We start from the raw sequence: 228,904 nt of genomic DNA on the forward strand, positions 1-228,904 counted from the left end.
CTTCACTTGCTCGGCACTTGGACAGTTCGTCTGCCTTATACAGAAACCAGGACCTGATCCTAGTCATTCCGCCCGATCTGCGGCGGGAGAGCAGTTTTAACCCTGCTTACAGAGGAGCCTTATGAAAGCTAAACCCAAGCGTGAATCGCTGCAAGCCGCAAAATCCCTTCAGGCAGCGCAACCGCTTATACCGATCAGTTACTGGACGAGTGCCGCCATCGGCATCACGGCCTATGTATTTGAAGAATCCGAAGTGACCATACGTCAGTCCGGCTTGGTGCCCGAATGGGTGAGTTATCCGGCAGAAAGCGCGGGCAATGGAATTGCTGTACCGGCACATCATGTTTTTCCCAGTTATCTGAAGCTACTGAGGCTGGAAAGCGGACGTTTACGCCTCATAATCGATGTCCGTGCCGTGCTGAGAGAAGATATGAACTTCCAGTGCTTTCTTGGAGGCCTGATAGCAGATACCAACCTTACTTTAGTCAAGAAAGAGTCTGCATGAGTCGGGTACGACCATAAACCCATACTCATCCGCGCTAATTCAGGCAATTGAGAGAAAAAAAGGTCAGGCATTTTGCCTGACCTTTTTGATATGACGACCCGACAGATTTGAACCTGCGATCCCTGATTTATAGCCGGCAGGCGTCCCCTGCCTTTCAATTATCTATATTGACTCAACAACCACTAGCTAAAGCTAAAGCTGTAATTGTTGAGTTGTTCATTCTTTCAACGTCATCCTGATTCTCGCCTGCGCGTCCGCCTTATTAAGGGCCGAAATCTGCCGCCCGAACGCATCGCGCGTTTTTCTGTCTGCCTGGGCGCTCTTGATGCTGCGCTCGCAGCGCCATCGCTTGCCCGTCTTCGTAACGACCAATCGCATTTCGCTGCGGTCATGGGGAATGTGGCAGTGGTAGCAATAAATGGATGTAGGCATGGTTAAATATGAAGGTTATTGAAGTGTCGCGCTGAGGCTGACCCGCCGCTAGCTCAAAAAAATCAGGGATTAGGCAAATTGCCTAACCCCTTGTTATGGCTTTTAAGGTTCAAACTCAAGTACGCCTTGGTTCGCACCCAACTTGGCTCTTATATAATGATATTATATATCAATAACTTATATAATAGCAAGTATGCTATGGATTTTCGGATGATACATATATAAGCCATTGATATTTAAATATTCCCATTCCCAGTTCTGTTGCCCTTTTCCTGATCCTCCTCGTTTTATTCCTCGATTGCCACCGGCCATGCTTCGGCGAAACCAAAATTTCGTTCTTCCTGTCCAGGATCATATATTCGTTTTGGGAAAATGATCGGATATGCTGCGGGAACGTTCATCGCCTCGCTATCCGCCGGCGAGTCATTACGATACCCAATAAACCAATGCCAAAGAGCGCGAAGGTAGCAGGCTCGGGCACAGCCGTAGCGGGCAACTCCGGTAAGGGTGGAAAGAAAGATGCCTGGTTGATTAGTCCAGCGTCTCCAATCGTTACATATCCCAAGGCAACGAGGCTTGAAGAGGAAATACTTTTTAACCAGTTTATGGTCCAAGCTGAACCTTGCATGCTGAATTCATAGGTTTTCCCGTTGACGACAAAGTCTTCCACGAGGGAAAAACCATTGAATACCCCATCCTTAAACTGTATGGATGGACTGCCTGTTACATTCATATCGCCAAATTCAAATCCCAGCGGTTTGCTTCCCAATACAATGTTGAAAATATCGTAGTTCGAGGCACCGGTGATCGATGCAAGCGCAATATTAACGATACCAGTGCCGCTTGCTGGTATGAGGTTTTTATCGAACAATACGTGACCACCCACACTGCCTGCCGCACAACCGCTGCATGTGCTGGTTTGTTGGAAACCCAGGCTATTACCTAAACCGGTTACAGTTGAAACCCCGCCGGAGAAATCAGCTATCGTATAGATGGGTATCGCCCGAGCAGGCGATATGGCTATCAAAAGAATCCCGAAAACAGCAGTGACACTAACCAATTTGTTCATTTTATTCTTCCGTGGGTTATCAAATCAGCAGACAAGTGTTCATCATACAGAGCTCCTGCCGGATAACTATTGGACTAAAGTACAGATATGGGTATTCGGTCCCGAATTTTGGCTTTTTAGCCCCAACATCACTTTGAAACGACAGATAGAATTAGAAGGAGAATTGCGTTGGCCACGATCGCGGCTGCCTATGCAAAAACCAATTTCGGCGCTCTGCTCGATAAGGCGCAACGAGGAAGCCGTCATATCAAGCGAGCAGGTCTTTGCGGCTCTCGATAGAGAGCTTGTGGATTAATGCCCCACTTTGAGTTAACCGTAAAACCCGTTGAAGATTTAAGAGAGATTGGCCGCTATACGAAGCGAAACAGGCCTACGGTATTGCTCAGGCATTGTTATCGGGAAGAACTCGAGCTTGCTCAGAGAAAACTGAGCGTGTCGCCGCGCGTCGGACTTAAGCGGGACGAATAAGCGCCGGAAGTGCGCTTCTTTACCGTCGCTTCCCATATTGCTTTCTACCTTCCTCGGAAAGATGGGATTACTGTTCTACGGGTATTGCGCCCGAACATGGATTTGGCCAATGGAATAACTATTAGCCTTCAAAATCCTCAAAATCTGCCCTTATCCAGTTCCTTTTTCGCTGCGATTCTTCAAGTCCGACAGCCTGCCAGACGATCGTGCTGCCAGAAGGGCAATTCAGTAGCTCGAAGGCCGACTTGAAAGCATCAAACCCGCCGAAGCGGGTCTGATGCTACTATTTAACAAAGTGCAGGGTTATATCTTGAGTTTCATCAATCCATGCACGGCGAACCAGTGCCGGGAGCTCAACGACAGCGGCGATATCAATTAAACGTCGCGGTTCATGTTTCTGCGTCGTACCATGGCACCCATTAGCCCAAGCCCTGCAAGCAGCATGGCATAGGTTTCCGGTTCAGGAACCGGGCTAACCGTCGGCGTTTGGGTAATGGTAAAGGTGTAAGAGTTGCCAGTGCCCGGGTCGAACGGTTTCAGGTTGAAACCCGCGTTCGCTGTCTCTCCTGCCGCCAGGGTTCCGGTAAAGTTAAGGTCGCGTGGTCCACTCGCATTGAAGGGAGAAGGCTGATTCATGGAAGGCGAGTCGAGCGTGAAACCATCCAGGGTTGATGAGTTGAAGTTGGTGAAAACGACGCCGTTGCCTGGGACATTCGTGGGTTCCGCAATACTGAGGTGAAAGTCGCTAAAAGCAGTTGACGTATTGTTGGCGATCGACTCGATAATGTTATAAGAACCGCCATTGCCAACAGAGTGAGCAACGGTGAAAGTCAACGTAATCGGGTTGACGCTGTCAAATACTTTGGAAAGATCGAGGCCTCTGTCATCGGTGGAACTGGCAAGGACGGAAAAGGAGCCCAAGCCGGATCCGCTCGCAGTGATGTCAGTTATGACAGCAGAGGCGGAGGCGGTGGAAATCGATCCACCAAAGATTAGGGCGGCGATAACTGATTTTGTTCGTATGTTCATTTGCTTCTCCATAAAGAATTAAGACGATCACCATTCTGGGCGAACCCAGGGCACGTTCCTGATTCCCTCGGATCAGTTGCAATAATTCTGCTCTATAATAGAAAAATTGAAATAGCCCTTCTGGTTCAAGCATATAGCTCTATAGAGCTACGCCGAGCCTTCTGCCATCGAGTTCTTAATGGAATAAAACTATACGCAACTCTGCCAAGGACTGTTGGGCGCGGTAGCGGGGATAAAGAGTGAATAACATTGGGCTTCTGGATATTGCCGTGAAGGTTTGCTACGCGTGGGATGGCAAGGATGAAAAAAAACAGACTGACGAACTGGATATAATTATTGACCTGGATTATTGACACAGCTGTTGACGGAAGAAGAACGGTGCGGGGCAGACGCAATCAAAAAGATCTGCGCGAAGCGGCGCTGGGTAAGAGAGAGGCTATCGGGGCAGATGAACAGCTTTGGAAAGATGGGATGCTGAAGCTATGGTAAGGATCGAAGCGCGCAAAAGGATCTCGACCTGAGCTCGAATCAAGGACCTGTGAAGTTAACAATCCTTAAACTATAGTCAAAATGCTAATCCAGCGATTTCTTCGTTTACCCATAAGTTTACCCAGGGAAATACAAAAAAAATGGATTAGAGCAGTGTAGCTCTAACCCATTGATTTTATGGCGCGCCCGGCAGGATTCGAACCCACGACCCCTTGGTTCGTAGCCAGATATTCCATTCTTCTATTTATCGATATAAATCAATTGGTTATCTAACAAGAACTGTACTATAGCTTAATGAATAGTTCTCTCCTAAGTCATTGATTTGTATCAATCCACAGAAAGTCTATAGTACAGAAAAATCCCAACGATATTGCTTGAAACTTATACTCAAATGGCTGCCTCCTACTTCGCCATAAAACGGTCCTTCCCTCCTACTCTTACTCCCAAATTAATGGGCCCAAACTCCAGAAGAAAGGATACCTAACCGTTTCACGTATATGTCACAGTCCATTTGATTTATTCGCTACCGAAGAGCCCGCCACCAGCAGTATCAAAGTTTGTTATGACCAGTTCACCGCTGGCTTTACGTTCATGAGCCCCGCGCACCGCATATTGAATAGTCAGTTCCAGCATTGGCAGCCCCGCAAATACTTTCCGGATCTCCGGATGATCGTTGATGCTTACCATTGCTTTTCCCTTCATCGACCTTAGCCGATCGGCCATGTATTCGTACTGTTCAAATTCAAACGGCACGCCGTAACCCTCGGTCTGCCAATAGGGCGGGTCCAGGTAAAAAAAAGAGTGCGGCCGATCATAGCGATCGATGCATTTACCCCATGGCAAATTTTCTATCGTAGTGCTGGCCAAGCGCATATGCGCCGCCGACAAACTTTCCTCGATCCGGCAGAGGTTGATAGCTGGCGCTGTGGTCGCAGTTCCGAAGTTCTGTCCGTGGACCATTCCGCCGAAGGCATGCTGCTGCAGATAATAAAAGCGGGCTGCTCGCTGAATGTCGGTGAGCGATTCGACTCGAGTCATTTTCAGCCATTCAAAGAGCTGCCGGCTGGTTAGAGACCATTGGAACTGCCGGACGAATTCCACCAAGTGATGTTGCACCACGCGGTAGAGCGAAACCAGGTCGCCATTAATGTCATTGATGATTTCGACTGGCGCCGGCGTTGGCCGGAGGAAATAGAGCGCCGCCCCGCCACAAAATACTTCCACGTAGCATTCATGCGGGGGAAAGAGGGGAATAAGGCGATCAGCTAAGCGACGCTTGCCGCCAAGCCACGGGATAATTGGTGCTGACATATGAGCCTCTCTCGAAATGGCGAGAATGTTGTGCTAAGCTCCCTCGCGCTGCGTACGTAGCAGGAGGGCCTTGGCTTTGGCTCACAGGTATGTTCTGTGGGTTAAGGTGGCCAGGTGATGTTGACGCATCATTTGGCCGCCCTTCTTATTTCTAAAGTACCTTTGATGCTGGGTGCGAAGAAGCTCTACAATATGCCTTGCTGTTGCCTTCCTTTTGTCTAAAAGCGTCATACCACAAACAATCTGCACCAGGCCGAGAAACACAAGTGATGAAGAGCAAAAGGTCTAATTATGAAAAAACTGAATCTTCACGATATATACACATTTAGCAAGGCACTTTATCCTATGTCCACGCTAAAAGTTGACATGCCTATTCAGCCTCAGCTTTTTAACCTGTGGAGCGCGCGCGAAGCGCTGGTGGCGATGCTGAAGGAGGGATCTCCTTTACTAGGCACAGCACGCCGAGCAGCGACGAAGTTACTTGAGCACATCAATAAAGTGATGCCACAGAATTTAGAAAAATTATTTGACGAAGAAGAAAAACAAGACATCGGTTATAACGCTGAATTAATTAAAAGATCACTCAACGATCTTGAATCTGTGCTTGGAAATGATATGCCTGGGATCGCTGCTTATCTCGTTTCCCAAAAGGGTATTTATAATACTGATGACCTAATCAATAATGCAGAGAACTACTTTCCAGCTGAAGTCAGAGATGTTCTGCCCCATCAAGCCTGCATCGATCTTCGGGAGGCCGGACGATGCCTTGCTTACGAGTTAGCCACTGCATGCGTATTCCACCTCTGGCGTGCAGTTGAAGGAGTTATGCTCAGCTACTTCCATCAACTGACTAAGAAGCCTTGGGAAGCGAATAATAAAAATTGGGCAGCTTATATCAGAGCTTTGAAAGATGCAGGTGCAGATGAGAAAATTACAGTATTTTTAGATCACATTCGAACGGAATATCGAAATCCGCAAACACATCCAGAGACCAATGTTGATATCCTTGAAGCACAGCAATTGTTTGGAGCGGCCATGAGCTTAATCAACCAGATGCTGAAAGCGATAAAGAGCTTGCAAGCAGAAACCCTTTCCACTTTATTGCCTCCCCCCCGCTCAAACTTGATGATTCCGGTACATAATTAGCAGATGAGCACGTCACGGATTATCCATGCCATTATTGAGAGGCCCTTGTTTCCATCCTTCCCACTTCCTGAACTCCTAACGCCCACTCTCTGCACTCGTCCCGCTTGACGCGGGTGCGATTAGCTTTAAGCGCGTAGTCGTAAAGATCGTTTTCAGTTCGGCCTGGAAGTCGTACCCAACTAAATCGTCCGGATCCGTTATCGACTGCGGCACTATCAGCGGCGGCGGGCAGTTCGACAGCTCGACACGTTTCGGCTGGGATTCGCAGGCCGTCAGGATCGCGGCGCATAGCAGCATCAGTATCATAGATCTTCTGAGTTTCTTTTGCGGCATGGGTAGCTACCTCATCGTTAAGTTTTACATTTTGTTCAATCAGCGCCAGGTTGTCGGCGGCCGCGGCATCGAGCAGCAGTTGCTTATCGGCCAGTTCCTTGTTTTCTTTCCCCAGCCAGTCAGCTCGCTCGACCTTGCGGCCGTCTTCATGGATGGCGTGGACGCCGTACCAAACGCCGCCGACAACGGCAGCGGCCATTCCGATCAACGCCAGTACTTTCAGTATTAATCCCCATGGAATCATAGCTGTACTTACCCCCTACCTACCTGAAAATAATCGATTGTAGGGCTTCTCAATCGCCCGATTTTTGTGCAATTTTGCCGCCTTGCTCGAACGCATGCGATACCCGTTCAGCCCCATTTTTGTCGGCTCGTCCGTAGCCGCCAGATGAGAATCCGAGTTGGCTAACGATACGTTTCATTGCCCGACGTTCGCTCAATACCATAGGATATTCATCTTTTGCGAGGTACCCTTTTATCTCGTATCCGATTTCCGCTTGCGCTATGGTCGCAACCCAAACGAAAGGGCTGGTCATAGAGTTCTCGTCTACCCGGCGACGAATCAACCAGGACGGCTGCAGAATCGCCTCGACTGTGAGCAAGCCGTCAACGATTACGAAATTGTCGGGTAGGCTCATGGCGCCTTGGGTAACGGATCGCCGTCAGGCGTGAGGCACAAATCGCGAAGGTATTTACCCAGATTCACCAGCCCGTAGCAGTTGTTTTTCCGATCCCGACACGAACGGCCTTTCACTGTCTCACGCCACCCCACGAAGGATTCGCATGCTGCCTTGTAATCTTCCTCGGTCTTAGCCTGGTTCCAGATGGGCGCACGCTCCCGACAAAAGGCACCAGCCCCTTTGTTTCGTGCAGCGTGATACATTGAGCCAGCCTCGTTGATCGTTGTGGGCACGTTGATGCACTTCTGGACGGGCTTTGCATAGTCCTTGTCGAGTTGGTCATGAAGCTGAATCAGCGCCCTCACAGGATCGGTTTTGTCCCCCTTCTTTACAGCCGTACCATCTTCCTTCCATGTGCTGCCGAAACCATACGTGTACCGGTCTCCTGGAACGGGGATCATGGCCTCGTCCACGTAGTGCTCTTTGATAGCGTTGCCCATCAGCATGAGCCCCGAGATGCCGATCGCTGCGATTGATAGGCGGGCTTTTGTCGGGAGCTTACTCATCTATCACCCCCAGTCCCTGGTCGATTACCCTCACGCGAGGAATGATCGCCGTGATGGCGCCTGCAACGCCATTCATTGCGGTGACTATCGCGGCCAGTAATTCCGGCGTAGCCCCCACCAGCCCAGGCGGCACATAGCCAATCACCTGCGCCAGCGCAACCAGACCGGCGGCAAGGTAGGCCAGCTTTACGCTCCATGCCTTATCGAGTATCTGGTCGGCGTTTGGTATCAGCGTCATTATTTTTGCTCCAATCTCTCTGCCAGTTTCATTTGTTGTGTTCCGAGATGCAGTCGAGCTTGCTTTTGATCGTCTCTTTTATGTCGCCGGTATCAATGCCGACGCATGGCGAGACTGCCAGAGCTTCCGGCACTTTGGGCCTAACCGTAACCTTTGGCTCCCCTGCGGCCTCTTTAAAATGCTCGGTGCGGGGCGCATGGATCTCAATCACGGGTGAAACAGGAATGGGGGTCTCTGTTTTTTGGCCAATAGGAGGAACCCCACACGCCACCATTAAGGCCATCACAATGATCAATAATATATGCCGCATTACCGTCTCCTTCCGTGTGGCCACTGCTCGATTACCCTGTCGAGCTTTTCGTTAAACTCCTTCATCGTTTCCCGTTGCTCGAGCCGTACTGACTTAATCTCAGCGGTTAAGCGATCATTTGTGCGCTCCTGATATACCTCTCCACGCTTCAATGCGGCAATGTCGTTCTGCACGGAGCTATAGGTAGCTATGCCAGACCCCAGGAGGCCAGCTATGCCGATGAGCCCGCCAATAGATAAACTGAAATTTGACGGGCCTTTCCGGCGGGGTTTTTCTTCGTCGCACGTCACCTTCATTCACCCTAGAAAAGCTGGCCAGCGATAAAACCGATCAGCAGCAGCCCCACGCCGAAGCCGCAAGCAAGCCAGCCCGAGTACCGCTGCTTTGCCCAGGTGACCAGCCATGGATCGATGGCAGCCTCGAACTTATCGTTCTCGGTGAGCGCCGCGTCCCTGACTTGCTTTGCCTTGTCCTTTGCTTCTTGTAGTACATCCATTTTTGAGCCCCTTAAATGAAAAAGACCGCTTCCGCGGTCCCGATTGCAAAAAATGACAGATCCAGCCACCCCACCCTCGTACACTCCCACTCGTGCTGCATCAGTTCACGCACAAACGCGCCGGCCATTACGATCACAACGGCCTCTATCGGCATGAGGCATTGCCCGATTATGTAAGTCGCGATCAAACCAACTGCGAAGTGCGCTGGCTGATCGAGCCAGTCTTTGTCTTGCCAAGTCATATTCGGCAGTTAGCCATCAACTGGCTGTAATTTATGCAGCTCAGCGTGCCGGCAGTGACGCGGGCTGCGATGTCGTCCGCGAGCGCGATGTAGTCGTTGTAATACCAATCCAAGCCGTTCGCCGGCGGCGTGCCGCCAGCGGCTGGAGATGCAGCGCTGCCGGACATGCTGTGGCCGCTAATAATTTGTGTGCCGCTATATAGCTCTGCTGCATCAAGCAGCTTCTTGGCCTGAGCAAGAGTCTTTCCGCCGAGATCGGTACTGCCAAGACGCGCCGGATTGTCGATGCCGCTGTGAGTGCGCGTAATACGGTTTTTATTGCCGCGAGCGATCGTGATGCCGTATTCCCGGGCGATCGCGGTCACGCGGTCGTTATAGGCATTCTCCGGCCACACCAGCACATTCGCGGTCCGGCTAAACCCGTTAGTAAGCATCCAATCCCGGCAACCGCCGATCTTGGTGCGCACCACCGAGTCAGAGTCGCTGGCGATGTTGCCGGCTGTGCCGTGCAGAGTGTGGTTAACAACATCCCATCCCCAATCATAAATCGTGCGCAACTGTGCTAGCGTAAGCCCCCCGCCACCTACGGCGCTGGGGATCACGGAGAGACTGCCGGTCAACTCTCGTGCTCGGAAAATGTTGAAAATATCCCACTGCGAGGCATAAGCATCATCCCAGTTCAGCAAGACATTGGCCTGCCCTTGGCCACCATGGAAGATGCCTCCCAGATACAAGGAGACAGGCAGCCCCGTGGTCGGGCTGGCCTGTTCGAAGTTCCCGAAATTTAAACGAATTCCGGTCATTGCAGCGGCAAAAGACGTGCTGCCGGTCGCAGCTGGCGCTACTCCGTTGGACCAAGTGCTTCCGTCTTCCGCGACATTGACTGACAATCGATTCCACCCACTGCGCAGGTATTGCGCCGTGGTGAAAGGGGTCTCCATATACGTGACAAAACCATCCTTGGAGTACATCACATTGACGGAAGCCGTTGCCGGAGGGTCCGAGCTGATGTAGACCCATATATCAACCGTGCCGGTCAGCACGGTCGCCGGAATGGTGCGCTGAATCCTCGCAAAACTGGTCCCTACGTCGATTTTCAGCGAGTTGGAATGCCCCAGTTGCGTCAACACGTTGCTCGCGGAATTGGCCAGCGTTACCGTGCCGCTGAACAAGGTCCAGTTCGTCGTGGCAGCGCTCATGTTATCCAGCACCGTCGCCAATTTTTTCCAGTAATTGCGCTTGAACAGCGGCGGCGTTGCCGTCTCTACGGCTTGCACGGCGCGGGAAAGGTTCCCAAAGTTCGTGTCGAGCTCGGTGTTGGTCAACCGGGAGCCTTTTGGCCCGCGCAGGGTAAGTGGTATAGGGGTTGCCGCCATGGGGGACTCCGGGATTACGGGTGTACGAAAACAGGCAGGGATGTGATCAGGTCGGCAAGTGCCGGCAGCGGTTCGGTGCCGGCGAGTACGGCATCCAGGGTGGTGTTTGCAGACGTCTGCACTTGCGCTGCCCAGATGACAAATGCTTCCGATACTGCGCGATAAGGGTTATCGATGCCGGCGAAACTTTTAGCCTCGCTGATTGAATTGAAATGTTCTGGCGCGGCCTGGGCAACTGCGCTCATATGCTGCCGCACCGCAAGGCGATAGCTCGCCACTTGGGATTCCAGTTTTTCCGCTTCGGTCGGGACCGGCTTGTCTTTTAGGATCCAACCATCCACCCCATCGAAAAAGATGGATTGGTTACTCCCGGCCGCGGGCGGGGGTGTATCGACGTGATGGATCGGCGTGATGAAAGTACCCGGCTCGAGCGGGCTTTCCTGCGCGTCATAGGCCATCGTTGGCGCAAGCGTTACCGGATCATAAAGATAAACTGTTTTTTTCATCGCTGCCTCTTATTGGTATTTAACGCACAGCAGCACGCGCGTGCCGGCTGCAAGGTTTGCTGCCCCGCCAGTCGATGTGGTCGGCTTGGTCATATTGGTAGATCCGACAGGGCCGGTCGGAGAGTTTCCCCCGGTACCCGCTGAGTCTGCTTGCGTGTTGTGGGAATGAGACTTCACCTCGCCGGTTGTCGTTGAGCCAACATTCGAGCTGGCTTGCACCATGGCGTAGTCGGCAGCAAGCCATGGCATCCCGAATGTCGTTGTGCCATCGCCCGCCCCCCAGGTTGTGCCGATGGCTGCAAAGAGCGCGGAGTAGGTTGTACGGTTGAGGTTGGTCGGGGTTGTCGGGACAGTGAGGTAGTTTGTGGGGGCGGTCGAACCAAAGTGGACCAATCCGGACCCTACAGGCGCGGGAAGAGGTGGCGCCACCGCAACTACAGAATTACCGCTTGCTTTAACGATAAATACTCTTACTGTCGTGCCGTCGAAAGTGTATAGAGCGGCATCCCCGGCGCTTATTAGCGCGTTGAGTCCGCCGCTATTGAGCTTATGATTTGTCGCGTGATAGTTGAGCGTGGGCGTACCGTCGAAGATTACCCACACGTCCTTACCGGCGGTCATTGTCGCGGCCGAGATCGGGTTATTGCCTGTCACGTGAGCGAGATTGCCTGTCGCAGCCGACAAGTCTATGGTCGACGCCGATGCAATGTTTCCACCTATCGCATGCTTAAGTGACTTGACGTCAAAATCCTGCGTGAGCGACCCGCCGGATGTGCCCGGCGCTGAGAGCGATAGCGTCCACGAGTCTATGGTGCCGGAACCTTGCACTGCATTCATCACGATGGAAAGCGCGCCGGTATAAAAATCGTACGCGGTGACATCGCCCTGCATCCATGTCGTAGGGCTCGCAGTCGAGGCGGCGCGCACTGTCATGCCGGGTAAGTAGCTTTTGCTCGCCTCGACGGTAAAAGTCTTTGCCCCGACCCCGATGGTTTGCACCGTAATGCTGGTCGCGTTGGTCGCGTTGTTGCTCATCGCCACGGCCACCGCATCGCATTGCAGGGCGAATTTGTTCATCGCGGCAATCCAAGCGTCCGATTTCTCGATAAAAACAGACTTGGAATCGCTGCGCTGTGGCGGCGGGGGAAGCGCGTCTATCGCCATAATGTCAGCCCCAACATAATCATCTTCGGCATAATCTTCCTCAAAATAGCTGTTCGTCATCAGGTCAGCCCCTCGATCTCGACTTCGAGCACTGATTCTGTCGGGTAAGCAATCTGCACCGTGAAATCCTTGTAGAACCCGTAAACCGCCGTGGATTTATATTCGTCCGTGCCGATATAAAGGGTCGGCGTCGCGCGCAGGGCAGCGAGCAGGGATTGCAAAGTGTCCACGCGGCCAGCGTCAACGATGACGGGAAACGATGCGCGCTTGCGAAACGCCCGCTCGACGATGGAGTAGTTGCCCCACTCGTCTTGCTGTTTCACCGAGAAATCTTGTATGCCCACGGTGGCGCCGTATTCGGTCCCGCCCACATTGGTGGATGGCCCGATTAGCAGCGCGCCGCACTTTACTTCCTCGCCTGGCGCGGACAGCGTCACAGTAATAGTCGATGAAGCGTATAGCGGCAAATCGAGTACCATTAAGTCTTGCAGGCGTACAATCGGCTCGAAAAAGTACGAATACAAGTTGTCGATGCCTGAGTCCGAAACCAGACTGAATGTCCGGTCGTAAACCTCGCCTTCGATGGCGTCGGTCATCACTACCCGCGCCGAAGTCGCGGAAACATTCAGCAACGCAAGGGCGGAACAGCGGCCAGCCGCGCGAATCGACACCGAGATGCTGTCTTGCTGGACGGTTTGCGAGGTAACGGACCGGTCGAACATCAGCCACGGATTTGTCACGCTTACATAAGCCCATTTCGCCGGCGAAGTAGCTGGCGTATTGCCCAGGTTGCCATCCACCAGGGACTCATAGACCTGGTGCAGATCGGGTCCGACTACCTGCGCCCTTGCCCCTAGAGCAAAACTGTAACCGGCGTCGTAGGGCGGATAGAGCGTCTCCGATACGTTCGTCGACAGCAGCGCAGCGTCGTTGATGATAATCGGCTGAACTATCTTCATGCGGTGCGCTGCTCCGGCATAGTCCGCGTTTCCGGCATGCCGCCGCCTTCCCACCTGTCGAGGATCTTCGCGGTGCTGGATGTGTTGCGCGCAATGGCGAGATGCGCAGCCTTCAGTTCGCCGCGCAGTTGCCGTATTTCGGCGGCCATCGCGGAAATGCCTTCGTTCGGCTCGCTTAAGCGCCGCATCAGCTCGCGGTTATCCGCTGCCGGGATGATGCGCTCGCCCGCGTGTGCGTTTATCGTCATGTCACCAGGCAATGAGTTGGTGCCGACAGCGAAACTGGGGAATACCTGCGCGGGCGCCTGGAATACCGGCCCGGCGGGTTGTGCGGCAGTTACCCCGGCATTGGCCGCTAGGCGGATGTATTTTGTGTAATCAAAAAGCGTCGCGAATGAATCGGTAGTGAGCAGTTGAATGGAATCGGCAATGCGCTTTGCCTCAATCGCGGCTTCGATTGCCGCCTGCCCTATCGCGTCGGTCACCGTGGCAAATGCAGGCGCAAGGCGGATCAGTGCCGCGAACATCTCCTGCCCAGCGTCCGTACTCAAATCCTGCGCTTCGACCAGTGCGCGGAATTGCTCACGGGTCGCAGGGATCGTGGTAATGCCTAGCCGCGCCAGCTCAGCATTCATGAGCCGCCCGGTAGACGCAACCCGTTCCGCGTCGGTGTAGAAGTTGTCGAAGACCGGCTGAAGCGTTGCGCTCGCACCCTGCAACCCACCGAGTAGCTGTACAAGGCTGTCCCGCAAACCGAGAGACGCCAGCCCAGTCTTGCCGAACGATTGGCCGGTCAGGTCAATCGCAGCCTCCATAAGCGCGAACTCGGCTTGCGCGCGCGCCGCTGTATCGATCAACGACTCGCCTTTAAGCTGAAGCGCGGTTAGCTCTGGGATCAGCTTCTGGCCAATGCTGTTGGCAAGATCAACCGTCAGCTGCGCCTGCTGTTCCTCAGTCTCTATTGCGCGGCGAACGGCGAACGACCAGCCTGTCAGTGACCTATCGGCGTCACCGGTATATTTGATGAGATTTTTAAATGTTTCGGTAATGCCGGTTATCGTATCGTCAAGCGTGGCGACCTGTTCATCCGATATGGCAAAATCTGTCGTGCCGCGTTTTTTGCCACCGAAGAGACCGACCTTGCGCGTCCAGTCCGCCTGAAAATTGCCAGCGAAGCCGTCTTCGGTAAAATTGCCGTTCAGCAGTTGCGGACCGTACTTCTTGGGGCCTTTACCGAATAACCCCGCCAATACCCCGATGATCGGGAATATCGTGGTGAGGAAGCTATCGCCCTTGATTCCGAAAATCTTCTTGCCTGCTCCGAAAGAACTTGCCAATGAGCCCACTGCTAAGTGAAGGGCTGCTACAGCCGCAATCGGACCGGCAGCAGCCATCATGCCGCTCATGGCGCCCATGCCGGCAGCCGCGCCGCCAGCTCCCCCTATTCCGCTAAAAGCTGTACTGGCAGCGCCGCCAGCCGCACCAGCCCCGCCCCCGCCCATCCCGAAGATACTACCAAGCCCGGAGAGCATCCCGCCGATGCCGCCGACACCACCTGTTCCGGCTGATGCGGCACCAGATGCCATCGATCCGCTTATGGACGCACCAATATTGATGATCCACTTGCGCACCGTGAGCTGATAAAGCATGTCGATGATCGAGGCCTTTATAGCCTGCCCAATGGCCTTGAATGAGCTGACACCGTGGCCGAGCAGTTGGGTAAAAGCCATCTTGCCGGTCTGCTCGACCGATCCCCACATGCGCGCCCACTCTTCCCCCGTGGATTTGGCCAGGGCTTGCAGTTTTGCCGCGGCGATTGCACGCTCACCGATGGCGTTGGCTTCCTCGATCAGCGCGGCCTTGTCATCGGCATTGCTTACCTGGTCGGTAATGGCGAGGATCTGTTTCTTCAGCTCCAGCTCGGCCTTGCGTTGGGCGATGGCCGTTTCACGCTCGACCCCGCTCTTGCTCATCAGTTCGATCTCGAACTGCGCGGCAGCGTTCGCGTCATCGGTGGCGCGGGCGTAATCGGTAATGCTATTTGTCGCAGACCAGAAGTCATCTTCACGCTCTTGCAGCGTGGCGAATCCTTCCTTTGCGTCTTCCTGGAATTGCGTCAGGGTCGCCCAGGCCTGCGCTTGCGCCATTAACTCTACGCGCAAGGCTTGCGATGGGGTGATGGCGGCTTGCTTGGCAGCCGCGAGCATCTTGGTCTGGATAGTGCTGGCGCCAACGCCTAGCGTTTCTATCTTCAGCGTTTCAATGTATTTTCTGGAAGCGTCGTTTAGCGCATCGACCTTCTTCGCGGCTTCGTTCGTCCCTTCGGTACCGGTCTGATAACTGAGTTGCTTTTTAACCTCGACCGCCGACTCAGCAATTTCCTTGTTGCCGCTCGTGATTTTCGCCACGTAGTTCTGGTGCTCAGCCAGGCGCTTGCCCATCTCGTTCTCGAGATTCTTCTCAAGCTGGCTGATCGCCGTGAAGTCGCCCTTAACAAAAGCCATCATCTGGCTGGCGCGCGTGCCGAGCAGGTCGCCCAGGTTGCCGAACATCATCTGTGCGGCAGAGGCTTTCCCGAGCAGCCATTCGATCATGGAGCCCACGCGTCGACCGGCATCGCTGAAGAAATCCATGCCCTCGCCCGCGTCTCCGGTCGATTCTGTGACTCGCAGCAGGGAAGGCAATAAGCCGGTCGTGAAGCTCATGAATGCATCATCAACGCGAGTACGCATCGCGCCGATCTGGTTTGAAAACAGGTCAGCCTGGGCGGCGGCTGCGGCTGAAACACCTGTGAAGCGGTCAACGTTATCCGCCATGTCGTTCAATACCGGCAGCAACTCCGCGCCGGATTTGCCGAACAGGTCTGTGACCAGCGCAGACTTGGCTGCGCCGTCCTGGAAGCCTTGCAGGTTCTTGGCGATTTCGATCATCACCTGAGACGGGTCGCGCAGATTGCCGGCCGCATCGCGCGATTCCACGCCCAGCGCTTTTAATGCCCTTGCCGTATGGTTTGTCTCGCCGTCGAACGTCGCCATGCCTTTGGCGAGCTTGGAAATTGACGAGTCTATCTGCCCGAGATCATGGCCGAACTCATCCGCCACCTGCTGAATCTTCGACAGGTTTTCGATAGATGAGCCGGTTTTCTGGGCCATGTCATCCAGTTTGCCCAACACATCAATGGAGTTGGATAGCCCATCAATAACGGTGCGTACACTTAGGTATGCAGCCGTGGCCTTCAAGGCCTCTTTGACCATACCTCCAAAGAATTCATCGACGGAGCCGGCCGCGGTGTCGAAACCGGCCTGGATATTCTTGGCAAACTTGAGCGACTCCTGAGAATTCTTGTCGAGCCCTTTCGTGTACTCGGCATATTCCAGCGCAAGTTTTACAACCAGGGAGCCCAATGCAGCCATATCACTTCTCTTTTTTGTTTAGTGCCGGGAGTGCGGCCAATTCCATGATTCGGACATCCGCGAACAGCGCCTTTCGGTCCTGCCGCGAGATCTCGTTCAGCCGCATGGCCGATTCAACCGCTGTGTAATTCAGGCCGATGTATCCACCCATGCCGCCGATATTCCACTGCGTTTCCAGGGCGAAAAAAAAGAGAACTGAATTCCAGTTCTCCTCATATACCCAGCAAACTTCTTCTTCCGGGTTTGCCTTGCGCTGCGCTTCCTCGATCACTTCCGGAGGCGCGCCCATGGCCACCATTCCGGCGATTACATCATCGTCGATCCTTGCTGCTACAGGTCCGCGGTCACTCGCCCAATGGCGAGCAACCGCTTCTAGTTTTTTTCGCGTGCCTTGAAGAGTGATTCCCAGAATGCCGCGCCCAGGGCGAGCAGTGCAGGCGGGATATTGAGAAGCGCTCGACGACGCTCTTCGCTGAACTCCACCGGCTGATTGTCCTCATCGATGAGCTGAGACCAGCCGAGAAGCACCTTTTCCAGTACTTCCCTCTGCGGCAGTTTTTTTAACTCCTCAATCTCGTCCATTCCTGCCCGGTGGAACTCGGCCATGAACTCAGAGCGGTCAAAGCCGCCGGTGTTGTTCGGGGTTTCAACCTTTACGCGAGCGGTAAAAGTGGGTTTCTGCGTGATTTTGAATGCCATGATTGCCTTATTTAACTGTGATAACTATTTCGTCATTGCCGGTATTCGGCTGAAAATCCAGCCCGAGATTGATCATGGCAACACCGTCGGAATCCGCGTATTGCGGGGATATGAGTTGAACCTTGGGCGCGTCGATCTGGATGATTGCGCCTGCCACAGACCCGTGCACAACCGAGAAGGCGTTTAGCGTGCCCAGCCTCACGGCCTCATGCCATGCGTAACTGGCAACCGGCACCATCTCTATCGAGGTCTGGCCGCTCGGCTTGCGATTCGTCATGATCACGGACTCGCTGCCGATCAGATTGCGGTAGACAATCTGGTTGCCCATGTCGATCGACAGGCTTTGCATGGCAGCCGATATGCCGTGCAAGGTCATGCTCGGTGTGTTTACCTTGTTTACCGCGAGGGGCGCATTGAAACCGCTATAGACCGCCCCGGTGGGTACCGGGGTATCGGTGGCAGGCGTGTAAAGCCCAGTAAACTTGAATTTCATAACCGGGATGGCGCGCGCGTTCAATTCGATGGTGACATTGCCCCGGCAACCCGTCATTTTGTGCAGCACACCGTCAAGGTAGTAATACAGCGTTACTGTCTTTGGATTGTTGGTGATCGGCGCATACTTCACATCGGTCGATGCCGTCAGGGTCTCGGAAAAGCTGCACGCCTGAAGCACTGGCCCCCACGCTGGGGCGGTACCGGCTGCGCCAGATGATGCCAACTCGATCTCGAGCTCGCACTCGGAATGTTGCGACACGGCAACCTGCCCGCCGGTGCCAAAGTACGGGCGGATGTTCGTGCGCTCGGCAAACTCGGCCACCACCGGCTGCGGCGTGATTGCGCGCGCCAGCATGGCGTTGAGCGGTGCGGTCGGAACAGCGTCGTTGCCGGGCGTGGTTTCCAGCTTCGCCAGCAGCAGCACATTGCGCATCAGTTTAGACATTGCTTATTTCCTCTTCAGAAGTGATTGGAGTGCGTTTACCGGTAGCCGGGTCGAATAGGTACGATCCGCCCTGCCCTGCGTATTCGTCGGTCCTGATCGCGTCGAGCGCGGTTATTTCAGGCGCAGCGGCGGATACAGGCTCTTTCGAGTCTGATTTCTTTTTTGCCATGGGGGGATTCCTTAATGCGGGGTGCGAATGCGGAAATTCATGAAATACGCATAGACGCTCGGATCGTCAGCATAATCCGCATCGCCGTGTTCCTCGTCTGCCATATAGCCGGGTATCGCTTGCAGGGCGGCTTCGATCTGCGGCCTGAGAGTCGCGATTTCCGTGCGCTCCCGGGCGAGAATCACCACAGCAACTACATGCTGATCGTAGCCTGCGCCCAGAACCCAACCGGTTTCTGGCGTGCTATCCACATCAAACACGAGCGCTGGCCATGTCGGATCGGCCGGCAGTTCAACCGCCCAGGTGTTCGCCAGCACGGCAGAGAGTGCGGCGGTAACAGTCGCGTGAATGGTCATTTGTTGAACTTGAGAACTTCTTTCTTGGCTTTCTCGGCCATAGCGGTGACTGCTGCGGGCGCTTTGTTTTCAAGGGCAATTTCGAGGAAGCGCGTTGCCTGAATATCCCGCGTTCCGAAGTGCAGGAATTTCCAGTAAAAAGGGTCATTCTCGCGCTTGGTCACCACCCGGCCCGACTTGCCGAGTTCGAGGTACTTGATAACCTTCTTGCCGTTACCCAGATCGCGGCCATGCCGCACGCCCAGGTTGTACTGCTCGGTTCCGTCCGGCTTGTTGCGTTCGCGCTTGATAACAATGTTGTTTATCAGCGCGCCCGTTTTTCTCAAACCATGATTCTGGGCAACGACACGGGCTTCCTTGCGCAGCACTGATCCACCAGCGGCAGTAATGCGTCTCGCAGCCTGCCCTTGGATGTCGGTTTTCAGCTCGGCGAAAGCGGCCGTCAGCTCGCTGACTCCCTCGAGCTTAGCGGCCAAGGTTTACGCCTGTCGAACAGGTCAAAATGATGAATCGGTGCGACTCGTCATAATCGTTGACATGCGCGATGTCGTAGCTTTTGCCGTTGTAGACCACGCGCATTTTTGCCGTAACGCCTGGCAGGTAGCGAATGGTGAACTCGGTGCGCGCCTCGGCCGTCTTGCCGCCTTGTGCGGTGATCGTGCGCTCATTGCCGGAGAGGTTTTTTATCGCCGCCCAGGAGGTGGCGAACAGAGACCACGTATCCACCATGCCGCCCTCGGCGTCGCGGGTCTGTGTGAGTGATTCGATAGTGACCATGTGCTTGAGTTTTCCTGCGCCAGGTGCCGGCATTACAGACTCCAGATCCGGTACCGGTCCAGCAGCCCGCTGATAAACGGCATCGGCTCACGCTTATCGCCCGATGCCTCGCGGTTCTCGAACCAATGGCCGATGTTCAGCAGCATCCACTGCTTGATTGACTGGGGCACGACCGCGGCATTTGCCCAACCCGCCACGTAGCGCACCTTAACCGCGTTTATTTCGGCATAGGTGCTTGGCCAAGCGTATCCGTAGGCCGGAGTCAACCAGGCGGAACGACTGTCGCTGGCGTTGTCGAGCGTGTATGACGATGACGAGAGGGTTTGTTCGACGCCATCAGCATCCAGATATTTGATGCTGGTGATGCTGCTTACCGGCGGATGCGGCAATTCGATGGCAAACGGGAACATATCGAGCGTTTTTTCCAGCGTTTGGCTGACCAGGGCACGGCCCAGTTCGTGTTCTACCACCTCACGCGCTTCCACTATCAGTGCCGTGATCAGTGCATCCTGATCCGATGCCGAAAAGCGCAAATGAGCCTTTGCCTCGACGAGCGAAATCGGCTCGACTGATGGAGCAGTGATCAATCGTAAAGACATGGATTACCTCAGTTGACGAGGACGTGACGTGTTGCGCATTGCCGGCCGGTGACCATGCGGCACTCTCAGCCGTGGGCCACTGCCGGCTGGTCCATCAACCGGCGGGATGCCGCTGTGCTGCTCTATCGCGCCCGTGCTGGCCGCATTCGGCTGAGTGCTGGATGCACCCATCAGGATGTGGGTTTGAACGATGGTGCTGGCCGCTGCGATGTTGTCTTGCACGCTTGGCGGACAAACCAATATATGCGCTTGCGAGACCGCGCCGCTTGCGCCGGCGTTTGTCTGAGTCGATGGCGAGGCCGCGAGATCATGGACAACTCCTACCGTAACAGCGCCAACGCTCGCGGCATTAGCCTGCGTGGATCCGGCAGCACCCAGGACATGCGCCTGCGATACAGCAGCAGACGCGCCTGTGTTCGTTTGCGTGCCGCCCACGCCAACCAAGGCGTGCACCTGGGAGATTGCCCCAGGCGTGCCGATATTTGCCTGAGTAGCGGCAGCAGCGGCAAGGTCATGGGTTTCCCCTACCGCAATGGCGCCCGTGCTTGCCACGTTGGTTTGTACCGATCCGGCAGCGCTGAGCGCATGGGTTTGCGATACTGCGCCTGCTGTGCCGGTGTTGGCCTGCGAGCTGCTCGCTCCCGCCAGCAAATGCGACTGAGAGATTGCGCCAGCGGTTGCCGTATTCGGCTGTGCAGACGTCTGCACGGCTACGATGTGCGTTTGTGTTATTGCACCGGTTGCGCTCGTGCTAGCGACGTTCGCTTGAGTTGTGCTTGCAGCGGTGAGATCGTGAGTTGCGCCGCCAGATGAGACCGCCCATAGCCTTGTAATCGATCCTGGCCGCCTTACAGCCGGGTGGGGTAGCGGTGATTTTGTGCCGGTAACCGTCCAGCGTGTTCCAGATTTATTCAGCCAGCCGTCTCGCTCGGCTGGGAGGTAATGGATACGCGCGTCCGGCCTTATAAGCTCAGGAGATGCGCCCCGCTGTAGTGCGGCGAACTCGGCGTCTGTAAGTATTACATTCCAGACCGCAAACTCAGCCAGCGATCCATCCCATGCGCGAGCATTGTCTGACGGTCTGTTACCAACGCACCAAGGGGTGGCAGACGTGCCGTAGCCGCCCCCAAAGGTAGTAAAAGACAGACCTGAGTCCTTAGTGAGCTTGGTGCCACTCTGGTAGACGGCAGGCCCACCGGATATATCAACAGAGGTGTCTACAGAGATGCCGATAGGCGCCCAAGTAGATAACGGGGGTCTCGTCCAAGACCAGTAAGTTAGAGGAGCGCCAGTGCCAAAACCATATGTATTGGCTATTTGCCCATGATTGTTGAAGAGGTCAAATACACCAGTCCCCCTCCCAAACACGCGACCAAACCCCCCCCCTCCATCTCCATTTCTGTTAGTCCACACATGGATACTGACCTTAGTCGGTATCCCTTCCGCAGGCCCAATGATACGGTCGCCCGCCCCAACCCCTAGCGTTGACCCAAATCCGATAGCCATTTGCTACGCCGATGAGCCAGTTATGCTGGCCATGTAAACGTTGCCGGATGTCAGCGCCACGCCCATATCATTTTTCACCACCAATTTTAGGGAGCGGGCTACAGGTAGACCAGACAACCGGAAAAACTTACGGTGCGTATTTGTGTCATTGCAGGGTAAGACGCCGATAAAGTGCAAGTCTGCTTCCTCGGTTGCCGTTAGGCCGGTTTCAGGCCCGCTGCCAAAATTGGTATTGTCCAGCGACAGCTTCGCGAACAAAATGAGTTGCTTGTTGCTCGCGGGGAGCCCGTTCGGGTCACATTCCAATTCCACGGTAACGTCAAGCGGGATAGCTGCGCCGAGGTCAATAGCCGCTGATGTGATATAAGTCGAGCTCGCCAGCGTTCCTAGATCCAGGACCGGGATGCGACTCCCTTGTGTTTGCGTGAATGTTGGCATTTATTCAACTCTTATCATTTCTTCTGTTGCGTGCGGCAGTTCAAGAACTTCCATCGTTGACGCCGGTTGCCATGACAAAGCTTTGAGCGCCGCGCCCTCTTCCGGTGTAAAGACATCTTGCGCCGTCAGGATATTGATCATCTTGATTGTTTCCGGATCGCCGATGTCGCCTCCTGGCTGCGCTCCCATCGCTTGTACAAAATCTGCGATGACAATATCAGATGGCGCCAGCGCATTTAGTTTGGTACGGATGATCCGCGCCAGGTCAGTACCAAGCACGGATGAAAGCGTCAAGTTTGTAACCAGGCGCATCTTGTGCATCCACTCGGTTTTAGCATTGAGCAAGTCAACGACCTGGCCCGGTTGGTTCACCCTCAACCCGGCGTAACCCTTCCCCTTCGGGTCGGTGTCAAGTTCGTTGTCGAGCCTGTCTTTCTGCTCTGCCGTCAGGGTAATCATGATTAAGCCGGTTGCCCGCTAGTGTAGGTCAGGCTTGGGAAGTTGACGGTATTGCCGAGGGTAATCACCTGGTCGCTGGTCTCATCCGTTACCAGCAAAACCTTGCTGACGCTATCGGTAAAAGCAATATGCAGATCCGGCGTTGCACCCGAGTTGGCGAAAGCCGCTCCGCTTTTGGCCGACACGCTCAAGACACGAGCCGCGCCATCGGCGCCGGTCAGCGCATAGTCGCCAGAAGCCATGGTAACTTCACAGATCGAGTTTCCGGTTACTGTTGCGTAACTGTCGCCCAGCGTGTAAGCCTTGAGCAGCAGCATGCGGATTGCGCCGGATCTAATTGCATTGAGGCCGTCGTCCAAGACGGTTGAGTGGACGTATTTAGACATTGTTTGTTTTCTCGCAGTAAGCGACAGCTTCTGGATGGGTGTCTACCTGGTCGCCAAGGCTGGCGATTACCTCAGCATCTGCTTGCAGCAACGTGCCAGAGCAATGCAGCTTTCCGGCAACCGTTACATCGATCAGCACGCGGGCCTTGGTCGGGAGCGGTGTTTTTTCAGGCTTCGGTTGCTCGGGATCAGGCGTGTTGGGATCTGGCGTAGCGGGATCTGGCGTAGCGGGATCTGGCGTGATGGGACCTGGCGTAGCGGGATCTGGCGTGATGGGACCTGAGATCGGCGCGTGATTGATCTCCCCTACCGGCGATTGTTTTTTCGACATGGTCGTATCCTTCTAAAGACAGCAGCCCCTGCCGGGGCTGTGTCACGGGGTTTTATCTGGTTATTTTAGGTTGCCGAATGCTGGTACAGCTTCACCGCATTGGTATCCACCAGGTTCCCGCCCATGCGCGCCCAGGCCATGAAACCGACTTGGCCTTTCTTCGTGTACACGCTGTCGGTGAAACGGAACAGGCTTAAAATCAGCGCGTCGCGGATCATGTACTTGCTGAAATCTCCGAATCCGATTGATTTGGCATTGGCCGCCGGAACAGCTACGTCATTGTTCAGTTGCATCCCATAGCCGAGCAATTCGTCGGCAAGTCCGCCAGCAATGCCCTTATCGTAAGACGGCGTCCAGACAGGGCGACCAACGGTATCCTTGATCTTACGAACCGTTTTCCGCATGGTCTGTGACATCATGAATTTCAGCGTGCCGTCGTGATACGCATAGTCCAAACTATCCACCAGATCCACCAAATCGTCGTAGGTGACCGTCAATGTTTGTCCGGTGGTACCGGTCTTGCCGACACTGGCTGCCGTGATGATTCCATTCGGCTGGCCGGTCCCGCTACCGGTGGTAAAACCGGTATTTGCGACCCGGCCGATACGATCGCGGATCCGGTTGTTGATCAGCCCGACGATGTCTATCGACGTGTCCTGAAGCAGTTCGAGGGGAATGGTAATGACTTTGGAACCCGCCTTGAAAACGTTCAAGGCGACAGTGCCAAAAGTTACATCTGCATCTGTCGCCGTAACGTTTTCCGCAATCCATTCACCTGTTTCGCTTGTGCCGTCGCTGGTGGGATACGACAGCGGATTCCCTGTGCCGGTTGTGATCTGGCTCGCGACTTCACGGACTCCCTTGTAGCCCTTCAGCTTGTCGACCAATTCCTTCGCAATTTCTGACTGCACCGTATAACCGCCCTCAGAAGCAGTCGTGGTGCTCATCGTATTCAGGATAGAGGTATGCTCTTCGTGCGATAACGCTTTTTCCCCATGCCGCAGCATTTTGACATAGGCGTTTTTAGCGAAGGTTGCAGCCTTATCCTTTGGATCAGTCTTGGGTGCATCCTTAAAGTTCTTCTCGACATCTTCATCCAGCAGGCGCTGCATGGTTTCCAGCTGCGCTTCGATAGAATCAATCTGATCGGCTATATCGTCGAACTTGGCCTTGTCTTCTTTCGTCCATACCTTGTCGCCAGCCTCGGCTAAAAGGTGCTTCGCTTGCTTGGCGAGTGTTTGTTTTTGCTCGCGCAGTGCTTTAATGCTCATCGTTATTTCCTTTTTTGAGGGTAAAAAAAAGCCCACTGCAAAGTGGGCTTGGCTCGTCTGCGCAAGCGCGTCAGTCGATCGTTAGCAGGCGCAAGCGTCTTTCGGCGTTTTCGCGTTGTTGCATCCATAGGGCGCTATCGGCGGGCGCCACCTTTTCCGTTGGCTTGGGTGCATTCTGATATGCGGAGAGGTTCCATTTGTTCTCGACCTTCGCGCCGTTGAAAACCGTATCAACGAAGCCGTGATCTGCGGCTTCTTTCGCCGTGAACCATGTTTCGGCATCCATCCATTCCACTATCTCATCCGTGGTTTTACCCGTTTTCTTCACGTAGTCATTGATGATCGATTGGTCCAGTTTCTCCAACAGATCGGCAAGCGTGAGAAAGTCATGTTTGTTGCCATAACCCAGTGTCCAAGCGTTATGAATCATGAAGAATCCACCCTCCACGATGTTGACGGTTTTTGCTGCGATCGCAACATATGTCGCCGCGCTCGCCGCCCAGCCGTCGATATAGGCCGTGACGTCGCCATGCTGAGCTATGGCGGTCGCCATCGCCCGACCATCAAACACATCGCCGCCAGGTGAGTTGATCCTGAGATTAACCGGCTTGCCCTTTAACGCAGCCAGCTCCTTGTTGAAATCAAGAGCGCCAACGCCAAAATAGGGATCAATGACGTCATAAAGATAGATCGTGGCGGACTCCGCGGCATTTTCTACCTTGAGCGGGGATTGTTCCCGCTTGGCGTTATCACGCAGTAGTTGCAGCAGGCGCTTGTGCATTGTCTTTTCCTTTTGGTTCGTAAATAACGTCTCCGCCGTTCTCCGGTCCCACCGGTGGAAGGTTCTTGATGCGCCGGACTTCGTCCAACTTCAGCCAGCCCGGGCCCTGCGAGCCGCCGCGTGCCTGGCGAAGATACTCGCCCTCTGATTTGGAGTCACCGCGCAGCAATCCATCGAGGTTGAACTCGACAAAGAACTGCTCGGTTGCAAAAAACTTCCGGTTTATTTCCTGCTCAATCCGGTTCAGGTAGGTCTGCAGAGTAAACTTCACAAAACCGAGAGTCATTTGCTCTATGCCCGTGCCCCAGCTGGTCGTGGTGTCGTTGGCGCCAATCATGAATGGCGGCACGCCGAACGCCCGGGCAATGTCGATAACCTGGTACTTACGGCTGTTGAGCAATTCCGCATCCACTGCGGACATGCTCAACTCTTTGATGTCTAACCCTTGTGTCAGCACCATCGGCTTGCCCACATTCTCCGGCCCCGTATACCGCTCTGCATAAGCGGTGCGCAGCCGTTCGATGGTGTCTTCCTCGAGCTTGCCATCAGCTCTGATCAAATGCTTTGGGCTCCCGCCGTTCGCAAAAAACTTTCCACTGAAATCATCGGCCGCCAGGGCAATGCCTATCGACTGCAATGCGCCATGTTTGATCACCGACAGGCTGCGGCCTGAGTCGCCGTCATAACCGAAACCAGGGATATGCAGGATCTCGTTATCCTGGTAGGTGCGAGGGTTGCCAGTGCGCGGCTGATAACGGTAGAGAATGCCGCCAATGCCGTCCGTTATCGGAGTCATGCGATCGGGATGAACCGGGACTATTCCAGTAATTTCGCCAAACCGATCACGCTGGATGAGTGCAAATGCATCACCTCTCAGCGCGTTGCAGCGAATCCACCACTCGAACATGCTGGCAGCCGTCCATGCGCCACAAGGCTGCTCGTTCAGCAGGTACCACAACGGAGAATCTATTTTCTTGCGACCATCTACCGTGCGTTCATATACTGACAATGGCAGGCTGGCGATAGTCCCGCCGATGAGCTGAATGCAGGCCGCGACGGCGGAGACTCGCATGGCTGTGTCATCAGTAACCGCATAGCCGGAGGATGCAGGAACGTTGCCAAACAACTCGATGACAGCCGGATTACTACTGGTGACGTATTGCGTAGTATTTTTTACCCGCTGCGCTTCACGCTCCGCTTTCCATTTCGTCAGGACCACGCTACCAGGCTGACCTACGCGCTCGGTGTTGTACCAGTTTTGGGTCATAGGGCAACGAATCCTTGGTCGATGATATTGCTCTTTTGGCCAGCCATCGCGCGGCACATCGCATTGATCAGCGCCACTGCGGCATCGATCTTGTTTTCAGCGCGCAGCTTGCGCGGAAAAATGTTTTCGTTACGGTCGGGCTTCACTTCCACGTTGCTCATCATCCACACAAACGCGGGATTACCGTCGTGATGGAATCGGCCTGCATCGATGAGCGCGGCAATAAGTTTCATCGCATCCGTCAGGTGCATTACCCGCTGGGGAATATCCACTACAGTGAAGCCTTGTTCCTGGAGCGACGGTGCAATCTCACGGCCATAGACCGGGTCCATGGCAATCTCGGTGATCGGGAAGTTGTCGGAATCCGACACGATCTCTTCCTCAATTTGGCGCAAAGAAATCATGTTTCCATCGGTCGCGATCAGATGCCCCTGGTGTACCCACCCGCTGTAGTGCGTGTTTTCGGGCTTGTCCACCTGGGCCTGCGGTATGTAGTTGCGAGAGAAGGCGTAGTAATGGTCAACGTTCTTTATCGCGCGCTTGAACAGTTTCACCTTTGAGGCGATATCGTTTTTGCTCGCCAGATCCAGCCCGACTACACAGCTTTCGTGCCTGAAATCTTCTTCCTTCAGATCGACATCGCCGGCGCGCTGCAGGTTATATAAGTTGATCCAGGGCGAAGCCGCGGCAACCCAGATATTCAGATGCTTGGTCTTGAAAACGTTCTGTTTTCTCGGGTCGGTTATCGCATCCCGCTGCTGCGCTTTCAGGAATTCCGCGTCGACTGATATGCCAAAGTTTGGATTAGCCTTTATCAGGGCGTCTTCCGAAGTCCAATCGTCGCCTTCGTCGACCGTGAATATGATCCCAAAGCGGCGCTCATTTTCGATAACGCCCTCGAGGATCTTCTGCAGCTCGACCTGGTGCATGAAGCACGGTCCGGAGATATCCGAACCGCTGGTGGTGATCACCAGCATCAGCGGTTGCGAGCGGGCACCCATGCCGGTCTGCATGGTGTCATACAGTTCCGGCGTCTTGTGTTCGTGGAACTCATCTACGATCGCGCAGGATGGCGATGCGCCATCACCAGGCTTGCCAATCACCGGCTCGAACTTGCTGTTCGTCGCGATCACCGCCAGGTTGGAGGCATGCACGGACACGCCATACCTCGCCCGGTATTCGTCCGTGCGCAGCGCCATCAACTGTGCTGGCTTGAAAACCTCAAAAGCCTGGTCTTGCGACGTCGCCCCGCTGTATACCTCGGCTCCAAACTCGCCATCCACGGCCAGCATGTAATTGCCGATTACTGCCGCGAGTGTTGATTTCGCGTTCTTGCGTGGCACAAACAGGTCCGCCGTGCGGAACCGCCGGCGCAACGTTGTACGATCGACCCAACCAAAGACCGACGCCAGGACAAAGACTTCCCATGGCTTGAGCTTCAAGCGTTCACCACGCGAAGCCCAGTCGCCTTTGATATGTGGCATCAACTCCGCAAAGCGACAGATGCGCTCGGCCGAGCGGAACATCTTGCCGTTTACGTCAACCAGGTAGGCGTTAAAAACATACGGCCAAGCGGTTGTCTTGCTTCGCACCAGGTCATTCAGGTGACGCTGGCACGCCAGGCGGTGCCATTTGCAGGACGAAATCTTCCCGTCGACAACGTCTTGCGCGTATTGCGTCGCTATCGCGGCGAAGCTCAATTAGATTTGTTCCCAGGAACTGCCGGCCGCCTCCGGAAACAACTGCTGCTGCCGGTTCTCGCTTTGGCTCACCCGCGAACGCGCGCTCGGCGACATGCCGAATTCCGCGCCGAAATTCTTCATCATGTAAAGCGCTCGGTTACGGATGGTTACCCAGATCGACATCTGCTGATAGCCGGATGGGGTAACTGTCACGTAACCTTTCTCGCCGGCAGGATCCTCAGCATTGAGCGCAGCGATTTTGTTTTCGCAAAAAACGTATTCCGACCAGGCGGTGCAATATCCCGCCAGCGCGGCCCGGTCAATCTGCGAGATCAGGCCCAGCGATTCCAGCTCGACCGAGATCCGCTTATACTCTTTCCGCGCCTCAGCCTGGAGGTGAGTCGGGCATCGCGGGATTACGACTTCCGGGTGGATGCCGTCATAGAGCTCGGCCAGGGATTTTTTGCTGGGGTTACCGTGCAGCAAATGCACATTCGCCGGCAATGGTTTCGGTCCGCGTTGTCCCATTTGTGATCCTGAAATACAAAAGGGCGCCTGGTTTCCCTGGCGCCCTCATCAATTATTATTGTGCAGACGTCTGCACTCTCACTGCCAGGGGGGTACCCCCCCCTCCGAAACTCCCGCACGTAAAAATCCGATTAAGCAGACGGTCTGGAGCGGTTAGGCTGTAGACTTTTGACCCGCCCCCCGGTCACCGGCCGAAGCCGCCGTCCTGCGTTGCGGTTTTGTGATCATGGTGCGGCTTGCATAGCGCCTGCCAGTTACGGCGGTTCCAGAACAGCTTCGGATCACCTTTGTGCGGGACCTTATGATCGACAACGGTCGACGCTGTGATTCTATCGACTTCGATACAATGCTCACAAAGTGGATTCTCGCGTAGGAAACCTTCTCTCGCTCTTTGCCACTTCGAACCGTATCCGCGAGAGGCAGCAGAACCGCGGCGCTCATCCGCTTGCTTACGCTCAACATGTTTATGTGAAGCGCATCGACTGCCACCCTGTACCAGCACGCCACAGCCAGGGTAGCTGCATGGTTTCGGTGCAGATACAGGCATATGACAGGCAATAAAAAAGCCCACTGATTAGGCGGGCCTTGGATATCGTTGAGGAAGGTTATTTAAATGATTCGAGTCTGTGAACTACCATGTTTACTTCTTTGATAAATCTTGGAAGCGACGCCAGGAACACGTCTGCCTCTTCACAGAATTTCTTGTTTAAATCGTCTCGCTCCGCATCAGTTAGATCCAGATTATTCAAGTCTGGGCGCCTAGGTGCGGGAGGTAGCTTCTTTATCTGGCTCATCGAGATTGAGCCGAGTAACCTTTTGCCACCAGACACGCTTGCATGATCTCGCCTTGGCGCATACCGGTAGCCAAGTCGTTGGCTATGGTGTTGGACATGTTGTACTCATTGGTGATAGTTCCACCTGGAGCGCTGCCTGTAGCCTTCAGCGATTCAAACTTGCATTCAGCGAAGTCTTTGCGCTCTTGCTCTGGAGTGTTGCCGGCTTTGCCATATACGGTAGGCCCAACGCAACCCGCTAACAGGATCGCTATCGCTACCAAAGAGAATCGGTTCATGCCGGAATGATGGTTTGTTTTTCTTGTACGGACTACTCACACAATATCAGCTTTATATAGCATTCTGGCGGGCTAATCAAGCGTTATTTAATGGATGGGTAACTATCCGGACATCAATAAGTCCATTGACAACGCAGTTATGCTCTTTCTCTATTTTCCCTTTCGCTTCAATATCGCTGTTCGCCATAATAACAGCGCTTTCAAAACCATCTACACCTACGCCATAACTGTACTTGCTCCACCAACACACATAATATTGATTCACGCGGTTTCCCTTTGTCTTACGTCTATCAAGGTATCAATCAAATTACCGAGCAATTTGTATGCTTCCGTCCGATCATCCCTGTACGTTCGCCTTGACTTGCCATAGCAATGCACCCGTTGTATCTCGCTGGGGATCGCGTCTATGTATTCCATCCTGATCACCAGCTTATAGACCTCCGGAAGAAGATTGACGGCCCGATCAGTGAGCAGGCAATCCGCGTCATAACCCGTATCGTAGGTCAGAGTGTTGCCGCCGGATAGCCGCACGTAACTCACCTGGCTTTTATACCCGAGCGCAACGCCCGTGTTCATCTTCCACTTTGCCCACTCGATCAGCCTGTTTATCACTATCGCCTCGATCATCTCACCTCCTCTCATCAAACCAACGGCAACGGTGCCCGACGGTTGGCACGCCCGCTTGCAGGTTATTGCGCTCATCCATGCACATGGACCGGCCCAGCACCTGAGCATGCTTGGTGCACAGCTTGCAGCCCAGGCGGTCAAGTTGCAGGGATTCAAGCGTCTTGGCCGGATCGCGGTAATACTTTGCAGGCAATGCATAGCTTCTATCCATAGCGCACCTTCTCTTTCTTGGGCTGCTTCTTAGGCTCTTCCGGCACTTCAATGATCATCTGTGCTGCCGTTACCGTGATATCGGATGGTTCGCCGCCCTTAATGCCGATTCGTTGGCCGCCCTCCTCTGCAAAGGTCAGGCGTATTTCGGGACCGAAGGCCGCTCTGAATTCATCCGCAATCCTTACGCATTGGGGGAAAGCCGCTCTTACGTCTGCCGCCGTGACTGGTTTGGTTTCGCTCATAGTTCCTAACCTATATTGAGGTTGGGAACAGGTAGGGAAGGCTGAACCCCGCATGTCTGCTGATTCTTCCTAACCTTCCTAACCTTCCCAACTATTATTGATACAGGTACACACGCGTACACGCGCGTGCGCGTGTGTGTGTGCGCATGTGTGCACATGAGAAAAAGGTAAGGAAGGTAGGGAAGGTTAGGAAGATGCCCCGCCCATAAGGGTTTCAGGGTTCCTAACATGTTCCTAACCTTCCTAACCTTTGTGCTGAACTCAGAAGGAAATCGATGCATTGCCCCCTCCATTTGCGTTTCCGGACGTCGAGCTTGCCCCATTTTTTTCAGGGGGCTTGTACCAGTAGCGGATAACGTGAGTGCGTTTTTCGATGCGAGTGCAGCCGAGCTGGCGCAAAGCGTGGCCAATTCGGGTTTGCACATCGCGGGTGAGTTTTGATGCATCCAACTTAAGGCACTCGATAGCCGCATCGGCCAATGAGAAATCCTTGTATTGCTCTCCGACCCAGTTATGGAGCATGTCCACATAAGTGTCGGCGGCAGTACGTTTAAGCTGCTCGGGGTCGAATATCTCCCGTTGTTCTTCGGTGGTCGGCCAGTAACGTTCGCCCTTCTGCCAGGCTATATATGCTTCGGCAATAAGCTGATCCCGCACCTGCGCCAGCCCTTCGGTATCTACTTCCGACTTGCACTCGATCGGCCAAAATCGGCGCCCACCGGTCGGGTCCTTATTCCATTCCCACTCGTTGCAGGTGCCAGTGAAAACCCCTTGCCGTGGGCAGCGGATTTCTCGCCGGCCGTATGTTGGGCGGAACTCGTCTACCTGCCGGGAGAGGAAAGATTTCTGACGCGACGATTCAGATCGTGCCAAAGAGCCCAGCTCTGAAATCTCATATACCCACTTGCCGCGAAGTGCAGACATTGAATCCTTACTCTGCAAGTCGAGATCCGTATCACCATAGTGATCGCCACCCAAAATTCGCAATGCGGAAGACTTCTTCAGGCCCTGGTTACCTTCCAACACCAGGCAATAGTCAAACTTAACGCCCGGCTCCATGGGTCTGGCAATCATCCCGATCATGAAACGACGTCCGACCAGCATCGTGTATTGCGTTTTCGGCACGCCCATGTAATCGCTAAGCCAACTGTCCAGCCTTTCTATGCCGTCGTGCTTTTGGCTCTTTATGTAGTCCTGAACAGGATTGAAGCCGTTAAATTTCGCGATTGCTTCCGCAGCAGATGCAGTAAGCGCGGAAGATGGGGCAAAGCTGTATTTGCGAGTGATCCACATCGCGGTTTGCACATCGTCCTGCTCATCCCATTCACCGATTTTGCCGCCGTCATAGGGCGGCGGCTTGAGCTTTACTACCTGATACGCAAACTCGTTATAGGCGAGCACACCCTGCCAATTATCATCATTGCGCAATATGTCAAAAACGTTGGCCAGGCACGCGACCAGCTCGCCCTTCTTTTCAAGCAGCAAGTCTTCCCAACCCCTGCCGGCAGGCGGCTGTTGCGTAGATTTGCTTTTTGGCGTTTCGGCAGAAGGCTTACGCAGGTTACGAATGAAGGCTTTCAGCGCATCGGCATCCATGCCCTCAGCCACTGCGTCGGCAATGTCCCATCCGCTTGTCTTTTCGCCCGGCTGGGGGATATCGACCAGGCGAAACTTTGTCTTTGCATCGGCCGCGACCAGAAGCGCGCCGATCTCCAGCATGGCTTTCATGCCGGGCTGTTCGTTCTCTTCAAGAAGCGGCTTGCTGAGCGGATCAATACCCAGGGCTTTTTCTTCCTTGCTCAGCTTTTCGTGCTGCGCGTCGCAGTCGGCCCAAGCGAAAACATTGCGGCCATAAAGCGGCAACCAGTCGGCCTTGCTTACGGCCTTGCCGCCACCAGGCCAGCTCACGATCACCAGCTCGGGCAGCAACTCGATAGCTACATCAGCGCACTTCTCGCCTTCGACCAGCAAAACGGGTTTATCCGGATGCGCGGCCAAGCGATCGAGGCCATACAAAGGGCGCGGCTCGGGAAACGACAGCCAGCGCCACTCACGATTACCGGTTTCCGCATGCTCGCAAAAGCAGACTGGCAGCGTTTCCTTGCCGCCATCCGATGTCTCAAACCGGTAAACAAACCCGTTGATCGCCTTGTTTGCGTCGTAATACGTCCATACTTTTTGGGGTTTGCCCCGGGCATAGTGCGCAACGGGCGGCAGTCCAGCATCGGCTGGCGCTGGCAGAATAGGTTTCCACGGGGTCTTTACGACTTTCAGATCAGGCTTTTGCCGCAGCTTGGGCTTGTCTTCGGGTATATCGATACCGCAAATCGCGGCAACCTCACGCGCGGCCACATCCTGGTCAAGACCGTGAAGGTAGGCATACAAGCTGATCAGATCGCCGCCCTTGGCGCCGGCAGCGAAATCGCCCCATAGCCCGGTAATGATATTGATCAAAAACGATCCCGGCTTGCGATCCACTCGAAGCGGGTTTAAAACCTTGTACTCATGCCCTTCGTATTTGCCACCTGGCAGCCATTGCGGCACCAGCACGTTGGCGCGCGACAGTGCGGCGGCGGCAATCTGCTTGAAATCGATGGTGGCCATTACTTCCTGCCGGCGTCCAGCAAGGCCTTGGCCCGCTCAAACCACGCTTTCACTACCGCTTTTTTATCCGTACGTTTGCGGATTGCATGAGCCAGCGCATAAAGCTGGCGCACCTTGGGTTTGAGGATGGGCCGGAATGTCATGCGCGAGGCGTACGGCGACGCTCTTGCACCAGGGACTGCAACCGGCTCATCACTTCGGCGCCTGCGACGCAATATTCCCGGAATTCACGCTCGATGCGCTTGAACTCCGGCGGGTCGATCACGCCATCGGCAAGCGCTTTCTGCACTGACACGGCCCACTCGCCCTTTTCTTTTTCCAGGGACAAGAACAGATCCAGCAGCGCGGCATCGGAAACGCCCTCGAACGAGGACACGTGGACCCCGAGCATATTTCGCCGGGCACAAAAGGCTTGCGCGGCCTCGTCCGAATTGGCCAGATCGGCCATCTCCGCGAGCTCCTCCGCATGGAGGTGATGCGTCTCACAGTTAGGATTAACCTTGTTCTGTAAAACGTGTTTTGACATGCGCATGCGTGCAGCCATGGCGGGGATGCCGCCAGGGTAGCCGTGCGCAATCCGATATGCTGCATCACTAATGCTCATGTCGTTTTCTCCCTGGTAACGACGTTTTTATTTGCTCTGAGGTAGCGCATCATGCTATTTCTGGCCCGTTAACAGCTTTTCCAGCAGCCGCACAAGCTCCGGATGCTTTGTCAATAGGCTGGCCAGACTATTGAGGATCTGTGCGGGATTAGGACTGTTTAAGTCTGCCTCCGCTTGCAACAATTCGTTTTGTACCCTTTGCTGGTCAGCTGCAATCAAACTCCGGACATAAGCGCTATGCGACACATCCAGCTCATCCGACCTCGCCTCGACCCACTTGAGCAGGTCCCAGGTGAGCAGGATATTTTTCGGAATATCCTTATGTTCCTTGCGGTTGACAGGCGTAGTCATGCGGTTGTTTGGCTGGGGGTGCGGAGGTACTGCCAATCGAAGTCCGGCCGGAGTTCCTCGCAGGTTACGGCGCCTTTCGTGGCGCGCTCGATGGCCGGACAGCGCTCTAATGGAACTTGGCGCTTTCCGCTTCGCCACTGGCTGATGAGAGGCGGCGGGACGCTTAAATCAAACGCTAGTTTTATAGCGCTGCAACCGTCTTGTGATAGATATTTATCGAGATTCATGGCTGCAAATATTAGCGATTCGGTAATACCTTGTCAATAGCGTTTCGCGAATTCATTTTATTAGCGATCTGGTATTTAATATGTGCGTGAAAACTATTGAAGAAATTAGGTACGAGAACTTCCTGATCCTTGTAGAGGAGGCCGGAAATGTCGCCCGTTTCGCGGAAAGGATGAAAAAATCCTACGGTCAATTCAGCCAGCTAAAGAACAAATCTCCTGAATCAAAAACGGGAAAACCAAAGGAGATTGGAAGTAAGCAGGCAAGAGAGATGGAACTTGTTTTCGGTAGAGAAGTAGGATGGATGGATCACGAATCGCTAGATCAAGAAGCGCAAGCCTTCAAGAATCTGCCTCCGGAAGTGAGGGCATGGATTCTAAAGAATGCGGAACTTACCGCATCCGTTATTCCCGCTAACAAAGCAGAATCACAACCAGAGCGCCGCCTGGCAACTGAGGCCCGAAGAAAAATCGATTTAGGTTTTGACCCGGAACGCAGGCATCTGTACGGCGCACCGAATTTCACGCAAAAGAAACAGATGTCTACGGATCGAAGGAGGAAGAAAACGTGAAGCCGCCTTTTACACTAATGCAGCGACCGATATCGCATGACACAGCTGAGGCCGCTCTGACGATAGCTGGGGATGCGCAGCAAGGCGACTCCATAGGTATGGCAGCAGTGGTGATGTACCTGAAGCCTGAACCTCATTTCATCGCCTTTGTAACCGACGAGGCAGAGCGAAACCCTGTCTTCACCACCGGCATGCTCGCGTCCCTAAGCTACCAGCTCATGCGCAAGGCAAACGAGTAGGTTTTGTACGCCATGTCCGACTCACCCCAGCACAAACTCACCACCTGCTTAAATGCTATTGAGGCGATAGCACGAGACCTTCGTGCTGTTGAGAAGCGCGCCGAGCTTAAGATCAAAGCGCAAGAGTTATTCGTTTTGGTAGAAGCTGCCCGGCAGGCAGGAATCGCCCTGCATCAGCAAGGCTGCGAACCGCCTGGCGTTCGGTTTGCCAGGTACAAGGGCATGCGCTGAGTCTGCAATCCCACGCCCACAATACTAAGTAGTGCAGACGTCTGCACCAATTCTGTATTATCCGCTGAGGCATGGTTAATAAACTTTGCCTATCCCAGAGTGTCGAATAGTTTTACACTCGCCTTACTATCCTCACTTAGAATTAATTAATTTCCCTTATCCTTCAATCGCTCTTGTGGGTTGGTACGGTTGTTGCTTTATAAAGATTCTAATATATCAACCGTTGAGGCCATATGAGCGCAGCGATAACCGCAAATGATGTACCGGCCAAAGGCGCATCAACAGTAATTGAAGCTGAACATACAAACAGGACTTATCGTACCCCGGACGCCCCGAACAAACCTGAAGGTGATGGTATGGAAGCCAGATTAGCCAAACTGGAATCAGACGTATGTAATATTAATACAAGCCTGGAGGATATCAAGAAGGATATTCGAGGTTTTCGCAACACGTGGAACACGATTACCGTGTTCGTTGTTATGCTTACGATCGGGTTATTTGTGTGGCTGGACAACAAGATCCACCCATTAACAAATGATGTTTTTCAGCTGAGAACTGAAGTAGTTAAGATTGGCGGCGACGTGTCCGAGTCGCGCGCAGATGTGTCCCGGTTGCACGCGGAAGTTTCCAAGACCAATTTAGCGATTGAGAAAATCTCAAATAATTTGTCCGAACTAAACAATTCGCTGAAGACTGCCGGCATTAATCCATAGATCCATTACTGGGCGTTTTCCAAACCCGCTTCGGCGGGTTTTTTATCGTCCTTATCCTTCCTTCATAGCCTCCTGCGCCGCTTTGGCGAGAAACCCCGACCTGGTCATATGGTGAGCGCTGGCATACTCATCAATGTTGCGTACCAGGCCTTCAGGTAGAGAAATATTCAGCCTGACAGCCTTGGAATACTTTTCCACATCCACATCCACGATAGCCCATACGGCATCAGCGAGATCCGGATCGGCTTTATGCTCAGCTAACGTGCCTGCTTTAGGTATTTCAATACCTTTCTCCACCATCAGCTCGTAATGGGCATCAATGGCCTCTTTCGCCATGTCCAAAGCCTCGTCCAAGGTATCCCCAGCAGAGAAACAACCCGGAAGATCAGGGACGATCACCCCGTACTTCACACCATCATCAGTATGTAGTGCCAATATAAATTTCATTTATTACCTCCATTATTTATTACCTCCATTTCCACCCTGCTTGCCGATAAATGCTGCGAAGAGTTCCGATTGGTATGTCTGAATCGGGGTGCTTCACTGTTACCAACCCCGCTTTTTCAAAATGCGTGAACTGATGGTGCGATCCTTTGACGCGATCCAAATTCCAGCCCTCGCTTTGCAATCTCTTGATTATGTCTTTGCTCTTCATGTGTGTAATTATACACACTTTATAAGAGTAGTCAACTATTTAGCTTGCAACTGCTGACGCCAACATTAGCGGCTGTGATCATTGTAACAAGAATATTAGCGATTCGGTATTGACAGTCTATTACCGTATCGCTAATATTCACTCCATCCCTGGCCAAGATAAGAATTTCCTTACGGCCGATTTTGTACGCCTTCCTCGTCCGGCCAGGGGTGAGAGCCAGAGGTCCCGAATAAACGCATCAGGAGAGAGACAGCATGTCTGGAACATCACCCGTGGCGCACACCACGGAAAACGAAATCAAGTTTTTGAACGAACTCGGCATGTTCACCGGCATTGACGCAACGAAAGAAACCCTGCTTGAGGGGTATTTAGTCGGGGCAATGCGCCGCAGCGACTGGGGAGCGATGGATCGCACCAAAGTGCTTCATCACGCAAGGACCTTGCACGCCAATGCGGGCCATCCATGAAAACCGTGGACCAGCTCATGGCCGAGGCGTTCAGCCCGCCACGAGGCGCACGGAGCCAAGCATACAAAGCCGGAGTCCGGGCAGCGCTCGAATGGTGGATCAACAAGAAAAGGATAGTTGTTCCTTACCTGATTGGCACTGCCGAGTTTGATGCTTTCTTCGCCGGCCGCACCGAGGGATACGCTATCTGGCAGCGGGAAACGGGGTTATGAAACTCGCCCCCAACCAGCGCGTAGTCATCACCCGGCCAGCCGCTATCCCGGCGATGCAAGGCCGCAGCGGCGTAGTCGAGGCCGTACTCGCCCCCGCTGCCCTGGTGGACGTTAGCCGAGGCGAGGCCGCAATTATCCGCATGGATACCCCGGCCAACCTGCCCGGGCTGCATTTCCACTTCCTGATTTTCTACGCCGCCGAGTGCAGCCCGCTCGACCACGCCTCGCTTTAACCCTCAATGGAGACCGCTATGCAAACCCTCATCAATTCGCCGGATATTGCCCACCAGGCGCTGCTGCCCCTGGACAAGATCGAGCGCTCTATCACCAATCCTCGCAAGCGTTTCGATGGCGACATCATTGTCGATATGGCAAACAGCATTGCGAAAGTTGGCGTGCTGCAACCGATCCTCGTCCGGCCCCATCCAGTCCGCGAGGATAAATACGAGATAGTCGCCGGCGAATGCCGCTACCGTGGCGCGCTAATGGCCGGGCTGGAAACCATCCCCGCCATCATCCGCGACCTCACGGATCTGGAAGCGCTCGAGCTCCAGGTACTCGAAAACCTGCACCGCAACGACCTGCATCCGCTGGAAGAAGCCGAAGGTTTCCAGCAGCTGCTGGAAGCGAATGGTTACACGGTCGAAATGCTGGCTGGCAAGCTCGGCAAAAGCAAGGCCGCAGTCTATGCCAGCCTAAAACTGTGCGCGCTGTGCCCGACTGGCCGTGAGGCATTTTATGACGGCAAGCTGACTGCCAGCACTGCGCTGCTCGTTGCGAGGATCCCCGGCGCGGCACTGCAAGCAAAAGCGCTGGCGGAAATCATTAAGCCTGTCTATAACGGCGCGCTGCCGTCATACCGTGAAGCCGTCGGCATCATTCGTTGGAGGTACACGCTGAATCTCGACACGGCGGCTTTTGATCGCACAGATTGCCAGTCGTGCGAAAAACGCAGTGGCAACTGCCGCGAGATTTATCCCGATATCGACAGTGCAGACGTCTGCACAGACCCGGACTGCTTTGGCGAAAAACGCCAGGCGCACATCGACCAGCTGCTGCAGGACCCGAACACCATCACTGGTGAGGCAGCAAAGAAAATCATGCCTCACGGCGGCTGGATAGATAGCGAGACTTACGGCGAACCGGAAGACGACGCTGAATTCGGCGACGGCGAGCAATCGTGGGCTGAGGTCCTTGGCAATGAGCTACCCACCCGCACTCTCGTCATCGAAGGTCGTGATCCGTTCGTCGTGGTCGATCTTGCCGCCGCGAGGCAGCTGGCGCAGAGCAAAGGGCTGAATCAAGTTGTATCGGAACAAGATGAGGATGAGCGGGCCGAAAACGCCAAAACAGCCGCTCTTAACGCGGCTAAGGAAGCAGAACTCGAGCGCAGGTCCGCACTGTTGGTCTTGTTGCATCAAAGGCTCACAACAGGCAGCGCAGCGATAGAAAGCGTCCTTCCCATCGCCATTTCGTTTCTGTTGGCCGAACTGACGGCGCGCATGGCGCCGAGGACGCTGGCGTGTCTGTTTACGGCACGCGGAGAAACCATCGATGAGGATACCGATAACGCCTGGTTGAATTATGTCAACAACCTCGACAGGAATGAACGGTTTCATTTGTTGATTGAAATCGCCCTGCTCAAATCAGGTGAATTCAATCTTACGTATCTCCCTTGGGAGTGGAAGCCAGAAGCGCCCACCAAGCTTGACGAGGCTTACACCATCCTGCGCGCCGCCGGCATCGATCCGGACGCCTCCGAAACCGACGAAACACCTACCGACCCCGCGTCGGCTGCGCATGCGGCGGAAGAGATCGCGCGCGAGGAAAACCCGGCGGACGAAACGCAGCCCGGCGCGCGAACCGCTGCGCAGGCGAACGAACCAGCGGCCGAAGCGCAACCCGAGGCAACCCCAATCGAGGCGGCGGAAAAGCCTGCCGCGAAAAAGCGCGGGCGGCCTAGAAAACAGGCCGTTGAAACCCCCGTCGCCGAGGTGACGCAATGAATATAATCGGACTGACCGGCCCCACCGGATCCGGCAAGGATACTGTGGCCAGAGTCTTATGCGAAACCCAAGGGTTTGTACCAGCCGCCTTTGCAGACGTTATCCGCGCCGCCGTATCTTCCGTGTTTGGCCTCGATAGCAGCTACTTCTTCGATCGCGCAAAAAAAGAAGCCATCGTGATCCGGATCGGCAAATCGCCCCGGGAACTGATGCAAAGCGCCGGCGACTGGCTGCGCGACCTCGATCCCGACATGCTCCTGATCCTGCTCCAGCCACGAATCACCAGGCTACTCAAGGCGTCCAAAGACCTGCACATAAACGGCATCGTCATCAGCGATGTGCGCAGAGACAACGAAGCTCGCTACGTGCGTGACATGGGCGAGATCTGGCATATCCACCGCACGACGATGGCTCATACCGGCTTGGCCAGCAACACCAGGCTGCACAGCACAGAGGCCGGCGTCGAGTGGAAAACCGGCGATCGCCTCATCCACAACGCCGGCAGCATCGACGACCTGTACGACAACGTCAACGCAGTTTTCACCCTCGAGGAGACATCATGCCAAACCACAAGCTAATCGATACAAACAATCCCATTACCCTCGGGGCGACCGTGATCATCGTACTGGCCCTGTTTTTTTCGTTGCTGAGCTGGATCCGGAACCACGAAATGGACCCGGAGAACCTTATTCGCTGCCCACGCCCCGGGCCCGGTCAGCAGTTGATAGGGCGCGGCCACATGGAGACAGACGGCCAGCCAGGCGAGCTGATGTGCACCTACTCGACGGCGCCGATTGGTGAGCATGTCACGCTCGCCAGCTCAAAACTTTAGCGGGGAGGAGAGTGCAATCATGAGCGAGTCAACGCAAATAGTTCGACAGTTGCAAAGGGGCGAGTTTCCCCCGGCATACTCGACCGACGAACTAATGCTCGGCGTGTGCCATATTGTGCGCACCGAAGCGCCAAGAGCAAAACCAGAATTGCCGCCCAGCAAAGTCGAATGTAAAAGAGCCGACAACACGTTTGATCCCGAAACGGCAGCTCGGATGCTGTCCGAGCATAAGAGTAATCGCATGATCGCCTGGAGCATGGGATTAAATGTAGCGAAATTGACTGTTTTTATCAGCAACGACAAGCGGCTACGGGATTTATCAGTTGCCAGAAAGGGCTGCGCAGTTTCAGTGGCCGATCGAAACTTCGACACCATAAAACGCATGCTGATTGCCGGGGAAGCGGGAGAGGATATCGGCATCGCTGTGGGCTTGGAAGGATCAACCGTTAGGTACTATGTAAATACGGTCGACGAATTGCGCAAGATCCATCGTGAGCGAGGCAGGATAGGCGGCAAGGCACACGCAAGCAAAAAAAGGTTCCTGGAAAAACGCGCTGCGATATACCGGGCTTTACAGAGTCAGTCAATTACCAGTGTGTCCGAGAGGTTCGGCTTCAGGCCCACAATATTGAGAAAACATTTGGCCGGCGACGAGAAGGAGGCGAAATCATGAAAGAGCTCCCGATCCTGTTCAAACCCGAAATGATTCGAGCGACATTGCGGGAAATTGACCCGAAAGAGCAAACTCGCCGGGTCATTAATAAGCTCCGCAAATTCGGCAAGATCACCGAGTTCGGCAGATCTGACACCCTAGGGTATGACTGGCACTTCCGCGACAAGGGGATGCGTTGGAATGACATCAATCTCGCCAGACTGCTGGAGCTGTGCCCATACGGACAACCCGGCGATAGGTTATGGGTTCGGGAAACGTTTTGGTGTATCAACGATAGCGATAACCCGAGCGGGTACCAAACAATTGATTGCGGATCAACGCTGGCACTAGGCGAGGAATATGCCAGCATTGATTATTGCATAGACGGTGAGTTTACCAACCCACCTACCCCGACGGGCAGCGAGACCGTTGCAAGGCCATCTGGTCGGGCCGCGCCCGGTAACTGGTGGCTTTCCCCTCCTGGCAATTGGGATGGAGAGAGAGACTATCATGGAGAGGGTGAGTGGGTATTTCTTCCGTGGGTCCTTTACACAAAACATTCATCAATCCACATGCCGCGCTGGGCTTCCCGCATCCTGCTCGAAATAACCGGAGTCCGCGTTGAGCGCTTGCAGGATATAAGTGAAGAGGATGCGATTGCCGAGGGTTGTGAGGCGATTCAGGGGTGTGAATGGCGCACGTTCGTGGAAGCGGATGCTGGGGTGCCATATCACGCGCATACCGCCATTGACGCTTATCGCGGGCTATGGGAATCCATCAACGGAGAAGGGAGTTGGGACGCCAACCCGTGGGTATGGGTGATCGAATTCCGGAAAATCCAGGAGCAAACCTAGTGTTCCTCACGTCTGAAGAGATCATCGAGCTCACCGGCCGCAAGACACACCCATCTCAGCGGACAGTACTCAATCATTTGGGCATCGACCATAAAACCCGGCCGGACGGAAGCCTGGTTGTACTGCGCTCCCATGTGGAAAAATCTCTTGGCGGCGAATCGAGCAGTGCTAAACTTCCTGAACCAAACTGGGCAGCCATCTGACCCGTCATGCCAAAACCACGTAACCCGGAAAACAAGGGACTGCCCGCACGCTGGCAACTCAGGCACGGCGCGTACTATTATCAGGTTCCGCCAGGACTGGAGTCAGCGTGGGATGGTAAAAAAACATTCCGCCTGGGCAAGACCCTGCCGGAAGCCTATCGCGCATGGGCTGATCGGATCGGCCGTCAAGATAAAGCCAGCACTATTGGCCAACTGCTCGATCGCTACACGCTCCAGGTAATCCCTGGCAAGGAACCACCCACCCGGGCAAGTAACCTGCTGGCGATGACCGCACTCCGCAAAGTTTTCGGCGAGCTGCCGATCGGCGCATTAACCCCTCAGCACATCTACAAGTACGTAGATAGACGCAGCGAGAAAAAAACTAATGCTGCCGGCAAGATCGTAGGTGGTCGCACCGTGGCACATCGGGAGATAGAGGTTTTAAGCCATGCCTATACTAAGGCGGTCGAGTGGGGCTACGTTGGCCGCCATCCCTTTATAGGCCAAGTGCGGCTCCAGGGCGAAAAACCTCGGATCAGATATGTTGAAGACTGGGAAATCGTTGAGTGCCTGACGATCGAATCCAAGCGGGTGAAGGGCAGCGTCCATGCAATCCACGCCTACATGCGCCTCAAACTGATGACCGGCATGGCCAGGAGCGACTTGCTACGCCTTACCGCGGCCAATCTGAAAGACGACGGTATCCATATCCAGCGGCACAAGACAGCCGGATCTACGGGCAAGCGCACGATTTATGAATGGACGCCCGAGTTGCGGGCCGCGATAGAGATGGCAAAGCAAGCCAGGCCGGTACTGTCGCCGTTTCTTTTTTGCAATCGTAAGGGTGAAGGTTATTTCGACGAGGAAACTGGCAGGTGCGATGGGTGGGATAGTATGTGGGGCAGGTTTATTGACAGAGTTTTGAGTGAAACCAAGGTGACAGAGCGATTCACCGAGCATGATCTGCGCGCCAAGTGTGCCTCCGATGCCGACACCCTGGAGCATGCAAGAGCGCTCCTATCTCATGCTGATGCACGCACCACCGAGGCGATTTACCGCCGCAAACCAGAGCGGGTTAAGCCATTACGTTGACATAGAAACGAGAATTGAATAGGACAACTCGAATCTATAGGACAAACAAGAAAAACCGCTTAGTGAGAGAACACATAAGCGGTTGATTTTACTACTTTAACTGGCGCGCCCGGCAGGATTCGAACCCACGACCCCTTGGTTCGTAGCCAAGTACTCTATCCAACTGAGCTACGGGCGCTGAAGCTGGTCATTTGCGCGGAAGGTTGGCGATTTGCGTTGCCATATTTCCGCGTGAATTAATTTATTATACCAGAGGGGCATACCACCAGGTCAAAGCAATTTTCTTGCTAACTCCGAGCACGACGCACGCCGATCGGTCCCGGGCGAGTCCTTGAAACGCTCCAGCCCATGCCAAATACAACAACAATCAAGCGGAGCCGATAACAAATACACCAGTAATCTCCTTTAACGGTATGTTTTGCCTGATCACGCTCGTGCTAAAGTAGCGGAACGGGGACGCTGCCTGCCCCCGAGGTTTTTGAACTGCCACGAATAAAAGGAATATCTTTATGCAATTCATCATCTCTGGAACTCACGGAACCGACGACCCGACAATGGCAACCCTGCCTTTCATGGCCGCGAAAGCCGCACAGGAGCAAGGGCATGATGTCATTTTATTTCTATGGAATGAGGCCGTGACGCTTGCGCGCCCCGGGATCGGCGACCATATAACGGGTGTAAATTTGCCGCCATTAAAAGATATTTTAATTGCTATACAAATGGCAGGCATCCCCATCTGGGTGTGCGGCGCTTGCGCCGTTGCGCGAAAGATCGGCGCGCCCGATCTTGTATCAGGCGCGCAAATCAAAACCATGGGAGACTATATCCAGGCCGTAGCCGAGCGTGATAAGTGCGTCGCTTTCTGATGTTCTTTCTGATGTTGTACGCCAGCCGGCAATGCAACTCATCCTGGCAAAACTAAGATTCAGGAATGAGTACCGCCGCACCGATTAGCTTTCCTTCACGCAGCCTCGTTAATGCTGTATTCGCCTGGCTAAGCGGCAATGATTCCGTAGTTACCCTGATTGGTACTTTTGGCGCCAGCGCCAGGAATTCTTCGGCATCTCGACGGGTAAGATTGGCGACCGAGACCAGACGTTTTTCACGCCATAGAATATCGTAGGGAAAACTGGGGATGTCGCTCATATGGATACCCCCACATACGACAATTCCCCCCGGACGAACCGCTCGCAATGCGGCAGGCACCAACGCCCCTGCCGGTGCAAAAATGATAGCCGCATCGAGTTCCTCGGGTGGGGCCATGTCCGAATCACCTGTCCATGCGGCACCCATCCTCCCGGCGAAATCCTGGGCCACGGTATCCCCGGGACGCGTGAATGCAAATAATTTCCGTCGCTGATGAACCAGAATCTGGGCCACGATATGAGCAGCGGCGCCAAATCCATAAATTGCGACCCGTTCCGCATCTTCAGTCATCTTGAGCGCGCGGTAGCCGATCAACCCGGCACATAACAGAGGCGCCGCCTCGACGTCGCTATATGTAGCCGGTATGCGAAAACAATAACGCGCATCGGCGACAGTGTACTCGGCGTACCCGCCATCGATCTGATAACCCGTGAACTTGGCGGTAGTACATAAATTTTCCTGCCCGCTGCGGCAGTACCGGCAATGGCCGCAGGTCCATCCAAGCCAGGGAATGCCGATCCGCTCACCAATGGAAAAATTACGGACATTTGCTCCGTAGGCCACCACTCGACCGATAATTTCATGACCAGGAATAATAGGTAATTTTGGATCGGGCAATTCGCCGTCAACCACATGCAAATCGGTACGGCAAACAGCGCAGGCTGCAATCTTGACAAGAAGCTCATCAGGGCCTGGTTGTGGACGAAGCAAGCAGCGCATTTGAACCGCTTGACCTGGCCCTTCCAGAACCATTGCATGCATGGAATCGTTTAGCGCAGACATGTCAATATCAACGATCAACTATCAATTGATGAACCCCCGTCGAACCGTCCCATTACCGATCCAACCAAGCCTCTTCGGTCGGCGGTACAAGCACGCGACCGGTAAAGCCTGCGCTGGAATAGCCTCTCAGCACCGTCTCTGAAATTTCATGCAGTGCTTGCGGCTCACACAAGGCTACGCACGCGCCCCCAAAACCCGCGCCCGTCAGGCGAGCCCCGTATACATGAGGATGCGCCTGCAATAGCCCTACCAATTGATCCAGTTCGGGTACGGAGACCTCATAATCGTCGCGAAGGCTGGCATGCGACGCATTCATCAGGATACCGAACTCCATTGCATCATGACAACTGGCAGCCAGCAACACGCGGGCATTTTCACTGACGACGTGGCGCACCCGGCGGCGCAATGGCTCAGGCAGAATGTCCGCAATCGATATATCGCTGACATCGCGCAGCGCGGCCACGCCAAGCCGCTTTGCGGCCTCTTCGCATTCCGTGCGGCGCCGGTTGTAGCCGCTCCCGGCAAGGGTACGGGCAATGCCCGAATCGAGTACCAGCACCGCCGACGCTGGCGGCAACGGAACCAGTCGTCGCTCCAGCGTACGCGTATCGAGAAACAGTGCGCATTGCGTTCCGGCAAGGCTTGACGCCATCTGGTCCATGATGCCGCAACGCACGCCCGCATATTCGATTTCCGCCCGCTGCGCGAGTTGCGCCAGGCGCACGTCGTCCAGCGACTGGCCCGTAAGGGCACGTAAGGCACGTAGCGTGGCAACCTCCAGTGCCGCGCTTGACGACAGGCCCACTCCCATGGGCACATTTGACTCGATGTGGATATCCAGTGCTGGCGCAGCGATGCCGGCAGCACGCGCTTCCATGAGACAGCCATACACATAGGTCGCGAAGTGTTCCGCCGGCAATGCGTCGAGCTTGAAGCGAACCTTGCTGCCGAGTATTTCCGAATGCATTACGTACTCGTCCTGATTATTCCGCCGCATGCTGACGCTGGTCTGCTGTTCGATGGCGATCGGCAACACATAGCCGTCGTTATAATCGGTGTGTTCACCTAGCAGGTTGACGCGGCCTGGCGCTTGCGCCGCTACCTCGGGCGGGCGCCCAAACGCTGCCTCGAAGCCGCCCTTCATACTTCCAGGAGTGTTTCGAGCCATGCCATGAAACGCATGAGCATCCCGCCGCCCGGGAAAAGCGTTCATTCGAGAGTCACCTCGATTTGCTGAAGCTCGCGCGCCTTCTCTTCCGGCAACGCGTCCATCGCAAAAAAACCCGCTGCAATTTCAGTTCCCGCCAAGTATTTTATCCGGTCCCAGGTGCGATAAGGCGGATAGAACTCTGCGTGCAAATGCGATTCAGGATGCGCTTCGCCATCAGTCGGCGCCTGGTACCAGGCCATCAGGTATGGAAAAGGCCTTTGCCACAATCCATCGTACTTCAGCAGCACGGTCTTCAGCGCCCGCGCCAGATCAGCACGCTGCTCGCCCGTGAGCTGAATGAAGTTCTCGACCGGCTCGATCGGGGCGACCCACACCTCATAGGGGTATCGTGCGCATACCGGAACGAACGCCACCGCATGGTCGCCTTCATAAAGCATGCGCACCCTCGCGCTTCGCTCCGCGGTGATGAGATTTTGCAGTATCCCGCTACCTTTGTCTGCATGGTACCGTTGTGCCTCCTGCTGCATCCCCGCCGGCACTGGCGGCACGACCGGGTAGGCGTAAATCTGGCCATGCGGGTGGTGCAAGGTCACGCCAACTTCCGCACCCCGATTCTCAAACGGCAGCACATAGGCAATATCGCCCCGCTGGGCCAGCCTGGCTGTGCGCTCTCCCCACACTTGCATCAGCAATTCGATGTGCGCAAGCGGCAGCACGCCCAATGACGCGCCCGCATTCTGCGTGAACACCACCACTTCGCAATGCCCAACCGCCCGCGCGGTCGGCACGATCAACGAGGGCGGCTCTGCGCTGGGGCCGCCGAGGGAGGGAAAGCGATTATCGAACACTGCCACATCCCAGTCTCCTGCCGGCACCTCGGTCGGGTGCGCAGGATCGATGGTCACGCCCAACGGATTGTATTCAGGGGGAGGCAGAAAGGTGCGTCCTTGCCGATACGCAGCGTAAGTCACCCACTCACCGCGCAGCGGATGCCACCGCAGATGCGGGCTCGCGTTCAGCGGTTCCACAAATGGGCTCGGCGCGGCAGTCTGCGAATCAAACGGCCGACGTCCATAAAGCGTCATTTTACGACCGTCCGGCTTGGTAAGATCAAGCGAATACATCAGACGCCTCCGGGTATGTGGGTACGCGAAATGCATGTCACCTTCGCGATTTCCTCAAGGGGAATCTTGGGCGTGCGGTCTGCGCAGAGCAATCCATTCGCTTCCTGAAAGGTATCGGCAAACTGGGTGTAGCAAAAACCGCTGAAGAGCGCGGTATGAATCACCGCATCCATCAGCTCGGCATACATTCGCGCAAATTCGTTTTCGTCTTTGGCCGCAGTGTAGCCCCAGGTGTGCTTCACGTCCGGCTGCGTGCACTTGGCAAAAGCGATGCCCCCGAATTCGGTCAGCATGATCGGCTGGCCTCGATGCGGATAGCCGTCGAGCGTAAGAATCCGCCCACCCGGCCGCCGCCGGTCGAACAGCTGATCGGGCTGAATACCGGCACCATAACGCTGGCTCAGGTGTTCGATGTTGGCATCGTAATCGTGAATGCCGATAATGTCGGTCGCGCTGCTTTCCCATCCGTCATTACCGATTACCGGACGGGTGGCGTCCAGTGTTTTCGTGAGGTGATACAGCGCTTGGACCGCGTGCCGCTGCTTCCCGACGGAAGCAAGTTCGGGCACGCCCCAAGATTCATTGAAAGGCACCCAGACAATCACGCAGGGATGGCTGTAGTCACGCTCGATGACCTCTCCCCATTCGCGAACTGTCCGCTTGATGGCGCTGCGCGTGAAACGATAAGCAGACGGCATTTCCTCCCAAACCATGAGTCCCAGCGTATCTGCCCAGTAAAGATAGCGCGGGTCCTCAACCTTCTGGTGCTTGCGAACACCATTGAAGCCCATGGCTTTCGCTAGCTCCACATCCCGGCGTAACGCCTCGTCGCCGGGCGCCGTGAGCAAGGTGTCGGGCCAATAGCCCTGGTCAAGCACGAGCCGCAGCATGTAGGGGCGCCCGTTGAGCATGAAGCGGTCACGCAAAATATGCACAGAGCGCATGGCGGTGTACGAAGCAAATTGGTCCACCACCTCTTCGCCATGCATGAGCCGCACCGTGGCATCGATCAACGTAGGCCGCTCCGGGCTCCACAGCAGTTCGTTGCGAAAATCGTCGATACCCGGATCGGACAGTACAATAAGTCGGTCAACCTGCCCGTCCACCACCTGGTAGCGGTCATGTGCGAGCGACTGCTCGCCATGGCGCAGGCAGACATCGACGGTGAGATCGTCGGTTGATTCGCCTATGACACGCGCTTCAAAACCAATGGCATAGTGCGGCACCTCGGGAGTCCAGCGGATTTTTTCAATGTAATTGTCCGCTACCCGCTCGAACCAGACGGTCTGCCAGATTCCGGTCGTGCGCGGGTACCAGATGGAGTGGGGTTCGAGTTGCCAGTCCTGCTTGCCGCGCGGCTTGGCAAGTTCATGCGGGTCGTCTTCCACATGTACGGTGACCGTCTGGTTGCCGGAGGGATGAAGCATGTCGGTGATATCGGCCCAGAATGGAGTATGGCCGCCCTCGTGGGTGATAGCCAGACAACCGTTAATCCATACCCGGGCGTTGTAGTCCACCGCGCCAAAGCGCAGGATAACTCGCCCGGTAGAGCGTGGGCAGTCGAAGTCCCGCTCATACCAGCAAAATGAGTGAAAGCCGCGATCACCGATACCGCTTGCTTCCGATTCGGGCGGGAAAGGTACCGTGATCTCCAGAGGCCAGGACTTGATTTGAGACGGCAGCGCAAATTCGCCCGCGTCATCAAAACAAAAACGCCACTTGCCGTTGAGAGAAGTCCAGTTCGAGCGCTGCATCTGCGGGCGGGGATAGGCGAATTCCAAGGCATTCCTCCTGCTGCTGGCATCGCGAGTACAGTTATTTCTTGAAAACCGACGGCGGCCCAAATTGCACCGTCTATGTTTAATGTTGCTTCGAAGGCGCTATGGGTGTCTGGTCACACGACCGCAAATGATATCGGTTTCACAAGTTATCAAATAGCGGAGGTTTCTTTCTAATTTTACCGTCGCAGGAAGAGAATTGAAAATTCGTGCTGCCCAGCTTTCCAATATTTATTATTGGTGCAAATCCCGGATTGCCCCACATCATTTAGACCCTACATGTAGCAGAGCGACGATAACAACAGGGCGTCAAATTTCAGATTAGCAGCAAAAAAGATGGTTAACAAGAATAAAGCCGGTACTACTGCGGCGATTGAGTTTTATGTACAGGAGAGGCGACGATCCAACTCATGGGCAATCACCCGAAAAAATGTAGGCGGGTAGTCGTTGCTGTCAGAAGAAGTGTTAATACTGAGCGGGGCATACGCGGGTTGTATGCTTGGATTATGCGCTTGGGTTGGCGCTGGCCTGCCGTACAACGCACTGCTCATCCGCTGACATCTTACCGATATTTACTGCACCGCATAAGCTTCGGTTTGGGATTCATGGGCAGTAAGCCGCTGCGCCTCTTCCGGGCGCTTCGCCTCGATTACGCCCACCGCTTTCTTGTCCATCAACAGCACATAGTCTGCGGGGCCGATATCCGTCTGGTATTCGCGCACCGCCTGACCGGCGCCGGCGTTCAGGTCGATTCTCCTGGCTGACTGAACCATCCAACCCGCCTGCGAGAGCAGCGCATCAATGTTGTCGCGGGCTTTTTGTTCGAGACTCTGGTTTTCAGTCATCGCTACTGCATATCACGCCATCTGAAAGCACGTTAGATAATAAAACCAGAGGGCGGAGGGTAGCAGATGAGCGCTCGCGGCAAACGAAGCAAATTGGATTGGGCGTTTTCCACCTAAGTCGGTGTATGTCTCAAGTGAGCGAAGTGAAAGTTTTGGCTACCGGCAGCCTCAACGGTAGTGGTGATTACGCTCAGTCTAGCGCCCTCGCCCGCTAGTATCAGCAACCGGAGAAGCTCTGGCAAACCGTAAAAATTGAGCGCATGCCTATAACTGGCGGAGAGAGAGGGATTCGAACCCTCGATAAGCTTTTTGAGCCTATACTCCCTTAGCAGGGGAGCGCCTTCGACCACTCGGCCATCTCTCCACAAAGCAAAAACGTAAAGCCATACTAGAATAGCGGTTTACAACTCCACGGTCAAACGCTGGGTCGTGTATTAGATGGTATGAATTGCATAACCGGCTGCCTCAGCGGTCATGGCGCCTGATCCAGTTCAAATACCTTATGCAGCACGCGTACGGCGAGTTCCATGTATTTCTCATCCACCACCACCGAGATTTTTATTTCAGAGGTGGAAATCATCTGGATATTGATTCCTTCTTCCGCCAGGGCTCGAAACATTCTGCTTGCGATACCCACATGCGAGCGCATTCCGACACCCACAGCCGATACCTTGGCTATTCTTTCGCCGCCGATGACGCCACGCGCGCCGATATGGGCCTGAACCTGGTTCTTCAGGATATCCATGGTCCTGGCGAATTCATTACGGTTTATCGTAAATGAAAAATCCGTCATGCCATCGTGGCCGACGTTCTGGATAATCATATCCACATCGATATTGGCATCCGCGACCGGGCCGAGAATCTGATAAGCGATACCGGGGCGATCCGGCACACCCAGCACGGTAATCTTGGCTTCATCCCGATTAAATGCGATACCGGAAATAATCGCATGCTCCATGTTCTTTTCTTCCTCGAGGGTAATCAGTGTGCCCTCCCCTTCTTCCTCGAAGCTGGACAACACCCGTAAATTAACTTTGTATTTGCCTGCAAATTCGACAGCACGAATTTGCAATACCTTCGAACCCAGACTCGCCATCTCGAGCATTTCTTCGAAAGTAATGGTCTTGAGCCTGCGAGCTTCGGGCACGATGCGTGGGTCGGTGGTATAAACGCCATCCACATCGGTATAAATCTGGCATTCAGCGGCCTCAAGTGCTGCCGCTAATGCAACCGCCGTCGTATCGGACCCGCCGCGACCCAACGTCGTGATACTGCCGGCTTCATCCACTCCCTGAAACCCGGCCACCGCCACCACATACCCTGCATCGAGATCCCTGCGTATTTTATCCTCATCAATTTTCAATATCCGCGCTTTAGTGTGGGCGTTGTCGGTAAGTATTCTCACCTGGGTCCCGGTATAGCTCTTCGCTTTGATACCCAGATCCATCAGCGCCATCGATAACAGCGCGACAGAAACCTGCTCTCCGGTCGAAACCATGACATCCAGTTCACGCGGATCTGGATGCGACTGGAACTCCCTGGCTAAAGCAATAAGGCGATTGGTTTCCCCGCTCATTGCGGAAACCACCACCACAACCTGGTGACCACGGGATTGAAACTTCGCTATACGTCGCGCGACGTTCTTGATGCGCTCAGTGCTGCCGACCGATGTACCGCCGTATTTTTGAATAATAAGTGTCACGATTACCCGGCTTCCATGTTGGGAATAACGAACCCTGCCGCAAGCAAAACCGGATTATATGCCGGATCAATTTACAGTCGGTGATGGCAAGAGTTTGCCTCAGAGAATATAGTTTTTTATTTGGTGGATTTTACCTCATTACCGGAAAGAAAACTTGTAACTATTCCGAATAGACGAAGTAGGCCCCAATTTCATCCGTTTAGTCGCGGGGCTCATAATGTCATTGCCGTTTACGAGGACACTTCTTTCATCTACGCTATGCAAGTAAGTTCGGGATTTGCACCGCTACCTTATGGTGAGCCTGGCAGGGAATTCCCTAATGAAGACAAGGGATTCAACCATTCGCTCCATCGCATTCCATTCCTTTCGCACCCCTCATCCTTGCAAAGCGCCATATGCTTGCACCGGAGTTATCCAGCGCTCGCCAAACATGCCAAATGATAAGTACGAAAGCCGGATAAAGCCTGGCAGAGGAAAAAACTGACACACTTAATACTTGCATAGAATAAAAAAACGAATTAAATTTATGTATGTGCAATAATTCTATAACATAACCCCAACAATAACTTTTACCATAACCTGTGAGAGCCGACTCATGAAACTCTTCGAAGAAATATCCAATCCTCGTGAAATCCGCCGCAAATTGGGTCTTAACCAGCATGACTTCTGGAGCAAAGTCGGTGTCACTCAAAGTGGGGGCTCCCGTTACGAAAGTGGACGGAATATGCCGCGGCCAGTAAGGGAGCTCGTGCGGCTCGTACATATGGAGCATATCGATCTCACCAAAATCAAAAAGGATGACCTGGCCGTGGCTGCGTTGCTGAAGAGCCAGAATCCCGATTTGTACAAGAGCCTGAAAAAAGCGGCCAAAGCAAAGTAACGGTCAAGATACCCGTTAAGGTATAGCCATTACAGTCGGATTTGGGTTAATGCCATTGAATATCAATGTGAGAATCGGGAAGGCGAGAGTCGGAATTCACGGATTCAGCTTGACGGCGAGTCCGAGGGCGCGGATTTTTGCCGAAAATGACTCGATCCACGCCTGACTGATATTTGTAAGCCTCGGTGCTTCCGGCTGCAGGGACGGTCGTGCAAGCCCATATAGCAATACCCCTTTGAGCAGCCCTCCTCCTTGCAGGAATTTCTCGATAAATGTCAGATAGGCGTCCGATTCCAACTGGGTCGGCGGCAAGCCATCGATTTGAAACAGGCAGGTTTGCAGCCAGGTAGGGCATAAAAATGCAGCCCGCTCCAGATTTTCACGCACCCGCTTCAGGCTCATACTTGCATTGTTGATGGATCGCCTTCCCTCCCGGGTAGCGCTATCCAGCTTAAACCAGACCTCGCCGTTGAGCGCCGCCATGCGGCGCAAGCCTGCCTGTACGCCAGGCCGCTCGATCAGGCTGCCATTGGTGATCAACACCAGCTTAAGCTCTTGGGGGAGATCGTAATCGGCTTTTACGCGTCCAATCAGTTCCACCACCTGTTCAAATTCCCGGGCACTGGTGGGCTCGCCGTTGCCTGAGAATGCAATGTCGTTGATGCGCCGTGCTTCCGGGGGTACTTGCACCTGCATGAAGTCGCCATGCAGAATTTCATGCAGGAACGTGCGCAATTCCGCCTCGAGCCTGCCCAGATCAATTATCGGAGCCGTTCCGCGTTTGAGCTCAGGAACCTGGCAATAAATGCAGCGCCAGTTGCATGCATTGTTGGGATTGAGGTTGATGCCTATCGAAACGCCTCCGGCGCGGCGCGACACTACGGGATAGACGTAAGTCATCCCCGCGACATCGCGGCTGTGGTCCTCGACATGCAATAGTTTAGAAGTTCGCTGCAATGTTACAATTCCGATAATGTTAATTACACGCAGGCTGGAATTCGACGCTGGCCACCGCATACCTTCCCATAATAGCAAATGCCGTCACTTGCACGGGCATCGCTACGCGATTGAAATTACCTTGTCCGGAGACATTATCACTGAGGCAGGCGTCGCCGAACAAGGGATGGTAATGGATTATTCCGAGGTAAAACGCATCGCCAATACCGCGCTGGTGGACAAGTGGGATCACGCATTCCTGGTATATTCCGAAGACGTAAAGTTATTGCAATTTCTTCAATCTCTGGAAGACCATAAAACAGTCGTGCTGGATACGCCACCCACGGCGGAAAATCTCGTGCTCACTGCATTCCGGATATTGGATGCGGCCTATCAGGATACCTATGGCAACCACCTGAGGCTGGAGCATGTGCGCTTGTTTGAAACGCCCAATTGCTGGGCAGACGCCACGCGAGCCCAAGTATTGAAGAAGCGCTGAATAAGTCCCGCGGCCTCGACATTTGCTTTATGCCATCTTTTTGTTACCATGCAAAATGAAAAATTCTGCAAACAAGTCTTTTTACTGTGAGCCTTCTTCCATGCTAAATCAGCCCGTTCCCGATTTTGAGCTTCCTTCTACCGGCAATAATATATTTCGTTTGTCCGAGGCTTCCGGAAAAAACCTCGTAATTTATTTTTATCCGAAAGACAACACGCCGGGATGCACCACGGAGGGTCAGCAGTTCCGTGACGCTTACGGCGAATTTCAAAAACTCGGCTGCGATATTGTAGGTATCTCGCGAGACAGTATCAAGTCGCACGAAAATTTCAAGATGAAGATGGAATTCCCTTTCGAATTGCTGAGCGACAGTGACGAAACCACATGCAAGGTGTTCGACGTCATCAAGATGAAAAATATGTATGGCAAACAGGTTCGAGGCATAGAGCGGAGCACTTTCGTCATTGATTCAGAAGGGATCCTGCGGGCGGAATGGCGGAAAGTCAAAATTGATGGCCATGTCGAGGAAGTACTGGAGTTTGTGAAGAACCTGGGCAGAGAAAGTCATGAGTCCTAGAAAACCGGCTTCATCTGCAGGTTCTCCCGTTACCAAAATCACCCGTTTGAGAACCAACCCCAAGCTGTTCGTGCTCGACAGCAACGTGCTGATGCACGATCCCACCAGCCTGTTTCGTTTCCAGGAACACGATATTTATATCCCCATGGTTATCCTTGAGGAGCTCGACAATAACAAAAAAGGAATGTCTGAGGTAGCGCGCAATGCGCGGCAGACCAGCCGTTTCCTGGATGAGATCGTTTGCAGCGCGATAACCGATATTGATGAAGGTATTTCGTTACAGTCGCATGGCAGCAAGAACGCCACCGGGCGGCTGTTCCTTCAGACGCAGGCGATCAATAGCGTTTTGCCCATGCGACTGGCGAGCGGCAGCGCCGATAACCAGATTATCGGCGTCGTAAAATTTTTGCACGAAACCTATCCGGATCGTAGTGTTGCGCTGGTCTCCAAAGACATCAACATGCGTATCAAGGCGCGGGCGCTGGGGTTGGCGGCAGAAGACTACTTCAACGATAAGGTCCTGGAAGACACCGATCTCCTTTTTTCCGGGATACAGGAATTACCCGCGGATTTCTGGGACAAACACGGCAAGGAAATGGAATCATGGCAGCATTCGGGCCATACGTTTTATCGCGTCAAAGGCCCGCTCTGCACCAGCTTTATCGTCAATCAGTTTGTTTATCTGGAGCATGACAAACCGTTCTATGCCAAAGTCACCGAGCACAGCGGCAAAACCGCCGTTCTGCAAACGCTCAAGGACTACAATCATCAAAAAAATAACGTATGGGGAATCACCGCGCGCAATCGTGAGCAAAATTTTGCACTCAATTTACTGATGAACCCGGAAGTCGACTTTGTTACGCTGCTAGGGCAGGCGGGTACGGGCAAGACTTTGCTCACACTTGCTGCTGGCCTGATGCAAACGCTCGAGCACAAGGTTTATTCCGAAATCATCATGACGCGCGTCACTGTGCCGGTGGGCGAGGACATCGGCTTTCTGCCAGGAACCGAAGAAGAAAAGATGACGCCGTGGATGGGCGCGCTGGAAGATAACCTGGACGTCCTCAACAAAACGGACAGCAGCACGGGAGAATGGGGCCGCGCAGCCACGCTTGATCTGATCCGCTCACGCATCAAGATCAAGTCGCTCAACTTCATGCGTGGGCGAACTTTCATCAACAAGTTTTTGATAATCGATGAGGCGCAGAATCTTACGCCCAAGCAGATGAAAACGCTCATTACCCGCGCTGGACCGGCGACCAAAGTGGTATGCCTGGGCAATATTGCCCAGATAGATACGCCTTATTTGTCCGAAGGAAGCTCAGGATTGACTTATGTGGTGGATCGATTCAAGGGATGGAACCACAGCGGGCACGTAACGCTACAACGCGGCGAACGTTCCAGGCTGGCCGACTATGCGACGGAGGTCTTGTAGTTTATAGCTTGTATAGCTTGATTAAGGCTCGGGGTAAGCCAGCCTGCGCCCTATGCCCCTAAGATTACCGGTGCAGTCTCTGGATGAAATCCAGGTACGCACGTAGGCGTTATTCAGCGGTTCTCAATAATGTCCGGATTTGGCGCAGCTCTCAAATCTGGTGTATTCGCCAAGGAAAGTAAGATCCACTTTGCCAATCGGACCGTTCCGTTGCTTGCCTATAATGATTTCAGCGATTCCCTTGTCTTGTGTGTCAGGGTTGTAGACTTCATCCCGATAGATAAAAAGAATCAGATCCGCATCCTGTTCGATGGCTCCCGATTCGCGTAGGTCGGACATGATGGGGCGCTTGTTAGGACGCTGCTCCAGGCTGCGGTTCAATTGCGATAACGCGACAACAGGCACTTGCAGTTCTTTTGCCAATGCCTTCAGCGAACGGGAAATTTCGGAAATTTCGGTGGCCCGATTCTCGCCTTGACCGGCTGAGGACATCAGCTGCAAATAATCGACCACGATCAATCCCAGTTCGCCATGCTGGCGATGAAGCCGCCGCGCCCGCGCTCTCACTTCAAGCGCATTCAGTGCCGCGCTTTCGTCAATAAAAAGCGGCGCCTCGCTCAGCTTGCCCAGGGCATGGGTCAGCTTGGACCAATCCTCATCCTGCAAGCGGCCGGTGCGAACCTTGTGCTGATCCAGGCGCCCTACCGAGCCCAGCATGCGCATGGCCAGCTGCGCCCCCCCCATTTCCATACTGAATACGGCTACGGGTTTTTCCAGTACCAGCGAAACATGCTCGGCAATGTTGAGCGAAAAGGCCGTTTTGCCCATGGAAGGCCTACCCGCGACAATAACCAGGTCACCCGGTTGAAAGCCGGAAGTCTTCTGATCGAGGTCATGGAATCCGGTAGCGATACCGGTCACATCGCTGGGATTATCCTGATTGTAGAGTGTCTCGATACGCTCCACGACCTGCTTGAGGAGTGGCTGGATATCGATGAAACCCTGCTTTCCCCGTGCCCCTGCCTCGGCAATTTCAAACACCTTCGCTTCAGCTTCATCCAGCAAGGTCGCCGCAGAGCGACCTGCAGGACTATACGCGGAGTCGGAGATCTCCGAGCCGACCTGAGCCAATCTGCGCATCACTGCCCGTTCGCGCACGATTTCCGCGTAACGCCGAATATTGGCTGCAGAGGGCGTATTTTGAACGATCACACCTACATAGGCCAATCCGCCTACGTTTTGCAGCTCAGCTGATATTTCAAGCGACTCGGCGACGGTCACCACGTCCGCAGGTTTGCTGTGCTCCACCAATTTGCAAATGTGACGATAAATGAGCCGATGGTCCTGCCGGTAAAAATCATCCTCGGTGATGACGTCAGCCACCTTATCCCAGGCATAATTATCAAGCATCAACCCGCCCAGCACAGACTGCTCCGCTTCAACCGAATGCGGCGGCATTTTGTATGATTCAAGCAACTGATCGTTGGTGGCTGCGGTAAGGAATTGAGCCATGGGATCCGGGTGGCGTTACGGGGAAGAGGAAGATTTTACCATCCGTACGATATGGAATACGGAAAAAGGAGAAAATTGCAGTGTAGCAGCCCTTGGGATACCTCTAAAGGAATCCGCTGTCGAGCCCCTGGTTGTCAACGCTGAGTTGGCAACCAGGACTTGAAATCAAGGGACTATTGACGGGTATTCAGAAGTACCCTGCAGGAATACCCCTGGCGCGGATGGAAGTGCTTTCAGGAAGCAGTCTCGCCCAAAACGGAGACAATAATATTTGCCAGCACCTCACTATGCAATGCAATAGTGACAGGATGATCTCCCACCTGCTTTAATGAACCTTGCGGCATGCGTATCATTGCCCGTTCAATCTCGAAGCCCTGGGCTTTTAACGCCGACTCGATATCAGCATTGGTTACTGAACCGAACAGTTTGCCGTCAACGCCGGCCTTCTGGCTAATCTGCACCATTAGTCCGTCCAGTTTTTCTGCACGTGCCTGAGCAGCAGCCAGGACGTCCGCATGGGTTTTTTCCAGCTCCGCGCGCTTCACCTCGAACTCGGCAATGGCCGCCTGCGTCGCCCGCTTTGCTTTGCCTTGCGGGATAAGGAAATTTCGCGCATACCCGTTTTTTACCTTGACAACGTCACCCAACTGGCCGAGATTGAGAATTTTTTCCATCAGTATGATCTGCATATCGTCGCTCCTCAGTGCAAATCGGTGTAGGGAAGCAACGCGAGAAAGCGCGCGCGCTCAATAGCAATACTTAGCTGGCGCTGATAACGCGACTTGGTACCGGTAATGCGGGCCGGAATGATCCTGCCGTTTTCATTGATGAAATCTTTCAATAACTCGACATCCTTGTAATCCACGGTTTTAATACCTTCTGCAGTAAAACGGCAGAATTTCCTGCGCTTGAACAATGGGCGGTTGGCTTTTTTGTCCTTGTCTTTGTCTTTGCCATCTTTACGTCTTGAGATAAAGCGAGCCATGATTTTTCCTGTCTTGAAATGAGGGCCTGAATAATTTAAATAAGGTCAATTTTGTTCACATGCAGCACCAGTTGCAAGCTCATCCGGCTTTTTTTTGCCAGAAAACCCGCGAGTTTCACTAGCGTACCGGGCGCTATGCCCGCAATCGCTTCAGCCATCTGTGCTAGCGCCACTGCCGAAATTTCGCACTCCACCTGGCGTGGCCTATCGGCTTCGATCTGTCGGGAGACGTGGCTAATCTTGAATTCCGTCACCGCCACCCCTGCTGGTGTGTAACGCAAACTGCCGATCTCGATAATTTTTCCGCAAATTACAGTCTGGTTGCAGTTCAATTATTGCCGAGCCTACGTCGCGAGTGTGGTTTCTTTAAGCTCCTCTGCTGCTGGCGCGGCTGACCTTGGTTTTTCTTCGCGCATCATCGGCGAAGCAGTCGTTACCGGGCCGCCCATTTTAGTGGTGAGATGCCGCAATATAGCATCGTTGAATTTAAATGAATGATCCAGTTCGTCCAGTGTTTCCTGATCACATTCAATGTTCATCAGCACGTAATGCGCCTTGTGAACCTTCTGGATCAGGTAGGTGAGCTGGCGGCGCCCCCAATCTTCCAGGCGGTGAACCTGGCCATTTCTGGCAGTAACGATTCCGCGGTAACGCTCGATCATTGCGGGAACCTGCTCGCTCTGGTCAGGATGGACAATAAAAACGATCTCGTAATGTCGCATGCAGTCTCCTCATGGGTAGAGCCTCCCGCGATGCGAACACGGTGAGGCAAGGGTTGAAAAGCCGGGTACTATACTGAACCGGGAAAGAAATATCAATTGGCAAAGGCATTTAAACAGGCATCAATGAAACTCGGATAGTCTCACGCGGGCGCGGCAGTGGCTTTTGTAGCGGGCTGCCCGGCGGCTTCCTGCGCAGCGCGCTGCCGGCGATTCTCGAAGAGGCATATGCCGGCGCTGACAGAAACGTTCAGGCTTTCTACGCTGCCCAGCATGGGGATGGCAACAAGGCGATCACAGACCTCGCGGGTCAGCCGGCGCATACCTTTTCCTTCCGCGCCAAGAACCCAGGCAACGGGTCCATCCAGCTTCACGGAGTTGAGATCGATATCCGAATCGGCCGTTGCTCCGATTATCGATATACCGCGCTGTTTCAGTTCCCGCAACGTCCGGGCCAGATTAGTCACGGAAACATACGGCACGGCATCGGCTGCACCACTCGCTACTTTGTGCACCGTGGCGGTGAGCCCGACGGCACGGTCTTTCGGCGCGATCACGGCATGAACGCCAAAGGCATCCGCCACCCGTAGGCAGGCGCCCAGATTATGCGGGTCCTGTATGCCGTCCAGCACCAGAAGCAACGCAGGTTCAGTCAGCGTATCCAGCACATCGTCTATATCCACATAACTGCGAGAGGCGTCTATATTCGCCGCCACGCCCTGATGGCGCGCACCACCGGCCATCGCCCCAAGCCTGGTGTTATCGCATGAGATCAACCGGACCTCCTGGGTTTCGGCAAGCTTTGCCAAGTCACGCGCGCGCTGGTCCCGGCGCTCGGCATCGAGAAAAATTTCCTTGATGCTGGCAGGATTTTGCCGCAGCCGGCTGGTAATAGCGTGGAAGCCGAATATAAGGCGTATATGGGACATCTATAAATAGGTCAATTGAGTAAGTGGACGGGTCAGGAATGTAGCGACTCCGGCTGATCGGAGCCCAATCCATCCTGCGCTCCGGGTTAACGCCGAGTTAACTCTGATCTCCCGTATCGCGCGAACTGGCTCCAGCCAGAACAAAGTCGATCTTGCTGGACTCCAGATCGACCCGCACCAGCTTGACGCTAAGCCGGTCGCCGAGGCGGTAACGCTTGCCGCTGCGCTCACCCAGCAACATGTGCTTGCCGGCGTCGAAATGAAAATAGTCGCTGGGCAATTCGGAAATATGAACAAGCCCTTCCACATAAATACCATCCAGCGCCACGAAAAGGCCAAAACCGGTTACGCTGCTGATCACGCCTTCAAAGCGCTCCCCTATTCTGTCCTGCATGTAATAGCATTTAAGCCACAACTCCACATCGCGGCTGGCATCGTCCGCACGACGCTCTGTCTGTGAGCAATGCACACCCAGTTCATGCCAATCGCCGGGAGAATACGTCCCGCCATTCAATACTGCCTTGATCGCACGGTGCACCAGTAGATCGGGATAACGCCGGATAGGCGAAGTGAAATGCGTATATGACTCATATGCAAGCCCGAAATGGCCAACGTTGTCGGGGCTGTAAACCGCCTGGCGCAAGGAGCGCAACATCACCGTCTGCAAGAGCTGCGCATCCGGCCTATCCTTGATCTTGCTCAATGTCTTGGCGTAATTCTTAGCGCTCGGCTCGTCCCCACCGCTTAGCTGTACGCCGAATTCCTTGAGGAAATCCCGCAGGGCAAGCAGTTTTTCCGGGGTAGGGCCTTCGTGGATACGATAGAGCGTGGGTTGTTTATGTTTCTGCAAGAAATCCGAGGCACACACGTTCGCCGCCAGCATACATTCTTCGATCAACCGATGGGCATCGTTGCGCTTCACGGGAAGAATGCACTCGATTTTTCCCTGATCGTTGAAAATCATCTGGGTTTCAATCGTTTCAAAATCGATTGCGCCCCGTTTGCCTCGCGCCTTGAACAACACCTTGAATAGTTTGTAGAGCAACTGAATGTGCGGAAGAAGGCTCTTGTATTGCTGGGCATCCTCACCCTTGGGATCTTCCAGCATCGCTGCCACTTTGGTGTAGGTCAACCGTGCCTGGGAAAACATGACCGCGGGATAAAAACGATACTCCTGAAAATCGCCCGCTGCATCAATGCTCATCTCGCATACCATGCACAAACGCTCCACCTGCGGGTTAAGCGAACATAGACCGTTTGAAAGCACTTCCGGCAACATCGGAATAACGCGGCGCGGGAAATAAACCGAGTTGCCTCGATTCAAAGCCTCGCGATCGAGCGCATCCGTGGGGCAAACGTAGTGGCTGACATCCGCAATGGCTACATATAGCTTGTAACTTTTCCCGTCGCGCTCGCAATACACCGCGTCGTCAAAATCGCGTGCGTTTTCCCCATCTATCGTCACCAGCGGTAAATGACGAATATCCTCCCTATCGGCCAGATCCGCTTCCAGCACGCTATCGGGGAATCTGACTGAACGCTCTTCCACTTCCGGTGGAAACTGATGGGGCAAATCGTGTTTCCGGAGAGCAATTTCGATCTCCATGCCGGGGGCGGTATACTCACCCAGAATCTCGACGATGCGGCCGATGGGCTGCGCGTTCTTGCTGGGCTGCTGGATGATTTCGACCATCACCACCTGGCCCGCCCTGGCGTTCATGGATTCTTCCGGCGGGATCAGAATATCCTGGCTGATACGCCTGTTCTCCGCCTCCACGAACAAAATGCCGTGATCGGCGTGCAAGCGGCCAACCAGTTGAGTGACGGCACGCTCCAGCACCTCCACAATAGTGCCTTCCCTGCGTCCACGCCTATCCACCCCAATTTCGCGCACCATCACACGATCGCCATGCAGCGCCTTGTGCATTTCCTTGGCGCTCAAAAACAGATCCGGACTACGATCGTCGGGTACCAGGAAGCCGAAACCATCCGCATGCCCCTGGATCCTCCCCTTGATAAGATCGAGCTTGTCCACCACGCAGATATCGTCCTTCCGGTTACGCATAATCTGACCCTCGCGTAACATCGCGGAAACACGGCGACTGAAAATTTCGTTTTCTTCATCCGTAATTTCCAGCAGGCTCTGCAATGCTTTCTCATTCACGGGAACGCCATGCTCTTCCAGAATCTGGAGCATGAATTCGCGGCTCGGCAGCGGATGACCATATTGAAGCTTCTCGCGCTCGAGATGAGGATCAAGATCGCGGAGTTTGCGTTTCTTCTTAATTGACAAAGCAATGGTTTCCTATAAAATTGCGACCTCTGCCCCGCACCCTGTATCGTAAGTCCTACTCCGGACAGGAGGCGAGCATTGCCCAGATGGCGGAATTGGTAGACGCACTAGGTTCAGGTCCTAGCGGTGGCAACACTGTGGAGGTTCGAGTCCTCTTCTGGGCACCAGGTTATATTCTTCAAGACCCCGCTCTCCGGCGTATTCATTGGCTATCAGCCATGTTACGCCTATCACTTGATTCAACTATTGCGGTACTCAATCCACTCCATTTGCTGCCTGCTCCGTCATTTTTCCGGCAGGAATTTCATTACTGCGTATATCAAAAAACAGGGCAAAGGGCGGTACGTCGAAATAGACAAAGAAGACATTCGAAAGCACGCTACTTCTGACTCAAAAACAGAAGCGCTAAATAAACGGCTGATGCCGAGGTCTTGATTATAGCAGCGAGTATCGCCACTTCTCGAACAAGCGCTGAACTTGCCGGAACTGTGTCGTCTGACGAAATCATTGCAAGCAGTGAATCGCCACTCGCAAACACCAGCAGTGTGACAGAAATGCATCAGTCTTGAAATAGCTCTCTTGTATGTATCCTGTATCGGCCCTGTATTTCTTATGATAAGCGGGTTGATCAGGCTTCTATCAGCCGAACTGTGCCGGATCAAGTAATTTCTAGCTGTAAAATCTTACAGCTATCCATGAACGCCAATCCATTGTCTCATAGCGTACTTACCTGCCATTCAATAGATGGCCGAATCATGGTTCTTTAACAGAAGAAAATCTATGCCATCCAGGGCTTTAACCGGACTTCAATCTCTAAAGCCGGCGAATGGAGCATGTCGGAATATTCATAGCCGGACTTAGCGCGAAATTGCAATTGGTGATGACCAACCCGATTTTGCCGGCGCGCGCCGCAAAGCACTATTCCCCGAGTTCCTTGCCCTGAATATTCCGTCCACTATTTCCCATCGTCAAAGGACAGCCGCAATGCCACTAAAAACCAGATCCTGCGTCTTTCTTATGACGATTGCAAAACAGGCCTAATTTTTGCCGTAGGAAACCCTGCGAGAGAAAACGGAAAAGGGCAATCTTATTCCTTTCAATTCACGTTGGAATAAAGTGAAGCAGATTTTCGTCGTTAACTATGTAGCGACTCACTCGAAATCAGTGTCTATCGCACATGGCAAAAATTTTTCCATCCTTTATGAGCGATATGCATATGCATGGCTTGTTTCCCCCACACTCATCGATAAGCGACGCCCCCGAAGCGGGCCGATTTGCGCAGGAAGCACACTCCGGCCATTGCTTTCCAACCCTTGGCAAAAGCTTCTTCATCATGAAATCGGCAGCCGGAAAGATGAGCAAACGGGGCTCAACCGGGCTGACTAGGCTTCTCCAGTCAGTTGACCAGCGAAGAAATCTCATAAGTAATGGATTGCGAGTGATGTTACTTTTGGGCTTTTCCAAATGAACGAAATCGTGGCCGCTTTCAACGAATATTTTGAAATTATTCACGCCGATTCTCCGGAATTGCTACGTGATGTATTTCGCCTGCGCTATCAGGTTTTATGTATCGAACAGCGCCTACCCGGATTTGACGTGTCCTGTTATCCGGAAGGGTACGAACGCGACAGCTATGATGACCATTCATCTCATATTCTTCTACAGCACCGTTCCTCTGGTGATTATGTAGGAACAGCACGTCTGATATTGCCCGATCCGGTGAATGCGGAAAAACCATTTCCCATCGAGCAGCATACCCGATTTGATCCGGCACTTATTGATGTCGATGCGTTACCGCGACGTAATACAGCCGAAATATCGCGCCTGCTTATCGTGCGACGGCTTCGCCAACGCAGAGGTGACAGCGAAAAAAAACCTCAAAGAGAGCTTGTTGAAGGGAATAAGCGGCGCTTTCCTCATCCCATCCTGGCGCTTGTTGTTGGCATCATACAAATGTCCGCTCAACACAATATCACACACTGTCTTTCGGTAATGGATCCTTCATTGAACAGATTGTTAGCTCCCTATGGACTGCAGTTTGATGCCATCGGACCATTAGCGGACTATCACGGCCCACGTCGACCCTACATCATTGACTTGATCAAAATGCTGGAAACCATTTATGTAAACAATAGCGAGGTATGGGAATTGATTACGAATCACGGCAGCGTCCGGCTAGGGCCTCTAAAGCATACCTGCGAAATATCATCGCTGGAGATATCAATAGCGAGACTTTAGAGTAGAGATGTAGAGATCACTCACTTAGAAGTCAATCACTTCTATCACAACCAGGTGCGTTCTCAATTGCGCCCACTCTTTCATTCTGCCAGCTATCTCAACGGCGGGGTTTCAGCCCGGCTGAGGTGCACGATGGCATGAATGACAGATTAATAATTTAAACCGTGACAATTAAAAAAAATACCGGTCGCCTTATCCTGCTTTTATATCTGCTGCTCAGCATGCTGTGCACTATAAGCATTGCTCGGGCAACGGATCACTATGAGATCGTGACTCACCCCGGAGTTAGCGAGAAAACGATTACCAGGAGCACCCTACGCGCCATCTTTGGAATGCGCCTCCATGAGTGGCCGGACGGCACGGCCATACGGATATTCGTAATGCCAGACGACACGCCTCTACACGCCACTTTTGCTAAAGAGGCACTGAATGTCTTTCCCTACCAGCTTCGCGCCGCCTGGGATCGATTGGTGTTTTCGGGAACCGGTCAAGCCCCCAATACAGTAAGTTCTCCTCAGGAAATGCTTGCCAAGGTCGCCAGCACGCCTGGAGCAATTGGTTATTTAACTAAGTCCAGGATGGACGGTAGTGTCAATGTACTCCATATCAAATAGCCACTCTCACAACCGTTTCCTGATGGCTATCAGGCTCGCTGTCGTGCCGTGCATGCTGTGGGGCTATGCTGTGCAAGCTGAAAAGTTGCCGCAAAATCTGCAAATACATGGCTTTGCAAGCCAGAGCTGGTTGAAGAGCTCCGGCAACAACAACGTTTTCGGAAAAAGCGCTTCTGATGACGGCAGCTTTGACTTCAGGGAGTTGGGATTAAACGCTTCGATGAGGCCACTACCCAAGCTGCAGTTTTCGGCACAGATGCTGTCGCGCTGGGCGGGCAAAGGCAGCCCCGGCAATATCCGGCTGGATTACGGTTTTCTCGATTACACGATGTTCTCCGGCGAGAGCAATCAACTGGGAATACGCCTGGGCAGGATGAAAAACCCAATCGGCTTCTATAACGATACCCGCGACGTACCCTTCACGCGGCCAAGCATACTGCTGCCACAATCCATTTATTTCGACCGCACGCGGAAGCTGGCATTAGCCGCAGATGGCGCACATCTATATGGCGAACAACGCTCTGATATCGGAAACATTTCATTTCAGCTAGGGGTGGCACGCCCATTGGTCAGAGGTGCGGAAGCAGAGGTAGCCTTGTTGGGTTCGGATAGATCCGGCAGATTCGTGTCGGAAATGTCTTATATCGGCCGTGTCGTTTATGAGCTCGACGAAGGTAGATTTCGCTTAGCATTCAGTGGATCGCAACTCAATATAGGATATAGCCCGACAGTAAGTGATCCAATTCAAGCCGGTTCTATCCGCTTTACGCCGCTCGTTTTCTCGGCTCAATATAATGCCGAGCGTTGGAGCCTCACTTCCGAATATGCTCTACGCCATTTCGAATACAAGAACTTCGGTGTAGCGCCACTCGCATTGGATTTCTACGGGGAAAGCTATTACTTCCAAGGTGCGTATCGTTTTACTCCTGAATGGGAGGCCGTGGTTCGATACGACGTGCTTTATACCGACAGAAACGATCGTAGTGGAAGCAAATGGGCTGCGGCTTCCGGACGTCCTGCACATAACCGCTTCGCCAAGGATATAACAGTTGGCCTGCGCTGGAATGTCACGCCCGAGTTCATGCTGCGCGCCGAATATCATCGGGTCAACGGTACGGGCTGGCTCTCCACCCTTGACAATCCTGTGCCTGGCGATCTGTCCCAGAACTGGAATCTCTTCTCAATCCTCGGTTCCTATAGGTTCTAGCGATAGCTTGATGGAGCATAATTTCCACATGAACAAGGCTCAGCCCGACGGCACGGCACGCTCCGCGCCGCCTGGATTTCTGAGCCTGAAATGGAAAGTTCTGCTGCTGAGCAGCTTGATATTAGTCTTTATCGTAGTTTCGTTCACTGGAATCACTTATTTGAGCCTGATGAGCGATTTTGAGTCTCAAAGGCGCGCGCAGCACAAGCGTTATGCCAGTGAAGTTGAAGGTTTGATAGATCAGATCTCGAAAGATCTGCATCAGCTTGCTGAATTGCTTCCTTTCCTGGAAGGAATGGGACCAGACCTGCTGGCGGCCAATGGAAAAAATATCTCCGAAACATTCGATCCATATTGGGCATCATTGCAGCTTAATAAGGGTATCGAACTGATACGTTTTTATGATAACTCCAATCAGTTATTGGCAAGCTGGGGTATTCCGGAATCCGACACTCATGAAGGCGTAATGCTGAACTGGATTCGTGAAGTGAATGTGCGAGAACAGCCTATCAGTTCTCTGAACTGCCAGAAAGAATGCACTCAGTTCATGGCGGTCCCTCTGCTGGTAGAGGGCAAGAGTGTTGGCGTTGTCATCATCGGCGCGCCTCTGATCGACGCCGTCTTGGGATTCAAGGATATTTCCGGCGCTGATATCAGCTTGCTTACCAGTGAGCACGACAGTGACAGGAAGAGCACCGAGATGATAATTCCCCACTGGAATGTCCGAATCGCCGCACATAGCAAAGAAATGAATACGGCAATTCTCATTAAAGTCGCAGAGCAGTATCCCGACTTTAGCCACCTGGAAAATGGTATTCAGATTTCCTGGGATAACCAATATCTGCAGGTCAAATCGCTTTCCGTGAGCAAAATAGATGAGCACGATAAGGCACAGTTTATAGTCATCACCGATATCACCTCCACCATGCGTACCATCCAAAGTTCGACACGGCAGAGCATAATCATCGGGGCGGTGGGGCTTATGCTTTCCGAGCTGTTATTATTTTTCATTCTTAGCAGGCCATTGTCGCGGCTCAAGCATATCGCCTTCACATTGCCGCTTCTTGCGCGGAGCAGCTTCAAGAATTTCCGGGCGGAGCTTCATACCGATGGGCAGAAACTATGGTTGAAAGATGAAATTGGCATGCTTGACGAAACAGCCGTGGCCCTATCCTATCAACTGGAGAAACTTGAAGACCAAGTCGCCGATCGGACTCAGATTTTGGCGAGAAAAATGAATGAATTAAGCAAAGAGCGTGATTTCATCACAAATCTGCTCGACATCGCGCAAGTCATCGTAATGACGCAAAACGCCAGTGGTGAAATTCTCACACTCAATGCTTACGGCGAAACGCTTATCCAATATACAGAAAAGGAACTGCAGGGAACACCGTTCGTCAATCTTCTCACGCCTGATGGAGATATGCGCGATCTTCCCGCCTACCTTGAGGAGGTACGCTCTGAACACAGAGACCAATTGCGTCATGAAGCCAACGTCCTATGCAGGGATAAATCGACGAGGCATATCCTCTGGTTGCATTCTCGCCTGACGCGACATAGCGAGAATGACCCCGCAATGCTCTCGGTAGGGCTTGATATGACCGAACATAAACGCACAGAAAGCCGACTGGCATGGCTGGCCGATCATGATCCCCTCACCAACTTGTATAACCGGCGCCGCTTTCAGGAAGAACTGGAGCAAATGCTGAATCTGGCTGCCCGTTATGGACATTCGGGTGCGCTGCTATTTTTTGACCTGGATCAGTTCAAGTATATAAACGATACCAGCGGACACCAGGCGGGCGATGCTTTGCTGAAAATGATCGCACACATGCTGCATGGCAGCGTACGCAGCGTAGACATACTCGGGCGCCTGGGCGGTGACGAGTTTGCAGTGATCTTGCCTCAAACTACTGCGGAGGGGGCGATAGAAGTCGCAAAAAACACCCTCACTTGCCTGAACCACGGGAAAATTACCATAAACGGCCGAAGCCATAAGGCTTCAGCCAGCGTTGGTATTGCAGTTTTCCCCGAGCATGGAAACAACGTGCACGACCTTTTGGCGGCGGCCGATCTCGCCATGTATCAAGCCAAAGAAGCGGGACGGGGGGGTTGGCATCTGTTTTCAAACGAGGAAAAGACCCGGGAGCGCATGCACACTCTGGTATATTGGAAAGAAAAGATCGAGTATGCGCTTTTGAATGAACGGTTCTTGTTCTATTTCCAGCCCATCATGCATATCGCGGACAAAACCGTTGACCATTACGAAGTGCTCCTACGCATGCTCGACGATAACGGAACCGTGCTTGCTCCTCAATATTTTATACCGGCAGCAGAGCAAACCGGCCTTATCCATGCCATCGATCATATGGTGTTACGGAAATCCATTGCTCAAGCGGCGGAAATTCAACACAACGGGTTCCGTGTCCGTTTTTCGATAAACCTTTCAGCACATGCATTTCATGATCCCGAATTGCTATCGATCCTGAAGGAAGCTTTTACTCAATATGATGCGGATCCTTCAAACTTCATGTTTGAAATAACCGAGACGGCAGCGCTGGAAGATTTGTCCGCGGCGCGAGAGCTCATGGAAACGATTAGAAAGCTTGGTTGCAGCTTTACGCTGGATGATTTCGGCGTCGGCTTCTCTTCGTTCTATTACATACGACAGCTTCCCATTGATGTTGTGAAAATCGATGGTTCGTTTATACGAAATCTGGCGGATAGCCCGGATGACCAGATACTGGTAAAAGCGCTATGCGACGTGGCACGGGGATTTGGGAAGAAAACAACGGCCGAGTTCGTGGAGAACGCTGCGACTTTCTCTCTTCTGGAGAAAATGCAAATAGATTATGCGCAAGGCTTTTTTATAGGAGCGCCGATCCCGGCGCATGATTCGCCGTTCAAAGATTTCTTGTAGGCGAGCCTACAGTGGTCCTGTTCGGCTCACTTTGAGAGAACACAAGGCTGGGAGCAATGGCAAAGGATCAAGCAGTGGCCGGTTCCGTGCACATGCCAGAGCATTACGAGCGCTGTGGATCTGATAGATAGGATTATCGCTTACTGGAGCGTGGGGCGCGATAAAGATGCGGCTGACGCCCGCATAACCCATCTCAGGCTTCTTCAGGGTCGGGGTTTTCCGTGAATTCCGGTTTTAGCTCGGCATTGGCTAAACTGGCTCCTTCAAGGCCAGTTTTACCGGGAATTTTTGGCGTTTCACACGCTACATCCGCATTTTGCGCACGATGGCGCAAGGCGTGATCCATCAATACCAGGGCCAGCATTGCCTCAGCGATGGGCGTGGCGCGAATGCCTACACAGGGGTCATGCCTGCCGTGGGTTTCCACCAAGGCCGGATTCCCAGCCTTGTCCACCGAGCGTCGCCCCAGGCGGATGCTGGAGGTCGGCTTGACAGCAATATTCACAACGATTTCCTGGCCGGTAGAAATCCCGCCCACTATACCACCCGAATTGTTGCTCAAAAATCCCCCGGGAGTAATCTCGTCAGAGTGTTCGGTCCCCCTCTGGGTTACGGCGGCAAACCCGGCGCCGATTTCGACACCTTTTACCGCATTGATGCTCATCATGGCGTAAGCGATTTCCGCATCCAGGCGATCATATACCGGCTCTCCCCAACCTACCGGCACGCCTTCCGCCACGACACAGATCTTCGCACCGACAGAGTCGCCCGATTTGCGCAGCTTATCCATGAACTCTTCCAGGCTGGGCACCAGATCAGGATCAGCGGCAAAAAATGGATTTTGCCCAACCTCATCCCATCGTTTGAACGGAATCTCTACAGGTCCCAACTGCGCCATGAATCCGCGTATTACTGTGCCATATCTCGTGTATAGCCATTTCCTTGCAATCGCCCCTGCCGCAACCCTTACTGCGGTTTCGCGGGCAGAGGCGCGTCCACCACCGCGGTAGTCGCGTATCCCGTATTTTTGCCAATAAACATAGTCCGCATGGCCGGGCCGAAAGGTATCCATGATTTTGCTGTAATCCTTGCTGCGCTGGTCCTCGTTTCGGATCAGCAGCGCAATAGGGGTACCCGTGGTCTTGCCTTCAAACACCCCAGAAAGAATTTCCACTGTGTCCGATTCCCTCCGCTGGGTTACATGGCGCGAGGTGCCAGGCTTGCGCCGATCCAGATCCTGCTGGATATACTCGGCGGATAACTCCATCCCTGGCGGGCAGCCATCGACCACGCAACCTATCGCAGGACCGTGCGATTCGCCAAAAGAAGTAACGCAAAAAAGCTTGCCGAGGGTATTGCCGGACATTTTATTTCCTCGCTAAATCAATGCTCCGAGTTTAACATATCCCCCATATTTCGCCATTTCCTACCTCATAATCTGATATTTCCAACCTCATAATCTGATTATGGACAAACCTAATCCCGACAAGATGACAGGTCCTGGTGGTTTGACCTTGACCCAGATTCATACACAAGTAAAGCTGAGCACAGCTCGTGATCAACGGGAAATCGCGCAGAATAAATTCGCGCCAACGCCTACCCGGTGGCAACGATTTATCCGCTACGCCTGGAGTGGGAAAAGAGAAAAAACATGAGGGCTGTGCTGATGAATGCGCCGGATGTTTTGCCGCTGGACAGATCGGCCGAAGCTCACCTGCGTATTGAAGCGGGGCACCTGGTGCAAGACAGTGCCGCAGGTTTGAACAGCCATCAGATTCAGCCAGCGATGTATTGATCTACCTTATAACGGACTCAAGGAGTTTACAAGAGAAGTCGCTCAGGGATTCCCAAGCATCTCGACCCCCCAGGCCACGCCAAAGCCGGTGACGTCGCTTCCCACGGCCCCTAATCCGCCTTTATTATTGCTGGCAGACAGATCCATGTGCAGCCAGGGTACATCGTCCACGAACCGGTTGAGGAAGCGGGCGGCGAGAATATGATCGGCCTCGCCCTCCAACGAGCACTGCTTGATATCGGCAATTTTGCTTTCCAGTTCCGCATCATAGTCGGCATCCATCGGAAATGCCCAGATTCGCTCGCCCGTCGCTTTTCCGGCGGTTAATGCTTTCTGTACCAGATCCTCCCGATTACTGAAAACGCCACTATAATGCGATCCGAGTGCGACGTGCATGCTTCCCGTCAATGTCGCAAAATCAATCATCACATCGGGCTTCTGCCTTGCCGCCAAAGTCAGCGTGTCTGCCAGCACCAACCGTCCTTCTGCGTCGGTATGGATAATCTCGACAGTGGTGCTATTCAAGGTCGTTATGACGTCGTTCTGTTTGTAGGCATGCGGGCTGATGTGATTTTGAGCAATGGCGAGCCAGCAATCGATATTCACCAACAGATTGGCGCGAGTTGCAGCCAATAAAATCCCCAACGCAACTGCCGAACCGTTCATGTCCTCATGCATGCCGTGCATGTGGCGGGCCGGCTTCAGATTATGGCCGCCGGTATCAAAGCAGATACCTTTTCCCACCAGCGCCACGGTCTTGTTCACCTTCTTCACGCGCCGTTGCAAATGCACGATGGCAGCATCTTCAGGATCGCTACCCTGGGCTACGGCAACGAATGCTCCGGCACCCATTTTACGCAGCGCCTTGACATCGAATTCCTGATACTTCCAGCCTTCGGTGGCAGCGAGCTTCTTGACATGCTTGCGATAGAACTCCGGCGTTAATTCGTTGGGCGGCAGTATCGTAAGTTCACGCGTCAGCAGATTACCTTCCGCTTTGGCGGCTAATAGCGCAAAATTGTCCGGCTCCTTATAGCCGTGCACGACAATTCTGGCGAGCGGCCGCCTCCGCGTGTTTTTTTTGTCCGTTTTTCGGGAGGGCAGAACCGGGCCGTTTATCCAGGCCGCATATATTGCGAGCTGCGCGAAAGTGCGCCTTTGGCCATCATCGCCATATACCGCCATATTTATTTCCGCAGGGGTTTCCTCCAGCAACAATTGCACGGCTTTGCGTATTGATGTTTGCTGCTCGAATACAGATTTGCTCAAATCCAGCGCCACCCAAACGCATAATGAACCACCTTCGAGATTGGCCGCGACTGGAGTACCCGCGATTTCCCCTAGCTGCATTTTACGACGCGATAATAAGGTTTCCAGTACGTTCCTACCCAAAAAATCAGACTTATTCTGAAGCTTATCCGATGGGGCGAACTGCGGCAGCACGACCAGAATATGCGTTGCCTTGGTGGACGGGCTTATGGATGAAGCGTTTTGTATCAGTGATGCAAGCATTGGCCGTCCTCAAATAAGTTATAAATGCTATTATAATACAGGGAATACTCTTGAATTCTCTATGCAGGCTACCTTGACCCGTACTTTCTCCTATCATTCCCATCGCCCTATCGTTCACCCGTAATGCGCCAATATCTTGAACTCATGCAGCACGTGCTCGAGCATGGGCACAAGAAATCTGACCGCACGGGCACGGGCACGCTTTCCGTATTTGGTCACCAGATGCGCTTTACCTTATCAGAAGGCTTTCCGCTGGTCACTACCAAGAAATGTCATTTGAAGTCGATCATTTATGAATTGTTGTGGTTTTTGCACGGCGATACGAATATCAGGTACCTCAACGAAAACGGTGTTTCCATCTGGAATGAGTGGGCTGACGAGAATGGCGATCTGGGCCCGATATACGGCCGCCAGTGGCGAGCCTGGCCGGTCGAGGGCGGAGGCCATATTGATCAGCTCACGCAGGTAATCGAGCAGATCAAAAGTACCCCCGATTCGCGACGGATGATTGTTTCTTCCTGGAACGTGGGTGAATTGGGTGAGATGAGATTGGCGCCGTGCCATGCCTTGTTTCAGTTCTACGTGGCTGACGGCATGCTCTCCTGCCAGCTTTACCAGCGTAGCGCGGATATCTTCCTGGGTGTGCCTTTCAATATTGCGTCCTACGCCCTGCTGACCTTGATGACAGCGCAAGTCTGCAATCTAAAACCCGGCGATTTCGTGCACACCTTGGGGGATGCGCACCTTTACCTCAACCATTTGGCACAAGCTCGGGAACAATTAAACCGGAAGCCGAGGCTTCTGCCGATGATGAAATTGAATCCCGGGGTCAACAGCATTTTTGATTTCAGGTATGAAGATTTTACGCTGGAAGGCTATGACCCTCATCCGGCCATCAAGGCGCCGGTCGCGATATGAACGCCCGACTCTCCGCCTTGGTGGCGGTGGCAAAGAACCGGGTCATCGGCAAGAATAATGCAATGCCCTGGCGGTTGTCGCCTGATCTGAAGCGCTTCAAGGCGCTTACCATGGGGCATCCCATCATCATGGGGCGTAAAACGTATGAATCCATCGGCAGACCGCTTCCCGGACGTACCAGTATTATTATTACAAGCCAAACCGAATACGAAGTTCAGGGTGCTATCGTCGTGCATTCAATAGCTGAAGCGTTGAGAGCCTGCTACGAAGACAAAGGAAACGAGGAAAAGCCTTTAACGACGGATGATACGGAAAGCTTTGTTATTGGTGGAGCGGATATATTCCGGCAAATGTTGCCGCTGTGCGACCGATTGTACGTTACCGAAATTCAAAGGGATTTCGATGGCGACGTGCTATTTCCTGAATTCAATCAGGAAGAGTGGAAGGAAACGTCTCGGGAAAAACACCGTTGTGATGACAACGGGCTGGAATACCATTTTGTGGTATTTGACCGCAAAACAGGCAAAGGAACTTATCCTGGCGGTTATACTGGATGATGCTGAAAAACAATGGCGGAACCCATTGGTTGGGTCCCGCCATCTTTTACCCTATGATCAGCAGTTAGAGGACAACCACATCCGGTAGCGGAAAACCATTGAAATTGCTGGCGTAGGCCGTGGTGTAAGCACCGGCATTGGGAATATAGATGAAATCTCCTTCCTGGATATCTTCCGGCAGCATTTCATCGCGCATCAGAATATCCACCGAATCGCAGGTTGGCCCGGCGACGCACCAGGGAATGTCGTGTCCGGTGCGATCGGAAAGAATTTCATAGCGTAGACCTTCCGTAACTTCGATCACGCCGCCAAACATACCCGCGTCCCAATACATCCAGCGCTTACCGTTGCGGGTGGCTGTGCCTACCACGCGGCAAACGAAATAAGCCGCATCGGATACCAGATAACGTCCCGGCTCGGCCATGACGCGAACTTCCTTCGGCAGGTCCGCGATAGCCGCATTCACCACATCACCTATTACCTCTATTGATGGGATGGGCTTGATATGGCGAACAGGATAGCCGCCGCCGATATTGAGCAGGCGGGGGGATAAGCCAACCCGGCGCATGTCCGCGAAAACCTTTTTGGCCCGCTCGATGCCCACTCGCCAATTCTGCGGGTTGCGGCATTGCGAACCGACATGGAAAGTTACTCCGGCAAGATCGCCCTTGAGTTTTACCGCTTCATTGATGATGCCCTTGATTTCGGCGGCATGCGTACCAAATTTTCCTGCCAGCGGCCAATCACTGCCAATGTTCGGTGTGTCTATGCGCAAATACAACTTTGCGTCAGGCTTGACGCTCACAATTTTGCGTAGCTCCTCGACACTATCCAGCACATACCATTCCACGCCTTTTGACGCCGCATATTCCAGATAAGCGCGCGACTTCATCGGATTACTGTAATAGATTTCCGCAGCGGGGACGCCCAGGCTGAGCAGAAGATCCAGTTCCGAAATGGAGGCGATTTCAAACCCGACGCCTTCCTCGATCAGTGCGCGAAGTACGCGCGGATCTGGATTGGCCTTCACCGCATAGTGCGGCTGCACCTGTGGCATGGCAGTTTTGAAGCGGCGGGCTTTGGTGCGAACTATATGGCTGTCAACCAGCAGAAACGGCTTGCTGTAGCCTTTTTTCAAGGCTGCCTGGACATGTTCAAAATCCAGTCTGACTTCGGGATGGGTGTCGAATATTTCTTCGGCGTCTACTTTGCGCCGTAGGGCCGTGTTACGCATTTGCATGAGAGTCATCCTTCTTTAAAAGACGCTACGTGACGGGAGTATGAATATTTACCAGATCAGCCGGTACGAAGTAGTTTGCTTTGCTTTTCATGATGACCTCCTGTTCCTAAGTACATATCGGGAAAAAAGCGGATTATAAACTTCATTCCACTGGAATCAAGCGTTTTTTTCGACTCTGAAAAAAATCATATACCCGCCCGGAATGTTCTCAAAAAAACCCCCGCTGGCAAATGTCATAATTACCGGCGCCAAGGGAGAATTCCCGAGCGCTCTTATGGATAAATATATCGCCAAAACAGTGGCTTATAATTTTTTTTGACACATATTGGGTGCAAGGCGGGTTGACCGGTCCTTGCTGCATTTATTGCAGGTGCCGGATAGTGGGGCAAGGTGCGGCTATGGCTGAAAAAAATCAGATTTTCGGTAACGTCACACCGTGTTGCCCCTGATATTTTCCACCCCGATCTTTATACGAAACCTCGCATACTTCATCGGACTCGAAGAAAATTACCTGAGCCACTCCCTCATTTGCATAAATCTTCGCGGGAAGCGGTGTCGTGTTGGAAAACTCCAGCGTCACATAACCTTCCCACTCCGGCTCAAATGGGGTGACGTTGACAATAATGCCGCAACGGGCATAGGTGGATTTGCCGAGGCAGATGGTAAGCACATTGCGCGGAATGCGGAAATACTCAACGGTGCGCGCAAGTGCAAAGGAATTGGGCGGGATAAGGCAAACGTCGCCTTTCACGTCGACAAAAGAATTCGAATCAAAATTCTTGGGGTCGACAATAACAGAGTTTATATTGGTAAACAGCTTGAATTCATCCGAGCAGCGAATATCATAGCCATAACTCGATGTCCCGTATGAAACGATCCGGTGGCCATTGGCGTGCTTGACCTGATTGGGCTCGAAGGGCTCGATCATGCGGTGTTCCGCCGCCATGCGGCGAATCCACTTATCCGACTTTATGGTCATTTTTAAAAAGAAGAGAGTGCCGGAAGAATGTTAATCGTGAATGGAAGGGGCGTATGGAGGGACCACATACCCTCATCCATTTCGTTTGTTCTCCTGGGGAGATCAAGTATCCTCAATTACAATCTTGGCAAACAGCGCTGAATGATCCAGCGATAATTCATCGACCTTCACTGCGATGCGGCGCGCAATACTGCGGTAAGTTTCTGCTATCCTCCCGCCCGGGTCTGCGACAACCGTCGGCATACCGGCATCGGTATGTTCGCGGATTTTTATGTCGAGCGGCAAGGACCCAAGAAATTCGACATCATAATCCCCGCACATCTTCTCCCCACCGCCAGCGCCAAAAATATGCTCCTCGTGGCCGCATTGTGAACAGACGTGAGTACTCATATTCTCGACAATACCGATAATGGGGATACCCACTTTCTGGAACATCTTCAACCCCTTGCGAGCATCGAGCAGAGCAATGTCCTGAGGGGTGGTAACGATGACGGCGCCGGTAACCGGTACTTTTTGCGCAAGCGTCAACTGGATGTCGCCGGTTCCCGGCGGCATGTCCACGATAAGATAATCCACATCTTTCCACCGGGTATCGTTCAACAACTGCTGCAATGCTTGCGTAACCATCGGTCCACGCCACACCATTGGCGTTTCCACGTCGATCAAGAAACCAATTGATATGGCCTGAATGCCATGTGCCTTCATCGGTTCCATGGTCTTGCCGTCGAGGGATTCGGGGCGACCGGCAATGCCAAGCATCTGGGGCTGCGAAGGGCCGTAAATGTCGGCATCGAGGATGCCGACTGAAGCGCCCTCCGCGGCAAGCGCCAGCGCCAGGTTTACTGCCGTGGCAGACTTGCCCACACCGCCCTTTCCTGACGCTACCGCGATGATATTCTTAACCCCCGGAATGAGCTTTACGCCACGCTGCACGCTATGAGAAACGATCTTGCTGGTAACATCGACATTCACGTTACCAATACCGGGAATGCTTTTAAGCTTGTCCACCACCTGCCTGTGAATACTTTCCACCACGCTTTTTGCCGGATAACCCAGCACGATATCAAGTGAGACGTTATTGCCATCTATTTTGATATTACGCGCTTCATTGCTGGTTACGTAATCCTTACCCGTGCTGAGGTCGATAATTTCCGTGAGGACAGACTGTATTTGCTGTTCCGTGATAGGCACGTCTACACACTCCTTTATCTGCAGCACAAATGATGACCTCGAATATTAACAAATATCGAGGTCGAGAGTCTGCCCAGATGAAGATAAAGCATCCACCGTTATGCAGAATCCGGCCGGGACATATTCTTATAGCGAAAGAAAGCAGGGCTCGCTTCGCCCTGGCCGATAAACAACTGTTTCCTTCAGTTCAACAAGTTGCCGGGCTTACAGTTTGTTACAATCACGTTTGACGCAATCTCTATAGGCAATTGATGAACAAGCGAAAAATTCTGGTTACTTCAGCGCTACCCTACGCTAACGGCAGTATTCACCTTGGGCATCTGGTGGAATACATCCAGACCGATATCTGGGTTCGTTTTCAGAAAATGCAAGGCCACGAGGTACATTACGTGTGTGCCGACGACACTCACGGCACGCCGATCATGCTGCGCGCCGAACAGGAAGGCATTACGCCCAAGCAGTTGATAGACCGTGTATGGCAAGAACATAAGAACGATTTCGATGGCTTTCATGTTGCTTTTGATAATTATTACACCACGGACGCACCCGAGAACCAGGCATTTTGCGAGGATATCTATCGTCAGCTCGAAGCAAAGGATCTGATTGTCAAGCGCTCCGTCGAGCAGTTTTATGATCCGGTGAAGCGGATGTTTTTACCGGATCGGTACATCAAGGGAGAATGCCCGAATTGCCATGCCGAAGAGCAATACGGCGATTCGTGCGAGGCCTGCGGGGCGACGTATTCACCGACCGATTTGATCAATTCTTACTCCGCCGTTTCGGGAGCAAAACCGGAACGCCGCGCTTCCAAACATCACTTCTTCAAGCTTTCGGATCCCCGCTGTAAGGCTTTCCTCAATGGCTGGGTCTTTGAATCGTTTTCGAGCCAGTCCGGCGCCAGCCCGGAAATGAAACCGCGGCTCCAACCCGAAGCTGCCAATAAGATGAATGAATGGCTTTCAGCAGGCTTGACGGACTGGGATATTTCCCGTGATGCGCCCTATTTTGGTTTTCCGATACCCGGTACCGCCGGCAAGAAATTTTTCTATGTCTGGCTGGATGCACCCGTCGGCTACTTCGGCAGTTTCGAAAATTACTTCAAACAGAAGCAAAAATCCCAGGCAGAGATCGATGAATTTCTTCGGCCCGGTGGCAACACTGAAATGGTGCATTTTATCGGTAAGGATATTCTCTACTTTCATGCGCTGTTTTGGCCAGCGATGCTGGAATTCTCAGGCTACCGCACGCCCACCCAGATATATGCTCATGGATTTCTTACCGTCAACGGACAAAAAATGTCGAAGTCGCGCGGAACGTTCATTACTGCGGACAGCTATCTGAAGCAGGGCTTGAATCCAGAATGGCTGCGCTATTATTACGCCGCCAAGCTCAATGACAGCATGGAAGATATCGATCTCAATTTCGATGATTTCATCGCGCGGGTTAACAGCGATCTGGTAGGCAAATACATCAATATAGCCAGTAGATGCGCCGGATTCATCACCAGGAAATTCGATGGGAAGCTTACGCACACTATTTCCGAAGCAAACCGAAAATGGTTCAATCAGTTTCTTTTCTGCCAGCTCGGCGAGGGAGATACTTTCCTGGGCCGTCATACCTCCATTGCGAACTTTTATGATCGCAGGGAGTTCGGCAAAGCCATAAAGGAAATAATGCTGGCAGCGGACGTTGCCAATCAATACGTGGATCGAATGAAGCCATGGCTTCTGGCAAAAAATAACGAGAACGACAGAGAATTGCATGAAGTGTGCAGCGTTGCGTTGAACATGTTCCGTATTCTCACCGTTTACCTGAAACCGGTCCTGCCAAAACTTGCCGCACAAGCGGAGCAGTTTCTGGGGGTAAGCCCACTCATCTGGAAGGATGCAAATTCGCAAAACAGGCTGTTAGCGGATGGACACCAGATCAACGACTACAAGCATCTGATGACTCGCCTCGACGCCAAACAGATCGAGATGCTTATCAATGCCAATAAGGAAAGCCTGAAGCCGGCGGTACAGCCACTACAAACCACACAAGCTGTACAAGCCGTGGAAAAAAGTCCAGTCGCTCCCTCCATCCCTGTAACGGATGGAGCGGGTATCAAAAGCACCGCAGCAGCATCGATTACAATTGATGATTTCGGCAAGATCGACCTCAGGGTGGCGAGAATTGTCAATGCCGAACACGTAGAAGGCGCGGATAAGCTATTGAAACTTACATTGGATATCGGAGCGGAACAGCGTATCGTCTTCGCGGGAATAAAATCCGCCTACGATCCTGAACAGCTCACTGGCCGCCTGACCGTCATGGTAGCCAACCTTGCGCCACGCAAGATGAAATTCGGCATATCCGAAGGGATGGTGCTGGCCGCAGGTGATGGGGATGGGCCTTATCTCCTCTCTCCTGATGAAGGCGCACGGCCGGGAATGAAAATAAAATAGCAGCGCGGCCGGCAATAAGGAAAAAATCAAGCGCCGAGCTTGAAGAGTCATATGCGCGAGCAATATCATAGGCCGCACGTTATTCTCGAGCGCTTCCTTTATGCTATTTGATTTTTTGCAACGACGCGGCAAGCACCGCTTCACTCCGGCTAATTACAAATTCGCAAAAATTCGATCCATTGGCCCAGTCCACTGGTCCGTTCCAACAACTCGGGGATCTCACGTCCCCTGCCTTTCTAGCATTCCATACCCATAAAGTTACTCTTGGCCACGGCCATTTCCGGTAATACCTATTCCGAAATTTCGTAGTAAAGCATAGCGGTAAAAGGCATATCGCAGCGGGTGCGGCAATATGCCACATGCGACAATATGCCACATTCCTAATTTCATAAATTTGTTTTACATTTCCCATCAGCACGCACATGAGCGTTTGCAATAACGCTCCGAGGAGCTGGTATCAGCCCGGTATATGGTGCTTCTCGGCCTCGCCGCCGTAGGCTGTTTTTCCGACACAGCGAAAAACACATTCGAATTGATGACGCTAACATACTATAGTCATTAAAGAATATGGCAATGACATTGATGGGCTTTATCTTTTGACGCAGCATTCAAGAAAAAGAATAAAAATGAGAATGAGAAAGAGAAAGATTCAATCGACCATCACGTTTGTAACAATTTTTTTTTCAGGGTTTACGATGGCACAGACTACAACGCAATCTTCAACTACCGCACTGGCTCCCGTCGTTGTGACGGCGAATCCGATCATCGACCGCGTTCGCGTCGACGCATTCTCAAGCACATCCGCGGTGATCACCGAAAGCCAGTTGCGCGATCAGAATGCATTTGACCTTGCAGCCGCGCTACGCCGTACCCCTGGAGTACAAATATCACGTTACAACCCGGTGGGTGCTTTTGGTGGCGATCAAGGCGGTGCGGTCTTTATACGAGGAATGGGTGTCAGTCGGCCCGGCAGTGAAATCAAGACTTACATTGACGGCGTTCCATTTTACATGGGCGTCTGGAACCACCCATTGCTCGATCTGTTGCCGGTCAATGGCATGCAATCCATTACAGTCTACAAAAGTCCCCAACCTCAAATCAACGGTAACAACTTTGCCTCGATCAATCTGGAAACCAAGCGCGCAACCGAGGATGGCATACAGGCAGGAGCAAGGATTTCCGGAGGCTATTTCAACACCTTCATCGAGCAAGTGGATCTGGTTGGCCGCAAAGGAGATGTGGATTTCATGCTGGCGCAAGGCCACGCCCAATCGGATGGCCAGCGACTCAATGCGAGCGGCGAACTGAATAATGTCATGGGCCGCGTTGGCATGCGGCTGGGGGCCAACTGGTCGGCTGGCACGAGCTTTCTTTTTGTCACCAATACCGCTCGCGATCCAGGCGATAACCGGCTGCCGAGACCTGCCGTGGCGCCGCAATACAACACCCAGGCAGGAATGGTCTCCGCTTTTATATCGCATCGTCACGATGGCTGGCGCGGCGACTTACGTTTTTATTACAGCAAGGGAGAAGGCAACTGGCTGCATCAGTCCGGCCTGGATGGGGATACGTTCACCAATTTTGAAACAATTGGCGTGCGCTGGAAAGAACAATTCTCTCTATGGAAGGGCGGAGCCATTGTTGCCGGACTGGACAGCGACTGGATTTCGGGCGATGCGCGATTCAATAGAGTGGCCCCGGCGCCGCAGGATAGTTTTAAAGCACCCTCTTTCCGCGTCACGTCCCCTTACTTGGCGTTGAGCCATACGATTGAGCTCGCTAAAGGCTGGACGCTTGTGCCGGCGGTTGGCATGCGGGTCTATGATCACAATATGTTCCAGACAAAGACCTCGCCACATGCGGGGCTTTCTCTGATATCAGAGTGGATCACCATCTTTGGCAATGTATCGCGCGGCATCAATTATCCGGGATTGGAAGCCCCCGTACTTTCCTCCGTAATACCGGCGCTGGGGCAAAGCTGGAGGCACCTTTCCGCGGAAGAACTCGATCACGCCGAAGTCGGCTTCAAACTGAATCCTTTCGAAACAACACAAATTGATGTCAGTGTATTTGCCGATCAGGTAAAAAATCGCTACATCTTCGGCTTCCCGCCCAACGTTCCGCCGCCGCCCCAGTTTCTGAATCTGGGTACCTATACCATACGCGGCACTGAAGTGGCGATTCGACAAAACATTACGCGCAACTGGACGGTTTTTGGCGGAATGACATTGCTTGACCCCAGCATCGATAATTTGCCGTACACACCAAAGAGAGCTGTGACCGCCGGTCTAAATGGACAGATGGGGCCGATTCGCTTAACGATTGATACCCAGTATCAGTCAGGTGTATTAGCGCTCAACCGTCCCCGTACAGCGGGAGCGGTTAATACCGAGAGAGTGGATTCATTTGTGATCATGAACGCCCGTGTTTCTTACCAGTTGCCGCAACTCGGCAAAAGAGGCGAGATTTTCGTGGCCATGGAAAATCTTCTGGATACCCGTTACGCCTATCGTCCAGGGTATCCCATGCCGGGGCGCTGGGGGCAGATCGGCTTTTCCGCAAGCTTCTGAATGACAAGAGTAAGGGATTTCTGTTGAACCTAAATCCGGTAGTTGGACGGGGAGAAGTGTACGGTTTTTGAGGTGCAGGGCAAGGCGCAACGACGCGGAATACGATCGCGCAGGGCGGAGCAGTGCCTTCCGCAGGAAGGTGCGACCCCGAAGCGGGATGCGGGTGCCCCCTTGCGTGTGGAACGCGATCGCGGCATCCCCTGCGCTGCCCGATCCCCGCTGCGCGGAGCCCCTCGGGCGACGCTTCGGGGCGCCGTTCCATTCCAAGGAGTTGCAACGCAGCCATGTGACGCAAAAACTGTGCAATTCACCCCGTAGCGCCCTCACCCGGAAGGTGAGCGTCAAATAATATGAAATATTGTTTTTAATCATAACACTAATCTATTAAATGAGCGGTCAACTACCAGATTTAGGTTAAACCTGCCGAATGTCGGTGATGAGCTTTGTGAATTAAACGTGGAGGCTTTTATGCAATTATTACCAATAGTACCCCCTTCGAAAGAATTAACCAGAGATGAAGTTTCACGGTACAGCCGCCATCTGCTGATCCCCGATGTCGGCGTGGAAGGACAAAAACGCCTCAAGAACAGTAAAGTTTTAGTGATAGGTGCCGGTGGTTTGGGGTCACCCGTGCTGCTGTATCTCGCGGCAGCCGGAGTCGGAACGCTGGGAATCATCGACTTCGATATCGTCGACGAATCCAATCTGCAAAGGCAAATCATTCATGGGCAATCGGATATCGGCAGGCTCAAGTCCAGGAGTGCGAAAGACTCGATTAACGAGTTAAACCCCCATATTCACGTCCAGCTCCATAACGAGCGCCTTGAAGTGACGAATGCCGTAGAGATAATTTCAGGCTACGACCTGGTTGTAGATGGGACGGATAATTTTTCTACCCGGTATCTTGTCAACGATGCCTGCGTGCTTGCGAAAAAACCATATGTATGGGGATCCATCTTTCGATTCGAAGGACAGGCCTCCGTCTTCTGGGAGGATGCGCCGGATGGAGTGGGCTTGAACTATCGTGACCTGTACCCCGAGCCACCCCCATCGGAAATGGCGCCTTCATGCGCCGAAGGCGGCGTGCTAGGCATTCTCTGCGCCTCGATCGGCGCGATCATGGCAACAGAAGCCATTAAATTGATCATCGGTTTAGGCGAGACCCTGCTTGGAAGACTCGCTGTCTATGACGCCCTGGACATGACATACAGGTTTATTCCCTTACGGCGCGCACCTGTGAGAACTCCTATAACCGGATTAATGGATTACCAGGAATTTTGCGGACTGAAACCGGTAGCCACAGAAAACATGACTAACCCCTTCATAATCAGTCCGCTGGAACTCAAGAAAATGCAGGATAGCGGTAAGGATATGCGGCTCATCGATATTCGTGGAATCGAAGAATGGAATATTGTCCGCATAAAAGGCGCCAACCATATTCCCAAAAATAAAATCATGACCGAAGAGGTTTTATCTCAACTCAACAAAGAGGATTTCATCGTAGTGCATTGCAAAATGGGCGTCCGTTCGAAAGATGTTCTCGTGGAGATGAAAAAACAAGGCTTCACCAACGTCAAAAGCCTGGACGGTGGAATCCTGGCGTGGATCAGGGACGTCGATCAGTCATTGCCCAATTATTAGCTGAGTATTAGCTGAGCGACCGGCAAACGGGCTGACCGCTATTCTTGTCGCCATCGCTTACCAGGCTGATATTCAAACCAAAAATGAAACAAGTCGTTACCTGTTTTAGACCGGATTTCGGGCCAAGAATAGCAAAATCATAATGTTTCCATTCGCCGCTTGAATAAACAATGTCATGGAGGTTAAAAAAATTATGCTGACCATACACACCAAACTCGTTGAGGCAATGATTACTCAAGCACATAAAGATCATCCCATCGAAACCTGTGGAATCATCGCCGGTCCCCAGGGATGCAATCTTCCATTGCGCCTGATCCCGATGCGTAACGCGGCCCGGTCGGCGGTATTTTTCAAGTTCGACCCCAATCAGCAATTGCAGGTCTGGAGAGACATGGAGGCACGGGACGAAGAACCTATCGTTATCTATCACTCCCACACTGATACGCAGGCCTATCCAAGCCGAACCGACGTCAAGTTTGCGGCCGAACTTCGAGCCCATTACGTCATCATTCCAACAAATCCCATTTATGGGGACGAAATTCGCAGTTTCCGGATTTGTGATGGCATGGTGACCGAGGAGCGAGTCAGAATGCTGGATTCATATAAATCGGAATGGGAACTGGCAATGGTAGCTTAATCGACCTGACCTGCAACGCACTTTAATTTTAACGCTGAAAGGCAAAATCAGGTCCAGCCGCGTCACTTCCAATTGCGGTTTCTTCAAAATCATAAAATCAGAAAAAGGAAAAAGCATGCAGGTTACTGTACACATCCCAACCATATTAAGACCACTTACCGAGAATCAAAAACGTCTCACAATTACCGGCTTCAGCGTACTCGAAGTCATCGAGCACATGGAGGAGCGGTATCCCGGTATCAAAGAGAAGCTGATTACCGGAGGAAAGGCGCACCACTTCATCAACATATATGTGAACGACGACGACATTCGTTTTACCGACGGTCTTTCAACCAGCCTGAGCGATGGCGACTCGTTAACCATTTTGCCCGCGGTTGCCGGGGGTGCTGAACCGGCCTTACTCCACACATAAGGGATGAGTATGAATCGCCCATTAGCCAGCTGTGCAATAACTGGGCCGCTAAAAAGCGCTGCTCCGGATTATGCCGCGATAGTGTCCTCGCTTCTTTACCAGTCCGGTGCGCTGGGCATGAAAATCGATGCAACCGAAAATTGCTCAAACAATGCAGCACTTTCTTTTGAATTCAAGACTCCACATACCACACCCATAACATGTAATGTAACCAGATGGGGTGATAGCTCCAAACAAGCTTCTGTGACCGAAAATATCATGCAGGCAGCTTGCGGATTGATGTCGGTACATGGACGAGCCAGCGGTAAATCCCAACCGCTGGGATTGAATTACGTTTCGACGCTGACGGCCGCTTTGGCGCTTCAGGGCGGGGTTAGCGCCTCGATTGGCCAGCTGCGCGGCCTCTCTGTATCGAACAGTAACGTCTCGATGGCATCCGCAGCCCTGTTAAGCATGGGGCAGTATATCGCGGGCGCAACGACTTCAGAGTCTCACGAGAGTTCAGGGCCACGCCATGTCCCACATCCGGCTTGTTTACCTTTCATTTCACTGGATGGCGTCCTCTTTGAACTTGAAACACTTGACGCTGGCCCTTGGCAAAAATTCTGGTCCGAGATCGGAGTAAGTTCAGCAGTCGCCGGCAAAGGATGGACTGCTTTTTTGCTGCGGTATGCCAAAGCCATTTCCCCTCTGCCTGATGAGTTATTCAGCGCAATATCAAACATTACATATCACCGCATCTCCCAAATATGTGCCAGAACCGGTATGGCTATTTGTCCCGTGCGATCCATCAATGATAGAGCTCAGGACGAAGATAGCCGGCACGTGTGGCTTCAAGGCCCGTGGGAGTTTCTTTTCGAGACGCGCCTCAAGGATGGAAGGTCAAGTCCTTCCACGGATAATTTACCGTTAAGCGGGCTCACCGTCATCGAATCGTGCCGGCGGATCCAGGGCCCTCTTGCCGGGCACCTGCTAGCGCTGCTGGGCGCGGAAGTCATCCGGATAGAACCACCAGGCGGAGATCCTCTGCGAAGCATGCCGCCAATAGCAGGTGATTGTTCTGCACGATTCGATGCCCTTAACCGTTTTAAAACTATTCGAGAAGTCGATATCAAATCCCTGGCGGGACAAGCAGAAGTCAAGGAACTGGTGCAACGTGCCGACGTCTTTCTGCATAACTGGGCGCCTGGCAAAGCGGTACTGTTGAATCTCGACCATGAAGATCTGGCTGCAACCAATCCATCCCTGATTTATGCCTATGCCGGTGGTTGGGCGACAGACAGCACGGCACATTCTCCCTCGAGCCAAATGCCTGGCACAGACTTCATGGCTCAAGCCTACTCCGGGATTGCCAAAAAGATCGCGGAAACCTCAGGCACACATGGCGGGTCCTTATTTACGATACTCGATGTGCTTGGAGGCGTTGTTGCGGCACAAGGGATCACTATCGCGCTGCTCAATCGATGTATGAATAACATGAGCGCGAAAGTCACATCATCACTAATGAGTGCGGCGACGCTTTTGTGTGCAGATGACTTTCAGAGCCTATACGAGTTGCCAGGCTCCGGCTCAGCCTCAAAAAGCATTATTGATACGATCTATGCGACGAAGCAGGGAAAAATTGCGGTTGAATGTCGCGATTTAAAGACCGCGGTAAGATTAGCCGAAGCCCTGGGTGCCGCCATCGTTATTGAAGAAGACAATTTTCAGGATTGCTTGAGCGACTGGTTCCTTTCAAGAACGGCGGATGAGTGGGCAGGTATCCTTGAACATGCAGGCGTCCCCTCAGCCGTTGTCATTGAAGACCTTGCAGACCTGCAAACCATGGCACATCTGCAACCGACCCTGACCCCCGGGGCTTATACGAAAGTCAATTCCCCCTGGAGCTTCAAATGAACCATTCCGGGATCACGGATCTGGTTCCTGCCGAGGTTCGCAGCCTGTGGGCCCGGAATGGAACCTATCCCAATAAATCGTTGTACGAGTTGTTCCGCGAGCATGTGAGGCAGCATCCCGACACCCCGGCGGTGATGTCCCTCGACCACACCATCACATACGAAGGGTTATCGAACAAGGTGCTTCGCCTTGCTGCAAGTTTCAAGGCGCTGGGAATCGTTCCCGGAGATGTCGTTGCCTACCAGCTCCACAACACCTGGCATAGCTGTGCCATCGATCTCGCCGCTGCGGCGCTTGGTGCGATCGTAGCGCCCTTCCCGCTCGGTCGCGGTCGCCTCGATATCCAGTCTTTGCTGAGAAGGTGTGATGCACGTGTAATTATTATCGAAGGGCAATACGCCAAGATCGACCTGTGCGAACTTATCGAATCGCTGCGCCCAACCCTGCTGTCACTTCGTATTCTCATCGTTGACGGTAAAGCCACCCGGGAAGGCTGGCACACGCTGGATGATCTATTTCTAGCCGAGCCCATTGAAACCGGTAAGTTGCCGACAGTTTCCCCCGATTCGCCCGTTCGCTTCCTGATCTCATCCGGGACGGAATCCGAGCCAAAATGGATTGCTTATTCTCACAACGCGCTGGCTGGTGGACGGGGACGCTTTCTGCAACACATACATCCTGACGGCAGTTCTTTCAGAGGCCTTTACCTGATGCCGCTAGGCACGGCATTTGGTTCAACCGCGACATTCGGTATTTTATCCTGGCTTGGCGGATCCGTTGTCGTCATGCGGCAATTCGATGTCGCAGCTGCCGTTCAAACTATTGCGGAACTGAAGCCTACCTATATATTTGGGGTTCCGACAATGTTTCAGCGCATCGCCGCCGACCCGGCATTATCGAAAACCGATACTTCCAGCCTGATCGCCATCATCAGCGGTGGCGCGAAAATCGATTCCGCCTCGATTCGCCGCTGTACCGAGGCGTTTGGATGTGGTTTTATCAGCCTATACGGTTCAGCGGACGGCGTTAATTGCCACACCACGCTTGACGATGATCTGGAAACCGTTTTTTTTAAGGCGGGCCGGCCTCAGTCCGACGTTTGCTCCATTCGGATAGTGGATGACCAGAAACAGGAAGTTCCACAGGGTTGCGTGGGTGAAATCACGGCCAGAGGTCCGATAAGCCCAATGCAATATGTCAATGCGCCCGATCTGGACGCCCTATATCGAGACAAGGATGGATGGGTTTATACCGGAGACCTGGGACTTATTGACGATGATGGGTATCTGGTGCTGTCGGGGCGTAAAAAGGACATTATTATTCGTGGCGGCGTCAATATCAGTCCTGCACAAATCGAAAACATTGCTGTTTCCCATCCAGCTGTCGTGAGCGCCGCCTGTATACCGGTTGCCGATCCGGACTTGGGGCACCGCGTTTGCCTCTGCCTGGCATTGCGAGATGGAGCAGAACGTCCCTCGCTATCGCAATTCACTCGCTACTTGTGCAATCAGGGTCTGGAGACCGCCAAGCTTCCGGAATACTTGCGCTATTACCGGCAGTTACCGCTCAGCCCAGCGGGAAAGATCGATAAAAAACAGCTGACCGCGGAAATAGAATTTACCCAGCCTGTCGCTGAGCCCGGCGTTACTCATGGGGCCAACCAGTGTTGAGCACACATGAAAAATCGACGCATACAGGATCGGCTAAAGCGCTGTCGAGCAAGGTGAGAAAATTTGTCGATGAAATGATTATCCCGAACGAATCACGATTGGCTCAAGACGACGAGGGGTCAAACCGGCTGCACGCGGAACTGACTGAAAAAGCCAGGCGTGCCGGACTATGGGGTTTATTTTATCCACCCTCGCATGGTGGAAAAATAGCTTCACTTGAAGACTACCTGATCGTTGCTGAACAGGAGGGACGAACGGAATTCTCCCCGGCAATCTTCGGCAACCACTCCGCGCTTGATGCGCATATGCTCCTGAAATTCGGAACCGATGAAGTCTGCAAGCGCTTCCTCGAACCCATGGCCCTCGGGAAAGCCGCCCCCAGTTACGGCATGACGGAACCGGGGCATGGCGGGTCCTTTCCCGGTCTGATAACGACATACGCATATCTGTCGAACGGGAGCTGGACTATCAATGGCAGAAAATGGTTTGTCAGCAATACGGACCGGGCGACATTCATTACTGTGCTGGCACGTACTGGCGGGGAAGACATCGCGCTCGGCAAAGCGCTGTCGATGATTGTCGTCCCGACTGATTCGCCGGGATTCAGGATCGAGCGCAGGATCACCATGATGGGCCGCTCGCTGGATCAAGGCGAGATTTCTTTTAGCGACGTACAGGTCCCTGAGCATAATCTGCTAGGAACCTGCGGCAGCGGTATCGAATTAATGGGTCAGCGGCTGAGCGTCGGCAGATTGCTTCGTGCGATGAACTGGGTGGGACTGGCACAGCGGTGTTTCGATTTGATGGGAGCTCGAATCAATTCTGAGCGTGGCAGATCTGCTCGATTACCTGAGAAACAGTTGGTGCGCCAACACATTGTCAACGCGTATCAGGCTATTGCAAGTGCGCGTGAACTGATTCGGGTCGCCGCAAGAGGCGTCGACGCTCAGCGTTCAAATAATGTCGAGATCAGTGTCGCCAAAATAGCGGCATCACAAGCTTTGTGCATCGCCTCGGACTCGGCAGTACAGATTCACGGTGCTGAAGGCGTCAGTGATCTGACCCCACTTTCCGGTATTTATAGAATCGCACGCACCTCGCGTATTCTTGACGGTACAGACGAGTCGCTTATCAGTTCCGTGGGCCGCCGACTCATCAATTTATATAAAGAAAAGGGCGCATATCATTTTGCCTGATTCGATTTCTGCAAATCTGTCAAATTTCTCGAGCTACTTACTGTGCGGGTGCAGCATGCAGCGTGGGTGTCGTTACCCGCTTGTATCAGCGTATGGAGGTCGATATCCATTCGGCAGCACAAGGTGCGAACCATGCCGGTAACGACCAGCGACGCTCGGCATGCACGCATTGTCGGCGTTTGGCTTCGAGTAGTGCTGGTGTTCGCAATGACCTTGCCAATGCTGATTTTATATGCCATCAGCACGCTTGGACCCCTCCTTGGCCATGACTTGCACTTTGAGCCCGCATTACTGGGTTATCTGGTAATGAGCTCATTTGGTCTGGCAGCAATTTTGTCGCTTTGGGCCGGAATTTTCGTAGACCGTATGGGTTCACGCTATGCATTGATAGCGCTTTTCTTCACCATCGCATCCGCTTTTACGCTAATGGCATCGGCTGAAAATTTTTATGGCTTGGTCGCGGCCGCCGCTGTTTGCGGTATCGCTCAAGCCCTTGCAAATCCGGTTACGAATCTATTGATCGCGCAGCAGGTTCCGCCGGAAAAAAGAGCACAGGTCGTAGGGCTGAAGCAATCTGGCGTTCAGGTCGCGGCCCTTTTCGCCGGCCTGGTACTTCCCGGCATCGCAATTCAATATGGCTGGCGTGTCGCGCTAGGCATGATTGTACCCGCTGCAATATTGTTCGGGATAACGGCGCCTTTCGTCACCCCTAAAATACACGCAAGGACGGGTAAGAGCTTTATGTTTTTGCCGCCGAATTCGCTGTTGCTGCGGCTGATGGGCATTCAGTTCTGCGTTGGCATATCGCTCTCCGCCTTCGTCACATTCTTGCCCACTTTTGCTACCCAGCAAGGCATGCCGCTATCGCTGGCCGGCACCCTGATCGCCGTCTTCGGTGTAATGGGAATAATCTCGCGCGTGGTATTGACACCCATGGGCGCAAAACTTGAAGACGAGTCGCTACTTTTACTCGTACTGATCGCTATTGCGGCTTGCGCGGTGATGGCAACAATGCAAGCAGGGCCGGAAAACCTTTGGTGGCTGTGGGTTGGTGCAGCCGGCATGGGACTTACCGCAGTAGGCACTAACGCGATAGCGATGAGCATGCTGATCAGAGATCCAGCTTTTGGTCCCGTAAGTACCGCGTCCGGCCTCGTTTCAGCTGCTTTCTTCGGCGGCTTCGCGCTGGGTCCGCCGCTTTACGGTGCCTTGTCCAATTATTCCATTGGCTTTCCGCTTGGCTGGAGCATGCAGGTTAGCTCGCTTTTACTCGCATGCGCCATGTCCCTGGTGTTGGCATCCGCCCGTCGCCGCAAAGTACAGGAGCCCACTTGCTGATCCTTCATCAACCGGAATCCGGCAGTACCGATATGGCTTACATAAATTTCAACCCGGTTTCCTGAAGAAGCATTGTTGATGCGCATACCCGAAATGAAGCCGGATAATAACGATGTACATAGGCCTGATGAACAGTTATTGAGCCGTAAAGAATTGACAAGTGCGCTTGAGTTGATGATTCGCCGTATGGAGACCATTGACTCTCACGCTATGGGTGGCTTTCCCCTTTACTCACCGGGACCTACTGATCGGTGGGTTGTCTCCCCGGGCGGTTCCTGGGCCGGAGGATTCTGGGGAGCGTTGTGGTGGCTGCGCTCGCGGTTAACTGAATCAACGGCGGATCAGCGCAAGGCATCGGATATCTGTCAACGCTTATCCCCGAAAATCAGCGTCGATTCCGCTAATCGAAGCCTGATTTTTTGGTATGGCGCATCCCTGGGAGCGCTTTGGTTTCACGATGCCGAGGCACGCAGGCTTACAGGAGAGGCCATCGCCGCACTTGCGGCTTCTTATGATCCGGAAATAAATTGCATACCCCTTGGTACCGGTATGGGTGGCGGAAAAAAAGGAAATAAACTCGTTACGACGGATACCTTTGCTTCCTTAATGCAGCTTCTTGGCCACAGTGATCGTGGTGATCACGCACACATCTCGCAATGTCATGCGAATACGATATTGACGGCATGTCACACGGAAGATGGCGTATTTCATTCCGTCGCATATTTTGAACAAGGGCGTTTTCGTCTCTCTGATCGAGCGGGCATGTGGTCTCGTGGTCAGGCTTGGGCCATGTTGGGATTGAGCCGGGCGGCAGCGCGATGGGGAGAACCCTACTTGACTCATGCTCGATCGGCCTGTGAATATTGGAAGCGTTCACGTCCGGAACCTCTGCCTCCAAACCGGCTCGACAACACCTTGGGTCTTTCCGATCCCTCGTCTACCGTGATTGCGTCTCTGGCAATGCTGTCCCTGGCTGATCTTGTATCGGATGGAACTCCATGGCGTGTTCATGCCCATCAACGGCTGACTGCAATCGTTCGCAGTCGATATTTCACGGGCTTTGACGAAAACAGTGATCGTAAAATAATTTTAAACAGGATGGCTCCGGGAAAATTCTGGGGCTGCTGTTACAAAACCAATGAAGGAAAGGATGAGCTGGTCGAATCGGCCTGGGGCAGCTTTTTTCTCATGGCGGCACTTTGCGTGCTTATTGGCGCCATCGAACCACACCACTGCTAAAGGATATGAAATGGGATATGAAATGATGAAATGCATGCGCTTCCGCTTAATTAGCCCCATCACGCCTTGCTTATTGCTGATTCTGGCAATCTTTACTTCTTCCGGGGCAATCGCTCGGGAAACACAGCATGAATCTGTTCTGCTGCACGCGGCAAGAGTTTTCGATGGCTATAACATCAGAACCAACACATCGGTATTAGTGATAAATGGGCGAGTTGCACGAATTGATACGCGCGAATCACTCGAGTCCAGTAATGTGAAGGTCATCGATCTGGGCGATTCAACGATACTACCCGGCTTTATCGAACTGCACGCACATCTTTCATTTCAAAATATTCCTGCGGATACCGTCCTGAAGCATGGCGTTACGACGATCCGGGACGTCGGCGGGCCCATACATAAGCCCTATGGCGGAGATGGAGCTTTACGTGTACTCACCTCCGGACCAATTATTACCGCACCGAATGGTTATCCTATCCCGATGTTGGGAGATACCAATGTCGCAACATCGGTCTCAACGGAAGAAGAAGCACGCTCAACCGTCCGCGATCTTATCAGGGGGGGCGCTGTCGTGATCAAAGTCGCGCTGGAACCCGGCGGTGAAGCGGGTGCCCCGTGGTCCTCCAGTCATGGCCATGATTCAAATCATGGCCATCATGATCCAGCAGCTGCCGAACACGTGGATGCCCGGCATCCACATCCACATGCCCATGATTCTTCCCACGCGCAACATACATGGCCACTGCTATCCGAGACTATCGTAAGAGCGATTGTGGATGAAGCGCATAAAAATAATCGTCAAGTGACAGCACATATTGCTGAGGTAAAAGGCGCACAAATTGCAATCGATGCAGGTATCGATGAGTGGGCTCACATGCCATGTAACGTTATTCCTGAATCGTTGTTAAAACAGGCAGTGGCACAGAATGTAAAAATAGTCGGTACGCTGGACACGCTATCAAAATGTTCCGGGATTGCAGCTAATGCCCGCAGCTGGGCGGCGCTTGGAGGAGAACTTTTATACGGCGCCGAGGTTGCGCATCCGGATATCCCGAGGGGTATCGATGCGCAAGAGCTTATGTACATGATGCAAATGGCAAAACTGGACGTAATGGACGTGTTGCGTGCAGCGACTTCGAAAGCAGGCCGGCACCTGAGTTTGCCGCTACTGGGTACACTGCAAAAGGATGCGCCTGCGGATATTATCGCAGTTCGGGGAGATCCTGCTCATAACCTTAAAATTTTGGAATATCCCGACCTCGTGATGTCCGGAGGTGAAATTGTAGTAAATAATTTCAAGAACCCGCATGTTTCCCCATAACCGTCATCAATTTTTTCTGATGTTCGATTCCGGATCGCCCTCAAGCTTAAGCGGTCCCTCGCCGGAAAAACGGTCCAGATAAAGATAGATTACCGGTGTAATGAAAAGCGTAATGACTTGTGAAAACAGCAAACCACCCACCACGGCAAGTCCTAGAGGCTGACGCAGCTCCGCACCCGCGCCCAAGCCGAGTGCGATAGGAAGTGCGCCCATCAGTGCTGCCAGCGTAGTCATCATTATGGGCCGGAAGCGCAACAGACATGCGGTCCGGATCGCCTCATAGGGCTTGAGGCCATCGTTGCGCTGGGCGTCGAGCGCAAAGTCGATCATCATGATCGCGTTCTTCTTGACGATGCCGATCAGCATCAGGATACCTATCATGGCGATAATCGACAGCTCCAGATTGAACAGCCACAACATCCCCAGCGCACCGACGGCAGCGGAAGGCAGCCCGGACAGAATCGTGAGCGGGTGGATATAGCTCTCATATAGCACGCCAAGCAATACGTAGATTACCAGCAGCGCAGCAACAATCAGGACCACTTGACTCGCTTGCGAAGACTGGAACGCCGCAGCGTCTCCCGCATAACTGGTGAGAATGCTGGCTGGCAGATTCAGCTCGCGCTTGAACTGGTCGAGATGGGCGGAGGCATCGCCCAATGCCGCTCCGGGAGCCAGATTAAATGATATTGTCACCGCTTCGAGCTGACCCGCATGATTGATTGCAATTGGCCCTACTTCGCGCTCCACTGTTGCAACGCTCGATAACGGCACCAGCATGTCGTTCTTGGCGCGCAGATAGATTTTGCCGAAAGCGCTCTCGTCGAACTGATGCTCAGCGGCAACTTGCAAGATAACCTGATAGCTATCGCTGGAGGTATAGATTGTCGAGACCTGGCGCTCGCCGAAGGCGCTATAGAGTGCGGAACGAATATCGGCCATTTGCACACCCAACAGATTGATCTTGTCGCGATTGATGTTGAGCCGCGCCTCCAGGCCCTTCAATTGCGCGTCGCTGGTGACATCCCGAAAGATGGCATCGTCACGCATGCGTGCGATAAGATTATCGGCTGTGGCGCGCAGCTCTTCGGCGCGTACGCTGCGCATGACGTACTGATAGCGACTTTTGCTGGTACGGCCGCCAAGCCTGAGATTCTGAATGGGGTTTATAAAGACGCTTACACCCGGGATCGCGCGCACATCCCGGCGCAGCTCTTCCATTACCTTCTCAATAGACTGGCGTTCGCTACGCGGCTTGAGGGTCATGAACAGGCGTGCGCTATTGCTTTCGCTGGCGTAAACAATCACGGTGTCGACTGCAGGATTGGCACGAATCACATCATCCGTACGTTGCAACAACTCGGTCATGGCGGGGAAGGAAATATCCTCGACAGCATCCACTGTGATCAGCGCCTGACCAATATCCTCATTAGGAAAAAAACCCTTGGGCAAGACCATGAATAACACGCCCGTGGCAAAGAAGGTACCAAATGCAATGCCCAGCACTGTGCGCCGGTGAATCAGCGCCATATCGAGCAGGCGCTCATAGGTCGCCATAACTTTATTGAATCCACGATCGAACCATTCAGTCCATCTCAGGCTGAAGCCTTCGGCCTCATGCCGGGCAAGGTAGCGGCTGGTCATCACCGGCACCAATGTAAGCGATACGACAGCCGACATCAGAACAGCGATGCCTACGACAGCGGCAAACTCATGAAAAAGCAGACCAATCACGCCGGGCATGAAGAAAATAGGGATAAAGACGGCGACCAGCGACAGTGAAATGGAAATGATGGTAAAGCTGACTTCCTTTGAACCCTTCAGCGCAGCCTGCAAAGGCGGCATTCCCTTCTCGATATGGCGTACGATATTCTCGAGCATCACGATGGCATCGTCCACCACCAACCCGACCGCAAGGGTGATTGCCAACAGGGAAATGTTGTCCAGGCTGTAATCGAGCACACGCATCATCGCTACGGTTCCCAGCAGGGAGATCGGGAGTGACAGCGCCGGGATCAAGGTGGCGGAAGCCTTGCGCAGGAACAGAAAAATTACCAGCAAAACCAGGAAAATAGTGATTGCCAGCGTGACCTGAACATCATGTATGGAGTCGCGAATAGAAACTGAACGATCGTTGGTCAGCTTAAGCTGAACAGATGACGGCATCTGGGCAATTAATGCCGGTATTGCTGCCTTGACGGCATCGACTGTCGCCACGGTATTGGCACCCGGCTGGCGCTGCACCGAAAGTGTAATCGCCTGCTCTCCATTAACCCAGCTCGCAGTCTTGAGTGATTGCACGCTGTCTTCAACCAGTGCCACCTCGGAAAGTCTTACGGGATTTCCACTGGGTGACGTCGCCACAATCAGTTTCGCAAACGCAGCGGCATTGCTGAGCTGGCGATTGGCCTGGATGGTAAGCGCCTGACGCGGTCCTTCCAGCGTGCCAATCGGAGAGTTGGCGTTGGCGGTTTGCAGTGCGACAGCAATATCATCGAGAGTCAGATCGCGCACCGCAAGCGCTTCGGGATTCGCGAGCACGCGCACAGCATATTTTTTCTGGCCATTGATTTGTACCTGCGCGACACCAGGTAATGTGGACAGCGTTGGAGAAATAAGATCTTCGGCAAAGCTGTTCAACTCCGGCAGCGACATGGAGGGCGATGTCAAGGCCAGAAAAATAATCGGGGAATCGGCGGGATTGATCTTGCGGTAGGACGGCGGCGTGGTCATTTCCACCGGCAGGGATCGCTGCGCCCGCAATAATGCTGCCTGTACGTCGATGGAGGCACTATCGATATCGCGGTCCTGATCGAATTCCAGAGTGATTGCAGTATTGCTCAGCGTACTTGTCGAACTGATTACCGAAAGGCCCGAGATAGCAGAAAACTGCCGCTCAAGCGGGGCCGCCACCGAAGAAGCCATTGTCTCCGGACTTGCACCCGGCAGCACCGCGCTCACGGAAATGGTTGGCGAGTCGTAACTTGGCAGTGCGGCGATGGATAAGCCGCCATATGCAATAATGCCGGCCACAACAGCGGATGCTGACAGCAGCACCGTCATTATCGGGCGGCGGATACATAATTCGGAAAGATTCATTGCTTACTAATGCGACCGCATTACCGGCCGGTTGGACACACTCGGGTACGCTGGTTCGCTCATCTGGTCTGCCTGCCTGTTTGCTCCATGCTCAGGCCCATCCTAGGCCCATTGACCTTGGTTTCGGTCACAATGCTGCCCGGCCTGAGGTTCTGCGCACCTTCCACGACAATTTGCATCCCTGGGGTTATGGCGTCTCCTTCTATTACTGCAAGCCCATCCTGGACCAGATTTACATTGACCGGCACAGAACTTACTTCATTATTGCCACCGACTACGTAGAGAAATCTTCCCTGGGGACCGTTCTGTACCGCCTGCACCGGAACCGTGAACGCATGCATCAGCGTGCGCGGGGAGAGCGCCACCGTGACGAACATGCCGGGCCATAGATGTTTGTCCGCATTGGGAAACTCTGCTTTGAGACCAATTGTGCCGCTGGCCGTATCTACCGCATTATCGACAAAAGTAAGCCGCCCTGTTCTCGCCTCTTTCCCCACAGCGTTGAGCTGCACAATCACAGGTACTTCGCCTTTTGCGCGCGCCTGTTGCAGAGGCACGAACTCGCGCTCGGGCAAAGTGAAATTGACATTGATCGGATCGATCTGCGTGATGCTCACTAACGCATCGGTCGGTTGCACCAAACTTCCCTGGTACACAGAGATAGCTCCGGTTCGTCCGGCGATGGGTGCAGTGATCACGCTGAAACCACGCGCAATGCGATTAGCCTGCACGGTGGCCTGATCAACCGCAAGCTGGCCGCGCATCGCATCAGCCTGGTTCTCCGCTACGTCAAGCGCAGCCTGCGAAATGAAGTTTTGCCGATACAACTCACGCTGGCGTTCAAGGTTGCGCTCGGCATTTCTCAGGTCAGCCCTGGATTTTGCAAGTTGTCCTTCAGTCTTGCTGAGATTAGCGTCCTCGGTGCGTGCATCAAGTGAAAATAGCGTCTCACCCTTTTGCACGAATTGCCCTTCCTTGATATGCACTTCCTTAATGACCGCACTAAGCTGAGGCCGAACCACAACCGTCTGCTGCGCCGATACAGTGCCGTTTGCCGTGAGTCTCACCGGCACGTCGCTTTGCGCAACCACGGCGGTCACTACCGTAGTCACCTCAGCCGGCTTGCTCTTGGCTTCAGTCGCAGCGCCGTGGTTACGCCAGACCCAGGAACTGGCAATCAACGTGGCCAGCACAAGGCCAAACATCATCCATTTCCGGCGGGACCTGGCGCGTCTTTCAGGTTTTGTTCGAGAAATAACTTCCATGGCGATGTCTCACTTACCTGCGATTGAATCAGCAGCAAAAAGCGAAGCAGTATGCCATAGTGCCATTATTGTTTCCCTGCACCAATCATGCGCTCTGCTACATTCCATCAATCCACGATCCTCCCCCCGGCCAGGCGTATCCGCCAGGCACAGCGGCTTGAAATGGCTTCGTCATGAGTCACTAGAACCAAAGTGGTGCCGCGCTCGCGGTTCAGCTCAAACATGAGTTCGATGATTTGTGCCCCTGTAGTGGAATCGAGGTTGCCGGTCGGCTCATCAGCCAGCAGTAATTGCGGTTGTGTCACGAATGCGCGTGCAATGGCGACACGCTGTTGCTCACCGCCGGAGAGTTGCCTGGGATAGTGCGTAAGGCGCTTTCCGAGGCCGACTCGTTCAAGTAGTTTCAGCGCGGCGGCCTCTGCATTACCTGTACCGATCAGCTCCAGTGGCAGCATCACGTTTTCAACTGCTGTCAATGCAGGCAGTAACTGAAATGACTGGAATACAAACCCTAGCATGCGCCCACGCAGCGCCGCCCGCGCATCTTCATCCAATAAGAAAATATCTTCTCCGTAAAGATGAACCTTACCGCTGGAAGGCGTATCTAATCCTGCGAGCAGCCCCAGCAGTGTCGACTTACCCGAGCCTGACGCTCCCACCACAGCAACCGAGTCGCCTGCATTTATCTCCAGATGGATATTCTCCAAAATGGTAAGCTGTTCACTGCCCGTACTTACTTGCTTGGTCAACCCGATTGCCTGCACAATAGGCCGCACAATAAAATTATCTGTCATGAAAAATTTCCTGATTATTCTGTATATCCTGTCAAGTATCGGAGTTGCTGGCTCAGGCGCGGCAGCGCCGCCGGAGTCCGCCGCCACAGCCGGAACCACTACTATTATGGTATTTGGGGACAGTTTGTCCGCTGGCTATGGCCTGCCGCACAATGCGGGATGGGTCAGCCTGCTGAAGAGGCGGCTGCAAACAAAATCCCACGCATCGCTGATCAACAATAGCATCAGTGGCGAAACGGCGGCGGGAGGGCGAAACCGGATCGAGCAAGCGATCAAGACCCATCGACCCGACATCGTAGTTATCGAACTCGGTGGTAACGATGGGTTGCGAGGAGCGCCCATCGAATCCATCCGTAATGATCTCGAAGCTATCATCGAAGCCTGCCTGCGAAATAAAACCGCAGTACTGCTGGCCGGGATGCAACTGCCGCCTAATTATGGCATAGCATATACTCAAAAGTTTCAGGATATATACCCGCAACTGGCGAAACGCCATGGACTTAAACTGGTGCCTTTCCTGCTGGATGGATTTGGCGACAAACGGGAATTTTTTCAGGCAGACGGGATACATCCAAGTGCCCAGGCGCAAGAAAAAATCGTGGATAATGTGTGGAAAATTTTAAGGACGATGATCAAATCCCCCGAAGCCGTTGCTTATGAAGAACCTGAAATTTCACGCTGATCAGCTACGCGGGCGCCAGCGATTATACTTTCAATAATCCAAATCCGCACCATGCTATTCGGCATCGCAACGGTTTTTGACTAATTTTAATGTCGTCTTTTCCTCTCCCCGGCTCGTAATGAATAATGGAAACTATCAGCATATTTTACTCGCAGTAGATTTTTCGGAGCATGGAAACCATGTCGCGCGAAAAGCAGCACATTTAGCAGAACTATTCCGCGCCAAGTTCAGCATGATTCATGTGCTGGATAACATACCCATGCCCGATACAGCCTATGGAACCACAATTGCCCTGGATGAATATTCAACAAACGAATTGCTGGAGGCGGAAAAATTCAAGCTGAAGCAGATCGGTGACGGACTGAACGTGGATCCAACCCGTCGATGGATGGTTTGGGGTGTGCCCGGACAGGAAATTGTACGGATGGCCGAGCGGGAACATATCGACTTAATAGTCGTGGGCTCGCATGGTCGTCATGGCCTTGCCTTATTGCTGGGATCAACAGCAAGCAATGTGCTGCATCATGCCGGATGCGACGTCCTGGCAATGCGTTTACACGATGAAGCTGCGCACGAACGTCCTTCAGAGGAAGTGGCGTTTAACCCCCAAGGCTAGCTCTTCAACGCCTTTCCAAAGGAAAGCATCTGAAACTGTCGCCCGCCGCCTATCCTGGTGTTACCAGAATCTCCACCAGGGTTCACCGCTTTCTCCAGTAGAATCCGCGAAGAACCGGCTATCGGGGAAATTTTTTTTCATCACACGATGCGCATCGTCACGCAAATCGGTCATGCCCAGCGCATCGTACGCTTTCATCATGATGAATAACGCTTCTTCCGTCGCCGGCGTCTGCGGATATTCCTTCAGCGCATATTGAGCACGATTGGCAGCGGCAACATAGCCGCCCCGCTTCATGTAATAACGTGCCACCTGAACTTCATTTAAAGCCACCACGTTAACCAGATGCTTCATTCGCTGTACCGCATCGGGTGTGTATTTGCTTTTGGGATAACGGGAAACCAGTTCCTTGAAATTTTCAAACGATTCGCGCGACGCTTTCGGATCACGCTCGCTCATATCCTGATTGAGAATTTTTTCCGACACGATGCCCATCAATCCGAGATCGTCATTGAAATTCGACAGTCCCTTGAGATAATACGCATAATCGACATTGGTATGATTGGGATGAAGCTTGATAAAACGGTCGGCAGCCGCAATAGCCGTGGCCTGTTCGCCGTCTTTATAATAGGCATACGCGACTTCAAGCTGCGCCTGCTGCGCAAAGCGGCCATAGGGATAACGTGCCTCAAGCGCCTCGAATAGTTTGATCGCGCCTCCATAATTCCCTTCGTTCAATTCCGACTTTGCTTCAGAGTAGTACTTGCTTGCGGACCAATTCTTAGAGTCCTTCACGTCTTTGGACAACAGACCGCATGCTGATAGCAGCAACATCAGAAATAAAGCTACACTACGTGACATGATGAGTTATTTGGAAACCAAAGATGGATTTGCCCATTATAGCGCAAAGCCCATACGGTCTGAATCGACTGAAACCACGATCGAGCTGATAATCCCCCTGCATTTTGCCGGAGCGCGGCTTGACCAGGTTCTGGCACAATTGCTGCCTGATTGGTCTCGCAGCCGTCTGCAGACGTGGATACGGGAAAAACGTATCAGCGTTGATGGTAGAGATGCTATTCCGAGGCAAAAAGTATGGAGTGGAGAAAAGATCGAGGTCAAGCCGACGCAATGCTCCATCGAAACCAGCCACGCGGCCGAAGCTATCTTGCTGGATATCGCCTACGAGGATGACGAGCTGATTGTCATCAACAAGCCTGCCGGGCTGGTAGTTCACCCCGGCAGCGGCAATTGGCGCGGAACCATGCTGAACGCGCTGTTGCATCACGCCGCGCAATTGGCCGCAATACCCCGCGCCGGCATTGTTCACCGGTTGGATAAGGATACCAGCGGCCTGCTGGTAGTGGCAAAAACCCTTGAAGCCCAGACCAGCCTGGTGCGGCAACTGCAAAAGCATACCGTAACGCGCGATTACCAGGCGCTGGTGCTGGGCCAGGTGTCGGTGGGTGGATCGGTCGATGCCCCGGTAGGCCGGCATCCGGTACAGCGGACGAAAATGGCTGTGATTGCGAGCGGTAAAGAAGCGCGCACCCATTACCGCATACAGGAAAAATTCGATGAAAGCACTTTGCTCCGGTGCAGCCTGGAAACCGGACGCACCCACCAGATTCGCGTGCATATGCATTCAATCGGTCATCCACTTCTGGGAGATCCCGTGTATGGGGGCAAGCCTAAGAAGAGCATTCTCGAGGCCATGCGGTTGATTGGTTTCTCAAGGCAGGCGCTGCATGCACAAAAACTGGAGCTCACCCATCCACAAAGTGGCATAAGGATGGGTTGGGAAGCGCCATTGCCCGAGGACATGAGCAACCTCCTGCTGATGCTGCGACAACATCAATGAAAACATTCGATACAATTCATGAGCAGCATGAACGATTGGATCATCCCTGACTGGCCCACGCCGAGCAATGTCAAATCACTGTTCACCACGCGTAATGGCGGGGGCAGCAGTGCACCTTATGCCAGCCTCAACCTGGGCGATCATGTTGGCGATGAGCCATTAATCGTTAAACAAAACCGCGCCCTGCTACGCCGGTTTTTGCCTGGCGAACCTGAATGGCTGCAACAGGTACACGGCACAAAATCCGTAAACCTTGATGAACATGATTTCGCATCCCCATGTGAAGGCGATGCGGCTTTCAGCCGGTGCCCGGGAGTTATCTGCACGGTGCTGGTAGCAGATTGTCTGCCGATACTATTGTGCGACCGCGCGGGCGCCGTGGTGGCCGTGATTCATGCCGGGTGGCGCGGAATGGCTGCGGGAATTATCGAACGCACGGTATCGGCGATAGGTAAGTTGAACCCCCCCCTCATGGCCTGGCTCGGCCCGGCAATCGGACCCGATCATTTTGAGGTCGGTGAAGAGGTACGCAAGGCCTTTATTGAACACGATGAGACATCCGCTCTCGCCTTCATCTCCCGCAGCCCGCGTAATAATGGCAAATGGTTAGCCGATCTCTTTCTGCTGGCGCGACAGCGATTAACGAACGCCGGCGTGGCGGAAATTTACGGTGGGGGAGAATGCACCTTTAGCGACCCGGCGAAATTTTTTTCTTATCGCCGCGATGGCAAGACCGGCCGCATGGCGGGACTGATCTGGCTGGAGCAGTAAGTCAGCGTTGGCAGGGCACGGGAACGTAGCTGAAGAAGATTATGAACGTGCCATCCCAGGTCCGTTGCAGTGTGATCGCGCTATCGTCTGATTTTGCATCCTGCAAGGGCGTATAATCCTGCATTTTTCACGAATCGCAGTAAATGTCCATTCTTGCCTGGATCATAGTCACCAGCCTTTTCGGCGGTATGTTAAGCGTGCTGTTCGCGGCCGCGCTGACGCTTAATACACGCGCCTCATGGGTACAAATGCTGGTCTCATATGCCATCGGCGCGCTGCTGGGGGCAGCTTTCCTCAATGCGTTGCCAGAAGCGCTCGAGCTTTCAAAAAATCCTGGGCAAATGACCGCCACAGTGCTGTTTGGCATCCTGTTATTCTTCATTCTTGAAAAGCTGGTATTGTGGCGCCACTGCCATGCCGCGGAATGCGAGGCCCATGATCGCCTGCCCGGCGCTGCCATCGTTGCAATACCGAGCCGTGATCAGCATGATCATGGTCGTAGCGGTATGATGATCATGCTAGGCGATACGTTTCACAATTTTGTCGACGGCATACTCATTGCTGCGGCATTCATGGCCGATGTGCAATTGGGCATTGTTACATCCATTGCAATAATCGCCCATGAAATCCCACAGGAAGCTGGTGATTTTCTGATCCTGCTCAATTCGGGCTATACTCGCCGGCAAGCACTTCTCTTTAATCTTTTTTCCAGCGCCGCCACTTTGCTCGGGGGCTTGTCGACCTATTTCATGTTGCAAGACATGAACCACTTCATCCCCTCCCTGCTGGGGCTGGCCGCGGCCAGCATGATTTATGTGGCGATGTCGGATTTGATTCCCGGTCTGCATAAGCGCCCGGAAATCGGCGCGACTGTTCAGCAGGTGGCGCTCATCACGCTGGGCATCAGCTCCATTTGGCTGGCTGGCAGTCTCTTCACTCATCCCGCATAATTTTTAAATATTCGAAAAGTCTTGACGCCGGCCCTCTGGTCTGAACATAACCCCTCCGGCTTTTTATTCTCATTCGTCTCGAATTTCATTTATTCCCAGAAATTTCTCATATGACAGCTCTCAAGCAACTTCCCCCAAAAATCGGCTTTGTCTCGCTTGGTTGTCCCAAGGCGCTGGTGGACTCCGAGCAAATTCTTACTCAACTGCGTGCCGAGGGTTATGAAACCTCCTCTACGTACGAGGATGCCGATCTGGTGGTCGTCAACACCTGCGGCTTCATCGACAGTGCAGTAGAAGAATCTCTGGATGCCATCGGGGAGGCATTGGCGGAAAATGGCAAAGTTATCGTCACCGGCTGCCTCGGCGCTAAAGGCGGCGGTGATGTGGTAAAACAAGCCCATCCGCAAGTGCTTGCGGTTACCGGCCCCCATGCTCTGCCGGAAGTTATGGCGGCGGTACATATGCACTTGCCGCAACCGCACGACCCTTATACCAGCCTGATTCCTCCACAGGGAATAAAGCTCACACCCAGGCACTATGCGTACGTCAAGATTTCCGAAGGTTGCAATCATCGTTGCACCTTCTGCATCATTCCTTCCATGCGCGGCGACCTGGTCAGCCGTCCCATCAACCAGGTGATGCAGGAAGCGGAGAATCTGGTCAATGCAGGCGTAAAGGAATTACTGATAATTTCACAAGATACCAGCGCTTATGGCGTGGATATAAAATACCGCACCGGCTTCTGGCAAGGCAGGCCACTGAAGACCCGCATGACCGAACTGGTTCGCGCGCTGGGCGAATTTGGCGTTTGGGTACGGTTGCATTACGTGTATCCCTACCCGCACGTCGATGAAGTGATCCCTCTAATGGCCGAGGGGAGAATCCTTCCCTACCTCGACGTACCGTTTCAGCATGCCAGCCCGCGCATTCTAAAGGCCATGAAACGCCCTGCGAGTTCTGAAAACAACCTGGAGCGTATCAGGCAGTGGCGTGAGGTGTGCCCCGATATCACGCTGCGCAGTACCTTCATCGTCGGCTTTCCCGGTGAGACTGAAGAGGAATTCGAACAGCTTCTGGAGTTTCTCGAAGAAGCGCAACTGGATCGCGTCGGCTGCTTTGCCTACTCTCCGGTGGAGGGCGCTGTGGCGAACGCGCTACCCGGCCATGTTCCGGAAGAGATAAAAGAAGAACGGCGCGCCCGCTTCATGGCGGCACAGGAAAAAATCAGCATCGCGCGCCTCGCCCGGAAAATCGGAAGACATATGACTGTGCTGGTGGACGAGGTACAGAAAAATAAGGCCGTCGCCCGCAGCACTGCCGATGCACCAGAAATTGACGGTGTGGTTTACATCAATAACGCGAAAAATATGAAACCCGGTGAGTTTGTGGAGGTTGAGATTACCGGCTCTAATGAGCATGATCTACGGGCGAAGGCAGTAAATACATAGTCCCGAATCCAGCGATTGACCGCTCGTTTCACCTTATTTTTCAATCCAGCGCTAAATTCCAAGAGGATTTTTCGTACCCCTTTTTACCTCGTGAGCTTCACCTTCTTGGTGAGTTCGCCATGAGGCGGATTCAGGTTTAATCGGTTTTTTTGCATACTAAGAAAACCTGGGCAAAACTCGGCCACCGTCGGCCGGGTTCGAATCTCATACGTTACCGGAGATGAATTTTGAAAAGTACACTTGCCATTGCGCTGATCTTTATCGCCTCTACTGCAGCAGCAAATGAGGTTGATACGCGTCGAATCCTTCCGCTTACCGAGCATCAACGGGACCACGTGCTCACTGAAATGCGCGCCCTGCTATCGGGAACGCAGAATATCCTGGATGCGCTTTCTAAAGAGGACATGACTGCGGTGGCGCGGGAGGCACGCTCGCTTGGTATCGGTATGGCACATAAAGGCGAGGATCATCTCAAGGCTGTATTGCCTAAGGAATTCATACAGATGGGCATGTCGGTCCACAAAGCCTTCGACCAGATAGCTACTGACGCAGAGTCTATGAAAGATACCCAACATACCGTACGGCAACTGAGTAAAGCGATGCAAACGTGCAATGCGTGCCACGCCGGTTATCAGATTCGCTTGAAGGAACATTCGACTGGACGGGAAACTCAATCCTCCCATCATCAGCACCAGCACCAGCATTAACGACGACTGATTTCGTCGCTGGTTCGCCAAAGGGGTTTGGAGCTGTTGCTTATCCTACTTCCAAAGCGAGACTTGATACGAAAAACAATATTCCCGCTATGCTATCCGCTTCAAGGCAGTGATGAGACAAAAAAATAATCAGAGTCAGAGCATGGTCTCATTACTGAAACATACTCCAAACCCTGATTATGCGATTGTTATTATTATTGAATTATTATTATTGTTGTTAACTGCCCCTTCTCACTTCTTTACTGCTGTGCTGCCAAGAAAATCCAGTTAGATGGACTGGCCTCGTCAGAGCCCGACCAACCTTCGCATTGCCCACCGACTTGATGTCTCGCTCTATCTAAGCATTTTTTATGCCAGGTGTTATAGGTATAATAAAACAGAGGCTTATACACACAATCTGAACAGTGTGAATATTAGTGTAAGAATTTTCGGCATCTATCGCGTTGGAACCGTATCATGGTAATGTGGCTGGAATTGCCATTCCCGAAAAGAGCGCGGAACGATTGCCCGTGATCTTTTCGTCGTGACGACACTGGCGGATGAGCTGAAAATTTTAGTATTTATTGGCACCCACTCGCACGGTTCAGATAACGGATTCATGCAAACGAACGACTAAACGAACGATTCGCTTTGCTTTTACAAAGGGCTAGAATAGAAAACAATAAGCAGGGCTGCGGAAGCTCGATATCCTATCATTAGCATTGTCCAAGGACAGTCACCATGCCGGAGAATGAGGGCAGCAATTCGTCGATAGTATTGCGCCGCGTAACCGGCGACGACGGCGCGCCGCGTTTGACGATCACGGGGAGCTGCACTCTGGCGGCCCTTGGAAAACGGCTTCAGCCGCTATCCGCCGAACTTAATAATGAAGCAGCCAATCCGGAACTGCGCTGGGACCTCACCGGAGTCCGGCAAATGGATGATGCAGGTGCGGTGCTGCTATGGCGAGCCTGGGGCAACCAACGCCCTCGGCATTTGCGGCTGCGACGTGAGCATGAAAGACTTTTCGATCGGCTGGAAAAAATACCCGCTCCGCCCGCGCCTGTGCCGCGCGATTTGCTGTGGCCCATTACAGTCCCGGGAAACGCAGTTTTTCTACTGTGGGAGCATTTGACCTGCCTCATCATTCTATCTGGCCAATTATTGCTGGACTCGATTTACCTCGCCGGCCATCCTGCACAGATCCCCTGGCGCGAAATATCCGCGAACCTGTATCGCACTGGCGCGCAGGCGCTGGGTATCACCGCGCTGGTAGGATTTCTCATCGGTATCGTGCTGAGTTATCTTTCTTCCAAACAATTGCAGATGTTCGGCGCGGACATATTCATCATCAATATTCTCGGCATCAGCATCGTTCGCGAGCTCGGCCCGGTGCTGGCCGCAATACTGGTCGCAGGACGCTCCGGTTCATCCATGACCGCACAACTGGGCGTCATGCGGGTTACCGAGGAGCTTGATGCGCTGACAGTGATGGGTATACCTCACAGTCTGCGCCTGGTGCTGCCCAAAGTCATGGCGCTGGGTATCGCAATGCCGCTCGTAGTGTTATGGACAAGCGCTATCGCCTTGATAGGGGGCATGGTAGCCGCCGAGATTCAGTTAGGGCTTGGCTATCAGTTTTTTTTAAGCAAGCTTCCTGATGTGGTACCCCTTGCCAATTTGTGGTTGGGGTTGGGCAAAGGCGTTGTGTGCGGCATGGCGATCGCGCTAATCTCCTGTCATTTCGGCCTGAGAATCAAATCCAATACGGAAAGCCTGGGTGAAGGGACGACGAATTCAGTCGTCACGTCGATTACCGTTGTTATTATCATCGATGCGATTTTTGCTGTCGTTTTTTCCAATGTTGGAATACGGTAAGGCGATAATTAATGACGAATGGAAACTACGTTATCGCGGTTGAAGGACTGTATACCCGCTTCGGCAGGCATGTAGTGCATGAAAATATTAATCTGTGCGTACGCCGTGGCGAGGTCCTCACGCTGGTTGGCGGTTCCGGCAGCGGCAAGACCGCTTTGATACGACAGATGCTGGGCCTGGAAACACCCGCACAAGGTACGGTCAGGATCTTTGGCGAGCCCGTACATGGCCGACAGCACAAACAGCTGCAATACATGCGCAACCGATGCGGGGTATTATTTCAAAAAGGCGCCTTATTCAGTGCATTATCGGTATATGACAATATTGCATTGCCCATGCGCGAGTTGCGGACACTTGACGAGGGCATGATCCGTAACCTGGTTATGCTCAAACTTAAAATGGTGGAAATCGACACAAAACATGCGATCAGAATGCCTGCCGAGCTTTCCGGCGGCATGATCAAACGCATCGCACTGGCACGGGCCATGGCACTGGATCCCGAATTGCTGTTTCTGGACGAGCCCACTGCGGGGCTTGACCCTGAGCTGAGCGACGGCTTCGTCAAGCTGATCCAGACGTTGCGCACTGAATTGACGCTGACCATCGTCATGGCAACGCATGATGTGGAAACGCTGGTTGCACTTTCCGACCGCGTGGCGGCACTCGATGAACAGCGCATGGTGGCCCTTGGAACGCTCCGGGAAGTGGTCAATACGAGGCACCCATTTATTGCAAAATTTTTCTGCGGCGAGCGTGGCAAGAAGATACTGGAAAATAATCGCTATAATTTATAGGGGATCATTATGGAAAACCGTGCCCATGCCCTTGCGGCGGGTTTATTCGTAATTTTTCTGAGTGCAGCCATGGCTGGCGTGGCAATGTGGTTAAGTGGCGACAGACTAACGCGTGATAAATACTTGCTGGTGTCGGCATTCCCCATTACTGGACTTAACCCCCAGGCAACGGTGCGTTACCGTGGGCTAACTGTCGGTAAAGTGGAAAACATCCGCCTGGACCCGAAAGATTCCCACACCATTCTTATCCAAATTTCAGTGGACAAGGATCTCCCGTTGACCAAAAGCGCATACGCGCAGCTTGGCTATCAGGGACTGACAGGCCTTGCGTTTGTGCAATTGAATGACGAAGGCGGCGAATCTGAGAGGCTGAAAACCGATTCGGAAAATCTGGCACAGATTCCCTTTCGCCCCTCCGAGCTGGATAGCATAACCACTTCCGCACAGCGACTGCTCAGCACTGCCAACGGACTGGTGGAACGGCTGAATCTGGTTTTTGACGATCAGAACCGGTCACGGTTTACACGCATAATGGAAAATACAGAGGGAGCCACTGGCCAGATGCGCCGCCTCATCACTCAACTGGAACCCGGGATCAAGAAATTGCCGGGGTTGGCTAACGATGCAAGTTCCGTACTGAATCGTACTGACCAGCTTGTAATCGGGCTCAACCAGATTACAACCAAATTGAATCAGCAGGGGGGGGCTATCGATAACTTTTCTCAAACTGCCGCAGAGCTTTCCGGCACCATGCACAAACTGAACGGAGTAGCTGAAGGGCTTACACGCAACTCCCGTAATGTGGATCGCATTCTTTTGCAACTGGAAGAGCAACCCGGGAGTCTTTTGTTTGGCAGATCACCGCCGCCTCCCGGCCCGGGAGAAGATGGCTTCGTATCCCCTGGGAGTCATTAAAATGAAAATATTTGTGGTTTTTGCAATGGTAGCGCTTGCCGGATGCGTCACGCCGCGGGTGCAAACATCCACGGCGGTATATGATTTCGGCTTACAGCGGTTTGCGACTTCCGCCAAGGCCGAAGCACCTGGCAATGCGCGGCTACAGGCCAGCCTGCTGATGGCGGAAGCGACAGCACCAGCGTGGCTGGATAGCACCGCGATCCATTATCGGCTCGCCTATTACGATCTTGCGCAGACTTATACCTACGCCAGCAACCGCTGGGCTTCCCCGCCGGCAACATTGCTCACCCAGTGGATCAGGAGTCGAATTGCCGGGATCAGTGATGGCGGAGTGATGAGCGCTGCGGATAGCGTGCAAACAGATTATATTTTGCGTCTGGAACTTGAAGAGTTTATTCAGGTATTCGATACCGCCGACCAAAGCCGGGCGGTAGTAAAATTGCGCGCCAGCCTCATCAATCGTGATACGCGTTCGCTGGTGGCCCAGCGTAGTTTCCATATCGAGCAGGCGGCACATGCGCCCAATGCTGCAGGCGCAGTGCGGGCGTTAGCAGAAGCAAGCGATAAGCTCATCGGAGACCTGCTTGGCTGGCTTGTCGAGGAACTGCGAGAGGAAAATAATATCGTTACGCCCAGAAGATTGGATCGCCCAGCAAAAGCGTCAGGCGTCGGACAGATTGAAGCGCCAGATCTTTGAAAACAATTTCGGTAATTTTCTGCAAGCTGAATTATTTCAGCGGTCCAAACACTCGCTGGATTAATTTACTGCCCTGACCCATCGGGTCGCTGCGGATTGCGCGCTCCTCCTCCGCCATCATCAGATAGAGTCCGTCCAGCGTTTTTTGTGTAACGTAGTTTTCAATATTCGCGTCCTTTTCCCCAATCAAACCCAATTTCGCGCCCTTTCCCGCAAATTCATTGTATTTCTTTATCAGGCCCACCTGATCGGTTGCATTTTTTACGATCGGCAAAAATTTTTGAGACAATGCCTCTGAAGTCGTTTTACGAAAATATTGTGTTGCCGCGTCGTCGCCGCTAGCCAATATGGTGCCGGCATCTTCCACGGACATTTTTTGCACCGCATCCATCAGTAGCGGCTTAGCTTCGGCTGCCGCTGTTTCCGCTGCATGATTCATTGTCACGATCAACCCATCTGCATATTTGCTCATGCCCAGAGTACGCATGATGCCCTCCACTTTCTGCAGCGAGCCGGGTAGCGGAATTTTAACCTTGGGGTTATTGAGAAATCCATCCGTTACCCCGAGCTTGTCCACCGCTGCATCCGCGCCTTGAGTGAGTGCTTGCTTCAGCGCATCCGTCGTATCCTGGCCCGAAACGGGACCGCTTCCCGTAGCCGTAGCGCAGGCAGGGAGAAAAACGCATAACCAGATAATAAATACAGTGATGGTACGCATTCGGGCAACTCCTGTTGGGTGTGCGCTACTTGCTGGCCGTAAAATATCCTAGTCGTTTAGAAAAAAGTACCGTGGGATTAGCAGTTATCGGATACCAGCCTCATGCGCCTGCTGATCGGCATGGTAGCTGGAACGAACCATGGGGCCGCACGCCGCATTGCTGAATCCCATTTCCGTCGCGGCGCGTTCCAGCTCTTTGAATCCTTCTGGTGGTACGTAGCGTAATACAGGTAAATGCCCGGTGCTCGGTTGCAGATATTGGCCAATGGTGAGCATCTCGACATCGTGTTCGCGTAAATCGCGCATAACCTCAAGAATCTCATCGTCGGTTTCTCCCAGGCCCAGCATCAAGCCGGATTTGGTCGGAATATCCGGAAATTTCACCTTGAAGTCTTTCAGCAATTTGAGCGAATGTGCGTAATTGGCGCCCGGGCGGCACTGCCGGTAAAGCCGCGGAACAGTTTCCAGATTATGGTTCAACACGTCTGGAGGACAGGCAAACAATTTTTCTAAGGCGACTTCCAGCCGCCCGCGGAAGTCCGGCACAAGAATTTCTATTTTTGTCTGCGGCGAATGGGCTCTGACCTCACGTATGCAATCTGCAAAATGCTGAGCGCCGCCATCACGCAAATCATCCCGATCAACGCTGGTGATGACGACGTATTTCAGCTTCATGGCGGCGATGGATTGCGCAAGGTGCAGGGGCTCCTGCGCATCCGGCGCTAGCGGCTTACCATGTGCCACATCACAGAACGGGCAACGGCGGGTGCAGAGGTCGCCTAGAATCATGAATGTCGCGGTGCCTTTACCGAAGCACTCGCCGATATTGGGGCAGGAAGCTTCTTCGCATACGGTATGCAGCTTCTGTTCCCGAAGAATACGTTTAACCTCGTAGAACTCCTGACTATTGGATGAGCGTACCCGTATCCATGAGGGTTTACGCAGCACCTCGTCGGCGGATTGCAGCAAAATTTTGACGGGATTTCGCGCGGTCTTGGCCGCACCTTTCTGGCGAGTTTCAGTTGTCATGGATAAAACGAATTATTCCTCTTGTTGGGTACACAGTTAGGGTACATAAAAAGCGCACATGTGGCGGATATTCATTGCAAGTTTCCCGTATGCGTTCCGCCCCCCGATTCTGGCGCTATAAATTACTTCTTGAATGTAATCAAACGCTGCACGAACATTTTCCGCATTTATTGCCGCGTCGGCTTGTTCCTGAAATGTCAGGATCCTCTATCCCGGAAGTCTGGCCTGTAATTTTTCGGCGAGCTTCCTGCACAGCGTTTCCAATCCATCGGTTACGCCAAGGTCTCTGGTTTGGGTTACCTGTAATCCGGAATAGCCACAAGGATTGATCGCTGCAAATGGCGCCAGGTTCATGTCAACGTTGAGAGACAGTCCATGATAGCAACAACCGTTTTTTATTTTTAGCCCCAACGCTGCGATTTTCGCCCCATCCACATATACGCCCGGCGCATCCGTGCGACCCACTGCGCTTATGCGATAGTCCCATAGCAAGTCTACTACTGCACTTTCGATTTTCCTGACCAACTCGCGCACGCCGAGTTTGAGGCGGCGCATATCCAGCAGCAGGTAGGCGACAATTTGACCAGGACCGTGGTAAGTGATCTGGCCGCCGCGATCTGTCCGAATGACGAGAATACCGTCGTTATGCAGCAGGTGCTCCGGCTTACCTGCCACACCCTGAGTGTAAACTGGCGGATGTTGCAGCAACCAGATTTCGTCCGGCGTATTTGTCGTACGAGAACCGGTAAAATCCTTCATCGCTTGCCAGGTGGAAAGATAGTCCGTCAGGCCGGCATATCGGATTTTAATGTTTGAACTTACCGGTTCAAGACATGGGGGGTGCATCATCGAAAAAGTATTAGGGATTTCCAGAACTCGCGGCCTCGTTAAAGTACCATTAATACCAATGGATGATCGCACAGTTCCTGGTATAGCGCATCCAGTTGTTGGCGGGAAACGGCGCGTATCGTACAGGTGAGGCTCAGGTAGGTATTTTTTTTGCTGATCCTGACCTCCATATTCGCCTCATCATAATCGGGTGCATGCCGTTTTACGATCATCAGTACTGCTTGGGTAAACTCCTGCCGACCATGTTCCAGCGACGCCGCGCCAGGTAGGGAGCCCGGCAAAGACCCGACGCGCCCTATGATTTTAATAGGAAAATCACAGGGGTATTCGATTAGCGTGGGTTGCTCGGGCGAGCTCATAGGTTGCGGGTTTCTAGCCCGGATGTTTCATGAATTTGCATGATGATTGCGCAGGATTCTGTTTTGCAGGGAGATTTTGTGAAAAAGTGGCGCAGTTATTCATACGCCCGACTGAACGAAATTTTCATACGAAATAAAAGACCAGCGAGGGCGCGCGTCAATTTATGAAACATCCGGGCTAGATATTGGAAAGTTGCCTCGCATCACATTGTGCTTATAGCTCTGGTAGAGCCGGTACAGTAATGCGAACATCGCCCCGGGTTTACCGTCGCCTACCGGTTTATCGTCGAGGCAAGTAATCGGCATGATTTCTTTGGTTGAGGATGTAAGCAAAAGTTCCTGGGCGGTACGTACTTCATATTCAGAAATCGCTCTCACTTCATATGGAATTTTTTCAGCCACCGCCAGCTCAAGTACGATGTCATAAGTAATGCCCGGCAGCATGAGATGATTTTTCGGCGGAGCCAGCAGAACGCCATTTTTCGCCACAAAAATGTTGCTCGCCGCTCCCTCCGTCATAAAACCTTCCCGCAACAACACTGTTTCCATTGCGCCCGCATCAACCGCCATTTGGCGCAGTAATACGTTGGGTAACAGTGAAATCGCCTTGATGTCACAACGTAACCATCGGTTGTCATTGGCTGTGATAGCGGCAACGCCAGCAGAAAGTAATTCCGCCGGCGGCGCCAGCAAGGGATTACTCATGATGAATACAGTGGGAATCACCCCTTTTGGAAAAGCATGATCCCGCCGCGCGACACCGCGGGTAACATGCAGGTAGAGGTACTGATCGTCATGTTCATTGGCTGCGATGACTTGCTCCAGCAAGCTGCGCCACTCATCGGCCGAATGCGGGTTTTGCAGACGAATCCCGTCAAGGCTGTGCTGCAAGCGGAGCAGGTGCTCGGCCAGGCGAAAAGCTTTGCGGGAATAGACAGGAATTACTTCGTATACGCCGTCGCCAAAAATGAAGCCCCTGTCCAGCACCGGAACCCGGGCTTCCTCGATAGGCATGAAATCACCGTTCAGATAAATCATGATGAGCCTTGTTCGTAAAATCTGCTGCCGAGCGCATTAGTCCAACGCTAATTAAAGATCAGCCGCATACTATCCCAGGCGCGGCCAAAAATATTCGCGGAATTCACTGTTTCCAACGCCACCAGCGGATGTTCTGCTACGGGTTTGCCATCGAGCGTAAATTTCGCCCTGCCCACTTTTTGTCCTGCAATGATGGGAGCGACCAAAGGCTGTTTATATTCCACCCTGGCTTTCAGCTTATCGGCCTGGTATCTCGGAAGCGAGAAATAAACATCATACCCGAAACCTGTCCTGAGCTTGTCCTGCGCGCCTTTCCATAGCGGGATCGCAATCACTTCCTTCTCCTTCGGATATAGCCGGATGGTATCGTAAAACTGGAAGCCATGATTCAGCATACGCTGGCTTTCCATGGCGCGCGCACTATCGGAGGCTGTTCCCATCACTACCGAAATCAATCGACGCTCGCCGCGCTTAGCTGACGTAATAAGGCAATAGCCCGCAGCTTCAGTATGCCCTGTCTTCAGTCCGTCCACATTAGGATCAAGCCACAGCAGGCGGTTACGATTTGCTTGCGTAATTTTGTTGTATGTATATTCACGCAGAGAATAAAGCGGATAATATTCAGGAAAATCCCTGATCATGGCAGCCGCCAGCAGGGAGAGATCGTAAGCCGTGCTGTAATGCTCGGCATGCGGTAAACCCGTTGAATTGGCAAACCGGGTATTCTTCATGCCCAAACGGCTCGCCTCTTTGTTCATTATCTGTACGAAGGCACTCTCCGAACCCGAGACAGCTTCTGCCAGCGCTATGCACGCATCATTGCCGGATTGAACGATCATGCCGCGCATTAATTCATCAACCGTTACCGCCCTGCTGGGCTCGATAAACATGCGGGAACCCTGCGCGCGCCATGCGCGATCCGACACTGCCACGCCCTGCGTCAGCGTAATGCGTTTCTGGTGGAGTGCGGAAAAAACCACATATGCCGTCATCAGCTTTGTAAGCGACGCGGGCTCGACACGTTCGTGAACATTTTCGCCGAACAAAGTCTGCCCGCTTTGAAAGTCGGTGAGAATATAGGACGTGGCAGCCACTGATAATGCCTGAGGGGCCGTGGAAAACTGAGCTTGCTGTGCCGCAGCAGGTAAGGCTAGCGCGCACAGCAATAGAGGAAGTAACCGTCTCATTGATAGTGGCAAAAAACGTTATTATATCCCAGCCACATCGATCGCGTTACCAAGGTACGGATTGCCGGCAATTTCGCGGGCATTCGGCTCTACTGCTTGCCCCGGCAAATGCTAAAGCCGTCGTTCCATCCCAGCCTGTATTGAGTATCAGCAGAAAACCGGCTCGTGTTCTTGAGCCCGAAACGCGTTTTCTTCGCGGTCTCGCAGCCATCGATATAGCCATCCTTGAAGGCTGGCGAGTAACCGGTGAGGTTATAGACGGGCCGCGTGGTCGCAGGCATGGGTCCCGGTGGTCGCTCGCTCTGCCCGGTGGCCGTACAACCTGCGAATGTCATAACCAGAAAAACTGCCGCGATCAAACGCATCACCGCTCTCCTTTAATTGACGGGGATATGATACCCGCACTACTCCCAGGCTAAAGATAGCGCCGGGGGAACAACAGAATCCTGCATTCTTGCTTGTTCGTATGTTGGGCAGTCTTTGTATCGAGCAGCCTGCCGGGCTACACCATGCTAAGCCGATTTGCTTTCGGGCTCAGGAGGTTCAGGATGCGATGTAATCGTCAACGCCTGCGCCCGCCTCCGAAGATACCACCTAAAACGCCTCGAAAGATCTCGCGGCCGACCTGTGAACCAGCGGAGCGAGCTGCGCTTTTGGCAAGGGTATCGAGAATGCCGGGGTGATGCCCTCCGCGCGGACCTGTCTTGCCGAGCAGTATATCGCCCAATATATCCATCACGCCACCGCTGGCGCCCGTTGAGCCCGTCCTGGCCGGTTGTGGGTCTGCCTCACTTTCTGCATTCTGTTTTACGGCTGTACGGCTCCTGATTATTTCGTATGCCGACTCGCGATCCACTATCTGTTCGTAATGACCGAAAATAACTGACGATCTGATGATGGCCACGCGCTCCGCATCGGTAATGGGGCCAATTCTCGATCCCGGCGGCAAAATAAACGCACGCTCAACCATGGTGGGACGCCCTTTCTCATCCAGAAACGACACGAGAGCTTCACCGACAGCAAGCTCGGTGATCACCTTTTCGGTATCAAAACCGGGATTGGCGCGCATGGTTTGGGCTGCGGACCTGACTGTCTTCTGGTCCCTCGGAGTAAACGCGCGCAATGCGTGCTGTACCCGGTTGCCAAGCTGGCCTAAAACACTTTCGGGGATATCCAGCGGGCTCTGCGTGATAAAATATACCCCTATTCCCTTGGAGCGTATCAATCTCACCACCTGCTCAATTTTCTCCAGCAACGCCCTGGGCGCTTCGCTAAACAGCAAATGGGCCTCGTCGAAGAAAAACACCAGCTGTGGCTTTCCTTCATCGCCAACTTCGGGAAGTTGCTCGAACAGCTCCGATAATATCCACAATAGAAAAGTTGAATACAACTTGGGCGAGTTCATCAGCTTTTCGGCGGCAAGAATATTGATCATGCCACGCCCATTGCTGTCGGTTTGTATCAGGTCGCTTATGTCAAGCATCGGTTCGCCGAAGAAGTTATCTCCACCTTGTTGCTCGATCTCCAGCAATGCGCGCTGAATAGCGCCTATCGAGGCTGCTGAAACGTTGCCATACTGGACAGTGAAATTCTTCGCGTTTGTGCCGATAAATTGCAGCATCACGCGCAGATCCTTCAGGTCAAGCAGCAGTAGTCCGTTATCATCCGCTATCTTGAACACCATTGTCAGCACGCCCTGCTGCGTGTCGTTCAGGTTGAATAACCGCCCGAGCAACAGCGGTCCCATATCTGAAATCGTTGTACGGACAGGATGACCTGCTTTTCCGTAGACGTCCCAGAATGAAACAGGACATGCCATCCATTGCGGCTGATCAAGTCCGAGATGCGAAAGCCGCTCCGTCAGTTTTGGCGAACCCTCGCCTGGAGCGGAAAGCCCCGCCAAGTCGCCTTTGACGTCAGCCATGAATACCGGCACCCCGATTGATGAGAATCGCTCGGCCAACACCTGCAAGGTAACGGTTTTGCCAGTACCTGTCGCACCGGTAATCAGCCCATGCCGATTGGCGAAATTGGGTAGCAACCCGATCGCCCGGTCCGAACGGGCGATTACTAACAAATTTGTCATGAAAACCTCAGGGATTGCTCTGGTATTGTTCAGGGTCGATCCGGCATTACTTGAATGCATCAGTAATGCTGCTTTTGCAATCCGGCAACCTGCTCTTTTTGCTTACCCGGCCCAACCGGCAATTTCCAGCATTAGAATCAGCAGAAGCCACAACACCAGGGTACGCCAAACCAGGCCTGCGGTACTTTGCAGAAAGTCCATGTCGGCTTCTTCGCCTACACCCAGTTCGGGACGATAATGCTTGCCACCGGCTTCTTCGGACGGATCACCCAGGCAAACCCCAAGGGCGCCGGCGCCGCTGGCGAGAATGATGCCCTGGTTTTGGTCCACCCATGATGCCGCCTGCGCACGCCAGCAATAAACCGCATCCTCGAAATTCCCTGCAATGGCGAAACTCAAAGCAGTCAACCTTGCCGGAAGCCAATCGATTATCTCGAATGCTTTTGCGGCAAAGTCCCCAAAAGCGTCAGGGCGGTCACTCCAACGCTCACTCAATAATTCCGTCAGTCGATACAACACCGGGCCCAGCGGTCCTGGCAGGACGGCAAAGGAGACAATAATCCCAAATACATAACGGTGCGAATAGACAAGCCCCATCTCGATGGTAACCCGCGCGATTTCCTGGCTGTCAAGCTTGTCCGCTTTGACTCCGTGCAATTCCTTCAATAACTTGCGAGCGAGGAGCAAATCCCCATTTTTGAGCGCATCCTTGATTTCCGTGAATGAATAGCTGAACTGGCGAAATCCCATGGTGAGATAAAGCGTAATTACATTCCACGCCCACCCCAGCAAGGGGTTAAGGCCATGCAATAAATAGTAGACCCAACCCCAGAGTATCAGTACCGGCGTTATTGCGGCGATCCAGGCCGCTATGCCGTGGCGGCGCGCGCCGGTATTGAAATATTGCTCCAGCCAGTCCGCATAGGAGAGAAAGAGCAAAACGAAACGATTGCGATCGCTGCCTGGACGCCACTGGTCCAGCAGAAAAGCGGAGATCAAGGAGAAAAAGGTCATTGCGAAAAAATCATACAGGTTTCTGAACTCCGTTCTTATATATTATCGCAACACTGATTTGAGCAACTTGCCCATCTCGGCAGGATTTCGCGTTACTTTAATCCTGCACTCTTCCATGAGGGCGAGCTTTTCCTGTGCCGTGCCCTTACCACCGGAGATGACCGCGCCGGCGTGCCCCATGCGCCTGCCCTGCGGTGCGGTAACACCTGCAATAAAGCCCACCAATGGTTTCCTCATGTGCTCCTTGGCCCAGCGGGCGCAATCTTCCTCATCGGAGCCGCCGATCTCACCCACCATCAAAACCGCATCGGTTTCATCGTCGTCATTGAACAATTTCATTACATCAAGGTGCTTCAACCCATTCACCGGGTCACCGCCAATGCCGATACAGGTGGACTGGCCCAATCCCTGCTCCATCAGTTGCGCCACAGCTTCATAAGTGAGCGTGCCGGAACGCGATACTACGCCCACGCGTCCTTGCTTGTGGATGTAACCCGGCATGATGCCAATCTTGATTTCGCCGGGTGTGATAATGCCTGGACAGTTGGGACCAATCAGCCGGGTTTTCCGTCCCTGCATCTTGTGGCAGGTGCGCAGCATGTCGCGAACCGGGATGCCCTCCGTAATGCAGATTACCAGGTCCAGCTCCGCGTTCACGGCCTCGTCTATGGCAGCGGCTGCAAATGGCGGCGGCACGTAAATGACGGAAACCGTCGCACCGGTTGCCTGTTTTGCTTCCTGGACGGTAGCAAAAACTGGGATGCCTTCGAAATCCTCGCCTGCTTTCTTTGGATTCACCCCCGCGACAAAACAATTCTTTCCGTAGGCATAATCCCGGCACATGCGGGTGTGGAACTGCCCGGTTTTACCGGTAATACCCTGAGTCATGACACGGGTATGGCGGTCGATGAGGATAGCCATACTACACTCCTTTTGTTGCAAATTCTGTTGCTGGCGCTGTCCACTGTGCCGCCATGACAGCCTTCTCCGCAGCATCCGCCATATTCCCTGCGGAAATTATCCGCAGCCCGGATTCACCCAGGATTCTTTTGCCCAGATTCACATTGGTTCCTTCGAGGCGCACCACCAGCGGAACGTTCAGCTTCAGTTCCCGCGCCGCCGCCACCACCCCTTCCGCGATCACGTCGCACTTCATGATCCCGCCGAATATGTTTACGAGTATGGCTTGCAGCTTGGGGTTGCGTAGCATCAGCTTGAACGCTTCCGCCACCTTTTCGGCGGTAGCACCTCCGCCGACATCCAGAAAATTGGCCGGATTTCCACCGTAGAGCTTGATGATATCCATGGTTGCCATCGCCAGACCCGCGCCATTAACCAGGCAACCAATGTTGCCGTCCAGGGAGATATAGGAGAGACCATGCTGGGATGCCTCGATCTCCGCCGGGTCTTCCTCGTCCAGATCCCGCAGGGCAGCGATGTCAGGGTGGCGGAAGAGCGCATTGTCGTCAAAACTCATCTTCGCATCGAGCGCGATGATATGATCCTCGGCGGTAAGAATCAGCGGGTTGATTTCGACTAATGAAGCGTCCGTGCTGTCATAGGCCTGGTACAAGCTCTGCAAAAGAATCCGTGCTTCTTCCACCGCTGTTTCCGCGATGCCGATCTTGCGGGCAATGTCGTCAGCATCCTGGACGGTTAGCCCGGCGAGCGGATCGATCAATACTTTGTGAATCTTTTCCGGATTCCTCGCCGCGACCTCCTCGATGTCCATTCCCCCTTCGGAACTGGCCATCAGGCAGACGCGCCGGCTACTTCGATCAACTACCAGGCCGATATACAACTCTCTTCGGGTATCAATCCCCTGCTCTACCAGAAGACGCCGGACGACTTGGCCGCGCAGGCCAGTCTGGTGCGTAACCAGCGTCATACCCAGTATTTTCTCAGCGAATTGTTTTACCTCATCAAGTGACCTGGCTACTTTTACGCCACCGCCCTTGCCACGCCCCCCGGCGTGAATCTGCGCTTTAACCGCCCACACGCTACCACCCAGCTTTCTGGCAGCCTCAACCGCTTCCTCAACACTAAAACAGCCGATCCCTTGGGGCGTGTTAACGCCAAATCCCCGTAAAATCTGTTTAGCCTGGTATTCGTGGATTTTCATGGCCACTCCGGTAATGCGGAAAACCAAGTATATCCTATTCGTTTAGCGACGTTGCGTGAAGAAGGCGGTAGTTACCGATTACCGACACGGATAATGTATTTGCGACAGGGTATCCCTCCCGAATTGTTGGGTTACATGCCAGCATCATCGATCGGCGTAATCACAGCCTTTCATACTGGTAAATCTGCTGAATCCTGATCGATATATACTTCACATAGTATTACCGTCACATTATCTCTTCCCCCTGCAGCTATAGCCGCCGCGACCAGCGCTTTAACCTTGTGCTGGATCGATATCGAGGAAACGAGGATATCCTGGATCGCAGAATCAGCGACCATATCCGTTAGCCCGTCCGTGCATAACAGAAAAATGTCGTGACTGAGCCCCGCGCCCTCCAGAATATCGAACGACACTGAGGGATCGATCCCAAGCGCTTGCGTGATGATGTTTTTCCGCGGATGGTGTTTCGCTTCCTCCGGTGTCAGGGTTCCATTGTCCACCAGGCGTTGCACAAAGGAGTGGTCTTTGGTTAACTGCCGCAAGATGCCATCCCTCAGCAAGTAGATTCTGCTGTCTCCGGCGTGACCGACAACATATCCATCCCCATCAAACACGAGAAGATCACCGGTACATCCCATCCCTTCGTCATCGGGATACTGTGCAGTATGTTCGAATATCCGCTCATTTGAACGCCTGAAGACTTTTCGGGCGAGTTCATGGTTTGTTTCACTGAATGAAGGAGCACGGCTGCAAAAAACAGCTTGCGCCGTTTCAATAAAATAACGACTGGCAATTTCACCCGCCGCCGCGCCGCCCATCCCGTCCGAGATTGCAAAAAGCCCGGCTTCTGGCATCACCAGGTAGGCATCCTCATTATTTTTGCGCAACAGTCCTATGTCAGTTGCGCCTGCCGAGATTAGCTTGATCATATAGTAGTATCCAGGCGATCAAAATCCAGGGAATTCATAGCCTTGGGCAAATACATCCGATAGCACCTGATCAACCATCCACATCGTTCGACATACTGAGCGGATATACAGTTCTAATTAAAGCGGGTATTCTTACCGAGAAGGCGAGCTTCGCGGAAATATCCACAGTTACGGGTACTGCCATGTCCAACTTGTCAAAGGAAAAAGCATGCGAGCATTGATCCTTCTGTTGGCGGCGGTTTGTATACCGGGCTTCGGCTCGCTATCTTTTGCCGCCGAACACAATCACGGCAGTGATGCTGTCACTTACACGCCTGATGTTACCTTTACGTTGCGCACCGACATCGCGGACGGCAAACTGGTCTTTGTCGGCGAAACCGATGCCATTGCAGGCAAGATCAACCCCGATCTGAAGGTACCCGAAGGCGCGGTTGTCCAGATCAACCTGATCAACGGCGACGGCGCCGTCCACGATATTGCCATTCCCGAATTCAGCGCGAAGTCCGGCAATATCACGGCAAAAGGCGCGGCCACCACCATAGTATTCCGCGCAACCCATACCGGTAACTTTGAATACCTCTGCACGCTGCCTGGCCATAAGGCCGCTGGCATGTTCGGTCAACTCATCGTGGGCACCCCGGAGGAGCGCGCAAAAAGCGGTGCAATAGACGTCGCACAAGATCCCCATGCCGTAGGCGAACCTGTCGGTAACCGTGGGCCAAAACACGTGATGCTGGATCTCGAATCCACCGAGATCGAGGGCCGCCTCTCGGATGGCAGTACCTATAAATACTGGACCTTCAACAACAAAGTCCCGGGCCCGTTTGTGCGCGTACGGTTGGGCGATACGGTTACCGTCAAGCTGCGCAATGCAAAAAACAGCGCCCATATTCATTCAATAGATTTCCACGCGGTTACGGGTCCAGGCGGAGGCGCAGCAGTCACCCAGGTTGCGCCGGGCCAGAACAAGAGCTTCACTTTCAAAGCACTGCATCCAGGACTGTTCGTTTATCATTGCGCGACCCCCATGGTCGCCCAGCACATTGCAAACGGTATGTATGGAATGATCCTGGTTGAGCCTGAAGGCGGTATGCCCGAAGTCGATCGGGAATTCTACGTAATGCAGGGAGAACTCTACACCGCGCAGCGGCATGGGGCGCCAGGCTTGCATGAGTTTTCGCTTGAAAAACTTCTTGCCGAGAATCCGGGTCACCTTATGTTTAATGGAAACATGGATGCGCTCACAAAAACGTACAAAATGAAAGCTAACGTGGGCGAAAACGTGCGGATATACTTCGGGGTGGGCGGTCCCAATCTAACGTCGAGTTTTCACGTCATCGGGGAGGTGTTCGATAAGGTATATGATCACGCTTCGCTGACCAGTCCACGACTAACCGACGTACAAACCACGCTTGTCCCGCCTGGAGGCGCCACCATAGTGGAGTTCAAGGTGGATTATCCTGGTCAATATATCCTGGTCGACCACGCGCTATCGCGCATGGAGAAAGGGCTGTCGGGCTTTCTGACAGTTAATGGCAAGCCAAGCCCGGCAATATTCAACAGCAGCGAAAAGACCGGCGCTACATCCGGACGCCGGGAATAATGCTGGCGGCGAGGCAGAGACGAAATATAGCCTTGAGCAGTGCCGCTACGCATCAGCTCGAAGCTTCTCACGCTACTACCATCCAAAAGCCCCGCAAGCGGGGATGGTTTCGATCAGCGAAAGGTCCCTAGAAAGCCGTGCGTGTGGTCGTAGGAATCAACATATTCCCCTACGATCTCTCCTGCGTCATTGATGCCGAATGCGCGTGTATGCTTTGCTCGCGGAACATTAAATGTTTCCAGGCCTCGCGCTTCCGTAAATATAAACCCTCGGTCAATCCCATTCCTGGTGTAGGTCCCGACGTGCTTGACCTTCTCCGGTGCTTCGGCATCGTTGATGCCGTAAGCGTCGCTTCTGGTGGCGCCCGGGATAACGATGCGCGCGGCGCTTGCAATGTCAGGTCCAGACAAATAAAAAGCGCTGGATTCACCCGTAGCCTCCTGCACCGTCCCTACCATTCTTCGCGTGTGGTTAATGCCAAAGGTCTGCGTCGAAAGGTCGTTGAATACAATGATGGGAGCGCCGGGCCCAGGCGGAAAGGTAAAACCGTAATTCCTTCCTGCCATGTCCGAGAAGGAGCCGACGATGAGCCCGCCATCGTTAATGCCGTAGGCACTGGGGATAAAGGGATCGCCAGGGTAGGAAATAACGCCGCCATCCAGCAGAAAAGCACGCTGGCCGGATGCGTCGCGAACGGTACCCACAATCTCGCCGGGTCCGGAATTATTGATGTCAAACGCTTTAACCTCGATGGCCTCATCGATGACAAGCGTGGCAAAACCGGTTTGGGAATCCCGTCGGAACGCCTTGATATTTCCGGCCCTATCGACATAGTACCCAACAATGGAAGCGGATCCCGCCGGGCTGGCGTTGTTAATGCCACGCGGATGAGTGGACACCGCCCCCGGAACGTCAATATCGGTAAAGACGGTGGGTGTACTGGAGCAACCAACCATTCCGCTTACCAATCCGAATCCAGCGATCCAGACGATTAATTTATTTTTCATCTTCGTCTCCTCTAGAAAGACCAGTTCCTCGAAACGCCGCAGCCCAGTGCAAGCTGTCACTAAAATCGCATCGATAATTACATGGTCAGCTCTGTTAACGATAGCCAAGATCCTGAAAAATGCAAGGACACTAGAGGTTTCGCTCAGGGGATCCAGGGAAAGGGCATAGCGGCTGAAACACGGGAAAGCTCATGAGAAAGCGCCCCTGAACCCGGCTTAGAATTCAGGGGCGCCAATAAGAAATCTTTATTAACTTGCACGATAATTGATGGCCGCGGCGTTACTCCTTTAGAACTCCACGATGCTGTCCTTCACTATGCTGGGTTCCCGTATGCTGGGCATCGTTTTCATGACTCATTTCGGGAGGGCAATCGCGTCCCTGTGTCGCCTTCGAATTAGCATTCCTATCAGATTTAACCTGAGACTGTTCATTCCCAAAAACTGCGGTATTAGGTTCTCCAGCCCAGGCAGCAGGGAAAGAGAAGCCAACAGTGGTTACCAAAGATAGCAATAACAATTTTGCGGTTTTCATTTGAACCTCCTCTACTATGCGCAACACGCTATAAACAAATAACCAGCGTCAACCATAGTTGGACAGCCTTACTTATATCCTTAGGTTCGCCAACTACTGGAAATTTCGTCCGCTGGCCGCCATGGTTATTTATAGCATATAAAACCACTTTTTAAAGGTGGTTTTACGGACGGGCTGGGTGAGAGTCTTTTTTGGAATAGAGGCGGCCACAATTCAACACCTCCTAATGCCAGGGAGATTCGGGGGTCCGGTCTTGTTATCTGCCATAGCTGTGACAGCCTTTCAACATGCCTTTTCGGAGCATCGTAGCGAGGCCATACGGCGTTACATAGATTTTGTGGCAGACGGGAGAAATCAGTCGGGCCGTGGGAGAAATTGAAGAACCAGGTTTTTTTGAGTTCTGATGAATTTGTGTCGGGCCTGCGGCACACTTTCAATTCAGATGCTTCCCCAACAAGAAATACCTGCCGTCCAGGGACCACCGAAACCGTTGACCCAGATCGCCGAGGCACATGGACGAGGCGAAGCGATCTCGATGCTAACGCCGGGGATGGTTACAGTTTGAAGGAAATCGGGGATTGTTGCACGCCAGGGCGGCGATCCCAAACCGCTTCTTGAATCCCGCCACTTATTTCGAGAGCCAGTCTGAATGATCATCCTTCAGTTCGAGTACAGATAGGGCCATTCCGGAGTTCAAGAGAGATTGTGACAAAACAACGCAAGCTATCGTATTTGGATTTTAATAAGGAAAGCTATCCCTGGAAACCAGATATCGATTATCGGAAGGAGCCCGAAAAATATCAGGTGGGCAAAGGCGAGCAGGGTGTGCTGATATGCGAGCCCTACAAAAGCGAATTAACGCCCCACTGGCAGTTTAGAACGCCGGAAATAGCAATTACCAGCAGCACAATTCTTTATGAGATGTTTGAAAGCTACCTAAAAGCCCGGGATTTTGTTGGCGCTGATCTTGCAAGGAAATTCCTGCAGATGGGATATACCCGAGCACGGCGATATGCAAATTTCAAGGGTGGCGTTAAATATGACAAAACCAAGGATTACGCTTTGAAGGAGAGAGGTACTGGAGATCCAGCTAAAGCGAAAAGTGCGGTTATTTTTTACAAGAAATGGCAGCAGGCCGAAGCGCATCCAGACTACGCTTCCTGGAAGAAAGCGTGGCGCGAGAAATATGGGTAATTCTAACGATCAAACCCTGCTATGGCCAGTCAAAAAGTTAAGTATGTTTTACATGAAGTGAAATTCTTCACACACTCGGCAACATTTTTAAAGAATCAGGAGTACATGCGCACGCGCATGTACTCCTCAATTTATGGTGGGTCTGGTTGGACTCGAACCAACGACCAAGGGATTATGAGTCCCCTGCTCTAACCAACTGAGCTACAGACCCGTTTTAGACACCAGCAGTAAATACCGAACTTATCAACCCTCGGTATCCAGGAAACTGCGCAGGCGTTCAGAACGGGAAGGATGGCGCAGTTTGCGCAATGCCTTGGCCTCGATCTGCCGAATGCGTTCACGGGTCACGTCGAATTGCTTGCCGACTTCCTCCAGTGTATGGTCAGTGTTCATTTCTATGCCGAAACGCATGCGCAGTACTTTCGCTTCACGCGGCGTCAGCGAGTCGAGAATGTCTTTCGTTACATCCCGCAGGCTGGCATATACCGCCGCGTCGGCGGGCGCCATGGTAGCGGCATCCTCGATGAAATCCCCAAGATGCGAATCTTCGTCGTCGCCTATAGGCGTTTCCATTGAAATCGGCTCTTTGGAAATCTTGAGGATTTTACGAATTTTCTCTTCCGGCATTTCCATTTTCTCTGCCAGCAGGGCAGGTTCCGGCTCCTGTCCGGTTTCCTGCAGAATCTGGCGTGAAATGCGGTTCATCTTGTTGATGGTCTCGATCATGTGCACCGGAATGCGTATCGTGCGCGCCTGATCGGCGATGGAACGGGTAATGGCTTGACGAATCCACCAGGTCGCATAAGTCGAAAACTTATAACCTCGCCGGTATTCGAATTTATCCACTGCTTTCATCAGCCCGATATTGCCTTCCTGAATGAGATCAAGAAACTGCAATCCTCGGTTGGTATATTTTTTGGCGATAGAAATCACCAGCCGCAAATTGGCTTCGGTCATTTCGCGCTTGGCCCGGCGTGCCTTGGCTTCACCCGTGGACATGCGACGATTGATTTCCTTGAGGTCTTTCAAGGGGATGCCGACCTGCTGCTGCAGCGTCAGCAGGTTTTGCTGCTGCTCAACGATATCCGGCCGGAAACGCTCCAGCGCTTGGCTATATGGTTTGCCAAGTGCGACTTCCTTGTCTACCCAGTCAAAGTTGCTCTCATTACCAGGGAAAGCTTTAATAAAGTGGTTACGCGGCATCGCGGCCTTGGTTACGCAGAGCTCCAGGATCTTGCGCTCGTAGGTTCGCATTTCATCCACCAGCCCACGCTGGGTGTCACAAAGCTTCTCGACCATCTTTGCCGAGAAACGAATAGCCATGAGTTCGGCTGAAATCTGTTCCTGTATGTCTTTATAGGCTTTGTTACCCGGTCCTTTTTTCTCCAACGCCTTCTGCATTTCTATATAGGCGTTATGAATTACAGCGAAACGCTCCAGCGCGTCATTTTTCAACTTGAGCAAATTGGCATTGGCTATCGCGGCAATGTCTTCGTCTTCCCCATTTTCGGCGCTCAGTTCCTGCTCCAGCGACTCATCGGAGATTTCTTCCCTGAGCAATTCCTCGGCATTGGGGTCCAGCAACCCGTCAACCAGCTCATCGATGCGCATCTCATCCTTCGCCACCTTATTGGCGAGATCGAGAATTCCGGCTATGGTTGTCGGACAGGCGGAAATCGCCTGGATCATATGCTTCAGGCCATCTTCGATACGTTTCGCTATCTCGATTTCACTCTCGCGCGTGAGCAATTCAACCGACCCCATTTCACGCATATACATACGTACCGGATCGGTAGTGCGCCCAAACTCTGAATCCACAGTGGAAAGTGCCGCTTCGGCTTCTTCCACTACATCCTCATCGGCCACTGTGGGTGCGGTCTCCGACATCAGCAGCGTTTCCGCGTCCGGCGCTTCATCATAAACAGAAATGCCGACGCCATTGATCATGCTGATGATATTCTCGATCTGTTCGGCATCGAGCATATCATCGGGAAGGTGATCGTTGATCTCGGCATAGGTGAGATAGCCGCGCTCTTTGCCTTGCACGATGAGGCTCTTGAGCCGCATACGCCGCGCCTCGAGATCCTGTGGTGCAAGCGAAGATTTTTCTGCGTCCTTCGACTGGGCAAGCTTGCCTTCCTTTGCTGCCTTGACCTTACCTATTTTGGCAGCAAGCAGACTCGGTTCCTTGGTGGTCATCATCGGCCTCACGATTTCGGTCACAGCGGCCGGGACTTTAGCTCCCGACTTTGCAGTAGTTGTCGTAACATCGTCTTCCAGTGTTTCCGCAGCCGTTTTTACCGGCGCTTTTGCCATCACTTCTTTTGGCTGGCCTTTCGGCGACTTCTTCATATCGTTTGGTTCCTTTTTGGCCGCCATCCGGACGTCATCAGGACGACTCGCAGCTGCAGCCAGTGAAGCTCCGGTCTTTGACTTTACCGCCGCTTTGACTTGTAATTTTGGTTTTACCATGTCTTTTCCAAATAGTATCGCCAGTTGAAATTCGAAAACTCTCTATTATATCAAGATTCAATAACGCTGTCCGTACACTGTCCGACTATCGCCTTCAAGAGAGCGCCATCCGCTGGAGCTCCTGTTTTTCCTCGGGAGTAAGCGTGCTCAAGGACTTGTTGTGTAAGGTCGCCATTCGTTCTTTACGTTTCATTTCACGCAACCGGGCCATTGCACCGGAAAACTCTGCTTCCAGGTCTATTTCACTATCCCAAGTGAGCGTATTGCTCTCAGCCTTTTCCAGGAGAACGCGATGGGAACTATCGTGAAAATATGCGATAGCCGAAGGTATTGCCGTGTTTCCTCCAACGTTGGGGTGCGTGTCGATAAATTCAACCAGGGCCTTCAGCGCTGCTACTTCTTCAGCGTATTCCTCGTTCTGCATGAGTAATTCTCTATCCAGCTTCTGGATATAGCCAGGGTCGTATAACAACACCTGCATCAGCCAGCGGTAAGGTGAAGCGGGTTGTGGTCGAGGCGCCCTTTCACGCGACCGGGAAGCTGAAACACGTTTGATCTTTAACAGACCTTCCAGCTCCCTCTGATCGAGGCCGCTGATCTCCGCCAATCTTTTTAAGAGCATCAGCGCGAGCCCCGGCGCAGTGACCTTCGCGAGCAACGGCTTCGCGTCCTGTACCAGTTTAGCTCGCCCCTCGCTGGTTTTGATGTCCGTGCGCCCAGACAGTTCCCTAAACAGGAAAACGGATAGGGGCAATGTTTGCTTTAACAAGGCTTCAAAGGCGTCCTTGCCGAAATTGCGAACGTAGCTATCCGGGTCCTCACCCTCGGGCAGGAAAAGAAAACTGACGTTCTTTCCGTCCACAAGCTGCCCAAGGCTATCCTCTAACGCACGCCATGCCGCTTTCCTGCCAGCATTGTCCCCATCGAAACAAAATACGACATTATCGGACTGACGCAAAAGTTTCTGGACATGATACGGCGTTATCGCCGTGCCCAGCGCGGCCACTGCGTACTCGATGCCATGCTGAAAAAGCGCCACTACATCCATGTATCCCTCTACCACGATGACACATCCCGCCATGCGGATTGCCCTGCGGGCCGTGAAAAGGTTATAGAGTTCACGGCCCTTCTGAAACACGGGTGTTTCGGGAGAGTTAAGATATTTGGGCTCGCCCTGTTCCAGCACTCGACCACCGAAACCTACAATCGCTCCTTTGAGGTTAAGAATGGGAAACATGATGCGGTCGCGGAACCGGTCGTAGTATTTACCATCGTCGTTGGCAATGACCAACCCGGACTCCACCAGCAGGTTTTTCTGTGCCTTTGTCGGGGCGCCGGAAAATACGGCATCCAGGTTTTGCCAGCCGGCCGGCGCATACCCAATGCTGAAGTGGGCAGCGGTCTCGCCCGTTAGGCCACGCTTCTTCAGATAAATAATGGCGCCTTTCGAATGCTTGAGCTGTTCCCGATAAAACCGGGTGGCCACATTCATTACCTCGAGCAAATCCCCGGAAGAGTTTTGGCCTCCTTGCGGCTTGTCTTGGGCCGACTCCGACTCTGCTGCTCCAGAGCGGGATTCCGTTTGTTGCACAGGAACCTGAAGCCCGATCCGGGCCGCCAGATCATTTACCGCTTCGACAAAATTCATGCCGTTGTATTCCATCACGAAGCCGATGGCGTTGCCGTGAGCACCACAGCCAAAACAGTGATAAAACTGCTTGGTGGTGCTTACTGTAAAAGAGGGTGTCTTTTCGCTATGAAACGGACAGCACGCGGCATAATTTGCGCCGCCTTTCTTGAGCGGCAGGTCTCGTTCAATGACATCAACGATATCTACACGGTTGAGCAGTTCGTGAATGAATGATTGTGAAATCATTTATAGTGGATTAAACAATATTACCCCAGCGCAGGGCGCAGGAAAGCACTTTATTGAAAGCAGGTACACTACAGCAATCTCGATACGCGCGATATTTGTAACAGCCTTTGCAGCAATCCTGCAGGGATAAGCTGCGTTATCAGGCGATAAGCCTGGTTTTGACCAGAGCCGATACTTTTCCCATATCGGCGCGCCCTGCAAGTTTGGGTTTGAGTATGGCCATTACCCGCCCCATGTCCTGCTGTCCTTTTGCGCCAGCAGCGGAAATTGCTTCGCTTACGGCGTTTTCCACATCGTTGTCGCTCAACGCCTGGGGCATATAATGTTGCAGCACGCCCATTTCGTATTTCTCTACATCGGCTAAATCCTGACGATGAGCAGCCTCATACTGGGAAATGGAATCCTTGCGCTGTTTCAGCATCTTTTCGATTACAGCGACTACTGCAGCGTCATCCAGCTCGATACGCTCATCCACCTCACGCTGTTTGATAGCCGCCTGCAATAGCCGGATAGCATCCCGCCGCCGCGTATCGCCTGAACGCATGGCGGCCTTCATGTCTTCGGTGATTTGTTTTTTCAGATCCACAATAAACCAGATCGGGCAGCGCTTATTATTTTATCATGGAAGTTTTAATCGTTTTTTCGACTGACTTTGACTAATAAAGTTTCGGAGGGAGCAATTGGCTGCGCAGACGTTTGTAAGTACGCTTAACTGCTGCCGCCAGCTTGCGCTTGCGTTCGGCAGTCGGTTTTTCGTAGAATTCCCGGGCACGCAACTCAGTGAGCAGGCCGGTTTTTTCTATGGTACGCTTGAAACGTCGCATGGCAACTTCAAACGGCTCGTTTTCCTTGACTTTAATGGTGGTCATGAAGATTTGGTTCCTTTCTAGAAATGTTAAATGACTGACAAACAGGGGCTGGATAAACCGTATCGTATGGTTGATCTAACTATAGACAGCGCGCTATTATATAACAAGTGCCAAATGCTGTCGTAAAAGAGTAATTTCTCCCATATTCCATTGCTCATACTTGGCATTGAAACATCCTGCGACGAAACCGGCGTCGCGCTATATCACACTCAGCACGGGCTATTGAGCCACGCGCTTCATTCCCAGACGGAAATGCACGGAGAGTATGGCGGGGTGGTGCCGGAACTTGCCTCCCGCGACCACATCCGGCGGGTATTGCCTCTCGTCAGGCAAACGCTTACGGCGGCCGGGCTCGACCTGAAAGCCCTCGACGCCATCGCCTATACTCAAGGACCGGGACTGGCGGGGGCGCTACTCGTGGGGGCAAGTATCGCAGCCGCTCTGGGTTTTGCACTGGAAATTCCCGTGCTGGGCGTCCATCACCTTGAAGGACACCTCCTGTCTCCGCTGTTATCCGATCCCGCACCGGCTTTTCCATTCGTGGCGCTGCTCGTATCGGGCGGCCATACACAATTAATGGAAGTGGGCGGCCTCGGGCTATATAAATTACTCGGCGAAACCGTGGATGATGCAGCAGGAGAAGCTTTCGACAAAACCGCCAAGCTGTTGGGGCTGGGCTATCCCGGGGGGCCGGCGCTCTCGAAACTTGCTGACGAATTTTTTCGGTCAGGCCAACCAAATCAATTTAAACTTCCCCGCCCCATGCTTCGCAGCGGCGATCTTAATTTCAGCTTCAGTGGGCTCAAGACAGCAGTATTGACGCTGGTCAGAAAACAACCCCTGACCCAGCAAGTCCGAGGTGCCCTCGCCTCTGCTTTTCAGGAAGCCGTCGTTGATGTGCTGACGGAAAAGTCGTTGGCGGCACTTTTAAAAACTGGCCTTACTCAACTGGTGGTTGCAGGCGGGGTCGGGGCGAACTGTCACCTGCGGAGCAATCTCTGCCGGGAAGCCGAAAAAATGGGTGCCACTGTTTTTTTTCCCGAACTCGAATTTTGTACGGATAATGGTGCCATGATCGCATTTGCGGGAGCGATGCGATTACAGGCATCAGAAACGTGGAATAAAAAGCCGGATAATAGGTTCACGATAAAAGCACGATGGGATCTGGAAATGCAGGACGCCGCAGGGTGATGATTATCACGCGCTGTGCTTGCCGATGCGTGGTTCACCGCCCGCAATCAAGCTGGCGATATTTGACTTATGCCGCCAGATGAGCAACGCGGACATGATAAAAACGACAAAGGTGCGTGCTTCAAAACCGAAAAAAAATACGGCGTAAAGTGGCGCGAACCCAGCTGCGGCTAAAGCGGCCAGCGATGAGAAGCGCCAGATCGCAGCAACGATAATCCAGGTGGCGATCGCCAGCAGCCCTATCCATGGGTTGAATCCCAATAATACGCCCAGGGCCGTCGCCACCCCTTTCCCACCTTTGAAACGCAAGAATATCGGGAATAAATGGCCCAGAAACGCCGCGAGCGCCACTACGGCAATCGCTTCGTCACCGAGTGCAAAATGTTGCGCCAAGGCGACCGACAGCCAACCTTTGCCGACATCGCCCAGCAGCGTGAACACGGCCGCCGCTTTCTTTCCACTGCGCAGCACATTCGTGGCTCCGGGATTTTTCGAGCCATATGTACGAGGGTCGGGCAGGTGGAAGAGCCAGGCTGCCAGCACTCCAAAGGAAATGGACCCCAGCAAATAGGCCAGCAGGACAAGGGCCATCGGCATCATTTAATTAGCGGCATCTTTGCAGGCAGAATAAAAATTTCCGTGATTCTACTTGAAAATCAATTCGGCCACGCGCGCCGTTGTTTCTGGTTGAAGCCTTTAATAAATGCTATAAGGATTTAATTGACAACTGAACTGGTAGAATCTGAGCGCTTTCAAGAGCGCGGCCACGGCTATTGCTGGAATTGAGGCTATCGTTTGTAACTGCGACATCAGAGAGAGCAGGTTTAGCTTACCTCACACAGGGGGGCGCAGAGGGAAGGCTATGGGTAGCTTCACTTTCCGGGTTCCTTGTAACAAGGAATCAGCGGAGCCAGCTGTTATGCGCTCGCTTTCCTCCCGAGGAAAAATCTGATCCTGTCATGCTGCTACACAGTCGTCGTGCCCCTCCGGCAAACTCAGGGATTTTATTCAGAGACTTTATATATGGACATTATTTTTTTACACGAGATCAAGGTCAAAACCTTGATCGGGATCTATCCATGGGAGCTCAACACTGCACAAACCATCCAACTCGATTTGGAGATCGGGATGGTGACAAGCCTGGCCTGTCAAACCGATAATATCGAGGATGCGTTGGATTATGCCTTTATTGTCCAACGCATCAACGAAACTCTTTCGCAGAAACATTTCTCACTGCTGGAAGCCTTGGCCGAGCATATCGCCCAAATCGTCTTGACCGAATTCAAATCACCCTGGATAAAAGTCAGCGTAGCGAAGCTCAGCGCGATACGCGGCGTGAAAAAAGTAGGAATATGCATCGAAAGAGGATCGAAGCTCGCGTAGAAACGCGAACGCTTCAGGTTGGGAACGTCCAGTCAGCTAATACAGGCCCGGATGCGGGTAATTATATGCCAAAGGTAGTTGAATGGAGCTATCGATCGCGTACTACCCCGCAACGCGCCCACACGCTAATGTGCAATCAATGCTTCTTCAATTTCAGTAAAAGTCCTCGCCACCTCTATAGGCAGAATTGCGGATCCAAGTTGCTTCTCGATCTGCGTCAACGAAAAAATACCGCACACCTCGAGATTACCGTCGGGATCGTTCTCTATTACTAAAGAATGTTGCCGTCCGGCATTGCGCAAACTGGCAATAACATTTGCGACTTTGCCATGCCGAACCTGTTCGATCGGAATAGCCTCCATACGATCGAGCGGTGTCATGATATCGGCGACCAGAATTTCATTGTGTTTCATACGGCGCTCCTGAACGAAGCGGAGCGGCTTTTCACCGAGAATATCGGTCGCGGTAATCATGCCCACCAGAATCTTGTCCTGGTTTAGCACCAAGAGGGAGCGTATACCTCGTTCCATCATGTGCGTATTTGCGCATTCCATTGTTTCATTGGGTTCAGTTGTACCCGCCTCGATAGTACGGAAGTCGGTCATCACATCAAGGGCGGGCGACATCAGAGTGACAGATTTAGGCGGAGTGGGACGGGCGACCCGGACAGCGCCCGCCAGACGCTGTGCAGGGAGAGGGTGATATTCGGACATGGCATTATCCTCCAGTAGTGGTGGATGGGATGCGCTTGAAATGCTTGAAATCTGAAAATACAATACAAGCCTCCCGTATTTGAACTCTACGCGCAACGAGACGAAGGGTCAATTCGGTAAGCAGCATATATATCACGGCTGCCAAACCGAGGTAGCTCATAAACTCGAGGGTGATAATTGGAAAAAGATCGGAGAAACGGAAGCTCTGGCAGGAACCGGGGAAATTCAAATTCAACCAAACGCAGGGTTATTGCGAAATTTCATAAGATAACCCCTGCTCATCCTTCAATCCACCGATTTCCTCGTTCAGTCGTCGCAGCATCCGTACAGGGTCTTCCGCCTGGGTGACAGGCCTGCCAATGACGAGGTAATTTGCGCCATTTTCAATCGCTTGACGCGGAGAGGTTACCCGCTTCTGGTCCCCCTGAGAAACATCGACCGGGCGTATCCCCGGTGTGACGAGGCAAAAATTCTCGCCCGTCATTTTCCTGAGCATGGGCGCCTCTAGCGCCGATGCTACCACCCCATCCAGTCCGCAGTCGCGCGCCAGCAAGGCTAATCGCTGGACCACATCCTGAGGGCTGCCTTTGAGGCCAATCTCGTCCATATCCTCCGGCCCCATACTGGTGAGGAGGGTGACGGCGATGAGCCTTGTTTTTCCCGCCGGCACGGCTTCCCGGGCTGCCAATAGCATTTTTCTCCCCCCAAGCGCATGGATATTCATCATCCACACGCCCAACCCCGCTGCAGCCTTGCATGCACCCGCCACCGTACTGGGAATATCGTGAAATTTCAAATCGAGGAAAACCTCAAATCCGTTATCCATCAATTTTTCGACCAATTGCGGGCCTGCGGCGGTAAAAAGCTCCTTTCCCACTTTGACCCTGCATGATGCAGGGTCAAGCTTGGCCGTTAGGTCCAGTGCCTGTTTTGCCTCAGGAAAATCCAGGGCAATAATAATTCTTGGGTCGCGCATACGATCAGTCAGGCGTTCTCAATAAATTCGGCGAGCGTATTTATAGCCGCTCAGTTCCTATTCAATAGATAGCTTTCGGATAAATATTGTAGCTTCGCGTTATTGCCAGCAGGCGGTGATGACACCAGCAGCCGTCATGACGGTGCATATGAAGGACCTGATAAACGATGATCAAGAGTAATGCCGTGGGTTGATGGCGGCGCATCTATACATGTCTACCATTTCCGCCCTGCCTGAACGGGCAGATCGGATTGACGCTTCCTTATCTTATCGATGCTCATCCAGCGAAGGATATCTTTTTCTGTATGTCGAAATTTCCCGCCTTTGGCTGAATATCTTGCCGAGGCAGGATCCGATGCCAATAGCCACGCCGAGGGCGAAAAACAATAATATTATCAGTACCAGCGGCGCGTGCCATTCATAACCGAAATAATAATGTAGCGTTACCGTTTCGACATTTCTCACGGTAAAGCCAAGCAGCAACAGAAACAGCGCGATGCGCAAGAACCATCTCAGGTAACGCATGATTCCTTTTTCCCGGGGCCAGACGTCGTTAACAGCATAAACCGTGCAAATACCCCAATCTCTGCGCATCGCATCGGTTGAATCACGTCAGCCATAAGTTAAAAAACGGCACGGTCCTTCGACCCTGCCGTCATTATACCTACCCATCCAATACGATTTTTCAGGTTTTGTTATCGACCCGCTCACGCATTTCCTTCCCCGCCTTGAAATGGGGAACATACTTTTCCGGCACCTTGACCTTCTCGCCGGATTTGGGATTGCGCCCGATACGCGGCGGCCGGTAGTTGAGATCGAAGCTGCCGAATCCACGAATTTCAATACGCTGTCCCTGCGCTAAACTCTTGGCCATCGCATCAAGTATCACCTTGACTGCAAGCTCGGCATCCTTCGCCCCCAACTGCGGGTAGCGGGCTGCAAGCCTCGAGATCAGTTCAGACTTTGTCATGGACGCCCTTTATTGTTCAGTATTTTTAACATCCATCTTGGCTTTAAGCAACGCGCCCAAACTGGTGGTTCCCGCGCTCGCAGCACTATCCACTGTGACCTTGTGCATGGCGTCGGATTCTTCCGCCATATCCTTGGCCTTGATGGAAAGATTAATGCCGCGGTTCTTGCGATCGACATTGATGATCATTGCCTCGACCGTATCGCCTTCCTTCAAGTGCGAGCGGATGTCCTCGACCCTGTCGCGCGAAACTTCGGATGCACGCAGGTAGCCTTCGACGTCATTCTCCAGCGCGATTACCGCACCCTTGGCATCAATTGACTTGACCGTGCCTTTGACGAGACTATTCTTATCGTTTATCGAGACAAAACTGTTGAATGGGTCGCCTTCCAACTGTTTGATACCCAGCGAAATGCGTTCACGTTCGACATCAATGGATAGCACCATGGCCTCAACTTCGTCGCCTTTCTTATAATTGCGAACTGCTTCTTCACCCGGCTGACTCCAGGATAGATCGGAAAGATGCACCAACCCGTCTATTCCGCCCTGCAATCCGATGAAAACACCAAAATCCGTGATGGACTTGATTTGCCCGCGCACTTTGTCGCCTTTTTGATGGTTCATCGCAAAGTCGTCCCATGGATTGACCTTGCATTGCTTCATGCCGAGCGAGATACGCCGCCGCTCCTCATCGATTTCCAGGATCATCACTTCCACTTCGTCACCCAACTGCACCACTTTGGAGGGGTACACGTTTTTGTTGGTCCAATCCATTTCAGAGACATGCACCAGCCCTTCGATACCCTGCTCAATTTCAACAAACGCGCCATAATCAGTCAGATTGCTGACTTTTCCGAATAGGCGGGTATGCGGCGGATAACGCCGGGAGAGCCCGACCCATGGGTCTTCGCTCAATTGCTTCATGCCTAGTGATACGCGATTCTTTTCCTGATCGAACTTAAGCACCTTGGCGGTCACTTCATCACCAACGCTGATGACCTCGGAAGGATGTTTTACTCGCCGCCATGCAAGATCCGTGATGTGCAACAGTCCGTCTATGCCGCCCAAGTCCACGAATGCGCCATAATCAGTTATGTTCTTGACAATACCCTTGACTATTGCACCTTCCGTCAAATTCGCAAGCAGCGTTTGGCGATCCGCGCCCTGGCTTTCTTCCAGAACCGCGCGACGCGATACAACCACATTGTTGCGCTTGCGATCAAGTTTGATGACCTTGAATTCCATCTCTTTGTTTTCGTATGGCGTCGTATCCTTGACCGGACGGATATCCACCAGCGAACCCGGAAGAAAAGCGCGTATGCCGTTAATCATGGCAGTCAGACCACCCTTGACCTTGCCGCTTACGATGCCGGAGACAATGGCGCCGCTTTCCATCGCGGCCTCCAGGTCATGCCAGGCCGTGAGCCGTTTGGCCTTATCGCGCGATAACCGGGTTTCGCCGTAGCCATCCTCGAGCGCTTCGATGGCGACACTAACGAAATCGCCGGCCTTGACCTCGATTTCGCCTTTATCGTTCTTGAATTCTTCGACAGGGATGAAGCTTTCCGATTTCAGTCCGGCGTTTACAACCACAATGTTGTAATCAACACGAACAACCTGGGCGGTGATGACTTCACCGACACGCATTTCCTGGCGGGAAAGACTTTCTTCAAATAACGCCGCAAAACTTTCGGAAGAATCTATAGCGGGGGAAGCGATAATCATTGTAAAAGATACCTGATTTGGGATCCCGTCAAGGAAAATCGACGGGGTTAAAAGTTAATAATAAGTGCCCGATCAGAACACGCTCTCCTTTTGCTCGGAAAAAGCGTGATCAGACAGCACCAGCCATACTCCTTGACTACTTGATCAATTACCTGGACAACTCTATTTCAATATTTCAACTATTTCTCATGCGCCGAGAACTGAATCTTCGCCATAACGCACCGTTTTATCCATAACACGTATTAGTCGAACGTGCTATTATCATACTGTAGCGTTTGCGGCGCCTGCATTCTTCTTTTACTTTCTATTCTTTTTTTCGGCTCGCTCGCTGCGGCTGCTGCCTACCTGATGATGCAAGTGCATTGACAGGCGCAGCTAACTTCAATTCTTCATTTGCGGGCTTTTGCACGGATTTCAGTATATTGCTTTAGTACGCTATCCACTGCTTGTGTTATATCGAGGAAAGTCGTATCCAGCAACGTTGTATCCGTACCCAGCTGCAGGGGCGCCACGCTCCGATTACTGTCGCGGGCATCGCGGTCTCGTATATCCTGCAAAAGGGTGGCAATATTAGCACCTATCCCTTTTTCCATCAACTGCTTATGGCGCCGTTGCGCTCGCGTTTCAGCGCTTGCGGTGAGAAATATTTTGAGAATGGCATCGGGAAAAACGACCGATCCCATATCGCGGCCGTCCGCCACCAGGCCGGGAAGCTGGCAAAATGCACGCTGCCGCGCTAATAGCGCGGCTCTAACCAGCGGATAAGCAGCTATTCTGGAAGCCGAGTTGCCGCACTCTTCCGTGCGAATCGCATCGGTGACGCTTTCATTGCCCAGTCGGATTTCTTCATCCTTAAAGACGACATCCAGGCCTGCGGCAACATCGCTTATTGTCCTTTCATCGGCCAGGTCGACCTTAGCACGCATCGTTGCCAGCGCCACCAACCGGTAGAGCGCACCACTGTCGAGATAGTGAAATCCCAGTTTTGCCGCCACCCGTTGCGCAACCGTACCCTTGCCCGAAGCCGAAGGGCCATCAATGGCGATAACGGGAACATCATTAGTATTCATGAAATACAACCTCAATAAAATTCACTCGGCTTCTGCCGGTCAGGGATTGGCTATGGCCGCGAACTTTTCAAAATAGTCAGGAAAAGTCTTGGCGACGCAACGGGGATCGTTTATACGCACAGGCGCGCCAAAAGACGCCAGCGAAAAGCACATGGCCATCCGGTGGTCATCGTACGTATCAATTGCTGCATCCTTGGTGAGCCTACCGGCTGGCGGAGTGATACGCAGGAAATTCGCGCCCTCCTCCACCACTGCACCCAACTTGCGCAATTCCTTTGCCACTGCCGCGAGACGATCGGTTTCTTTCACCCGCCAACTGGCGATATTCCTGAGCGTGGTGGTACCAGCAGCAAACAACGCCGCCACCGCAAGCGTCATGGCTGCGTCCGGAATATGGTTGCAGTCGAGGTCAACGGCTCGCAGGCCACCAGATGCTGGGGCGCTTGCCTCGATCCAGTTAATGCCCACGCTGATGCGCGCTCCCATTTCTTCCAGCACTTCGGCAAAACGGACATCTCCCTGAAGGCTGTCCTGTCCGATGCCCTCTACTCGCACCGGGCCGGTACCGATGGCGCCGGCGGCAAGGAAATACGAAGCGGAGGATGCGTCGCCCTCGACAAATATCTCCCCGGGGCTGCGATAGCGTTGGCCTGAACGCATAGTGAAGCGCTGCCATTCCTCACGCTCCACCTGCACGCCGAAACGAGCCATCAGTGCTATGGTCAACTCGATATATGGTCGCGAGATCAACTCTCCCGCCACCGTTATCGTCGACGTATGATTGAAGCGCATTGCGGATAAGGGCAAAGCCATCAGCAGACCCGTCAGGAACTGGCTGGATACATCACCCTTCACCGTTATCTCCTCTCCGTGGATGCACCCTGGCTTGATTTGAAGCGGCGGAAAACCTTCATTTTCCAGATAGGTTATCTCCGCCCCCCACTGGCGTAGCGCACTCACCAGGTCGCCGATAGGGCGCTCATGCATGCGCGGTACACCGGATAATTTGTAATATCCCTGAGCCAGCGCCAGCACGGCCGTCAAAGGACGGAAAGCCGTGCCTGCATTGCCCAGGAATAAACTCGCTTCACTGACGGGAAAACGGAGAGGCAACTGTCCGCCTATGCCTTGCACCCGATAACTATTTTCATTGATCCGGACGATGGGCACACCCAGCGCCTCAAGTGCCTCCAGCATCCGCGCCGTATCGTCGGAAATAAGCAGATCACGTATGACTGTCGCGCCGTCGGCCAATGCAGCAAGCAATAGTATGCGGTTGGAAATGCTTTTAGAGCCAGGCAAGCGCACCGCGCCCTGAGCAGTCTTGACTGCCGGGAGATCAATAAAACTCACGCCGTGCCTTATAGGTCGTGGGGTCATCTTCGTCGATATGAATAAGGGTTGCATGAAGACTCGAACATTATCCTGCCCTCTCTTTAAGATTCAATGCAGTGTCAGCGTTAATGAGATTCAATGCAGTATCAGCGTTAAGAAGCAGCGCCGTTCCTGGTTTACAATACTTGCGGATGCTGGACGCACGGCTTGAATAAGTGCTCTCGTTTCCGGAGCAGGCTGCAAGCATCAAAGTAGTGCCTGAAGAGTTGGGCCTCGCCTGCGTCCTTCGGTAAACCTCAGCCAAATGGTTACTCCGACGCTTATACTCATGTTAAAATAACTCAATGATTTCAGACGGATATTATAGGAAAAACAGCGTAAACCCTGCGATAAACCAAGTATTATAATCAATACGTCTTGAATAAACATTAAACCTGCTGTTCTGATGGACGCGCAGCTTCCGGTTGCGTCATCACCCAGGTTGCAAGAAAGCCTATCTCGAACGGGTTGGGCAGATTGAAACGATTTTAAGTTTTTTCTTCCAAACATGCCCCATCCTCACGTGCGTCATATTCGCGAGCAGGTTGGCCCGGAATCCATACTGAAGGAAGTCGCAGCATGCCGCGTTGGTTCAAGGATAACTCGCTGTCTATCGGACATACGCCGTTGGTTCAGCTTAACCGCATTACCGACGGCGCTCCCGCAACGGTACTGGCCAAGATCGAGGGACGTAACCCTGCTTATTCCGTAAAATGTCGAATTGGCACGGCGATGATCGAGGACGCGGAAAAGCGCGGACTACTCCATACGGGAACAGAACTGGTAGAACCGACGAGCGGCAACACCGGCATCGCACTGGCTTCCGTTGCGGCCTCCCGCGGCATACCGCTGACCTTGACCATGCCGGAAACCATGAGCGTGGAACGGCGTAAATTGCTTGGCGCCTATGGGGCAAAACTGGTATTGACGGAAGGCGCACGGGGAATGAAAGGCGCCGTGTTGAAAGCCGAGGAAATTGTTGCCTCTGATCCTGACCGGTATGTATTGCTTCAGCAATTCAACAACCCAGCCAACCCGGCCATCCATGAACGCACTACCGGGCCGGAAATCTGGAATGATACCGAGGGCGCCATTGATATTTTTGTTTCCGGCGTGGGTACAGGCGGTACTATAACCGGCGTTTCGCGCTACATCAAAAATACAAAGGGGAAAACGATCATTTCTGTTGCGGTTGAACCATCCGCCAGTCCGGTATTGACTCAATTACGTGCGGGTGAGTCGCTGAAACCCGGACCGCACAAAATTCCTGGAATTGGCGCCGGTTTCGTTCCGGAGAATTTAGACCTGTCGCTGGTGGACGATATCGAGCAGGTCAGCAATGAAGATGCGTTGCGCTATGCCCGCCGCCTTGCCCGCGAAGAAGGCATTATTTCCGGAATTTCATGCGGGGCGGCTGTGGCGGTGGCTATACGCTATGCCAAGCGTCGGGAAAACGCAGGAAAAACCATCGTCGTAATCCTTCCCGATTCGGGAGAACGTTACTTGAGTTCCATTCTCTTCGAGGATGTGCTTGATGGCCAGGGTGCGGTGCATGATCCTAAATCCGGTAGTTGACCGCTCATTTGATAGATCAGTGTCATGATTAATAACAATATTTCATTTTATTTGACGCCCACCTTCCGGGTGAGGTCGCTACGGGGAGAATTGCACAGTTTTTGCGGCACATGGCTGCGTTGCAACTCCTTGGAATGGAATGACCATTCCGCGTTGTTGCGCCTTGCCCTGCACCTCAAAAACTGTGCACTTCCCCCCGTCCAACTACCGGATTTAGGATGATGGCAAAATCAGGAAAGACAGGATACTCATCATCGAAAGGGGCAGGTTTGGAAATCGACAAGGTTGTGGCCGAGCTACGGGCCTTGCGTGTGAAATCACTGGAAAACCGGCAGAGGCGCGACAGGCCGCCCAAGCTCCCCTCCCGCAAGGTACTGGTCGGGATCGCGGATGGGTTGAGCGCCGTGTTGTTTCCGAACCGCCTGGGCTTACCCGAACTCACCAATGAGAGTGTCGATTATTACGTCGGGCACACGTTGGATGTCACGCTCCGCGAACTATTGGTTCAAGTGCGCCGTGAACTGCGCTTTACTTCCGGCCTGGAAACCGCAAGCAATTCGGATCGAGAACAGGCCGCGGCTATCACCCAGGCGTTCGCCCGGCAATTACCCCATATCCGAACTTTGCTGGAAAGCGACATCCAGGCAGCGTACGAGGGCGATCCGGCGGCCCGCAGCCTGGACGAGGTATTGGTCTGTTACCCGGGCATTATGGCCATTACGCATTATCGCCTCGCGCATGAACTGCACTGTCTGGGCGCACCGCTGATTGCACGCATGATTTCGGAAATCGCCCATTCCGCCACTGGTATTGAGATTCATCCAGGGGCGAAGATTGGAGGCAGTTTTTTTATCGATCACGGCACCGGTGTAGTCATCGGCGAAACCGCCATCATTGGCGAACACGTGCGCCTGTATCAGGCCGTGACGCTGGGCGCAAAACGCTTCCCCACGGATGAGCATGGTGCGCTGGTAAAAGGGAACATTCGGCACCCTATTGTCGAGGATGATGTAATTATCTACGCTGGCGCCACCATTCTTGGCCGTATCACCATCGGGCGCGGCTCGACCATCGGCGGCAACGTCTGGCTTACGCGCAGCATTCCGCCCGGCAGTATTATCTCGCAAGCGCAAATACGTAATGAGGTATATGACGGCGGCGCCGGCATTTAAGCGGGTAATCCATATCGACGTTGATACTGAAATCATTCAGATGCGCTGGATCAGGTTGGGAATGGATGCGCAGCCAACCGAACTCATCAGGGAGTTAATTGCGTAGAGATGTGCTTGGGCTTTCTGCCCGGGTTGACGTTAGGTGAGCCACTACTTAGACTCCATAGACTGTGCAAGATACAGGAACGCCTCACTTTTCGAGTAGAACAGCAACAATACAAAATATTATGCACCCGAATTGCATTAAGTGCGGAAGTAAAAAAACGCACAGCTCTCGTGCCCGGCCTGGGGAACGGACAGTGTCCATGCTGTTCCTTCGGCCTGTACGCTGCCGCGATTGCAGACAACGCTTTTGGGTGCGAAACCCCCATGCTTATGTTGCAGTGGGATCTGCCCTAACCGTGGGTGCGATACTGATTGCGTTGGTCTGGCTAGTCATAGAAGAGAACATGGCTGACTATTACGTTGGGCCCGTATCTGAAATCGAGCTGGAGAATCCCGCTATTCCCGGCAATGGCAACCCCGGACGCGATCATGAAGAACACTTGAATGCGGCGACCACCGGCGTCAAACCTCCTGCCGGAACGGCAGCGACGCGTAACACAGGGCCAGCCTCTCCTGCGACACCAGGTCCGGCGGATGATCATTATTTTACGGTGCGGTTGTATCAAGAGAGTGCTGAGAAGGGGGATAGCGATGCGCAGTATAAGCTCGGCCTGTTATATTTGACTGGAAATGGCGCCCTTCAGGATTTCGCCGAGGCTGCGAAGTGGCTTAAACTGGCAGCAGAACAAGGCTACGGCCCGGCACAGTATGAGCTAGGCCTCATCTACCGCACCGGATATGGCGTGGCTATCGATCAGGTACAGAGCTACGTATGGCTGAATCTCGCCGCTGCCGCCGGGGTTCAGCAAGCGGTAACGGCTCGGGACGAAATCATGCACACTCTTAGCCCCAAGCAACTTTTGCAAGCGCAAAAAATCTCGCGTGATTGGCTCTCTGCAAGACTCAAGCCCAAAACAACCGGCGAAAAGGCTAACCAGGCGGAGCCAGGAGATTAGGCAATATATTAAAAGACCAGGAGCCCCTGCAAGGTCGCCTTAACGCTATACCGGGACATAATGCCGGGCAATAGGGCGATGGCAGGGATTGTGTCTGCGAAACAGCGTTGGCTTACTGGTTACCTCAGCGGGCTTTTCGGTTCATACTCGCCGCACTTATCGTTACCTGGGGTTATTTGAAGTTACAAGTTACCTTAGGCAGCCGCTGAGCTAGCTCTTGGCCAGCCACCATGTCATGTTTTTTGCCCTTCCACCTCCAACCGCTTAGGTTCAATGCAGTTATATTGCCGGAGAAGCCGCCATGAATGAATCATACGATGTCATCATTGTCGGGGCCGGCACTGCGGGTCTGGCTGCATTGAATGAAGTGAAGAAGCAGACATCCAACTTCATCCTCATCAACGATGGACCATGGGGAACGGTCTGTGCCCGGGTGGGTTGCATGCCTTCCAAAGCGCTGATCGAGGCAGCGAATACCTTTCACTCTCGCAGCACGTTTGAGGAATTTGGTATTCGGGAAGCGAGTTCTCTCACACTTGACATTCCTGCTGCGCTGTGGCGTGTACGCCGGCTACGCGATGATTTTGTTGCCGGCACGCTGAAGATTTCCGAAGCACTGGGCGAGCACGCGATTTCCGGTCGTGCGCGCTTGCTTGGACCAGGAAGGCTGGAAGTAAACGGGCGTGAACTTCGCGCACGCAGCATTATCATCGCTTCCGGCTCACGCCCGGTCGTCCCTGAGCCATGGCGGGTTTTCGGGAAGCAATTGCTCACTACGGATACATTATTCGAACAGCAAACGCTGCCTTCCCGCATGGCAGTGATAGGCTTGGGCCCGGTGGGCGTGGAAATGGCCCAGGCGCTTTCCCGGTTGGGCGTGGATGTCGTGGCGTTTGGCGAGCAAATCTCGATTGCGGGATTGAAAGACCCCAGCGTGAATGCCGCGGCGATAGAACTTTTGAAACAGGAATTTCCCATTCATCTGGGGCAAAAGGCTGAGCTACGCGCAACTAACGGCGGTATGCAAGTACATGCCGGAAGTAAAGAGGCCATGGTCGACAGCGTTCTCGTCAGCCTGGGCCGTCGGCCCAATATCGACAGCCTTGGGCTGGAAACATTGGGTGTCGAACTCAATGAGCAGGGGCTGCCTTCAGTCGATCCTCATACTATGCAAATAGCCGATCTGCCGGTTTTCATGGCTGGCGACATCAACGACCACACTCCTCTTCTGCATGAGGCAGCGGATGAGGGATATATCGCCGGAGTCAACGCGACTCAGCGTGATCCCCTGTATTTCAAGCGCCGGGTCCCACTTGCGATAGTCTTCACCGATCCGGGCATTGCGATGACAGGCACGCGCTTCGATTCGCTCGACGTCGATACGATACTGACGGGAGAAGCGCGTTTTGAACATCAGGGCCGCGCCAGGGTGGCCCAGCGCAACAAGGGCATCCTACGTCTTTATGCCGAACCGGAAAGCGGCCGGCTACTCGGTGCCGAAATGTGTTCCCCCGCGGGGGAACACATGGCACATTTGGTGGCGCTAGCCATCGAGCGTTCGCTCACGGTACATGATATGCTGCGATTGCCGTTTTATCACCCCACTCTGGAAGAAGGTTTGCGCAGCGCTTTGCGCCAACTATCGGCACAAGTTCCCGCTTGCGGCAAATCGGATCTTGCCGGCTGCGATGCATTCGATTGCGAGGCTCTTAATTAATCCTGTTTTGGTCAAACATAGCCGGTTGCGCCGCTCCTTCAATGAGAAAAGGCGCTGAAAGCGCATATAGCAGGGCCCGTATACGGCACGCCTGAAACAGTACATAAGCAAAGGGACGAAAATCCAGCCAAGGCGGCGCCTCCGCTTCATGTTTATGTGTGAAATACTTGAACATTTTAGCGTCCAGGCTGCCAAACTCAATCACAAGCATTAACAACCTTTAGGTCAGGAGTAGCAACCCAGGCGGACAACAGGGGTGAATCCTGGCATATTTGTGCTGGCATGGATATCGAGAACATTTTTGCATAAGCGTTTCGAGCAGGAAAGACCGGGGGATTATTTCTATGGATGAGTTCGCTTTTGCCAGAGTGGTCCATGTGCTGGGCGTTGTGCTATGGATTGGTGGCGTGGCGATGGTCACTACCGTGCTGATTCCAGCCATGGCACAGATGAGATCGGTATCCGAACGAACCGAGTTTTTTGCGCGTATCGAAGGCCGCTTTGCACCTCAGGCTCGCTTCGTCACGGTGCTCGTGGGTTTGAGCGGATTCTACATGGTGCATTTTCTGAATGCATGGAACCGTTTTGCCGAATTGGGCTTCTGGTGGATGCATGCCATGGTCCTGGTCTGGCTAATCTTTACTTTGATGTTGTTTGTGGTGGAACCGCTGGTATTGCGGAAACGGACCCCGAAAACAGCGCAACACGACGCCGAAAAGACTTTTCACCGGATGCGGCGCATGCATTGGATATTGCTTGGTTTAAGCCTTATTACTATTGCCGGAGCGGTGGCGGGCAGCCACGGCTGGATGTTGAGCGGAGAGTGAGCATGAGTTACGCAACATTGAAAATGATTCATGTCACCAGCGTGATAATCAGCTACCTGTTGTTTTCGTTGCGCAGCATATGGAAAATGCGTGAATCGTCCGCTTTGCAGCGGCGCTGGGTAAAAGTTACACCGCACGTGGTGGATACCATACTGCTGACGAGTGCCATCGTGCTGGCCATCAGGATTCACCAGGATCCGATACATGATTCATGGCTCAGCGCCAAAGTCATCGGTCTGCTGGCTTATATCGGCCTGGGGATGATGGCGCTGAAATTCGGCAAAACCCGTAAAGCAAGAATGTATGCGTGGATCGCGGCTCAGTTGACCTTTCTTTATATCGTACTGGTCGCCCTGACTAAAAATCCGGCAGTACTTTCCTTTGCGTCCTCGTAAACGGACAAGCCTGCAATTTGACGACCTCCCGCCTCACTTCCCTGAAAAATACTTCAAAATGTGCCCTAGCATTCCCAGCGTTCGCTTCTACCGCATTGCTTCACGTAATACCTTATAATTGCATATGTTCGTCTTAACTCTCTTTTTCAAAATTCTTCTTACATGCTAGCACGTTGGTGGGTTTACCTGCTCGCCGCATTTTTAGCGCTAGGTCTTATTGGAGTCTTGCTAGCCGGCTTTGCCGCGCTGGTTACCATTCCCACATTGCCCTCGCTTGAAGCGCTGACCGATTACCGTCCGAAAATCCCTTTACGGGTTTACAGCGCTGAAGGTCTCCTGATCGGGGAATTCGGCGAAGAGCGCCGCGAGGTGGTGAAAATCAGCTCGGTCCCGGCGCGCCTGAAACAGGCGATTCTGGCCGCTGAGGACGACCGCTTTTATCAGCATGGCGGAGTGGATTATCCCGGCATATTGCGGGCTGCCTATTCGAATTTCACTTCCGGCGGTGCGCGGCAAGGGGCCAGCACCATTACCATGCAAGTCGCTCGTAATTTTTTCCTGACCAAGGAAAAAACACTCACTCGGAAATTCAGCGAGGCTTTGCTGGCGTTTAAAATTGAGCACAGCCTGAGCAAAGACGAGATTCTTGAACTTTACTTCAATCAGATATATCTCGGGCAGCGCGCTTATGGCTTTGCTGCCGCGTCGCAGGTCTATTTCGGCAAGAACCTGGACAAGATCAACCTCGCAGAAGCCGCAATGCTCGCGGGATTGCCCAAGGCGCCTTCACGCTTTAACCCGGTAGTCAATCCCAAGCGCGCGAAGATGCGGCAACTTTATGTCCTCCGGCGCATGCACGAACTCGGCTATATTTCCAGTCCCGCGTTCAAAGAAGCGGAAAAACAACCGTTGCAGGTCAAGCGCGAATCGCAGGAATTTGCAATGCACGCAGGCTTTGTAGCAGAAATGGCACGTCAGGCGGTATATGAGCGCCATCATGAAGACACCTATACTAAAGGCTTCAAAGTCTATACCACGATACGACGGCTGGATCAGGACGCAGCCTACAAGGCGGTGCGGCAAGCCGTGATGGATTATGACAGCCGACATGGTTATCGCGGCCCTGAAGCATTTATCAATTTGGCGCAAGCCGACCTGGATCGCGAAGAGATTCTGGAAGATGCGTTACAGGAAGTGGCCGACAGTGACGATATCCAGGCTGCCGTAGTGCTGGCCGCCAGCACGAAATCGGTCAAGGCATACCGAAGGGGCGGCGAAATCATTGAGATCACCGGTGATGGTCTCAAGTTCGCCCAGAAATCCCTTTCCAGCAACAGCAAGGCGGGCTCTGGCCAGCAATATATTCGTCCGGGCTCGCTAATCCGGATACGGAAGAACGAAAAAGACGTGTGGCATATCGTGCAACTTCCTCAGGTCGAGGCCTCGCTGGTTGCAATAAACTCGCATGATGGGGCAATTCGCGCGATCGTAGGCGGGTTCGACTTCAACCGAAGTCAGTTTAACCACGTCATACAGGCGTGGCGCCAACCGGGCTCCAGTTTCAAACCGTTCATTTATTCCGCATCTCTGGAAAAAGGCTTTACGCCAGCCACCGTCATCAATGACGCGCCACTCTCCTTTACCGCCGAGGAAACAGGAAGCGATCAGTGGGACCCACGAAATTTCGAGGATACTTATGAGGGGCCGGTACGCATGCGTGAAGCGCTTGCCAAATCCAAAAATCTGGTTTCCATTCGCATTCTTCAGGCAATTGACGTTCAATACGCGCAGGATTATGTTGCCCGCTTCGGCTTCGACCCCAAGCTGCACCCCGCCTACCTGCCGATGGCATTGGGCGCCGGTTCGGTGACTCCGATACAGATGGCGGTGGGTTATGCCGCGTTCGCCAACGGGGGCTTTCTCGTAACACCCTATTTCATCCAGCGCATCGAGGATGAGAAAGGCAATATACTGGAGCAGCCAAAACCTGTACTGGCGGGGGAAAGCGCCAAGCAAATCATAGACCCGCGCAACGCCTTTCTTATGACCAGCATGATGCGGGATGTGGTGCAGCGGGGAACCGCGACTAGAGCAAAACAACTAGGCCGTGCCGATCTGGCTGGGAAAACCGGCACTACCAGCAATTATGTCGATGCATGGTTTTGTGGCTACCAGGCCGATCTGGTCGCTATTGCCTGGATCGGCTTTGATAACCCGAAATCATTGGGAAACAACGAAACCGGGGGCCGGGCTGCCCTGCCGATGTGGATGAGCTATATGAGCAAGGCATTGAAGGGCGTCCCGACAGCGGCTTATACGCCTCCTGCCGGCATCACCACAGCGAAAATCAACCCCGAAACCGGTTTGAGGGAAGCCCACGGCGCCATGACCGAATATTTCCTGGAGGAGCAACTACCGCCCGAAGCAGACAACAAGGTGGATGAAGCTATAAAATCGGTGGAGGACGTGATAAAGGAGTTTTTGTCACCGTGATTTTTGTCATCGTGAAATGATGAGGCCCATACCTCACGCCAACCCAAGAAATAGGTAGGTCGGGCTCCGCCCGACAACCAAAGAAAGACAATCAAAGAAACGATGTCGGGCAGAGCCCGACCTACTATCACTCCTCGATACTTCAGGCGCTCCTCAACCACTCCGCCGCATCAAGGGCGTAATAGGTGAGGATGCCGTCAGCGCCAGCACGCTTGAAAGCCAATAATGATTCAAGGACGCAGGTTCTTTCGTCCAGCCAGCCGTTTTGCGCAGCAGCCTTGAGCATGGCATATTCACCGCTTACTTGGTAGACAAAAGTGGGAACGCCAAACCGGTCCTTTACGCGACGTACGATATCCAGATAAGGCAACCCGGGCTTTATCATCACCATATCCGCGCCTTCTTCCAGATCCAGACCTACTTCCCACAACGCCTCGTCTGAATTGGCCGGGTCCATCTGATATGTACTCTTATTACCCGCGCCCAGATTGGCGGCTGAGCCCACCGCATCGCGAAAAGGGCCGTAAAAACCGGACGCATATTTCGCGGAATAAGCAAGAATACGGGTATGAGTGCACTTCTGACGTTCAAGCGCCTCGCGGATTGCTGCAATGCGCCCATCCATCATGTCGGAGGGCGCCACCACGTCCGCACCGGCCTGGGCGTGCATCAGCGCCTGTTGTGCCAGCACGGTAACAGTTTCATCGTTCATTACATAGCCATGGGCATCGATCAACCCATCCTGGCCATGGCTGGTATAGGGATCGAGCGCGACATCGGTAATAACGCCAAGCTCCGGAAATTGCTTCTTCAGCTCGCTCACTACCCTTGGCACCAGACCTGCGGGATTGAAGGCTTCCGAGGCGGTGAGATTCTTGAGACCGGGCTCGATAACCGGAAATATAGCGATAGCCGGGATACCGAGCCGCAGACATGTTTCCGCTCGATGCATCAGTACATCCAGGCTTTGCCGCACAACACCTGGCATTGAGGATACAGTTTCCTCCCGATTCTTTCCGTCCAGTACAAATACGGGATAAATCAGGTCGTCCGGATGGAGACGATTCTCTCGCACCAGGCGACGCGAGAATTCATCGCGGCGCATGCGCCGCATCCTCTTCTGTGGAAACTGGTTTAAAACTGGCATGATCTACCTAAAAAAGAAAATTGATAAAAAATGAAAAACCGGGAACTTGTACTCGAATTCTGTATCTTACTTACAGACGTTGCTTAATTGTCTCCCGCTTTTCCTCCCTGAGCGGGTACCTTAATCCCTATTAAGGTATGTTTGCCCCCGGTTTTATTCCCCTTTAACCGGGGGTTTTTTATTTTTGGCTTTGAGACGGCTTTTGGTTCCTGGATCAAATCGGCTTCCAATCCCAACCATGTGCCAAGCAAGGCCGTAGCGTCTTTCACCCCTTCCCTGGTTTTACTGGAAAACAGCTGTACGCTGCATTGCGGATAAGCTTCACGTAAATAAGCCAGCACCTCTTTGAGTATTTTCTCCGCATGCTGCCTGGTCAGCTTATCCGATTTGGTGAGCAGTACATGCACCGGTTTTCCTGTTGACGCGAACCAGGCCAGCATCTGGCGATCAAGTGGCGTCAACGGGTGCCGCACATCCATGATAAGCACCATTCCACAGAGCGATTCCCGCGTCTGGAGGTAGGTGCTGAGCAGGTGCTCCCAATGTCGTCGCACATCAATGGGTACTTTGGCATAACCATATCCTGGAAGGTCTACCAGAAAACGGCCGCCTCCCAGCTGAAAAAAATTCAAATGCTGAGTGCGTCCGGGCGTTTTGCTGACGAAAGCAAGGCGGCCACGAGTAGCCAGCGCGTTGATTGCGCTGGACTTTCCCGCATTCGACCGCCCGGCAAAGGCTATCTCCACCCCGTCAGGCGCCGGCAAACAGCTCAGCTGATTAACAGTGGTATAAAACGTTGCATGCTGAAAAACGGACATATTTCAACCAAAAGAGTAAACGCAGACAGCTAAAAACAAAATTTCCAAATGGCTTCCAAATAAGTCTCCAAGGATACGAACGGACCGACAAATCGCACGAAGGGAGGAGACCTATTCAGAGGCTTCCAACTTGCTGCGGATGAGAGCTGAGTTTACAGCGGTGCTTTCGGGTTCTCCTGGGCGATCGCCAGCAGACCTTGCAATACCAGATTATCCATCACTTTGGCATTGACGTTAAGTTGCGGCAGCAACCGCTGTGCCGAGCCCCCGCTTAAAATACAGTCAGGCACGCGACCCAGCGTGCCTGCAAGCGTCACGGCCATCCGTTCGATGGCGCCAGCAATTGCATGCATCGTGCCGCTGCATATGGCGTCTGCAGTGCTGTCGGGGTAATCGCAAAATTTCCCCTCCCCGGATGTCAGGGATACGATATTCCTCATCAGTATTTGCTGCATCAGATCAATACCCGGAGTAATAATGCCGCCAAGAAATTCACCCGTATCAGTAAGGGCGTCAACAGTCATTGCGGTCCCGGCATCCACTACCAGGCATCCTTGCCGTTCCGATTCCCATGCACCAATCAGCGCCGCCCACCGATCACTGCCGAGTTGGGCAGGATCCGCATAGTAGTTGCGCACACCGCACTGGTAAGCAACCGCATGGATCCATTCCGGCTGAATTTTCCATCTAACAAATAGCTCGGACAGATCACTCCTGGCCTGTGCGTCGGCAACATTGGACACCATGATACGCGAAGGTTCCTCCAGAACCTCCCATTCTCGCTCTAGCAAACCCTTTTTTCCTTGCGCCACGACTCCTTGTTTCAGCGGGTTGCCTCCATCGTACAGCCCCCACTTGATATGAGTGTTGCCGGAATCAACTGCCAGCAAAAGTGGTTTCAGGCTATTCGGCATAGCGTAATCTCGCCACCGCTGTAGCTACGAATACCCGCTGAAGTTTGCAGCAGCAACGATCCGTCATCCGCCACGCCATGTACAGTGCCCTCCTGACTTGAGCCGTCGGGAAAGCGAAGACTGACCGCCTTATTTTCACAAAAATGGTGGCTCATCCATTCTTCCTTGAATGGCGCAAAACCTCGACGCTCAAACTCTCTCAACGCAGCGGTGAGATCGATCAATAGCGCAGCCAATAATTCATTGCGGTCAGGCATTTTACCGGTAATCGAATACACGTCCGTCACACCCTGGTCTATACGCGCCTGTATATTATCCGACAGTTTCAGGTTTACGCCCACGCCAATGACGGCAGCGGATGGACCCAGCATATCGCCGTGCAATTCGATGAGTATGCCTGCAAGCTTGCACAGGTTGTACATGACGTCGTTGGGCCACTTGAGTACCGCGTCCTTGATTCCCGCGGACTCGAGCGTGCGTATGATCGCCACTCCAATCGCGAGACTTAGGCCGGACAGGAAGCTCGCACCCTGCTGAAATTGCCAGGACATCGAAAAAGCAAGGCTGCCGCCCAAGCCCGAATGCCATTGCCGTCCACGGCGTCCACGTCCGCTGGTTTGCAATTCTGCCGCAACCACATGAATACCCGCTCTGCCGCGATTTATTCCCCTCGAAGCCTCATGGAGCAAAAAAGTGTTGGTTGAGTCGATGCTATCCATCACTTCAAGGTGGAAATTGTTCGCGTCGCGGCCGAGATGCTTCAGAATCACCTCCCGTTCCATCCATTGCACCGGATCGAGCAGACGGTAGCCACGGCCGTGAATCCTGTGTACTGTCAGACCGGCTTCATCCACATCTCGTAGCGCGTTGGACACGCTGGCCCGCGAAACACCCAAGGTTTGTGCAATGGTAGCGCCCGAATGGAATTCATTATCGCTCAACAGGCGCAGAATGGAAAAAGTGAGCGGCTTCATATTAATTAGTGTAGTGCAAATCTTTCCAGCCTGCGCTACAGCTTGTGCATTAATCGCGTGAAGGTTTTTTATCCGATTTAGCGTAATGCGCTAATCTCTCTATAATAGGTGAACCGGCGCCAAGCATAATGAATGACACGAGAGAGGCTAATTTGAAAGATAACCCTGCAACCGGTCCCGCCGCGCTGCCCGTTTCCAACTTCATCCGTAATATCATCGAAGAAGATAACAGGACAGGCAAATGGAACGGACGCGTAGAAACGCGTTTTCCGCCCGAACCGAATGGCTACCTGCACATCGGCCATGCCAAAAGCATCTGCCTCAACTTTGGCCTTGCCCGTGATTATAACGGTATATGTCACTTGCGTTTTGACGACACCAATCCCGAAAAAGAGGAGCAGGAATATGTCGATTCGATACTCGATTCAGTTAAATGGCTGGGCTTCAGCTGGGACAGGCACCTCCATTACGCTTCGGACTATTTCGATAAGCTTTACGAGTTTGCCGAGCACCTTATCAAGCGGGGCAAAGCATATGTAGACAGCCTCACTGCCGAGGAAATCCGCGCGTTACGCGGAACACTGACCGAGGCGGGCGAGAATAGCCCTTATCGCGAACGCGTCATTGAAGAAAACCTTGACTTGTTTCGACGGATGAAAGCGGGAGAGTTTGCAGACGGGACGCATGTTTTGCGCGCCAAAATCGACATGACATCTCCCAACATCAACCTGCGCGATCCTGTCATATATCGTATCCGTCATGTTCATCATCATCGCACCGGCGATAAATGGTGTATTTACCCGATGTACGATTACACGCATTGCCTTTCAGATGCGCTGGAAAAAATTACTCACTCGCTTTGCACGCTGGAATTCGAAGATCACCGTCCGCTCTATGATTGGGTATTGGATCAATTGGCGGATATCGTCCCCTGCCACCCGCAGCAAATCGAATTTGCGCGGTTGAATCTCACCTATACCGTTATGAGCAAGCGCAAGCTGATCGAACTGGTTGAGGGGGGCGTCGTCGATGGTTGGGATGACCCACGCATGAATACGCTGGCGGGGGTACGACGCCGGGGCTACACGCCAGAATCCATTCGACTTTTTGCCGAGCGCATCGGCGTCAGCAAGGCCGATTCATGGATAGAGCTGGGTATGCTGGAAGACTGCCTTCGCGAAGACCTGAATGAACGTGCTCACCGGCGACTCGCTGTCCTGAAACCGCTAAAGGTCGTTATCGATAATTATCCGGAAAATAGCGAGGAGGATTGCATGGCGCCCAACCATCCGCAGAAGCCGGAGTGGGGAAACCGCGTTTTGCCTTTGTCAAAAATCATCTATATCGAGCGCAGCGACTTCATGGAAACACCGTCGAAGGGCTACTTCCGTCTCTTTCCCGGTGCGGAAGTGCGGCTGCGTTATGCTTATATCGTAAAATGCGTGAATGTCGTGAAAGACGCCGCCGGAGAAATTATGGAAATTCACTGCACCTATGATCCCGACACCAGGAGCGGCACAGCAGGCGCGGACAAGCGCAAAGTCAAGGGCAACATACACTGGCTTTCGGCAAACCATGCGCGGCAGGCCGAAGTACGAATTTATGACCGTCTGTTTTCCCATGCTCATCCTGATGCGGGAGGACAGAATTACAAAACTTTTCTGAATTCCAATTCAAAGAAAATTATCACTGCCTATGTAGAACCGGCACTCGATCAGGCTCAACCGGAAGACCGCTTTCAATTCGAACGCCACGGTTACTTCATCGCCGACCGTGAGAGTACGAAACCGGGAAAACCGGTGTTCAATCGAGCGGTAACACTGCGGGATTCATGGAGCAAGCCAGCTAAGGCCTGAAACACGGCGGTTGAAAACACGGCAGGCGCTCATACCGAACTTGTGCGGTTTCTGCTGTGGTATGATGCGGATTCAGCGTAAACCCGTCTTTCTTGAAAAAGCTGCTTCCCTTTCGTGCATTTTTTCGATAGCATATAAAAAATACAAAAGCAAAGCATCCGGAAAAGAAGCAATATATAATTTCTGATATTGCCACAGACCCTTGACTGAACTGCAGCTTCTTCATTTTCAGCATTATCGCATCGATGTCGTTTGATCCTGCCCGCCGTAGTCATTAGCCGCATCTATTTAACTTGAATGAGAAAGTCACATGAGCCAGCATATCCTTTATATTTCCGATGGGACATTTGAAGCCGAAGTACTGCAATCCGCCGTGCCGGTTCTGGTTGACTACTGGGCGGAGTGGTGCGGACCATGCAAGATGATCGCGCCGATCCTGGATGAGGTAGCCCAGGAATATGGAGATCGTCTGAAAGTGGCAAAACTGAATATTGACGAAAATCAGGCCACCCCGCCAAAATATGGCATCCGCGGTATTCCCACGCTTATGCTTTTTAAAAACGGCAATATCGAGGCGACCAAGGTTGGCGCGCTATCAAAATCCCAGCTTACCGCTTTTATTGACAGCCATATCTAAAATCGCTAATCTTGTAAAGAACCGCCTCCCCAAGCGGAATCCTATTCGATCTACCGCTTCTAATTCTCGCTCTGCCCCATCAGTTTTTTCCAACGCGTCCTGACGCTTTACGTCCCTGTTCTTCACCCACGAGTTCCACTCAATGCACTTATCCGACCTTAAGAACTTCCACGTCACCGAACTGGTAGAAATGGCCATCGCCAATGAAATTGACGGCGCCAACCGGCTGCGAAAACAGGACTTGATTTTCGCCTTACTAAAAAACCAGGCACGCAAGGGGGAAAGCATTTACGGCGAAGGCACCCTGGAAGTGCTTCAGGACGGCTTTGGCTTCCTGCGATCTCCAGATACCTCATATCTGGCTGGACCCGATGATATTTATGTCTCCCCCAGCCAGATAAGGCGCTTCAACCTGCACACCGGGGATTCCATAGAAGGCGAAATTCGCACTCCCAAGGATGGCGAACGCTACTTTGCCCTGGTTAAGGTGGATAAGGTCAACAGCGAACCGCCAGAAAATTCCAAGCACAAGATTCTGTTTGAAAATCTCACCCCGCTATTTCCCACCGAGCGATTACTGCTCGAACGTGACATCAAAGCCGAGGAAAACGTTACCAGCCGCATCATCGATCTCATTGCCCCCATCGGCAAAGGCCAGCGCGGTCTGCTGGTAGCGAGCCCCAAGTCGGGGAAAACGGTCATGCTTCAGCATATCGCCCATGCGATAGCGGCCAATCACCCCGACGTCATTCTGATGGTATTGTTGATAGACGAGCGTCCCGAGGAAGTAACCGAGATGATCCGCTCCGTCAGGGGTGAGGTAGTCTCCTCCACTTTCGACGAGCCTGCGGTACGTCACGTGCAAGTGGCCGACATGGTGATCGAAAAAGCAAAGCGGTTGGTCGAGCACAAGAAAGATGTCGTGATACTGCTGGACTCCATCACGCGACTGGCCCGCGCTTACAATACCGTGGTTCCTGCTTCCGGCAAGGTATTGACCGGTGGCGTCGATGCCAATGCACTGCAACGCCCCAAGCGTTTCTTTGGGGCCGCACGCAACATCGAAGAAGGGGGCTCCCTTACCATCATCGCCACCGCCCTGGTGGATACGGGCTCGCGCATGGACGATGTGATTTATGAGGAATTCAAGGGTACCGGCAACATGGAGATCCACCTTGATCGGCGCATGGCGGAAAAACGCACCTACCCCGCCATCAACGTGAACCGCTCCGGCACCCGCAAGGAAGAATTGCTCATCAAACCGGATGTATTACAGAAAATCTGGGTGCTGCGCAAATTGCTCTACCCGATGGACGACATGGAAGCAATGGAATTCTTGCTCGACAAGATCAAGGCCACGAAAAATAACGCGGATTTCTTCGATTCCATGCGCCGGGTATAGTGTTTCCGGAACAAAAACCCCGCCTTAATCGAATACATTGTTGCAACCTCTCCCCGGACTATAAGATAATAAGAGTTTTTCCTGCTCCGCAGCTATCCCCTGCCGATCGGGCACAGCTCAAGGACATACGCCATGAAAGCAAACATCCACCCAAACTATCAGGAAATTACCGTTACCTGCAGTTGCGGTAGCATATTCCAGACCCGTTCCACCATGGGCAAGCCGTTGCATATTGAAGTATGCTCGGTCTGCCACCCCTTCTATACCGGCAAGCAAAAAATCGTTGACACCGCCGGGCGAGTAGAAAAATTCCGCCAGAAATATGGAAAAAAGGTCGAAAAACAGCCAGCGGCTTAAAATCGATCGTCGGAGACTTGCTGAGGTAGAGCAGGCAGAAAAAAGAGCAGCTTCAAGCTGCTCTTTTTTCTGCCTGCTTTTTTATTTTCAGCAGTCGATTAAAATAATACGATGAGAATCCTGATCGCGCTTCAATTGGCCCTCGCGCTCAGCTGCCTGATTCAGTTGACAGGGTGCGCGGTAAATCCGGTTACAGGTAACCGGAATTTCACGCTCATGTCGGAAGCCGATGAGATGCGCGAGGGGCGGCAAGCCGCTATCGAGATAAGCAAGGCATACAATACTTATGGCGGTCTGCCGGCTTTGCAAAATTATGTCAACGAGATTGGGCAGAAGCTTGCCAGGAAAAGCCACCGCCCTCAGCTCGACTATCATTTCACGGTCGTAGACAGCCCTGAGGTAAACGCCTTTGCCTTGCCTGGCGGTCATATCTACCTCACACGAGGCATCCTGGCTTATCTTAATTCCGAAGCGGAACTTGCCGCCGTGCTAGGGCATGAGATTGGTCATGTTACGGCACGCCATAGCGTGCAGCAATCTAGCGCTGCCACTGCAGCCAATGTTGCCGCCGCCGTTGGCGGCCTGGTAGCGGGCATATTCGTGCCGCAGCTTGGCGGACAGTTGGCACAAGGCGTTCAAAGCCTTCTCGGGGTTACTGGCAGCGCTCTTCTTTCAGGCTACGGCCGCAGCCACGAGCTGGAGGCGGACCGGCTGGGCGCGGAGTATCTTGCGCGAAGCGGTTACGATCCCCAAGCAATGATCAAAGTCATTTCCGTGCTGAAAAATCAGGAGTTGTTCGATATCGAAGCCGCGAAGCAGGAAGGACGCGAGCCGCGCCGTTATCATGGTATTTTTGCCACTCACCCCGACAACGACACGCGATTGCAGGAGGTGGTTGGCGAAGCGAATCGATATGTCCAGCCAGGAAAAATCGATGATCACCGCGCGGAATTCCTGCACCAGACCGAAGGCATGATTTTCGGCGATGCCGTCAGCCAGGGAGTTGTGCGAGGAAATACGTTTCAACACAAGCAAATGGGTTTCAGGCTATCTTTCCCATCCGGCTGGCGTATCCGAAATAAGCCGGATGAAGTTGTCGCGGTGAGTCCCGATGGGGAGGCCATGGTGGTGTTAGGACCTCTTGGTGATCAACGCGGGGCGCCAGCAGATCTTGCCCAAGAGCGCCTTCGCCCTGAATCCCCTGCGGAAATTCTATCGATGACCCATAATGGGCTGCCAATGGCTGTCGTAACGTCCCTTGCGCAGGGTGAGCGACCCTTCAAGGCGGCTGTGATTTATCACGAAGACAAGGCATATCTCGTCGCGGGACGAGGTGACTCCCCCGCCGCCTTCGCCCGCTACCGGGATGCCATCTCCAGCACCATTGAAAGTTTTCGTGCGCTTACCGATGCGGAAAAAAAATCTGCCAAGGCACTTGAGATCCGAACCATCAAAGCCACCATTGGCTTGAGTTATGCCGGACTGGCCAAAGAGTCTCCTCTAGGGATTAACGCCGAAAGCTACCTGCGCTTGCTCAACGGCCAGTATCCCGAGGGAGAGCCCGCCGCTGGCCAGATCATCAAAATCGTCAAATAAATCATACGCTAACGTTACCATGCGTAACCTGAAGTCAACATGATGATTTTATCGCGCGTAATTCTCAAAGTCCTGTTTCGTCAGCCGCGCCAGCATCCTGTCGGGCTTGAAGAGTCGCAGCGAAAAAATCAAGGGGTGAGGGCGGATTTTGAAGGTCAATAGTTATTCTATTGGTCGAAAAAGCGGCGAAATATGAACCGCCCATGGACGCGTAGCGCTTTTGCGGCCGATTTCCTTTAAGCGCCAGCTGCGCTAGGCATTTTGCACCAGAAGCGGATAATCGGTAATCACCCCATCCACGCCGAGTTCCCGGCAATCATCGTGCTCGGCTTTGGTGACGGGACCATAAACGAAATTGCGGAAACCATCCAACGACGCCTGTTTCAACAGGTCGCCGTCCAGCACATCATAATCCCATACGATATGATTGATCCTGGGATTGCCGTTATAGTTCAAGTCTGCCAGCAACGAACTCAGCGTTCGCGGCCGATGCGCCAGCAAAAGGCCGCAATTGACCTTGAGCGACGATGCACAGATCGCCACCAGGTCATGGCGAAAAGACGTGACGATAATACGGTGGCCGGCCTGGTGCTTTTTGATAACGCCAATTACGGAGGATAGCGCCTTTATTGCCTTGATCTCGACATTCCACAAGATGCCGGGAAAATGTTCCAGCGCTTCATCCAGAGTGGGCACCTGGTGCCCCGCGATTTGCTCGATGTCGCTCCGTATCAACTCCGCCACCGCTTGTCCGGAGGCAATAATACGGTCATGAATCAGCACCGGCAAACCATCGAGGCTGATGCGCACGTCGGTTTCAATGCCGTTCGCGCCTACCGCCACCGCCGCCTCGAAAGCAGCCATGGTGTTTTCGGGAACCGCATCGTGATACCCGCGATGAGCGATTACCAGCATGATCTGCGATCAGGAACCATATTAGTTTGTCGAAGCTTCCGACGCTTCAGGTGCAGGCACGTACCTGTCGATAAATTCATTCAATACGTTCACCCAATCGTCCCGCATGTAAATGAAACCATTATTGTGGCCGCCCTGTAACTCCAGAAATTGTTTTGGATCGGGCGCTGCCTGATATAACGCCTGGCCATGCGCAAACGGCACAATTTCGTCCTGTGGACTATGAGCGACAAATACGGGGCAGGTAACATTTCGCAAGTAGTCAATCGTGTTGTACTCGAAACGGGACAGCAGCCGTACGGGCAAAAACGGGTACATTTCCGCCGCCATGTCGGGTACCGAAGTGAACGCGGAAGCCAGCACCAGCAAAGCCGGCTTTTCGTTTGCCGCAAGCCACGCTGCTATAGCGCCACCGAGGGATTCACCGAATAAAACGACATTATCAGGCGGCAAAGTTCTTTTTTCGATAAGGTATTGCCAGGCGGCCTGAGCGTCAAGATAGGTGCCAGGCTCGGATGGCGTTCCACTACTTTCGCCAAAACCGCGATAATCGAAAATAAATGTATTGTAACCGAGCCGGTAAAACATGGGCAGATAGTCCAGGCGGTGCGAAATGCTTCCGGCGTTGCCATGCAGAAACAAAACAGTTGCGGCTGGGGTTGCGGTTGGGGTGGCGGGGGCCGGCACAAACCAGCCGTGCAGGATTTCGCCGTCCGCAGTAGTGATCTCCACGGCCTCGTAGGCAAGTCCCAGATCATCTGGCGTTCCGGTAATGCTTCGCCCAAATTCCGGATAATAGATGAGACGCGGTTGCACAAAAAAGATTGCCGCCGCGAAAACGGCATACCCAACCATAGCCACGAGGCCTAAATTGAATAGCATATTGGTGCCCGAAAGGAATGGCATTGGGAAACCTGTGAATATTTCCCGGGCTTGTCTGCTCAGTTGCCGGTCATTCGCTACACGGAAGCTTATTCAGAGGTTTCTGGGTTAATCCGCCTGCTCATAGTTATAATAGCGGCTTTTCAGCCATCAGTAACAGGAACGCAAATGAATCTTGACCGGGTTGGTTCTGGCCGCGACGTGCCCAACGATTTCAACGTCATTATAGAAATACCCATGAATGCCGATCCTATCAAGTATGAAGTTGACAAGGAAACCGGTGCGTTGTTCGTGGACCGCTTCATGTCAACGTCGATGCACTACCCTTGCAACTATGGTTATATTCCTCACACGCTATCGGAAGATGGAGATCCGGTGGATGTGCTGGTAATCTCGCCGGTTCCGCTCATTTCCGGCGTGGTGGTGCGATGCAGGGCTCTGGGAATGTTGGAAATGACCGATGAAGCCGGTGAAGATGCCAAAGTATTAGCTGTGCCTATTGACAAGCTGTGCAGCCTCTACCGCAAGAAAAAATCCCATGATGATTTACCAGATCTGGTTCTTTCACAAATTGCGCATTTTTTCGCTCATTACAAAGATTTGGAACCCAACAAGTGGGTCAAGGTAAATGGCTGGGTTGGTGTCAAAGAAGCAAAAGCGGAAATTGTGAACGGTGTAAAGCGCTATAACGCAGCCAAAAAGAAGCCGATGTTTTAAAAAAGCCGCTGAGCAGGCCTCAGGCGTGAAGTATGGAAACTGATACGGCACAGGTTAACCCAGGGTCAGTGAAAGGCAATGTGAACGCATGTGAAAATGAGCTGGCTTGAATATATACAACTCAAGGGGACGCTTGTAACCCTTGAACCGCTCGATTTCACTCACATCGATCCGTTAAAGGCAGCGGTAATGGATGGAGAGTTATGGAAGCTCTGGTTTGCCAATGTGCCCTCGCCTGCCAAAATCGGCGACTATGTAGCTGAAGCTGTTGAAAACGCCAGGAACGGAAATATCGCGTTTGCAGTTCGGCTCAATGATGCGAACAGGATAGTGGGAACCACGCGCTTCTATAACGTGGACGAAAAGAGCAGGCGGCCGATGCTCGGCTATACCTGGTATGCAAAATCCGCCTGTAAAACAGGCGTAAATACCGAAAGCAAGCTCTTGTTGCTGGAACATGTCTTCGAGCAAAAAAAAGCCATCGCGGTAGAGTTCAGGACGCATTTTTTTAACCAGGCCTCAAGAACGGCAATTGAGCGGCTCGGCGCCAAGCAGGACGGGATTTTACGCAATCACCAGATAATGCGTGACGGTTCGGTTCGTGATACGGTTATCTATTCCATACTTCAGCATGAATGGCCCTCGGTAAAAAACAATTTAACGAGCAGGCTCTCGTTCCACAAACACGGCAATGAAGCCGCTGCGTCGCAAAATACGCCAGCCTCATAACCTCCATGCCGAATTTAAATCGATTTCATGAACTCGGAGACAGAGGCGCTATCAAAGCGTATATCGACCGACAACACCGCTGATGCCACTGTCTATCAATTTATGGAGAAAGCATGAATTTCGACAGTTGCGAGGAATCGTTCATGAATCGACGGCAAATGCTCACCTTGATCGGCGCAGCCGGCATAAACAGTTTCAGTGGATATTCGTCCGCCAACGAGTCGGTGCGCAGGACCCTCTCATGTGTTCTCACTCCTCAGCAGACCGAAGGTCCGTACTTCGTCGATGAGCATTTGCATCGTTCGGATATTCGATCCGATCCTTCGGATGGATCGATAAAAGAGGGACTGCCCCTCGCGCTTGAGATTCGTGTTTTTGCCGCAGCGACAGGTACGAAGGTCGGCAATGGAATCGACTGCAAGCCCCTTGCGGGCGCTTCTGTACATATTTGGCATTGTGATGCCCAAGGGATCTACTCTGATGTGACGGATAGCAGCTTCAACACCGTGGGCAAGAAATTCCTGCGCGGCTATCAAGTGACGGATACAAGCGGCAGCGTGCGATTTCTCACTATTTACCCCGGCTGGTATCCCGGCAGAACGGTTCATATTCATTTCAAAATACGTACCGACCCGAAATATGCGCGGGCGCGCGAGTTTACGTCGCAGCTCTATTTCAACGACTCGATTACGGACCTGGCGTATGCACGGCAGCAGGCGTATGCGAGAAAAGGGGGCTACCTGCCGAGAACGAGAAATGAGGGCGACAGCATATTCCGCGAAGGAGGAGACCAGCTAATGCTTACGCTTCTGGAAACGGGAGAGGGGTACGCGACAACATTTGATGTCGGGCTCGAAACGGGGTAGGCGAACGCCGCACAAAGTTCGAGCGTCATTGAATTACATACATGGGCTCGGTGCCCGAAGGCGGCTGGTTCGGAAACTTCTTAAATCAGCTTGAATTCGGAAGCGGGGCGACCGGTGCCCCGTTGACCCAGCGACGCCTGAATAGCATCATCCACCGTTTCCAGGAAAACGAATTCCAGTGTGGCACGCGTCGCTTCGGGCACATCCCGCAGATCTTTTTCATTGCGCGCCGGCAGTAGTACCGCGCGCAGACCCGCGCGCTGCGCCGCAAGCACCTTCTCCTTGATTCCCCCTACGGGCAATACCATCCCGCGCAAACTGATCTCCCCGGTCATTGCCACGTCGTGATTTATCGGCCGATCGGTAAAAAGCGAGGCGAGCGCTATAAACATGGCTACCCCGGCGCTGGGGCCGTCTTTCGGAATGGCTCCCGCCGGCACGTGCACATGAACATCCACACCGTCGAACATTGCCGCAGGAATATGCAAATCGCCCGCAATCGCCTTCACCAAGGTGAGCGCCGCCTGAGCGCTCTCCTTCATGACGCCGCCAAGCTGCCCTGTCAGAATCAGTTGGCCGCGTCCACTCACTCGCGTAGCTTCGATGAAAAGAATGTCACCGCCCGCCGGCGTCCAGGCAAGGCCGGTAGCCACGCCAGGCAGGCTGGCGCGCAAGCCGATCTCATGCTCATATTTGGCAGGGCCCAGGATACCATCCAGATCTGCAACATCGACGCGCACCCTGAGCTGCGCGCCATCGGCAACCCGCATGGCCGCATGACGCATCACACGCCCGATTTCGCGTTCGAATTGGCGTACCCCGGCCTCACGGGTATAATTCGCTATGATGCTATTCAACGCCTCGACTGTTATTTCACACTGCCCTTCGATCAGGCCGTTGCCCTCGCATTGGCGAGCCACCAGGTAACGCAGCGCGATTTGAAGTTTTTCCTCATGGGTATAGCCTGGGATATCGATTATCTCCATGCGATCGCGTACCGGGGGCGGCACGTTGTCAATTACATTCGCCGTCGCAATGAAGACGACACGGCTCAAGTCAAAAGGCACGCCGAGATAATTATCCCGGAAAGTCGAATTTTGTTCCGGGTCCAGGACCTCCAGCAGTGCGGCCGATGGGTCTCCGTGAAGACTGGCGGACATCTTGTCTACCTCGTCAAGCATCATCACGCAATTGCGCGCTTTGGCCTTGCGCAGACTCTGCACGATATTTCCCGGCATGGCACCAATATAAGTGCGGCGATGACCGCGCATTTCCGCCTCGTCATGCACGCCACCCAAAGATACGCGAACAAACGGCCGCTGCAGTGCCCGCGCGATGCTCTGGCCGAGCGAGGTCTTGCCCACCCCCGGCGGGCCGACAAAACAAAGAATCGGCGCGCGCCCCTGAGGTTTCAGTTTTTGTACTGCCAGAAACTCGACAACGCGCTGCTTGACGCGCTCAAGCCCGAAGTGATCGGCTTCCAGTATCTCGCGCGCTGCATTCAGGTCGATCGGCATGTCGGCCGGAAGCCGCCACGGCAACTCAGTCATCCACTCAAGATAAATGTGAAGCATTGAATATTCGCTTGAGGCCGACGGCATGCGTTGCAATCGTTGCAGCTCCTTGCGCGCCTGGGCCTCGATTTCATCCGGCATGCCGGCCTTGGCGATAGCCTCATCCAGTTCCGTGATCTCCTGGTCGTTGCCTTCAGTTTCACCCAGTTCTTTCTGGATCGTCTTTAATTGCTCACGCAGCAAGAATTTGCGCTCGCGGTCCACCAACTGTTCTTTCGTCCGCTCACCAATCTCCTGCGAGAGCCTGAGCACCTCGATGCGGCGCGACAGGATCTGAAGCACTTTTTTCAACCGTTCTTCCGTACTCAAGGTTTCGAGCAACATCTGCTTCTCACCGACTTCAGCATCGAGCAGGCTCGCGGCAATATCCGCCAGATGCGACGGCGCTCGTGTAGCTTGTAGCGCGTGCGCAAGCTCCGCAGGCACCCCGGGCAACAACGAGAGAATTTCTACGGTGCGTTCACGCAACTGCATAGCCAGCGCCTCGGCCTCGGTGGATACCTCGGCCGGCTCGGCAATGCGTCGTATTCGAGCGGCAAGAAACGGATAGCCCTCGACCAGTTCTTCAATGCAAAATCGCTCCAGACCCTGGCAGACGGCGTGACGCAGCCCATCGGCCGAGGTGAGATGCCGGACGATACTTATTATCGTGCCCATATTGAACAATGTGTCGAGCGCCGGCTCATCGATGGCCGCGTCCTTTTGCAGAACGATGCCCAGCGGCCAGTTGGAGTGTAGAGCATGCTCCACCGCCGCGATTGACTTTGCTCGGCCAACGGTGATCGCCGTCAATACGTGGGGAAACACCACAAGGTTGCGCATAGGCACTAGCGCGATCACGTCCTTGGGTAACTCGAATTTGGTGACGGTAGACTCTTCCATAACGATTCCCTCGGCAATAAGCGATTCTTTGCTAAAGTGTATAAGTCTTATGGATCTGCTCAGCCTCTACTGTCGTGCATGGTGCATGGTATAAAAGACCGGTAGCCGAGCAGGATGAAAGACGATAAATTATCGCTCCATGTTCCAGTCTAGCATTCGCTGGTCGAGCGTCAACTTGATTGAATTTTTTCTGGCTAACACAAATATTTTTACGCTTTCGGAGGGACGATCATAATGTACGCGGCGACGCCTGAAATGTCGGCATTCTCATTCGCGCATTCATATTGGTCCTGCACTGCAGCCGGGGGTAGGAAGCGCTTCGGATATCTCCAGCACTGTGGGCAGTTTCTGATTAAAGCGCTGAATAAATCTCACGCAGGCCCGGATTATTTCATACAATGAAGCGGTAGCGGCCGAGCTTCGGCAAGGTTCAACCCATTGCCAGAGAAATAAATGAGCAGATATCTCGTACAACTTAACTTCATTTCCTTCGTAAAGTTCAATTCGCTGGCATTCTGTTGTGCCAATACGTTATTTTCTCCCTTAAACGCATTTTTCACTTTTCAGAGTAGCGGTATGGGGAAAGCGCTTCTTGTTCTCCTTTTAGCGCCGTTTGCGGGTTTGCTTCTGGGCATAATCTTTGGCGCTCTCGCGTTCCCGCTTTATAAGGTGCTGACTACCCATAGCCAATTCCTTGCATCTCTTACCGGCAGATTCCAGGAAATACCGAGCAGTTCCACAGATGAGCCTGCCAGGGATGACTAAGCACGGTCCTACTCGCGAGGAGGGCAATTGAAGGTTAAAGCAACGTTTGAGGAAGTATTTTCCCGCATTCCAGGTCCTGTCACCGCAGAATGGTCCATGGGTGAACGATTCGCCGTTGCGCTTGCTCACGGCAGCATGTCGATCGAATATTACGCACCCATCGGCCTTGACCCCCAGATACCGCATGAACAGGATGAGGTTTACTTCATCCATAAGGGGACAGGTGAGCTTGTTATCGGTGAAGATCGTCATTCGTTCAAGGCGGGCGATTGCCTGTTTGTAGCCGCCAACGTTGAGCACCGGTTCGAGAATTTTTCCAGTGATTTTGGAACGTGGGTTGTATTCTGGGGGCCTAAAGGTGGCGAAAACGATGGTGGAAGCGGTTGAGGAAAACCCCTGATTCACCAGCCTGTTCAAGCATGGTCATGTATTAGTCATGTCTTCGTTAAATGCTTTGTCATCGCTGCGAGCCTGTTCATCAATGTGGTGTCTTGTGGGAGTGGGCTGAGTGGGCTGAATGGGCTGAGTGCGCCGAAGTGTCAGCATCCTCGGGAAGATGAAGTTGATGCAGGATGCCGTCAGTGAAGACCTGATAATTTATGTCGTAATACAGGCGATACTGGATTTTTCGTGCGTCGGGTCTTGGCTGTACGGATCCCGGGGTGGCGGTTGAACCTTGATAGACCTTGCCCGAGAACTCGTAATGGAATACCGGTCCAAAGCCGCTATAAGGCAGCGTCAACGTTTCGGAATGTATCAGCTTGTCGCCATCGTCAAAGGCATGAACGTCAATCCATGCGTTGGCGCCGAGAGTGGTTTCTCTGACCCATGCAGTCACCTTCAACATCGTCTGCAAGTCTGTTCCTTGGCGGGGGCCGCCTTCCGGCAGTGGTGGAAAGACGTTGACCTTGACAGCACTGTGCTCCAGCACATTAACCGTCTCCGGACTTGTTATCGCGCCGCTGCGATAAGCGACCGGCTGCATCGGGGCTCGCGCCGGCGCACCGTCGATCTCGAACCAGTAATTGGAGCCAAACCGGCTGTCCCAAGCGTCGCAACGCGTGCTGGTCTGATAAAAATTGTGGAACCAGATCTCCGCCTGTGCAGCGTCATCCGGCACCGCGGTTTCAAATGGCGCAGGCACATGTCCGATAATTATGCCTGGTGGGCTTTCCTGGTTTCGGACCGGGGCAATCACACTGCCGCTAACGACCTCCCCTCGAGGATGAAACCGGATATATGCGGTGATATCGCCGAGCCCGGCGCCATGCCATGTCGTGAAACAGTGCGGTAGTCTGTGCATGTCATACTCGACCTTGAGCCGTCCACTGCGCTCGATCATGCCATGCTGGAACTCGCGCCAATCCCCGAGGAACTGAATCGTTGCTTTTGATTTCATAATTTCCTCCTGCTTTCTGCTGGTATGGGTTAAGCGGTCTTGATGCGGACATGGCGCCAGGCGACTGTGCTGCCCGCATAAGCCTGGATGCCGATGAATCCGGGGGATAGGCCGCGGTTTGCGTCGGTATTGTGGAATATCGTCGTTTGCTTCCGTTCGCCGGTCTCGATATTGGTAAGGAAGACGGCATAGTCGTTGCCCTGCACGACAATCTCATATTCAAACCAGGTAGCGGGAACGAGCGCGGGGCCGGGCGTATAGTTCTGCACGGCCGGTTCGTTGAAATTCAGGTGCCAGACTTTATCGCCAGCCTGAATTTTATAGATCGCGCCGGTACGATTTTTAAATAATCCATCCGGCTCAGGCTTGATGCCATAAAAGTCCTTGCCGGAATCCCCGCGGGCGTTGTCGTCGATCTGGACCTCAAAACCAGCAATCACAGGTTTCCAGGCAGGATTTGCCGCATCGAAGGAAGGTTCGGGCGATGGTTGCTGCGAGACGCGATTTTGGAGAGCCGCGGTCAGGCCAGGCGTCGGGCGCGGGAAGCGGACGAATACGCCGCTGTTGTGGTTTGTGGCGTCGAAGATGCGAAACTGCAGGCGCAACGTGAAATCGCCAAAAGCTTCCTGGGAGTAGTAGAACAGCCGCAGCGCGCCATCGCCATAGCTGACCATTTCGCCGTTGAGGTGCAGCATGCCACCGCCGCCGGGTCCGGCAAGCGTCCAGTTTTTGAACTTAGCCGCCGTGCCGTCGAAGAGCGGGCGGAAACCGGTTTCGTCCTGAGGACTGATGACCGGGTCGGGGCTGAAGAGCACGCCACCGTTGAGCAAATCTCCCGTCCGACGGCCCAGCGCGACACCCGTGAGCATCGGGTTCGGTGAACCCAGAGAGGGGAAGAGCGCCGGGCTGGCAACGTAGCAATTGGTGGTGTCGTGGATACGACCAAAATCATTGGTTACAGCGTCCGCGATGTTGTCGCCCATGCGCATCGTGCCCGCGTCGTGGTGCGTGGTACCCAGGTCGTCGCGACGGTTCCTGAACGCGGAGAGTATGGCCAGCCGCTGCGCCCGGGTACCAGAAGGTACCGGAATGGCGCCGTCAGGATTGGCCAGAAGTATCTCGAACGGTTCATTGCCGGCAAAGATGAGCGCGATCTTATCGGCTACCACATCCATGGCATCCCATGTGGCGCGATCAGTGTTGGTCTGTGCACTGCCGGGAAACTGCTGTGGACTGGCTTTGGCGTTGCCGAGATGAACAACGGCCTTCGGGCGCCCAAAGTCACTTTCCCGCGTCGAAAGATCAATGAAGCTGTCGGGATTGCGAGTTGTCATTTCGCCGATGCCGCGAATGGTGATGACGACGGTCGCATCATTCGCGCGGCGCATCGCTTCGAAAAGTTCCAAATCCGGGATTTTCTTGAAAAGCTCGGCTTCGGAATCGCTGCCCAGCTTGCCCAATCCAGAGGCGGTGATCTGGAAGTGATAAGTCCGGTTGTTGGGTGCCTTGCCTTTGATGAGCAACGCCGATGCCTGGAGGCTGGGAATCAACGTGGCCGGCAGGTTGGCCGCGATGGCCGTGCGCGGTATCCGTATGGTGAGGTTGGTACGCAGATGCGCAATAAGATTTTCACCCATGCGTTGCGCAGCGCGCCCAGCAAGCGATTGCTGAAAGGTGGTCAGTGCCACTCGCGTGGTTTCAACCGTGCCAAGCGCGATTACCGCCGCACCCTGCCTGCCGTTTCGCGGTGGCGCGAGCAGAATATCCCGTGATGCGCCATTCTGCCAGATACGCGCGCCCGTTACTCGCACCCAATTATCGGCTTGCGTCTCGGTGATGAGTTCCTGTACGTGGCAGTTTGGCACAATCATGAGCCGCTTGCGTGCGTCCGCTACCGGTCCTACTCCGTCCGCCTCTTTGTTCGCCAGCCTTGCTGCGCTGATCAACCCGGGGATCGCGCTGAATTTATTGATTGGAAAGAATCCAGGCAACGTTGTCGACTGTACCGCAAGTGGTGCTTCAAGTTTGAAAAGTTCGTGCAGGACCGCCTCGGGAGTGATGTCGGTGCCGGGCAAACCCAGCCAGTCACGAAGCGGCGCTGCGGTCAGCGGCGGTTCTCCGGGGTCGGGGTAGCGCACCGCCGGATGCTCAAGGAGCTGAGCGAAGGTAAACCCTGTTTCATTGCCTGGTGTGTTGAGCCCGGCGTGGAGTTGTTTGCGCAGCGCAATGTGGAGCGGCCCGTAGATGAAGTCGTTAGTCTCTTTTACGCCGATCTGCCGACTCGACTGTGCGAAATAACCCTCAGCGGGAGGTGGCGGCCGCAACGCCGTTTTTACCGCTGGTGGCCATGCCGCCATTTCCTCATCAAGCATCTCGGGCGACCACCCGCCCCATGTCAGCGAGCGCCCTCCGACAGCGAAGATCAGGCCGAGGTAGTTCAGTGCGGGATGATTGACCCATGGCACACGCAAATCCGGCGCACCTCCCATAAACGGCATGTTTTGCACGTGCTCGGGCACTACGAATGGCCCTGCCTCGAGTACGAGAATCCGGCGGCTGCGCGTGGCATCGGTAATAAAAAGATGTTCCGCCATCACTGCGCCGAAGGTGCCGCCGCCAATGATAATTACATCAAAGCCGCGCTGGCGCCCACCGACGGTTTGCGCCGCACTATCGACTGCTTCCTGCAAGGTGTTGCAGAGGAACCTCCCCATGTTGTCCAATGTAAACGAAGTGGATTCAGAGGCCAGCAATTGAGGCATGTCGTTTCCGCTGGATTAGATAACTATTGATCATTGCGTCGGTTGATTGGCAGTGAGCAGGAAAGTGCCATCGCAGTGTTGATGACCTCTGCGCTCATGGATCAAACATTCATATCACTATAGTTCACAAACTCGCGCATTTCCGAAAATGAGAACAACTGAATCATTTGAACTTTAGTGCTCCCTGTAAGAATCCAAGCTTGACTTATGCTCATTGGCAGCCTGTCGGACTTAAAGGAAATGGGCTGCAAAAGCGTCTGGCTGTTTCATCTTTCCCCGCTTTTTTGGCCAATAGAATAACTATTGGCCTTCAGAATCCTCCAAAACTGTCCTCACCCAGTTACTTTTTCGCCGCGATTCTTCAAGTCCGACAGGCTGCTAGAAAAACAGCTATTGGCAGCATTCGTTCGCGGGTATAGAATCCCAGAAGCCATGAACCCGCGCCGTCATATTCACCTCGTCATGCTTGTACTGTTCGTCACTATGATGACCAACGCATTCAGCTGGGCGTTTAACGGCGAGGTTTTCGCGCATGAGCTCGACCATGAGCATCACGTTCTTTCTCTCGATCCAACAGCGCATCTTGAGGCCCATCAGCACGCGGCTATAAATGATGAAGGCCATCTCGATGCCGCCACTCATTTGTGTCTTCACGCGGCAGGGCAGTATCAGCCCTTTTTCTTTACAGCTCCTTTAACTGTACCCGCTTCCATTGGTATGGAAGTTCCGGGAATCTTTGTCTCTGCCACCGTTCCCGAATCCATTCCCGAGTCACCCCTGCATCCACCCCGAAACACCCTGGCAAGCTGAATCTGCAAGTCTCGCAAAAGTATCCCGTGGCATTGCTTTGGGAAGGCCCCTACTCGCCGGGAGAATATTCGAGGCCTTTATCCTTGTGTTCATTGTGCCGCTGCGCCATGCGCAGGCTTGCCGCATTCCTATCTGCGTAAGGACCGGCTGACTCATACGAGCGCCGGTTACGGAGTTTGATATCTACCTTGCGGAGGACTTTCATGAGCTTTGATGTATCGTTCGCGCCGTCACGATATTCCGTGCTGGCTGGATGGCTTATTCTTGTGCTGAGTTGGCACTCTTCGGCAATTGCGGAAGGCACCTTTGCCGGCGTCATTCCCGACAGAAGCCTGCGCGTTTCCGATGTGCTCCAGCCTGAGGAGAAGGACGACTTGACTTTACGGGATGCCGCGCTGCTTGCATTGCAGCGCAATCCCGAGCTGGCTTCTTTTGCCAAGGAGATACGCGCGCTGGAAGGCGCAACACTTCAAGCTGGGCTGCTTCGAAACCCGGAGTTATCGGTCAATGTCGAAAATATCGGAAATATTCAGCCGCTTCAGGGGGATATCAATTCGCAAAAGGCGGTTGCACAGGAGGTTGTGCAACAAATCACGACTATCCGCATCAGTCAGCTGATCGAGCTCGGCGGGAAGCGCGCGGCTCGAGTCAATGCGGCGCTGCTCGGTGAAGAACTGGCAGGTAAAGACTATGAAACAAGACGGGTGGAACTTATCGCCCGGATAGCAAATACCTTCACGGAAGTGCTGGCCGGACAAGAACGTGTGCGGCTTGCCGAGGATAACTTGCAACTGGCACAGAGGGTAGTCAATACGACGGGGAAGCGTGTCCAGGCCGGCAAGGTGCCTCCCATCGAGGAAACCAGGGCCGGAGTGACACTCTCCACCACCCGGATCGAGCTTGAGCAAGCGCAGCGTGATCTGGCGTCGGCGCGCAAACGGCTGACGCTGCTATGGGGCAACGCTTCCCCGCGATTTACCCGAGCGCTGGGAAATCTTGAATCATTGATCACCCTGCCAAGCTTTGAAGTTCTCGCGGAACGCGTTCTCAGCAGCCCTGCAGCGCTTCGCGCCATGAAAAATATAGAACAGCGTAAAGCGCTGCTGGAGGTGGAACAGACGCGGCGGATACCGAATCTCACCATAAACGCGGGTGTCGTTCATCACGCTCTGCTCGGGGGCAATACGCCCGTGGTCGGCCTGGTGATGCCGTTGCCATTTTTCGACCGCAATCAGGGCAGTGTCCGGGAAGCGCATCAACGTGTAGACAAGGCCATCGACGAGCAGGCAGCCATCGACCTGCGGCTTAAAGCCGAGCTCACGCTGGCGTATGAGGCCTTGTCGAGTGCGCAAAACGAGGTAGGTATACTGCGCGACGAAATTCTGCCCGCGGCCAAAAGCGCGTTCGAGGTTACCAACAAAGGCTATGAGCTGGGTAAATTTGGATTTCTTGAAGTGCTGGATGCGCAACGCACTTTATTCCAGAACAGAATCCTTTATGTGCGCGCGCTTGCGAATTACCACCGCCTGGTCAATGAAATCGAACGCGTGATTGCAGCACCCATCGATGCGGCGGTAAGTCCTGCTGCAATCAACGGCCCAAATACAAATGGCACAAATGACGCAAATGGGGATTCAAGGAGCACATTGTGAATAAGCGCCAAAGGATATCGATTGCCGTTGTCATCGTAACAGGGATCTTACTGGGTGGATTAATCCTTACCTGGAACAAGGCTTCTTCTCCCGATATCCCACATGAGGTTCATGATGAAGCTGCCGCCACCGGCGCTCACGAGGACCATAAAACCAGTAACCACCCAGCGACGGAAAGGCGAGCGGGACAAGAGCCCGGCAAAGGTCCCAAGGGAGGAAAGCTGTTTATCAAGAACGGCTTCGGCGTAGAGGTCACCATTTTTGAAAAAGGAGTACCGCCGCAATTGCGCCTCTACCTCTATGAAAACGGGAAGCTTCTTCCGCCCACTGCCGCGAAAGTGACGCTCACGCTATCCCGGCTGGGTGCGCCGGCGCAGATATTCAACTTCAAGCCTGAGGCCGACTATCTGCTGGGCGATCAGGTAGTGGAGGAGCCACACTCATTCGATATGGCAATCGCAGCCGAACACGACGGTGAAACGTTTCGCTGGGGTTACAGCCAGGTCGAAGCACGTGTAGCAATGCCGGACGAAATGCTGAAAAGCATCGGCATCGAAATACGCACTGCCGGACCAGCAATGCTCAAACTGACGCTCAAGCTGCCGGGCGAAATCGTATTCGACGAGCATACCATCGTGCAGGTCGTACCCCGGTTGCCCGGCATCGTGGATGCCGTCTATCGGCATCATGGCCAGCATGTGCAGAAAGGCGAGGTACTTGCCGTCATTGAAAGCATGATGCTGGCTGATTTACGCAGCCAGTTCTTCGCAGCGCGAAAACGGCTGGGGCTGGCGCGGATCACATTTGAACGTGAAAAGCAGTTGTGGGAAGAAAAGATCTCCGCAAAGCAGGATTATCTCACTGCCCAGCAGGCGCTGGTCGAAGCCGAGATCGCTTCCGATCTTGCCTTATCCAAATTGCGCACGCTTGGCGTGCGGCCTGAGGCAATCTATCAGGAGCATGATCTGTCCCGCTATGAGATCCAGGCTCCAATTCCGGGCCTTATTACCGCCAAAGCCATAGCGCAGGGCCAGACGCTTAAAGAGGATACGGCGATCTTCACCATAGCCGATGTTTCCACCGTATGGGCGCAAATCACGGTTTATGCAAAAGACCTGGATGTGCTCAAGATCGGGCAGAAGGCAAAGGTAAAAGCCACCGCGATCGATGTGGAGGGCGAAGGGGAGATCTCCTACATCAGCGCCCTTGTCGGTGCCGCGACGCGCACTGCCACCGCGCGGATCATACTGGATAACAAGGACGGCAGATGGCGGCCAGGCATGTTTGTCACAGCCGAACTGGTGGTCGAAGAAATTCAAGTGCCTGTCGCGGTTTCGGTGGATGCCATCCAGACACTGAATGATTGGTCGGTGGTGTTTGGCCGCTACGGGGAACACTTTGAAGCACGTCCACTGAAGCTCGGCCGCAGCGATGGCAAAATGGTTGAGGTGCTGGGCGGACTCTCCGCTGGAGAGCAGTACGCCACAGGCAACAGCTTTATCATCAAATCCGAACTCGGCAAGGCAGGTGCATCCCATGATCACTGAAAATCGGTGCAACCAAACGGCAAACTGCAGGTCAGCCGAGATTTTCCTGATGGTCATACACCATGATTGAACGCATCTTGCAAGGTTCGATACACCAGCGCGGCTTCGTGATCGGCGCGGTGCTGGCTATGGCCGCGGTTGGCGTTTACAGTTTCCAGAAGCTGTCTATTGACGCCGTACCGGATATTACCAATGTACAGGTACAGATAAATACCTCGGCGACAGGCTATTCGCCGGTGGAAGCAGAGCAGCGTGTGACCTTTCCGATCGAAACGGTCATGGCCGGCCTTCCCAACCTTCACTACACCCGATCCCTTTCTCGCTATGGCTTATCCCAGGTAACGGTTATCTTCGAGGATGGCACCGACATCTATTTCGCGCGCCAGTTAGTGAATCAGCGCATCCAGGAAGCCAGGGCCAAGCTGCCTGTTGGAATTGTGCCCACGATGGGACCGATCTCTACCGGCCTTGGAGAAATCTTCATGTGGACCGTCGGCGCGGAGAAAGATGCGCAAAAGCCGGATGGCACGGCATATAGCACGATCGACCTGCGGGAGATTCAGGACTGGATTATCCGGCCCCAGTTGCGGATGGTTAAAGGGGTAGCCGAGGTCAACGCCATAGGTGGCTACGTCAAGCAATTTCACGTCACACCCTATCCCGACAAACTGCTCTCCTTTGGGCTGACATTACAGGATGTAATCATCGCCCTGGAGCGAAATAATCTCAATGTGGGGGCGGGTTATATCGAAAAAAGCGGTGAGCAATACCTGGTTAGAGTGCCAGGGCAGGTAGCCGATCTCGATGAAATTGCAAATATCATTCTCGGTTCGCGGCAAGGTATACCCATACGCATCAAGGACGTTGCGGATATTTTGATAGGCAAGGAATTGCGCAGCGGCGCCGCAACACAGAATGGTGAGGAAATAGTTCTTGCCACCGCGCTCATGCTGATTGGAGAGAACAGCCGAGCGGTTTCTCATGCTATCGCCGACAAGCTGATTGAGGTAAACCGGACCCTGCCGGAAGGCATCGTCGCCACGCCGGTATACGATCGCACCGATCTGGTGGACAAAACCATCTGGACGGTCGCGACCAACCTGTTCGAGGGCGCAACCCTGGTAATCCTGGTGCTGTTCCTGTTTCTGGGAAACCTGCGTGCTGCACTGATTACCGCGCTCGTTATTCCGCTTTCGATGCTGTTCACCTTCAGCGGCATGGTGGCCAATCATGTCAGCGCAAATCTGATGAGCCTGGGGGCGCTTGACTTCGGCCTGATAGTAGACGGTTCCATCGTGATCGTCGAAAACGCCATCCGGCGGCTCGCGCACGAGCAGGCGCGACTGGGACGACTGTTGACTCCAGCCGAGCGCTTTGCCGTGGTCTTCGATGCATCTCGGGAGGCCCGGCGAGTGCTGATCTATGGCGAACTAATCATCATGGTGGTCTATCTGCCGATCTTCGCGTTGTCAGGCGTGGAAGGAAAGATGTTTCATCCCATGGCTTTCACGGTCGTGATCGCACTGGTCGGCGCGATGATTCTCTCCGTAACATTCATCCCGGCGGCAATTGCGCTCTTCCTCTCCGGCAAGGTAGCGGAAAAAGAAAGTCCGGTAGTAGTGTGGGTGAAGAATATGTATGTGCCGGCCCTAACGGCGGCAATGCACAACAAGGCGCTGACGGTCACGCTGGCGGTGGTGATTGTGGTGCTGTCCGGCTTGCTGACGACGCGAATGGGCAGCGAATTCATACCCAGCCTCAATGAAGGAGATATAGCTCTCCATGCCATTCGCATCCCGGGAACGAGCCTGACTACTGCGGTCGAGATGCAGGACGAACTGGAGAAAACAATCAAGACATTTCCCGAAGTGGAGAGGGTGTTCTCCAAGATCGGGACCGCCGAAATTGCGACCGATCCGATGCCGCCGAGCGTGGCGGATACCTTTGTTATCCTGAAACCCCCGTCGGAATGGCCGGGGCCGCACTATACAAAGCCGCAGCTGGTCGCCGCGATTGAACGGGCGGTGCGGGAAGTACCGGGTAACAATTACGAGTTCACCCAGCCGATACAGATGCGTTTTAATGAACTGCTCTCGGGCGTGCGCGCTGATGTCGCCGTAAAAGTATTCGGCGACGACATGGATACGCTGCTCGCTGTAGGAGAGGAGATCGAAAAAGTTCTAGGCACCATCCCTGGCGCAGCGGACGTAAGGACCGAGCAGATCACCGGATTACCGGTACTGTCCATTCAAATGGATCGGGCAAAGATGGCACGTTTCGGTTTGAATGCTGTGGATGTGCAGGATGCCGTCGCCATTTCCATTGGTGGAAGAAACGCGGGCACCATTTACGAGGGAGATCGCCGCTTCGATCTGCAGGTCCGATTGCCGGAATCCCTGCGCAGCGATATCGAGACGCTCGAGCGTTTACCCGTCAGGCTGCCCGCTTCCAACATGGCGGTTGCCGCGGCGCCTGCCGCCGGCGTAGTTGGCTACGTCCTGCTGGGCGAGGTGGCTAATCTGGAAGTTGTCCAGGGACCTAATCAGGTAAGCCGCGAAAACGGCAAACGCAGGGTAGTGGTTACCGCCAACGTGCGTGGCAGGGACCTGGGATCCTTCGTGGAAGAAGCGGAAGCGCTCATCGCAGAGAAGGTGAAGAGTCCGCCGGGTTATTGGATAACCTGGGGAGGGCAATTCGAGCAGTTGATTTCAGCCGCGAAGCGCCTTCAGATTGTCATTCCTGTGGCCCTCGGATTGATTTTTGTCCTGCTCTATACCATGTTCGGCAATGTCCGGGACGGACTGCTGATGTTTAGCGGCGTTCCTTTCGCGCTTAGCGGCGGAATTGTGGCGTTGTGGTTGCGCGATATCCCTCTGTCCATTTCCGCCGGCGTGGGATTTATCGCCCTGTCTGGCGTAGCCGTGCTGAACGGCCTGGTTATGCTGGCGTTTATCCGTGATTTACGCGCGCATGGCATGGCCCTGGATGAGGCCATTCAAACCGGCGCCCTCACCCGTTTGCGGCCGGTATTGATGACGGCACTGGTGGCAGCACTTGGGTTCGTCCCCATGGCCCTGGCAACCGGAACGGGTGCCGAAGTGCAGCGGCCACTGGCGACCGTGGTAATCGGCGGCATTCTTTCGTCCACTGCGTTGACTCTGCTGGTGCTGCCCATATTGTACCGCCTTGTTCACGGCGATGATAATAATCGCAATGGAACGAAAGGTTGAAACCCATCGCATACTTACCCCCTACTCATCCTTAGCCAATCTGAAAAAACTGTAGTAAATTTCTTTTGTCGGCCAGTCCCGGCTCCGGGCAGAGGCGGCGGCATTGTAGCGCACTGCCGTACACTCTAACCGGCAATTTCCACCGCGAAAAAGGGCCCGCAGCGCTGACGTCTGCAAGGACGATCTGATGCAAGGATATGAAGATGGGTGAAAGAACTTTATTTAATTTGCCAGTCTTGCCATTTGCGGGAAACGGTATGATGTCTGGAGTTGTGCCTCGTTGTCCAACTTCAGAAAAGAAAACCATCATGCTAAAAGTTGCTCTATTTGTACGATTACAAGCCAAACCCGGGAAGGAAACCGATGTAAGCAATTTTCTCGAACAGGGACTTGCACTCGCGAACCAGGAAGCCGAGACGCCGGTATGGTTCGCTCTTCGCCTGGGCCCGTCCACTTTCGGCGTTTTCGATGCATTCACCGATGAGGCGGGGCGGTCGGCGCATTTATCCGGTCCGATCGCAGAAGCACTGAGCGCCAACGCAGCTGATTTACTGGCGGAACCCCCGCAGATTGAGTATATAGACGTACTCGGCGCGAAGCTTCCACTCTGACGCATCAGCGGCGAGAACCGGAAGTAGCGCGAAGGAGTGGAGCAGATAATTCACCCACTCCTTCAGATGTTCGATCCCCTAAAAGCTTATCCTCCTTCCATCCTCGGGATTTAAGTTAAAATATTTTTTTGATCATACGCGCACATCAATTTTCATGAAAAAAACTCGCGCTCCTCATCGCACCAAATCTCCGCGCGTAGTGCAAGAGCTTTGCCGCCTGGCGGCTGGGCTTGCCGCTTCCGGCAGCCGTATAGAAGACGCCTTCTGGGAAAACCGCCTTGCGGCAAAGATACACGCTCAACTACGGACAAGCGACGATCAAAATCTCGAAGCGGCGTTGGATCAGCTTTATGACACGGACCCGGCGGGTTATAGCGAGTTCATTTATGCCATAGAGGCTGCAATTGAATGCAGCATATTGACACATGAAGATCGACGCTATGATGTGCTGATGTTTGCCGTGCCGGTGCTGACGTGGTCGCGATTTTCAATTCCTTCGGGGCCGGTAGACGAAGCAATGCTGGCCAATTTGCGGGTACAGTTGCAGACCCATGTGCTGGCGCCGAATGTTCAGTTCGTGCTCGCGGATTGTCTGTTCAGTCCCGACCAATTGCCGCGCGGCTATCACCTTACACATGAGCTGGCCGGCAAGCTATGGTCGGCAGCGGTGGCTGGAGAGCGTATGTTGCATATGAATCCCAACCGGCTAGCCGAAACCGGACGTTTTCTCTCCGATACACGTTATCTTCTAGGGGGCATCGCGGCGCCGCAAGGAAAGGCCATGTTCCGCTGGCAGCAAGCGAACGGGGTTGGCGAGACCAGGAACAGCAACCTCCCGGCTCTGATGTTATCAAAAGAGGAAATTGTGCTTGCATGGCAGACTCACGGCGGTGAAGCTTTACGGCAGTTGTTCCTGGGGTGCGCGTTTGAATTACCGATACCCGATGGCTTTTTTTCGGCCTGGCGCATGGCGGATCGCCTCGCCCGGCCCTATTCCACGCATGCCACCGTTAATTTCCTGCAAACTACACTGAATATCTCCCCAAACAGGCTGCGTGCGGTAATCGCGCCTTTCTATGATCAGTGGCTGGAAGAATACCGTATAGGTTTCACGCTCAAGGATCGCAACGAGGTGCTGTACGGGATAGTATGGGCATTGGTTGGCGATGAAGATGAGAGCAGCGATATCGTCACCCAAATCGAAACGACCTTGCGGGAATGCGGCATAGGTCATACCATGTTGCTGCAAAATCATTTTCTTCTGGACTATTGCGAGGAGTGTGGCACTCCATTGTTTCCAAACCCGGAAGGCGAAGTGGTTCACGCTGAATTTCCGGAAGAAGGCGAAGTAGCGCCAATACATTTACATTAAGATACACTCTTTGTCCGCTTGGAACACATCCCTGAAATATCCTTGAGATACCTTTCAGGTGGCGCTAAATTTTCGACTGAAGGGAATCATGGACCGAAAAATCGTCAAGTCTGAACAGGAATGGCAAAAGCAGCTTACGCCTCAGCAGTACCATGTTTGTCGCGAGGGCGGTACCGAGCCCGCTTTTACAGGTGAATACTGGAATTGCCACGATAAAGGCGTATACCGTTGCGCATGCTGCGGTGCTGCGCTATTCAGTTCGGATACCAAGTTCGATTCAGGCACGGGTTGGCCTTCTTTCTGGCAACCGGTGGCCCCGGCCAATGTCACAGCCGAGGAAGATAACAGCTTTTTCATGCACCGGACTGAGGTATTGTGTGCCCGCTGCGATGCGCACCTGGGGCATGTATTCGACGACGGACCTGAGCCAACCGGTTTACGCTATTGCATCAATTCCGGATCACTCAAGCTCGATCGGGGAACAGGCAATATATAAGCGGCTCGATTGCTTTATCAGTACGGCATATCTTTTTTATGACACTGAAAGACATGCCGGGCGTTTTAGTGGAAATCTAGCTCGACCGTTCGTCATTCGTCCGGCCTTTTTTACCTCATTCGTCCAGTCTTTTTTAGCCAGGACGGAGAATCATCTGTCGGGGCTAAAATCTCCCGCAATTTAAGCGTATATATTCGCTCATCTTTCTGGAAAATTTGAATAGATTTTTACGTGGCTAACGGCCATAATTACTCTTCAACGGCTCCTGCCGGCCCAGTTGGACATTATGAAGCTTCTTTTTGATCTCTTTCCGGTAATCCTGTTTTTCGTTGCTTTCAAAATTTATGGCATCTACGCGGCCACTGCCGTTGCCATTGGCGCCACTTTTGCGCAAATCGTCTGGGTCTGGTTTCGCCACGGCAAGGTGGATACCATGCTGTGGGTCAGCCTTGTTATCATCGTTATTTTCGGCAGTGCAACATTGATCCTGCAAGATGAAACATTCATCAAGTGGAAACCGTCGGTACTTTACTGGCTTTTCGCCGCCGCGCTACTGTTGGCCCACCTGGTTTTCAAGAAGAACTTGATCCGTGTCATGATGAAAGAACAGATCAAGCTGCCAGACCCCGTATGGGGCCGCCTCAACGCCAGCTGGGCGGCATTTTTCGCGTTAATGGGCGGAGCGAATCTTTACGTGGCTTTCAATTATGATACTGATACCTGGGTCAACTTCAAGCTGTTCGGGTTTATGGGTCTGATGGTGGCTTTTGTCCTGTTACAAGGTGTGATGCTGGGTAAATACATACAGGACAGTGAGGATAAGGAAGCGTGATGTTCTATGCGATAAACGGGGAAGATATACCCGACAGCCTGGAAAAAAGGATGGCGGTCCGTCCGGAACATCTGGAACGCATCAAGGTATTGCAGGAAGAGGGGCGTCTTATCCTGGCTGGACCATACCCGGCAATCGATAGCCCCGACCCAGGCCCGGCAGGATTTTCCGGTAGCCTGATCGTAGCCGAATTCGAATCACTGGAAGCAGCGCAAACCTGGGCAGAAGCCGATCCATATGTCACTTCCGGCGTATATGGCAAATTGACGGTCAGGCCATTCAGAAAAATTTTACCTTAAATAAAACCGTTGAGTACAATTGAATTGATCAAGCAGAAACTTTCTGTTCTTGAACCGGAAAAAATTGAAATCGTGGATGAGAGCGCCAGGCATGCAGGGCATGAAGGCGCTAAAAGCGGTGGCGGGCATTATTTACTCACCATTGTTTCCCATAAATTTTCCGGGAAATCCGCGTTGGCGCGACATCGTCTGGTCTATACCGCGCTGCAAGAGATGATGCATAAGAATATTCACGCCTTAAGTGTAAAAGCGTATACTCCCGAAGAAATTTGATTTTGATCCCATGACAAGGAAGCCCCATGTATTTTATTAAATTTTCCCAACTAACAGCGCTAGGTATTTCCGGGCTGATTGCCGTGACGGCTGTTCAGGCTCAAACTGGGTCGTCCATGGCGAAGGTGAATGGAGTCGCCATTCCTCAGTCACGCATTGAATTTATAATGAAAGCGCGCGCTGCCCAGGATCAGCCGGATTCTCCTGAAGCCAGAAAAGCCTTGCGTGAGGACCTCATAACCGAGGAAGTAATCGCTCAGGAAGCGAAAAAAAAGGGACTCGACAAGGACCCGGATTTCGTAACCCAACTCGAGATGGCTCGTCAAACAGCCCTGGTTAGAGCTTATCAGGTCGATTACATAAAAAACCACCCGGTTAGCGATGAAGAGCTGCGCAAGGAATATGAAACGGTCAAAACTCAGATGGGTGACAAAGAATACAAGGCGCATCATGTTTTAGTTGCTAGCGAGGCAGAAGCTAAGGATATTATCGCGCGTATCAAAAAAGGTACCAAGCTTGAGAAGATTGCCGAGGAAAAATCCCTGGATACCGGTAGCAAAAATAAGGGTGGCGAGCTCGACTGGAGTCCTGCTGCAAGCTATGTCCAGCCCTTTGCCGAAGCCTTGACTAAATTGACCAAGGGTCAGCTCACCGAACAACCGGTAAAAACGCCCTTCGGCTGGCATGTTATACGGCTGGACGACGTGCGGCCCCTGAAGGTTCCTCCATTCGAAGAAATAAAGCAGAACCTGGCCCAACGCGTATTGCAACGTCAATTCGCGGCATCTGTCGGCGAGTTGCGATCCAAGGCGAAGGTTGAATAACTCGTATTCAAATGCTCGCTAGATAAAAAGGCGGTCGGTGACCGCCTTTTTTTACGGGCGCAATTTGAACAGGTCCAAGGAAAAACCCGAACTTTCGCCTTCTGAATCGGATCAAGTTACTATCTGCATGCGTGGCGCCAGTGCGCATAATAACTCGTAGCCAACCGTACCGGCTGATTGCGCCACCTCGTCAACGGGCATTCCCTTTCCCCAGAGCGTTACCGGGGTACCCACCCCGGCGTTTTCTATTTCGGTCAGATCTACATGCAGCATATCCATGGATACACGCCCGACAATGCGGGTGCGCCTGCCGTTTACCAATATAGGGGTGCCAGTAGGCGCATGACGCGGGTAGCCGTCGGCGTAACCGCCCGCGACAATTCCCACGCGCATCGGCCCGTGTGTACGAAAAGTATGACCATATCCGACGCCATCTCTCGGCTCAAGCGTTTGCACCGCGATGATCTTGCTCGATACCGTCATCGCCGGGTGCAGATCCAGCTCGTCAGCAGGGGTGTCGGCGAATGGGGAGGCGCCATAAAGCACGATGCCCGGCCGTACCCAATCGGCATGTGTTTCGGGAAAACGGAGGATAGCAGCGGAATTAGCCATTGAACGGGGCAGATACCGCCCTTCGACGGCAGCGTTGAAACGTTGTAGCTGCGCGGCGATGCTCTCGCTTCTGCAGGGCTCGTCTGCGCGGGCAAAATGCGTCATCACGGTAATTTGACCTACGGCAGAATTCGCTTTGAGGGTTTCCAGCGCAGCGGGAAACTCATCAAGCGTAAATCCCAGCCGATTCATGCCGGTATTGAGCTTCAGAAATACATCCAGCTTGCCGCGGGGCCTGGATGCCGACAACATCGCGAGCTGCTCGCGGTGATGGATTACGGTGCTTAAGTGGTATTGCTCGATCCAACCTAATTCGCTTATATCGAAAAAACCTTCGAGTAGCAAAATCGTCTGGCGATAGCCCGCCTCCCGCAGCCGCACGGCAGCGTCCAGCTCAAGCATTGCGAACCCTTCTGCTCGAGCTAGTGCTTCGGCGGCACGCAGTAGCCCATGGCCATATGCGTCAGCCTTGATCACTGCCATCACGCGCGAGTTGGGGGCGTGGCGGCGAACGACGGACAGATTATATTCGAGTGCGGAGAGATCGATCAGTGCCTGGATGGGGCGTGACATCAGCAGGGCAACCTCTGAATAAATCCACTGCAGAGGATTCTGGATTTAGGCAGAGGTTTCTTGGGACATAACAAATATTTCATCAGTGATCCTGAATCAGATGGTTTCAATTTTATAGCACAACGGTTTCGTGATATTGCCCGGATGAGCATTGTATAATTCCTCGCCTTACGGGTGAGAAAGTTTTAGGAGAGCAAAGCTTGAAACGCGGATTCTATACCATCATGGCAGCGCAGTTTTTCTCTTCGCTGGCGGACAATGCGCTGCTGGTCGTCGCCATTGCGCTGTTGATAGAACTGCATGCGCCTGCTTACCTCACTCCGATGCTCAAGTTTGTGTTCGTGTTGTTTTATGTGATTCTTGCCCCGTTCGTTGGCGCTTTTGCCGATTCCATGGCCAAGGGGTGGGTAATGTTCATTAGCAATAGCATCAAGATCGTAGGTTGCAGTCTGCTTTTTCTGGCATCGCATCAGTATTTTGCTCTAGCTGCCTATGCAGTCGTCGGGCTTGGCGCCGCTGCTTACTCTCCCGCTAAATACGGCATACTCACTGAACTGCTGCCCCCCGAAAAACTGGTCGTAGCCAATGGCTGGATCGAAGGTTTGACCGTTGCCTCCATCATAATAGGCACGGTGCTGGGCGGGCTACTGATCTCACCCTCGGTCTCCGCCATGTTTTTGACGCTCGACTTTCCACTCATAGACACAGGTGTGAATACCGTCGCGGAAGCCGCCATACTTCTTATCGCCGTATTCTATACCACCGCCGCCATCTTCAATCTGTACATTCCCAATACCGGAGTTGACCACCGCGTTCTCAAGAAAAACCCTGTATTCCTGATACATGAGTTCGGGCATTGCATGAAGCTGTTATGGACAGACAAGCTCGGGCAAATTTCGCTGGCTGTCACTACGTTGTTTTGGGGGGCGGGGGCAACCCTGCAATTTATCGTGCTGAAATGGGCCGATATCGCGCTCGGCTATCCGCTAAGTAAAGCTGCGCAATTACAAGGCGTAGTGGCCGTAGGGATCGCGGTAGGCGCCGTTATCGCGGCACGGTTGGTGTCGCTCCGGCAGTCGGTAAAAGTGATTCCTCTTGGCATCGCCATGGGCATCGTCGTAATAGCCATGATTCTGGCGCACGATTTGTGGATTGCGGTTCCGCTTTTAATGCTGATCGGCGGACTTGCTGGTTTTTTTGTAGTGCCGATGAATGCTCTGCTGCAACACCGCGGACACATCCTGATGGGTGCCGGACACTCCATAGCAGTTCAGAATTTCAATGAGAACCTGAGTATTCTCACCATGCTGGCCGTGTATGCAATATTGGTGAGTTTCGACGTCCATGTTTACACCGTTATTGTTCTGTTCGGCCTCCTCGTGGCGATAATCATGGCGCTGATACGTCGATGGCATCTGCGTAACCAGAGCATTGAAGATTCATTGCATCTGATCGGCGCCCATAAAGGGCACTAGGGAATCTGAACAAATATTGAGAGCAGCCTGACCCTTTGGCTACGACTATAAATGCGTTGCCGGCTGTGCTTCCTGGCTTCCTGGCATCCTGGACTGAGCCACAACACGGCTCCGTTGCCTCGTGATCATTCCGACTTGCCACAACGCTTCGCACCGGGCTTGCCAAAGGTTCCGGCGCATCGATGTTTTTCTGCTATAAAATGACCGGCCGATCGGATAGCTCATTTTCTCCGCCCTTTCGCTCAGCGGGGAAATGCGTCTGCAAATGATTGCCGATCCCTTGGATTCCCGCAATTACCCCTGATTCGAACTGACCCAGACGAAAAGCTTCTTCCATTTCATGACAGATCTTTTCCCACTCCCCACTACCGACTTTGCTGTTGATTCCACGATCCGCAACGATTTCAACATCGCGATCCGCAAGCAATAAATAAATAAGCACACCATTGTTATGCTCTGTATCCCAGACACGAAGCTGGGCAAATGCCTCCACGGCTCGCTCGCGTGCCGACTGATCTCTAAGCAGCGGCCACGTATTCAATGCTGCCTCCACCGCAAAAAGGATCTCCCCGTCATGGCTGACTTCAGTTCGGCTGATAGCCTGTTCGATTGCTATCAGCACGGCATCCGGAAATACACGCCGCACGGCCATAGAACTGGTAAAACAGTGCCGCAGTATGCGTGCAAAATTCATCTACCATCTCCCTGATGCGCCACCGCCTCCAAAGCCGCCGCCACCCCCACCAAAGCCACCGCCTCCTCCAAACCCACCCCTGCCGCCCATGCCACCGCCGGGCCAGCCACCGCGGCCCCCTCTAAAAACTCCCCCGCCAGGGCTGCCGAACAAGCTTACGAAAAATGCAAGGATAGCCGCAATGATGCCGATGACTAGCGAAGAAAAAAGCAGCCAGCCCAGAAATCCTGCCGAAGCGCTTATGATGCCGGCGCCGATGAAGCGCCCAAAGAAGGACTGCAATACTTTTGCCACGACGATGAGCATGATAAAAATCGGGATAATGTTATCCATCACCGCATTCCCCGAAGGAGCACGTTCGCCGCGCCTGGCTTGGGGCGGCGGCAACGGTTCTCCTTCGACCACGCTCATCGTTTGCTCAATACCGGCATCGATACCGCCGGCAAAATTGCCCTGCTTGAATTCAGGAACAATGACTTCATCGACTATGCGCTTTGCCAGGGCGTCCGGCAGCACGCCCTCCAGACCATATCCCACCTCTATACGCACCGTCCTGTCCTGCTTGGCGACTAACAGGAGTGCGCCGTCATCGATACCTTTTCGCCCGAGTTTCCACGCCTCGGCCACGCGAATCGAATATTGCTCGATAGTTTCAGGCTGAGTGGTGGGAACGATCAACACCGCAATCTGGCTGCCTTTTCTGGCTTCAAACGCAGCCAGTTTCTGTTCCAGTTGCGCGGCCTCATCCGTCGTCAGTGTACCGGTCAGGTCGGTAACGCGGGATTTAAGCGCTGGAATTGCCACCTCCGCCATCGACAAAGAGACGGAAAAGAGCAGCGCGAAGAATACAAGAGCTTTTCTTTCAGTTTGTCTCATAAAGAAAAGTTGAGGCGCGGCTTCAAGTTCCGGGGTCAGGTATTTAGATTCCCGCAAAGAATCTGTTTCCCCGGCTATGGCTTGCTGAAATCCACCTTCGGTGCAACTGAAATTGCTTTCTCGTTTTCAACGGCGAAGCTAGGCTTCACCTTGAACCCGAATATCATTGCCGTAAGGTTGCTGGGGAACGAACGCACCGTGATGTTGTACTCCTGGACCGCCTTGATGTAGCGGTTACGAGCCACGGTGATACGATTCTCGGTGCCTTCCAGTTGTGCCTGCAATTCACGAAAATTGGCGTCCGATTTAAGTTGCGGATAGTTCTCCGCCACCACAAGCAAGCGCGACAGGGCGCTTGTCAGTTCCCCCTGGACACTCTGAAACTTCGCAAAGGCTTCGGGGTCGTTGATCAGCTCCGGCGTAGCCTGGATGCTTCCCACCTTGGAGCGGGCATTCGTTACGCCCAGCAGCACGTCTTTTTCCTGCGCGGCAAAACCTTTCACTACGTTTACAAGATTGGGCACCAGGTCCGCGCGACGTTGATACTGATTCAGAACTTCCGCCCAGCTCGCCTTGATTTGCTCATCGGTAGACTGCAAGGTATTATAGCCACAGCCGCTCAAGGTAACGGCAAGAAGCAATGTCAAAGACCGCAGAAAATTAGTCATGGAATTCTTCCTGAAAAAAGCGTTGCTTCACATAGGTGGTAAATGGGGATTAGTTATCCTAATGCAAGGGACCTCTGAATAAGTCCTCCACTGAGCGCGAAACGACGCGGACCGGAGCGCTGACGTTACCAAACTGCAAAGTAGGTCGGGCTCTGCCCGACATCCGTTTTTGATCGTCGGGCAGAGCCCGACCTACTCCTCCGACCATTCGCGTCGTTGCTCCCTTGCCTTGCTGGACGCAACGCCATGAAGCCGCAGCCGCCCTCCTGTTCTGACAAATCGTGTGACTTATTCGAAGGTTCCCAAAGTCTCCATTGTACGTCTGGCGAAACACAAATCCTCCCAGGCTTTCGCTTTTGCGGGCAATGTCCTCAGCAGATAAGCGGGGTGATAGGTGACAATAACAGGAATACCCGAATGCTGGTGCAATCTTCCGCGAAGGCTGCCGAGATTGGCATCGGTGTGCAGTAGATTCTCCGCCGCGACTTTTCCCAGCGCAATGATAAGCCTGGGCTTCATTAATTCGATTTGACGCGCGAGATACGGTTCGCATTGATGCGCCTCATGGGAGGTGGGGGCCCTGTTGTCAGGTGGACGGCATTTCACGATATTGGCGATGTAGACATTCTGACCGCGCTTCAGATCGATTGCCGCCAACATGTTGTCCAGCAACTTGCCGGCTTGCCCGACAAAAGGCTCTCCGGTCGCATCCTCCTGCGCACCGGGTCCTTCACCCACATAAAGCCAGTCGGCGTTCTTGTCCCCTATGCCGAATACGGTGCGTGTGCGGGACTGAAACAGTGGGCACGCAATACAACCCTCAACGCTGGCTTTAAGTTCATCCCAGCCCATCCGCAAAATTTGTGCGCGCCTGTCTTCCTTTGCGTCTACATGGAGATCGGGAACGGGCTCAACGGCAACCTCGGCTTTCTCAGCAGAAGCGCGACCGTGCATTTCGGTCCTGGTACGCCACAGTGGCGTCAAGCCCAGTTCCTTGAGTATGTCCTTGCGCCTGGTTCGCCTGGCAACAGTCATAACACCAGTTCCATAACCAATGAGTCTTCACGGCCACCCATCGCAGGGTAATAATCCTTGCGTTTGGCGATCTGCGTGAACCCGATCCGTTTATATAGCCGGGCAGCGATATGATTGGATTCTCGTACATCCAGGAACATCGTCAACGCACGCTGTTCTCTGGCGATATGGATGAAATGCCGCAGCAATCTTTCACCCCAGCCCTTCCCCTGCGCTCCTGCAGCAATGCTAAGCGTCAGCAGATGCGCTTCCTGCGCTCCAATTGTCATCACACCGTACCCAAAGACGTCTCCATCCTGCTCTAAAACAAGGGAATGGTAACCGGACTGGAGCGAATCGCTGAAGTTTCCGCGCGTCCACGGAAAAAGAAAAACCTCTCGTTCGAGTGCTACCACCATATCCAGGTCTGCCGGAACCATCCGTCTTATCTGCGGCATCTCCTGGAATTGAGCACTCATCGCTCCTTCTCCTTTAGTGCTACTTTATTACGGATGTATAGTGGCGCAGCATCGGCAGGGTCGATACCCGATCCCTTTCTGAATTCTGCCGCAGCCAACTGAACTATGGCGCGGGCATTCGGCCTGAGGCCACTGATAACATGGCCGATACATCCATGGTAACGGCTTCGCAGTATTTCCTCATACATTTCAAAACCGCTGCCACAAACTGTCCAGTCGTTTCCTGAAACCAGGGGCGCATTGTGCGGCGAGCACAGTGCCGGTTCGCTCACCGGCAGCCATCCATCTGCTGTCCTCTTATACGCAGCATGATATATCTCGCTCATGCGCGCGTCGAGCGCGGCAATTACTCCGGCAACTGTTCCTTTTTCCCCGGCGTCCTGCGCCAATGCTTCCAATGTGCATATACCGATTACCGGCAGGTCTGCACCAAGTGCCAGCCCTTGAGTTACGCCGCACGCAATGCGCAAGCCGGTGAACGACCCTGGCCCCGAGCCGAAAGCGATACCATCCAGTTGTCTCAGCGTCAAACCGGCCTCGTCCAGCGTGTGCCTCACCATAGGCAAAATCAGTTCAGAATGACGCTGTTCCGCAAGAATCTCCTGATTCAGGATCTCGCTATCCCACAATAGTGCAACCGAGCAATATTCAGTAGATGTATCGAGAGCGAGAATTTTCAAGGTAAAATTGAACGAATATTAAGTATTATACGAAGGCAAGATTCTGCCGACGGAAACTTCTGTTGAAATCGCGTTGTCAATTGATGAGCAACTCTTTACTCGCTTTTACTTGGTTGTACCTGGTTTTACTTTACCACCATCGGACGGAGGAGTCATGAGCATCACGTGGATTCTGGTCGCAAACGCAAGCGCAGCATATCTTTACGCAAATTACGGACCCAAGAAAGGACTACAGAAACTCAAGGAATTCAGACATGATGCCAGCAGGGAAAAGGGGCAGCATCTGGTTTCCGACCGTCCCGGACACAACAAGAGCCACGGCAACGGCTGCGGCTCCTATATTTCCTCCACCGATCCAAAACAACATGAAGCGCGGACCTTTGCCTGCCAGCTAGCCAGAGAACTGGAGCATGGCCGCACCACCAACAGTTATCAACGCCTGATCCTAGTTGTGTCAACTCCGTTCATGGGCCTGATCAACAGCAATCTGGGAAGCCATGTACGAAATTTAGTAAGCGATACTTTTGAAAAGGATTACACCAAAGCTAGCGAGAAATATCTGACAAGACACCTGGAAAGCTGCATTTATCTTTAATCATAAAAGAAACTCTGGCGTCGGGTTGCGCTATGCAAACCCGACCTCTTCTTTGGTATATTCGATAGTGCCGGCCTAATAAAAAAATCACTAAAAGTAGGGCGCAATAAGCAACGCGCATTGCGCCGTATGATTTTTCAATCGTTGGCCCTCCCCTGATGTGTTGCCAAAATCAAGGTTTATTAGAAGTCTCCAAAGGCCAGCAGCGAATCGGCGTATAAATCGAGCCGTTGCTGGTCTGTTCCGATTTAACCAGCGACCATTCCCGCACCCGCCAGGCCATGGGCTCGGGCAATTCAGGCAACGGTTGGCAGAAGGCATTCCTCATCAACGTTATGTGTGGCGCATAAGCTCGCTGCTCCAACAAAAACCCGGCCGTGGAGATTGCTTCCTGTAGCGCGCTCACCAGATTGGCAAGTGCGTGAGGAACCTTGGCTGGCGCTAGATAAACGATATGGTTATGTTTCCAGTAGCGAATCTCATCAATGACCAAATCAAAAGCAGGCAAGCTGGACTGGTTGATTCTATCGCCTGCCTCGTATAGCGCCTTCAGGCTGTCGGGATATACTTTTCCCACAAACACCAGCGTGAGATGAATGTTTTCTGCTTTTATTTTCCGTCCGCCGCAGAGCGATTCCAGCCGCAGTTGTTTTGCCAGTCCAGCCAGTTGCTTTTGCGCATCGTTGTCCGGCCATATTGCAAAAAAAATGCGGTAGGCTTTTCCCGCGCTTTCAGTATTTTCTTCAGTTGTCGGCATTATCCAAGGTAATCAGGCATACGGCCTCCGCCTCTATCCCCTCGCCCCTTCCAACCGGGCCCAGGCGCTCCGCAGTCTTGGCCTTGATGTTGATATCCTCCGGTTGCATCCGAAGGTCATGTGCAATGTTGCTCAACATACCCGGAATATACGGCGCCATCTTGGGCGCCTGCGCTATGATAGTGGCATCAATGTTCACGACCTTGTAACCACGCTCTGCCAGCAAGCCATAAACGTTATGCAACAGCACGCGGCTATCGATGTTTCTGTAACGGGGGTCGGTATCCGAAAAATGCCTGCCGATGTCGCCCAGCGCTGCCGCGCCCAGAAGCGCGTCGCATATCGCATGCAGCAGCACGTCTGCGTCGGAATGTCCGAGAAGACCCTTCTCGTAAGGAATGGTCACACCGCCGATGATAAGCTTGCGGCCGTCAACCAGTTGATGTACATCGAACCCTTGCCCGATTCTTAACTTCTTCACCCTTTGCCTCTCTTCAGCTCTATGAATTCTCTTTCTCCGCTACCACTTAGCGGGCAAACAGTACCAAACGTTATCGGTGGTTTGGACTGAATTCCGGGTCAACCCCGGAATGACGAGATTTATGTTATTTTCTCAGAGATGGGATGATAGCTCATGGGTAAAACAGAGCACTCCGATCTCCCATTCAAAAATTTTTCAGTATCAGTTCCGCCAACGCCAGATCCTGCGGATAAGTCACTTTCAGATTGCGCGCATCGCTCAGGACCAGCTTGGGTTTCAGGCCGAGCGCTTCAATCGCGCCCGCATCGTCGGTCATGGTCATGCCGCCTGTCCTGCTCAACGCGTCCACCAGTAGCCCGTGACGAAACATCTGTGGCGTTTGGGCCTGCCATAGATTCTCTCTTGATTCGGTACGCTCAACCCGGCCACTGCCATCGCTGCGCTTCAGCGTGTCCGCCACCGGAACCGCAAGTAGTCCTCCTACCTCATCGTCAGCCAGTTCATTCATCAACTTGTCGAGTTGCGCGTTGCTTAAACAAGGCCGTGCTGCATCGTGCACCAACACCCAGTCGTGATTTTTCATGGCAGAGGCTTCCCCTGCTGCTTTCAAACCATTCAGCACGGTTTCCGCACGGGTCGTACCGCCGCATTCGATCACGATCAATTTGTCAGAAAATTCCGACCAGTCATGCCGCATCCATTCTCTATCGGCAGGCGCAAGGATCACGAACACGGAAGTAATTCGCGAAGACCCGCACAGCGTCTTTAATGTTTGATAAATCATCGGCTTGCCAGCCAGTCGCAAATATTGTTTGGGAAGCTCATCGCCCATGCGTGAACCGGAGCCTGCTGCGGGAATTAGGGCAAAAAAATTTGTCATTCTTGTGATGGAAGTAGCTCAGACTGATCTAATGGGTGAAAGATAAAATATGTGGGCCACGTGCTAACGCCGAATATTGAACGCTGACTGGTCAAACCCAAGTGACCGTGGGTCAAATCCCGTAAAGCAGGCTGCAAATACTTTCATTGATACTTCGACAAACAAAACCGCCTGAATTATCTCCACATATTCTACACAAGATAGCGCGGGTTTTCTCGCAAAAATGCGTTTGTCTTATTTCATCAGCTACATCGCACGGTTACCCTGTGATGCCGACGCCACCTGTAAAATCTTACAGCTATCCAGCGGTTTAATCTTGTTTTCTAATAGTTATATCGTAGGGCTTGAAGTAAAGAGCAGTTACAAGCAATTTTTAGCACTCCTTATGAAATAAAGGTTAACTAGCAGTCGCTCAGCTTTCAGGAAAAATATGATTGGACAGTCAGCTGCTTTCATAAGGAACACTCAACTCATCGAGAAAATTGCGCGTTGCGATGCGCCCGTTGTTATTGAGGGTGAAACCGGCACCGGCAAGGAATTGGTCGCGCGGGCCATTCACGATAGGGGAACCAGGGCTGGTTATCCCTTTGTTCCGGTCAATTGCGGAGCCATCCCCGACACGTTGATCGAGAATGAGCTATTTGGCCATGAACGCGGTGCTTATACAGGTGCCCAATCGAAACGCCTCGGCCTCATCGCGCATGCACAATCCGGAACGCTCTTCCTGGATGAAATCGATGCGCTATCTCCAAAAGCGCAAGTTACCCTATTGCGATTTTTTCAGGATCAGCAATATTCTCCGCTGGGCGGGGGTATCGCGCGCGCTGCAAATGTGAGAGTGATCGTTGCCAGTAACAGAAACTTGACCCAACTGGCGGAGAAGGGTGAATTCCGGCTTGACCTGCTATTTCGGCTTAAAATCATGCACCTTACCCTGCCCCCGCTGCGAGAGCGCCAAGGCGACGCCGCGCTTTTAGCAGTCCACTTTCTGCATGCGTGCGTAGCGCGCTTTGGCTGCGTTGAAAAAACACTCCACCCCGAGACGATTACCTGGTTTGATAACTATAGTTGGCCGGGCAATATCCGCGAACTGGAAAACCTCATTTATCGAGAGTGTTTGCTCACCGATGGGTTAACTATCAATATTGCGCCACTAGCATCCGCAGCTGTGGAGCGTCGGGCCGGGTTTGACCGCCGCCGCCCGAACTTCATCTATTTGAATTTCGCAGAGGCCAAAAATCATGCAATTGCGAAATTCGAACAATATTACCTCGCTCAAGCCCTGACCAAGGCGGGGGGGGGGAATGTAAGCAAGGCCGCCAATCTGGTAGGTAAAGATCGGCGGGCGTTCGGAAAGCTGTTGAAGAAACACGGTATAGACAAGAATATCCACTGCGTTTAGCGTTACCTCCCCTCTTTCCAGGATTTTTCTGGGCCGTTCATTTAATCCACTCAGACATACCCGATATAGCTCAACATATAAAGGGTCAAACTGGTTGTGTTGTTGTGATTCAATTTAGCTCCTTTCGCTAACTTCCCCCACCATCGTGCTACGCCGAATGCTCCAGCCAAAGGCTGAGCAACTGGCAGGCGTGCGCCAAGTCATTAGATATCTATAGCGGGTCAATTTCAACCCGGTGTGGGTATTTCTTCACCCAATGCCATCCATATCATATAGGCACTTGATTTCACTCTGGAAAGTTCCAGTGAATATCCGACTGCCGCCCGTAGCGAATCATTTTACTCCAAAAATATGACCACCCTACCGAGTGGTTTATTCCACAAGTCACTGACAATTTGGCCTTTTATATAACGATGAGGCTGGCATGGATATTGCTAAAATCAAAGATGAAAATCCGGATATGAGCGATCTTATCAATATTATAAATCGTCGGCTTGCAGCTAATGGCAGGTACTGCCTTAAAACTCGTCTGCCATCTGGAGCCGAAACCTGAACCGCCCCGGGTTTTGAGGAGGCTCCAACATCTGAGAGAAATGGTATGGACGCCTCCCACCCGTGAGGAATGGTAGGGAAGGATGGGACTTTCACGGGCTATTGGCATTGGCGTGATGACGGTGGAAGATCGCATAAATCTTCACATTGCAAACCGGAGGAGCCGAGATGAAGCTGACGCCAGTTGGAATCGATATTGCAAAGATGGTCTTCCAAGTGCACTACGTGGACGAGGAAACGGGTGAGATCGTGAACAAGCCCGTCAAACGTGCGGTGTTTCTAGAACATTTCGCGAACCGGTCGTCGTGCCTCGTCGGAATGGAGGCGTGCGGCGGTGCGCACCACTGGGCGCGGAAACTGTTGAAGATGGGTCATCAGGTCAAGTTGATGCCGGGAGAATTCGTGAAGGCGTTCAACATCCGCAACAAGAACGACGCGGCGGATGCTCGGGCGATCTGGCTGGCGGTGCAGCAACCAAGCAAGGCGGTCGCGGTTAAAACCGAAATGCAGCAGGCAATGCTGGCGCTGCACCGGATGCGCGAACAACTGGTGAAGTTCAGGACGATGCAGATCAACGGTTTACGCGGGCTGCTGACCGAGTACGGCGAGGTGACGGCTAAAGGACGGGCATCGCTTGACAAGGCGATACCGGAAATCCTTGCCCGGGTGGCGGAGCGTTTGCCAGCGGTGCTGATCGACACGTTGCGTGAGCAGTGGAACGGACTGACGAATCTGGACGAGCAGATCGCAGCGATTGAGCGCCGGATGCGCGAATGGAAGAAGGACGATCGCGCCGTGAAAGCGATCAGTGAGATCCCCGGCGTGGGGTTGCTGACCGCAACCGCGGCGGTCGCGATGATGGGCGACGCGAAGGCGTTTCGATCAGGGAGGGAGTTTGCCGCGTGGGCAGGACTGGTGCCGAAGCAGACCGGTTCGGGCGGCAAGGTGAATCTTCACGGCATCAGTAAGCGCGGCGACACCTATCTGCGCACGCTGCTGATCCACGGCGCACGCAGTGTGTTGATAAACGCGAAGGCCCCAGGTCCGTGGGTCGAACAGATGAAGCAGAGGCGGCATACGAATGTGGTGACTGTCGCCCTGGCAAACAGGATAGCGCGAACGATCTGGGCGGTGCTTGCCCATGACCGACCGTACCAAAAAGGATACGTAAGCGTGAAGCCGGCGTTAGCGGTAACCACCAGATGAGAGGTTGACTCTGTAAAGATGGAACGTCTATCTAGGTTGCGTTGGGAATCGATAGCGATGGCAACACAGGTCGGACCGGGATCCGCCAAACCTGAATGGCTCCAAGAACTTCGAGTTCGCGAGAGAAATGAGGTGCGGGTCAGCGGAATCCATAGTGGCCCGCAGCGGAAGGATCGGCTGCAACAAGGCCGGATATAAAGCTGCGAACCGTTCCTGTCACGTCAGACCAACTCGAAGTCCCTTGCAAAACGGGAGGCGTCCATATAAATGGAGCCATGAAAAAATCAAACAAGTTTTCCCCCGAGGTACGTGAGCGTGCGGTACGCATGGTGCTCGAACACCGCGGCGAGTACTCCTCCCTGTGGGCGGCCATCGAGTCCATTGCGCCCAAGATAGGATGTGTGCCACAGACATTGAACGAATGGGTGCGCAAGCACGAGGTCGAGACCGAGATTCGCTCTTCAATGACCTTCGCAAATTCGGCACCGGGCGCAATGGCATCCAGATCGCGAAAGACCTGTTCTTTACCGAAGTGATGGGCTAAACGATCATACAGTCGACCAGCGGAAGCAGCGCTGTCGTCTCGCCGATAACTGATGAAAATGCCAGCCATTAAATTCCTCATCGTTGACGACGACCGGTTTCAGGCGCATTGGTATGCACGCTATAGGATTCGAGCGGGCGTTAAGCGGACAAAATACATGCAAGAAATTCCAGTGAGACGCTGATTATTAAATTCATAGTAGGTCGGGCTCTGCCCGACAACGTTTTTGATCGTCGGGCAGAGCCCGACCTACCGCGCTTGTCAATAAATTTGTTCAAGACCTAGTGCGCCAGCCCTGGAATGACGAAAATTCCTCGCATTTGCCTCGGAATGAACGGGTTCAAATATCCATTGCCATGATGGTATCCGCCCGGACAAAAAACAAAAAACCCCGCAATAGCGGGGCGAGTATCGATTCCATGAATTGGCCTGAAACTTCCTACAGATTACAGAAAGTCAACTCAAACTCTACATCTTCTTCATATATTCTGGTTTTCTGCCTTGAACCCGAGATGACGAAACGGATGTTAAGAGCATATTTATTAGCGCTGATTTCGGGTACGCACGGCAGACTCTCGTCTACCTTCAGGCACAGCATATGCGCTACCCGCGCCGACCCCATCTGTTGATAAACACCCCGGTGAGCGGTATGCCGAATTGTCTTGCCGCTGTTTCGCAACAGGTGCAATACGATGCTGAAACCATTTTCCAGCGGCAACATCGGTGCAAGCCATTCGTTGAGATCGCTGCGCCGCACCGCAGGATCCTGATGCAGCCAATAGTGATACGAGGGCAAGTCGAATTCGCATGCGCCTCCCGGTATTCCGACACGTTGCTTTATGCTCATCAGCCATTCATTGTCCCGCATGTGTTCGCCGATTTTCCCCGACATGCCCAGCATGCTCTGAGAGGCGGCCTGTATATTGGTCAATACTTGATTCAGCGCGCCTTCCGAAATGTCCGGCCTTCGGCGCAACACCTCCAACGCGTGCTTCTGCCGCTCCAGTTCCTGCAGCAAATCCGATTTCATATCGGCGCGGCTCGTAACATCCAGTATTTCAAACAGGGTAACGAGCGCGGAGTGGTGCTGAAAAGCGTCCTTTTTTGCGGAAAAGAAAGCCACCTTGTCAAACAGGTCCTCAAGCCGCAGCAAGGTGCGGATGCGCTCGTTAAGAGGATGCTCGTAACAAATCACGGCAATGGTCTGAAAGGGGAAATGGAACGGACAGGGTACGTGATATTGTGCTGAAAAACAGAATTCTAAATCAAATAGCGTGCAATAAACGTAAAATGCCGGTAGAACTCAACTTTTATTTGCCAAAGCGAGATATTTTCGGTGTAACGCGTTTACTTGTTGCTCCAGATGGGCCATATCCGCATCGTTGATGATCGCGTCATCCGCTTGTTGTAATCTTTCCTTACGTGAAAGCTGCGCGGACATGATTGCACGCACAGTACGTTCGTCGAGCCCGGTTCGAGTAGCAGCGCGGACGATCTGATCATGCTCGCTGCAATCCACTACCAGGATGCGCTGGATTAATTCATGGTATGCACCGGTTTCGAGCAGCAACGGGACCACTATCATGCCGTATGGGGCACAGCAATGCGCGATGCGGCGAACCACCTCGACGCGTATGAGTGGATGGAGAATGGCCTCAAGTGTGTGGCGTGCACTGCTATCCGAGAATACGAGGCTGCGCATTTCTTCTCGTCTAAGCGCGCCGTCCGCTGTGATGAATTTTTCCGTAAAGGCTTGCCGAATATCGGCAATCGCTGCACCCTGCGGCTGGGTAAGCTCACGCGCAATTGCATCGGTGTCCACCACGTCCACGCCCAACGCGGCAAAGATTCTCGCAGCGCTGGTTTTACCGCTGCCGATGCCGCCAGTTAAACCGATGACCAAGGACATGGGCTAAAATAGGTTCAAATAGATACGATAAAAAAAGCGGGAGGGTTTTGCAACAGGGAAAGAAATGACAACCAAGTGGCAGACCACTATCCCGTATAGGGATCTGACGATTCCCGTTCAATGGGCGCTAACGTGAGGAATATCCGCACTACCTTGACCACGCGATCCTGAGTCTGGATGATTTCCATTGGATAGCCTGCGATTTTAAGACTGGTACCAGCCTCGGGAATATCCTGGAAGTGTTCCAGGATGAGGCCATTGAGCGTTTTCGGCCCCCCCAGCGGCAGCGTAAGCCCAAGCTTGCGGTTGAGATCACGCAGCAGGCTGCTTCCTTCCACTATTACACTGCCATCTTCCTGTTTCAGGAATGCACCTACTTGCGAAGGCGAGTGCGTAGTAAATTCGCCAATGATTTCTTCGATGATGTCTTCCAGTGTTACCAACCCCATCCATTCACCGTACTCGTCCACAATGAGGCCGACCCGTTCCCGGTTTTCCTGGAATAGTTGTAGCTGTGAAAACAGGGGCGTGCCGGATGGGATGAAGTAGGGCTCACGCATGATTTTTTCGAGTGTTGCGGCTGAGATGTCATCACTTCTCATCTGATTCAGCACCTTGCGGACGTGAATGATACCGGCAACGTTGTCAAGCGTGCCCCTGTATACAGGCAAACGGGTGTGATAACAGGTGAGTAACTGATCGTGAATGGTTTCATCGTCCGCGTCGAGATCTATCGCCTCGATCTGGCCACGGGGCACCATGACGTCGTCAACGGTAACGGTTTCGAGGTCAAACAAGTTAAGTAATACGCTCTGGTGTTTTTTCCGGATGAAGTGCCCCGCTTCCAGCACCAGCGTTTTAAGCTCTTCCAGGCTGAGTTTCTGCGTCGCGTTATCCGCCCTGGGCCTTATGCGCAGGAGAGTAAGCAGCGCCTGCACGAACAGATTGACAAACCAGACTACGGGATAAAATAGCTTCAGCAACGGTGTCAGCACGTAACTCGAAGCCAGCGCGATCCGCTCCGGGTGAGCAGCCGCGATGACTTTGGGCGTAATCTCGCTGAATACCAGGATAGCAAAAGTGACGCTTACCGTTCCCAAAAGCAGGGCCAGATCGCTATGACCGAATGAAACGGAAACAATCACGGCCACCACAGTCGCAGCGGCGGCATTCAACAGGTTGTTGCCAAGCAGGATGACCCCCAGCAGTCTATCGGTATTCAACAATAGCTGGGTGGTCAGGCGGGCGCCCCGATGTCCCTGTTTCGCGAGATGCTTCAACCGATAACGGTTGATTGCCATCATGCTGGTTTCGGAAAGGGAAAAAAATGCAGATAAAATCAATAGAACAGCCAGTGCTATCAGTAGCACATACAGCGGCATGTCTTCCAAGAGAAACGCCTTTATGCAAGTTGAAAAAATTCAGATGCGGAAGAAAGCATCAGCTACAACTCTGACGGCTTTTGCGACTTCCAAGCCAGCACTTTATAACCAATGACATTCGTTTCGGCATACAAGTACTGTTAGCGCTGCAATATCACTTCCAGCACAAATTTGCTGCCGAGATATGCCAGCAGCAAAATAATGAATCCGGCCAGTGTCCAGCGAATCGCAATGCGTCCGCGCCAGCCATAAAACTGCCTCCCCGCCAGCAGGGCTGCGAACACACCCCAGGAAATAAAACCAAACAGATTCTTGTGGGTGAATTTGACTGGCTGGCTGAATATCTCCTCCGAAAATACGACACCGCTGATGAGCGTCAGCGTGAGCAGTATGAAACCTACCCAGATGACGCGGAACAACAACGTTTCCATCGTAAGGAGCGGGGGTAGATTCGTCAGCACCGAAGGCATGGTCGGTTGGTGCAAGCGACGCTCCACCACTGCCATTAACAGCGCATGGAGTGCGGCAATGGTAAGAAGGCTGTATGCCAGCATTGCGATGGAAATGTGCGCCTTGAAAGCGGGTAGTTCAGTATTGGCCAAAGGCCGCAGGGAAGGAAAAACCAGCGGGAGCAGTACCGCCACCGCAGCCACCGGCGCGATCAGGGTTTGTAACCCTTCGAGCCGGTTGAAAAAGCCGGATACCCAATAGATTATGGCAGTAAGCCAAACGATGGCGGAAACTGCGCTGCCCACCCCGAAGCTCAACCCGATGCCTGCGAACACGGATTCATAAAGCGTATAGCCGTGCAGCGCCAGCGGGGCGAGAATGGCATAACGCTCCCTTCCCGGCGCTATAATATCGCCGCCTCCGGATTTTGTGGGCGCATTCCACCTGGTGCGCCAGAAGTGCCAACCGATCAGTCCATACAGCAGGGAGGCGACGAGATAGGCTAGAATACCTGACATTTATATAGCAGATTAAATTGGGACTGCCAGTTAGTCTACACCAAATTTTCTTGAGAGGCATTTTGCATGTTCGACAATCTTACCAGCCGGCTTTCCGGAGTCATCAAGACCCTGCGGGGTGAAGCGCGACTGACCGAAACGAATATACAGGAAGCGCTGCGCGAAGTGCGAATGGCGTTGCTGGAGGCGGACGTAGCCTTGCCGGTGATCAAGGAGTTCATTGCACGCGTCAAGGAAAAGGCGGTCGGCAAGGAGGTAGTAGGCAGCCTTTCGCCAGGCCAGGCGCTGGTTGGGGTAGTGCACCAGGAGTTGATCGCCCTCATGGGAGGCGAAACTGCCGATATCAATCTGTCTACCGTGCCGCCGGCGGTCATCCTCATGGCCGGGCTGCAGGGCGCCGGCAAGACCACCAGTAGCGGCAAATTAGCAAAGTGGTTGATGGAGCAAAAAAAGAAAAAGGTATTGCTTGTTTCGTGTGATACGTATCGCCCCGCCGCCATTCATCAATTGGAGCTTCTGGCCCGGCAAACGGGCGCATCGTTCTTCCCGGTTCAAGCGGGACAACAGCCGAAAGAAATCGCTGCTGCCGCATTGGATTTTGCCCGCAGGCACTTCCACGACGTGATGATCGTGGATACCGCCGGGCGGTTAGCCATCGACGAAGCGATGATGGAAGAAATTCGCGAATTGGAAACGCTGCTGAATCCCATAGAAACACTGTTCGTAGTGGATGCAATGCAGGGTCAGGACGCAGTCAACACGGCCAGAGCTTTTGCGGAGGCATTGCCGCTGACCGGTGTGATCCTTACGAAACTCGATGGCGATGCGCGCGGAGGTGCGGCACTGTCGGTGCTACACGTTACCGGCAAGCCAATAAAATTTGCGGGCGTAGGGGAAAAATTAACCGGGCTGGAAGCATTCCACCCTGACCGCATGGCTTCACGCATCCTCGGCATGGGTGATGTGTTGGGATTGATCGAGGAAGCCCAGCGCGGCGTAGATCAGCACGAGGCCGAAAAGCTTGCTAAAAAAATGAAATCGGGCAAAAGCTTCGATCTGAACGATTTCAAGATGCAATTTCAACAAATGAGAAATATGGGTGGCATGGGCGCCGTAATGGACAAACTGCCTGCTCAATTGAGCCAGGCCGCCCAAAACGTAAAAATTGACGATAAAGTCATGGGCCGCACCGAAGGCATCATTAATGCCATGACGCCCCAGGAACGGGTCAAGCCCGAAATCTTGAAAGCATCACGTAAACGCCGAATCGCGGCGGGAGCGGGCGTTACCGTACAGGAAGTAAACCGCTTGCTGTCGCAATTCGAGCAGGCACAGAAAATGATGAAAATGATGAGTAAAGGGGGAATGGCAAAAATGCTTCGGAGCATGAAAGGAATGCTTCCAGGCATGCGTTAAAAGCAAGTCGGATGCAGGCGTAGAATCCGGCAACGGAGAGCTGGTTATTCCGCTACCGGCATTTTATCGAGGCCCATGACCCACTCACCTGCCTTTATATTTCTCGTCGAAAACCAGCCAAGATTCGTTTCGATAGCATATTTCGCGGCCCCAGCGGAACCATGCGCCGTTGCCGTGCGGGGCGTCATGTCCTCGATGTTGAGTATCACCCCTTTTCCATCCAGAAAGGCGACGCTTAGCGGAATATCCGTGTTCATCATCCACATGCTGTGCCGCCCGGCCTCCGGGAATATAAATAGCATGCCATCATTATCATCCATGGATTGTCGGGACATCAACCCCTTTGAGCGGGTGGATTCGGTATACGCAACCTCGACGCGAAGAGTATGACCTGAAATTCCGAGTTGGCGTATCGGCATTTCCGCGTTGACCGGCGCCGATAGTAGAAAAACAAAGAAAATCGCAGGAATGTGCCAGCCTGAACCCGGCAGTTGGATAGAGTGGTGTGTATGATTTTTGGAGTGCCTGGCAACGCGCAACAACCGGGAAAGACCGCCCCATTCCAAGGAACTATAACGTGGCCATGTGCCATAAAAATGGTGCCATCCCCTTCGTAAAGAATGCATCACGAAGGAGAAGGTCGGATGGGACAAAAGTTCCTTGTTAAACATAGTGCCAAGCCTGAAAAATGAGGAGTTAACTGCTGGTAGATTTAATGTTTGCCGGTACTGCCAAAGCCGCTTGTTCCTCGATGGCTATGCGTAAAGTCATTTACAACATTGAAATCAACCTGCACCACCGGCACCACGACCAGTTGTGCGATCCGCTCCAGCGGATTCAATAGAAAAGGTACCTGCCCACGGTTCCAGCATGACACGAATATTTGCCCCTGGTAATCGGAATCGATCAGCCCGACCAGGTTCCCCATCACTATGCCATGCTTGTGGCCCAACCCCGAACGAGGGAGCACCATAGCGGCAAGTCCTGGATCAGCGAGATGAATAGCAATGCCGGTGGGAATGAGGTTAGCCTCTCCCGGTGCGATGGTCATCACATGTTCCGTGCAGGCCCGCAGGTCAAGCCCAGCGGAGCCGGGAGTAGCATAAGTCGGCAATTGGTGCGTCAGACGTGAGTCGAGAATCTTAATATCTATCTTTAGCATGGTAATCTTAGAATCTTTTTCACGCTTTTTGTTTTTCCTGCAGCAATGAAACATGTTTAATCAAACGCCGTGCCTGCTCTATTTTCTGCGCTCGCGGTAAATGATGCTTGCCAGCATCGTCGAATAGAGTCAATGTACAATCTTCAGAGCCAATCGCTTCCTGGGCCAGGTTTGCGGCGAGCAGTGGCAGTTTTTTCTTACGCCGCTTGATTTCGGCATTCTCCTCAAGATTTTCCGTCTCTGCGGCAAAACCGACACAGAAAGGCGGATCGGCAAGCCCTGCCGCATATTCCAGAATATCAGGATTGGGTATCAGTTCGAGTGTAATGTTATTACTGGTTTTCTTTGTCTTCTGCTTACTGGTGCTTTTGGCGCGGTAGTCGGCTACTGCCGCGACACTTATAAAAATGTCGACACCTGAAATTTTATTTTCCACGGCTTCAAACATTTCTTGCGCGCTTGTCACCCTGACGACCTTCGCCGCTGGAGGCGCATCAAGGCAAACAGGACCGGAAATGAGAATAACCTCCGCCCCGGCTTCAAGTGCTGCGCGCGCGACTGCATAGCCCATTTTTCCGGAACTTAAATTGGTGATTCCCCTGACGGCATCGATAGCCTCGTATGTGGGCCCGGCAGTGATGAGTACGCGCTTGCCTTGCAACAGCTTGGGCTGAAAAAAAGAATGCAACGTTTCAGCAAGTTCATGCGCTTCAAGCATGCGGCCCATACCGGTCTCTCCGCATGCCTGGGCGCCGCTGGCGGGACCGAGTATTGTTACATTATCCCGCCGCAGCGTAGCCAGGTTCCGTTGAGTTGCAGGATTTTCCCACATTTGCCGGTTCATGGCCGGAGCGATCAGCAAGGGGCAATCGCGCGCAAGACACAATGTCGATAAGAGGTCATCAGCAAGACCATTGGCAAGTTTGGCAATAAAATCGGCGCTGGCAGGCGCGATGAGTATCGCATCCACGTTGCGCGAAAGATCAATATGAGCCATGCTGTTGGCGATGCTCGCGTCCCACAGTTCAGTAAACACCGGCTTACCGGTTAATGCCTGCAACGTTGCCGTACCGACGAAATGGCAAGCCGATTGGGTCATTACCGCCTGCACGTCCGCGCCGTCATGCATCAAGAGACGCGCCAGTTCCGCAGCCTTGTATGCGGCTACCCCGCCGGTAAGCCCCAAAAGCAGGCGTCTGGCTGTTTGTCTTTGTAAGGACGTGTCAGTCATAATCATAGGATCACTTTTAGCAGGAAGGAGTTTAACCTAAAAACAGCGTCTCATTGCAGAGAGCGGCTCTCGCTGCCGCGATGATTTTGGATCTCCCACCTGACCTTCACGTTTTCATTTGGCACTCACACTACCATGGCAATTTCCGACTGGCCTGAATCCGAGCGTCCGCGCGAGAAACTCCTGAAAAATGGGCCGGCGCATCTTTCCGATGCGGAACTTCTGGCGATATTCCTGCGTACGGGTATGGCCGGAAAAAGCGCCGTGGACTTGGCGCGAGAACTGCTCCAGTGCTTCAACGGGTTGACAGGGCTATTTGCCGCGGATCAAAACGCTTTTTGCCAGGTAAGAGGAATGGGCCCAGCCAAGTATTCGCAATTACAGGCGGTAATGGAAATGGCACGACGTGCGCTGGAAGAAAAGCTGAAGAGTGGCGACACCATGAGCTCGCCGAAATCGGTACGTGATTATTTGCGCCTCAGTCTTCAGGGTAAAAAGCATGAGGTCTTTGTGGCTATTTTTCTCGACGCTCAGAATCGTACCATTGCGACCGAGGAATTGTTTAAGGGGACCCTCACCCAAACCAGCGTATACCCGCGCGAAGTGGTAAAACGCGCGCTGCATCATAACTCAGCCGCCATTATCTTCGCGCATAATCATCCTTCCGGTATTGCGGAGCCGAGCCAAGCCGACGAAATCCTGACTCAATCTCTAAAACAGGCGCTTGCTTTGATAGATGTGAAAGTCCTCGATCATTTTATCGTTGGCGCGGGCACGGCCATGTCATTCGCTGAGCGCGGACTGATATGATTCCTAGATCCGGCAGTTGACCGCTCATTTGTAAACTAAACGCTATAGTTGAAGAATTTTCTCGTACCCCATGAGCCGCACTTTTTGGCGAGTTCGCTACGGAGCGGATTGAATAGTTTTTACGGCACAGCGCTGCGTTGCAACTCCTTGGAATGGAATGGCGCCCCGAAGCGTCGCACGAGGAGCCCCGCGAAGCGGGGATCGGGAAGCGCAGGGAATGCCGCGATCGCTTTCCACACGCAAGGAGGCGCCAGCATCCCGCTTCGGGGCCGCCCGGAAGGCACTGCTCCGCCCTACGCGGTCGCATTCCGCGTCGTTGCGCCTTGCTCTGTGGCGCAAAAACCGCTCATCCGCCCCGTCCAACTGCCGGGTTTAGGATAATTTGAGGAAATCCTTGGAATCGGGATATAATGTCGGTTTTTCCGATTTTGGGAGTGGATCACCATGGCACAAGTATGTGAAGTCACCGGAAAGAAACCTATGACCGGCCACCACGTTTCCCATGCTAACAACAAGACTAAACGACGCTTTTTACCCAATTTGCAGCGGCGCCGGTTCTGGGTTGAGAGCGAGCAACGCTGGATCAGCCTGCGCCTGTCTAATGTAGCGCTCCGTACAATAGACAAGAACGGTATTGACGCGGTGCTGGCTGGAATGCGCGCACGCGGGGACAACATTTAAAAGTCGGAAAACGGCATTCAGGCTTGGGAATATAAGGACACCATCATGAGAGAAAAAATAAAGCTCGAATCTTCGGCCGGAACCGGCCATTTCTACACCACTACCAAAAATAAGCGCACCAAGCCAGAGAAAATCGAAATTTCAAAATTCGATCCGGTCGTACGTAAGCACGTCAAATACAAGGAAACCAAACTCAAGTAACATCATAGCTGGAGGCTGCGCCAGGAAGTTCCAGGGGATGCAGCGTAGAGATGTTAAGAACGTACTAAAAAAAACCCGCCGTTGGCGGGTTTTTTGTTGATGCTACGTTTGTAACGCTCGTCATATTCAACTTAAGCAGCATAGCAGCGTAACCTGCGGGAAAAATTTTGCAGCACTTCAATACCGCTTTCTTCGGCGCGGTGGCACCAATCCTCCAACTGCTTGACCAACTCGTCTTTGGAGGAGGTCGAGCGTTGCCACACTGCCATAAGCTCCTCTCGCATCTTATAGAGCTTGTCAAGCGTGCTGGTCTTGCTTAGCACCAAGTTCAGCTTGACACGTTCGTCTTCCTGCAAAGTCTTGGAGTCGGCAAGAACCCAACGTTTAAGGGTAGAACGATCTACGCCGAGGTTCGCGGTCCCGTCCTTCACATGATCAATTTCCTTTGCCAATGTATGCTTGAGGAACTGAGCATATTTTGCCAGCACTTCGTAACGATGAGAAATAACAGCTTGCAGTGTATCAAGATCGCAGGTTGTCTTGGCGGCATCCAGGCGTAGTTTGGGCGCAACCTTCTTCACCTGGGCCAGCCCCATCGATTGCAGAATGCATATATACATCCAACCTATGTCGAACTCGTACCACTTGTTGGATAAACGCGCGGAAGTGGCATAGGCGTGATGATTATTATGCAACTCCTCTCCACCTATGAGAATCCCCCAAGGTACGATATTGCGGCTGGCATCTTCCGCCTGGAAAGTGCGATAACCCCAGTAGTGCCCTACACCATTGATGACGCCAGCAGCCATGATGGGCGCCCATGCCATCTGTATCGCCCAGATCGTCAGCCCGATGGGACCGAATAAAATAAGATTGATGATCAGCATCAGCGCAATACCCTTGGCGCTATGCTTGGAGTAGACATTGCGCTCCAGCCAGTCATCCGGCGTACCATGGCCATATCTTTCCAAAGTTTCCAGGTTCTTTGCTTCTTTCCGATAGAGCTCGGATCCTTCTCTCAGCACTTTGCTGATGCCGAGCACTTGCGGACTGTGGGGGTCGGCCGCGGTTTCGCACTTGGCGTGATGCTTACGATGTATTGCCGTCCATTCCTTGGTCACCATGCCGGTAGTAAGCCACAACCAGAAGCGAAAGAAATGGCTGGGCAACGGATGCAACTCAAGCGAGCGGTGCGCCTGATGACGGTGCAGGTATATCGTGATACCGGCAATCGTAATATGGGTAAGACCCAGGATGACTGCGATATACCCCCACCACGGCAAGTCGATAAGACCTAAAGTCATAGATGTGTGACCTTTTAAGATAGCTGCTGAAGAGAACGGATATTACGGGGAGAAAGGATACCGCAATTTAGAACGAAATGGGCATTTAGTCAAGGAATTGTTCAGTCTTGGTGCGGCTTGGCGCAGATAGAAAGGCGGCAGGTAGCCTCGTCGCTTACGGCAGGGCACGACCTTACAGCGAAAGTAAATTTGGCGGTTTCAACGCCGCGTGGGCGCTTAAGCGTTTAACGCTTGCTCAGGGTTACATCACTTATTGTGATCCCTGCCCTTCATGAGAATTTTTTTCCGGAATAACTGTTCAAAGTCGATCTGGAGAGATGCTGTGGTGTTCGCCTTTAATGTCCTGCGCATCTGTCCAAGCGCATCGATATGTCTGTGTTTAGCCACTGAAGCACAGCAATCCGCAGGAACGAAAATTTCGAAGTCCCGCAGATACCCGTCGTTGGCGGTAAACAAAACACAAGAGTCGGTCGTAAGTCCGCAGAGAATCAACTTCTTCGTTTGCAAGCTCTGGAGCAGAAGGTCCAAAGGCGTCTGGAAAAAACCCGAATGCCTGGGCTTGAGCACGAAATAATCGTCTTGCTGGGGAACCAGCTCACGGGCTATCGGCGCTCCCCGTACTCCATTGCTTACACAACGTGCCACCAGATGCTTGAAATCGGATTGCCATTGACCAAAGTTATCATTGACGTACAGGCAGGGAATGCCGCGCTTTTTTGCTTCAAGCTTAAGCCGTGCGATGTTCCGCGCCATGGGTATGGCGTACTCGACGAGCTTCTCGCCTTCGTCAAACTCCAGATCATTGATTACGTCAATCAGGAGGAGCGCGACGGAACATTCATGAATTACGCAATTATCGTCCATCGATCACTCATCTTCCCGTCGCTCCACACGCAAGGTTTCAGAATATGCTATTAAGATTTGGCAGCTGTCATTGGGTACCTACCGACTCTGCCTAATGCTGGAGCATAACCTCGCAGGCGTCGGAAACAGACTTATACCGGCTTGGCTACCATTAAATAGAACACGACAACAAGCGCAACGAATGCCGGAATACCCAGCGCAACCCACCATCGGAAGTAGCGCCAATACAAAGCGGGTAAATCGATCTTTCCCTTACTGGCATCAACCGCCAAACGCTTCATATTTATTTGCAACCAGACTACCGGGAGCCAGCAAGCAGCCGCAAGCAGGTATAAGCCTATCGACCACATTATCCACCGGCTGGTGAGAGGAATGTCCGCGAGGTAAACGAGATAGAAACCCGTGACGGGTTGGATAATAATTGTCGTTGCGGTAAACAACCAATCGGCAGTAACAACATTTTTGGCGATCGAGGCCACGATCGGGGGATCCCTCGTCAAGCTGGCGTGAAACATATAGAAGGCTGTGCCTATGCCCGTGCCGAATAATAATGTTGAAGAAAGGATATGCAGCCACTTTGCGGTAACATAATCCATCATCGCTTCTCCAGTTCATACAACAACAAAATGACCGCAAGAATAGGCAGGTTTTTTATCAATGGACCAAAGGGGTGCAACCAGAATTCGGGAAGAAAAAAAGTGATGGTAACGGTATAAAGGCCGATGAGGCTCACCTGTGCTATCCACAGAAACTTGCGATGCCGCAGGAATAATGTTCCCAGTCCGAAAGCAATATCCATCGCAGCGGCGCCGTAGAGCGCCACAGGTGCGAGGCCGCCCGTGATTCCCACCGCAGCGAGCAGAGCATAGCTCTCCTCTACCGGATAAACTCCCATCGATACGACCCCAGCAACCAGCCATACCGCCGCCAGAGCAAAGCGCAATACAAGTTGTAGCCAGCTCATAAGCGCTGACATCCGTAGCCCTTCCACACCCCAGTGGGACGTGAATTCGCTAACCGGTCGAGGATCCCGACCCAAAAGCGCTCGAGTTGGCCCCGGATCCGCCGTATTACCCCGCTTGAGCATCTGCCATGTCTCCACGTCCAGCAAGCCCTTTCCCAGCCAAGTGCCCACCTGCGCAGCCGTATCGACGAAACTTGCGGGAATACGCAAAAATGTGCCGGGGCCCAGCCCCATCAGAAGCCGCAGTTCGCTTAAATAGCGCTCCAGGGAAAGGGGTCGCGGGCCCACGAGAGGAATACGCTGGCCGATATATCGATCGGCTTGAACCAGTGCCACCACGGCCTCGGTGAGATCATCGATATGAATTGGCTGTATTTGCTGGTCACCCGATCCGGGCAGAGGAATAACAGGCAAACTTGCGATTAGGTTGAAAATTCTCGCGCTCGCGCCGCCAGCTCCATATACGAGCGACGGTTGCACTATCACGGACCTGTTCGATAAGGCGAACAAAGCGTCGTCCGCGGCCTTTTTACTGAGGTGGTAACGGCTGCGCGCCTTCTCATCCGCACCCAGGGCAGAGATTTGCACGACTTTGACATCCTCAGCGGCACATGCTGCGAAAAGCGCTCGCGGGGCCCGATCATGAAGCGCGTCGAATGTTTGCCGGCCATGTTCCCGTAATATGCCTACCGCATTGATCACCACGTCGACGCCCGCTAGTCGTGTTTTCCAGACGTCCACATCGAAGTCACGAGTGTAATCGTTTGTGATATAAGCAAAGCCGCCCAGACTTTCCGGTGGCGTGGATGTCACCCCGCAAACAATTTTGTGTCCCATATCGGCAAGCGCCCCAACCAGATGGCTTCCGATAAACCCGGTCGCGCCTGTGATCAAAATAGTAGGCATTGTCGAATAGCTGAGCTGGCGCGATTATTCAAGGAAGCATCCAGCCAAGATTTTTTTGAAGCGAGATATCATAACGAAAACGAAATAAAGTATAGTTTCAGCCATGGATCGATCTACAAAAAGAAACTGGGGTCAATCAATTCGTGAAGGCCTGGTTTCCGGCACCATCGCGAGCATTGCATCAACCATTGCACTTTCAATTCTTGGCAAGGCTGAATTAGGCAAAACGGCTGCTCCTATCAATGGCCCGAGCCAGTGGATATGGGGAAGACACGCGCCCTACCAGGACCGCTTTAGTCTGCGATACACAATCGTGGGCTATGCAATACATCATGCAGCATCGGTCTTTTGGGCCCTCTGGTATGAAAAGCTGCGTCAGCGAATGGGCCCGGCCGAAAGGGTCGCAGGTGCACTGGCGCCCGCTGTCATAACTGCCGCCGCGGCTTACGCGGTCGACTTTCACTTTACGCCCAAACGGCTTACGCCCGGGTTTGAGCACCGGCTATCACAGCGCTCCTTGCTCATGGTTTACGGAACTTTCGCGCTCGAATTGGCCGCGACAGCTTTAGTAGGCCATTACAAGTCGTCCGACAAACACCGCTGAGCTTCCCAAAAAAGCTCGTTTCCGACACGCCAGTTGAGCGGGCTGAGCTCAAATAACGTCCATTTACGGCTTTCAGCTCCGAATTCCGCTTCGGCTGCCATCACGATCTGGAACGTCGGCACTCACAGCTGTGTGTATTGCAACGCTACATTAGCTCATCCCTCATCCATTCCACTCTACCTGAAGATAAGCATGCAGAATGTGCGTTATCGTACTGAGGAATTTTTGTCGAAGTCCTATCGTTCAAGAGCAGCATCAAACGGATGAAACAGGTTCGGTCAGGCGCTATCGGAGCGCAGGAAGCGGTGGAGCGACTGCTTGCTGGTGAACAATAATAAACGCAATTTTTTTTCAAAATCTTCAGGGGACTAAAGTATTGACGGCAAGCGTGCCGGTAATCCTTCCGTTAATCTAAATGGTCGATTGGTCTGAACTCTTTGGCTTCTCAGTAAATCCGGTCGAAATCTTTGTACGCGGGACCGTCATCTATTGGTTCATTTTTTTTCTGTTCAGATTCTTGCTGCGCCGCGATATCGGCGCTATTGCCATAACGGATGTGATGCTGCTTGTCCTTATCGCGGATGCCGCCAGTAATGGCATGTCCGGCGGTTATGACTCGATTACCGATGGCTGTATCCTAGTTGCCACCCTTGCCGGCTGGAATTATGTCCTCGACTGGATAAGCTTTCATTTCCCCGGCTTGCGGCGTCTGATCCAGCCGCCTCCGCTCGCTGTCATCAGAAATGGCAAAATGCAGCGTAAAGCCATGCGGCAGGAGCTGATTACGGTGGAAGAATTACAATCTAAACTGCGCGAACAAGGCATCGAGAACCTCGATGAAATAAAAATCGCTTGTCTTGAAGAGGATGGTGAAATCAGCGTGTTACGGCACGAAAACCAGGAAGCGCAGCCGGTCCCCGGTAGTTCAGCGGGAAAAAAAGTTACTTAGCAGAAGCAAGCTACGTCCTACGGTCAAGCATGTTCAGGTGTATGACGGATTCATCTTGAAAATCAAATGGGAAAGGAGCATCACATGAATGACTCTCTGTTTACCCTGAAGCCAAGAACCGAGTCAGGCCTTGTCAACATCATTGTCGATACGCCGAAAGGCAGCCGCAACAAATTCAAGTATGACGAGAAAACGCGGTGCTTCCGCTTGAGCCGAATTCTCCCAATTGGCGCCTCTTTCCCTTTTGATTTTGGCTCCATTCCAATGACAAGCGCAGAAGATGGCGACGCGCTCGACGTGCTTGTGATCGGCGACGCTCCAAGCTTTCCGGGATGCCTCCTGACAGGCAAACTGATCGGCACGATATCCGGTGAGCAGACGGAGAAAAATAAAACGATACGCAATGATCGGCTCCTCGCCGTGCCGGTCACTCCGGCAAATCCCCCCCTGTTTGAGCACATTGATGATTTACCCAGCGGCTGGATAACTGAAATAGAGCATTTTTTTATATCGTATAACCGTGTGCAGGGGCGTGAATACAAGCCCATTAAACGCGGGGGTCCGAAAGTGGCAGAAGAAACGTTGGCCAACGCCGAGCAGCGTTACAAGCGCGAGCAGAAACAATGAAATCCGCAAATCGGTCCATCCAGTCCGAGACAGCGGGGCATCCGGCCGAAAAACTGCTGCGTACGTCGGTCGGCGAAGCGCTGGAGCGCCTGCAAGCACCACAGCCGATCTCGGACGAAGCCATTCACGACGCACGGAAAGCCTTGAAAAAGGCACGGGCCGATCTTCGGCTGCTGCAGGACGGAATGAGCAAACCGACTTACCAGGCGGAAAACGCCGGCCTGCGGGATGCAGGGCGTTTTCTATCCCCGTTGCGTGATGCCAGATCATTGATCAAGGCATTTGATTCACTCCATGCTCGATATATCGACGAATTGCAAGGGGTTGAGCTTGCTCCACTCCAAAAAATATTACATGGGAACCTGGCAAAGGCGCGACGCCACCTCCATCCCCAGGGTAAATCAGCCGATTTGGGAAACTGCATACGTCAACTTGAGGATAGCCTCGACCTGGCAAAACAGGGGGATTTCTCGTCTATCAATTCCTCGACCATTGACCCGGGATTGCGGCGCATCTATCGCAAGGGTCGCAAAGCCTATGCTGAAGCGAAAATCGTCCCCACTACAGAAGCGCTTCATGAATGGCGAAAGCAAGTCAAGTATCTACTTAACGCGATGGATGGGCTTCATTCCGCCAAAAAAGACCGGAAAAGAGGCACGATGGTAAAAATCCTGAAGCGGGCCGACCGGCTTGCTGACTATCTAGGGGACGATCACGAGTTCGCTATGCTGGCACAGGAAACCGCACGCGGCGCCTACGCCGCGATTGATGGCGATGTGATAAAGAAATTGGACGCGCTCATAGAACCTCGCCGCGTGAAACTGCAAAAACGCGCGTTCAGATTGGGAAAGAAGCTCTATGACGAGAAACCCAGACGATTTACAAAGCAAACAGGCGTTGGCGTTCGCTCAACTTCTGGCTGACATCGCGCGTCCAATCGCGCTTCGGTATTTTCGCGCGCCTCTGGACATTATGTGCAAGGCCGACAGGAGCCCGGTCACAGCGGCGGATCACGAAATCGAAAGCGCCCTTCGCCAGGTGATTCACCAGCGATATCCACATCATGCCATTATCGGCGAAGAATACGGGAAGGTGCGAGGCAGCAATTACAGTTGGATTCTCGATCCTATCGACGGCACAAAAAGTTTCGTCATGGGAAACCCTCTTTTCGGCACGCTCATTGGCCTGATGCATGAAGACGAAACTGTTATCGGGCTGATCGATGTCCCGGCGATGGGAGAACAATGGGCAGGAGACGGCCAATTTACAAGATTCAACAACAGGCTCAATGTCTGTTCGGCCACAGTCAGCGGTTGTCACCTTATTGAGCGGGCACGACTGTACGCCACGCCCTCGCCACATTTTACCTGCCCCGATGAACGAAATGCCGTTGATACGCTAAGCAGACATGTTGCAATCGCGCACCCCACCTGCGATTGCTATGCGTACGGGCTGCTGGCTTCGGGGTATTGTGATCTGATTGTGGAAACGGGTCTTCAACCCTATGACTACTTACCCGTTGTCCCGATTGTAGAAGGCGCCGGCGGATGGATAACCGATTGGAAAGGTCGCCAGCCTGGTCTGAATTCAGATGGACGCATCGTTGCAGCAGCGAGCAAACCGCTATTGGATGCAGCCATCGACTCGCTGATGCGCCTGTAATATCCGGGAAACTCGTTTCTCGTTCCCTATAGGATCATTTCCTCCCACCGCCTCCCCAACGTTCATGTACTTCCTAAGTGCGATGCCGCACCGAAAACAAGGAAGCTCCGGCGTAACGTCTTATCGCCGTTTTGCCATTTTGCCATTTCGCTAAAATCAGGAGCAATCATGAAACGCTATTCACTATTTACAACTCCCCCCTCGATACTCGCAGGTGCGTTTTTCCTCGTGTCGGGGTTGGCTTATGCTCAGGTTACACCGGGACCCGGGGGCTCCATCGTTGGGCAGCCGCCCGGACAAAACAGCAATATTATCGGACAGCCAGTTCCGGGACAGGGTGTCCCCACTCCATATCCACCCGTATCAGGGAGCCAACCGGACTCCAGAATAATTACGGGCACTGACCCAGTAAAGGATAAATTGAATCGGGCAAATAGAGACGCCGCCGACATAGATCGTGACGGAAGAATAAGCCCGGAAGAAGCCTCAAGGGTCCCACCCGGCGCTCCCGTGATCAAATAGGGTTCGCCTGCCGGAGCCCTACTAACCGGTCACCCGGTTTTTTTCCCGAAAAACGCCAGGAAGGAGAACTCGGATGCATGCGCTTACCTATCACGGAAGTTACGACGTTCGGGTGGATACCGTACCTGATCCGATACTCCAGGAACCGGACGACGTCGTTCTCAAAATTACGGCTACCGCGATCTGCGGCTCGGATTTACATCTATATCGAGGGAAAATGCCCGAGCTCAAGGATGGCGATATCCTGGGCCACGAATTTATGGGGGTAGTTGTCGATGCCGGATCCGAGGTGACCGTGCTACAGAAGGGTGACCGGGTAGTTGTGCCGTTTGTCATTGCCTGTGGCGAATGTTTCTTTTGCGAAAAGCAGTTATTTTCAGCATGCGAGACAACGAATCCGGATCGCGGCGCAATCATGAACAAAAAGAACGTGCGCTCAGGCGCGGCGCTCTTTGGCTATACTCATCTGTACGGAGGCGTCCCTGGCGGTCAGGCGGAATATGTGCGCGTGCCAAAGGCCAACGTCGGCCCGATCAAGGTTCCCCAAACGCTAGCTGACGAACAAGTCCTATTCTTGAGCGATATTCTGCCGACCGGTTATCAAGCCGTACTTAATGCCGGTATCGGTCCTGGATCAAGTGTTGCTATCTTTGGCGCCGGCCCTGTCGGGTTGATGGCAGCCGCCTGCGCTCGCATGTTGGGTGCGGAAAAAATTTTTATGATCGACCATCATCCGTACCGGCTCGAATTTGCCCGCGAAACATATGGCATTTTTCCCATCAATTTTGATGAGGTCGATCCTGCTGAAGTTATTATCGACAATACCTCATTCAGGGGTGTCGATGCTGCTATCGACGCCATCGGTTTTGAAGCGAAAGGCAGCGCGCTGGAAACCGTCATGACCAATCTCAAGCTTGAGGGCAGCAGTGGAGTCGCACTACGTCAATGTATTGCTGCCGTACGCCGTGGAGGTACGGTCAGCGTGCCCGGGGTTTATGCGGGCTTCATACATGGATTCCTGTTTGGCGACGCTTTTGAAAAAGGCTTGATATTCAAGATGGGCCAGACTCATGTGCAGCGTTTTCTGCCCGAACTGCTAGACCACATCGAATCGGGAAAATTACACCCTGATGCCATCATCAGTCACCGTATGCCCCTTGCTCAAGCCGCCGCTGCCTATAAGATTTTCGACAAGAAAGAGGACGACTGCCGCAAAGTTGTTCTTACACCCTAGCACCCTGTCAGACTTAAAGGAAATTGGCAGGTGTTGCCATGCAGTTCGCACGTGCACGGCTGTGCTCACATAAGGGGCAAGGTTGGGCCACAACCTATAAATGCCTGAGTTGAGAAGAATGTACGTTATCGCACAGTGGTCGTCTATAAAAACCTCGATCATGACAGCATCGCCCCTGTCCAGCCCCAGCGCATGATCGGATATCAGCATGAGCAATGGCAATAATCGGCTTCAGGTGGATTCAGGCGACTTCAGGCATGGCGTGACAAACATCGACCGATGGATCTTATATGCATGGTGTGAAAGACGATGATAAATAACCGCATATTTCAATCCTATTGGCAGGCAGGCTATGAGGGTGCGGATCACGTCAACGGCACAGGTCTGTCTTTGTCATTAATAACTCGACGCAGCATCCGAAACTCGCATATGACAACTATTTACTGCTTGCGGATTTTGAGATCGGGATTGTGCGCGAGAGCGTCGATTGGCGAGCTGTAGAGAAAGATGGGCACGTCGATTTTTCATCAATCGAATCGCGCGCACATACCGCGAAGGCGCTTCGATTACATGCGTCTTCCCGCATCATTTTCCAACTCAAACCCCACCTGACGACCAAGGAGCCGCAATGACGACCATTATTGTTTTTTCCCACCTCCGCTGGGATTTTGTATACCAACGGCCACAGCATCTCCTGTCCAGACTGGCGGAAAATTACAAAATTGTCTTCATTGAAGAGCCGATTTTTCATGAGCATGACAGTTTCCTCGAAACATCCATGCCCAGCCCGAACGTAACCGTACTCAAACCTCACACGCCGGTTGCGGCGCCCGGCTTTCATGACGAGCAATTGCCGCACCTGATCAAGCTGATGCGCCAGTCGGTCGGTATCGATGAAGAACATATGGCATGGTTCTACACTCCTATGGCGTTGCCGTTATTGCAGGAGTTAAACCCCTCCCTGGTGATTTACGACTGCATGGATGAGCTCGCCGCTTTCAAGAATCCTCCCAAGCAGATGCTTCAGCGCGAGAATGCATTGCTGAAAGTGGCCGACATTGTTTTCACCGGAGGTCCCAGCCTTCATCGTGCAAAGCGGGAGCGTCACAAAAACGTCCACTGCTTCCCGAGCAGTGTCGATACGGCGCACTTTGAACAGGCACGCGACCGTAGCAATGCACACCCCGCACACGAGGATATACCCGGGCCAAGGCTGGGCTATTATGGGGTAATAGACGAGCGTCTCGATACAGAACTCATCGGGCGAGTTGCTGATGCACATCCACAGTGGCACATCATTCTTGTCGGACCGATCGTAAAAATAGATCCATCCACGCTACCACGTCGTCATAATATCCATTATTTGGGGCAGCAATCGTACAAAGTGCTGCCACATTTTCTGGCTGGCTGGAATGTCTGTCTACTACCGTTTGCACTGAACGAATCGACCCGTTTTATAAGCCCCACGAAAACGCTCGAGTACATGACAGCCGAACTGCCTATAGTGAGCACGGCGGTCACTGACGTTGTGGCGCTTTATGGAGAGGTTGTAACAATCGCGGAAACGCCGCTGGCCTTTATCAAAGCCTGTGAGAATGCGTTACTGACCACGCCCGAAGAGCATAAAAGAACAGTTGTCAGGATGAGGGAAATGGTTTCGGCAACGTCCTGGAATAGGACAGCGGAAAAAATGCACGAGCTGATGCAACTCGCGAGTGCACAGAAAGAAGAGTCGATGGGCATCGCACGGTCACAGGTAGAGCTGAATATGCCTATTCGCCACATTGTTCAGCCAGCGTTGGCGGAAAACAAAAAATGCGTCATTATCGGTGCGGGCCCCACCGGACTGAGCGCTGCCTATCACCTTGACGAAGAGACCCTGTTGCTGGACAAGAACCCGATAGTCGGAGGATGGTGCCGGTCGATCGAGGACAAAGGCTTTACCTTTGATCACGCTGGACACATCATGTTTTCGAACGATGCCTATGTCCACCAGCTCTACAAGATTTTACTTGGCAACAACGTCCACTGGCAGAATCGTGAAGCCTGGGTCTACAGCAAAGGTGTCCATACCCGTTATCCCTTCCAGGGCGCCCTGCACGGCCTGCCGCCCGCTGTAATCAAAGACTGTATTGTTGGGGCAATCGAATCACGCTATGGTGCCTTGAAGAATTCTGGATCCAAACCGGTAACGAGCGCTTGCCAAGCGGTAGATGGCGCAGCCGCAGTGCTATCCGACTGTTGCGCTGACGGAACTACGCTTGAAGCTGGCACAACGTCGTCATCTGATGAAGCGGCCGTGACAAGAAACAGATCGGAAAATTTCGAGGATTTCATTTACCGGATGTGGGGCTCGGGTATAGCGAAACATTTTGCCATCCCCTACAACAAAAAGCTTTGGACGGTGCCTTTGGCGGAAATGGAAACGTCATGGCTTGGAGGCCGCGTTCCCTTGCCGGATCTGGAAGAAATAATTGAAGGGGCCCTGCGTCCTGTCGCCAAGCCGATGGGGCCCAATGCACGCTTCGGCTACCCGTTGCGCGGAGGTTTTCAAGCAATGATGTCCGGATTTATTCCCCATATTAAAGGCGCCATTGAACTCAATGCCGATGTCGTTCACATATCACCGGATCAGCATTTGATTACGCTCGGCGATGGGCGGCGTTATCGATATGAGAATCTGATCAGTACCATGCCGTTGCCTGAGCTCATCCACCGTATAGGCGACGACGCGCCTCCACGGGTCAGAGACGCTGCGGCTGCGTTGCGCCATGTATCGGTACGCTGCGTCAATCTCGGCATTGGTCGCGAAAACATTACCGACAAACACTGGATTTACTATCCTGAAGATACGATTTTCCACCGTATTTTTCTTCAGGGTAATGCAAGCCCCGGTTGCAATCCACCGGGCGGATTCGGCCTTACATGCGAAATATCCTACTCGCCAGCCAAACCGCTTCCAGTAGAGGGGCAGGCGCTGATCGACCGGTGCGTAGAGGATTGCATCAACGTCGGAATATTGACTCGCGGCGATAAACTGGTGACTGCAAACACGATTGATATGCCATATGCTTACGTCGTATATGATCACGTCAGAAAACAAAACGTTGAAACGATCAAGGGATGGCTTTCGGAACACGATATTATCCTCGCTGGCCGCTACAGCGAGTGGGAATATTACAACTCCGATCACGCTTTTCTGGCGGGAAAAAAAGCGGCGGAGTCAGTCAAGCAACTGAGACCCATAGAGAAAATTTGCGTGGCGGAATAGCCGTGACTTATTTTTAAACATGATAATAGACGCCCACATCCATTGTTCTGGCGAAGAACAGGTAGACGATGTTCTACAGGCCCTGGATGCGGCGGCAGTCGACAAGGCAATTTTACTTGCGCCATTTTTAAGCGGAAATTATTCGCTGCATGACAGGACCACGCTACGGTCCGCCAACCAGTATCTCGCCCGGCTCATCGCCCACCACAGGGACAGATTGATCGGATTCGCAGTGGTCAATCCTTCGCTCGACAATGCATCTGAAGATTTGCGCCATGCGCATGACCTTGGCCTTACCGGTCTAAAAATGGTTCCTGCGGGCTGGTACCCCTATGATGATTGCGCACATCGCATTTATGAAGCGGCATCCCGCCTGAAAATACCGATCCTGTTTCATAGCGGAATTTTCATTGATGGAAAATCCGGCCGTTTCTGCCGCCCCGCGTTTTATGAAGCTGTACGGGATCATCCGGATTTACGCGTTACCCTGGCTCACCTCGGATGGCCATGGTCCGATGAGGCAAATGCTGTCGGTTTGATTGATCTTATTAATGGCGTGCCACCTGATAACAGCCAGTTTCGCTTCGACGTTTCATTTGGTGCGCCTCCGGTTTACCGTCTGGAAGTGCTGAGAAAGGCAATCGCGGTCCTGACACCCGAATTGTTGCAATTCGGCAGCGATGTATTTTTGCCATGTAGCGGCGAGTTGATTAAAAGCCGCATCAGTGACGTTTCAGACTTGCTGGAGCGCCTCGATATAGACAAACGCAGCCGCCAACGAATTATGGGGGGGACAGCGGCCGCCTGGCTGGGGATAAATTGACATGAAAATAATATCCACTACGGAACGGCCGATTAACCTGCTCCAGATTATTGGAGGCTCCATCGTCGGCGGAATGGAAAATTACGTCCTGCGGCTGCTACAGCGTTTGCCCGGCGATGCATTTCATGTCACTTGCTTGTGTATAGCCGAGAGCCGCTTTACCGCTCAACTGCGCGATATTGGTTGCAGTGTCCATACGACGCCCATGACTGATGAGCCTGAGTGGCAATCCCTCCAGCTTGGGGTTAGCCTGATACGCGCCGAGGCCATAGACGTCATACATGCGCACCTTCCCAATGCGCATTTGCTCGCAGGTATCCTGGGCAGGATAACCGAGAGGCCAGCATTGGCAACAATTCATGGCCGCTATCTGCATATACGTGATTTTGAAGTGCATAAGCTGATGCAAACCCATATCTGCGTAGTTGCGAAATCGGCCTATTTTCATGCATTGAACCTCGGCGTTCCGGCGAGTAAATTGCGGTTTATTGCAAATGGAGTTGATACGGAAATTTTCCATCCTATGGCCAAGACGGATTATCTCCATTCCATTATTAATGTTTCCCCTGCAACCCCACTCATTGGATTTATAGGGCGCTTGTCACATGAAAAAGGTCCGGAAGTATTTGTACAAGTTGCCAGCATGGTCCATAAGAAATGTGAAAAATATCATTTTGTGCTCGTGGGCGATGGGCCCATGCGGCAGAAACTGAAGGATGACATCGATAATATGGGTCTGAATGGTTATGTTCACATGGCCGGCCTTCAAAGTGATATGCCTCAGGTTTATTCCTCTCTCGATCTTGTGGTTTCGACTTCTTATTCCGAAGCGATGCCTCTTGCCATAATAGAAGCAATGGCATCGGGGCTGCCGGTAATCGCAACAAATGTCGGTGGCGTAATCGACATTGTCGAGGTAGGGCGCACCGGATTGCTGAACGGCGTTGGCGACCTGAACGGCATGGCAAATAATATCGTAACCATGATGTCGGATGAATCCGCGCGGATAGAAATGGGAAAGGCAGCCCGAAAACGGACTGAAGCGAATTTTGAACTCACCAACAGCGTCGGCCAAACCTCCGAGCTATTAAGTTCTCTTACCCAAATCGGATATCAGGGCGAGCGCAGCATCGGGCAGTACTGAACATTTACCGATATAGCCGGTTATCCTGGTTTTCCATGGAATTGCTTCTGTGCGGCGCAACTTCAGCGCCAGCATTAGAGAGTAGCCGGTTTTTTCGTGATCCGTGAGTATGAGAATATATCCAGGTGAACTCAACCCCGAGTAGAAAAATCTGAGCCGAGTAATAAACCCACACCAGCACAACCACGAGCGACCCCGCAGCGCCAAATCCTGAGCTAATGGCGCTTTTCCCGATATAGAGACCGATCAATAGCTTGCCCACGGTAAACAGCAGCGCCGTCACGGTTGCCCCTGCCCAAACATCCCGCCAGTGTATTTTGACCTTTGGCATAAATTTGTAAAGCATCGCGAACGCTACGATCGTAACAGCCAGGCTGAAAATAAAATTTACCACGGTCGCCAGCATTTCGAGATCGGAAAATAAAGGTCCCCACCACTTTCCCAATGCCGCCACCGCGGCGCTGAACACAAGCGAAACCATCAGTAAAAAACCGATTCCAAGTACAACGCCAAAAGACAACAAACGCGACCTGATCAACGCCCATATACCTCCTTTCTTATCTTTTCCGGGTGCGCGCCAGATACGATCGAATGCGTCCTGTAATTCGCCGAACACGGTTGTCGCGCCGATTACGAGCAGTACTATTCCAATAATCGTCCCAGCCGCGCCCTCTTCCGGCTTGCTGACACTTTTAAGCAGGCTCTGCACGGCCTCGGCTCCCTGCTCGCCCATCAAACCCCGTAGTTGACCAAAAATTTCGCCGCGCACCGCATCTTCGCCGAAGACAAGCCCCGCGGTTGAAATCACGATCAGCAGCAGCGGCGCTATCGAAAACATGGTGTAGTAAGCCAATGCAGCGCCCATGCTCGGCGCATAATCATCGAGCCATGATGAAAAAGAAGCGCTGACCAAATTCCATGCTTGCTTGATATTCACGACGTCATCCTCTTCCTCTTGGCCGCCCTCCGATGCACGGGGAGAAACGCGATGATTCTACGTACGCCCATCGGGGAAAAGAACCTGTAAAGGGTCACCTCCTCGCACAAAAGTATACGGCTTACCCAATCACCATAGCGGAAACGGCGCAATCGATATGTACGGCATTGCACAGACCGCTTCGGGTCGCGGAACGGATTTCTGATGGCTCTGGATCAATGCGTGGGGTTCCGCCAACCGAAGAGCAACAGCTTTCGCCTTCAGGTCTGATTACGCCGATTTATAAATCTGGTAGGCGGGATCCGGCGAGCCGGGCAACAGCTGGAAGTTATCCAGGATGTACTGGTGGATTAGCGGATGTGTATTACGGAAACGCAACTCCTCTCGCCCATCGAGCGGCAGATCGTATATCAAAATAAAGCCGGGGTCAGCGGCGCGGATGCGTTCGATCTCCAGCTGTTGATAAACTTCATTTCGCGGAAACAGCGCATAGATCTCCCACGTGGGAGATTTTCTTTCCAGCAGTGGATAGGCTCCGGGCCAAAAAGGGGTGGCAACAAAGCTTCGATCATGTGGCGCATATTCATCAGCCAGCTTTCGAAGCAGGCGGACATCGCCCGCTATATCTGGAGTAACGTTCAGCTCGCTGCCGGAAACTTCGATATTCACGCAGTGCTTGCTGGTGTCACATTGCCAGCCTGGATGAAAGACAAGCATCACCCATAGACTTGCCCCGCACAGCAAGAATACCCCAGGCCACTTGATCCTGGCGGGTTGCGCGGCCAGCAGCGCCAGACAGCCCACCAATAATGGAAAAATGCCCTGTGCGAGATGACCGACATCAGCGCGGGAATAAGCATAATGCGCGTAAGGCAGCGCCAGAAATGCGGTTGCAACCAGCACTGGCGCAACCGCATTTTGACTGAATTTTTGCCAGGTCACCCATGCGATTGTAATGACACCAAATGTGATTGCCCCGATAAAAAAAAGGCCGACCAGTACTCCACGAATCGCTTCGCCGACAGATGCTGAGCCGAATTGCGCTGTCCACGGCCAGGGAATAGGCAAAGGAAGATTAGTGGCCTTGACTTCGAACAGGAAGAGGATGCTTTTCCAAAAGGCGATCGCAAAACCCGGCACTAGCCACACCATGAGAAGCACGGGGGCAAAGCCAACGATTACGCCCGCAGCCCAGAGCAAAAACCCCTGGATAAATCCTGGCTGATCCACTTGCCTGATTGTTAGCCAGGTCATGACGCCAAGACTACCCATGACACCATATACGCCATGATTGCGGCCAAAAACAGCTACCAGGCCTACACATGCGCCAGCAAAAAAATAACGCATGCTGGTTGGATTGCGAATCAGGAAGGTCAACCCACCGATCAGCAGAATGGACAGTGAAATATCGAACAGCTTATGGCGCGGAAACATCCATAGCGCAAGCGTACCGGCCGCAAGCAACAGGTAGACCAAGCTCTGGCTTTTAGTACTTCGAGCAATCAGAAGCAAGCCGGCGAATAGTCCAATCACTTGAAAAACCGCCACCGCGCCACGCAAAGCCATAATGCCGTTGTCGCCCCACAAGCTCATGAGCGAGGCAGACCAGTAATAACGGCCCGGATCGTAGGACATGAAATCCCGGATTGGTACTTCGCCCAGCATCACGCGCTGCGCGCCGTACCAGAGATAACCCTCGTCCCACAGGCTGAAGCCCTTATGCCCTTGCCATAAAAAGAGAGCAAGTACAACAGCGCTGGAAAGAACCAGTATTGACGATGCTTGAAGTGTTTTGAGCGTGTTTCCTTGATGCTTGCTGAACATTGATGTCGACGGGCCTAAGGCCGGGGGAAACAAGGCAATTATTATTGCATGATTTTATCCTTGTCCAACTCCATCCTTATCGCCCCTCGTCCGTCCACAGGAGCTTTTTGCAAGACGTTATGCAGCAAATCTTTGATTACGGGCAATCTCCATTGCATACTGCCGTTGTCATATTCTTCGGAAAGGTTCCGAGAGGTTTCAAGAAGGCGTTAAAAAAAATTAAGTGGTGTTTAGCTCACAAAGCCAACGCGACGCACGGGTTACCCCCCGTTATGCGAATTAGATGATAATCGGCCTTCCGGGTTTTATTTTCAAAAAAAGAAAACCAGATGACACAGATAGCATTTGCATGAAGCTATATGCCAGCGGCAATTTTCATAGATCACATTTGTACTTCAGCCCAACCCTTGTCCAAGCCTGACGCTGGCAGGTACTTCCGCAAGCCTGATCTCACGATCTTTTTTTAAGCCGGGGCCAGCTTTGTCGCGATATTCATTATCCATTTTTTTTGGACTCTTACCATCCAGCTTGCCCGGTACCTGCTCGTGAATCTCACGATCTTTGTCCGAAACCGGCGCTTTTTCTCCCGCCGCAACACCAAAGCTGGAAACAGCTATGAAACAGGTAATAATGGAGGCGGAAATAGTTTTTATCATTTTTATATCTCCTTGTATTTTGACCTTGAAGCTTCAGGTGTATAACGGCCAGGCGATTAATAATGGCCGAGGCGGTCGGGGGCAGCGCCTTCTTAATACTCCCTTTTATCTCGATCAACGGTTGAATCCGTGCTGGATTTGGGCTCGTTTTTCATTTCGTCCCTGCTTCCTTTGCGATCCCCTTTTTTTGTTGCCGCGTCACTTTTATGGGGCTCGCCTTTTTTGATAACACCGTATTCCTGCCCTGTAGGCGTTTCGCCGCGCTTGTATTGATCACCCGCAGATTGCCCAGGCACGGGGCTGTCCATGGGCCCTTGCTGGGCATGAACCAAATTCGATGCAAAAAACGCCAGCACCAACCCGGCGATACTTAGTGCCACCCCGACGGAAGACAAAGAATGCGCCGCCCCCTTTTCCGATGTTGAAAGATAATTCATCACTTGCTCCTTGATCTCGCCAGCAATATTGCTGTGTACCAACGATACGTCATGTTAATCCGCGCATTCAGTGCGCTACCGCACGGGAGAAGCAAGGGGCGGCCTTAACCTGGCGGCGGCTCCCCTCCGGTGCCCTGGCATTTTATTTCCCACACCAGACGCGAGGATATCACCGCACCCATCCGATTGAAGGTGGGAATCGATTCCTCAGAAAGAAGCGTATATTCAGACATGCACAGATTTTTGGCATCGATATCCAGCCATTCGGCAGCCCTTTGCCTTGATTCCGGGCTGCCGTCGTATAAGCTTGTAAGGGAATAAACACTTGAACCATTTTCTATCCTGACAGGTTCGTGATCGTCCGCTGTCGAAGCGCAACCCGCCAGAGCAGGAAGGAGGAACAGGAAGATTTTCAGTGGGTTCAAAATCAGGAGTAATGGAGTTTGGGAGATCGAAAGTAGACGTGTGTTACATCTCGAGTGTTCATTATCGTCCCCTTAATTTACCGGTTATTCATGATTCCCATTTGTGCAACATAGGCTTCCAGGCCCAGGCCATGCAATAGGCCAAGTGGACTATTCGAATGGGGAGCGCGAAGAATAGCCGCCTATCCATGCAGGGCGTCGGACGCGAGAGTAAAAACTCGTGGCCAGGCATGAAGCATAGGCGGCATTTCACGAAGTGTAAGTAGGACCGATAACCGATACGCAGCCATCCGTAAGAAATTTAAGCTGCTTCCATGGATAAGTACCCGTGTTTACCGCTGAGTCCATGCTTGACTTTTCCTACTCAGCTTAATAAACGAGGTTTGAGCGAGCACTGTTGATCAAGTGGTGATATTATTTGATCGACCTCGATTAATAATGCCTCCCAAATGATTAGCTGCCGACTATCCGCCATTCTTGGAGCCAAGCGACTCAAAGTCGCCGATGTTTGCCGCGCAACGGGTATTGCCCGAGCCACGCTGGACAGGTACTACTATGACCGCGTAAACAGCTTTGATCGCGTGGTGTTGGAAAAGCTTTGCAGATTTTTACAAGTGAAACCAGGGGATTTGCTCATGATGACCGAGCAGAAAGACTTGTTTGAGACTTGGGTCGCACATGCCCCTGCTGCTGCGTTATCGACAGGAGATAAAGCATGATGGAGCGTGAAGTAAAACTTCTGCTTGACGCTAACGCGGTAAAACAGGTGCAGGTACATTACGCCATCATGTCCGATGGTTATATGGTTGTGATTGATGGCAAACCCCTGGAAACAGGAAAGCGTGAAACCCGCGAATTCAGGACACTTGATTCAGCGGCTAAATTGCTCTTCAAGATTGGAATTGCGAATTTTTCGGTTAAGCTCAAGACGAGCTGAAGTGCATTGATTCAGAGAATCATATCCGGCGGGCAGACGGGCGCCGACCGCGCCGCGCTGGATTGGGCTATAGCGAACAATATCCAACAGGGCGGCTGGTGCCCGGCTGGGCGGCGCGCAGAAGACGGGGTGATCCCCAATTTGTATTGCCTGCACGAAACGCCGCAGCGCGACTACCGGCAGCGTACAAAATGGAACGTGCGCGACAGCGATGCCACGCTGATCATCACGCCAGCGGCGGAACTCACTGGCGGATCACGGTTTACACAGGAATGGGCTCAGAAAATCAGTCGGCCTTGCTTGCATGTTTTTCGCTGCAATGAGTGGCCTGAATGGATCAGGATTTTCTTCGAAACAAACTCGATTGCAATACTGAATGTGGCAGGACCGCGTAGTTCAGGTGCAGCAGGAATTGAATATTTTGTTCATGAAGTGCTGGATGAAATGTTAGCCAAATCATCTAAAAAAACGTTCTTATGACATCGCACCAAAGATGACCATCAAATAATTGGGGTTTTTTATTTCGCATTTGGGATAATAAGGAAATAAGCCGCGGTTTCACTCGTGCCGGCATGAGACGTGGAAGAAATGCGGCCTGTTTCTTGTTATAACCTTCGACCCTCGACGCGTACGGTATTACCTTTCTCCAACCGAGCCAGCAGACCTATGAAGACCCCGAACAGAATCAAGCCACTCGTTGAAGAGGGGCTGGTGGACATGGTAGTCCGCCAGCTCATGAGCGGCAAAGAGGCCATCATCTACGTGGTCAAGTGCGGTGGCGATACTCGCTGTGCGAAGGTATATAAGGAAGCGCATCAACGCAGCTTTCGACAAGCCGCTTCCTACAAGGAAGGCCGTAAGGTAAAAAATAGCCGGCAGGCGCGCGCCATGGAGAAAGGTTCGCGGTACGGGCGTAAGATGCAGGAAGAAGTGTGGCAAAACGCCGAGGTCGATGCGCTATATCGTCTTGGCGCCGCCGGGGTGCGGGTGCCGCAACCTTATGGCTGTTTCGAAGGCGTGCTGCTAATGGAACTGGTGATGGATGCGGAGGGCAATGCAGCACCCCGGCTCCACGATGTGGAGCTCAATGAAGAGCTGGCGCTGGACTATTATGCAAAACTGCTTCACCAGGTTGTCCTCATGCTGTGCGCGGGAGTCATTCATGGTGACCTGTCTGAATATAATATCCTGGTCGACAGCGGCGGGCTCGTCATTATCGATTTGCCTCAGGCTGTCGACGCGGCAGGTAACAATAACGCCAGCGCGATGCTCGAGCGTGACGTCGCCAACCTGACGACATTTTTTAGCACCTTTGCGCCCCAGCTTGCCACTACCCAGTACGGCAAGGAAATCTGGGCCCTGTATCAGTCCGGGTTGCTTCGCCCTGATACGCCCCTCACTGGCCGTATAGAGGTTGATAACCGGCAGGCAGACGTTCGCGATGTCTTGCGAGAGATCGAGCAGGTAAAAAAAGAAGAGGAGACGCGGCTTCGGTTTCTGCAAGAGAGGGCAATGTCGAAATAGTGACGACCTTCCCTTGGTTTTTTTCCAAGGGTTGTGGCGCATGCGACCAAGCTGGTCAGCAGGGAACCGCATCGGGAATGTGAGCCGAATGTCGAGACTGGACTCACCCGCTCCCGCCTGATGGGTTACGCTCGCCCCCCGAAGGTTCCCTTGACGATTCCCGATCTTAAAAACTCATCAAGAAACCGTAGACACTATTATTTCTTATATGGCTTCTTGTCCATTACTTCCTGATCCCTGTATTCGTATTTCTCTCCCGGCGATAAATCCTTGGGAAACTGTTCTTTCATGACCTCAGAGGTTGAGCTTGGCTGCTTCCCATACTTGTCTCCATCCTTCTTATCTTGAGAAGATTTTGTATCTTGAGAAGATTTTGTATCTTGAGAAGATTTTGTATCTTGATAAGATTTTGTGTCCTTGTTCTTGTCTGATCCATCCGATCCAGCGACTGCGCTGAAGCTGCAAACAGCCGTGAAGGCGGTGAGAATAACGGTTGATATAAGTTTTTTCATTTCAATCTCCCAAGAGGTAGTTG

The 228,904-nt window shown here is 53.1% G+C and carries 236 protein-coding genes, 4 tRNA genes and 1 pseudogene; 108 read left to right on the top strand and 133 right to left on the bottom strand.

The features are described 5' to 3' along the window. Positions 1-121: 121 nt before the first annotated feature. On the top strand, positions 122-505 hold the full coding sequence (locus tag BUA28_RS00275) for a hypothetical protein (protein WP_072766162.1): 384 nt from the start codon (positions 122-124) through the stop codon (positions 503-505). 216 nt (positions 506-721) lie between these two features. Here BUA28_RS00275 and BUA28_RS15395 read toward each other — a convergent pair whose 3' ends face one another. The 4 genes from BUA28_RS15395 to BUA28_RS00300 form a co-directional block, all read right to left on the bottom strand. Next, positions 722-937 (bottom strand): hypothetical protein, encoded by a 216-nt coding sequence (locus BUA28_RS15395; RefSeq protein ID WP_025041609.1) that lies wholly within the window; start codon positions 935-937, stop codon positions 722-724. Between the two features lie 397 nt (positions 938-1,334). Then, positions 1,335-2,006, bottom strand: coding sequence for a PEP-CTERM sorting domain-containing protein (locus BUA28_RS00285; protein ID WP_072766163.1), 672 nt, complete (start codon positions 2,004-2,006; stop codon positions 1,335-1,337). An 843-nt stretch (positions 2,007-2,849) separates the two neighbouring features. Beyond that, the gene (locus BUA28_RS00295; RefSeq protein ID WP_072766165.1) at positions 2,850-3,503 is read right to left on the bottom strand and encodes an FxDxF family PEP-CTERM protein; all 654 of its coding nucleotides are present in this window, start codon (positions 3,501-3,503) and stop codon (positions 2,850-2,852) included. Between the two features lie 1,005 nt (positions 3,504-4,508). Continuing rightward, positions 4,509-5,303 (bottom strand): DNA adenine methylase, encoded by a 795-nt coding sequence (locus BUA28_RS00300; RefSeq protein WP_072766166.1) that lies wholly within the window; start codon positions 5,301-5,303, stop codon positions 4,509-4,511. Between the two features lie 291 nt (positions 5,304-5,594). Between BUA28_RS00300 and BUA28_RS00305 the strand changes: the two genes are divergently transcribed. Then, positions 5,595-6,449: a hypothetical protein gene (locus tag BUA28_RS00305; protein WP_072766167.1), complete on the top strand. Its 855-nt coding sequence runs from the start codon at positions 5,595-5,597 to the stop codon at positions 6,447-6,449. Between the two features lie 31 nt (positions 6,450-6,480). Here BUA28_RS00305 and BUA28_RS00310 read toward each other — a convergent pair whose 3' ends face one another. The 40 genes from BUA28_RS00310 to BUA28_RS00505 form a co-directional block, all read right to left on the bottom strand. Next, a complete protein-coding gene (locus BUA28_RS00310; RefSeq protein ID WP_072766168.1) occupies positions 6,481-7,026 on the bottom strand; it encodes a hypothetical protein in 546 nt (181 codons plus the stop codon). A 49-nt stretch (positions 7,027-7,075) separates the two neighbouring features. Next, entirely contained in the window at positions 7,076-7,420 is a 345-nt protein-coding gene (locus BUA28_RS00315; RefSeq protein ID WP_072766169.1) for a hypothetical protein, read from the bottom strand. Next, complete coding sequence (locus BUA28_RS00320; protein ID WP_072766170.1) at positions 7,417-7,968, bottom strand: glycoside hydrolase family protein; 552 nt, start codon at positions 7,966-7,968, stop codon at positions 7,417-7,419. Before BUA28_RS00320 ends, BUA28_RS00315 begins: the two co-directional genes overlap by 4 nt. After that, positions 7,961-8,206 (bottom strand): DUF7940 domain-containing protein, encoded by a 246-nt coding sequence (locus BUA28_RS00325; RefSeq protein WP_072766171.1) that lies wholly within the window; start codon positions 8,204-8,206, stop codon positions 7,961-7,963. Before BUA28_RS00325 ends, BUA28_RS00320 begins: the two co-directional genes overlap by 8 nt. A 28-nt stretch (positions 8,207-8,234) precedes the next feature. After that, positions 8,235-8,516 carry a hypothetical protein gene (locus BUA28_RS00330; RefSeq protein WP_072766172.1) on the bottom strand — a complete coding sequence of 94 codons (282 nt, stop codon included), beginning with the start codon at positions 8,514-8,516 and terminating at the stop codon, positions 8,235-8,237. Between the two features lie 301 nt (positions 8,517-8,817). Further along, entirely contained in the window at positions 8,818-9,012 is a 195-nt protein-coding gene (locus BUA28_RS00340; RefSeq protein WP_072766174.1) for a hypothetical protein, read from the bottom strand. An 11-nt stretch (positions 9,013-9,023) separates the two neighbouring features. Further along, a complete protein-coding gene (locus tag BUA28_RS00345; RefSeq protein WP_072766175.1) occupies positions 9,024-9,254 on the bottom strand; it encodes a hypothetical protein in 231 nt (76 codons plus the stop codon). Continuing rightward, positions 9,251-10,630 (bottom strand): polysaccharide deacetylase family protein, encoded by a 1,380-nt coding sequence (locus BUA28_RS00350; RefSeq protein WP_072766176.1) that lies wholly within the window; start codon positions 10,628-10,630, stop codon positions 9,251-9,253. The genes BUA28_RS00345 and BUA28_RS00350 overlap by 4 nt, the downstream gene beginning before the upstream one ends. Before the next feature lie 14 nt (positions 10,631-10,644). Then, positions 10,645-11,136: a hypothetical protein gene (locus BUA28_RS00355; protein WP_072766177.1), complete on the bottom strand. Its 492-nt coding sequence runs from the start codon at positions 11,134-11,136 to the stop codon at positions 10,645-10,647. Positions 11,137-11,145: 9 nt separating this feature from the next. Continuing rightward, complete coding sequence (locus BUA28_RS15305) at positions 11,146-12,360, bottom strand: tail fiber protein (RefSeq protein ID WP_072766178.1); 1,215 nt, start codon at positions 12,358-12,360, stop codon at positions 11,146-11,148. After that, positions 12,360-13,259 carry a hypothetical protein gene (locus BUA28_RS00365; protein ID WP_072766179.1) on the bottom strand — a complete coding sequence of 300 codons (900 nt, stop codon included), beginning with the start codon at positions 13,257-13,259 and terminating at the stop codon, positions 12,360-12,362. The genes BUA28_RS15305 and BUA28_RS00365 overlap by 1 nt, the downstream gene beginning before the upstream one ends. Next, positions 13,256-16,672 carry a phage tail tape measure protein gene (locus BUA28_RS00370; RefSeq protein WP_072766180.1) on the bottom strand — a complete coding sequence of 1,139 codons (3,417 nt, stop codon included), beginning with the start codon at positions 16,670-16,672 and terminating at the stop codon, positions 13,256-13,258. Before BUA28_RS00370 ends, BUA28_RS00365 begins: the two co-directional genes overlap by 4 nt. A gap of 1 nt (position 16,673) precedes the next feature. Beyond that, the gene (locus BUA28_RS00375) at positions 16,674-16,961 is read right to left on the bottom strand and encodes a DUF1799 domain-containing protein (protein ID WP_178297817.1); all 288 of its coding nucleotides are present in this window, start codon (positions 16,959-16,961) and stop codon (positions 16,674-16,676) included. Positions 16,962-17,044: 83 nt separating this feature from the next. Then, complete coding sequence (locus BUA28_RS00380; RefSeq protein ID WP_072766181.1) at positions 17,045-17,371, bottom strand: hypothetical protein; 327 nt, start codon at positions 17,369-17,371, stop codon at positions 17,045-17,047. A 7-nt stretch (positions 17,372-17,378) separates the two neighbouring features. After that, entirely contained in the window at positions 17,379-18,311 is a 933-nt protein-coding gene (locus BUA28_RS00385) for a phage tail tube protein (RefSeq protein ID WP_072766182.1), read from the bottom strand. After that, positions 18,304-18,480, bottom strand: a complete 177-nt coding sequence (locus BUA28_RS15710) for a hypothetical protein (RefSeq protein WP_178297819.1) — start codon at positions 18,478-18,480, stop codon at positions 18,304-18,306. The genes BUA28_RS00385 and BUA28_RS15710 overlap by 8 nt, the downstream gene beginning before the upstream one ends. An 11-nt stretch (positions 18,481-18,491) precedes the next feature. Continuing rightward, a complete protein-coding gene (locus BUA28_RS00390; RefSeq protein ID WP_072766183.1) occupies positions 18,492-18,836 on the bottom strand; it encodes a DUF3168 domain-containing protein in 345 nt (114 codons plus the stop codon). Next, complete coding sequence (locus tag BUA28_RS00395; protein ID WP_072766184.1) at positions 18,833-19,312, bottom strand: HK97-gp10 family putative phage morphogenesis protein; 480 nt, start codon at positions 19,310-19,312, stop codon at positions 18,833-18,835. Before BUA28_RS00395 ends, BUA28_RS00390 begins: the two co-directional genes overlap by 4 nt. After that, positions 19,302-19,646: a phage head closure protein gene (locus BUA28_RS00400; RefSeq protein WP_072766185.1), complete on the bottom strand. Its 345-nt coding sequence runs from the start codon at positions 19,644-19,646 to the stop codon at positions 19,302-19,304. The genes BUA28_RS00395 and BUA28_RS00400 overlap by 11 nt, the downstream gene beginning before the upstream one ends. Beyond that, positions 19,646-20,212 carry a head-tail connector protein gene (locus tag BUA28_RS00405; protein ID WP_072766186.1) on the bottom strand — a complete coding sequence of 189 codons (567 nt, stop codon included), beginning with the start codon at positions 20,210-20,212 and terminating at the stop codon, positions 19,646-19,648. Before BUA28_RS00405 ends, BUA28_RS00400 begins: the two co-directional genes overlap by 1 nt. A 3-nt stretch (positions 20,213-20,215) precedes the next feature. Then, positions 20,216-21,718, bottom strand: a complete 1,503-nt coding sequence (locus BUA28_RS15400) for a hypothetical protein (protein ID WP_143148399.1) — start codon at positions 21,716-21,718, stop codon at positions 20,216-20,218. 3 nt (positions 21,719-21,721) lie between these two features. Further along, positions 21,722-22,156, bottom strand: a complete 435-nt coding sequence (locus tag BUA28_RS00415) for a hypothetical protein (protein ID WP_072766188.1) — start codon at positions 22,154-22,156, stop codon at positions 21,722-21,724. Continuing rightward, positions 22,157-22,615: a hypothetical protein gene (locus BUA28_RS00420; protein WP_072766189.1), complete on the bottom strand. Its 459-nt coding sequence runs from the start codon at positions 22,613-22,615 to the stop codon at positions 22,157-22,159. Between the two features lie 2 nt (positions 22,616-22,617). Beyond that, positions 22,618-23,001, bottom strand: coding sequence for a hypothetical protein (locus BUA28_RS00425; RefSeq protein ID WP_072766190.1), 384 nt, complete (start codon positions 22,999-23,001; stop codon positions 22,618-22,620). Then, the gene (locus BUA28_RS15405) at positions 22,994-23,332 is read right to left on the bottom strand and encodes a hypothetical protein (protein ID WP_143148400.1); all 339 of its coding nucleotides are present in this window, start codon (positions 23,330-23,332) and stop codon (positions 22,994-22,996) included. The genes BUA28_RS00425 and BUA28_RS15405 overlap by 8 nt, the downstream gene beginning before the upstream one ends. A gap of 65 nt (positions 23,333-23,397) precedes the next feature. After that, the gene (locus BUA28_RS00435) at positions 23,398-24,603 is read right to left on the bottom strand and encodes a phage major capsid protein (RefSeq protein ID WP_072766191.1); all 1,206 of its coding nucleotides are present in this window, start codon (positions 24,601-24,603) and stop codon (positions 23,398-23,400) included. A 70-nt stretch (positions 24,604-24,673) separates the two neighbouring features. Next, positions 24,674-25,384, bottom strand: a complete 711-nt coding sequence (locus BUA28_RS00440) for a head maturation protease, ClpP-related (protein WP_072766192.1) — start codon at positions 25,382-25,384, stop codon at positions 24,674-24,676. Further along, complete coding sequence (locus tag BUA28_RS00445) at positions 25,353-26,651, bottom strand: phage portal protein (RefSeq protein ID WP_072766193.1); 1,299 nt, start codon at positions 26,649-26,651, stop codon at positions 25,353-25,355. The genes BUA28_RS00440 and BUA28_RS00445 overlap by 32 nt, the downstream gene beginning before the upstream one ends. Beyond that, positions 26,648-28,351 carry a terminase large subunit gene (locus BUA28_RS00450; protein ID WP_072766194.1) on the bottom strand — a complete coding sequence of 568 codons (1,704 nt, stop codon included), beginning with the start codon at positions 28,349-28,351 and terminating at the stop codon, positions 26,648-26,650. Before BUA28_RS00450 ends, BUA28_RS00445 begins: the two co-directional genes overlap by 4 nt. Further along, complete coding sequence (locus BUA28_RS00455; RefSeq protein WP_083569812.1) at positions 28,352-28,861, bottom strand: phage terminase small subunit P27 family; 510 nt, start codon at positions 28,859-28,861, stop codon at positions 28,352-28,354. Between the two features lie 790 nt (positions 28,862-29,651). Beyond that, on the bottom strand, positions 29,652-29,933 hold the full coding sequence (locus BUA28_RS00470; protein ID WP_072766198.1) for a hypothetical protein: 282 nt from the start codon (positions 29,931-29,933) through the stop codon (positions 29,652-29,654). Positions 29,934-30,009: 76 nt separating this feature from the next. Beyond that, positions 30,010-30,198 carry a hypothetical protein gene (locus BUA28_RS15410; RefSeq protein ID WP_143148401.1) on the bottom strand — a complete coding sequence of 63 codons (189 nt, stop codon included), beginning with the start codon at positions 30,196-30,198 and terminating at the stop codon, positions 30,010-30,012. Further along, positions 30,195-30,560, bottom strand: coding sequence for a hypothetical protein (locus tag BUA28_RS00475; protein ID WP_072766199.1), 366 nt, complete (start codon positions 30,558-30,560; stop codon positions 30,195-30,197). Before BUA28_RS00475 ends, BUA28_RS15410 begins: the two co-directional genes overlap by 4 nt. Position 30,561: 1 nt before the next feature. Next, positions 30,562-30,771: a hypothetical protein gene (locus tag BUA28_RS00480; RefSeq protein ID WP_072766200.1), complete on the bottom strand. Its 210-nt coding sequence runs from the start codon at positions 30,769-30,771 to the stop codon at positions 30,562-30,564. Further along, positions 30,764-31,015 (bottom strand): hypothetical protein, encoded by a 252-nt coding sequence (locus tag BUA28_RS00485; RefSeq protein WP_072766201.1) that lies wholly within the window; start codon positions 31,013-31,015, stop codon positions 30,764-30,766. The genes BUA28_RS00480 and BUA28_RS00485 overlap by 8 nt, the downstream gene beginning before the upstream one ends. A 261-nt stretch (positions 31,016-31,276) precedes the next feature. Continuing rightward, positions 31,277-33,619, bottom strand: coding sequence for a VapE domain-containing protein (locus tag BUA28_RS00490; protein WP_072766202.1), 2,343 nt, complete (start codon positions 33,617-33,619; stop codon positions 31,277-31,279). Continuing rightward, positions 33,619-33,762, bottom strand: a complete 144-nt coding sequence (locus BUA28_RS15715; RefSeq protein ID WP_178297821.1) for a hypothetical protein — start codon at positions 33,760-33,762, stop codon at positions 33,619-33,621. The genes BUA28_RS00490 and BUA28_RS15715 overlap by 1 nt, the downstream gene beginning before the upstream one ends. Beyond that, positions 33,759-34,223 (bottom strand): phage regulatory CII family protein, encoded by a 465-nt coding sequence (locus tag BUA28_RS00495; protein ID WP_072766203.1) that lies wholly within the window; start codon positions 34,221-34,223, stop codon positions 33,759-33,761. The genes BUA28_RS15715 and BUA28_RS00495 overlap by 4 nt, the downstream gene beginning before the upstream one ends. A gap of 54 nt (positions 34,224-34,277) precedes the next feature. Beyond that, positions 34,278-34,574: a hypothetical protein gene (locus BUA28_RS00500; RefSeq protein ID WP_072766204.1), complete on the bottom strand. Its 297-nt coding sequence runs from the start codon at positions 34,572-34,574 to the stop codon at positions 34,278-34,280. Continuing rightward, a complete protein-coding gene (locus tag BUA28_RS00505; RefSeq protein WP_072766205.1) occupies positions 34,571-34,801 on the bottom strand; it encodes a transcriptional regulator in 231 nt (76 codons plus the stop codon). The genes BUA28_RS00500 and BUA28_RS00505 overlap by 4 nt, the downstream gene beginning before the upstream one ends. Positions 34,802-34,887: 86 nt before the next feature. Here BUA28_RS00505 and BUA28_RS00510 point away from each other — a divergent pair, with 86 nt between their 5' ends. The 4 genes from BUA28_RS00510 to BUA28_RS00525 all read left to right on the top strand — a co-directional run bounded on the left by BUA28_RS00510 (position 34,888) and on the right by BUA28_RS00525 (position 36,553). Then, positions 34,888-35,370, top strand: a complete 483-nt coding sequence (locus tag BUA28_RS00510) for a hypothetical protein (RefSeq protein ID WP_143148402.1) — start codon at positions 34,888-34,890, stop codon at positions 35,368-35,370. Further along, positions 35,367-35,609 (top strand): hypothetical protein, encoded by a 243-nt coding sequence (locus BUA28_RS00515; protein WP_143148403.1) that lies wholly within the window; start codon positions 35,367-35,369, stop codon positions 35,607-35,609. The genes BUA28_RS00510 and BUA28_RS00515 overlap by 4 nt, the downstream gene beginning before the upstream one ends. A 12-nt stretch (positions 35,610-35,621) precedes the next feature. Then, positions 35,622-35,840, top strand: coding sequence for a hypothetical protein (locus BUA28_RS00520; protein ID WP_072766208.1), 219 nt, complete (start codon positions 35,622-35,624; stop codon positions 35,838-35,840). A gap of 233 nt (positions 35,841-36,073) precedes the next feature. Next, a complete protein-coding gene (locus BUA28_RS00525; RefSeq protein WP_072766209.1) occupies positions 36,074-36,553 on the top strand; it encodes a hypothetical protein in 480 nt (159 codons plus the stop codon). Between the two features lie 51 nt (positions 36,554-36,604). Here the strand turns inward: BUA28_RS00525 and BUA28_RS00530 are convergent, their stop codons facing one another. Continuing rightward, the gene (locus tag BUA28_RS00530; RefSeq protein ID WP_072766210.1) at positions 36,605-37,000 is read right to left on the bottom strand and encodes a type II toxin-antitoxin system HicB family antitoxin; all 396 of its coding nucleotides are present in this window, start codon (positions 36,998-37,000) and stop codon (positions 36,605-36,607) included. 19 nt (positions 37,001-37,019) lie between these two features. Further along, positions 37,020-37,208 carry a type II toxin-antitoxin system HicA family toxin gene (locus BUA28_RS00535; protein ID WP_072766211.1) on the bottom strand — a complete coding sequence of 63 codons (189 nt, stop codon included), beginning with the start codon at positions 37,206-37,208 and terminating at the stop codon, positions 37,020-37,022. Between the two features lie 254 nt (positions 37,209-37,462). On the opposite strand from BUA28_RS00535, the gene BUA28_RS00540 reads away from it, so the two are divergent. Genes BUA28_RS00540 through BUA28_RS00585 form a run of 10 tightly spaced genes read left to right on the top strand, consistent with a single transcriptional unit; the run spans position 37,463 to position 43,526 of the window. Continuing rightward, positions 37,463-37,675 carry a hypothetical protein gene (locus BUA28_RS00540; protein WP_072766212.1) on the top strand — a complete coding sequence of 71 codons (213 nt, stop codon included), beginning with the start codon at positions 37,463-37,465 and terminating at the stop codon, positions 37,673-37,675. Further along, entirely contained in the window at positions 37,672-37,887 is a 216-nt protein-coding gene (locus BUA28_RS00545) for a hypothetical protein (RefSeq protein WP_072766213.1), read from the top strand. Before BUA28_RS00540 ends, BUA28_RS00545 begins: the two co-directional genes overlap by 4 nt. Further along, positions 37,884-38,120 carry a hypothetical protein gene (locus tag BUA28_RS00550; RefSeq protein WP_072766214.1) on the top strand — a complete coding sequence of 79 codons (237 nt, stop codon included), beginning with the start codon at positions 37,884-37,886 and terminating at the stop codon, positions 38,118-38,120. Before BUA28_RS00545 ends, BUA28_RS00550 begins: the two co-directional genes overlap by 4 nt. 18 nt (positions 38,121-38,138) lie before the next feature. Next, positions 38,139-39,893, top strand: coding sequence for a ParB/RepB/Spo0J family partition protein (locus tag BUA28_RS00555; protein WP_072766215.1), 1,755 nt, complete (start codon positions 38,139-38,141; stop codon positions 39,891-39,893). Beyond that, positions 39,890-40,471, top strand: coding sequence for a deoxynucleotide monophosphate kinase family protein (locus BUA28_RS00560; protein WP_072766216.1), 582 nt, complete (start codon positions 39,890-39,892; stop codon positions 40,469-40,471). Before BUA28_RS00555 ends, BUA28_RS00560 begins: the two co-directional genes overlap by 4 nt. Next, entirely contained in the window at positions 40,453-40,725 is a 273-nt protein-coding gene (locus BUA28_RS00565) for a hypothetical protein (RefSeq protein WP_072766217.1), read from the top strand. The genes BUA28_RS00560 and BUA28_RS00565 overlap by 19 nt, the downstream gene beginning before the upstream one ends. Positions 40,726-40,744: 19 nt before the next feature. Beyond that, positions 40,745-41,398 carry a hypothetical protein gene (locus BUA28_RS00570; protein WP_072766218.1) on the top strand — a complete coding sequence of 218 codons (654 nt, stop codon included), beginning with the start codon at positions 40,745-40,747 and terminating at the stop codon, positions 41,396-41,398. Next, positions 41,395-42,231, top strand: a complete 837-nt coding sequence (locus tag BUA28_RS15415) for a hypothetical protein (protein WP_072766219.1) — start codon at positions 41,395-41,397, stop codon at positions 42,229-42,231. The genes BUA28_RS00570 and BUA28_RS15415 overlap by 4 nt, the downstream gene beginning before the upstream one ends. Next, positions 42,231-42,434 (top strand): DUF4224 domain-containing protein, encoded by a 204-nt coding sequence (locus BUA28_RS00580; protein WP_072766220.1) that lies wholly within the window; start codon positions 42,231-42,233, stop codon positions 42,432-42,434. Before BUA28_RS15415 ends, BUA28_RS00580 begins: the two co-directional genes overlap by 1 nt. 6 nt (positions 42,435-42,440) lie before the next feature. Next, on the top strand, positions 42,441-43,526 hold the full coding sequence (locus tag BUA28_RS00585) for a site-specific integrase (RefSeq protein ID WP_178297823.1): 1,086 nt from the start codon (positions 42,441-42,443) through the stop codon (positions 43,524-43,526). A 101-nt stretch (positions 43,527-43,627) separates the two neighbouring features. On the opposite strand, the gene BUA28_RS00590 is transcribed toward BUA28_RS00585, so the two are convergent. Further along, a tRNA-Arg gene (locus BUA28_RS00590) sits at positions 43,628-43,704 on the bottom strand. Between the two features lie 331 nt (positions 43,705-44,035). On the opposite strand from BUA28_RS00590, the gene BUA28_RS00595 reads away from it, so the two are divergent. Continuing rightward, entirely contained in the window at positions 44,036-44,392 is a 357-nt protein-coding gene (locus BUA28_RS00595) for a DsrE family protein (RefSeq protein ID WP_072766221.1), read from the top strand. A gap of 52 nt (positions 44,393-44,444) precedes the next feature. On the opposite strand, the gene BUA28_RS00600 is transcribed toward BUA28_RS00595, so the two are convergent. The 7 genes from BUA28_RS00600 to BUA28_RS00630 all read right to left on the bottom strand — a co-directional run bounded on the left by BUA28_RS00600 (position 44,445) and on the right by BUA28_RS00630 (position 52,075). Further along, a complete protein-coding gene (locus BUA28_RS00600; RefSeq protein ID WP_083569816.1) occupies positions 44,445-45,455 on the bottom strand; it encodes a zinc-dependent alcohol dehydrogenase family protein in 1,011 nt (336 codons plus the stop codon). A gap of 52 nt (positions 45,456-45,507) precedes the next feature. Beyond that, the gene (galK, locus tag BUA28_RS00605; protein WP_256598183.1) at positions 45,508-46,668 is read right to left on the bottom strand and encodes a galactokinase; all 1,161 of its coding nucleotides are present in this window, start codon (positions 46,666-46,668) and stop codon (positions 45,508-45,510) included. Continuing rightward, positions 46,665-47,750, bottom strand: coding sequence for a galactose-1-phosphate uridylyltransferase (gene galT / locus BUA28_RS00610; protein ID WP_072766222.1), 1,086 nt, complete (start codon positions 47,748-47,750; stop codon positions 46,665-46,667). The genes galK and galT overlap by 4 nt, the downstream gene beginning before the upstream one ends. After that, positions 47,750-49,504 (bottom strand): glycoside hydrolase family 2 protein, encoded by a 1,755-nt coding sequence (locus tag BUA28_RS00615; protein ID WP_072766642.1) that lies wholly within the window; start codon positions 49,502-49,504, stop codon positions 47,750-47,752. Before BUA28_RS00615 ends, galT begins: the two co-directional genes overlap by 1 nt. Positions 49,505-50,100: 596 nt before the next feature. Next, positions 50,101-50,373 carry a hypothetical protein gene (locus tag BUA28_RS00620; protein ID WP_218587207.1) on the bottom strand — a complete coding sequence of 91 codons (273 nt, stop codon included), beginning with the start codon at positions 50,371-50,373 and terminating at the stop codon, positions 50,101-50,103. 271 nt (positions 50,374-50,644) lie between these two features. Continuing rightward, positions 50,645-50,737 (bottom strand) — tRNA-Ser (locus BUA28_RS00625). Between the two features lie 108 nt (positions 50,738-50,845). Further along, complete coding sequence (locus tag BUA28_RS00630) at positions 50,846-52,075, bottom strand: aspartate kinase (protein WP_072766223.1); 1,230 nt, start codon at positions 52,073-52,075, stop codon at positions 50,846-50,848. Positions 52,076-52,670: 595 nt separating this feature from the next. On the opposite strand from BUA28_RS00630, the gene BUA28_RS00635 reads away from it, so the two are divergent. Next, positions 52,671-52,955 carry a helix-turn-helix domain-containing protein gene (locus tag BUA28_RS00635; RefSeq protein WP_025041617.1) on the top strand — a complete coding sequence of 95 codons (285 nt, stop codon included), beginning with the start codon at positions 52,671-52,673 and terminating at the stop codon, positions 52,953-52,955. Positions 52,956-53,051: 96 nt separating this feature from the next. On the opposite strand, the gene BUA28_RS00640 is transcribed toward BUA28_RS00635, so the two are convergent. After that, positions 53,052-53,912, bottom strand: a complete 861-nt coding sequence (locus tag BUA28_RS00640; protein WP_256598184.1) for a radical SAM protein — start codon at positions 53,910-53,912, stop codon at positions 53,052-53,054. Between the two features lie 16 nt (positions 53,913-53,928). Between BUA28_RS00640 and queD the strand changes: the two genes are divergently transcribed. From queD to BUA28_RS00655, 3 genes are all read left to right on the top strand, one after another. Next, positions 53,929-54,390 (top strand): 6-carboxytetrahydropterin synthase QueD, encoded by a 462-nt coding sequence (gene queD / locus BUA28_RS00645; protein ID WP_072766225.1) that lies wholly within the window; start codon positions 53,929-53,931, stop codon positions 54,388-54,390. Positions 54,391-54,490: 100 nt separating this feature from the next. Then, positions 54,491-54,967, top strand: a complete 477-nt coding sequence (locus BUA28_RS00650; RefSeq protein ID WP_072766643.1) for a peroxiredoxin — start codon at positions 54,491-54,493, stop codon at positions 54,965-54,967. Beyond that, entirely contained in the window at positions 54,957-56,402 is a 1,446-nt protein-coding gene (locus tag BUA28_RS00655; RefSeq protein ID WP_072766226.1) for a PhoH family protein, read from the top strand. The genes BUA28_RS00650 and BUA28_RS00655 overlap by 11 nt, the downstream gene beginning before the upstream one ends. A gap of 123 nt (positions 56,403-56,525) precedes the next feature. Here the strand turns inward: BUA28_RS00655 and dnaB are convergent, their stop codons facing one another. Beyond that, positions 56,526-57,914 carry a replicative DNA helicase gene (gene dnaB, locus BUA28_RS00660; RefSeq protein ID WP_072766227.1) on the bottom strand — a complete coding sequence of 463 codons (1,389 nt, stop codon included), beginning with the start codon at positions 57,912-57,914 and terminating at the stop codon, positions 56,526-56,528. Here dnaB and BUA28_RS15720 point away from each other — a divergent pair. Further along, positions 57,913-58,077, top strand: coding sequence for a hypothetical protein (locus BUA28_RS15720; protein ID WP_176767752.1), 165 nt, complete (start codon positions 57,913-57,915; stop codon positions 58,075-58,077). The genes dnaB and BUA28_RS15720 overlap by 2 nt on opposite strands. 70 nt (positions 58,078-58,147) lie before the next feature. Here BUA28_RS15720 and rplI read toward each other — a convergent pair whose 3' ends face one another. From rplI to rnr, 6 genes are all read right to left on the bottom strand, one after another. Further along, positions 58,148-58,603, bottom strand: a complete 456-nt coding sequence (gene rplI / locus BUA28_RS00665) for a 50S ribosomal protein L9 (protein WP_072766228.1) — start codon at positions 58,601-58,603, stop codon at positions 58,148-58,150. A gap of 11 nt (positions 58,604-58,614) precedes the next feature. Next, on the bottom strand, positions 58,615-58,899 hold the full coding sequence (gene rpsR, locus BUA28_RS00670) for a 30S ribosomal protein S18 (protein WP_025041625.1): 285 nt from the start codon (positions 58,897-58,899) through the stop codon (positions 58,615-58,617). 35 nt (positions 58,900-58,934) lie between these two features. Continuing rightward, entirely contained in the window at positions 58,935-59,231 is a 297-nt protein-coding gene (priB, locus tag BUA28_RS00675; RefSeq protein ID WP_072766229.1) for a primosomal replication protein N, read from the bottom strand. Positions 59,232-59,243: 12 nt separating this feature from the next. After that, complete coding sequence (gene rpsF / locus BUA28_RS00680) at positions 59,244-59,621, bottom strand: 30S ribosomal protein S6 (RefSeq protein WP_072766230.1); 378 nt, start codon at positions 59,619-59,621, stop codon at positions 59,244-59,246. Between the two features lie 140 nt (positions 59,622-59,761). Beyond that, positions 59,762-60,547: a 23S rRNA (guanosine(2251)-2'-O)-methyltransferase RlmB gene (gene rlmB, locus BUA28_RS00685; protein ID WP_072766231.1), complete on the bottom strand. Its 786-nt coding sequence runs from the start codon at positions 60,545-60,547 to the stop codon at positions 59,762-59,764. 97 nt (positions 60,548-60,644) lie between these two features. Beyond that, a complete protein-coding gene (rnr, locus tag BUA28_RS00690) occupies positions 60,645-62,840 on the bottom strand; it encodes a ribonuclease R (RefSeq protein ID WP_072766232.1) in 2,196 nt (731 codons plus the stop codon). A gap of 80 nt (positions 62,841-62,920) precedes the next feature. Between rnr and BUA28_RS00695 the strand changes: the two genes are divergently transcribed. From BUA28_RS00695 to BUA28_RS00720, 5 genes are all read left to right on the top strand, one after another. After that, positions 62,921-63,007 (top strand) — tRNA-Leu (locus BUA28_RS00695). 1,297 nt (positions 63,008-64,304) lie between these two features. After that, positions 64,305-65,078, top strand: a complete 774-nt coding sequence (locus BUA28_RS00705) for a PEP-CTERM/exosortase system-associated acyltransferase (RefSeq protein ID WP_072766234.1) — start codon at positions 64,305-64,307, stop codon at positions 65,076-65,078. Positions 65,079-65,242: 164 nt separating this feature from the next. Further along, positions 65,243-65,692 (top strand): substrate-binding domain-containing protein, encoded by a 450-nt coding sequence (locus BUA28_RS00710; protein WP_256598185.1) that lies wholly within the window; start codon positions 65,243-65,245, stop codon positions 65,690-65,692. After that, positions 65,673-66,899 (top strand): porin family protein, encoded by a 1,227-nt coding sequence (locus tag BUA28_RS00715; protein WP_083569817.1) that lies wholly within the window; start codon positions 65,673-65,675, stop codon positions 66,897-66,899. The genes BUA28_RS00710 and BUA28_RS00715 overlap by 20 nt, the downstream gene beginning before the upstream one ends. 28 nt (positions 66,900-66,927) lie before the next feature. Then, complete coding sequence (locus BUA28_RS00720; RefSeq protein ID WP_072766236.1) at positions 66,928-69,819, top strand: bifunctional diguanylate cyclase/phosphodiesterase; 2,892 nt, start codon at positions 66,928-66,930, stop codon at positions 69,817-69,819. Positions 69,820-70,012: 193 nt separating this feature from the next. On the opposite strand, the gene aroC is transcribed toward BUA28_RS00720, so the two are convergent. Beyond that, positions 70,013-71,185, bottom strand: a complete 1,173-nt coding sequence (gene aroC, locus BUA28_RS00725; protein ID WP_072766237.1) for a chorismate synthase — start codon at positions 71,183-71,185, stop codon at positions 70,013-70,015. 237 nt (positions 71,186-71,422) lie between these two features. On the opposite strand from aroC, the gene BUA28_RS15725 reads away from it, so the two are divergent. After that, a complete protein-coding gene (locus BUA28_RS15725; RefSeq protein ID WP_178297826.1) occupies positions 71,423-71,614 on the top strand; it encodes a hypothetical protein in 192 nt (63 codons plus the stop codon). Positions 71,615-71,656: 42 nt separating this feature from the next. Here BUA28_RS15725 and BUA28_RS00735 read toward each other — a convergent pair whose 3' ends face one another. Beyond that, positions 71,657-73,126: a M17 family metallopeptidase gene (locus tag BUA28_RS00735; protein WP_072766239.1), complete on the bottom strand. Its 1,470-nt coding sequence runs from the start codon at positions 73,124-73,126 to the stop codon at positions 71,657-71,659. Positions 73,127-73,249: 123 nt separating this feature from the next. Between BUA28_RS00735 and BUA28_RS00740 the strand changes: the two genes are divergently transcribed. Both BUA28_RS00740 and BUA28_RS00745 read left to right on the top strand, forming a co-directional pair. Then, positions 73,250-74,044, top strand: coding sequence for a thymidylate synthase (locus tag BUA28_RS00740; protein WP_072766240.1), 795 nt, complete (start codon positions 73,250-73,252; stop codon positions 74,042-74,044). Then, complete coding sequence (locus BUA28_RS00745) at positions 74,041-74,601, top strand: dihydrofolate reductase (RefSeq protein ID WP_072766241.1); 561 nt, start codon at positions 74,041-74,043, stop codon at positions 74,599-74,601. Before BUA28_RS00740 ends, BUA28_RS00745 begins: the two co-directional genes overlap by 4 nt. 64 nt (positions 74,602-74,665) lie before the next feature. Here the strand turns inward: BUA28_RS00745 and BUA28_RS00750 are convergent, their stop codons facing one another. The 3 genes from BUA28_RS00750 to apbC all read right to left on the bottom strand — a co-directional run bounded on the left by BUA28_RS00750 (position 74,666) and on the right by apbC (position 78,011). Next, positions 74,666-75,841, bottom strand: a complete 1,176-nt coding sequence (locus BUA28_RS00750; RefSeq protein ID WP_072766242.1) for a type III PLP-dependent enzyme — start codon at positions 75,839-75,841, stop codon at positions 74,666-74,668. A gap of 412 nt (positions 75,842-76,253) precedes the next feature. Further along, positions 76,254-76,820 carry a dCTP deaminase gene (gene dcd / locus BUA28_RS00755; RefSeq protein WP_025041641.1) on the bottom strand — a complete coding sequence of 189 codons (567 nt, stop codon included), beginning with the start codon at positions 76,818-76,820 and terminating at the stop codon, positions 76,254-76,256. Between the two features lie 102 nt (positions 76,821-76,922). Continuing rightward, a complete protein-coding gene (gene apbC, locus BUA28_RS00760; protein WP_072766243.1) occupies positions 76,923-78,011 on the bottom strand; it encodes an iron-sulfur cluster carrier protein ApbC in 1,089 nt (362 codons plus the stop codon). Positions 78,012-78,262: 251 nt separating this feature from the next. Here apbC and metG point away from each other — a divergent pair, with 251 nt between their 5' ends. From metG to BUA28_RS00815, 11 genes are all read left to right on the top strand, one after another. After that, positions 78,263-80,455, top strand: coding sequence for a methionine--tRNA ligase (gene metG / locus BUA28_RS00765; RefSeq protein ID WP_072766244.1), 2,193 nt, complete (start codon positions 78,263-78,265; stop codon positions 80,453-80,455). 695 nt (positions 80,456-81,150) lie between these two features. Further along, complete coding sequence (locus tag BUA28_RS00770; RefSeq protein WP_256598186.1) at positions 81,151-83,025, top strand: TonB-dependent receptor; 1,875 nt, start codon at positions 81,151-81,153, stop codon at positions 83,023-83,025. Positions 83,026-83,493: 468 nt separating this feature from the next. Then, positions 83,494-84,666 (top strand): molybdopterin-synthase adenylyltransferase MoeB, encoded by a 1,173-nt coding sequence (moeB, locus tag BUA28_RS00775; RefSeq protein ID WP_072766245.1) that lies wholly within the window; start codon positions 83,494-83,496, stop codon positions 84,664-84,666. Positions 84,667-84,859: 193 nt separating this feature from the next. Further along, positions 84,860-85,303, top strand: a complete 444-nt coding sequence (locus tag BUA28_RS00780) for a M67 family metallopeptidase (protein WP_072766646.1) — start codon at positions 84,860-84,862, stop codon at positions 85,301-85,303. 115 nt (positions 85,304-85,418) lie between these two features. Continuing rightward, on the top strand, positions 85,419-85,715 hold the full coding sequence (locus tag BUA28_RS00785; protein ID WP_072766246.1) for a MoaD/ThiS family protein: 297 nt from the start codon (positions 85,419-85,421) through the stop codon (positions 85,713-85,715). A gap of 9 nt (positions 85,716-85,724) precedes the next feature. After that, positions 85,725-87,611: a CoA transferase gene (locus tag BUA28_RS00790; RefSeq protein WP_218587208.1), complete on the top strand. Its 1,887-nt coding sequence runs from the start codon at positions 85,725-85,727 to the stop codon at positions 87,609-87,611. Further along, positions 87,608-89,281: a class I adenylate-forming enzyme family protein gene (locus tag BUA28_RS00795; protein WP_072766248.1), complete on the top strand. Its 1,674-nt coding sequence runs from the start codon at positions 87,608-87,610 to the stop codon at positions 89,279-89,281. The genes BUA28_RS00790 and BUA28_RS00795 overlap by 4 nt, the downstream gene beginning before the upstream one ends. Beyond that, a complete protein-coding gene (locus tag BUA28_RS00800) occupies positions 89,275-90,477 on the top strand; it encodes an acyl-CoA dehydrogenase family protein (protein WP_072766249.1) in 1,203 nt (400 codons plus the stop codon). Before BUA28_RS00795 ends, BUA28_RS00800 begins: the two co-directional genes overlap by 7 nt. A 132-nt stretch (positions 90,478-90,609) precedes the next feature. Further along, a complete protein-coding gene (locus tag BUA28_RS00805) occupies positions 90,610-91,815 on the top strand; it encodes an MFS transporter (protein WP_072766250.1) in 1,206 nt (401 codons plus the stop codon). Positions 91,816-91,893: 78 nt separating this feature from the next. Further along, the gene (locus BUA28_RS00810) at positions 91,894-93,054 is read left to right on the top strand and encodes a glucuronyl hydrolase (RefSeq protein WP_256598187.1); all 1,161 of its coding nucleotides are present in this window, start codon (positions 91,894-91,896) and stop codon (positions 93,052-93,054) included. A gap of 34 nt (positions 93,055-93,088) precedes the next feature. Further along, positions 93,089-94,375 carry an amidohydrolase family protein gene (locus BUA28_RS00815; protein WP_072766648.1) on the top strand — a complete coding sequence of 429 codons (1,287 nt, stop codon included), beginning with the start codon at positions 93,089-93,091 and terminating at the stop codon, positions 94,373-94,375. Between the two features lie 6 nt (positions 94,376-94,381). On the opposite strand, the gene BUA28_RS00820 is transcribed toward BUA28_RS00815, so the two are convergent. The 3 genes from BUA28_RS00820 to BUA28_RS00830 all read right to left on the bottom strand — a co-directional run bounded on the left by BUA28_RS00820 (position 94,382) and on the right by BUA28_RS00830 (position 99,533). Further along, positions 94,382-97,474: an efflux RND transporter permease subunit gene (locus tag BUA28_RS00820; protein WP_072766251.1), complete on the bottom strand. Its 3,093-nt coding sequence runs from the start codon at positions 97,472-97,474 to the stop codon at positions 94,382-94,384. Positions 97,475-97,533: 59 nt separating this feature from the next. Continuing rightward, on the bottom strand, positions 97,534-98,739 hold the full coding sequence (locus BUA28_RS00825; RefSeq protein ID WP_072766252.1) for an efflux RND transporter periplasmic adaptor subunit: 1,206 nt from the start codon (positions 98,737-98,739) through the stop codon (positions 97,534-97,536). 107 nt (positions 98,740-98,846) lie between these two features. Next, positions 98,847-99,533 (bottom strand): ABC transporter ATP-binding protein, encoded by a 687-nt coding sequence (locus BUA28_RS00830; RefSeq protein WP_072766253.1) that lies wholly within the window; start codon positions 99,531-99,533, stop codon positions 98,847-98,849. On the opposite strand from BUA28_RS00830, the gene BUA28_RS00835 reads away from it, so the two are divergent. Next, positions 99,532-100,215 carry an arylesterase gene (locus BUA28_RS00835; protein ID WP_072766254.1) on the top strand — a complete coding sequence of 228 codons (684 nt, stop codon included), beginning with the start codon at positions 99,532-99,534 and terminating at the stop codon, positions 100,213-100,215. The genes BUA28_RS00830 and BUA28_RS00835 overlap by 2 nt on opposite strands. Before the next feature lie 118 nt (positions 100,216-100,333). Continuing rightward, positions 100,334-100,831 carry a universal stress protein gene (locus BUA28_RS00840; protein ID WP_072766255.1) on the top strand — a complete coding sequence of 166 codons (498 nt, stop codon included), beginning with the start codon at positions 100,334-100,336 and terminating at the stop codon, positions 100,829-100,831. A 60-nt stretch (positions 100,832-100,891) separates the two neighbouring features. On the opposite strand, the gene BUA28_RS00845 is transcribed toward BUA28_RS00840, so the two are convergent. Continuing rightward, positions 100,892-101,692, bottom strand: coding sequence for an outer membrane protein assembly factor BamD (locus tag BUA28_RS00845; protein WP_072766256.1), 801 nt, complete (start codon positions 101,690-101,692; stop codon positions 100,892-100,894). Between BUA28_RS00845 and rluD the strand changes: the two genes are divergently transcribed. From rluD to BUA28_RS00890, 9 genes are all read left to right on the top strand, one after another. Next, positions 101,691-102,692 carry a 23S rRNA pseudouridine(1911/1915/1917) synthase RluD gene (rluD, locus tag BUA28_RS00850; RefSeq protein WP_072766257.1) on the top strand — a complete coding sequence of 334 codons (1,002 nt, stop codon included), beginning with the start codon at positions 101,691-101,693 and terminating at the stop codon, positions 102,690-102,692. The two genes, BUA28_RS00845 and rluD, sit on opposite strands and share 2 nt — an antisense overlap. Positions 102,693-102,719: 27 nt before the next feature. Beyond that, entirely contained in the window at positions 102,720-103,463 is a 744-nt protein-coding gene (gene pgeF / locus BUA28_RS00855) for a peptidoglycan editing factor PgeF (RefSeq protein WP_072766649.1), read from the top strand. A gap of 143 nt (positions 103,464-103,606) precedes the next feature. After that, entirely contained in the window at positions 103,607-104,413 is an 807-nt protein-coding gene (locus BUA28_RS00860; RefSeq protein WP_072766258.1) for a ZIP family metal transporter, read from the top strand. Between the two features lie 110 nt (positions 104,414-104,523). Beyond that, complete coding sequence (gene rimO / locus BUA28_RS00865; RefSeq protein WP_072766259.1) at positions 104,524-105,861, top strand: 30S ribosomal protein S12 methylthiotransferase RimO; 1,338 nt, start codon at positions 104,524-104,526, stop codon at positions 105,859-105,861. 227 nt (positions 105,862-106,088) lie between these two features. Then, the gene (locus BUA28_RS00870) at positions 106,089-106,568 is read left to right on the top strand and encodes a hypothetical protein (protein ID WP_072766260.1); all 480 of its coding nucleotides are present in this window, start codon (positions 106,089-106,091) and stop codon (positions 106,566-106,568) included. 729 nt (positions 106,569-107,297) lie between these two features. Then, positions 107,298-108,434 carry an MlaE family ABC transporter permease gene (locus BUA28_RS00875; RefSeq protein ID WP_072766261.1) on the top strand — a complete coding sequence of 379 codons (1,137 nt, stop codon included), beginning with the start codon at positions 107,298-107,300 and terminating at the stop codon, positions 108,432-108,434. An 11-nt stretch (positions 108,435-108,445) separates the two neighbouring features. Then, positions 108,446-109,228, top strand: coding sequence for an ABC transporter ATP-binding protein (locus BUA28_RS00880; RefSeq protein ID WP_072766262.1), 783 nt, complete (start codon positions 108,446-108,448; stop codon positions 109,226-109,228). Positions 109,229-109,237: 9 nt separating this feature from the next. Further along, entirely contained in the window at positions 109,238-110,143 is a 906-nt protein-coding gene (locus BUA28_RS00885) for an MlaD family protein (protein WP_072766263.1), read from the top strand. Position 110,144: 1 nt separating this feature from the next. Beyond that, the gene (locus BUA28_RS00890) at positions 110,145-110,843 is read left to right on the top strand and encodes an ABC-type transport auxiliary lipoprotein family protein (RefSeq protein WP_072766264.1); all 699 of its coding nucleotides are present in this window, start codon (positions 110,145-110,147) and stop codon (positions 110,841-110,843) included. A 31-nt stretch (positions 110,844-110,874) separates the two neighbouring features. Here BUA28_RS00890 and BUA28_RS00895 read toward each other — a convergent pair whose 3' ends face one another. The 12 genes from BUA28_RS00895 to BUA28_RS00950 form a co-directional block, all read right to left on the bottom strand. Then, complete coding sequence (locus BUA28_RS00895; RefSeq protein WP_072766265.1) at positions 110,875-111,561, bottom strand: DUF4197 domain-containing protein; 687 nt, start codon at positions 111,559-111,561, stop codon at positions 110,875-110,877. Positions 111,562-111,645: 84 nt separating this feature from the next. Further along, a complete protein-coding gene (gene lipA / locus BUA28_RS00900; protein ID WP_072766266.1) occupies positions 111,646-112,590 on the bottom strand; it encodes a lipoyl synthase in 945 nt (314 codons plus the stop codon). Positions 112,591-112,797: 207 nt separating this feature from the next. After that, a complete protein-coding gene (lipB, locus tag BUA28_RS00905; RefSeq protein ID WP_072766267.1) occupies positions 112,798-113,439 on the bottom strand; it encodes a lipoyl(octanoyl) transferase LipB in 642 nt (213 codons plus the stop codon). Positions 113,440-113,477: 38 nt separating this feature from the next. After that, on the bottom strand, positions 113,478-113,798 hold the full coding sequence (locus tag BUA28_RS00910) for a YbeD family protein (protein WP_072766268.1): 321 nt from the start codon (positions 113,796-113,798) through the stop codon (positions 113,478-113,480). A gap of 162 nt (positions 113,799-113,960) precedes the next feature. Next, complete coding sequence (locus BUA28_RS00915) at positions 113,961-114,836, bottom strand: D-amino acid aminotransferase (protein WP_072766269.1); 876 nt, start codon at positions 114,834-114,836, stop codon at positions 113,961-113,963. Positions 114,837-114,883: 47 nt separating this feature from the next. After that, a complete protein-coding gene (locus BUA28_RS00920) occupies positions 114,884-116,023 on the bottom strand; it encodes a D-alanyl-D-alanine carboxypeptidase family protein (RefSeq protein ID WP_072766270.1) in 1,140 nt (379 codons plus the stop codon). An 89-nt stretch (positions 116,024-116,112) separates the two neighbouring features. Beyond that, entirely contained in the window at positions 116,113-116,388 is a 276-nt protein-coding gene (locus BUA28_RS00925) for a hypothetical protein (RefSeq protein ID WP_072766271.1), read from the bottom strand. A 197-nt stretch (positions 116,389-116,585) separates the two neighbouring features. After that, entirely contained in the window at positions 116,586-118,109 is a 1,524-nt protein-coding gene (locus BUA28_RS00930; protein ID WP_072766650.1) for a helicase HerA-like domain-containing protein, read from the bottom strand. 102 nt (positions 118,110-118,211) lie between these two features. Continuing rightward, complete coding sequence (locus tag BUA28_RS00935; RefSeq protein WP_072766272.1) at positions 118,212-119,123, bottom strand: CobD/CbiB family protein; 912 nt, start codon at positions 119,121-119,123, stop codon at positions 118,212-118,214. Between the two features lie 42 nt (positions 119,124-119,165). After that, complete coding sequence (sucD, locus tag BUA28_RS00940; protein WP_072766273.1) at positions 119,166-120,044, bottom strand: succinate--CoA ligase subunit alpha; 879 nt, start codon at positions 120,042-120,044, stop codon at positions 119,166-119,168. 1 nt (position 120,045) lies between these two features. Then, entirely contained in the window at positions 120,046-121,245 is a 1,200-nt protein-coding gene (sucC, locus tag BUA28_RS00945) for an ADP-forming succinate--CoA ligase subunit beta (protein ID WP_072766274.1), read from the bottom strand. Between the two features lie 170 nt (positions 121,246-121,415). Beyond that, on the bottom strand, positions 121,416-122,174 hold the full coding sequence (locus tag BUA28_RS00950; protein WP_072766275.1) for a Stp1/IreP family PP2C-type Ser/Thr phosphatase: 759 nt from the start codon (positions 122,172-122,174) through the stop codon (positions 121,416-121,418). Positions 122,175-122,382: 208 nt separating this feature from the next. On the opposite strand from BUA28_RS00950, the gene nirK reads away from it, so the two are divergent. Continuing rightward, positions 122,383-123,777 (top strand): copper-containing nitrite reductase, encoded by a 1,395-nt coding sequence (gene nirK / locus BUA28_RS00955; RefSeq protein ID WP_178297832.1) that lies wholly within the window; start codon positions 122,383-122,385, stop codon positions 123,775-123,777. 113 nt (positions 123,778-123,890) lie between these two features. Here nirK and BUA28_RS00960 read toward each other — a convergent pair whose 3' ends face one another. Both BUA28_RS00960 and BUA28_RS00965 read right to left on the bottom strand, forming a co-directional pair. Further along, the gene (locus tag BUA28_RS00960; protein WP_072766276.1) at positions 123,891-124,784 is read right to left on the bottom strand and encodes a hypothetical protein; all 894 of its coding nucleotides are present in this window, start codon (positions 124,782-124,784) and stop codon (positions 123,891-123,893) included. A gap of 280 nt (positions 124,785-125,064) precedes the next feature. Then, the gene (locus BUA28_RS00965; protein WP_072766277.1) at positions 125,065-125,316 is read right to left on the bottom strand and encodes a hypothetical protein; all 252 of its coding nucleotides are present in this window, start codon (positions 125,314-125,316) and stop codon (positions 125,065-125,067) included. A gap of 705 nt (positions 125,317-126,021) precedes the next feature. Between BUA28_RS00965 and BUA28_RS00970 the strand changes: the two genes are divergently transcribed. Next, positions 126,022-126,510 (top strand): DUF4385 domain-containing protein, encoded by a 489-nt coding sequence (locus BUA28_RS00970; RefSeq protein WP_072766278.1) that lies wholly within the window; start codon positions 126,022-126,024, stop codon positions 126,508-126,510. Between the two features lie 134 nt (positions 126,511-126,644). Here BUA28_RS00970 and BUA28_RS00975 read toward each other — a convergent pair. The 5 genes from BUA28_RS00975 to rpsU all read right to left on the bottom strand — a co-directional run bounded on the left by BUA28_RS00975 (position 126,645) and on the right by rpsU (position 131,727). After that, a tRNA-Ile gene (locus tag BUA28_RS00975) sits at positions 126,645-126,721 on the bottom strand. Between the two features lie 32 nt (positions 126,722-126,753). Further along, on the bottom strand, positions 126,754-128,982 hold the full coding sequence (gene rpoD / locus BUA28_RS00980) for an RNA polymerase sigma factor RpoD (protein ID WP_072766279.1): 2,229 nt from the start codon (positions 128,980-128,982) through the stop codon (positions 126,754-126,756). Positions 128,983-129,076: 94 nt separating this feature from the next. Continuing rightward, positions 129,077-130,858: a DNA primase gene (dnaG, locus tag BUA28_RS00985; RefSeq protein WP_072766280.1), complete on the bottom strand. Its 1,782-nt coding sequence runs from the start codon at positions 130,856-130,858 to the stop codon at positions 129,077-129,079. Positions 130,859-130,997: 139 nt separating this feature from the next. Beyond that, positions 130,998-131,444 carry a GatB/YqeY domain-containing protein gene (locus BUA28_RS00990; protein WP_072766281.1) on the bottom strand — a complete coding sequence of 149 codons (447 nt, stop codon included), beginning with the start codon at positions 131,442-131,444 and terminating at the stop codon, positions 130,998-131,000. Positions 131,445-131,514: 70 nt separating this feature from the next. Continuing rightward, positions 131,515-131,727, bottom strand: a complete 213-nt coding sequence (gene rpsU, locus BUA28_RS00995) for a 30S ribosomal protein S21 (protein ID WP_004179462.1) — start codon at positions 131,725-131,727, stop codon at positions 131,515-131,517. A 150-nt stretch (positions 131,728-131,877) separates the two neighbouring features. Here rpsU and tsaD point away from each other — a divergent pair, with 150 nt between their 5' ends. Beyond that, positions 131,878-132,918, top strand: a complete 1,041-nt coding sequence (tsaD, locus tag BUA28_RS01000; RefSeq protein WP_072766282.1) for a tRNA (adenosine(37)-N6)-threonylcarbamoyltransferase complex transferase subunit TsaD — start codon at positions 131,878-131,880, stop codon at positions 132,916-132,918. 6 nt (positions 132,919-132,924) lie between these two features. On the opposite strand, the gene plsY is transcribed toward tsaD, so the two are convergent. After that, complete coding sequence (plsY, locus tag BUA28_RS01005) at positions 132,925-133,518, bottom strand: glycerol-3-phosphate 1-O-acyltransferase PlsY (RefSeq protein WP_072766283.1); 594 nt, start codon at positions 133,516-133,518, stop codon at positions 132,925-132,927. Between the two features lie 423 nt (positions 133,519-133,941). On the opposite strand from plsY, the gene BUA28_RS01010 reads away from it, so the two are divergent. Continuing rightward, on the top strand, positions 133,942-134,301 hold the full coding sequence (locus tag BUA28_RS01010) for a dihydroneopterin aldolase (protein WP_072766284.1): 360 nt from the start codon (positions 133,942-133,944) through the stop codon (positions 134,299-134,301). A 125-nt stretch (positions 134,302-134,426) separates the two neighbouring features. Here the strand turns inward: BUA28_RS01010 and BUA28_RS01015 are convergent, their stop codons facing one another. From BUA28_RS01015 to aroA, 7 genes are all read right to left on the bottom strand, one after another. Further along, positions 134,427-135,014 (bottom strand): CBS domain-containing protein, encoded by a 588-nt coding sequence (locus BUA28_RS01015; protein WP_072766285.1) that lies wholly within the window; start codon positions 135,012-135,014, stop codon positions 134,427-134,429. A 247-nt stretch (positions 135,015-135,261) separates the two neighbouring features. Next, positions 135,262-135,990: an orotidine-5'-phosphate decarboxylase gene (gene pyrF / locus BUA28_RS01025; RefSeq protein WP_072766287.1), complete on the bottom strand. Its 729-nt coding sequence runs from the start codon at positions 135,988-135,990 to the stop codon at positions 135,262-135,264. Positions 135,991-136,257: 267 nt separating this feature from the next. Continuing rightward, a complete protein-coding gene (locus BUA28_RS01030) occupies positions 136,258-136,515 on the bottom strand; it encodes a LapA family protein (RefSeq protein ID WP_072766288.1) in 258 nt (85 codons plus the stop codon). Positions 136,516-136,675: 160 nt separating this feature from the next. Then, positions 136,676-136,960 (bottom strand): integration host factor subunit beta, encoded by a 285-nt coding sequence (locus BUA28_RS01035; protein WP_072766289.1) that lies wholly within the window; start codon positions 136,958-136,960, stop codon positions 136,676-136,678. Positions 136,961-136,969: 9 nt separating this feature from the next. Beyond that, entirely contained in the window at positions 136,970-138,685 is a 1,716-nt protein-coding gene (gene rpsA, locus BUA28_RS01040) for a 30S ribosomal protein S1 (protein ID WP_072766290.1), read from the bottom strand. A gap of 389 nt (positions 138,686-139,074) precedes the next feature. Further along, positions 139,075-139,755: a (d)CMP kinase gene (gene cmk / locus BUA28_RS16120; RefSeq protein ID WP_256598188.1), complete on the bottom strand. Its 681-nt coding sequence runs from the start codon at positions 139,753-139,755 to the stop codon at positions 139,075-139,077. 39 nt (positions 139,756-139,794) lie between these two features. After that, positions 139,795-141,108, bottom strand: a complete 1,314-nt coding sequence (gene aroA / locus BUA28_RS16125) for a 3-phosphoshikimate 1-carboxyvinyltransferase (protein ID WP_256598189.1) — start codon at positions 141,106-141,108, stop codon at positions 139,795-139,797. 600 nt (positions 141,109-141,708) lie between these two features. Here aroA and cysK point away from each other — a divergent pair. The 7 genes from cysK (at position 141,709) to BUA28_RS01085 (ending at position 150,369) form a co-directional block, all read left to right on the top strand. After that, positions 141,709-142,704 carry a cysteine synthase A gene (gene cysK / locus BUA28_RS01050; protein ID WP_072766291.1) on the top strand — a complete coding sequence of 332 codons (996 nt, stop codon included), beginning with the start codon at positions 141,709-141,711 and terminating at the stop codon, positions 142,702-142,704. Positions 142,705-142,925: 221 nt separating this feature from the next. After that, positions 142,926-143,876, top strand: coding sequence for a serine O-acetyltransferase EpsC (epsC, locus tag BUA28_RS01055; RefSeq protein ID WP_072766652.1), 951 nt, complete (start codon positions 142,926-142,928; stop codon positions 143,874-143,876). 305 nt (positions 143,877-144,181) lie between these two features. Further along, positions 144,182-144,937, top strand: a complete 756-nt coding sequence (locus BUA28_RS01060) for a tetratricopeptide repeat protein (RefSeq protein WP_256598190.1) — start codon at positions 144,182-144,184, stop codon at positions 144,935-144,937. A 301-nt stretch (positions 144,938-145,238) separates the two neighbouring features. Continuing rightward, positions 145,239-146,654, top strand: a complete 1,416-nt coding sequence (locus tag BUA28_RS01065; RefSeq protein ID WP_072766293.1) for a dihydrolipoyl dehydrogenase — start codon at positions 145,239-145,241, stop codon at positions 146,652-146,654. A gap of 344 nt (positions 146,655-146,998) precedes the next feature. Further along, complete coding sequence (locus tag BUA28_RS01075) at positions 146,999-147,481, top strand: hypothetical protein (protein ID WP_072766295.1); 483 nt, start codon at positions 146,999-147,001, stop codon at positions 147,479-147,481. Between the two features lie 2 nt (positions 147,482-147,483). Beyond that, a complete protein-coding gene (locus BUA28_RS01080; protein ID WP_072766296.1) occupies positions 147,484-147,876 on the top strand; it encodes a SirB2 family protein in 393 nt (130 codons plus the stop codon). A 162-nt stretch (positions 147,877-148,038) separates the two neighbouring features. After that, positions 148,039-150,369: a penicillin-binding protein 1A gene (locus tag BUA28_RS01085; RefSeq protein ID WP_072766297.1), complete on the top strand. Its 2,331-nt coding sequence runs from the start codon at positions 148,039-148,041 to the stop codon at positions 150,367-150,369. A 142-nt stretch (positions 150,370-150,511) separates the two neighbouring features. Here BUA28_RS01085 and hemB read toward each other — a convergent pair whose 3' ends face one another. From hemB to BUA28_RS01105, 4 genes are all read right to left on the bottom strand, one after another. Next, on the bottom strand, positions 150,512-151,516 hold the full coding sequence (gene hemB / locus BUA28_RS01090; RefSeq protein ID WP_072766298.1) for a porphobilinogen synthase: 1,005 nt from the start codon (positions 151,514-151,516) through the stop codon (positions 150,512-150,514). An 83-nt stretch (positions 151,517-151,599) separates the two neighbouring features. Beyond that, on the bottom strand, positions 151,600-152,334 hold the full coding sequence (gene yihA, locus BUA28_RS01095) for a ribosome biogenesis GTP-binding protein YihA/YsxC (protein WP_083569819.1): 735 nt from the start codon (positions 152,332-152,334) through the stop codon (positions 151,600-151,602). Positions 152,335-152,486: 152 nt separating this feature from the next. Further along, on the bottom strand, positions 152,487-153,248 hold the full coding sequence (locus BUA28_RS01100) for a type III pantothenate kinase (protein WP_072766299.1): 762 nt from the start codon (positions 153,246-153,248) through the stop codon (positions 152,487-152,489). After that, complete coding sequence (locus BUA28_RS01105) at positions 153,233-154,222, bottom strand: biotin--[acetyl-CoA-carboxylase] ligase (protein WP_072766300.1); 990 nt, start codon at positions 154,220-154,222, stop codon at positions 153,233-153,235. The genes BUA28_RS01100 and BUA28_RS01105 overlap by 16 nt, the downstream gene beginning before the upstream one ends. 128 nt (positions 154,223-154,350) lie before the next feature. On the opposite strand from BUA28_RS01105, the gene BUA28_RS01110 reads away from it, so the two are divergent. The 5 genes from BUA28_RS01110 to BUA28_RS01135 all read left to right on the top strand — a co-directional run bounded on the left by BUA28_RS01110 (position 154,351) and on the right by BUA28_RS01135 (position 160,070). After that, entirely contained in the window at positions 154,351-156,078 is a 1,728-nt protein-coding gene (locus BUA28_RS01110; protein WP_072766301.1) for a glutamine--tRNA ligase/YqeY domain fusion protein, read from the top strand. Positions 156,079-156,388: 310 nt separating this feature from the next. Further along, a complete protein-coding gene (trxA, locus tag BUA28_RS01120; RefSeq protein WP_072766303.1) occupies positions 156,389-156,715 on the top strand; it encodes a thioredoxin TrxA in 327 nt (108 codons plus the stop codon). A 142-nt stretch (positions 156,716-156,857) separates the two neighbouring features. After that, on the top strand, positions 156,858-158,117 hold the full coding sequence (gene rho / locus BUA28_RS01125; RefSeq protein WP_025041073.1) for a transcription termination factor Rho: 1,260 nt from the start codon (positions 156,858-156,860) through the stop codon (positions 158,115-158,117). A gap of 132 nt (positions 158,118-158,249) precedes the next feature. Then, positions 158,250-158,474, top strand: a complete 225-nt coding sequence (gene rpmE / locus BUA28_RS01130) for a 50S ribosomal protein L31 (RefSeq protein ID WP_072766304.1) — start codon at positions 158,250-158,252, stop codon at positions 158,472-158,474. Positions 158,475-158,585: 111 nt separating this feature from the next. Next, a complete protein-coding gene (locus BUA28_RS01135) occupies positions 158,586-160,070 on the top strand; it encodes a M48 family metalloprotease (RefSeq protein ID WP_072766305.1) in 1,485 nt (494 codons plus the stop codon). A gap of 252 nt (positions 160,071-160,322) precedes the next feature. Here BUA28_RS01135 and BUA28_RS01140 read toward each other — a convergent pair whose 3' ends face one another. Both BUA28_RS01140 and BUA28_RS01145 read right to left on the bottom strand, forming a co-directional pair. Next, complete coding sequence (locus BUA28_RS01140; RefSeq protein ID WP_072766306.1) at positions 160,323-160,985, bottom strand: glycerophosphodiester phosphodiesterase; 663 nt, start codon at positions 160,983-160,985, stop codon at positions 160,323-160,325. A gap of 21 nt (positions 160,986-161,006) precedes the next feature. After that, positions 161,007-161,867, bottom strand: a complete 861-nt coding sequence (locus BUA28_RS01145) for an alpha/beta hydrolase (RefSeq protein WP_072766653.1) — start codon at positions 161,865-161,867, stop codon at positions 161,007-161,009. Positions 161,868-162,035: 168 nt separating this feature from the next. Between BUA28_RS01145 and ppa the strand changes: the two genes are divergently transcribed. From ppa to BUA28_RS01160, 3 genes are all read left to right on the top strand, one after another. Further along, positions 162,036-162,584, top strand: coding sequence for an inorganic diphosphatase (gene ppa / locus BUA28_RS01150; RefSeq protein WP_072766307.1), 549 nt, complete (start codon positions 162,036-162,038; stop codon positions 162,582-162,584). Positions 162,585-162,680: 96 nt separating this feature from the next. Continuing rightward, a complete protein-coding gene (locus BUA28_RS01155) occupies positions 162,681-163,313 on the top strand; it encodes a GNAT family N-acetyltransferase (RefSeq protein WP_072766308.1) in 633 nt (210 codons plus the stop codon). 143 nt (positions 163,314-163,456) lie between these two features. After that, positions 163,457-164,179, top strand: a complete 723-nt coding sequence (locus BUA28_RS01160) for an intradiol ring-cleavage dioxygenase (RefSeq protein ID WP_256598191.1) — start codon at positions 163,457-163,459, stop codon at positions 164,177-164,179. Between the two features lie 80 nt (positions 164,180-164,259). On the opposite strand, the gene lon is transcribed toward BUA28_RS01160, so the two are convergent. Next, positions 164,260-166,635, bottom strand: a complete 2,376-nt coding sequence (lon, locus tag BUA28_RS01165) for an endopeptidase La (RefSeq protein WP_072766310.1) — start codon at positions 166,633-166,635, stop codon at positions 164,260-164,262. Between the two features lie 453 nt (positions 166,636-167,088). Between lon and BUA28_RS01170 the strand changes: the two genes are divergently transcribed. Then, entirely contained in the window at positions 167,089-167,400 is a 312-nt protein-coding gene (locus tag BUA28_RS01170; RefSeq protein ID WP_072766311.1) for a hypothetical protein, read from the top strand. 27 nt (positions 167,401-167,427) lie between these two features. Further along, positions 167,428-167,787, top strand: coding sequence for a cupin domain-containing protein (locus BUA28_RS01175; protein WP_072766312.1), 360 nt, complete (start codon positions 167,428-167,430; stop codon positions 167,785-167,787). Between the two features lie 91 nt (positions 167,788-167,878). On the opposite strand, the gene BUA28_RS01180 is transcribed toward BUA28_RS01175, so the two are convergent. Then, positions 167,879-168,799: a DUF6209 family protein gene (locus BUA28_RS01180; protein ID WP_072766313.1), complete on the bottom strand. Its 921-nt coding sequence runs from the start codon at positions 168,797-168,799 to the stop codon at positions 167,879-167,881. Between the two features lie 29 nt (positions 168,800-168,828). Beyond that, complete coding sequence (locus tag BUA28_RS01185; protein ID WP_072766314.1) at positions 168,829-171,561, bottom strand: 3-keto-alpha-glucoside-1,2-lyase-like domain-containing protein; 2,733 nt, start codon at positions 171,559-171,561, stop codon at positions 168,829-168,831. Positions 171,562-171,993: 432 nt separating this feature from the next. Between BUA28_RS01185 and BUA28_RS01190 the strand changes: the two genes are divergently transcribed. The 11 genes from BUA28_RS01190 to BUA28_RS01245 all read left to right on the top strand — a co-directional run bounded on the left by BUA28_RS01190 (position 171,994) and on the right by BUA28_RS01245 (position 183,507). Beyond that, positions 171,994-172,371 (top strand): hypothetical protein, encoded by a 378-nt coding sequence (locus tag BUA28_RS01190; RefSeq protein ID WP_072766315.1) that lies wholly within the window; start codon positions 171,994-171,996, stop codon positions 172,369-172,371. Between the two features lie 203 nt (positions 172,372-172,574). After that, positions 172,575-174,023 (top strand): TolC family protein, encoded by a 1,449-nt coding sequence (locus BUA28_RS01195; protein ID WP_083569820.1) that lies wholly within the window; start codon positions 172,575-172,577, stop codon positions 174,021-174,023. Beyond that, the gene (locus tag BUA28_RS01200; RefSeq protein ID WP_072766316.1) at positions 174,020-175,570 is read left to right on the top strand and encodes an efflux RND transporter periplasmic adaptor subunit; all 1,551 of its coding nucleotides are present in this window, start codon (positions 174,020-174,022) and stop codon (positions 175,568-175,570) included. Before BUA28_RS01195 ends, BUA28_RS01200 begins: the two co-directional genes overlap by 4 nt. Before the next feature lie 62 nt (positions 175,571-175,632). Further along, positions 175,633-178,800, top strand: coding sequence for an efflux RND transporter permease subunit (locus BUA28_RS01205; protein WP_072766317.1), 3,168 nt, complete (start codon positions 175,633-175,635; stop codon positions 178,798-178,800). Positions 178,801-179,108: 308 nt separating this feature from the next. Continuing rightward, a complete protein-coding gene (locus tag BUA28_RS01215) occupies positions 179,109-179,411 on the top strand; it encodes a putative quinol monooxygenase (protein ID WP_072766319.1) in 303 nt (100 codons plus the stop codon). 154 nt (positions 179,412-179,565) lie between these two features. Then, positions 179,566-180,783 (top strand): DUF2863 family protein, encoded by a 1,218-nt coding sequence (locus BUA28_RS01220; protein WP_072766320.1) that lies wholly within the window; start codon positions 179,566-179,568, stop codon positions 180,781-180,783. Positions 180,784-180,871: 88 nt separating this feature from the next. Continuing rightward, positions 180,872-181,279 carry a peptide-methionine (R)-S-oxide reductase MsrB gene (gene msrB / locus BUA28_RS01225; protein ID WP_072766654.1) on the top strand — a complete coding sequence of 136 codons (408 nt, stop codon included), beginning with the start codon at positions 180,872-180,874 and terminating at the stop codon, positions 181,277-181,279. Between the two features lie 286 nt (positions 181,280-181,565). Then, positions 181,566-182,111, top strand: coding sequence for a septation protein A (locus BUA28_RS01230; protein ID WP_072766321.1), 546 nt, complete (start codon positions 181,566-181,568; stop codon positions 182,109-182,111). Continuing rightward, positions 182,111-182,410 (top strand): YciI family protein, encoded by a 300-nt coding sequence (locus tag BUA28_RS01235; protein ID WP_072766322.1) that lies wholly within the window; start codon positions 182,111-182,113, stop codon positions 182,408-182,410. The genes BUA28_RS01230 and BUA28_RS01235 overlap by 1 nt, the downstream gene beginning before the upstream one ends. A 9-nt stretch (positions 182,411-182,419) precedes the next feature. Then, positions 182,420-182,683, top strand: coding sequence for a BolA family protein (locus tag BUA28_RS01240; RefSeq protein WP_072766323.1), 264 nt, complete (start codon positions 182,420-182,422; stop codon positions 182,681-182,683). A gap of 26 nt (positions 182,684-182,709) precedes the next feature. Further along, positions 182,710-183,507 carry a peptidylprolyl isomerase gene (locus BUA28_RS01245; RefSeq protein ID WP_072766324.1) on the top strand — a complete coding sequence of 266 codons (798 nt, stop codon included), beginning with the start codon at positions 182,710-182,712 and terminating at the stop codon, positions 183,505-183,507. A gap of 111 nt (positions 183,508-183,618) precedes the next feature. Here BUA28_RS01245 and alr read toward each other — a convergent pair whose 3' ends face one another. Next, complete coding sequence (alr, locus tag BUA28_RS01250) at positions 183,619-184,692, bottom strand: alanine racemase (RefSeq protein ID WP_072766325.1); 1,074 nt, start codon at positions 184,690-184,692, stop codon at positions 183,619-183,621. A gap of 200 nt (positions 184,693-184,892) precedes the next feature. Here alr and lplT point away from each other — a divergent pair, with 200 nt between their 5' ends. Then, positions 184,893-186,167, top strand: coding sequence for a lysophospholipid transporter LplT (lplT, locus tag BUA28_RS01255; protein WP_072766326.1), 1,275 nt, complete (start codon positions 184,893-184,895; stop codon positions 186,165-186,167). A gap of 193 nt (positions 186,168-186,360) precedes the next feature. On the opposite strand, the gene BUA28_RS01260 is transcribed toward lplT, so the two are convergent. The 6 genes from BUA28_RS01260 to tsaB all read right to left on the bottom strand — a co-directional run bounded on the left by BUA28_RS01260 (position 186,361) and on the right by tsaB (position 190,578). Further along, positions 186,361-186,861: a TPM domain-containing protein gene (locus tag BUA28_RS01260; protein ID WP_072766327.1), complete on the bottom strand. Its 501-nt coding sequence runs from the start codon at positions 186,859-186,861 to the stop codon at positions 186,361-186,363. Beyond that, positions 186,862-187,737, bottom strand: coding sequence for a TPM domain-containing protein (locus tag BUA28_RS01265; RefSeq protein ID WP_072766655.1), 876 nt, complete (start codon positions 187,735-187,737; stop codon positions 186,862-186,864). It abuts the gene before it with no gap. Between the two features lie 74 nt (positions 187,738-187,811). Next, on the bottom strand, positions 187,812-188,405 hold the full coding sequence (locus tag BUA28_RS01270; RefSeq protein WP_072766328.1) for a LemA family protein: 594 nt from the start codon (positions 188,403-188,405) through the stop codon (positions 187,812-187,814). Positions 188,406-188,693: 288 nt separating this feature from the next. Next, on the bottom strand, positions 188,694-189,440 hold the full coding sequence (locus BUA28_RS01275) for a uracil-DNA glycosylase (RefSeq protein WP_072766329.1): 747 nt from the start codon (positions 189,438-189,440) through the stop codon (positions 188,694-188,696). Then, positions 189,437-189,898 (bottom strand): ribosomal protein S18-alanine N-acetyltransferase, encoded by a 462-nt coding sequence (rimI, locus tag BUA28_RS01280; protein WP_072766330.1) that lies wholly within the window; start codon positions 189,896-189,898, stop codon positions 189,437-189,439. Before rimI ends, BUA28_RS01275 begins: the two co-directional genes overlap by 4 nt. Continuing rightward, entirely contained in the window at positions 189,895-190,578 is a 684-nt protein-coding gene (gene tsaB / locus BUA28_RS01285; protein WP_072766331.1) for a tRNA (adenosine(37)-N6)-threonylcarbamoyltransferase complex dimerization subunit type 1 TsaB, read from the bottom strand. The genes rimI and tsaB overlap by 4 nt, the downstream gene beginning before the upstream one ends. 154 nt (positions 190,579-190,732) lie before the next feature. On the opposite strand from tsaB, the gene BUA28_RS01290 reads away from it, so the two are divergent. Continuing rightward, positions 190,733-191,173 carry a host attachment protein gene (locus BUA28_RS01290; protein WP_072766332.1) on the top strand — a complete coding sequence of 147 codons (441 nt, stop codon included), beginning with the start codon at positions 190,733-190,735 and terminating at the stop codon, positions 191,171-191,173. A 172-nt stretch (positions 191,174-191,345) separates the two neighbouring features. Here the strand turns inward: BUA28_RS01290 and thpR are convergent, their stop codons facing one another. The 3 genes from thpR to ispD form a co-directional block, all read right to left on the bottom strand. After that, complete coding sequence (gene thpR / locus BUA28_RS01295) at positions 191,346-191,930, bottom strand: RNA 2',3'-cyclic phosphodiesterase (protein ID WP_072766333.1); 585 nt, start codon at positions 191,928-191,930, stop codon at positions 191,346-191,348. Then, positions 191,917-192,411, bottom strand: coding sequence for a 2-C-methyl-D-erythritol 2,4-cyclodiphosphate synthase (gene ispF, locus BUA28_RS01300; RefSeq protein ID WP_072766334.1), 495 nt, complete (start codon positions 192,409-192,411; stop codon positions 191,917-191,919). Before ispF ends, thpR begins: the two co-directional genes overlap by 14 nt. A gap of 184 nt (positions 192,412-192,595) precedes the next feature. Next, positions 192,596-193,291 carry a 2-C-methyl-D-erythritol 4-phosphate cytidylyltransferase gene (ispD, locus tag BUA28_RS01305; RefSeq protein WP_072766335.1) on the bottom strand — a complete coding sequence of 232 codons (696 nt, stop codon included), beginning with the start codon at positions 193,289-193,291 and terminating at the stop codon, positions 192,596-192,598. 430 nt (positions 193,292-193,721) lie between these two features. Between ispD and BUA28_RS01310 the strand changes: the two genes are divergently transcribed. From BUA28_RS01310 to BUA28_RS01320, 4 genes and pseudogenes are all read left to right on the top strand, one after another. Further along, the gene (locus tag BUA28_RS01310; RefSeq protein ID WP_072766336.1) at positions 193,722-194,693 is read left to right on the top strand and encodes a sigma 54-interacting transcriptional regulator; all 972 of its coding nucleotides are present in this window, start codon (positions 193,722-193,724) and stop codon (positions 194,691-194,693) included. A 424-nt stretch (positions 194,694-195,117) separates the two neighbouring features. Next, positions 195,118-195,246 (top strand): hypothetical protein, encoded by a 129-nt coding sequence (locus BUA28_RS16130; RefSeq protein WP_256598192.1) that lies wholly within the window; start codon positions 195,118-195,120, stop codon positions 195,244-195,246. Positions 195,247-195,413: 167 nt separating this feature from the next. Further along, positions 195,414-196,451, top strand: a complete 1,038-nt coding sequence (locus BUA28_RS01315) for an IS110 family RNA-guided transposase (RefSeq protein WP_072766337.1) — start codon at positions 195,414-195,416, stop codon at positions 196,449-196,451. Positions 196,452-196,726: 275 nt separating this feature from the next. Next, positions 196,727-196,921: pseudogene (locus tag BUA28_RS01320) on the top strand (transposase); the annotation flags it as partial. A gap of 513 nt (positions 196,922-197,434) precedes the next feature. Here BUA28_RS01320 and zapD read toward each other — a convergent pair. The 4 genes from zapD to BUA28_RS01340 form a co-directional block, all read right to left on the bottom strand. After that, complete coding sequence (gene zapD / locus BUA28_RS01325) at positions 197,435-198,190, bottom strand: cell division protein ZapD (protein ID WP_072766338.1); 756 nt, start codon at positions 198,188-198,190, stop codon at positions 197,435-197,437. Between the two features lie 108 nt (positions 198,191-198,298). Next, the gene (coaE, locus tag BUA28_RS01330; protein ID WP_072766339.1) at positions 198,299-198,904 is read right to left on the bottom strand and encodes a dephospho-CoA kinase; all 606 of its coding nucleotides are present in this window, start codon (positions 198,902-198,904) and stop codon (positions 198,299-198,301) included. An 86-nt stretch (positions 198,905-198,990) separates the two neighbouring features. Beyond that, positions 198,991-200,286, bottom strand: a complete 1,296-nt coding sequence (locus BUA28_RS01335; protein WP_176767763.1) for an HlyC/CorC family transporter — start codon at positions 200,284-200,286, stop codon at positions 198,991-198,993. 140 nt (positions 200,287-200,426) lie between these two features. Next, positions 200,427-201,254: a cytochrome C assembly family protein gene (locus tag BUA28_RS01340; RefSeq protein ID WP_072766341.1), complete on the bottom strand. Its 828-nt coding sequence runs from the start codon at positions 201,252-201,254 to the stop codon at positions 200,427-200,429. 66 nt (positions 201,255-201,320) lie between these two features. On the opposite strand from BUA28_RS01340, the gene ffh reads away from it, so the two are divergent. Beyond that, positions 201,321-202,670 (top strand): signal recognition particle protein, encoded by a 1,350-nt coding sequence (gene ffh, locus BUA28_RS01345; RefSeq protein WP_072766342.1) that lies wholly within the window; start codon positions 201,321-201,323, stop codon positions 202,668-202,670. A gap of 44 nt (positions 202,671-202,714) precedes the next feature. Here ffh and BUA28_RS16135 read toward each other — a convergent pair whose 3' ends face one another. From BUA28_RS16135 to coaBC, 3 genes are read right to left on the bottom strand one after another with little or no spacing between them, the layout of a single operon-like run. Next, positions 202,715-203,341 carry a DUF192 domain-containing protein gene (locus BUA28_RS16135; protein ID WP_256598193.1) on the bottom strand — a complete coding sequence of 209 codons (627 nt, stop codon included), beginning with the start codon at positions 203,339-203,341 and terminating at the stop codon, positions 202,715-202,717. Positions 203,342-203,382: 41 nt separating this feature from the next. Beyond that, entirely contained in the window at positions 203,383-203,832 is a 450-nt protein-coding gene (dut, locus tag BUA28_RS01355) for a dUTP diphosphatase (RefSeq protein ID WP_072766343.1), read from the bottom strand. 19 nt (positions 203,833-203,851) lie between these two features. Beyond that, on the bottom strand, positions 203,852-205,063 hold the full coding sequence (coaBC, locus tag BUA28_RS01360; protein WP_072766657.1) for a bifunctional phosphopantothenoylcysteine decarboxylase/phosphopantothenate--cysteine ligase CoaBC: 1,212 nt from the start codon (positions 205,061-205,063) through the stop codon (positions 203,852-203,854). 135 nt (positions 205,064-205,198) lie between these two features. Here coaBC and radC point away from each other — a divergent pair, with 135 nt between their 5' ends. The 3 genes from radC (at position 205,199) to rpmG (ending at position 206,755) form a co-directional block, all read left to right on the top strand. After that, positions 205,199-205,873 (top strand): RadC family protein, encoded by a 675-nt coding sequence (gene radC, locus BUA28_RS01365; RefSeq protein ID WP_072766344.1) that lies wholly within the window; start codon positions 205,199-205,201, stop codon positions 205,871-205,873. Between the two features lie 444 nt (positions 205,874-206,317). Further along, positions 206,318-206,554, top strand: a complete 237-nt coding sequence (gene rpmB / locus BUA28_RS01370; protein WP_072766345.1) for a 50S ribosomal protein L28 — start codon at positions 206,318-206,320, stop codon at positions 206,552-206,554. A gap of 45 nt (positions 206,555-206,599) precedes the next feature. Then, positions 206,600-206,755, top strand: a complete 156-nt coding sequence (gene rpmG / locus BUA28_RS01375) for a 50S ribosomal protein L33 (RefSeq protein ID WP_025041122.1) — start codon at positions 206,600-206,602, stop codon at positions 206,753-206,755. Between the two features lie 131 nt (positions 206,756-206,886). Here the strand turns inward: rpmG and BUA28_RS01380 are convergent, their stop codons facing one another. The 4 genes from BUA28_RS01380 to BUA28_RS01395 all read right to left on the bottom strand — a co-directional run bounded on the left by BUA28_RS01380 (position 206,887) and on the right by BUA28_RS01395 (position 210,793). Continuing rightward, positions 206,887-208,059, bottom strand: coding sequence for a DesA family fatty acid desaturase (locus BUA28_RS01380; RefSeq protein ID WP_072766346.1), 1,173 nt, complete (start codon positions 208,057-208,059; stop codon positions 206,887-206,889). A gap of 246 nt (positions 208,060-208,305) precedes the next feature. Then, on the bottom strand, positions 208,306-208,923 hold the full coding sequence (locus BUA28_RS01385; protein ID WP_072766347.1) for a cysteine hydrolase family protein: 618 nt from the start codon (positions 208,921-208,923) through the stop codon (positions 208,306-208,308). Between the two features lie 131 nt (positions 208,924-209,054). Then, a complete protein-coding gene (locus BUA28_RS01390; RefSeq protein WP_256598194.1) occupies positions 209,055-209,522 on the bottom strand; it encodes a DUF2269 family protein in 468 nt (155 codons plus the stop codon). Further along, positions 209,519-210,793 (bottom strand): SDR family oxidoreductase, encoded by a 1,275-nt coding sequence (locus BUA28_RS01395; RefSeq protein WP_072766348.1) that lies wholly within the window; start codon positions 210,791-210,793, stop codon positions 209,519-209,521. The genes BUA28_RS01390 and BUA28_RS01395 overlap by 4 nt, the downstream gene beginning before the upstream one ends. A gap of 103 nt (positions 210,794-210,896) precedes the next feature. On the opposite strand from BUA28_RS01395, the gene BUA28_RS01400 reads away from it, so the two are divergent. From BUA28_RS01400 to BUA28_RS01440, 10 genes are all read left to right on the top strand, one after another. After that, a complete protein-coding gene (locus BUA28_RS01400) occupies positions 210,897-211,397 on the top strand; it encodes a hypothetical protein (RefSeq protein WP_072766349.1) in 501 nt (166 codons plus the stop codon). Between the two features lie 415 nt (positions 211,398-211,812). Then, a complete protein-coding gene (locus BUA28_RS01405) occupies positions 211,813-212,346 on the top strand; it encodes a DUF421 domain-containing protein (protein ID WP_072766350.1) in 534 nt (177 codons plus the stop codon). Positions 212,347-212,430: 84 nt separating this feature from the next. Beyond that, positions 212,431-212,973, top strand: coding sequence for an inorganic diphosphatase (locus BUA28_RS01410; protein ID WP_072766659.1), 543 nt, complete (start codon positions 212,431-212,433; stop codon positions 212,971-212,973). Continuing rightward, positions 212,970-213,896 carry a CHAD domain-containing protein gene (locus tag BUA28_RS01415; RefSeq protein ID WP_072766351.1) on the top strand — a complete coding sequence of 309 codons (927 nt, stop codon included), beginning with the start codon at positions 212,970-212,972 and terminating at the stop codon, positions 213,894-213,896. The genes BUA28_RS01410 and BUA28_RS01415 overlap by 4 nt, the downstream gene beginning before the upstream one ends. Next, positions 213,832-214,635: an inositol monophosphatase family protein gene (locus BUA28_RS01420; RefSeq protein WP_072766352.1), complete on the top strand. Its 804-nt coding sequence runs from the start codon at positions 213,832-213,834 to the stop codon at positions 214,633-214,635. Before BUA28_RS01415 ends, BUA28_RS01420 begins: the two co-directional genes overlap by 65 nt. A 168-nt stretch (positions 214,636-214,803) precedes the next feature. Further along, positions 214,804-215,157 (top strand): hypothetical protein, encoded by a 354-nt coding sequence (locus BUA28_RS15425; protein ID WP_143021629.1) that lies wholly within the window; start codon positions 214,804-214,806, stop codon positions 215,155-215,157. A 73-nt stretch (positions 215,158-215,230) separates the two neighbouring features. Then, positions 215,231-216,391 (top strand): zinc-dependent alcohol dehydrogenase, encoded by a 1,161-nt coding sequence (locus tag BUA28_RS01425; protein WP_072766353.1) that lies wholly within the window; start codon positions 215,231-215,233, stop codon positions 216,389-216,391. A gap of 628 nt (positions 216,392-217,019) precedes the next feature. Continuing rightward, positions 217,020-219,662, top strand: coding sequence for an NAD(P)-binding protein (locus tag BUA28_RS01430; protein ID WP_072766354.1), 2,643 nt, complete (start codon positions 217,020-217,022; stop codon positions 219,660-219,662). Positions 219,663-219,681: 19 nt separating this feature from the next. Further along, positions 219,682-220,485 carry an amidohydrolase family protein gene (locus BUA28_RS01435; RefSeq protein ID WP_072766355.1) on the top strand — a complete coding sequence of 268 codons (804 nt, stop codon included), beginning with the start codon at positions 219,682-219,684 and terminating at the stop codon, positions 220,483-220,485. A gap of 1 nt (position 220,486) precedes the next feature. Then, positions 220,487-221,629: a glycosyltransferase gene (locus tag BUA28_RS01440; RefSeq protein WP_072766356.1), complete on the top strand. Its 1,143-nt coding sequence runs from the start codon at positions 220,487-220,489 to the stop codon at positions 221,627-221,629. Positions 221,630-221,633: 4 nt separating this feature from the next. On the opposite strand, the gene BUA28_RS01445 is transcribed toward BUA28_RS01440, so the two are convergent. The 4 genes from BUA28_RS01445 to BUA28_RS01465 form a co-directional block, all read right to left on the bottom strand. Continuing rightward, entirely contained in the window at positions 221,634-222,566 is a 933-nt protein-coding gene (locus tag BUA28_RS01445) for a YihY/virulence factor BrkB family protein (RefSeq protein ID WP_072766357.1), read from the bottom strand. 270 nt (positions 222,567-222,836) lie between these two features. Beyond that, positions 222,837-224,390, bottom strand: a complete 1,554-nt coding sequence (locus tag BUA28_RS01450) for a hypothetical protein (RefSeq protein ID WP_072766358.1) — start codon at positions 224,388-224,390, stop codon at positions 222,837-222,839. 395 nt (positions 224,391-224,785) lie between these two features. Beyond that, complete coding sequence (locus BUA28_RS01460) at positions 224,786-225,046, bottom strand: hypothetical protein (RefSeq protein WP_072766360.1); 261 nt, start codon at positions 225,044-225,046, stop codon at positions 224,786-224,788. A gap of 92 nt (positions 225,047-225,138) precedes the next feature. Beyond that, a complete protein-coding gene (locus BUA28_RS01465) occupies positions 225,139-225,486 on the bottom strand; it encodes a hypothetical protein (RefSeq protein ID WP_143148407.1) in 348 nt (115 codons plus the stop codon). Between the two features lie 871 nt (positions 225,487-226,357). Here BUA28_RS01465 and BUA28_RS01475 point away from each other — a divergent pair. From BUA28_RS01475 to BUA28_RS01490, 4 genes are all read left to right on the top strand, one after another. Beyond that, the gene (locus BUA28_RS01475; protein WP_072766363.1) at positions 226,358-226,627 is read left to right on the top strand and encodes a helix-turn-helix domain-containing protein; all 270 of its coding nucleotides are present in this window, start codon (positions 226,358-226,360) and stop codon (positions 226,625-226,627) included. Continuing rightward, complete coding sequence (locus tag BUA28_RS01480; RefSeq protein WP_072766364.1) at positions 226,624-226,845, top strand: hypothetical protein; 222 nt, start codon at positions 226,624-226,626, stop codon at positions 226,843-226,845. Before BUA28_RS01475 ends, BUA28_RS01480 begins: the two co-directional genes overlap by 4 nt. 6 nt (positions 226,846-226,851) lie before the next feature. After that, complete coding sequence (locus BUA28_RS01485; protein ID WP_072766365.1) at positions 226,852-227,325, top strand: putative molybdenum carrier protein; 474 nt, start codon at positions 226,852-226,854, stop codon at positions 227,323-227,325. Positions 227,326-227,511: 186 nt separating this feature from the next. Then, positions 227,512-228,369 (top strand): PA4780 family RIO1-like protein kinase, encoded by an 858-nt coding sequence (locus BUA28_RS01490; protein WP_072766366.1) that lies wholly within the window; start codon positions 227,512-227,514, stop codon positions 228,367-228,369. A gap of 197 nt (positions 228,370-228,566) precedes the next feature. On the opposite strand, the gene BUA28_RS01495 is transcribed toward BUA28_RS01490, so the two are convergent. After that, the gene (locus tag BUA28_RS01495; protein WP_072766367.1) at positions 228,567-228,881 is read right to left on the bottom strand and encodes a hypothetical protein; all 315 of its coding nucleotides are present in this window, start codon (positions 228,879-228,881) and stop codon (positions 228,567-228,569) included. Between the last annotated feature and the right edge of the window lie 23 nt (positions 228,882-228,904).

Source organism: Nitrosospira sp. Nsp11 (genome assembly GCF_900142705.1).
Classification (GTDB): domain Bacteria; phylum Pseudomonadota; class Gammaproteobacteria; order Burkholderiales; family Nitrosomonadaceae; genus Nitrosospira.

Excerpts from the sequence above, each read along its gene's own strand:
- BUA28_RS00655 (WP_072766226.1), top strand. The coding sequence starts at position 54,957 with ATGAGTCCTAGAAAACCGGCTTCATCTGCAGGTTCTCCCGTTACCAAA.
- BUA28_RS00325 (WP_072766171.1), bottom strand. The coding sequence starts at position 8,206 with ATGACGCTGATACCAAACGCCGACCAGATACTCGATAAGGCATGGAGC.
- BUA28_RS01035 (WP_072766289.1), bottom strand. The coding sequence starts at position 136,960 with ATGACAAAGTCTGAACTGATCTCGAGGCTTGCAGCCCGCTACCCGCAG.
- BUA28_RS00390 (WP_072766183.1), bottom strand. The coding sequence starts at position 18,836 with ATGACCATTCACGCGACTGTTACCGCCGCACTCTCTGCCGTGCTGGCG.
- BUA28_RS01440 (WP_072766356.1), top strand. The coding sequence starts at position 220,487 with ATGAAAATAATATCCACTACGGAACGGCCGATTAACCTGCTCCAGATT.
- BUA28_RS01160 (WP_256598191.1), top strand. The coding sequence starts at position 163,457 with ATGAATCGACGGCAAATGCTCACCTTGATCGGCGCAGCCGGCATAAAC.
- BUA28_RS00820 (WP_072766251.1), bottom strand. The coding sequence starts at position 97,474 with ATGAATCTTTCCGAATTATGTATCCGCCGCCCGATAATGACGGTGCTG.
- galT (WP_072766222.1), bottom strand. The coding sequence starts at position 47,750 with ATGTATTCGCTTGATCTTACCAAGCCGGACGGTCGTAAAATGACGCTT.
- BUA28_RS01205 (WP_072766317.1), top strand. The coding sequence starts at position 175,633 with ATGATTGAACGCATCTTGCAAGGTTCGATACACCAGCGCGGCTTCGTG.
- BUA28_RS00875 (WP_072766261.1), top strand. The coding sequence starts at position 107,298 with ATGCCGGAGAATGAGGGCAGCAATTCGTCGATAGTATTGCGCCGCGTA.
- BUA28_RS00455 (WP_083569812.1), bottom strand. The coding sequence starts at position 28,861 with ATGGGACAACGCGGACCGAAACCATTGCCGGCGAATGTGCATTTGCTG.
- dnaG (WP_072766280.1), bottom strand. The coding sequence starts at position 130,858 with ATGATTTCACAATCATTCATTCACGAACTGCTCAACCGTGTAGATATC.
- BUA28_RS01145 (WP_072766653.1), bottom strand. The coding sequence starts at position 161,867 with ATGCTATTCAATTTAGGCCTCGTGGCTATGGTTGGGTATGCCGTTTTC.
- BUA28_RS01030 (WP_072766288.1), bottom strand. The coding sequence starts at position 136,515 with ATGCGTTACCTGAGATGGTTCTTGCGCATCGCGCTGTTTCTGTTGCTG.
- BUA28_RS00520 (WP_072766208.1), top strand. The coding sequence starts at position 35,622 with ATGTCCGACTCACCCCAGCACAAACTCACCACCTGCTTAAATGCTATT.
- BUA28_RS00380 (WP_072766181.1), bottom strand. The coding sequence starts at position 17,371 with ATGGCATTCAAAATCACGCAGAAACCCACTTTTACCGCTCGCGTAAAG.
- BUA28_RS01195 (WP_083569820.1), top strand. The coding sequence starts at position 172,575 with ATGAGCTTTGATGTATCGTTCGCGCCGTCACGATATTCCGTGCTGGCT.
- BUA28_RS00585 (WP_178297823.1), top strand. The coding sequence starts at position 42,441 with ATGCCAAAACCACGTAACCCGGAAAACAAGGGACTGCCCGCACGCTGG.
- BUA28_RS00495 (WP_072766203.1), bottom strand. The coding sequence starts at position 34,223 with ATGAGCATTAGTGATGCAGCATATCGGATTGCGCACGGCTACCCTGGC.
- rimI (WP_072766330.1), bottom strand. The coding sequence starts at position 189,898 with ATGAGTGCTCAATTCCAGGAGATGCCGCAGATAAGACGGATGGTTCCG.
- BUA28_RS16130 (WP_256598192.1), top strand. The coding sequence starts at position 195,118 with ATGGATATTGCTAAAATCAAAGATGAAAATCCGGATATGAGCGATCTT.
- BUA28_RS00275 (WP_072766162.1), top strand. The coding sequence starts at position 122 with ATGAAAGCTAAACCCAAGCGTGAATCGCTGCAAGCCGCAAAATCCCTT.
- BUA28_RS01215 (WP_072766319.1), top strand. The coding sequence starts at position 179,109 with ATGCTAAAAGTTGCTCTATTTGTACGATTACAAGCCAAACCCGGGAAG.
- BUA28_RS15400 (WP_143148399.1), bottom strand. The coding sequence starts at position 21,718 with ATGGCTATCGGATTTGGGTCAACGCTAGGGGTTGGGGCGGGCGACCGT.
- BUA28_RS00570 (WP_072766218.1), top strand. The coding sequence starts at position 40,745 with ATGAGCGAGTCAACGCAAATAGTTCGACAGTTGCAAAGGGGCGAGTTT.
- BUA28_RS01100 (WP_072766299.1), bottom strand. The coding sequence starts at position 153,248 with ATGCCGAATAGCCTGAAACCACTTTTGCTGGCAGTTGATTCCGGCAAC.
- BUA28_RS01460 (WP_072766360.1), bottom strand. The coding sequence starts at position 225,046 with ATGATAAAAACTATTTCCGCCTCCATTATTACCTGTTTCATAGCTGTT.
- BUA28_RS00815 (WP_072766648.1), top strand. The coding sequence starts at position 93,089 with ATGCGCTTCCGCTTAATTAGCCCCATCACGCCTTGCTTATTGCTGATT.
- BUA28_RS00830 (WP_072766253.1), bottom strand. The coding sequence starts at position 99,533 with ATGACAGATAATTTTATTGTGCGGCCTATTGTGCAGGCAATCGGGTTG.
- aroC (WP_072766237.1), bottom strand. The coding sequence starts at position 71,185 with ATGTCCGGCAATACCCTCGGCAAGCTTTTTTGCGTTACTTCTTTTGGC.
- thpR (WP_072766333.1), bottom strand. The coding sequence starts at position 191,930 with ATGCCGACAACTGAAGAAAATACTGAAAGCGCGGGAAAAGCCTACCGC.
- BUA28_RS00535 (WP_072766211.1), bottom strand. The coding sequence starts at position 37,208 with ATGAAGAGCAAAGACATAATCAAGAGATTGCAAAGCGAGGGCTGGAAT.
- BUA28_RS00745 (WP_072766241.1), top strand. The coding sequence starts at position 74,041 with ATGAACGCCCGACTCTCCGCCTTGGTGGCGGTGGCAAAGAACCGGGTC.
- BUA28_RS01075 (WP_072766295.1), top strand. The coding sequence starts at position 146,999 with ATGGATGAGTTCGCTTTTGCCAGAGTGGTCCATGTGCTGGGCGTTGTG.
- BUA28_RS00525 (WP_072766209.1), top strand. The coding sequence starts at position 36,074 with ATGAGCGCAGCGATAACCGCAAATGATGTACCGGCCAAAGGCGCATCA.
- BUA28_RS00950 (WP_072766275.1), bottom strand. The coding sequence starts at position 122,174 with ATGATCAAGCTAATCTCGGCAGGCGCAACTGACATAGGACTGTTGCGC.
- BUA28_RS00550 (WP_072766214.1), top strand. The coding sequence starts at position 37,884 with ATGAAACTCGCCCCCAACCAGCGCGTAGTCATCACCCGGCCAGCCGCT.
- galK (WP_256598183.1), bottom strand. The coding sequence starts at position 46,668 with ATGAACGCTTTTCCCGGGCGGCGGGATGCTCATGCGTTTCATGGCATG.
- hemB (WP_072766298.1), bottom strand. The coding sequence starts at position 151,516 with ATGCCAGTTTTAAACCAGTTTCCACAGAAGAGGATGCGGCGCATGCGC.
- BUA28_RS00895 (WP_072766265.1), bottom strand. The coding sequence starts at position 111,561 with ATGCGTACCATCACTGTATTTATTATCTGGTTATGCGTTTTTCTCCCT.
- BUA28_RS01110 (WP_072766301.1), top strand. The coding sequence starts at position 154,351 with ATGAATGACACGAGAGAGGCTAATTTGAAAGATAACCCTGCAACCGGT.
- BUA28_RS00715 (WP_083569817.1), top strand. The coding sequence starts at position 65,673 with ATGTACTCCATATCAAATAGCCACTCTCACAACCGTTTCCTGATGGCT.
- BUA28_RS01400 (WP_072766349.1), top strand. The coding sequence starts at position 210,897 with ATGGATCGATCTACAAAAAGAAACTGGGGTCAATCAATTCGTGAAGGC.
- BUA28_RS00595 (WP_072766221.1), top strand. The coding sequence starts at position 44,036 with ATGCAATTCATCATCTCTGGAACTCACGGAACCGACGACCCGACAATG.
- BUA28_RS01140 (WP_072766306.1), bottom strand. The coding sequence starts at position 160,985 with ATGCTGGTAATCGCTCATCGCGGGTATCACGATGCGGTTCCCGAAAAC.
- BUA28_RS01340 (WP_072766341.1), bottom strand. The coding sequence starts at position 201,254 with ATGTCAGGTATTCTAGCCTATCTCGTCGCCTCCCTGCTGTATGGACTG.
- BUA28_RS00650 (WP_072766643.1), top strand. The coding sequence starts at position 54,491 with ATGCTAAATCAGCCCGTTCCCGATTTTGAGCTTCCTTCTACCGGCAAT.
- BUA28_RS00935 (WP_072766272.1), bottom strand. The coding sequence starts at position 119,123 with ATGACCTTTTTCTCCTTGATCTCCGCTTTTCTGCTGGACCAGTGGCGT.
- rpsR (WP_025041625.1), bottom strand. The coding sequence starts at position 58,899 with ATGGCTCGCTTTATCTCAAGACGTAAAGATGGCAAAGACAAAGACAAG.
- BUA28_RS00560 (WP_072766216.1), top strand. The coding sequence starts at position 39,890 with ATGAATATAATCGGACTGACCGGCCCCACCGGATCCGGCAAGGATACT.
- BUA28_RS01190 (WP_072766315.1), top strand. The coding sequence starts at position 171,994 with ATGAACCCGCGCCGTCATATTCACCTCGTCATGCTTGTACTGTTCGTC.
- BUA28_RS00885 (WP_072766263.1), top strand. The coding sequence starts at position 109,238 with ATGGAAAACCGTGCCCATGCCCTTGCGGCGGGTTTATTCGTAATTTTT.
- BUA28_RS00435 (WP_072766191.1), bottom strand. The coding sequence starts at position 24,603 with ATGAGCATTAAAGCACTGCGCGAGCAAAAACAAACACTCGCCAAGCAA.
- BUA28_RS01420 (WP_072766352.1), top strand. The coding sequence starts at position 213,832 with ATGACGAGAAACCCAGACGATTTACAAAGCAAACAGGCGTTGGCGTTC.
- BUA28_RS00790 (WP_218587208.1), top strand. The coding sequence starts at position 85,725 with ATGAATCGCCCATTAGCCAGCTGTGCAATAACTGGGCCGCTAAAAAGC.
- BUA28_RS00425 (WP_072766190.1), bottom strand. The coding sequence starts at position 23,001 with ATGTCTAAATACGTCCACTCAACCGTCTTGGACGACGGCCTCAATGCA.
- queD (WP_072766225.1), top strand. The coding sequence starts at position 53,929 with ATGTTAATTACACGCAGGCTGGAATTCGACGCTGGCCACCGCATACCT.
- msrB (WP_072766654.1), top strand. The coding sequence starts at position 180,872 with ATGGACCGAAAAATCGTCAAGTCTGAACAGGAATGGCAAAAGCAGCTT.
- BUA28_RS01015 (WP_072766285.1), bottom strand. The coding sequence starts at position 135,014 with ATGTCCGAATATCACCCTCTCCCTGCACAGCGTCTGGCGGGCGCTGTC.
- BUA28_RS00565 (WP_072766217.1), top strand. The coding sequence starts at position 40,453 with ATGCCAAACCACAAGCTAATCGATACAAACAATCCCATTACCCTCGGG.
- BUA28_RS01260 (WP_072766327.1), bottom strand. The coding sequence starts at position 186,861 with ATGAATTTTGCACGCATACTGCGGCACTGTTTTACCAGTTCTATGGCC.
- BUA28_RS00825 (WP_072766252.1), bottom strand. The coding sequence starts at position 98,739 with ATGGAAGTTATTTCTCGAACAAAACCTGAAAGACGCGCCAGGTCCCGC.
- BUA28_RS01245 (WP_072766324.1), top strand. The coding sequence starts at position 182,710 with ATGTATTTTATTAAATTTTCCCAACTAACAGCGCTAGGTATTTCCGGG.
- alr (WP_072766325.1), bottom strand. The coding sequence starts at position 184,692 with ATGTCACGCCCCATCCAGGCACTGATCGATCTCTCCGCACTCGAATAT.
- BUA28_RS00960 (WP_072766276.1), bottom strand. The coding sequence starts at position 124,784 with ATGAAAAATAAATTAATCGTCTGGATCGCTGGATTCGGATTGGTAAGC.
- BUA28_RS00615 (WP_072766642.1), bottom strand. The coding sequence starts at position 49,504 with ATGCAGCGCTCGAACTGGACTTCTCTCAACGGCAAGTGGCGTTTTTGT.
- BUA28_RS15395 (WP_025041609.1), bottom strand. The coding sequence starts at position 937 with ATGCCTACATCCATTTATTGCTACCACTGCCACATTCCCCATGACCGC.
- sucC (WP_072766274.1), bottom strand. The coding sequence starts at position 121,245 with ATGAAAATCCACGAATACCAGGCTAAACAGATTTTACGGGGATTTGGC.
- BUA28_RS01395 (WP_072766348.1), bottom strand. The coding sequence starts at position 210,793 with ATGCCTACTATTTTGATCACAGGCGCGACCGGGTTTATCGGAAGCCAT.
- BUA28_RS01435 (WP_072766355.1), top strand. The coding sequence starts at position 219,682 with ATGATAATAGACGCCCACATCCATTGTTCTGGCGAAGAACAGGTAGAC.
- rluD (WP_072766257.1), top strand. The coding sequence starts at position 101,691 with ATGATGAGTTATTTGGAAACCAAAGATGGATTTGCCCATTATAGCGCA.
- BUA28_RS01135 (WP_072766305.1), top strand. The coding sequence starts at position 158,586 with ATGAGAATCCTGATCGCGCTTCAATTGGCCCTCGCGCTCAGCTGCCTG.
- ffh (WP_072766342.1), top strand. The coding sequence starts at position 201,321 with ATGTTCGACAATCTTACCAGCCGGCTTTCCGGAGTCATCAAGACCCTG.
- BUA28_RS01235 (WP_072766322.1), top strand. The coding sequence starts at position 182,111 with ATGTTCTATGCGATAAACGGGGAAGATATACCCGACAGCCTGGAAAAA.
- BUA28_RS00795 (WP_072766248.1), top strand. The coding sequence starts at position 87,608 with ATGAACCATTCCGGGATCACGGATCTGGTTCCTGCCGAGGTTCGCAGC.
- lon (WP_072766310.1), bottom strand. The coding sequence starts at position 166,635 with ATGGAAGAGTCTACCGTCACCAAATTCGAGTTACCCAAGGACGTGATC.
- epsC (WP_072766652.1), top strand. The coding sequence starts at position 142,926 with ATGGCAAAATCAGGAAAGACAGGATACTCATCATCGAAAGGGGCAGGT.
- BUA28_RS01265 (WP_072766655.1), bottom strand. The coding sequence starts at position 187,737 with ATGAGACAAACTGAAAGAAAAGCTCTTGTATTCTTCGCGCTGCTCTTT.
- BUA28_RS00915 (WP_072766269.1), bottom strand. The coding sequence starts at position 114,836 with ATGATTTATCTGAACGGTGATTTCATGCCTATCGAGGAAGCCCGGGTT.
- BUA28_RS15720 (WP_176767752.1), top strand. The coding sequence starts at position 57,913 with ATGGGATCCGGGTGGCGTTACGGGGAAGAGGAAGATTTTACCATCCGT.
- BUA28_RS01220 (WP_072766320.1), top strand. The coding sequence starts at position 179,566 with ATGAAAAAAACTCGCGCTCCTCATCGCACCAAATCTCCGCGCGTAGTG.
- moeB (WP_072766245.1), top strand. The coding sequence starts at position 83,494 with ATGCAATTATTACCAATAGTACCCCCTTCGAAAGAATTAACCAGAGAT.
- rho (WP_025041073.1), top strand. The coding sequence starts at position 156,858 with ATGCACTTATCCGACCTTAAGAACTTCCACGTCACCGAACTGGTAGAA.
- BUA28_RS00485 (WP_072766201.1), bottom strand. The coding sequence starts at position 31,015 with ATGAGCGAAACCAAACCAGTCACGGCGGCAGACGTAAGAGCGGCTTTC.
- BUA28_RS00475 (WP_072766199.1), bottom strand. The coding sequence starts at position 30,560 with ATGATCGAGGCGATAGTGATAAACAGGCTGATCGAGTGGGCAAAGTGG.
- BUA28_RS00375 (WP_178297817.1), bottom strand. The coding sequence starts at position 16,961 with ATGGGCGCGCCTCCGGAAGTGATCGAGGAAGCGCAGCGCAAGGCAAAC.
- BUA28_RS01415 (WP_072766351.1), top strand. The coding sequence starts at position 212,970 with ATGAAATCCGCAAATCGGTCCATCCAGTCCGAGACAGCGGGGCATCCG.
- pgeF (WP_072766649.1), top strand. The coding sequence starts at position 102,720 with ATGAACGATTGGATCATCCCTGACTGGCCCACGCCGAGCAATGTCAAA.
- BUA28_RS00540 (WP_072766212.1), top strand. The coding sequence starts at position 37,463 with ATGTCTGGAACATCACCCGTGGCGCACACCACGGAAAACGAAATCAAG.
- BUA28_RS01390 (WP_256598194.1), bottom strand. The coding sequence starts at position 209,522 with ATGATGGATTATGTTACCGCAAAGTGGCTGCATATCCTTTCTTCAACA.
- BUA28_RS01475 (WP_072766363.1), top strand. The coding sequence starts at position 226,358 with ATGATTAGCTGCCGACTATCCGCCATTCTTGGAGCCAAGCGACTCAAA.
- BUA28_RS01085 (WP_072766297.1), top strand. The coding sequence starts at position 148,039 with ATGCTAGCACGTTGGTGGGTTTACCTGCTCGCCGCATTTTTAGCGCTA.
- BUA28_RS00420 (WP_072766189.1), bottom strand. The coding sequence starts at position 22,615 with ATGATTACCCTGACGGCAGAGCAGAAAGACAGGCTCGACAACGAACTT.
- BUA28_RS00385 (WP_072766182.1), bottom strand. The coding sequence starts at position 18,311 with ATGTCTAAACTGATGCGCAATGTGCTGCTGCTGGCGAAGCTGGAAACC.
- BUA28_RS15715 (WP_178297821.1), bottom strand. The coding sequence starts at position 33,762 with ATGACATTCCGGCCCATCCTCAAACCCAAGGTGCGCCAGCTTTATGCG.
- BUA28_RS15305 (WP_072766178.1), bottom strand. The coding sequence starts at position 12,360 with ATGACGAACAGCTATTTTGAGGAAGATTATGCCGAAGATGATTATGTT.
- BUA28_RS01180 (WP_072766313.1), bottom strand. The coding sequence starts at position 168,799 with ATGAAATCAAAAGCAACGATTCAGTTCCTCGGGGATTGGCGCGAGTTC.
- BUA28_RS00340 (WP_072766174.1), bottom strand. The coding sequence starts at position 9,012 with ATGGATGTACTACAAGAAGCAAAGGACAAGGCAAAGCAAGTCAGGGAC.
- BUA28_RS00445 (WP_072766193.1), bottom strand. The coding sequence starts at position 26,651 with ATGACCCAAAACTGGTACAACACCGAGCGCGTAGGTCAGCCTGGTAGC.
- BUA28_RS01290 (WP_072766332.1), top strand. The coding sequence starts at position 190,733 with ATGAGCATCACGTGGATTCTGGTCGCAAACGCAAGCGCAGCATATCTT.
- BUA28_RS00880 (WP_072766262.1), top strand. The coding sequence starts at position 108,446 with ATGACGAATGGAAACTACGTTATCGCGGTTGAAGGACTGTATACCCGC.
- BUA28_RS16135 (WP_256598193.1), bottom strand. The coding sequence starts at position 203,341 with ATGTTTAACAAGGAACTTTTGTCCCATCCGACCTTCTCCTTCGTGATG.
- lipA (WP_072766266.1), bottom strand. The coding sequence starts at position 112,590 with ATGACAACTGAAACTCGCCAGAAAGGTGCGGCCAAGACCGCGCGAAAT.
- BUA28_RS00620 (WP_218587207.1), bottom strand. The coding sequence starts at position 50,373 with ATGACTGAAAACCAGAGTCTCGAACAAAAAGCCCGCGACAACATTGAT.
- BUA28_RS00720 (WP_072766236.1), top strand. The coding sequence starts at position 66,928 with ATGAACAAGGCTCAGCCCGACGGCACGGCACGCTCCGCGCCGCCTGGA.
- BUA28_RS15425 (WP_143021629.1), top strand. The coding sequence starts at position 214,804 with ATGAAACGCTATTCACTATTTACAACTCCCCCCTCGATACTCGCAGGT.
- BUA28_RS01230 (WP_072766321.1), top strand. The coding sequence starts at position 181,566 with ATGAAGCTTCTTTTTGATCTCTTTCCGGTAATCCTGTTTTTCGTTGCT.
- BUA28_RS00890 (WP_072766264.1), top strand. The coding sequence starts at position 110,145 with ATGAAAATATTTGTGGTTTTTGCAATGGTAGCGCTTGCCGGATGCGTC.
- BUA28_RS00350 (WP_072766176.1), bottom strand. The coding sequence starts at position 10,630 with ATGGCGGCAACCCCTATACCACTTACCCTGCGCGGGCCAAAAGGCTCC.
- BUA28_RS00370 (WP_072766180.1), bottom strand. The coding sequence starts at position 16,672 with ATGGCTGCATTGGGCTCCCTGGTTGTAAAACTTGCGCTGGAATATGCC.
- BUA28_RS01185 (WP_072766314.1), bottom strand. The coding sequence starts at position 171,561 with ATGCCTCAATTGCTGGCCTCTGAATCCACTTCGTTTACATTGGACAAC.
- dcd (WP_025041641.1), bottom strand. The coding sequence starts at position 76,820 with ATGACCATAAAGTCGGATAAGTGGATTCGCCGCATGGCGGCGGAACAC.
- BUA28_RS00930 (WP_072766650.1), bottom strand. The coding sequence starts at position 118,109 with ATGACAAATTTGTTAGTAATCGCCCGTTCGGACCGGGCGATCGGGTTG.
- BUA28_RS00505 (WP_072766205.1), bottom strand. The coding sequence starts at position 34,801 with ATGAATCTCGATAAATATCTATCACAAGACGGTTGCAGCGCTATAAAA.
- BUA28_RS00785 (WP_072766246.1), top strand. The coding sequence starts at position 85,419 with ATGCAGGTTACTGTACACATCCCAACCATATTAAGACCACTTACCGAG.
- BUA28_RS00315 (WP_072766169.1), bottom strand. The coding sequence starts at position 7,420 with ATGAGCCTACCCGACAATTTCGTAATCGTTGACGGCTTGCTCACAGTC.
- BUA28_RS01105 (WP_072766300.1), bottom strand. The coding sequence starts at position 154,222 with ATGAAGCCGCTCACTTTTTCCATTCTGCGCCTGTTGAGCGATAATGAA.
- coaE (WP_072766339.1), bottom strand. The coding sequence starts at position 198,904 with ATGTCCTTGGTCATCGGTTTAACTGGCGGCATCGGCAGCGGTAAAACC.
- BUA28_RS00920 (WP_072766270.1), bottom strand. The coding sequence starts at position 116,023 with ATGAGACGGTTACTTCCTCTATTGCTGTGCGCGCTAGCCTTACCTGCT.
- BUA28_RS00345 (WP_072766175.1), bottom strand. The coding sequence starts at position 9,254 with ATGACTTGGCAAGACAAAGACTGGCTCGATCAGCCAGCGCACTTCGCA.
- sucD (WP_072766273.1), bottom strand. The coding sequence starts at position 120,044 with ATGGCTATCCTCATCGACCGCCATACCCGTGTCATGACTCAGGGTATT.
- BUA28_RS00305 (WP_072766167.1), top strand. The coding sequence starts at position 5,595 with ATGAAAAAACTGAATCTTCACGATATATACACATTTAGCAAGGCACTT.
- rplI (WP_072766228.1), bottom strand. The coding sequence starts at position 58,603 with ATGCAGATCATACTGATGGAAAAAATTCTCAATCTCGGCCAGTTGGGT.
- BUA28_RS00770 (WP_256598186.1), top strand. The coding sequence starts at position 81,151 with ATGGCACAGACTACAACGCAATCTTCAACTACCGCACTGGCTCCCGTC.
- coaBC (WP_072766657.1), bottom strand. The coding sequence starts at position 205,063 with ATGACTGACACGTCCTTACAAAGACAAACAGCCAGACGCCTGCTTTTG.
- BUA28_RS00440 (WP_072766192.1), bottom strand. The coding sequence starts at position 25,384 with ATGCACAAGCGCCTGCTGCAACTACTGCGTGATAACGCCAAGCGGGAA.
- BUA28_RS00925 (WP_072766271.1), bottom strand. The coding sequence starts at position 116,388 with ATGCGTTTGATCGCGGCAGTTTTTCTGGTTATGACATTCGCAGGTTGT.
- pyrF (WP_072766287.1), bottom strand. The coding sequence starts at position 135,990 with ATGCGCGACCCAAGAATTATTATTGCCCTGGATTTTCCTGAGGCAAAA.
- BUA28_RS00295 (WP_072766165.1), bottom strand. The coding sequence starts at position 3,503 with ATGAACATACGAACAAAATCAGTTATCGCCGCCCTAATCTTTGGTGGA.
- BUA28_RS01450 (WP_072766358.1), bottom strand. The coding sequence starts at position 224,390 with ATGTTCAGCAAGCATCAAGGAAACACGCTCAAAACACTTCAAGCATCG.
- BUA28_RS00840 (WP_072766255.1), top strand. The coding sequence starts at position 100,334 with ATGAATAATGGAAACTATCAGCATATTTTACTCGCAGTAGATTTTTCG.
- BUA28_RS15710 (WP_178297819.1), bottom strand. The coding sequence starts at position 18,480 with ATGGCAAAAAAGAAATCAGACTCGAAAGAGCCTGTATCCGCCGCTGCG.
- BUA28_RS00545 (WP_072766213.1), top strand. The coding sequence starts at position 37,672 with ATGAAAACCGTGGACCAGCTCATGGCCGAGGCGTTCAGCCCGCCACGA.
- rpsF (WP_072766230.1), bottom strand. The coding sequence starts at position 59,621 with ATGCGACATTACGAGATCGTTTTTATTGTCCATCCTGACCAGAGCGAG.
- BUA28_RS00845 (WP_072766256.1), bottom strand. The coding sequence starts at position 101,692 with ATGTCACGTAGTGTAGCTTTATTTCTGATGTTGCTGCTATCAGCATGC.
- yihA (WP_083569819.1), bottom strand. The coding sequence starts at position 152,334 with ATGTCCGTTTTTCAGCATGCAACGTTTTATACCACTGTTAATCAGCTG.
- BUA28_RS00740 (WP_072766240.1), top strand. The coding sequence starts at position 73,250 with ATGCGCCAATATCTTGAACTCATGCAGCACGTGCTCGAGCATGGGCAC.
- BUA28_RS00490 (WP_072766202.1), bottom strand. The coding sequence starts at position 33,619 with ATGGCCACCATCGATTTCAAGCAGATTGCCGCCGCCGCACTGTCGCGC.
- ispD (WP_072766335.1), bottom strand. The coding sequence starts at position 193,291 with ATGACAAATTTTTTTGCCCTAATTCCCGCAGCAGGCTCCGGTTCACGC.
- BUA28_RS00285 (WP_072766163.1), bottom strand. The coding sequence starts at position 2,006 with ATGAACAAATTGGTTAGTGTCACTGCTGTTTTCGGGATTCTTTTGATA.
- BUA28_RS01080 (WP_072766296.1), top strand. The coding sequence starts at position 147,484 with ATGAGTTACGCAACATTGAAAATGATTCATGTCACCAGCGTGATAATC.
- radC (WP_072766344.1), top strand. The coding sequence starts at position 205,199 with ATGGCAATTTCCGACTGGCCTGAATCCGAGCGTCCGCGCGAGAAACTC.
- BUA28_RS00400 (WP_072766185.1), bottom strand. The coding sequence starts at position 19,646 with ATGCCGGCACCTGGCGCAGGAAAACTCAAGCACATGGTCACTATCGAA.
- BUA28_RS01010 (WP_072766284.1), top strand. The coding sequence starts at position 133,942 with ATGGACATTATTTTTTTACACGAGATCAAGGTCAAAACCTTGATCGGG.
- BUA28_RS01490 (WP_072766366.1), top strand. The coding sequence starts at position 227,512 with ATGAAGACCCCGAACAGAATCAAGCCACTCGTTGAAGAGGGGCTGGTG.
- BUA28_RS00365 (WP_072766179.1), bottom strand. The coding sequence starts at position 13,259 with ATGAAGATAGTTCAGCCGATTATCATCAACGACGCTGCGCTGCTGTCG.
- BUA28_RS00635 (WP_025041617.1), top strand. The coding sequence starts at position 52,671 with ATGAAACTCTTCGAAGAAATATCCAATCCTCGTGAAATCCGCCGCAAA.
- BUA28_RS01430 (WP_072766354.1), top strand. The coding sequence starts at position 217,020 with ATGACGACCATTATTGTTTTTTCCCACCTCCGCTGGGATTTTGTATAC.
- BUA28_RS01405 (WP_072766350.1), top strand. The coding sequence starts at position 211,813 with ATGGTCGATTGGTCTGAACTCTTTGGCTTCTCAGTAAATCCGGTCGAA.
- dut (WP_072766343.1), bottom strand. The coding sequence starts at position 203,832 with ATGCTAAAGATAGATATTAAGATTCTCGACTCACGTCTGACGCACCAA.
- cmk (WP_256598188.1), bottom strand. The coding sequence starts at position 139,755 with ATGAATACTAATGATGTTCCCGTTATCGCCATTGATGGCCCTTCGGCT.
- BUA28_RS01335 (WP_176767763.1), bottom strand. The coding sequence starts at position 200,286 with ATGCCGCTGTATGTGCTACTGATAGCACTGGCTGTTCTATTGATTTTA.
- BUA28_RS00705 (WP_072766234.1), top strand. The coding sequence starts at position 64,305 with ATGAACGAAATCGTGGCCGCTTTCAACGAATATTTTGAAATTATTCAC.
- BUA28_RS00860 (WP_072766258.1), top strand. The coding sequence starts at position 103,607 with ATGTCCATTCTTGCCTGGATCATAGTCACCAGCCTTTTCGGCGGTATG.
- rpmE (WP_072766304.1), top strand. The coding sequence starts at position 158,250 with ATGAAAGCAAACATCCACCCAAACTATCAGGAAATTACCGTTACCTGC.
- ppa (WP_072766307.1), top strand. The coding sequence starts at position 162,036 with ATGAATCTTGACCGGGTTGGTTCTGGCCGCGACGTGCCCAACGATTTC.
- plsY (WP_072766283.1), bottom strand. The coding sequence starts at position 133,518 with ATGATGCCGATGGCCCTTGTCCTGCTGGCCTATTTGCTGGGGTCCATT.
- dnaB (WP_072766227.1), bottom strand. The coding sequence starts at position 57,914 with ATGGCTCAATTCCTTACCGCAGCCACCAACGATCAGTTGCTTGAATCA.
- BUA28_RS01495 (WP_072766367.1), bottom strand. The coding sequence starts at position 228,881 with ATGAAAAAACTTATATCAACCGTTATTCTCACCGCCTTCACGGCTGTT.
- BUA28_RS00310 (WP_072766168.1), bottom strand. The coding sequence starts at position 7,026 with ATGATTCCATGGGGATTAATACTGAAAGTACTGGCGTTGATCGGAATG.
- nirK (WP_178297832.1), top strand. The coding sequence starts at position 122,383 with ATGCGAGCATTGATCCTTCTGTTGGCGGCGGTTTGTATACCGGGCTTC.
- BUA28_RS01155 (WP_072766308.1), top strand. The coding sequence starts at position 162,681 with ATGAGCTGGCTTGAATATATACAACTCAAGGGGACGCTTGTAACCCTT.
- BUA28_RS00405 (WP_072766186.1), bottom strand. The coding sequence starts at position 20,212 with ATGTCTTTACGATTGATCACTGCTCCATCAGTCGAGCCGATTTCGCTC.
- BUA28_RS00735 (WP_072766239.1), bottom strand. The coding sequence starts at position 73,126 with ATGCTTGCATCACTGATACAAAACGCTTCATCCATAAGCCCGTCCACC.
- BUA28_RS00910 (WP_072766268.1), bottom strand. The coding sequence starts at position 113,798 with ATGAGCTCGCCCGAGCAACCCACGCTAATCGAATACCCCTGTGATTTT.
- rpsA (WP_072766290.1), bottom strand. The coding sequence starts at position 138,685 with ATGATTATCGCTTCCCCCGCTATAGATTCTTCCGAAAGTTTTGCGGCG.
- lipB (WP_072766267.1), bottom strand. The coding sequence starts at position 113,439 with ATGATGCACCCCCCATGTCTTGAACCGGTAAGTTCAAACATTAAAATC.
- rimO (WP_072766259.1), top strand. The coding sequence starts at position 104,524 with ATGACAGCTCTCAAGCAACTTCCCCCAAAAATCGGCTTTGTCTCGCTT.
- BUA28_RS00330 (WP_072766172.1), bottom strand. The coding sequence starts at position 8,516 with ATGCGGCATATATTATTGATCATTGTGATGGCCTTAATGGTGGCGTGT.
- rpmB (WP_072766345.1), top strand. The coding sequence starts at position 206,318 with ATGGCACAAGTATGTGAAGTCACCGGAAAGAAACCTATGACCGGCCAC.
- BUA28_RS00480 (WP_072766200.1), bottom strand. The coding sequence starts at position 30,771 with ATGGATAGAAGCTATGCATTGCCTGCAAAGTATTACCGCGATCCGGCC.
- BUA28_RS00415 (WP_072766188.1), bottom strand. The coding sequence starts at position 22,156 with ATGCCAACATTCACGCAAACACAAGGGAGTCGCATCCCGGTCCTGGAT.
- BUA28_RS01170 (WP_072766311.1), top strand. The coding sequence starts at position 167,089 with ATGAGCAGATATCTCGTACAACTTAACTTCATTTCCTTCGTAAAGTTC.
- rpoD (WP_072766279.1), bottom strand. The coding sequence starts at position 128,982 with ATGGTAAAACCAAAATTACAAGTCAAAGCGGCGGTAAAGTCAAAGACC.
- BUA28_RS00500 (WP_072766204.1), bottom strand. The coding sequence starts at position 34,574 with ATGACTACGCCTGTCAACCGCAAGGAACATAAGGATATTCCGAAAAAT.
- BUA28_RS01310 (WP_072766336.1), top strand. The coding sequence starts at position 193,722 with ATGATTGGACAGTCAGCTGCTTTCATAAGGAACACTCAACTCATCGAG.
- BUA28_RS01065 (WP_072766293.1), top strand. The coding sequence starts at position 145,239 with ATGAATGAATCATACGATGTCATCATTGTCGGGGCCGGCACTGCGGGT.
- BUA28_RS01315 (WP_072766337.1), top strand. The coding sequence starts at position 195,414 with ATGAAGCTGACGCCAGTTGGAATCGATATTGCAAAGATGGTCTTCCAA.
- BUA28_RS00320 (WP_072766170.1), bottom strand. The coding sequence starts at position 7,968 with ATGAGTAAGCTCCCGACAAAAGCCCGCCTATCAATCGCAGCGATCGGC.
- BUA28_RS01275 (WP_072766329.1), bottom strand. The coding sequence starts at position 189,440 with ATGACTGTTGCCAGGCGAACCAGGCGCAAGGACATACTCAAGGAACTG.
- BUA28_RS01060 (WP_256598190.1), top strand. The coding sequence starts at position 144,182 with ATGCTGTTCCTTCGGCCTGTACGCTGCCGCGATTGCAGACAACGCTTT.
- BUA28_RS01480 (WP_072766364.1), top strand. The coding sequence starts at position 226,624 with ATGATGGAGCGTGAAGTAAAACTTCTGCTTGACGCTAACGCGGTAAAA.
- BUA28_RS01410 (WP_072766659.1), top strand. The coding sequence starts at position 212,431 with ATGAATGACTCTCTGTTTACCCTGAAGCCAAGAACCGAGTCAGGCCTT.
- BUA28_RS00780 (WP_072766646.1), top strand. The coding sequence starts at position 84,860 with ATGCTGACCATACACACCAAACTCGTTGAGGCAATGATTACTCAAGCA.
- cysK (WP_072766291.1), top strand. The coding sequence starts at position 141,709 with ATGCCGCGTTGGTTCAAGGATAACTCGCTGTCTATCGGACATACGCCG.
- BUA28_RS00750 (WP_072766242.1), bottom strand. The coding sequence starts at position 75,841 with ATGCAAATGCGTAACACGGCCCTACGGCGCAAAGTAGACGCCGAAGAA.
- BUA28_RS00300 (WP_072766166.1), bottom strand. The coding sequence starts at position 5,303 with ATGTCAGCACCAATTATCCCGTGGCTTGGCGGCAAGCGTCGCTTAGCT.
- rlmB (WP_072766231.1), bottom strand. The coding sequence starts at position 60,547 with ATGTCCCATATACGCCTTATATTCGGCTTCCACGCTATTACCAGCCGG.
- BUA28_RS01270 (WP_072766328.1), bottom strand. The coding sequence starts at position 188,405 with ATGACTAATTTTCTGCGGTCTTTGACATTGCTTCTTGCCGTTACCTTG.
- BUA28_RS15405 (WP_143148400.1), bottom strand. The coding sequence starts at position 23,332 with ATGTCGAAAAAACAATCGCCGGTAGGGGAGATCAATCACGCGCCGATC.
- BUA28_RS00835 (WP_072766254.1), top strand. The coding sequence starts at position 99,532 with ATGAAAAATTTCCTGATTATTCTGTATATCCTGTCAAGTATCGGAGTT.
- BUA28_RS00965 (WP_072766277.1), bottom strand. The coding sequence starts at position 125,316 with ATGAAAACCGCAAAATTGTTATTGCTATCTTTGGTAACCACTGTTGGC.
- BUA28_RS01380 (WP_072766346.1), bottom strand. The coding sequence starts at position 208,059 with ATGACTTTAGGTCTTATCGACTTGCCGTGGTGGGGGTATATCGCAGTC.
- trxA (WP_072766303.1), top strand. The coding sequence starts at position 156,389 with ATGAGCCAGCATATCCTTTATATTTCCGATGGGACATTTGAAGCCGAA.
- BUA28_RS00470 (WP_072766198.1), bottom strand. The coding sequence starts at position 29,933 with ATGAACCGATTCTCTTTGGTAGCGATAGCGATCCTGTTAGCGGGTTGC.
- BUA28_RS15415 (WP_072766219.1), top strand. The coding sequence starts at position 41,395 with ATGAAAGAGCTCCCGATCCTGTTCAAACCCGAAATGATTCGAGCGACA.
- BUA28_RS00555 (WP_072766215.1), top strand. The coding sequence starts at position 38,139 with ATGCAAACCCTCATCAATTCGCCGGATATTGCCCACCAGGCGCTGCTG.
- BUA28_RS00805 (WP_072766250.1), top strand. The coding sequence starts at position 90,610 with ATGCCGGTAACGACCAGCGACGCTCGGCATGCACGCATTGTCGGCGTT.
- BUA28_RS00810 (WP_256598187.1), top strand. The coding sequence starts at position 91,894 with ATGCGCATACCCGAAATGAAGCCGGATAATAACGATGTACATAGGCCT.
- BUA28_RS00355 (WP_072766177.1), bottom strand. The coding sequence starts at position 11,136 with ATGAAAAAAACAGTTTATCTTTATGATCCGGTAACGCTTGCGCCAACG.
- rpsU (WP_004179462.1), bottom strand. The coding sequence starts at position 131,727 with ATGACCACCATTAAAGTCAAGGAAAACGAGCCGTTTGAAGTTGCCATG.
- BUA28_RS00530 (WP_072766210.1), bottom strand. The coding sequence starts at position 37,000 with ATGAAATTTATATTGGCACTACATACTGATGATGGTGTGAAGTACGGG.
- BUA28_RS00600 (WP_083569816.1), bottom strand. The coding sequence starts at position 45,455 with ATGTCTGCGCTAAACGATTCCATGCATGCAATGGTTCTGGAAGGGCCA.
- rpmG (WP_025041122.1), top strand. The coding sequence starts at position 206,600 with ATGAGAGAAAAAATAAAGCTCGAATCTTCGGCCGGAACCGGCCATTTC.
- BUA28_RS01425 (WP_072766353.1), top strand. The coding sequence starts at position 215,231 with ATGCATGCGCTTACCTATCACGGAAGTTACGACGTTCGGGTGGATACC.
- BUA28_RS01385 (WP_072766347.1), bottom strand. The coding sequence starts at position 208,923 with ATGGACGATAATTGCGTAATTCATGAATGTTCCGTCGCGCTCCTCCTG.
- metG (WP_072766244.1), top strand. The coding sequence starts at position 78,263 with ATGAACAAGCGAAAAATTCTGGTTACTTCAGCGCTACCCTACGCTAAC.